Below are 229803 nucleotides of genomic sequence, written 5' to 3' on the forward strand. Positions count from 1 at the left end.
TCTGCAGCCGGGTGATGCTCTCGCGGAGCGCCCGCTGCTCGTTGTAGACCGGGACGACCACCTCGACCAGGCGCGTCCTTACTGCTGTTATCTCCATGCAGCCAGCTCACGGGTCGGGTCTTTAACGGGACTTATCCGATTCTGAGTTACGCATGAGAGTTCCGGGAAGGTCCATTGTCGCGATCGCTCCACCACCGGGCGCGTTCGCCAGACGTACCTCTCCCCCGGCCTCCGCGACGGCCTGCGCCACGATCGCCAGGCCCAGCCCGGATCCGGGCAGGCCACGGGCGGACGGGGAGCGCCAGAAGCGCTCGAAGACGTGCGGCAGCTCCTCCTCCGGCAGCCCTGGGCCGTGGTCCCGCACGGACAGCCGGCCGTGCGACAAGGACACCTCGACCTGGCCGCCGGGACTGAACTTTGCGGCGTTGTCGATGAGGTTGAGCACGGCGCGTTCGAGGGAGGTGGCGCTGCCGACGACGTACCAGGGCCTGAGGTCGCTGACCACCTCGGCGCCGCGCAGCCTGGCCCGCTCGACGGCCGCCGTCACGACCTCGTGGAAGGGCAGCTCGACGTGCGGCTCGTGCTCGGTGTCGCCCCTGGCCAGCTGGAGGAGGTCGGCGACGAGCGTGGACAGCTCGGCGAACTGGGCCTTGACGTTGGTGAGCAGGCGTTTCTTGGCCTCGGGGTCGAGGCTGCGGCCCGTCTGCTCGCTGCGGAGGAGGAGGTCGATGTTGGTGCGCAGGGTGGTCAGGGGGGTGCGCAGCTCGTGGCCGGCGTCGGCGACGAGCTGCTTCTGACGCTCGCGGGAGCCGGCCAGGGCGGTGGTCATGGCGTTGAAGGAGGATGAGAGGCGGGCGATCTCGTCGTTGCCTTCGACGGGGATGTGAGTGTCGAGGTCCTCGGTCTGCGCGATGTGCTCGACCGCTTTGGTCAGGCGACCCACGGGACGCAACGCGGCCCGGGCGATGAGCAAGCCGGCGGTCGCCGCGGCCAGCACGCCCAGCGCGGCCACCGCGCCAAGAAGCAACGCCACCATCTTCAGCGTGTTGCGCAGCTGACCGAGTGGGACGGCATCCATCACAGCCATGCCCGGCCCCACGTTCTCGGTGAGGATGCGCATCTCCGTGCCGTCGTCGGTAACCCCGTTGTGCCAGTGCTTCGCCCCCGGGCTGGCGGCCACCCCTTTGTCCTCCTCGGTGACCACGAGAGCGGCGCTCGTGTAGCACGGAGGACGGTCGTCGGCGAAGATGAGCTGGGTGGTGCCCGGCGGGCCGTAATGGTCCTGGGGGTTCGGGACCGGGCCGCACTCGCGCTGGAGCCACTCCAGCTGCCCGCGTGGACTCTTGCCAGGCGGGTTGCCGAGCTGCCGGTCCACCTGCTCGTACAGCTGGTGCCGGACGATCATGAAGCACGCACCCGCGCTGACCGCCACCGCCAGGGCGACGGCGACCGCGACCAGGAGTGTGAGGCGGGTGCGGAGGCTGCGCCAGATCACGGCGTGGCCCGTAGGACGTACCCCACCCCGCGCACCGTGTGGATCACGCGGGGCTGCCCCCCGGCCTCGGTCTTGCGCCGCAGGTACATGACGTACACGTCGAGCGAGTTGGACGTCGGCTCGAAGTCGAACCCCCACACCTCGCTGAGGATCTGGTCCCTCGTGAGCACCTGACGCGGGTGCGCCAGGAACAGCTCCATCAGCAGGTACTCGGTCCGCGTCAGGTCCAGCCGGCGGTCGGCGCGCGTGACCTCCCTGGTCGCCAGGTCCATGCGCAGGTCGCCGTACGTGAGCGTGTCGGCGCCCTCGGCGGGGCTCGAGCTCAGCGCGCCCCGCCGCAGCAGCGCGCGGACGCGGGCCAGCAGCTCGTCCAGCTCGAACGGCTTGACGAGGTAGTCGTCGGCCCCCGCGTCGAGCCCCGAGACCCGGTCGCCCACCGCGTCGCGGGCGGTGAGCATGAGGACCGGGATGTGGTTGCCCGAGGCGCGCAGGCGCCGGCACGCGGTCAGCCCGTCGAGCCGGGGCATCATGACGTCGAGCAGCACGGCGTCGTAGGTGTCGGCCGCGACCGCGTCCAGCGCCGCCTGCCCGTCGTTGGCCGTGACGACCTTGTAGCCCTCGAACTCCAGGCTCGACTGCAGCGCCTCGCGCAACGCGGGCTCGTCGTCCACCACCAGCAACCGTGCGGGCTCACTCATGCGACAAACGCTAGAGGCTCATCATGAAAACCTGATAAACGCCATCATGCGCGTTCCATGAGATCACCACGCCACAGGCATCGCCTTGAGCCCGAAGATGGGTCCGTCGCTCTTGATCGGCAGCTCCTCGTCCGGCACGGTGACCCGCAGGCCGGGGATGCGCTCGAACAGCGTGCGCAGCGCGATCTCCATCTCGGCCCTGGCCAGGTTCTGGCCGAGGCACTGGTGGACACCGTACCCGAACGCCACGTGGTGGCGGGCCCCGCGCTCGACGTCGAACTCGTCCGGCCGCTCGAACGCCCGCTCGTCCCTGTTGGCGGAGGCGCCGAGCACGAAGATGCCCTCGCCCTCCCTGACGAGCTGTCCGTCGATCTCCTGGTCCTCGACGGCCACCCGGTCGAACGCCACCCAGTCCACGATCGAGTGGTAGCGCAGCAGCTCGTCCACCGCCATGGGCCACTTGTCCGGGTTCTCGCGCAGCGCGGCGAGCTGGGCGGGGTGGCGCAGGAGGGTGAGGGCGGAGAGCGGGATCATGTTCGCGGTGGTCTCGTGGCCCGCGACGAGCAGCAGGAAGGTCACGCCCACGAGCTCGGCATGGGTGAGCTGACCGCTCTCGATCAGCCGCCCGAGCAGGTCGTCCTTGGGCTGCCGCTCCGCCTTGGCGACCAGGGTGTCGAGGTAGTCCCTGAGCGCCATGATCGCGGCGAAGCTCGCGTCGGGGCCGTCGGCGCTGGAGAGCATCTCGCGGGTGCGCGACTGGAAGAACTCGCGGTCGTCGACGGGGACGCCGAGCAGCTGGCAGATGACCAGCGACGGCAGCGCCAGCCCGAACGCCTCCACCAGCTCCGCCTCGTCGCCCTTGGCCAGCATGTCGTCGATGAGCTCGTCCACGGTGCGCTGGATGCCGGGCCGCAGCTCCTTGACGCGCCTGACGGTGAACTCGGGGATGAGCAGCCGCCGGAACCGGCCGTGCTCGGGCGGGTCGAGGTCGATGAAGTGTCCGATCGCGAACTCCTTCGCCGCGGCCCGCTCCTCGGGGGTGGGCGGCTCCGGTCTGAACGCCCAGTTGGGGTGACCGGGGGTCGCCGGGTTGGTGCTGATGCCCGTGCCCGACAGGACCTGTTTGGCCGCGGCGTGCCGGGTGACGAGCCAGACGTCCCCGCCGGGGAGCGAGGCCCGTACGAGGGGGGCCTGCTCGCGCATCCGCTCGTACTCGGGCGGGGGCGCGAACGGGCAGGTGCGCTGGACAGGGAAGGTTTCGGCCATAGTCTGCTCCCGTACAAGCCGGATCGCATTGCTTACTTACGCGAAAGTAAGCAATCGCGGGCCGGTCGTCAAGTGATGGGAGCGGGATGGCAGGGCGGCGGACGGACACCAGGGACCGGATCCGACAGGTGGCGCTGGAGCTGTTCGCCGAGCAGGGGTACGAACAGACCACGCTGCAGGAGGTGGCCGAGCGGCTGCAGATCACCCGGCCGGCGCTCTACTACCACTTCAGCACCAAAGAGGCGATCCTGGAGAGCGTCGGGGAGCGGCTGGCCGAGTCGATCGACGAGCTGGTGGAGTGGGGGCACGCGCAGCCCAGGACCCCCGAATCGAGGCGGGAGATCCTGCGGCGGATCGGCGAGCTGCTGGAGGGGCAGTGGCGTCCTCTGTTCAAGTTCGCGCAGGTCAACCAGGGTGTGATGCAGGGCCTGCCGGCCGGTGAGCGGATGCAGGCCGGGATCGTCAAGATGGTGTCCCTGCTGGAGGATCCGGAGTCCGGCCCGGTGCGGAAGTTCGAGGCCCGGCTGGCGGTGTTCGCGGTGATCCTGGGCAGCGTGCCGTTCCTCTTCGACCTGGACGTGCCGGAGGCGGAGCGGTCGGCCGTGGCCATGGAGGTGGCCACGAGGCTGATCTCGGAGGATTAGCCCAGGAGGCCGGCCCAAGCGGCAGGGGGTCAGCGCTTCAGTACCGACATGGCCGCGTTGTGGCCGGCGATGCCGCTCACGCCGCCGCCCCTGCGGGCGCCGGCGCCGCACATCAGGATGCGCTCGTGCTCGGTCTCCACGCCCCACCGCTCGCCTTCTTCCGCGTACGGCCAGCTCAGGTCGGTGTGGAAGATGTGGCCGCCGGGCAGCCCGGCCTCGTTCTCAAGGTCGACCGGGGTCTTGGCCTCGGCGCACAGGGTGCCGTCGGGGGCCCTGAGCAGGCATTCCTCGATGGGCTCGGCGAGGACGGAGTTGATGGAGGCGAAGGTGGCGTCCAGGGCGGCCTTTCTCGCTTTATCCGGATTTTTCCGGAAAAGGCGGGCGGGCATGTGGAGGCCGAACAGCGTCATCGTCTCGGCCCTGCCCCTCAGCCCCGGCCCGAGGATGGACGGGTCGGTCAGCGAATGGCAGTAGACCTCGGCCGGCGGCAGCTCCGGGATCTCCCCGCGCGCCGCCTGCCCGTAGGCCGCGGCGAGCTGGTCGCGGCTCTCGTTGATGTGGAACGTGCCGCTGAAGGCCGCCCGCGGGTCCACGGACGCGTCCTTCAGCCGGGGCAGCCTCGTCAGCACCATGTTGACCTTCAGCTGCGCGCCCTCCGGCACCTCCCCGGGCCTGCCCAGCACCCGGTCGAGCACGGCCGGCGGCAGGTTGACCAGCACGTGGCCGCCGTTCACCGTGTGCTCGCCACCCTCGTCCGCGAACGTGACCTCGCCGGACGGCGAGATCCCGACGATCTCGGCCCCGGTCCTGATCTCGGCGCCCGCCCGCCTGGCGGCCGCCTCGAGCGCCCCCGAGACGGCGCCCATGCCGCCGACGGGGACGTTCCACTCGCCGGTGCCGTCGCCGATCACGTGGTAGAGGAAGCACCGGTTGGCGAGCAGGTCGGTGGCGGGGTCGGCGAACGTGCCGATGAGCGCGTCGGTCAGCACCACGCCGCGCACGGTGTCGTCCCCGAACCGCTCCTCCACGGTCCGCCCGATCGGCCGCCGGAACAGGTCCCGCCACGCCTCGGGGCCGACGAGCCGTTCGACCTCGGCGGCGGACGGGAGGGGTTCGAGCAGCGTGGGCGCCAGCGCCTGCGCCACGCGCGCGGTCATGGCGTAGAAGTCCCGCCACGCCTCGTGGTCGGCCTCGCCGCCGGTGACGCCCCTGAACGAGGCCGCCGTGGCCGCCGCGTCCTCGTTGTCGACGAGCAGGCCGGTGTCGCCCTTGGGCGTGTACGAGGCGTAGCGGCGGCGGCGCAGCTCCAGGTCCAGCCCCAGGTCACGGACGATCGCGGAGGGCAGGAGGCTGACGAGGTAGGAGTAGCGCGACAGCCGTACGTCGACGCCGGGGAAAGCCCGCGTGGAGATCGCCAGGCCGCCCACGTGGTCGTGGCGTTCCAGGACGAGCACGCTGCGTCCCGCTCCGGCCAGGTAGGCGGCCGCCACCAGCCCGTTGTGCCCGCCTCCGGCCACGATCACGTCATACGACCCCATCACCGCACCATACGACCCCACCCACACCATCCGTCAACGCTCACTCTCGGACATTTCTCCCGATCCGCGGGGTCACTGGCGGGCGCCGCACCCCCTGTGTGATCCTCAGGTGGACCGCCACCTGATCAGCCCTGCAAGCTGCTGAGCTCCACGCAAAATCCCGTAAAATACGCTTTTCGCCCTAGTAGGCCAGGACCCACCCAAGGAGCACGAAACTCACCATGCGCAGCACCCCCGACTCCGTTCTGCAGCCGTCCGACGAGGTCGCCGAGGCCCTGGCGAGTGGCGCGCCCGTCGTCGCCCTGGAGTCCACGATCATCTCCCACGGGCTGCCGCAGCCGCGCAACCTGGAGGTGGCGCGCGAGCTGGAGGGGATCGTACGGGCGGCCGGCGCCGTCCCGGCCACGATCGCCGTGCTGGACGGCGTGCCCCGCATCGGCCTCAACGAGGTGGAGCTGGAGCGGATCGCGACCGAGTCCGGCCTGCGCAAGCTGGGACAGCGGGACCTGCCCGTGGCGGCGGCGCTGAAGGCCAGCGGCGCCACCACCGTGTCGGCCACGTCGTTCCTCGCCGCCCGCGCCGGCATCCGCGTCTTCGCCACCGGCGGACTCGGCGGCGTGCACCGCGGCTGGACCGAGGACCAGGACGAGTCCGCCGACCTCGACACGCTGGCCCGCACCCGCATCACCGTCGTCTGCGCCGGCGTCAAGTCGATCCTCGACGTGCCCGCGACGCTGCAGCGCCTGGAGACGCGCGGCGTGACCGTTGCGGGCTACCGTACGGACACCTTCCCCGGCTTCTACCTGCACTCCTCCGGCCAGCCGATCGAATGGCGGATCGAGTCGCCCGCCGACGCGGCGGAGATCATGCGGGGCCAGGACGCGCTCGGCGGCCAGGAGACGGCGCTGATCGTCGCCAACCCCGTCCCCGTGGGCCAGCAGCTCGACCCCGAGCTCCATGACCGCGTGCTGGCCGAGGCGCTGGCCGCCGCCGAGCGGCAGGGCGTCAAGGGGCAGGCGATCACGCCGTTCCTGCTCGGCTACCTGGTGGACGGAACCGGCGGGGCCTCCCTGGAGGCCAACCTGGCCGCCGTGCGCGGCAACGTCGCCCTGGCCTCGCAGATCGCCCGGTCATGGGCGCGCCCGTGACGGACAGGGTGACGGACGGAGTGACGGGCAGGGCCCTGCTCGTCATCGGCGACGTGGTCACCGATGTGGTGGCGTTGCATGGTTCGCCGGTCAGGTCGGGCACCGACACGGCGGCCGACATCGTCCTGCGCCCCGGCGGCTCCGGCGCGAACACCGCCGCCTGGGCCGCCCGCCTCGGCGCGGACGTGCGCCTGCTGGCCAGGCTCGGCTACGACAGCAGCGAGTGGCACACCACCGAGCTGGCCAAGACGGGGGTCCGGCCGCACGTCTCGGTCGATCCCGACCGCCCCACCGCCGTCGTGATCGCGATGGTGGACCGGAGCGGCGAGCGTACGATGCTCACCAACCGCGGCGCGGGCGGCCTGATCTCCGAGGCCGACTGGGACCCGGCCCTGCTCGACGGCGTCGCCCGGCTCCACCTGTCGGGCTACCTGCTGTTCGCGGAGGGCGGGCTGCGGCTGGCCAGGCTGGCGATGGCCGAGGCCGCCGCCGCCGGGATCGCGATCAGCGTCGACCCGGCCTCCACCGGCCCGCTGCGCGACTTCGGGGTCGAACGTTTCATCCGCGAATCCGCCCCCGCCGGCCTGATCCTCCCGAATCTTGATGAGGCCCTCTTGCTGAGTGGAGCCACGACGGCGGAGCGCGCCGCCGTACTCTTGAGTGAGACATACGGCACAGCGATCGTGAAGCTGGGAGCACGGGGCGCGCTGGCCGCCGTGGACGGCGAGGTCGTCGCGGCGGCGGCAGGTGTGTCCACCGAGGTCGTGGACTCGACGGGAGCGGGTGACGCGTTCGCCGCCGGGTACCTCACCGGGGTTCTGCAGGGTGTCGGCGAGGAGGCGGCTTTGGAGGCGGGTTGCCGTGCTGGTGCCGCATGTGTGGCCCAGGTGGGCGGTCGGCCACGGTACGGTTTGGATCTGAACCGTCTTTACCCTATTCACACTGATTGATAGCTTGCCGCGTAAGCTACACCATTAGCCACACGCGTTTCGGTCAGCACCACGCGGCTCACTGGGGAGGATAAGGTCCGCCGATGGAAGTCGAGTCATCGATCTGCCTGAGCGACCTAGTCCCTGCTCTGCGCTGGAGCCGCCCGCAGCAGGTGGCCGAAGCACTGGCCGATCCGCGGCTGCCGGCGGGATGGTGGCACTCCCTCGCGCTGTCGAGGGCGCTCGGCACGGCGGGGCTCGACTGGATCTGCGAGCGGCTGGCGCGCCTGGCCTCCTCTCGCTGGGACCATCTGCCGCTGGCCGACCTGCTGCCCGCGCTGACCGTCCACCACATCGATCCGGCGCTGCCGGGCTGGCCCGAGGACACCCGTACGGCGATCACCGGGCTCGGCGGCTGGCAGCGGCTGCGCCGCCTGTCCCCCAGCGACCTGGGCACGCCGTCGGCGACGCCCGAAGTGGTGATCGGCTCCGTCTTCCGCGAGATCCTCGGCCGCATCCCGGCCCAGCGTGCGGCCCCCGCGGCCGATCACCCCGAGGTCACCCGGCCGCTCGTCCGGGGCACGGGCTCCTTCCCCGTCCAGGCCGATCCGGTGCCCCAGACCGGCATGTTCGCCGCCCAGAGCGGCGCCGCCGCCGAGCAGCGCTCCGACGCCGCGCCGCAGCGCCCGGCCGCCGCCGCGGACCGGCGCCAGACGGGCTCGTTCCCGGCCCAGCAGCCCTCGGGCACCGGCCCCCAGGCCGCCCAGGGGCCGGACAGCGGCCGCCAGACCGGCTCCTTCCCCTCGATATCCGACCGCCCGGGCGGTCCCTCCCAGGACCGCCAGGTCGCCCCCTCGCAAGACCGCCAGACCGGCCCGTCCCAGGACCGCCAGACCGGCTCCTTCCCGGCCCAGCCGGCGCCGGACGCCGGTGGTCCGGCGCGGCAGACGGGGTCGTTCCCCGCGCAGACCGGCTCGTTCTCCGCGCAGCCGCAGAGCGGCTCGTTCCCGGCGCAGGGGTTCGCCGGCGAGGGCCGCCCGGCCCCCGGCCAGCCTGGCCAGGCCGACCGCGCCCCGCAGCGCCCCGCGAGCCCCCAGGCCGATGCCCAGCCCGGCGCCCGCCAGGACAACAGCTCCGCCCCCGGCGGTCCCAGCACCGGGTCGATGCCCGCAGTCCCGGGTGGTCCCAGCACCGGGTCCATGCCCGCGATCCCGGGCGGTCCCAGCACCGGCTCGATGCCCGCGGTCCCCGGCGGTCCCAGCACGGGATCCATGCCCGCCGTCCCCGGCGCGCCGGGCGCCTCCAAGAGCAACGGCACCCCGAGCTACGCCGCGCCCGTTCCCACCGCTCCGCCGGCCCCCAGCAGCCCCGTGCCGACCGACGCCGACCACGCCATGGTGCGGGTCGTGGACAACCTGTTCCGCAGCCTGGACAAGCTGGAGCTGGCGGTGGCCGTGCACCGGCTGTTCGCCGAGGACCCGGTCAGCCTGCGGACGCTCGCCCACAAGATGCTGGTCGACCGGGACGCGCTCTCCCAGGCCCAGCGCACGGCCGAGGAACGCGTCCTGCACTGGCTGCGCTCCTCGGAGTCCGCGCCGGTCACGGGCCACATGTTCCGCCTGACCGAATGGCTCGGCGCGGCGGCCACCGAGGACCAGCTGATCGGCGCCGACCCGGCCCACCCCGTGACGGTCCCCTCGCTGCGCACCCCGCTCTGGCGCGTGCTGGTGACGCTCATGCCCGACCGCCGCTTCCAGGACGGCTGGCTGGTCGTGGGCGACCTGCACCGCCTGCAGGACCGTACGAGGCAGCTGCTGGCCTCGAGCCCGCCCGACGCGGACGTCGTGGAGCTGATGGGCGAGCTGGGCATCCGCGCCCACTCCGCCAAGGCCTGGTACGACGCCCTGCCCCAGGAGACGAGCGGCGACCCGGTGGCCGAGGCCCCGTCGCCCGCCCAGCCCCTGCCCCGCCGCACTCCGGGCGCCAACGGCCACCACCACCGGGGCGGCCAGCCCATCCCGCCGACCCCGGCGAACTCGATCGACCCGTCCGCGGCCCTGGCGACGCTCTCGGCGCTGTCGGGCGGCCGTTCGCCGATGCTGGCAGGCTCTCCCCCGACGCCGCCTCCGCCGCTGCCGGGCCCGTCCTCGGACCCGCGCCGCTGGCAGCGCATCGAGGTGACCCCGGAGCACCTCAGGGGCGGCCCCGTGCCGGTGCCGGAGGGCTACGCGGCCCAGCTCGGCATGCGCCCCGGCACCCTGCTGTCGGTGACCGGGCCCGGGGACAACGCCATCGTCCTGGTCTGGCAGGGCCACCAGCCGGTCTTCGACTCCCTCCAGCCGGTGCTGATGCGCCTGAACGCGCGCCCCGGCGACCAGGTCTACGTCACGGTGGACGGCTACCGCCTGGAAGCCCAGCTGACGGGCTGAGCACTCGCCCTGCCGTTCAAAGGGGCGCGTCGAACAGCCGCAGCCGGTAGGCGGTGGCGGCGGCCTCGCCCCGGGTGGCGACGCCCAGCTTGGCCAGGATGTTGGAGACGTGCACGCTCACGGTCTTCGCCGAGATGAACAGCGCCTCGGCGATCTCCCGGTTGCTCCGCCCGTTAGCCACCTCCCGCAGCACCTCCAGCTCGCGAGCCGTCAGACCCAGCGGAAGCCCGTCGGCCGCCTCCTCGGCGCCCCCGATCCTGGCCCGCCGCCCGAAGGCGTCGAGCTGCTCCAGCAGCGGCGTCGCGCCCAGCCGGGCGGCCAGCTCCCGCGCGCGGCCCAGCCGCTCCGCGGCCTCCTGCCGGTCGCCGTCCGCCAGCGCCGCCTGCGCCGCGCCCACCAGGCACCGCGCCTCGGCGTACGGCTGCCGCAGCGCCGCCCACGCCCCCGCCGCCCGGTCCCAGGCCTCGAACCGCCACGCGGGCGGCTCGGCGGCGCCGTCGTCCGGCTCGGGACCCGTCAGCGCCGTGAAGGTGAGGTGCTGCGCCCGCTGGAGGTCGCCGTCGGCCTCGAGCTCCCGCCCCAGCGCCCGCAGCCGCGGCAGGAGGGCCGCGCCGAGCTGCGCCACCGGCGTGCCCACCCCGGACCCTTGCTGCGGCACCACGGAGCCGAGCAGGTCGGCGATGGTCACCAGCACCGGCCAGGCGTAGCGCGGGGTCTCCACCAGATCGCGCTCCTCCAGGGCCTTCGCGGCCACCTCCACCGCGGCCTCGAGCTCCCCGCGCGCGTGCAGCAGCCGCACCTCCCTGCACAGGTGCGGCAGGACCGTCTGGTCGCGGTAGGTCCCGCGCGACAGCACGCTCCGCGACGACCCCAGCAGCCGCTCGGCCCGGTCGAACTCCCCGCGCGCCAGCGCGATGTCCGTGGCGAACCCCTGCAGGCTGGCCTGGTAGGGAGCCGGCGGCGCGAGGTCGAGCGCGTGCTCGACCACCTCCAGCGCCTCGTCCCACTGCCCCAGTGACACCAGCGGCTCGGCCAGGTTGATCGACAGGAACGCGCCGGACGTGCGGGCCAGCCCGTACTGGCGGGCCTCCTCGATGCCGTCGCGGGCCACCTGCGCGGCCCGCTCGTGGCGGCCCGCCCCCTCCAGCGCGTCGGACTCGGAGATCGCGCAGCGCATCAGCGCGTTGTACGCCTCGTCGCCGCCGGCGAGCCTGCGCGCCTCCGCGAACGCCTCCAGCTGCGCCTCGATCTCGGAGAAGCCGAATCGCGCCCAGGTGAGGTCGATCAGCGCGTGCGCCTCCACCTTGCGGTCGCCCAGCTCATGGCCGATCTTCATGGCGAGCCGGCTCGTGGCGAGCCGCTCCGCCCAGACCTCCCGCCCGTGGAGCATGCGGGACAGGGTCTCCAGGACCTGGGCGTGGAGCTTGGTCGGCCGGTCGGAGGCGACCAGCGCGGCCGCCTCGCGCAGGTCGTCGACGAAGCCGGAGCGGCCCAGGTCGTAGCGGGTCAGGCCGCGCTGGCGCAGCAGCTTGGCCGCCCTGATCGGGTCGGCTTCGTGGTCGATCTCGGCGAGGGCGGCGCCGGCCAGGGCGATGGAGCGTTCGTACTCCCCGGCGAGGTGCGCGACCGTGGCCGTGTTCCTGAGCACGTCGATGCGGTCGCAGCCGATGCGCTCGGACGCGTCGGGCACCTGGTCCCACAGCTCCAGCACCCTGGACAGCATCCTGAGCTGCTCGTCATAGGCGGTGGACCTGCGGGCGACGCCGGCCGCCTGCCAGGCGCTGACCAGCGCCCAGGTGGCGTCGTGGGCGGAGTGCCAGTGGTGGGCCAGCTCGATCGCGCCGCGCGGGGCGGGCAGGATCGACAGGTCGCGCTCCAGCGCCTCGGCGAAGCGGGTGTGCAGGCGGGTGTGCTCGCCGGGCAGCAGGTCGTCGTGGAGCGCCTCGCGGATCAGCGCGTGCCGGAAGCAGTAGCCCTCGCCGTCGACGGTCAGCACGTTTCCCGCCACGGCGGGCCGCAGCGCGCTGGAGAGCGCGTTCTCGTCGAGCCCGGCGACGGCGGAGAGCAGGTCGTGCTCGATGCGCTGCCCGCCGGCGCTGGCCACGCGCAGCAGCTCCTGCGTCTCCGCGGGCAGCCGCTCGACGCTGGCCAGCAGCAGGTCGCGCAGCGACTCCGGCAGCGCGACGCCGCCTCCGTCGCTGAGCAGCGCCTCCACGAACAGCGGGTTTCCCTCGCTGCGCGCGTAGATCAGGTCCATGTCGGCGGGGGACGGCTCCCGCTCCAGGATGCCGGCCGCCTGCGCGACGGCCTCCTTGCGGGTGAGCCTGCGCAGCTCGACCCTGCGCACCCGCTCGACCCGGCCCAGCTCGGCGAGGAGCGGGCGCAGGGGGTGGGTGCGGTGCAGCTCGTCGGTGCGGTATGTGACCACGATCAGCAGGCCCGCCGCGGTCGGCTGGTAGCGGACCAGGAACGACAGCAGGTCGCGGGTGGACCGGTCGGCCCAGTGGGCGTCCTCGACGATCAGCAGCACGGGACGCTCTTCGGCCAGCCGCTCCAGCAGCCCCAGCACCTGCTCGAACAGCCGCGCCCTGGCCTCGGGCCCGTCTCCGTCCGGCTCCCCGAACTCGGGCAGCAGCCGCGCCAGCCCGCGCGTGGTGCCGCCGGGCACGAGCGCCGCCACCCCGTCGCGGCCCAGCTCGCGCACGAGCCCGCGCAGCACGGCGGTGAACGGCGCGAACGGCAGGCCCTCGGTGCCCAGCTCCAGGCACCCGCCGACGAGCACCAGCGCGTCGTCGGCCCGATCGGTGAACTCCTTGATCAGCCGGGTCTTGCCGACCCCGGCCTCGCCGCCGACGAGCACGGCGGACGACGCCCCGGCACGCGCCCCGACCAGCGCGTCGCCGAGAGCGGCGAGCTCACGGGCGCGCCCGACGAAGCGGGGACTGACGGCATGGATACTCACGCCCTAAGAATGCCATCAGATCACGACAGAATTCCCGGCCGGCCGGGCTAGCGCAGGACCTTGCGGAAGAACGTGGCAGAGGCCTCGTAGCCCAGCGCGTGGTAGAACTCGGGCGCGCGCCGCGTGGCCATCGCCACGTAGCCCGCCTCCCGCGTGCGCGCCCACCGCTCGAACTCCTCCAGCAGGGCCCGGCCGATCCCCTGCCGGCGCGCCCCGGAGCCGACCATGGCCTCCTCGACCCAGGCCACCGGCCCGTTGGCGAACAGGGTCAGATGCACGTACCCCAGCAGGTAGCCCTGCACGCGTCCGGCCACGACGGCCGCGAGCAGCAGGGCGTCCTCGTTCGCCAGCAGCTCGGGCAGGGCGGCGTCGAAGGCCCCGCGCTCCGGTCTGAACGTCAGACCGAACTCGCGCGCCAGCGCGAACACCTCGTCCGCGTCCGCCTTCTCCGCCCTCCTGATGAGAAGATCGTCAGCCGTCATGACTGACGACACTAGATCGTCCGAGGTCGCGGACGCAAACTCCCTCGATTCGCCCCGCCGAAAACGTTCGGCCGGAAACGGTCAGAGGTCGCCCAGGCCGAGCTGCCGGGCGATGAGCATGCGCTGGACCTCGCTCGTGCCCTCACCGATCTCCAGCACCTTGGCGTCGCGGTAGAAGCGCCCCACGGGGAACTCGTTCATGAACCCGTACCCGCCGAACACCTGCGTGGCGTCCCGCGCGTTGTCCATGGCCGCGTTCGACGAGACCAGCTTGGCGATCGCGGCCTCCTTCTTGAACGGCGCCCCGGCCAGCATCTTCTCGGCCGCGTGGTAGTAGGCCAGGCGGGCGGTGTGGGCGCGGGCCTCCATGTCGGCGATCTTGAACTGGATGGCCTGGTAGTGGCCGATCGGGTGGCCGAACGCCTTCCGGTCCCTGACGTACTTGAGGCTTTCGTCCACGCACCCCTGGGCCAGTCCCACGCTGAGCGCGGCGATCGCGATGCGGCCCTCGTCGAGGGTCTGCAGGAACTGGGCGTAGCCGCGGCCGCGCTCGCCCAGCAGGTTCGCGGCGGGGACGCGGCAGTCGCTGAAGGACAGCTCGCGGGTGTCGGAGGCGTTCCAGCCGACCTTGGAGTACTTCTTCGACACCGTGAACCCGGGCGTGCCGCTCGGCACGAGGATCGTGGAGATCTCCCGCTCGCCGGTGATCGCGGCCACGCCGACGACGGCCGTGATGTCGGTGCCGGAGTTCGTGATGAAGGCCTTCGTCCCGTTGATCACCCATTCGGGCCCGTCCAGCACGGCGGTGGTGCGCATCCCGCCCGGCACGTCGGACCCGCCGCCCGGCTCCGTCAGGCCGAACGCGCCCAGGGCCGAGCCCGAGGTCAGCTTGGGCAGCCAGTGCTCGCGCTGCTCGGCGTCGCCGAACCGGTAGATCGGCATCGCGCCCAGCGACACCGCGGCCTCCAGGGTGATCGCCACGCTGGAGTCGACGCGGGCCAGCTCCTCCAGCGCCACGCACAGGGCGAAGTAGTCGCCGCCCATGCCGCCGTACTCCTCCGGGAACGGCAGCCCGAACAGCCCCATGGCGCCCATCTGCCGCACGATGTCGTACGGGAACTCCTCCCGTTCGTAGTAGTCGCCGATCACCGGCGCGACCACCTCGCGGGCGAACGACTCGACGGTCTTGCGCAGCTCTTCGTACTCGTCCTTGAGCATGGTCAGCCTTTCGACAGCGCCTGTACGACGCGGGAGGGGCTGGGCCGGCCGAGCAGCTCCGCCAGCCAGGTGCTGGTGGACACGAGCTTGCCCAGGTCGAGCCCGGTCTCGATGCCGAGCCCCCGCAACATCCAGACCAGGTCTTCGGTCGCGAGGTTGCCGGTGGCGGACTCGGCGTAGGGGCAGCCGCCGATGCCGCCCGTGGAGGCGTCGATCGTGGTCACGCCCGCTCTCAACGCGGCCAGGGTGTTGCCGAGGGCCTGGCCGTAGGTGTCATGGAAGTGCACGGCGAGCCGCTCGGGGCGGCGGAACGCCTTGATCAGCGCGGTCACGTGCCCGGGCGTGCCGACCCCGATGGTGTCGCCGAGCGACAGCTCGTAGCAGCCGAGCCCGAGCAGCCGCTCCCCGACCGAGACGACCTGGGCGATCGGCGTCGGCCCCTCCCAGGGGTCGCCGAAGCACATCGACACGTACGCGCGCACCCGCACGCCGTTGTCCAGCGCCCTGGCCACGACCGGCTCGAACATCTCGAACTGGCTCTCCAGGCTGCGGTTGAGGTTCTTGGCGGCGAACGTCTCGGTGGTGCTGGCGAAGATGGCGATCTCGTCCACGCCGCGTTCCAGGGCCCGGTCGAGGCCGCGCAGGTTGGGGACGAGAACCGGGTAGCGCACGCCCGGCTTCCTGCGCAGCCGGGCCAGCAGCTCGTCGGCGTCGGCGAGCTGCGGCACCCACTTCGGGTGCACGAAGCTGGTGGCCTCGATCACCTTGTGCCCGGCGTCCGCGAGGCGGTCGATGAACTCGGCCTTCACCTCGACGGGCACGATCGAGGACTCGTTCTGCAGGCCGTCGCGCGGGCCGACCTCGTAGATCGTGACCTGCTGCGGCAGCCCTTCCATGGGGTACGGCATCAGCCCTCCTCCCTCACCACGGCGAGAACCGCGTCCATGTCGACCGGCTGGCCCGCCTGGACCGCCAGCTCGGAGACCACGCCGTCGCGCGGGGCGGTGACGGTGTGCTCCATCTTCATGGCCTCGACGATCACCAGCGGCTGGCCTTCGGTGACCCGGTCGCCGGCCTGGGCCTTGACCACCAGGACGGTGCCGGGCATGGGGCTCCTGACGACGCCGTCGCCGGTGGCCGCCGCGCCGGGCCGGTCGCCGGGGTCGCCGATGAGGTGCCGGGTGAGCGCCCACGCCGCGCCGTCCCTGCCGAGCCAGAGCGTGTCGGCATGGCGTACGCGCAGGTAGTGCTCGGTACGGGCGCCGATCGTGACGGCCAGCTCCCCGTCGCCGAGCCGGATGCGCGCAGGCACGATCTCATCGTTTATCCGGACTTCGGCGGATTCTTCGGGCAGGCCGCGGACCTGGACCGCGTGCACCCCGTCCCTCGACTCCAGCCGCCACGTCGTCCAGGCCCGCTCGCCCACCCGCCAGCCGTCCGTGACGTCCCACGGGTCGTCGCCCCGGGGCAGGGCGTGGAAGGCGAGCGCCGCCGCCACGAGCACCTCGGCGGGCACGTCCGCGGACGGGAGCAGCCCGGGGAGCACGCGCTCGACCAGCCCGGTGTCCAGCTCGCCCGCCTTGACGGCCGGATGTCCGGCGAGGGCCCGCAGGAACGGGATGTTGGTGACCACGCCGAGGACGGCCGTGCGGGCCAGGGCTCGGTCGAGCGTCCTGAGCGCCGAGGCCCGGTCCGGCGCCCAGGCGACGACCTTGGAGAGCATCGGGTCGAACTCGCTGCCGACGACGCCGCCCTCGACCAGCCCCGAGTCCACCCGTACGACGGGCGCGGGGCCGCCCGGGACGCCGCCGTCCGGCTCGCGCAACGCCAGCACGCGGCCGCCCGTCGGCAGGAAGCCGCGGGCCGGGTCCTCGGCGTAGACGCGGGCCTCGACGGCGTGCCCGTCGATCCGCACGTCGCCCTGCCCGAACGGCAGCGGCTCCCCCGCCGCGACCCGCAGCTGCAGCTCGACCAGGTCGAGCCCGGTCACCAGCTCGGTGACGGGGTGCTCCACCTGCAGACGGGTGTTCATCTCCATAAAGTGGTAGGAGCCGGTGGTCCCGTCCACGATGAACTCGACCGTGCCCGCCCCCACGTAGTCCACCGAGCGCGCGGCCTCCACCGCGGCCGAGCCCATGCGGGCGCGCGTCTCGGGGCCGACGAAGGGCGAGGGCGCCTCCTCGATGATCTTCTGGTGCCTGCGCTGCAGGCTGCACTCGCGCTCGCCCAGGTGCACGACGTTGCCGTGGGTGTCGGCCAGGATCTGCAGCTCGATGTGGCGCGGGCTCTCGACGTACCGCTCGATCAGCAGGGTCGCGTCGCCGAACGCCGCCCGCGCCGTGCGCCGGGCCGACTCCAGGGCGTCGGGCAGCTCGGCGGCCGACCGTACGAGCACCATGCCCTTGCCGCCGCCGCCCGCGGAGGGCTTGATCAGCGCGGGGAAGTCGCGCCAGGTCTCCAGCGGGTCGCCGGGCTCGGCCCCGCCGGGCACGACGGGCACCCCGGCCGCCGACACCGTGGCCTTGGCGCGGATCTTGTCGCCCATGGCGTCGATGGCCTCGGGCGGCGGGCCGACGAACACCAGCCCGGCCTGCGCGCACCGCCGCGCGAACGCGGCGTTCTCGGCGAGGAACCCGTATCCGGGGTGGACGGCCTGCGCCCCGGACGCCAGCGCCGCCCCGACAATTGCCTCAATATCCAGATATTTCGGCACTTGGTGGGAGAGGTCGGCCTCCAGCACGTGCCGGGCTCCGGCGTCCGACGCCGTGTGCACGGCCACCGACGTGATGCCGAGCCGGCGCAGCGTGCGGATGACCCGTACGGCGATCTCGCCCCTGTTGGCGATCAGAACACGGTCGAACAACATGCGTCACATCCGGAAGACGCCGTAACCGGCGGGCTCGAGCGGGGCGTTGGCCGCCGCGGACAGCGCCAGGCCGAGGACGGTGCGGGTGTCGAGCGGGTCGATCACGCCGTCGTCCCACAGCCTGGCCGTGGAGTAGTACGGGTTGCCCTGGTGCTCGTACTGGGCCCTGATCGCGTCGGCGTCGGCCGTGCCGACCGTGGTGAGCACGTTCGCGGCCTGCTCGCCGCCCATGACCGAGATGCGGGCGTTCGGCCACATCCACAGGAACCTGGGCGAGTACGCCCGCCCGGCCATCGCGTAGTTCCCCGCCCCGAAGGACCCGCCGATCACGACGGTGAACTTGGGCACCCGCGCGCACGAGACGGCGGTGACCATCTTGGCGCCGTGCTTGGCGATGCCGCCCGCCTCGTAGGCCTTGCCGACCATGAAGCCGCTGATGTTCTGCAGGAAGACGAGCGGGATCCGGCGCTGGTCGCACAGCTCGATGAAGTGGGCGCCCTTCATGGCGGACTCGCTGAACAGGATGCCGTTGTTGGCCACGATCCCCACCGGATGGCCGTGGAGGTGGGCGAACCCGGTCACGAGGGTAGACCCGTACTCGGCCTTGAACTCCAGGAAGCGCGACCCGTCCACGATCCTGGCGATCACCTCGTGCACGTCGTACGGCTGGCGCGTGTCGGCGGGCACGATCCCGTACAGGTCGCGCGGGTCGTGCCGGGGCGGCTCGGGCGCGATCGTGTCCCAGGGCCGCGCGGCCGAGCTCCGGCGCGGGGTCAGGGTGGAGACGATGTCGCGGACGATGGCCAGCGCGTGCGCGTCGTCCTCGGCCAGGTGGTCGGTGACGCCGCTGACCCGCGCGTGCAGGTCGCCGCCGCCCAGCTCCTCGGCCGTGACCTCCTCGCCGGTGGCCGCCTTCACCAGCGGCGGGCCGCCCAGGAAGATCGTGCCCTGGCCGCGCACGATGACGGCCTCGTCGCTCATCGCGGGCACGTACGCGCCGCCCGCCGTGCACGAGCCGAGCACGGCGGCGATCTGCGGGATGCCGCGGGCGGACATGGTGGCCTGGTTGTAGAAGATGCGGCCGAAGTGCTCGCGGTCGGGGAACACCTCGTCCTGCTTGGGCAGGAACGCGCCGCCCGAGTCGACGAGGTAGATGCACGGCAGGTGGTTGTGCAGGGCCACCTCCTGCGCGCGCAGGTGCTTCTTGACCGTGATCGGGTAGTACGTGCCGCCCTTCACGGTCGCGTCGTTGGCGACGATCACGCACTCGCGGCCGGAGACCCGGCCGACCCCGGTGATGATCCCCGCGGCGGGCGCCTGGTCGTCGTAGAGACCGTTCGCGGCCAGCGGCGACAGCTCCAGGAAGCGGGAGCCGGGGTCGAGCAGGCCGTCGACGCGGTCGCGCGGCAGCAGCTTGCCGCGCTCGACGTGGCGCAGGCGCGAGCGCTCGGGGCCGCCCCGGGCGGCGACCTCCAGCCGCTCCAGCAGCTCGGCGGCGAGCCGCTCGTTGAGCTCGACGTTGCGCTTGAACGCCTCGCCGCCGGGATCGGCGGACGACTTCAGCACCGGCCACTCGCTCATGACGCCCCTCTCATAGCACGAGATGTTAGTCATCATTAACGTAGTCGTCTAGCATGTGAGACGTGACCACTACCGCCCCTACCCGGAATCGCCGCAACAGGCGCGGGGAGATCCTGGAGGCGGCGGCCCGGCTGTTCGCCGCGCGCGGTTTCCACGGCGTCTCGATCGAGGACATCGGCGCCGCGGTCGGCGTCTCGGGCCCCGCGCTCTACCGGCACTTCAGCGGCAAGGACGCGCTGCTGTCGGAGATGCTGCTCGACGTCAGCTCGCGGCTGCGCGAGTCGGCCGCCGCGGCGGTCACCTCGTGCCCCGATCCCCAGGAGACGCTGGACGCGCTGCTCAACGTGCAGATCACGTTCGCTCTCGAGCAGCCGGCGCTGATCACCGTGCACGACCGGGAGCTGGGCAACGTGCCCGAGCCCGAGCGGCGCCAGATCAGGCGGCTGCAGCGGCTCTACGTCGAGGAGTGGGTCACCGTGCTGGCCGAGCTGCACCCGGAGTGCCCGGCGGCGCGGCTGCGGGCCGCGACGCACGCCGTGTTCGGGCTGCTCAACTCCACGCCGCACAGCGCGGGTGAGCTGGGCGCGGGGGACATGCGGCCGCTGCTGCACGCCATGGCGCGCGCGGCCGTCACCGCCGCTGTTAGCGCTCGCTAACTTCCAGGGATCTGCCCGAAATGCCCTTCCCGTGCCAACTATCTAGATATATCGTCAAGATATCTCGATAGTTGGAGGTAATCATGGAAGAGCCTGACTTCTGGGATGCCCCGCACCCCCACCACCCGTTCCCCCCGCACCCACCCGGCCCACCGCCGGGCCCACCGCCCGGTCCACCGCCCGGTCCGCCGCCGGGGCCGGGCGGCTTCGGCCCGCCGTTCGCGCCGCCCCCGCCCGGGCCCCACTTCGGCACCGTGGTCCACTGGGAGACGCCCGCTCCGCGGGTGCGCCGCGGCGACGTCCGGGCCGCCCTGCTGGCGCTGCTCCTCGAAGGGCCGCAGAACGGCTACCAGATGATCCAGGGCATCGAGGAGCGCAGCCACGGCGTCTGGCGGCCCAGCCCCGGCTCCGTCTATCCGGCGCTGCAGCAGCTCGAGGACGAGGGCCTGGTGTCCGGCGACGAGTCCGGCGGGAGCCGTACGTACCGGCTGACGGAGAAGGGCCGCGGCCAGGCGGCCAGGTACGCCGACGACGCGCCGTGGGACGAGGTCGCCCGCACGGCCGTGCCACCCGACCACCACGAGCTGCGCCTGCTCTGGGCCCAGCTCAACGAGGCGTTCTCCCACCTGGTCCACACGGCCGACGAGCGTCAGATCGCGGCGGCCAAGGAGCTGATCAAGAAGACGCGCAAGTCGATGTTCCAGATCCTGGCGGAGGGCTGAGATGGCGGCGGACGCGGCGGTCGCCGTGCGCGGCCTGCGGAAGACGTACGGGAAGGTCGAGGCCGTCAAGGGCGTCGACTTCGAGGTGCGCCCGGGCGAGGTGTTCGGCTTCCTCGGCCCCAACGGCGCCGGCAAGACCACCACCATCAGCATGCTCTGCACGCTGGTGAACCCCACCGGCGGCAGCGCCACCGTGGCGGGCCACGACGTGGTCAGGGACCGTGACGAGGTCCGCAGGAACATCGGCCTGGTCTTCCAGGACCCCACCCTCGACGGCTACCTGAGCGCCGAGCAGAACCTGCGCTTCCACGCCGAGCTGTACGGCGTGCCCAAGAGCATGGTCGGCGACCGGATCCGGCAGGTCATGGAGATGGTCGCGCTGTGGGACCGCAAGGACGCCAAGGTGATGACGTTCTCGGGCGGCATGAAGCGGCGGCTGGAGATCGCCCGCGGCCTGCTGCACTCCCCGCGCGTGCTCTTCCTCGACGAGCCCACCGTGGGGCTCGACCCGCAGACCCGCTCGGCCATCTGGGGCTACATCAACCAGCTGCGGCTCCTGGAGGACATCACCATCTTCATGACCACGCACTACATGGACGAGGCCGAGTACTGCGACCGGATCGCGATCATCGACCACGGCGAGGTCGTCGTCATCGACTCGCCAGAGGCGCTGAAGGCCAGCGTCGGCAAGGACCGGGTGCAGATCCAGACCCCCGACGACACGGAGGCGATCAAGGCGCTGCGGGAGCGGTTCGGGCTGGAGGCGGCCGTGCGCGAGGGCGCGGTGACGTTCGCGGTGGCCTCGGGCGAGGAGTTCGTGCCGAGGCTGTTCGCCGAGCTCGGCATGCCGATCAAATCGGTGAGCGTGTCACGGCCGTCCCTGGACGACGTGTTCATGTCCTACACCGGCTCCACGATCCGCGACGCCGAGGCCGGCGACGGCAACATGGCGTTCATGAGAGCGATGGCGAGGCGATAGTCATGGCGACAGAGGCCATCAGCGTCCGCGTGCCGGTCCGCAGCGCCGGTCACGACCTGCGGGCGATCAAGGTCGTGCTCCACCGGGAGATGCTGCGCTTCGTCAACGACCGCACCCGCATGGCGTCCATGCTGGTGCAGCCCGTGCTCTGGCTGTTCGTCATGGGCACGGGGCTCGGGTCGCTGGTGCGGGGGGCGATCCCCGGGATCGACTACCGCACGTTCATGTATCCCGGCATGATCTCCATGACCGTGATCATGACCGGGATGTTCTCGGCCGGTTCCATCGTGTGGGACCGCGAGTTCGGCTTCCTCAGGGAGATGCTGGTCGCGCCCGTCTCGCGCGGGGCGATCGTGGTCGGCAAGTGCCTGGGCGGCGCCATCGTGGCCACCGGGCAGGGCATCCTCATCCTGGCCATGGCGGGGCTGGTGGGGGTCCCCTACTCGCCCGCGCTCTTCGTGACGCTGCTGGCGGAGATGTTCCTCGCGGCGTTCACGATCACGGCCTTCGGGGTGATGCTGGCCGCCCGGATGAAGAACATGCAGACGTTCTTCGGTCTGATGCAGATGGCGATCATGCCCATGATGTTCCTGTCGGGGGCGATGTTCCCGCTGGCCAACCTGCCGTCGTGGCTGCACGTGCTGACCGTGGTCAACCCGATGACGTACGCGGTGGACCCGCTGCGCCAGGCGGTCTTCTCGCACCTGGACGTGCCGGCGCAGGTCGACGCGGTGCTGAACCCCGGGGTCCGGTGGTTCGACTTCCAGGTGCCGGTGATGCTCGAACTCGGCCTCGTGGCGGCCCTGGGGCTGGCGCTGCTGGGGGTGGGGATCGCGGAGTTCAGGCGGGCGGAGTAGACGGAACGAGGCCCGGGGCGGCGTGCCCCGGGCCTCGGCCTCGCATCAGATCAGCGCCGCATCAGATCAGCGCCGCGTCAGATCAGCGCCGCGTCAGATCAGCGCTTGACCCGGACGTAGTCCGAGCCGCTGGTGGCGCCGTAGGTGTCGTCGTCACCGCCGAACACGAACCGCCAGCGGCCCGAGTTCCAGCCCTTGACCTTGGTGTAGAGCCCGCCGCCGTCGTTCGACCAGGTCGTCTTCACGTACTGCCACTTCTTCGAGCCCGCGGGCTTGAAGAACAGCGCGACCTTGCCCGAGTAGCCCTCCCAGGAGCCCTCGTCGAAGACCTGCAGGCGGCCCTTGAACTTCAGGTACTTGCCGCGCTTGACCGGCTCGGGGTACGCGTTGAACTTGATCAGCCGCGTGTCCGCCTTGGACGCCGTAGGAGGCGGCGCCGGCTCGTTGACCTTGACCCAGTCGGCGTCGCTGACCGAGCCGCGGATGCCGCGGGTGCCGCCGTACTCGGCCCGCCACCAGCCCGAGGTCTGCGCGGGAGCGGAGGCCCAGAAGCGGCCGTCGCGGCCGGTCACGTCACTGGTGACGTACTCCCACCTGGACGAGCCGTCGGCCTTGAAGAAGATCGAGACCCGCTCGCCGGCCACGCCGCCGCGGTCCTCGACCAGCAGGGCGCCGCTGAACGTGAGCCGGTCACCCTTGTCCACGGGCTCCGGGCGGGCATCGAAGCCGGCGATCCTGCTGCTCAGGACGCCGCGGCTGACGTCGACCCGGTCGGTGTCGCTGACCGAGCCCTTGGCCGCGGAGGTGGCCGCGAACTCGGCCCGCCACCAGCCCGTCTCGTCGGCCCGCACGGTGGCGCTGAACCAGCCGTTGCCACCGGTCGTCACCTTGGTGACCTGGCGGTAGGCGTCGGTGCCGCGCTCGCGGAAGGTGATGGCGACGCTCTGGCCGCCGTACCCCTTGCCGTCGGCGAGGAGCTGGCCGGAGACCTTGATCAGGTCACCCTTGTCCACGGAGTCGGGGCTGGCGTCGAAGTCGACGATCTTGGTGTCGAGGACCTTCTTGACCGAGACCTCGAACGTGCCGCCACGGGAGGCGCCGCCGGCGACGGCGAGCCAGCTCCACGTGCCAACGTTCGTGGAGTCGAAGGACCTGGTGCCGGACCACTTCGTCCAGTCGCCGTCCTTGGTGGACGTCAGGTCGACGGGCTTGCCGACGCTGATGTCGCCCGGGGGCTTGAGCTGGAGCTCGGCCTTGTCGGCCCCCTTGGTGGCGAAGCTGAACGTGGCCGTGACCGCGCCATTGGTGACGTCGATCGGAGAATTGGGACTGATCCCGACTCGGGTGATGACGGGATCCGCGGCCGCCGTCGCAGCGGAGGGAGCCATGACCAGGGCTCCGGCTCCGAGCGCTATGGCAAGGGCGGCCACACGAATGCGTTGTAACATGCGGGTTCCTTCCAGAGACCCAACGGTTCAACGCGGCATTGAGGGTGCCACGTGTGTCAATTAAGTAGACGTACGCGCCGACCGGAAGGTTTAGGAATCTGACAAACCGTTATATGCCGGGGTCAAACGGACCGGTCCACAACATGTCAGCCACGTCCGGCAGACGTCGGCGCCGATGAAAGACATAATCGAGGTGTGGCGCGCGACACAGTTGAGACTCATTTCACCCAGGCGGTTGCGACGCTGAAGGCGGGCCCCGCGCGAGATCCGGGGCTGCCGGTCCGCGAGGGCAGCTCGCTGACCGGCGAGCAGTGCATGAAGCTGTTCCAGCGTCAGCTCGACAGCCGCCTGCTGGACATCGCGGCCCGCTGGCTGCGCGAGCGGGACGAGGGCTACTACACGATCGGCTCCGCCGGCCACGAGGGCAACGCGGCCGTCGCCGCCGCCCTGCGGCCCACCGACCCCGCCCTGCTCCACTACCGCTCCGGCGCGTTCTACCTGACCAGGTCCGAGCAGGCGGGCAGGCTGCCCGAGCAGGGCATCCGCGACGTGCTGATGGGGCTGGCCGCGGCGGCCGACGAGCCGATCGCGGGCGGCCGGCACAAGGTGTTCGGCCATCCCGACCTGGCCGTCATCCCCCAGACCTCCACGATCGCCAGCCACCTGCCCAGGTCCGTCGGCGTGGCGTTCGCCATCGAGCGGGCCGCGGCGGCGATCGGCGAGCAGGCCCGCTGGCCCGCCGACGCGGTCGCGGTGTGCAGCTTCGGCGACGCCTCGATCAACCACGCGAGCGCCCTGAGCGGCTTCAACACCGCCTCCTACGCCACCTATCAAGGCCAGGCGATGCCGCTGCTGCTCGTGTGCGAGGACAACGGCATCGGCATCAGCGTCCGCACGCCCAAGGGCTGGGTGGAGTCGGCCCTGCGCCGGCCCGGGATCGAATACTTCGCCGCCGACGGCTGCGACCTCGCCGCGGCCTACGACGCCGCCGTCAGCGCGGCCCGGCACGTACGCGAGCGCCGCTCCCCCGCCTTCCTCCACCTGACCACCGTGCGGCTCATGGGGCACGCCGGCTCCGACGTCGAGCAGGCGTACCGCACGCAGCGCGAGATCAGGGCCGACCTGGAGCGCGACCCGCTGGTGCGCACGGCGCAGCTGCTCGTGGAGGCGGGGCAGAGCACGCCGGAAGAGCTGCTCAGGACGTACGAGTCCCAGCGCGAGCACGTGCTGCGGATCGCGCTGGAGACGACGCGCAGCCCGCGGCTCGGCTCCGCCAAGGAGGTCATGGAGCCGATCGCGCCGCGCAAGCCGGAGCTGATCGCCAAGATCAGCCCGATGGCGGCCCCGGCCCCGGACCGGGAGAAGGCGTTCGCCGGAGCGCTGCCCGAGCACGACAAGCCGATGACGCTCTCGCAGGCCATCAACCGCACGCTCGCCGACACGCTGGCCGTCTACCCCGAGATGACCGTGTTCGGCGAGGACGTCGCCAAGAAGGGCGGCGTCTACGGCGTGACCAGGGGGCTGCAGAAGCGGTTCGGCGCAGCCCGGGTGTTCGACACGTTGCTGGACGAGCAGGCCATCCTGGGGCTGGCGCTCGGCGCCGGCGTGTCGGGGCTGCTGCCCGTGCCGGAGATCCAGTACCTCGCCTACCTGCACAACGCGCTCGACCAGATCCGGGGGGAGGCGGCCACGCTGTCGTTCTTCTCGCGCGGCTCCTACACCAACCCGATGGTGGTCCGGGTGGCGGGGTACGCCTACCAGAAGGGGTTCGGGGGCCACTTCCACAACGACAACGCCGTGGGCGCGCTGCGCGACATCCCCGGCCTGGTCATCGCCTCGCCCGCGCGCCCCGACGACGCGGCCGCCATGCTGCGCACGTGCCTGGCGGCGGCCCGCACGTCCGGGTCGGTGTGCGTGTTCCTGGAGCCGATCGCGCTCTACCACACGCGCGACCTGTTCGAGGAGGGCGACGGGGGCTGGCTGGCGCCGTACGCGGCGCCCGGGCGCTGGCCGGAGACGCACGTGCCGATCGGGCAGGCGCGCTCCTACGGCGACGGGCGCGACCTGACGATCGTGACGTTCGGCAACGGCGTGCGGATGAGCCTGCGGGCCGCGGTGCGGCTGACCCAGGAGGGGTACGGCTGCCGCGTGCTCGACCTGCGCTGGCTGGCGCCGCTCCCGATGGACGACCTGCTGCGGGCGGCCGAGCTGACCGGCAACGTGCTGATCGCCGACGAGACCCGGCACACCGGCGGCGTGTCGGAGGGGATCATGGCGGAGCTGGCCGACGCCGGGTTCACCGGGAAGCTCGCGCGGGTGACCTCGTCCGACAGCTTCATCCCCCTGGGCGGGGCGGCCGAGCACGTGCTGCTGTCGGAGGCGGAGATCGAGCAGGCGGCGCGCAAGCTCCTGGGGTGACCGCCGCGGGCTACGGGTTCGAGCGGGCGACGGCGCCCCTGATACACGTGGGCTTCGACCAGGCGACCGTCGAGCTCTCCGAGACGCGCAGCAGGACGCCCACCAGGAAGCAGTAGCCGGTGCTCGGGTCCAGTCCCGCGACGCGGGTCGTGGTGGCGCCCTGGCCCAGGGCGGTGACGGCCTGCTCGCCCCTCTTGAGCGGGGAGCGCTGGAGGACCACCGGGTAGCGGCGGGCGGCCGCGGGGAGCGTCCACTTCAGCTCGACGAGGGCGCCCTGGTCGGCGGTCACCTTCAGGCCGCGCGGGGTCAGCGCGGCGACGGACTGCTTGTCGATGGCCTCGGTGTCCCGGGTGCCCGGCTCGGACGCCGAGGGCTGGGTGGTCTGTGATGGCTCGTTCTGCTGGAGCGACAGGTAGACGGCCGCGCTCGTGCCGCCCACGACGACGGCCGCCACGGCAGCGCCGATCACGAGGCCCCGTGGCAGGCGCCCTCCTCCGCCCGGCGCGGTCGTCCCGCCCTGCCCCGGCGGGGTGGTGGCCGAGGCGATCGCGGGTGGTGCGGGCGCGCCCGGATGCCCGCCCCCGGGGATGCCGGCGATTCCCGACCCGTGCCGGCCGGTGGCGTGCATGCCGCCGGTGCCCGCCGCCCGCGCTTCCGGCGCGAACGGTGACGGCTGCGCCTCCGGCGCGAAGGGCGACGGCCGCGCCTCGGGGGCGAACGGCGACGGCCGGCCGGGGCCGCCGGGCAGGTGGTTGCCGGTGGTCGGGAGATGGTTACCCGTGGATGGCAGGTGGTTGCCCGTGGTCGGGAGCTGGGGGCTCCCCGTGTGCTGGGGGCTCCCCGTGTGCTGGGGGCTCCCCGTGTGCTGAGGGCTCCCCGGGGGCTGGGGTTCGCCGGTGGGCGGGTCGTCGAGGCGGGGGCGGGGCACCGTGGCCATCGCCGGTCCCGGGCCGGGGTCCTGGCCCACCAGGTCGGTCACCGGCAGGCCCAGCTCGGCCTGCACCTCCTGCAGCCGCCGGGCGAGCTCCCGCGCCGACCCGTACCGCACCTCGGGCTGCTTGGACATCGCCCGCATGACCGTCTCGAGGACCGGCGGCGGCACGTCGGAGCGGTTGATCGGGGGCGGCTCGACACTGAGCACCCGGTACATCAGGGGCGCGATCGAGGGGTCCGTCGGGTTGTGGAAGGCGGGCTGGCCGGCCAGCAGGTGGTAGAGGGTCGAGCCGAGCGAGTAGATGTCGGTCGAGGCCGAGTGCGGCTGGCCGGTGAGCACCTCCGGGGCGGCGTGCAGCGGGGTGAACGCCTGCGACGTGGCCGAGATCTCCGAGGAGTCCACGACCCGGGCCACGCCGAAGTCGGCGATGGCGGGCTCGCCGTACCGGGAGATGAGGATGTTCTGCGGCTTGATGTCGCCGTGCAGGACTCCGGCCTCGTGTACGGCGGCCAGCGCCCCGGCCAGCTTCACCCCCGCCCGCAGCACGTCGGGCACCGGCAGCGGCCCCTCCTTGCGGACCCTGTCGCGCAGCGAGCCGTTCTCGAAGTAGTCCATCGCGATGTACGGCTTGCCGGAGCGGGTGACGCCGGTGTCGAAGACGGTGACGACGTTGGGGTGGCCGGTCAGGCGGCCGGTGAGCTGCAGCTCGCGCTGGAACCTGCGCATCGTGCGCTGGTCGACCCGGTCGACGGACAGCACCTTGAGCGCCACGACCCGGTCGAGGCGCTCCTGGTAGGCGCGGTACACGACGGCGAAGCCGCCCTGGCCCGCCTGATCGAGTACCCGGTAGCCGGGCGCGTCCTCGACTGGCAGCACGGCACTCCCCCCTGTTGCAGGCGAGTTTAGTGCGAATTTTGGGGGTTAGAGCGGATTCATGAGGTACGCGCCGAAGGCCGCGGACACGACCGACACCAGCAGGAAGAGGAGCACGTAGAACCCACCGGGCAGGAACGTCAGCCTGGCCAGCTGGTCCGCGTCGGAGTCTCGCGCCTGCCGCCTGCTCCGCTTGCGCTGCAGCTCGATGATCGGCCTGATCCCGCCGAACAGCAGGAACCAGACCGCGACCAGGGCGACGACCTGCTGGACCTCGGCGGGCGCGTACATGATCAGGGCGAACACCGCGCCGCCGGTGGCGAGCAGGATCAGCGCGCCGTACAGGTTGCGGACCAGCAGCAGCATGCAGACCAGGAACAGCAGCACGCTCCAGATCAGCAGCGTGATGTGCCCCATCTCGGTCAGCCAGGCGGCGCCCAGCCCCAGCAGCGGAGGCGCCACATAACCGGCGAGCGCGGTCAGCACCATGCCGGGCCCGGTGGGCCTGCCCCTGGTCAGCGTCACGCCGGAGGTGTCGGAGTGGAGGCGGATGCCTTCGAGTTTGCGCCGGGTGACCAGCGCCATCAGCGCGTGGCCGCCCTCATGGGCGATCGTGATCAGGCCTCTGGTCACCTGCCAGGGCATGCGGAAGCCGACGAGCACGAACGCGGCGAGAGCCGAGACCCCCACGACCCAGGGGTCGGGGTCAGGCTGAACCTTGATCAGGTGGGCCCAGAGCTGTTCCATCGAGGAGAAACCCTATCCAGGTAGAGTCTCCTGCGTGGCCACAGAACAAGATTCTGACGCCCGGATTCCGGACTGGTGGCGCGGGCTCGGGTTGCCCGGCCTCATCGACCTGCACGTCCACTTCCTGCCGGAGCGGATGGAGCGGCGGGTGTGGCACCACTTCAGGCACGGCGGCCCGCTGATGGGGAACGGCTGGAAGATCGAGTACGAGTGGCCGGCGGAGGAGCGGGTCGCGCTGCTGCGGGCCATGGGCGTGCGCACGTTCCCCGCCCTCGCCTACGCGCACAAGCCGGACATGGCGCTCGATCTCAACGCCTGGACGCTGGATTTCGCCCGCCGTACACCTGGATGCCTCCCTTCGGCGACCTTCTACCCCGAGCCTGGCGTCGTGGAATACGTGCGCCGGGCACTGGAGGACGGGGCCAGGATCTTCAAGGTGCACCTGCAGGTCGGCGGGTTCGACCCGCGGGCCGCCGAGCTGGACGAGGTCTGGGGGCTGCTGGCGGAGGCCGGGGTGCCGGTGGTGACGCACGCCAGTTCGGTGCCCGTGCCGGGCGGGCACATCGGCCCCGGGCCGATCGGCGAGGTGCTGCGCAGGCATCCGCGGCTGCGGGTGGTGATCGCGCATCTGGGGATGCCGGAGTACGACCCGTTCTTCGAGCTGGCCGCCCGCTACGAGCGGGTCGCGCTGGACACCACGATGGCGTTCACCGACTTCGCCGAGCTGGGCATGCCGTTCCCCGCGCGGCTGCGGCCGGCATTGCTTGATCTGGGCATTTCAGGCAAGGTGGTGCTCGGTAGTGACTTCCCGACGATTCCATATCCTTACGTCCATCAGCTCGACGCGCTCGCCCGGCTCGACCTGGGCGATGCCTGGTTGCGGGCGGTGTGCTGGGGCAACGCAGCGGCCATGATCTGATAGAGGAGTGAACGATCGGCACGTCGCGCTCATCGGCGCTTTCTACGACGCTCTGGGGCGCGCGGACTTCGCGGCCATGGAGCGCTGCTACCACCCCGAGGTCAGCTTCGGCGATCCGATCTTCCAGGAGGTCGAGGGGCGTGACCGCGTGATGACGATGTGGCGGCTGCAGCTCGGCGTGCGCGACGGCCTCAGATCCACCTACGGCGACGTGACGGCCGACGACTTCACCGGCACCGCGCACTGGACGTCCCGCTACACCTTCTCCAGGACCGGGCGCCAGGTCGTCAACGAGATCGACGCGCTGTTCAGGTTCGAGGGCGACCTGATCGTCCGCCACCACGACGAATTCGACTTCAGACGCTGGTCGAAGATGGCGCTGGGCAGGCCGCACGGGCTGCTGTTCGGCTGGACGCCGATGTGGCGCAAGACCATCAGAGACCGCGCCACTCAACGGCTCGACGAGCTCTCTTAGGTCCAGGGAGGGCCATGGCCAGGGTGAAGGGGTTCAGGCGCAGCGGCGACGTCCACGAGGAAGCGCCCGAGCACTCGATGGACCCGCGTGCCACGGAGGAGCGGCCCTACCGGCCGACCGTCATCGACAACGCCATCTACCGCGACGGCAGGCGCGTCGACACCCCCGGCTCTCTGGCCGACGCCTTCGAGCGGCTCAAGGAGATGCCGGGCAGCATGGCCTGGATCGGCCTCTACCGGCCGAAGGAGTGGGAGCTGGTCAAGCTCGGCGAGGAGTTCGAGCTGCACGAGCTGGCGCTGGAGGACGCGATAGTCGGCTCCCAGCGGCCCAAGGCCGACCGCTACGGCGACACGCTGTTCGTGGTGCTGCGGGCCGCGCGCTACCTGGACGACGTGGAGGAGGTCGCGTTCGGGGAGGTGCACGTCTTCGTCGGCCCCAACTTCGTGATCACCGTACGCCATGCCGAGGCCCCCGACCTCCAGGCCGTCCGCAAGCGCATGGAGTCCGAGCCCGAGCTGCTGCGGCAGGGCCCGCAGGCCGTCCTGTACGCCATCCTCGACGCCGTGGTCGACGGCTATGCCCCGGTGGTGGCCGGGCTGCAGAAGGACATCGAGGAGATCGAGGTCCAGGTCTTCGGCGGCGACCCGTCGGTGTCGCGGCGGGTCTACGAGCTGTCCGGCGAGGTGATCGAGTTCCAGCGGGCGACGGCGCCGCTGGTGGGCATGCTCCACGCGTTCATCGCGGGGGCCTCCAAGCACGGGATGAACGACGAGCTGCAGAGCTACCTGCGCGACGTGGCCGACCACGCGATCACGGTGTCGGAGCGGATCTCCGCGTTCCGGCAGATGCTGCAGGACATCCTGGTCGTCAACTCGACGCTGGTGACGCAGGCGCAGAACGCGGAGATGGCCCGGATGACGGAGGCGAGCATCCAGCAGGGCGAGGAGGTCAAGAAGATCTCCGCCTGGGCCGCCATCCTGTTCGCTCCGACGCTGGTCGGAACCATTTACGGGATGAATTTCGATTTCATGCCCGAAACGCACTGGGCATTCGGGTACCCATTCGCGATCGTGCTGATGGCGGCCGTCTGTCTGACCCTCTATCTCGTCTTCAAACGCCGCGACTGGCTCTGAGCGTCACCACGTGGCCCCGATCACGATCCCGATCACGATCCCGACCACGATCAGGGCCACCAGGGTGACGCGGATGGCGGCGGACACCTCGCGATCCTCAGCCGTCCAGTCCCACGTGCGCTTCCAGCCGCTCGAGCCGCTGGACGAGGGGCTGCAGCTCCTGGCGGACGGCGGCGGACAGCATCGCCTGGACGGCGGCGGGCCGGCCCTGGTCACCCTGGGCCTCGGCGTCCTGCTGCGTCTGCGCCCGCAGGTGGACGTACCCGGCCAGGGCCGCCACCACGGCGCGCCTGGTGAGCCTGGGCTCGGCGCCCAGCCCGCGCAGGACCTGGCCGGCGGTCCCGTCGGGCTCGGCGACGAGGCCGAGCAGGAGGTGCTCGCAGCCCACGTAGTTGTGGCCGAGTGAGGTCGCCTCCGTGACGGCGAACTCCAGCGCGTTGGCCGCCGCCCCGCTGAAGTTGCGCGGCTCCGAGCCGCCGGCCGCGCCGGGGGCGGGCTGGTGGCGGGCGAGGTCGCGTCCGACCTGCTCCGGGTCGATCTCCACGGCCCGCAGGACGTGCAGCGCCAGGTTGGTCCCCTCGCTCAGCATGGCGCCCAGCAGGTGCTCGGTGCCGACGGCTGCGGCTCCTTCCGCCCTGGCCTGGTCGGCGGCCAGTTTGAGGACGGTGCGCGTCCTGGGCGTCAGGTGCCTCAGCGCCCCGGTCGGCTCTTCGAGGTCGAGGTCGCTCAGGACGGTCTCCCTGATGGCGGTCACCCGGCGGACCGCCTGCTCCAGCGCGCGCTGGCACACCGCCGACACCGGCACCCCGGCCTGCTTGACCGCTTCCGCGAGTTCGTCCGGCAGGTAGACGTTAATCTTTGGCATACCCCTACGATAACCCCCATGGGGTTACACACGTCAAGCGTCGGGGAAATCGGTCAGCGCCTGTTCGGCCTCCCCCACCGCGGCCTTCAGCTGAGCCGCGAAGAACCCCACCCGGTCCGGGCCGAAGCGGGCCGAGGGGGCCGAGATCGACAGGGCGGCCAGGGCGACGCCGTTCCCGTTGCGGAGGGTCGCGCCGATGGCGGAGACGCCGCGTTCCGTGCCGTCGATGTTGAGCGCGTAGCCGCGGGCCCTGACGTCGTCGAGCTCGCGGGTCAGGGTCGCGCGCTCGTGGTCGGAAAGGTCGGGATAGAGGTCGCGGAGCTGGTCGGGGGGCAGGGTGGCGAGCAGGATCTTGCCGCCGGAGGCCCGGCGGGCGGGCAGGATCGTGCCGCGGCGGTCGCCGACGTGCAGGATCTGCGACGACTCCACGCTGTCCAGGAAGCGCACCTCCGTACCGACCCGGAGCATGAGGTTCACGGTCTCCGCGGCCCGCGCGCACAGCGCCTCCATCGCCGGCCTGACCCGGGCGCGCAGCTCGCGCAGGACCGCCCCGCCCGCGCCGGCCTGCGTCGAGGTGAGGAACGGCCCCGGCAGGTACGTGTGCCGCTCGTCCTGCACGGCGAAGTCGCGGTAGACGAGCATGGCCAGCAGGCGGTGGGCGGTCGAGCGGGCGATGCCCAGCTCCCTGGCGACGTCGGCGACCTTGAGGTGGCCCTGGTCGCGCAGCATGTGCAGGAGCAGCAGCACGTTGTCGACGGAGCCCAGGGCGTAGGCGGGCCTGTTCTTCATAGCAGAATGCTAGTGCCGTATGCAGAATCACCTCCTAGCGTGGGCTCCATGAACCCAGAGGAGAGGCTCTACGCCGACTTCGCGGCGGAGGACCTGATTCCGTTGTGGACGCAGGTCGGCGACCTGATGCCGGAGCACCCGAAGCCGAAGGCGCGCCCGCACGTGTGGGAGTGGAAGACGCTCTACCCGCTGGCCGAGCGGGCCGGCGAGCTGGTGCCCGTCGGGCGCGGCGGGGAGCGGCGGGCCATCGCGCTGGCCAACCCCGGCCTGGGCGGGATGCCGTACGCGACGCCGACCCTCTGGGCGGCCATCCAGTACCTGGGGCCGCGCGAGGTCGCCCCCGAGCACCGCCACACCCAGAACGCCTTCCGCTTCGTCGTCGAGGGCGAGGGCGTCTGGACCGTCGTGAACGGCGACCCGGTCGCCATGCGGCGCGGCGACTTCCTGCTGACTCCCGGCTGGCACTTCCACGGGCACCACAACACCACCGACGCGCCCATGGCCTGGATCGACGGGCTGGACATCCCGCTCGTGCACTACACCGACACCTCGTTCTTCGAGTTCGGCCCCGACCAGGTCACCGACGTGACGACGCCGAGCGTGTCGCGTTCGGAACGGCTGTGGGCGCACCCGGGGCTGCGTCCCGTCTCGGCGCTGCAAGCCACGCCCAGCTCGCCGATCGCCGCGTACCGCTGGGAGCACACCGCCCGGGCGCTGGACGAGCAGCTGGCGCTGGAGGACGAGGGCCACCCCGGGACCGTCGAGCCCGGCCACGCCGCCGTCCGCTACACCAACCCCACCACCGGCGGCGACGTCATGCCGACGATCAGGGCCGAGTTCCACCGGCTGCGGGCGGGGACCGCGACGGCCGCGCGGAGAGAGGTGGGGTCGTCGGTGTACCAGGTGTTCGACGGCGAGGGGTTCGTGACCCTCGACGGCGCGGAGCGGCGGCTGTCGCGCGGCGACCTCGTCGTGGTGCCGTCGTGGTGCGCGTGGTCGTTCCGCGCCGAGACCCGTTTCGACCTGTTCCGTTTCGCTGACACGCCCGTTTTCGAGGGCCTGCGTCAATATCGAGAGGAGTTCGTGTGAGGCTCGCGACGCTGCGGCTGCCGCACCGTACGACCGCCGCCAGAATCGACGGCGACCTTGCCGTGGAGGTCGGCGCGCCCGACATCGGGGCGCTGCTGGCCGATCCGCGCTGGCGGGAGGTGGCGGCCGCCGCCGACGGGCCCCGGCATCCCCTGTCCACGGCCGACCTCGCCCCCGTCGTGCCGAGGCCGGGGAAGATCGTCTGCGTGGGGCTCAACTACCGCAACCACATCCTGGAGATGGGGCGGGAGCTGCCGGAGCATCCGACGCTGTTCGCCAAGTTCGCCGAGGCGCTGGTCGGGCCGTACGACGACATCGCGCTGCCCGCCGTCTCCGACGCCGTCGACTGGGAGGCCGAGCTGGCGGTGATCATCGGCACGGCGGCCCGGAACGTGTCGCCGGAGCAGGCGGCGGCCTCCATCGCCGGCTACTCCGTGATCAACGACGTGACCGCCCGCGACTACCAGTACCGCACGCTGCAGTGGCTCCAGGGCAAGACCTTCGAGTCGAGCACTCCGTTCGGCCCGTACCTCGTCACCCCGGACGAGCTGGAGGGCGTGACGATGACCATGCAGTGCGAGGTGGACGGCGAGGTGGTGCAGGAGACGGACACGTCCGACCTGGTGTTCGGCCCGGCCGAGCTGATCTCGTACGTGTCGCGGATCATCACGCTCCAGCCCGGGGACGTCATCGCCACCGGCACGCCCGGAGGCGTCGGCCACGCCCGCAAGCCTCCGCGCTACCTCGCCGACGGGAACAAGGTCGTGACCCGGATCGCGGGCCTCGGCGAGCTGGTCAACGTGGCACGCCGAGATGCCTGACCTGGGCTGGATGGACGCCGGCACCGCGTACTTCGAGGCACAGGTACGCGGTGCCGACCTCGGACGGCCGAGCCGGCTGCCCGGGTGGTCGGGACGGCACGTGGTGGCGCACGTCGCCGCGAACGCCCGCGCTCTCGGCAGGCTGGTGCACTGGGCGCGTACGGGCGAGGAACGCCCGATGTACGCCTCGGCCGAGGCCCGTGACGCCGAGATCGAGGACCTGGCCGCCCGGCTGGACGCCGCCGCGCTGGAGAGCCTGGCCAGGGAGACGTCCGAGGAGCTGCGCGACGCCCTGGGCGAGTTGTCCGGGGCCCAGTGGGAGGCCCGGGTGCGGACCGCTCAGGGGCGGCTCGTGCCCGCGTCCGAGGTGGTGTGGCTGCGGACCCGCGAGGTGTGGGTGCACGGCGTGGACCTGGGCGGGCGGTTCGAGGATCTGCCGGGCGAGCTGGTGGACGCGCTGCTCACGGATGTGACGGCGCTGTGGGCGCGGCGCGGCGAGGAACCCGCGATGGTCCTGCGCCCCACCGACCGCCTCACCACCTGGCCGTCCGATGGGGAGGGCCTGCCGGAGGTGCGGGGGACGGCCGCCGAGCTGGCCGCCTGGGTCACCGGGCGCGCCCCCGCCCCCGGCCCCGGCGCCCCCGCCATCGACCGCTGGCTCTGAAGGCTCGGGCTCTAAGGCTCGGGCTCTGGAGGCTCGGGCTCTAAGGCTCGGGCTCTAAGGCTCGGGCCGGGTGCGGGCGTCGTCGGTGGAGAGGAGTGCTCGTGGTCGAGGTGGTCGTCGTCGGAGGCGGCATCGGCGGGCTGGCGGCCGCCTTCGCGCAGGCGAGGGCCGGGCGGACGGTCCGGGTGCTGGAGCGGTCGGCCGAGTTCGGCGAGGTGGGCGCCGGGTTGCAGCTCGGCCCCAACGCCACCCGCGTGCTCCACCGCTGGGGCCTGCTGGACCAGGTGATCGCGAGGGGCGTGCTCCCCCGGCGGCTGGTCTTCAGGGACGCCCTGACCGGCGAGGAGCTCACCCACCTCGACCTGGGCGAGGGGTTCCGGCACCGCTACGGCGGCCCCTACGTGGTGGCGCACCGCGGCGACCTGCACGCCGTCCTCCTGCGGGCCTGCGCGGCCGCGGGCGTGGAGCTGCTGAACGGCCGGCACGTCGAGCGGGTGGACGCCGGACGCGCCAGGGCCCACTGCGCGGACGGCGAGGTGCACGAGGGTGACGTGGTGGTCGCGGCGGACGGCCTGCAGTCGGTCCTGCGGGCGCAGCTCGTCGCCGACCAACCCCACGATTCCGGATTTGTCGCTTATAGGGGCACCCGTCCGCTCCCGGAGGACTTCGACGTCTCCGACGTGGTCGCGTACCTGGGCCCCGGCTGCCACTTCGTCCAGTACGCCCTGCGCGGCGGCGAGCTGCTCAACCAGGTGGCCGTCTTCCGCGGCCCCGGCGACCTGGAGGCGGCCTTCGACGGCTGCTGCGACGCGATCGGCAAGGGCCTGCCGTACCTGTGGCGAGAGCGCCACTGGCCCATGCTCGACCGCCCGCCCATCGGCACCTGGGTGCGGGGCAGGCTCGCCCTCCTGGGGGACGCCGCCCACCCCATGCTCCAGTACCTGGCCCAGGGCGCCTGCCAGGCCATCGAGGACGCCCACGAACTGGCCGAGCAGTCGGCGGCCGGCGACTGGGACCGGGCGCTGGCCGCGTACCAGGAGATCCGCGTGCCGAGGACGGCGCGCGTGCAGACGACGGCGCGGCTGTGGGGCGACATCTGGCACGTGGACGGCGTGGCCCGGGTGCTGCGCAACGAGCTGTTCCGGACCAGGGACCCGGCCGGCCACGACTACGTCGACTGGCTGTACGGTGGGCCGCGTCCAGCGGTCCGTCACAGATAGCGGGGTCTGCGTCTACGGCAGGTGAAGCGTGACGGGGCCGTCCGGGGTGTGGACGGTCAGCGCGTCGCCGGAGACCGACACGCGCGGATCGGCCGCGCCCGGCACGATCACGGTCAGCACACTCGGGGCGGCGGGGGACACCACGGTCGCCACCTCGGCGGTCCGCAGGTAACCGGTCGAGACCAGCCCGGGTCGCATCCCCTGCTCCTCCCCCGGGAACTGCAGCAGCGTCACCCGCCAGTCCCCGTCCCCGAGCACCACCCGGCCGTCGCCCCGGGAGACCACCTGCAGCGACGGGTCGAAGTGCCACAGGCTGCGCAGGGTCCCGCCCTCGACGGAGTCGTGCACGGCCATCAGGTCGGGCCCGTGGTTGACGAGGACGCGCCGGGTCCTGGTCACCCCGTAGGCGTCGTCGGCCAGCTCGAAGGACTGGCGCGACGGCTCGACGGACGATCCGGCGAGCCGCGTGGCCGTCCCCGGACGGAAGGTCCCGGCCACGACAGGCACATTGTGCGCCTCGGGCGAGCGCGTCCACTCCACGTACCCGGTGCGCTCGTAGGAGTGGAACCCGGCCTCGACGAGGATCCGGCGGCCCTGGGCGCTGTAGGTGACGCCGAGGTGGTCCTCGTGCCCGTGCAGCCGCCGCCCGGGCCCGAACCTGATCGAGTAGAAGGCGGATCGCGGGTCGTCCCAGGCGGTCCTGCCGAAGACGTACCCGCCGTCGAACATCCGCACCACCGGCCCCTCGTGCGGGAAGCCGTCGGCGCGGGTGTCGGCCGGGCTGTCGCCGATCGGGGCGAGGCGGCCGTCGGGCTGGGTGGCGTGCGCGACGTACGCCTCCAGCGCGGCCCGCCGGGCGATGAGCCGCTGGGGCGGTGCGGCGCCGCTCTCGCCGATCGCCCGCAGCGCCGTGCCGAGCCGCCGGTGCACGTACAGGCCATAACGGGGAGCCTGCTCCTGCAGCACCCCCTGAGCGTCGATGGCCAGCTCGGCGGAGGCGGTCATCCTGCGGATGGCCAGATCGCGCCAGCGCGCCCGGCCGAGCCGGCAGCCGACGACGAGCAGCCCGATGTCCTGATCCAGGCCGTGGTTGTGGCCCGCGCGGTAGAGCGACGAGTCGGCCAGGACCTCCCCGTGCTCGGCGAGGCTGTTCCACAGCGCCCGGCTCCGCACGTGCTCGCTGAGGCACACGAGCGCGGGGGCACGTAACGCGACCGCGTGCTCGGCCCACGCCCACGGGCTGACCCCGCGGCCGCCGTGCGGGTTCTCGCGGATCCAGTGCTCGGCCAGGCTGCTCGCGCGGTCGAGGTACGCGGGCTCGCCCGTGCGCTCGTACTCGGCGACCAGCCGGCCCATCCAGCGCAGCGTGTGCAGGTTGAGCGCCCAGGAGCGGTTGCCGTGCGGGTTCGCGGTCCAGTCGACGTCCGTGCCCAGCTCGACCGGCGGCAGGCCGACGAACGTGACCTGCCCGCGCATCACCTCCTCCACCTTGATCAAGGGAAACTGGTCGCTCAGGCAGATGGCTTTGCCCGAGATCGCACGCCAGAACACGTCGGGACTCCTGTTTCAGGGCGCGCGAAACCCACGCGCCGGCGTCGGAATGCTCTAGCGGGGACCCCGGTCGGTCCAGCCCGCCTCGATCACGCGCTCTGTGCCCGGGGACGGCCCGTTGTCGGTGCGGGAGAGCACCTGCGAGGTCGCCGGGTCGATGACGAGCGTCCGCTGGGTGCCGTCGGGCAGCGTGTACGAGAACGCCTCACCGCGGTCGCGCTCGCCCAGGTAACGGACCTCGGGCAGGTCGGCGAGCGCGCGGTAGGCGGCGGCGCGCACGGCGGGCGGGGACGGCTTGGTCCACAGCAGGCCGCTGAGCGCGTCGGCGAGCAGGCCCTTGGACGGCAGCATGCCCGCCACCCGCTCCCTGAGCGCGTCCGGGTCCGTGGGAAGGCTCTCGATCTGCTGGAACGTCAGGTCACGCCCCGCCATGCTGAACGCCGACCGTCCCTTGACCTGCGTGATCCGGCCCTGTTCCAGGGTCCACGCCCGGCCGTCCCTGGCCGCCCAGAGCCCGACCACCTGGGACCCGTCCCGGACCTTCTTGATGTGCCAGTACGTCCCGTCCGGAACGTGGCCCGAGGCGGCGGTGCCGGCCGCCGCCAGCAGCACGGATCGTCCGGAGGGTGCCGGTTGATGGATCACGAACGCCGCCGCCAGGGCCATCGCCACGGCGGGGAGCACCAGCCACGACAGCCGCCTGCGCCTGCGTGCCGCCGCCACCCGCCGCCACACCCTGGCCTGGGCGTCCGGATCGGACCGCGGCCGGCCGTACAGGTCCTTGATGTGCTCCATCTCATCCACGGACGAACACCTCGATCTCGCCGAGCAGGGCGCGTAGCTTCTTCCTGGCCCGGTTCAGGCGGGACCCGACGGTGCCGTACGGGATGCCGAGCGCGGTGGCGATCTCGTCGTGGCTCAGCCCGGCGAGCGCGACGAGCAGCAGGACGTCGCGGTCGCGGCGATCGAGCTCGGCCAGGGCGGCGGCCAGCTCGGGCCGCAGGCTCTGGGCGCTGACGCGGCGGGCGACCGAGTCCTCGTGCCCGGGGGACTCGGGGTCGGGGGCGCAGCGGCCGAGCGCGCGCAGGGTGCGGGCCTCGAGGCGGCGGTGCTTGCCGATGAGGTTCGTGGCGATGCCGTACAGCCAGGCGCGCACGTTCGCGCGGGCCGGGTCGTACTGCGCCCGCTTGCGGAACGCGGTGAGGAACGTCTCGGCCACGACGTCCTCGGCGTGGTCGGGGCCGAGCCGCTGGGCGACGTAGGTGTGGATCTCGCCGAAGTGGGCGCCGAACACCGCGGCGAAACCGTCGGCGTCGTCGAGAACGTTCGGCGGCGAGCTGCGCGTCCCCCCGTGGACGTGCGCGCGAGCCGCCCATGCCGCCGGCGTCGCGATGGTCTCCCCCGTCATGCGCTGCCTTCCGGTGAATCAGTGGTCATCTCTTATCACCCGATGCACCGGTTTGCTTTCACGCCCTCATTCCAGAAAACGGCGGACGTCCGCGATCTCGGCGTCGAGCAGGCCGTCCGGCAGCTCGTCGAACGGCTCGACGCTCGCCCGCGCGCCCTTGCGCCCCCACACGCCCCTGATCACCCCGCCCACCAGCACGACCGGCCGCAGGATGCCTCCCCCCGGGAACACCTTCCTGGCGTGCTCGGCGGCCAGGATCGGGTCGCGGCTGCGCCAGCCCATCAGGTACTCGTCGAAGGCGGGCGCGAGGCGGGCCACCGGCTCCTCCTCTGTGCGGGCGGGCGGCGGAGGGGCGGCGCTCAGGCGCCAGGCCGTGCGGGCCTCGCCGAGCGGCAGGCCCGACCAGGCGGCCAGGTCCTCGGGCTCGGCGGGCCGGTGGGCTCGGCGGTAGCGGGTGCCCAGCTCCTTGAGCGCGCGGTCCCGGTCGGGTTCGGGGGTGATGGGGGCGCCCAGCCAGTCGGCCGCGTGCACGTAGGTGGGCTTGCCCGCGCGGAGCGGGCCAAGCACGGCCAGGCCGTGGTGCGCGGCCAGCCCCACCAGGTGCACGACCCCCTGACCGGTGGCCCGGCCCGCCAGGCGCTCCTCCAGATCGGCCTTGGTGAGCGGGCCCTGGCCTTCGAGGGCGCCGGCGATGAGCCCGAGCAGATCGTCGCCGGTGACGCCTTCCTCGTGGAGGCGGCGCAGGGTGTTCGTGGCGCGGGCGGTGAGGGCGTGCAGCCAGGGCAGGTCGTCGGCGTGCGCGAAGTGGAGGGTGCCGCGCGGGCCCCAGGTTCTGACGATCTCGCGGGAGGTCACCGCGGCCTCGACGTCCTGCCTGGTGAGGGTGGCGGAGCGGGCGCGGAAGGCGAGCAGGGCGGAGGGGACGTCCTGGGCCTGCATCGCCGCCAGATGTCTGACGATCTCGCCGGCCGCCAGGCCCGGGGGGCGGTGCAGGAGCTGGGACTCCACGCTTCTCATGCTTACCTTCATCTCAACAGGAGGCGATTGCGCAGGCGGGTGGTCAGGGGGGTTCTGGCGCGTACGGCTCTGCGGATGGCGTCGCTGCGCTGCCAGGCCGCGGTGGCGGCGTCCTCGGTGACGGCGTCGGGGGCGTACCGGACGAAGTTCGAAATTTCAGCCAACGGCTGGATGTGTGTGGAAATATCACCCGAGCCTGCCTGCCCGGCGACGACGTCCGCCGCCGTCAGAGCGTACCGGCCCCTCAGCCCCAGGTCGTCGCAGGTCTGCCGCCACGCGCCGAGCACCCGCTGCTCGGGCCCCTCGGCCCGGCGGCGCTTGCGCCTGCGCCACCACGGCAGGGCCACCACCACCCCGGCGTACGCCACCAGCAGCGCCCCGCCCGCCACCGACGCGATCAGCCAGATCGCCGGGCCGTTCGAAGGCTCCTCGCCGTTCCCCGTGGCCTGCGGCCGGGAGGTCTTCGGCCGGTCGCTCCCGCCCTGGGTGAACTCGCCCTCCAGCTCCTCGCTCTCCTCGATCGCCGAGGACACGACGTCATGGTCGTCCTTGGCGCCGCTGCGGCCCGGCGTGGGGTAGAACGGCCGCCAGCCCAGCCGGTCGAACTTGATCTCCGCCCACACCATCACATGGCCAGATTTAACGTGATAAATCCCGCCGGACGTCTGGCCCGGCCTGAACCCCACCACCACCCGCGACGGCAGCCCGAGCGTCCTGGCCATGAGCGCGAACGTGGTCGCGAACTGCTCCGACGTCCCCCGGTGCGTGGTCTGCAGGAAGAACTCCAGCCCCTTGAGCGAGTGCCCCGGCGGCGCGGTGACGTCGTAACTGGCATTGGTGCGCAGGTACTTCTGCAGCCGGTACGCCCGCGTGATCGGCGCGGTCGCGCCCTTGGTGGCCTCCTGGGCGAGCTTGCGGAACAGCCGCTGCTGCGGCCCGGCCGGAAACGCGGTCAGCCCTGGGTCGTCGGCGGGCGTGGCGTCGAGCAGCTCCTGTTTGGACGGCCGGGGCACCTTCGAGGTCACCTCGTAGCTGAACCCCTTGGCGGGCTTGGCACCGGCCAGCAGCGCGCCGCTCTCGGGGTCCACCACCAGCCCCCGCACGCCCTCGACCCGTTCCGGCCGTTCGGCCGCGGGCAGCCAGGTGCCCGGGAGCCCGTCGAACGTCACCTTCTGATGGACGACGTCCGCCTTGCCCGTCCAGTCCGCTTCGGGCACCCGGCCGCCGGTGGGCTGGAACCGGGCTCCGGAGGTCCATCGGACGCCGTCGTACCGGTCGAGCACGGCCAGCCGCCAGTTGAGCGGCTTGTCGGCCTTGACGGTGAACAGCTCCCTGTCAGGGATCTGCAGCCAAGCCGAGACCCGGTCAAGCGGGCTGACGCTGTCGACTCGCCGCGGCGGAGGGAGGTCGGCGTCCTGCCGCGGGTTGTACGGCTGCGCGGCGATGGGCAGCAGCGGGCCCACGACCAGCGCCAGCGCGGCCAGCGCGGCGGCGGCCGGCAACCCGGCCAGGAGCCAGAGCGGGGAACGGTCGTCGCGCAGCAGGGCCAGCGCGGCGATCAGCACGAACAGCGCGCCCGCCACGGGGACGTTCGAGCCCTCGCCGTCCACGCCCAGCACGAGCGCCGTGCCGTAGACGACCAGCGCCGGGACGGCGGCGGCGATCCTGGTGCGGGTGCGGGCCAGCGTCTCGGCGCCGATGACGGTGGCCGCCCAGACGAGGGTGTGGACGAGGACTAGGAGGTGCGGCTCGGGCTGGGCGGGGAGGAGGGTGGTGAGCAGGGCGTGCCAGGAGTTCGCCACGTCGGCGAACACACCCGGGTTCGGGGCCTGGTAGAGGAGGACGGTGCCGGCGAGCCAGAGGACGACGTCCAGGAGCAGGGCCAGCCAGAGGGGACGCCGGCCGAGGGTCGCGGCGACGACGGCGGGGGCGATGGCCGCGGGGATCACGGCGGTCAGCAGCTCGGTGCCGGGGAACACCCGATGGAACCCCCACCCGGCCACCCCGGCGACGGCCGCGACCAGCGCCGCCCCCGCCGTCCGCCGCCACAACGCCCCACCCCCGGACGGCGCACTGCCCGCCCGACCTGCACCCGCCTCGCCAGGCGTGGCCGCGTCCGGCGCGCGCCCGTGCCGGCGGCCGCGCCTGGGTGCCTGGGTGGTCATCGGGATCCCCACGCGAGCGGGAGCGCGTCCAGGGAGCCGATCGGCAGGACCGCCACCCCGGGTACCGCGACCGCCCCGGGGCCGACGTAGAGGCAGATGACGCGGTCGAAGCGGCGGCGCACCCCCGCGGCGCGCCCCGCCTCCGCCGGGTCCGAGGTGACCAGGACCAGCGAGCCGCCGCCCCGGGCCAGGCGCGTCGGCTCCGTGACGCCGCCCGTGCCCGTCGACACCAGGGCCAGGCGGTCCAGCACCGTCTCGGGGTCCTTGGCGTCCGGCACGGGCCCGTCGCCGGTGACGAGGCGTACCGGGAAGCCCGCCGTGGCGGCGGCGAGCGCGACCGAGGCGGCGGCGTCCACGGCCAGCTCCGTGAGGTCGCGGGTGTCCAGGACGACGGTGGTGGTGGGGAGGCTGGCGTCGATGAGCTGGCGGACCATGAGCGTCCCGGTTCGGGCGCTCGACCGCCAGTGGACGTGGCGCAGGTCGTCGCCGACGACGTACTCGCGCAGGGTGTGGAAGGTGACCGTGCCGCTGGGGGCGTTGTCGCTGGTGGGGCCCTCCAGGTGGTGGGCCCGGCCGGACGGGGGGACGGGGAGGGCGACCGTGCGGGGCCGTACCAGGAGGGTGACGGGCGAGCCGTACGCTCTGACGCGGCGTGTGAGCCCGAACGGGTCGGCCCGGACGAGCAGCAGCGGCCCCACCGGGATCTCGCCGCGGGCGTCCGTCGGCAGCGGGTACGACACCGTGCGTACCGCCCCCTTCGGCAGCCTGGGCAGGTCGACGGTGTGCTCCGCCGCGCCGATCCGGTCCTGGGCGCGCAGGCCGGACAGGCCCCGGCGGCCGAGGTTGGTCACGTTCAGGACGGCGACGGCGGCGTCCCCGCGCGGCACCTTCAGGGGCGTGACCTCGCGCCGTACCTCCAGCCTGGGCCTGGGGGCGGTCCACGCGAGCGCGGCGGCCAGCGCGAGCAGGCCGCCGGTGGCGAGCACGACGGGCTCGGGGTAACCGAGCGCGAACCCCGCCGCGTACAGCGCGAGGGACCCGGCGAGGGTCCCCCAGCCCAGCGGGGTCAGCACCGCGGTGAGCCGCTGCCAGGGAGCCGGTGGCGGGGTGGGCACCTACGCCGCCTGCGGCACCGGCATCCCGGCGAGGATCTCGCCGAGCGCGGCCGCGGCGGTGACCTCGCGCAGCTCGGCCTCGGGCGTGAGGATCAGCCGGTGCGCCAGCACGGGCGCGGCCAGCGCCTTCACGTCCTCCGGCACGACGTAGTGCCGACCGGCCGCGGCGGCCTTGACCCGGGACGCGCGCAGCAACGCCAGGCTGCCCCGGGGGCTGGCCCCCAGCCGCAGGTGAGGGCTGGTACGGGTGGCCGAGCACAGCGCGACGATGTAGTCGTACACGGCATCGGCCACGTGGATCCGGGAGGCGAAGTCGATCATCCCGGCCACGTCCGACGACCGCGCCACCACCGGCAGCCGCTCGACCTGCGGCCCCGTCGGCATGCCCTTGAGCACCTCCACCTCGGAGACGTGGTCGGGGTAGCCTACGGAGATCTTCATCAGGAAGCGGTCGAGCTGGGCCTCGGGCAGCGGGTACGTGCCGTCCATGTCGACCGGGTTCTGCGTGGCCACCACCATGAACGGCCTGGGCACCGGATGCGGCTCGGCGTCCACCGTGACCCGGCGCTCCTCCATGACCTCCAGCAGCGCGGCCTGGGTCTTCGGCGAGGCGCGGTTGATCTCGTCGGCGAGCACGATGTTCGCGAAGACGGGCCCGTGGTGGAACTCGAACTTCTGGTGCGCCTGGTTGAAGATCGACACGCCGGTGATGTCGCTGGGCAGCAGGTCAGGCGTGAACTGGATGCGCCGCCACTCGGCGTCCACGCTGGCCGCGAGCGACCTGGCCAGCGTGGTCTTGCCGGTGCCGGGCACGTCCTCGACGAGCAGGTGCCCCTCCGAGAACAGGCTGATCAGCGCCAGCTCGATCGCCTCGTGCTTGCCCCGGATGATGCGCTCGATGTTGCCGGCGAGCAGCTGGAAGCGCTGCGCGAACTGCCCGGCCAGCTGCGCGCTCTGCTGCGGCTGCTGCTGGTAGGACTGCTCCAGCCCCTGCTGCTGGTACGGCTGCACGGTCTGCTCGAACTGGTCCTGATAGTTGTACTGGGTCAACTGAGCCCCCCTCCTCAGTCGGTGCACTCGAAGAGCGGCCCCTCGGGGAAGCCGCCGTCCGGAGTCGCCACCAGAGTGTCGCTGAGCCACCCGTTCCCGTACTGCGTTTCAACTTTGTTCCAAATGTCACTGGTGCTGCCGTCTTGCGACTCGGTGACAGACTGGCCCTTGACCTGGCAGATCACGGTCACCGTGATGTACTGCCCCTTCGGGATCCTGCCGACGTTGTCGGTGCCGTTCTTGGCGGGAGTGGGCCGGATCAGGGTGTCGGTCTGGTCGTTGTTCTTGTTCTTGTACTGCTGCCTCGGGTAGGCCAGGTCCACCTCGGTCGTGGCCACGTCCGGGCTCTCCCCCGCCGCGTTCCTGGCCTTGAGCTTGAACGCGTGCTTCTGGTTGTTCTTCAGCCCGTCCACCGTGAACGACGTGCCCTTGATGCCGTTGTTGGTCGCCGCGCCGGTCAGCTCGTAGGTGACGCCGTCGTCGGCGTTCTCGGGGGCGCTCCAGCTCAGCTCGGCGCCCCGGTTCTTGGCCTTGGCGGCGAAGCCGGTCGGCGAGCCGGGCGCCACGCAGGGCTTGGCCCCGGCGCTGGGCTGCGACTCGACCTCGCCGCCCGCCCAGTGCGCGACCACCACGAACGTGTACTCGTTCGCGCAGTCCCCGCCCGTGAACTCGAACTGGAACGGCCCGTTCGCGTCCACCGACTGCGGCACGGACCGGCCGGCGCCGGACGAGGTCTTCAGGGTGTACCGCTCGACCTTGCCGCCGGTGGCCGGGCTGAAGGTCACCGTCACCTTGCCGGGCCCGGACCTGGCGCTGACCGCGCCGGGCGCGGACGGCGCGCTGGGCGACGGGGTCGGCGTGGGCGACCTGGTGGGCTCGCGGCTCGGGGTCGGCGTGGGCTCGGCCTCACGGGTCGGCTCGGCCTCACGGGTCTGCGTGGGGCGCGGCTCCGTCCTCGTGGGTACGGGGTCGGGCCTGGCGTCCGTCTTGGACGGGTCCGGGCGCGGCGTCTGCTTGGGCTTGGGCGTGCTGGTCGGTCCCGGTACGTCGGAGTCGTCCTTGTCGACGTCGTGCTTGCGGCCCTCGGGGTCGATGACGACCGCCTTGTCGCCGTTCTCGTCGTTGGCCCAGAGCAGGCCGTCCTTGACGAACACGTCCACCGGGCCGGGCGCCTGGGCCACCTGGAGCGTGGTGGGCCGGCCGCCGGCCGCGCTGTCCCAGACGATGAGGGAGCCCTTGCCCTGGTCCGGCACGTACACCTTGCTGCCGAGCACCTGCGGCACCCCGAGCTTGGCGGGGTCCTGCGACTCGAACTTGGTGCTCAGCACCGAGTTGGACGAGGTGTCGATCACGACGAGCAGCCCCGAGTCGCCGGGTGTGAGGATCGGGACCAGCGGGCCTTCGGTCGTGGCCGGGGTGAGCGCGCCGCCCTTCGCGGCCTGGGCCACACCCTTGGGCAGGGTGATCTCGCCGACCCCGCCGTCCGCGCCGATGACCGTGGCGGTGGCGGCCCGGCTGTTGACCACGACGGGCAGGCCGCCGGCGATCGTGATCGCCAGCTCCTCGCCCGGCTCGCCGACCTTGAGCGGGTCCGCCGCGGCGCCGTTCGACACCGGTACGACCTGGCCCTTCGCGGTCACGGGGACCCACAGGCGGCCGCCGCCGTCGATGCGGGCCGCGCCGAGCGGTCCGGGGAGGGTGATCGGGGCGCCGACGGAGTTGAGCGTGGCCGGGTCGATCCGCTGGACCTTGCCGGAGGCCGGGTCCACCGCGTACGCGGTGTCGCCGGACACCGCGATCTGCAGGCCGGCCGCGCCGAGGTCGCGGGTCTGGGAGACCGTGAGCTGGCTGGGCTCGACGCGGCTGACGTAGCCGGTGGCGTCGTCGACCAGCAGCACGTTGCCGCCGTCCTGCACGACGCGCAGCTGCCGGCCGGCCTTGTCGCCGAGGTAGCCGTCGACCTCGCCGGACAGGCCGTTGACGTGCACGATCTTGCCCTTGGCCCGGGTCCAGAGCCAGGCGCCGACATCGGCCAGCTTCGGGTTGGCGCTGGACACGCCCACGCCGAACCACGCCGCCGCGGCCACCAGGACCACGGCGGCCACCCCGGCGATCACGGCCGTGCTTCGGTCACCTCGGAGCATGCGCAACTGCACGCGTAACTCACCCCGTATGTACGATTACAGAGCGTTTGCCCCCGTATTATCGGGCATCACACTAGCGCTCACCGGTCGCTTGTGCGTATGTACCGGCTGGTAGGGCTCGTGAGGTGGTTGTGGTGTGCCGAGACTGTCGGCGCGAAGCCGTACCTTAGTGCCCGTGTCCGAACAGCCCCTGACCCTCGACGCCGTCCTCACCGACGAGGCGGTCCTGTCGACCTACCGCCGGATGTTCGCCGCGCTGGCGCGCGACAGCGGCGCGGTCGTCGACGACCCTGCCCTGGTCGACATCGCCGAGACGCTGTTCTCGGCGTTCGCGGAGGCGGGCGAGGAGTGGATGACGCACGAGCAGATGCGCTTCGTGTGCCGGGCCTATCCGGGCGACCAGTTCGACAACCGGCTGCGGGTGCTCAAGGGGCTCGGGGCCATCCGCGAGGTGTTCCCCAAGCCCAACCAGCTGCGTTACCGGGCCTCGTTCACGAGCGTGGTCGGGCTGATGTTCATCCGGCGGATGATGTCCGACGGCGGGCAGTCGGAGATGCACCGGCTGCTGGCGCTCGAAGACCTCAATGTCGCCGACCCCCGCACGACGATGGAGGAGGCCAGGCAGAGCGCGGTCAACCTGGCGCGGGCGTTCCGGCTGTGGGCACTGGAGCTGATCACGCTCACCACGGGCACCATCGAGGAGTTGCGCGAGCAGGCGCCCAAGCTGTGGGGCACCGAGGAGATCGCCCGGCGCGCGCAGGGGCTGCACGGCACCATCCTGACCCGATGGCCGGAGCTCGACCGGGTCTGCACCGACCTGCGGGCGGCCATCTACGCCTACAGCGACGCCTCCCGCCGCGCCGCCGGACGCCTGGCCGACTCGGCGGGCACCACCCGCAACCTGACGTTGCTGCCCACCGAGACGTGGCGCACGTTCTCGCAGACCGCGTCGCGGGAGCAGCTGGCGGCGGTGCTCGACGGGTTCGTGTTCGACGTGCCCGCGCCGTGGCACGATCCGGCCGCCATCGCCCGCGCCGTGGACGAGGCCCCGCGCCCCGCTCCCGCCCAGCCCACTCCCCCGCGCTCCAACCTCCCCGACCCCGGTCCCGGCGACTCGCTCGACACCTCGCTCAGCGCGGCCATGGAGCGGCTGCGGGAGGTGGCGGAGTCGCTGCTGGGCGGCGCCCCGCGGGTGGCGCTGGCCGACGTGCTGGGCTCCGACTGGCCCTCGGCGCGACGCGTGCTGGCCGACCTGACGACCGTGGACCTGCGGCCTGAGCTGCCTTACCGGCTGGCGTGGTCCGACGGGATCTCGATCGATCCGGACCGCGAGCCGGCCTGGCTCTCCCAGGGCTACTTGGAGCGCACCTGATGCCCACCCCGAACCCCACCCACCCGGAGGCCGGCCGTCCGGATGCGGCCGCGCCGGACGCTCCTGCGCTCTCGGCGGGCGACACCCCGGCCGTACGGACCGAGCCCAGGCCCGCTGACCAACCGGCCCCGCATACCCCGGAGACGCCGCACCCCTCGGAGGCGCCGCACGCTCTGGAGACGCCGCACACTCCGGAGGCGCCACCCACCACGAAGGCGGGCACGTCGGCGCGCGGGCATGACGGCGCCCGTGCGGGGGCTCGTTCGAAGGGCGTCGCGAGGTCGCGGGCTCGGGCGGGTGCCCTTGACGGGCCCACCGCGCATGTGCGGGTGCGCTCGGGTGGGCCGCTGTGGCTGGCGGCCGGGGAGTCCGCGCCGCCGGGCATGGCGCGGCTGACGCGGCCCGACTCCACCGGGCAGGCTCTGCCGGTGTGGCCCGACGGGGTGACGCCGTCGCTGCTGGAGGAGTACCAGGTGTCGCCCGTTCCGGTGGAGCGGTCCGGCGAGACCAGGCGGGTGCTGGCGGCGGTGCTCAAGTGCTGCTGGACCGACCTGTCCGTGGACCCGTGGCCGGGCGAGCCCGCGCCCGTGGAGCTGGTGCTCGACACGTACCGGGCGCTGATCGGCCGCACCGACGACCTGATGCGCAACTGGGCGATCGGCGCGATGCGGCGCCTGCACGACTCGGCGTGGGTCGTCGTGGACGACGGCGTGGTCACCCTCGGCCCGCGCTGTGCGCTGTGGCCGGTCGAGTCGCACGCGCAGTTGCAGGAGCTGGTCCGCCGCCTGCCCGAGCCCGAACGCCCCGAGCTCACCGTGGTCGGCGACGCCGACATCGTGGCCGCCGCCCACCCGGCCGAACCCGTCCCCGACCCGGACGCGGGGCTCGGGGGGCGGGTCGAGGGCGGGTCCGCGGAGTTCGACGACCTGCTGGGGGCTTATGACGAGCGGCGGCGGGCGGAGCTGGTGGCGGCGTTCATGGTGGTGGAGCACGCCGCCGAGCCGGTGCAGGAGGTCCGCTTCGCCGCCCTGCGCGACCCGGCGCTGCGCCATACGGTGAGCGAGATGCTGGCCAGGCGCGGCCGTACGCTGATCCAGCACCGCGACCGCTGGACCTCCGGCTACGACGACACCCGAGCCGCCACCCTCACGACATCCGCAACCGAGGCCCCGCACAAGGACACGCACGAGCCGTCAAGCACGACCACGGCCGACGGCGGGCGCGAAGCCACGCAGGAGGTCCCGCCCGAGGCGACGCACGCGACCCCACGTGGGGCCCGGCGCGAGGTCGCGCACGAGGTCCCGGGCGGAGCCGCGCACGGTGCTTCTGCCGGTGCCGGCTCGGCTCCGGCGGAGAGTCCCGCAGGCACGGCCATCCCCGGAGAAGCGGGCGCGGCCGTCGTCGGGGAGGCGGGCGCGGCCATCTCCGGAGAGGCGGGCGCGGCCGGGGAGGCGGGCGAGGGTGGCGTTCGGGCGGGCGGTGGCGATCCGGTGGCCGCGCGGGCGGTGGCTCCCGGCGTTCGGTCCGCTGTCCCGGCGGGCCCGCGGCTGGGGGTGAGCGAGCGGGCCGTGCTGACGCTCGTCCTGGTGCACTCCGTCGCCATCCCGAGGGCCGAAGGGCTGTTGCCCGAGGACTCGTGGTTGTCGCCGCACCCCACGCCGGCGGACGAGCTGCGCCGCCACACCCAGCTGCCGATCGGCGAGCTGGAGGCGGCGCTGCGGGCGTTGCGGCACGCGGGGCTGATAGGGCAGGTCAAGGCCGGTGAGGAGGCGGGCGGTTACGTGCCGGGGCCGCAGTTCCACCGGCTCACTCCGGCGGCCCGGCGGCGGTTGCAGGAGGAGCTGATCCTGGCGGCCGGGCCCAACACGCCGCTGGCGGCCGCCGTACGAGCCCGAAGATCGGCGAAGTGACCGCGACGGCACACGGATTCAGCGTCATGACTGATGGAAGGACTACGGGGGTAACAGGTGTCGCAGGTGGAGAACGTCGTCGGAGACCGGGTGCTGATCGCTGTGCAGGCGGTCAACATTTCGCGGCTCTCGACCCATCCGGTGCCCACCGTCCCCGGCACGCTCATCGTCGTGGCGGGCGCCGGGCCCAAGGACTCCAACGGCGCGGGCAAGTCATCGTTCATCGCCTCGATCACGGCGTTGCTCGGGGACGAGCAGTGGCGCTTCGCCTCGGGCGCCAAGGCGGTGTCGGAGCTGCTCTTCAACGCCGAGCTGGCCAGCGGCGCCGGATCCCGCCAGTGGGCGAGCGCCGACCACGGCTACATCGTGGGCGTCTTCGGCCCGCCCGGCATGGACGGCTTCGCCCCTTACGACGCGGCAGAGGCGGCGGGCGCCGTTCCGGCTGGTGCGGAGGACGGTGACTCGTCGGACCGCGCCCGAGCCGGCACCACAACCCAGGGTGGCGCGACCCCGACCGGTGCGGCAGGCGACGGAGCGGCCACGGGTGACGCAGCCGTTTCAGGGGGTGGCGAGTTCGCGCTCGAGAGTCAGCTGGCCGGGGATGAGCTGAGCGGTGAGCTGTTCGAGGTGCCCGACACCTCGGGCGGGGCAATCACCGTGTGGCTCAAGGTCAACCAGGAGGCGCCGCACCTGGAGATCCGGTGGCGGGAAGGGGTGCATCTGGCGGCTTCCCCGTCCGAGGCCGAGCGGGTGGCACGCGCCGACGAGATCTGGGCGACGCTGCCGAAGTCGGCCGGGCGGCGCGACGTGGTGGCGCGCGACCTCACCAAGGTGCTCTACGGCGACCGGGTCAGGTGTGTGTCGTTCCTGTCCACCTCCGTACGCAGCAAAGTGGCCACGAACCTGCTCTCCCAGCCGCTCAACGAGATCTCGCCCGAACGCGTCTTCGAGGCCATCGCGGCCCTCACCGGCCTCGACGCCGAGTTGGAGCAGGAGCGGGAGGCCCGCCGCGACGAGCACGCCAAGCGGGTGCGCGCCGCGCAGGCGGCCGAACGGCTGGCGGAGTTCGAGACGGAGTCGAAGGCGCTGGTGACCACGTTCGACCGGCGTGATCAGGCGAGGATCCGGCTGGCGGACGCGCTGCGGTGCTGGCGCGGCAGGCAGGCGCGCAAGCTGGCCGACGCGGCGGGCAAGGACGAGGCGCTGGCCGCCGACCTGGAACGGCACCACGCGGCCGGTGAGGCGGCGGCCGAGGCGATCGCCATGGTCAAGGCGGAGATCGGCACGCTGCGGGAGGACACCCTCGACAGGCAGGTCTCGCAGGCCCGCAAGGAGCTGGCGGCGCAGCAGGCGCGGGCGGCCAAGCTGGACGCCGACCGCGCGGTGGCCGAGAACTCCGCCGACGAGCTGCGCGGTCTGATCCCGGCGTTGGAGGAGACGCGTAGGTTCGCGGACGGGCGTGACGTGCCCACGGCCGAGCGGGAGCTGCGGGACGTCCGGCTGCGGCTGAACGAGGCGCTCAAGGCGCTCGGGGTGGCCGACCAGGAGGTGTCCTCGGCGCAGGCGGCGCTGGACGACGCCGAGGGCGGTCCGGCGGCGGCCCAGCTCAACACGCTGGCGGCGGCGGGCATCGGCGCGACCGGCCTGCTGGACGCGCTGGACGTGGCCGAACAGGCCCGCGACGCCGCTCACACGCCCCCGGCACAGTCCGCCGGCGGAGGCCGGGCACTACGCGGGACGACCGGAGCGACCTCGGCCGCCCCCGGAACGACCTCGGCCGCCGCTGGGGCGACCGAGGCTGCTGCTGGGGCGACCGGGGCTGCTGCTGGGTCGGGCGATGGCGACGCGCTCGGCGCCGCCCTCAAGGCACGCTACGGGAAGGCGCCCGGCGACGGCGCGGTGAGTGGTACCGGTGGACGGTTGGCCGGGGTCGCGTTGGGGGATTTGCGGGGGTGGCCGAACGAGCATGCGGTGATCGTGGATGCCGCGCAGCTCGACGCCGCTGCTGCCGCCCTGGCCGAGTTGCCCGGGTCCGTGCTGGTCAGCTCGGCCGGGGTGAGCGTCGTGGGGGCGTTCGACGGGGTGGCGACCGGGCGGGAGGCTCGGATCAAGGCCGCCGAGCTGCGGCTCAACCGGGCCAAGGACGTCCAGGAGACGGCGGCGCAGGCCGTACGTGACGGAGAAGAGGACGTCGCGGAGGCGCAGCGTCGGCTGGAAGGGGCCAGGGCCGGGGTGCGCCTGGCCGAGCTGGAGGAGAAGCTGGGCGAGCGGCGGGCCAGGCTGACCGAGCTGAACGCGGCGATCGGGGAGCTGGCGCCGAAGGTGGCCGAGGCCGAGCGGCAGGCCGGTGCGCTGGACTTCCGGGCCCGGACCAGGGACATGGAGATCGAACGCCTGGAGGGGCGGCGGCACCGGCACGAGGCCGAGCGAACGCAGGCACGCGACCAGGAGACCAAGGTCGGCGCCGAACGCGAGGCGCTCAAGCTCGACGCGCTGGCCGCCGACTGGGGCGGCACGGTCGAGACGGCCCGCGAATGGCTGAACGCGCTGCCCGAGGAGGAGCGGCCACGTGCGGCCGAGGAGTGGTGGCGGGTCGCCGAACGCCACTTCGACCAGGCCTTGCGGGACACGTTCCCGGAGGAGGACGCGGAGATTCCCGAGGAGCTGCGGTTCCTGCTGAGCGAGCGGGGCGGGAGCACGGCGCGGGAGCAGGCGACGTTCGCGGCGGTGTGCGGGGCGCTGGCCTCCTACCTGCGGGGCCAGGAGGAGTACGAACGGCACCAGCGCCGCCAGATCGAGGCGCAGGTCGTCACCCGGCAGCGCGACCTGTCGGCGGCGGCCAGGGGAGCCGAGGAGGCGGCGCAGTCGACGGCCGTGCACCGGGCGGCGCTGACGGCGGCGATCAAGGCGCGGCTCACGAGGGTGGCCGAGGAGTTCGAGAAGCTCGACACGTCGTACGGGGGTTACGGGGCGACGCTGGAGTTCCCGGTGCCGCCCGCGCCGGCCGATCCCGAGCAGCGCTGGCAGTGGCGGGTGACGCCGAAGTGGCGGCGCGGCGAGGGACAGGGGTTCGTGCCGTACAACCGGCGGGCCAACACCGCGCTCATGGACGAGAAGGCCGTCAAGCTGGTGTGCGCGGCGGCCATCGCCTCGTCCGGGGGCGGTCACCTGTGCCTGGTGCTCGACGAACTGGGCCGCAACCTGGGCAAGGAGCACCGCAGGGAGGCGGTCGCGCTGTTCAGGCGGATCGGGGAGACGTACGGGATCACGGTGATCGGGGCGCTGCAGGACGACATGGAGCCGTACGCGATCGACGCCTGCGGACAGTACATCAAGCTGCGGCGGTCGTCGGACGCGATGCCGTACAACGAGCCGCCGGTGATCGTCGGGCACGACCAGCACGCCGACCGGGTGCGCGCCCTGGCCGCCTACGTCGACAGGACGACGGCGGCGCTCACTTGACGGCCGGCCCTGAGGGTCGCTACTTGACGGGCGGCCCTGGGGCGCTCACCTGACGGGCGGGCCCGATGGATACCCACCTGACGGGCGGCCCTGTGAGGGCCCACCTGACGGGCGGCCCTGTGAGGGCCCACCTGACGGGCGGCCCTGTGAGGGCCCACCTGACGGGCGGGCCCGAGGCGGTCATTTGACGGGTGGGCCCGTGTAGGAGGCGCGCAGGCGGAGGAGGGTGCCTCGGTCGTACTCCTCCATCGCGTGCGCCAGCCACCCCGCCGCCCTGGCCACCGCGAAGATGGCCTCGCCCGCGCCGCTCACCATGCCGCTGACGGCGGTGAGGTTGGCGAGGGCGAAGTCGACGTTGCGCTCCGGGAGGCGGCGCCTGCGCATCTCCTCCAGGACAGCCGTCCCAGCGGCGATCCGGTCATGCCCCGGCGCCGCCTCCTTGACCAGGTCGAGCAGGAGGGCGCCGCGCGCGTCGCCGTTCTTGTAGACGCTGTGGCCGAAGCCGGGGATGCGCTCGCCTCGGCGTACCCGTTCGGCGATCGCCCGGGCGGCCTGGTGCGGCTCGGCGACCTCGGCGAGCAGGCGTTCGGCGCCGTACGACGCGCCGCCGTGCAGCGGGCCGCCCAGCACGCCGAGCCCGGTCAGCACGACGGCGTACGGGTCGGCCTTGGCGGAGGCGGCGACCCTGGCGGCCAGGGTGGAGGCGGCGAGCTCATGGTCGGCGAGCAGGACCAGGGCGGCCTGGACGGCGTTCAGGAGACCGGGGGTGGCGGGGTGGGGGCACAGGCGGGACCAGAGCCGCTCGGCGATCGAGTCGCCTTGGGGCTCGCTGAGCTGAGGGAGCGCGTCGACCAGGCCCGCGATCATGCGGCGGCCGGTCGCGGCTACGGAGGCGGGGTCGAGCTGGTAGCGCAGGGAGTCGGAGGCGCCCAGGACCGTGGTGATCACCTGCAGCCGGTCGAGGGGCAGGAGGTCGTCGGGGAGGCCGCGCTGGGCGGTCACGGCCGCCCGCAGCGCATCGTCCTCGCACCGCCACGGCTCCGACCATCGGATCCGCACCCCTTGGGCGCTCGGCCCTGTGGTGGGGTGGGGGGCCGCATGAGGGCCGGAGGCGGCAGGTTCCGCCACGCGACGCGGGTCCCCTTGGTGATCGGACGGACGCGGGTCCCCTTGGGCGGCGGAGGGGTGCGGGTGCCCTTGGCGGGCAGGCGGAGGTGCGTCCGCCGACGTGGCGGACGGGTGCGGGTCCCTTTGGTGGGCGGGGGCTGCGGACGAGCGCGGATCCCTTTGGCGGGCGGGGGTGGCAGACGGGCGTGGGTCCGCCGGTGTGGTGGGCGGAGTGGGCGGGTGTGAGGGGTGCCAGAGGGAGGGGTCGGCGGTCCAGAGCCAGGCGGCGACCGTTTCGAAGTCGCTGGTGAGCGCCAGCCCCAGCGCGTCGAGGCCCCGGTAGTGGGGCCGGTCCACGCCCAGGGCCGTGATGGCCGACTCGATGACGAGCTCCGGCGGCTGGCTCCGGGGACGGCCGCGGCGGGCGAGGCGCTCGATCTCCTCCGCCGAGAAGAGGCTGCGCCGCCCGTCCTCGCTGTGCCGCCGCTGCAGCACCCCCCGGCTCACGTACGCGTACAAAGTGGCCGGTTTGACGCCGAGACGCTCGGACGCCGTGGCCGCGTCGATCCACTCCACGCCGACGAGTCCCCCTCAACAGGATGGTTGATGAAAATCAATATTGATACACGTTGAAAGAGCATGTCAACGTGAAGGCATGCCAAAAGTTCACTTCCTCGATGTGACCAACCGGGACGGCGTGCAGACCGCGCGCACCGGCCTGTCGAAGTTCGGCAAGACCATGGTCAACTTCTATCTGGCCAAGCTCGGCGTGGCGCAGTCCGAGATCGGGTTCCCCTTCCTGTTCCACGAGGTCCCGTACGTCAAGGCGCAGGTGGCGCTGGCCGAGGCGGGGGCGTTCGGCGGGTTGCGGCTGTCGGGCTGGTGCCGGGGTGTGCCGCAGGACGTCGAGAAGGCGGCCCCGCTCGGGCTCAGGCACTACAACCTGTCCATCTCGACGTCCGACTACATGATCCAGAACAAGTTCCGGGGACGGCTGGACAGGGGCGCGATCGTCAGGGAGATGACGGCCGCGGTGCGCATGGCCAAGGCCGCGGGCGCCGAGACCGTGGGGGTCAACGCCGAGGACGGTTCGAGGACGGACGACGGGTTCCTGCTGGAGTTCGCGCTGGCGGCCAAGGAGGCGGGCGCCGACCGGGTGCGTTACTGCGACACGATCGGCGGCGACACGCCCGACAGGATCCGCGAGCGCCTCGCCAAGCTGGCCGCCGCCACCGCGATGCCGGTCGAGACCCACTGCCACAACGACCTGGGCATGGCCGTGGCCAACTCCGTCTCGGGCGCCCTCGGCGACCTCGACGTCGGCCAGGACGCGTGGATCAACACGTGCGTGAACGGTATCGGCGAGCGCTCCGGCAACGCCGACCTGCTCTCGACCATCCTGGCCTTCCAGCACGGCTTCGGGCTCGACGCGGAGATCGGCGACGCCCTCGACCTGTCATGGGCGCGCAGGTTCGGCCTGTGGGCCGGTTACGCGTTCGGGCAGCCGCTGCCGTACAACCAGGTCGGGGTGGGACGCAACGCGTTCGCGCACGAGAGCGGCATCCACGCCGACGGCGCGCTCAAGGACCACGGCAACTACGAGCTGTACGACGAGGCCACGCTGGGCCCGTTCCCGCAGGACTGGCACGCGCGGGACGGCCGGGTGGTGCTGACCGGCGAGTACGGCGGCAAGGCCGGCTTCCGGCACGTCATGGACGGGCTGGGCGTGGAGGTCCGCGAGGAGGACCTGGCGTTCCGGCTGGTGCAGCTCTGCAACGCCATGACCGGCCGCCCGCTCACGGACGACGAGCTGCGCCTGATCGCCGCGTACCCGCGGGAGCTGTCCCTGCTGTTCCCCGGCTACGACAACCCCTAGCCGGGCGCACGCGCAGGAAGACGAACGGCGAGCTCACACCCCGACCCGGCAGTTCGGCCATCTTTCCGAGCGTGCGGGAGTACTGCCGCGCCGCACACCTGGTTGTTGGCCTCTTCTGTCCCGGGTTTCCCACGGTCAACAGATAGTTGTACTTTTCGCACGGTGAGACCTTTATGTGTCCGATCGCTCGCGGCCATCGCGCTGGTCGCCGCGAGCCTCCTCGTAGCGACTCCGGCCGATGCGGCGTCCACGCCCTCCGCGGAAGTGCTCTTCGACGGAGGCAACGAGGCCTACGTCAACGGCGCCTACCGGGTCGACTACCACTCCTTCCGCGCGCCGGCCGTGATCCGTACCAAGGGGAACACGGTCATCGCCTTCGCCGAAGGCCGGGTCGGCGACAACGACGACTACGGCAACATCGACCTCATCTACAAGACCTCCAGGGACTCCGGCAAACCCGGCACCTGGTCCGGGATCAAGGCGGTGGCCACCGGGTGGCCGGACGCCGTCGGCAACCCCACCGCGGTCTTCGACGGGCAGACCGTCTACCTGTTCTTCAACCGGATGGCGGCCAGTTGGACGAGCGTCGGCGACTTCGACAGCTGGGACGACCGCGCGGTGTGGGTGGCCTCGTCAGCCACCGACGCCAACGGCCTGCCCACCGGCGGCTGGACCCTCACCGACAAGACCGACACGCTCAAACCGCACAAGGACCCGAGCGATCCGTTGAACAGGAGATGGTTCAACGACTCGATCGGCCCCGGCGCCGGCATCAAGATGACCGACGGAACGCTGGTCATCCCGGCCAAGTGGCGCAACATCTACAAGCGGCCAGGGGATACTGACTGGCACTACCAGGAGTTGACGAACACCGACGTCACCAAGACCGACGAGGCCACGATCCTGCAGCGGTTCAGCGGCGACCTGTATCGCAACGATCGTGCCAGGTTCGCCAACGCCGGCGATCCGCCGCTGCTCAAGCGGCTGGTCGCCACCGGCACCCTCGACGGCGGCTTCTCCGGCTACGCCGATCACCTCGAGCCGGACGGCCGTGTCCTGCCCGATCCCGACTGCCAGGCCTCGACGCTGCGCTTCGCCGGGTCGCCGAACCGGATCCTGTTCCTCGGCCCCCACCCGGGCAGCGGCTCCCGAAGCCGGACCCCCATGCGCGTCTGGATGAGCTACGACGACGGCGTCGGCTGGCCGTACACCCGCCTGCTCGGCGACTTTCCCGCGCCCCAGCCGAAGGGACGGGACGGCAGGCCGAACGTGAACGGGGTCGAAGGGGGCTACTCCAGCATGCTGCAGACCGCCGACAATCAGGTCGGCGCGGCCATCGAGTGGGGCGAGCAGAACAGTTCGGGCAGCGACAAGAACATGAGCATCATCTTCCGCCGCTTCCACCCCACCTGGGTCGCCAACGGCCGCCCGGAACCGCCGCCGGCATAGCCGTCGCCTTGGCTGCCGCAGCGCTCACTGCCCACGACGCGCCGACCTGACAAAGCACTACTGGAGGCTGTCCTCGCCCGTCTCGGGGAGGGCGAGCAGGCAGAGCAGGCTCAGCAGGGCCATCGCCGAGACGTACGCGCCGACGCCCATCACGCCCACCCCGCCGGCCTGCAGGCTCGTGGCGACCAGCGGGGGCACCGCGCCGCCGAGCACGCCGCCCAGGCTGTAGGCCACCGAGGCGCCGCTGTAGCGGTACTGGGTCTTGAAGAGCTCCGGCAGGTACGCGCCCATCGGCCCGAAGACCAGCCCCATCAGGCCGAGCGCCCCCGCCAGCGCCACGCCCACCAGGAACACGGACCTGGTCTCCATCAGCGGGAACATCACCAGCCCCCACACGACGGCCACGCCCGTCCCGGTGAGCAGGGTGCGGCGGCGGCCCAGGCGGTCGGAGACCATCGCGGAGACCACCGTGCCCGCGGCCATGAACACGACCCCGACCATGGTCAGGCCGAGCATGGTGGTCTTCGGGATCTTGAGCGCGGTGGTGCCGTACGCCAGGCAGTAGGTGGTGGCGGTGTAGAAGAGCGTGTAGGCGACGGTCATGGCGCCGGCGCCGAGGAGCACGCGCCGCCACTGCTGCCGCAGGAGGGCCACGATCGGCACCTTGGCGATCCGGCGCTGGTCCATGGCCGCCTGGAAGACCGGCGTCTCGGAGATCTTGAGCCGTACGTACAAGCCGACGATCACCAGCAGCAGGCTCGCCACGAACGGCAGCCGCCACCCCCACGCCCCGAACTGCTCATCGCTGAGCGTCTCCCCCAGCACGAGGAACAGCCCGTTCGCGACGATGAACCCGGCCGACGGGCCGAGCTGCGGGAACATCGCGTACAGCCCGCGCCTGCCGGGCGGCGCGTGCTCGGTGGCCAGCAGCGCCGCGCCGCCCCATTCGCCCCCGAGCCCGATGCCCTGCGTGAACCTCAGCAGCACCAGCAGCACGGGCGCGATCACGCCGATGGCCGCGTAGCCGGGCAGCAGCCCGATGGCGACCGTGGAGAGCCCCATCACCAGCAGCGACACCACGAGCATGGACTTGCGGCCGACCCGGTCGCCCCAGTGCCCGAACAGGGCCGAGCCGAGCGGGCGCGACAGGAACGCCACCGCGAAGGTCGAGAACGCCGCCAGGTTGCCCGCCACCGGGTCCATGCCGGGGAAGAAGGCGGTGTTGAGCACCAGGGCCGCCGCGGTGCCATAAATGTAGAAATCATAGAATTCGATCGCCGTGCCGATGAGGCTGGCGGCCGCGATCCTTGACCGGCTGGGTGCGGCGATTTGGGGGGACGTTGTCACATTTGTCTCACTATGCGGAATAGCGTCTTGTGAAGCGATACGAAGAAGCTATCACCAGCGGAAAGACACCTCTGAAGGGAACGGGTTTTGGCTGTCGATCTTGTCATCTTCGACTGCGACGGAACGCTCGTGGACAGCGAGCCGATCTCCGTACGCGTGGGCACGGCGGCGCTGCGCCGCCTGGGCTGGTCGATTGACGAGACGGAGTACATCGAGCGGTTCGTGGGCTGCACGAACGACTACTGGGAAGAGCAGGTGGGCGAGACGCCGCCGGGCTGGCGCGATCAGCTCAGAGCCGAGTACACGGCGGCGGTCAAGGCCGAGCTGCGCACGGTCCGAGGCATCGAGGAGGCGCTCGACCGGCTCACCGTGCCGAGCTGCGTGGCCTCGAACGGCCGGCACAGCGTGATCCGCCACAGCCTCGAGCTCGTGGGGCTGGCCGGGCGGTTCGACGGGCGGGTGTTCAGCGCCGAGGACGTCGCCAGGGGCAAGCCGGAGCCGGACCTGTTCCTGCACGCGGCGGCCACGCTGGGGGCCGAGCCGGAGCGGTGCGTGGTGGTGGAGGACAGCCCGTTCGGGGTGACCGCGGCGATGCGCGCGGGCATGCGCTGCCTGGCCTTCGCCGGCGGCCTCATCCCCGGCGACCGCCTCGCCGGTCTGGGCGCCACCCTGTTCCACGATCCGGCCACGCTGCCGGAGCTGATCACCTCCCTCGAACGCTGAGTCGTCACCCCTGGCGGGTACGGCCGTTCTCGTCCAGGTAGTCGCGCCACGACCGCTTCGGGGTCCAGCCCAGCAGGCGGTGGGCCTTGTCGCACGAGATGCCCGAGGAGTCCGGGCGGGAGATCGGCCGCAGCTCGATCCGGTCGCCGTAGTGCTCCCGCAGCTTGACGGCGAAGTCGTGCCCGCCCGCGTTGTCGGGCGCGGCGATGTAGAACACCTCGTGCCCGGGCAGGTCGGACTCGACGGCCAGGACGATCGCGTCCGCGAGGTCGTACACGTCGGTGTAGCTCCACAGCCCCGCGCCGATCAAGGAGGCGTCGCGGACCTGCGGTCCGATGTTGCGCTCGTAGTTGCCCTCGTGCTGCACCCAGCTCGGCCGCAGCGAGATGCACCTGATGTCGGAGCGGCGCACCGCGGCGTCCATGAGCTGCTCGCCGAAGTGCTTGGACAGCGCGTACGGGTCCTGCGGCCGGGCCGGATGCTCCTCGTCCACCGGCGCGTAGTCGGGCAGAAAGGGCCGGTCGGCGAAGAAGTAGCCGGGGACGGTCTCGCTGGAGATGTTCACGAAGCGGGGGACGCCCAGGCGGATCGCCGCCTCGATCATGTTGAACGTGGCCATCAGGTTGTTCTGGAAGACCACGTGCGGCGCGTTGGCGGTGGGGTCGGGGATGGCGGCGGCGTGCACGACCGCGTCGGCCCCGTGGACCACGGCGTACGCCTGCCCGGCGTCGGTCAGCTCGGCCTGCTTGTAGGCGGGTTCGCCGGGCTCGTGCCGCTCCCAGACCGGGCGCGTGAGGTCCACGCCGGTCACCTCGTGACCGGCCTCGGCCAGCGCCTTGACGGCCGCCCGGCCGACCTTGCCATGGGCTCCGGTGACGACGACGCGCATGGGTCCACTCCTTCATGGGGTTCGTGCGAGCAATCTACGCGAGATCGCTCCGCCGTCGCCGCTCAGCCCACCCCTGTCAGCGACACGGTGGACCCGGCGCGGGTCTTGGTGACCTTGAGCTGCGCCGTGATCCTCGACCGCAGCTCGGCGACGTGGCTGACGATGCCCACGGCCCGCCCGCCGTCGCGCAGCCCGTCGAGGATGTCCAGCACGCCGTCGAGGGTGTCCTCGTCGAGGGTGCCGAAGCCCTCGTCCACGAAGAGCGTGCCCAGCTCGGTGCCCCCGGCCTCGGCCGTGACGACGTCCGCGAGCCCCAGCGCCAGCGCCAGCGACGTGATGAAGCTTTCACCGCCGGACAGCGTGGCCGGGTCGCGGTCGACGCCGGTCCACCCGTCGGCCACCCGCAGCCCCAGCCCGCCCCCGGAGCGCCCCCGGGACCCGGCCGTCTTGCGCAGGTCGTGACGCAGCAGGTAGCGGCCTGCCGACATGTGGTCGAGCCGTTCGTTCGCGGCGTCCACCACCTGCCGCAGCCGCTCCCCCAGCACGTATGACGACAGGCTCATGCTCCACTGGTTGTCGCCGGACGTGCCGCTGGCCAGCGCCGCCATGCGCTCGGCCAGCCGGTGCCGCTCGGCCGCCGGGCGCCAGCGCTCGATGCGATCGGACAGCTCGCCGTGCAGCTGGGCCAGCCGCTCCGCCCTGGCCACGGCCCGGTCGCGCGCGCTCGACAGCCTCGTGTGCGCCTCCTCCAGCCGGTCACGCTCGCTCCCGATCGAGGCCAGGTCGGGCGCGGGCGCGGCCGCTGCCGCGACCAGCTCGGGGTCGGCCAGGACGCTCGTGACGGCGGCGTGCTCGTCGTCCAGCCGCCGTAGCGCCTCCGCCCGCCGCTCCCGCTCCACGGGACTCCGGAACGCCGCCTCCACCTCGGGCACGTCCGCGAACCCGGCCTCGGCCGCCGCCTCCTCCGCGGCCCGCCGGGCCCTGCCCAGCTCGTCGATGGACGCCATCGCCGCCTGCGTGGCCTCCAGGGCCTCCCGCAGCAGCCCGGCCTCGTCGTGCAGCCTCGACAGGCGCGCGGTCAGGGTGGGATCGTCGCCCCGCGCCGCGTCCAGCCGGGCGCCGAGCCGTCCGGCGTCGCCGCTCAGCTCCTCATGACGGGTGCGGTACGCGGCCAGCCGCGCCTCGACCCGGCGCCTCTCCTCCTCCAGCTCCAGGCGTTCCCGGCCGAGCGCCGCCGCCTCCCGCGCCAGCACCGGCTCCCCGTCCGCCGACGCGCGCAGCCTGCGCAGCTCCCGCTCGGCCCGCGCCAGCACACCCCGCCCGTCCGGACGTGCGGATTCCGGGTCCGCGGGGGGCAGGGTCGTCTGGAGGAGGCGGGTGCGTTCGGACTCCAGGTGGGTGTGGTGGGCGCGGTGGCCGGCGAGGGTCTCGGCGATCTCCCTGGCCTGGTCTCTGACCCGTTCGCGCTCGATCTCGACGCGTTCGAGCGCCGCGGCCAGGGCGGGCTCGCGGTCGGCCACCGCCTCGAGGCGGGCCAGCTCCTGCTCCGCCCCCAGCACCTGCGCCTCGGCCGTATCGACGTCCAGACCCCCGGTGGCCTCGACCGCGTCGGCGTGCCGGGACTCCAGGGAGGCCAGGGCGCGTTCGGCGGCCTCGCGCTGGGCCAGGGCGGCTTCGTGGGCGCTCTCGGCCTCGTGCTCGTCGTCGGCCGACGGCGCGCTGGGGACCGGGGAGGCGGGATCGGGGTGGTGGTCGGAGCCGCAGACCGCGCAGGGCCGGCCGTCGGACAGGTCACGGGCCAGCTCCGCCGCCATGCCGTCGATGCGCGCCTGGCGCAGGTCGAGCCAGCGTTCGCGGAGCGCCTGGGCGTGGTCCACGAGCGCCTGGTGGGCGGCGGCGGCCGCCTCCAGCTCAGCGGCGAGGGCCTCGCGGCGGTGGGTGGCCTCCAGCGCGGCCCTGGCGGCGTCGAGCCGTGCCGACGCCGCGGGGATGGCCGCCGCCTCCGCCTGGACGTCGGCCAGGGCCGCGGCGGCGTCGGCGATCCGCTCGGGCAGCTCGGCCTCGGCGGCGGACACCTCGGCCTCGCGCTGGGCCAGCGCGTCGAGCTCGGCCGCCAGCCTGGCCAGCTCGTCGTCGATCTCGATCAGGTGGGCGGCGGCGTCGCGTACCGCCTGCGCGGCCGGGATCCTGGCGGCGTCCATGCGCGCCCCGGCCAGCCTGCCCTCGGCCCGCTCGATGAGGGCGGGCAGGGCGGCCAGCCGCGCGCTGACGGCCTCGTCGGCGCCGACCAGCTCGGCCAGCTCCTCCTCCACGCGCAGCAGGTCACGCCGGACCACCGACAGCCGGGCCTCCTCGGTGAGCAGCTCCGACAGCCGCGCGATCTCGGCCTGCCGCTCCCGCTCCAGCGCGGCCAGCTCGGCCGCCGACGGCTCACCCGTCGGCCACCCACCCGGCACGGGCCCGACGACAGCTGAGCCCTCCGAAGCCGAGCCGCCCGGTGAGTGGCCGGTGGCGTCGGCCGCCTGCCGGGCGAGAAGGGGGCGGGCCCGGGCGAGGGCGTCGGCGGCGAGGGCGCGTGCCTTGGCGGCGGCCTCCGAACGCTGCCTGACCGCCGTGATCAGAGGCAGCACCCGATCGGCCCTGGCCGCGTCGTCGAGGATGGCCTGCAGGTCGGCCCGTTCGTCCGCCCGCTCGTCAAGGGTGCGGCGCATGGTGAGCGCCTCGGCGTGCCGGCGCTGCCGGTCGGCCAGCGCGGCGGCCTGCTCGAACCGCAGCCGCGCCGAACGCGCGGCCTGCCCGGCCGCCTCGTGCTCCTCGCCCGCCCGGCCCACGACGGCCCGCGCGGCGTCGAGCAGCGCCCCTGCCCATCGCAGGGGATCGTCCTCGGGCTCGGAGGCCTCGTCCAGGTCGTCGCCCGCCGCCTCCTCGACCCGCTGGACGGCGAAGTCGACCTCCTGCCGGAGCTCCTGCGCCTCCCGGAAAGCCAGCTTGCGGTGCTCGGCCAGCCACGACTCCGCCTGGGTGAAGACCTTGACCGAGAACAGCCGCTCCAGCAGCCTGCGGCGCTCCTCCCCCTCGGCCCGCAGGAACTTGGCGAAATTGCCCTGAGGCAACATCGCCACCTGGCAGAACTGGGCGGCGTTCATGCCCAGCAGCCCGCCGATCAGGTCGCCCGCCTCGTCCAGCCGGGTGGTCAGGCCCTGCCACTCCGACCCGCGCCACTCCGAGACGACGACCTTGGGCTTCTCCTCGGTGAACCCCGTCCCGCGCAGCTTGGGCCGCTGCCAGGACGGCGAGCGCTGGATGCGGAGTAACCGCCCGCGGATGGTGACCTCCAGCGTGACCGAGGGTCCGGCCGACGGCGGGGCGTGGTCGCAGCGCAGGCTGCGGGCGTCGTTGCGCTGCGGGTCGGGCACCTGACCGTAGAGGCCGAAGCAGAGCGCGTCGAGGATGGTGGTCTTGCCCGCCCCCGTGGGCCCCTGGATCAGGAACAGGCCCGCCTCGGCCAGCGCGTCGAAGTCGACCGCCTCAGTGCCCGGGAACGACCCGAACGCCGTCAGCGAGAGCCGGTGCGGCCGCATCTACGCCATCGTCTCCTTCACCCTCGACGCCTCGATGGCCTGTCTTAGCAGGTCTTCCTCGTCACGTGCGGCAGGCTCGCCGCGTACTTCCCTGACGAAATCGAGGGCCACCTCCGCCTCCGGCCGCCCGCTCAACCGTACGGGCTGGGCGGCGGGCGCGGCGCCGACCGGGTCGAAGGAGAGGGCGAGGGTGTGGGGGAAGCGGGCGCGCAGCCGGTCCATGGCCGATTTGGGGCGGACGGCGTCGGTGAGGGTGACGTGCAGCCAGTGGTCCTCGTACGGGGTGTGCCGGGCAGAGGTCAGCAGCTCCTCCAGGTCCCCCCGCAGCCGCCCCACGGGCCTCGGCACCGGCGCCGGCACGAAGTCGGCCCCCGAGCCGAGCGTGACCAGCCACGAGCCCTTGACGTGGCCGACCTCCGAGAACGAGTACGCCAGCGGCGACCCCGAGTAACGCACCGTCTCCGACATGCGCTGCCGCCCGTGGAGGTGGCCCAGCGCGACATAGGACACCCCGTCGAAGGCCGACAGCGGGACGTGGGCCACCCCGCCCACGCTGATGTCGCGCTCGCTGTCGCTGGCCCGGCCCCCGACGACGAAGCAGTGCGACAGCACCACCGAGGCGCGGTGGCGGGCGGCGTCGGCCCTGACGCGGTCCATCGCGTACGTGAGGGCGGCCGTGTGGCTCCGGTCGGGCAGCTCCCAGGCGTGGCGGACCAGCTCGGGCTCCAGGTAGGGGATGCCGTAGAAGGCCACGTCGTCGATCAGCACCGGCTCCCAGGAAAGGTCGGGCGAGGTGCGTACGTGCACCCCGGCGGCCTCGAAGAGGCCCGAGCCGAAGCGCAGCCGCAGCGCCGAGTCGTGGTTGCCGCTGATCAGCACCACCCGCGCCCCCGCCGCGCGCAGCCGCCCGAGCGCCGAGTCCAGGAGCGCGACCGCGTCGACCGGCGGCAGCGCGCGGTCGTAGACGTCGCCCGCGACCGCCACCACGTCGACCCGCTCCGCCCGGACCGTCTCCACCAGGTGGTCGACGAACGCCTCCTGCGCCGAAAGCAGGCTCTCGCGATGGAACGAGCGCCCCAGATGCCAGTCTGAGGTGTGCAGGATCCGCATGTCGCAGGAAGCTAACAGCTCTCACCGACAAATGCGGCCTCATCTGTCCCGCAGGCCGGGAGTAGGCTAGAAGATCGGCGGGCAAACCAACGCACATGGGGAGGCCGATGCGCACTGGCCGTGGCACCTTGAGCGTCGCCGCCGGTCTGGTGCTGGTGGCTCTCGCGACGGTCGGATACGTGCTGCCGCCCGCGTTCGATCCGCCGCCGCTCAAGGTCGATCCAGCCTTCCAGACGATCCCGGCGCAGCCCACGAGCGAGCTGCGGCCGGTGGTGGCGGTCGATCCCGTCCGCAGGGAGGAGATCTCCGTCTCGGCGGAGGGTCAACGCCTGGACGGAACACTCCGGTTGCCGGTGACCCCAGGGCGGCACCCGGCGATGGTGTTCGTGTCGGGTTCGGGCAACGGGTCGCGGACGGAGTTCACGCCGCAGGCGGAGTTCCTGGCCAAGGCGGGCGTGGTGACGATCGCGTTCGACAAGCGCACGGTCGGCTACAACTTCCGCCAGCGGGACTTCTCGCTGCTCGCCGACGACGCCCTGCGCATGGTGGAGCTCCTGCGCACGCGTCCCGAGGTCGACCCGGCCCGCATCGGCCTGTGGGGGGTCAGCGAGGGCGGCTGGGTGGTGCCGATCGCCGCGGCGAAGAGCACGGCGGTGGGGTTCGTGATCCTGGTGTCGTCCCCGAACGTCTCCCCGCTGCGCCAGGTCGCCTGGGCGCTGAACGAGCAGCTGCTCCGGCTGCGGGCCCCGATCGGCGCCCGCGACCTGCTGACCCGGGCCATGGGCGGGGTCGGCTTCAACTTCCTCAGATATGACGCGCTGCCGGCATTAAGCGGGATCAGACAACCGGTCCTGGCCTTCTACGGCACCACCGACCCCTCGATCCCGTTCGTCGAGTCCACCCAGGCGCTCGTCAAGGGCATGAACAAGGCGGGCAACGACGACTACACGATCCGCTTCATGGCCAACGGCGACCACGCCATGCGGGTGAGCGGCGGCCCCTTCACCAAGGGCTACCTCGAGACCCTGGCCAACTGGATCACCGGCCTGCCCGGCACCGCGCGGCCCGCCCTGCACATGGCGGGCGCCACGCCGGTGCAGCGGTTCGAGGCCAGCGACGTGCCGGCCGCCCCCTGGTACGCGGGCGGCACGATGCTCGGGCTGACGATCTGCCTGGCCGCCGTCGGCTACGTGGCGGGCCCCGTCGCGGCCATGGTCGTACGCCTGCGCGGCCGTCCCCAGGTCCCCGCCGAGACGAACGCCAGGCTGTGGCCCCCGATCAGACGCCGGCTCAGCCGGATGGTCTGGACGGGCGTGGGCCTGCTGGCCTCGGTGATCGCGTTCATCACGTTGCTGGTGCTGTTCTCGGTCAACCAGGCGGGCGCCTGGCCGGCCGTGCTGGCCGGCTGGCTCATCGTGCGGCTGCTCGCGGCGCTCATGCTGATCCAGGAGGTGACGGCCGTGGCGGCGTTCGTGTCGGCGCTGCGCGAGGGCATGCGGCCCGGCCGCTGGCAGCACGTGGCCGTCGCCGGCGTGCTGGGCGGCACGGGGCTGCTGCTGGTGGCGGCGGCCTACTACGGGCTGTTCTCCTTCCCCTGGTAGACATAAGCGTCCATCCAGCGGTCCAGCTCGGCGAAGACCTGCTTGCGCGCCGGCTCCGCCGACAGCACCAGGTCGTGCAGGCCGTCCGGGATGCGCACGCACGTGACGTGCGGGCCGAGCGAGGTGGCCCAGCGGGCGATGTGCTGGGGATCGAGCACGATGTCCGCCGAGCGGGCCTCCGGGACGAGGTCGCGTACCCGCAGCCCGTTGGTGGAGGCCAGCACGAGGACCGGCACGTCCACCGCGAGCCCCGCCTGCAGCCGCCGCTGCGCCCGGCGGATGGCGGCCAGCCACATGGCGTGCACGGAGAAGCCGCCCAGCGGCTTGAGCTCCAGGTCGTAGTCCCACTCGCCGCCCTCGCTGCGGTGCAGCGTCTGCCCGTAGACGGTGCTGACCCCCAGCGGGAGCGCCCACCGCGTGTACGAGAGGGGCGTCTTGAACAGGTCGGCCGCCATGCGCAGCGGGGCGGGCACGTTCAGGTCGAAGAACGGGCTGTTGAGCACCATCCCCTGCACCAGCCCCCGCCCGCGGACCCGGTCGGCCCACAGGGAGGCGACCAGGCCGCCGGTCGAGTGGGCGTTGATCGTCAGCTCGTCGTGGTCCTGCCTGACGATGCGGACGGCCTCGTCGATCTCGGGGAAGTAGTCGGTGACGCTCCTGATCAGGCCCCTGGTCTGGTGCGGCAGCAACGAACGCCCGTATTTGCGCAGGTCGAGAGCGTAGAAGTCGATGCCGCGCTGGATGTAGTGGTCGGCGAGGTGGTCCTGGAAGAAGTAGTCGGTGAACCCGTGCAGGTAGAGCACCGCCCTGCGGGATCCCGCCTTCCTGGAGACCAGCGTCGCGACGACCTCGCCCTCGAAGTCGTCCGGCAGCTGCAGCACGGTGATCTCGTACATGCTAGACACCATAAGGATTGTCCGGCCATGACGGGACACCGGGCGGCAGATCCTCGCTCACCCGCATCGGGAAGTCCGCCGGGCGCTTCTCCAGGAACGCCGTCACCCCCTCGACCGTGTCGGGCGCGCCGCCCAGCTCGGCCATGACGCGCGAGTCGGCCGCGTGCGCCTCCCACGGCGAGGACGACGACAGGCCCGACCACATCAGCCTGCGGATGGCGGCCACGGAGACGGCCGAGGTGTTGTCGGCGATCTCGCGGGCCAGCGCGTACGCCGCCGGCAGCAGCTCCTCGGGCGGATACACCCGCGAGACCAGCCGCCCTTCGAGCGCCTCGGAGGCGGGGAAGATCCGGCCGGTCGCGGCCCATTCCATGGCCTGGGCGATGCCGGCGATCCTGGGCAGGAACCAGCTCGACGCGGCCTCGGTGACGATGCCGCGCCGCGCGAACACGAACCCGAACCGCGCCTGCGCCGAGGCCAGCCGGACGTCCATGGGCAGCGTCATCGTCAGCCCGACGCCCACGGCGGGGCCGTTGATCGCGGCGATGACCGGCTTGAGCGAGCGGGCGATCCGGAGCGCGACCGTGCCGCCGCCGTCGCGCGGCACCCCGTCCACCAGCTCGCCACGTGCGCCGTCCGCGCCGTGCGCGAAGGTGTCCCCGCCGCCGCTCAGGTCCGCCCCGGCGCAGAACGCGCGGCCCGCCCCGGTGACCACCACCGCGCGCACCCCGTCGTCGGCGTCCGCGCGGTCGAACGCCTCGATCAACTCTCCGCGCATCGCAAAGGTGAAGGCGTTCAGCCGCTCCGGGCGGTTCAATGTGACGGTGGCGATCTGGTCGGCGACTTCGTACGCGATTTCGGTGAAGTCTGTTCGGCTACTGATGTTCATCCTCCGATAAAGACATATTTCGTATTAGGTGCGTAGGCTGCCGCCTCTGTAAGAGGCCTATTGTGGTAATTCGGGGAAACGGGGAAGGCGTGCGGCAGGCAAAGGAACCCTCGAGCGCCGGAGCGGTTCTCGGATGGCTGGCGCTGGCGGCGCTGGCGCCCGGGGCGGCCCATCTGCGCACCGGTTGGCGCAAAACCGGCCTCGCCCTGATCTCCTGCTACATCGTCGGCCTCCTGGCGCTGGTCGCGTTCGCGCTGACGACCGATAACCTGGTGGGCACGCTCATCGAGCGGATGACGACGATCATCGTGAGCGCCGCCGTGCTGGGCGTGACCTGGTTCGCCGTGATCGTGCACTCGTTCATCGTGCTGCGGCCGGGGCGGCTGCCACAAGGCGGGCAGATCGTCACCGGGACGCTGGCGGGGCTCCTCGCCGTCGCCGTGGTGCTCCCGTTCGGCGTGGTCACGCAGTACGTGTGGACCTTGCAGAGCACGGTCAACGACATCTTCCAGGAGACCCCGTCCGACGCCCCGCCGTCCGACGCCGCCGCTGCGGAGCGGCCGGAGGACCCGTGGGCGGGGCGGCAGCGGGTCAACATCCTGCTCCTGGGCGGCGACGCCGACGACAACCGGATCGGCGTGCGCACCGACAGCATGAACCTGGCCAGCGTCGACGTGAAGACCGGCAACACCGTGCTGTTCAGCCTGCCGCGCAACCTGGAGAACGTGCGTTTCCGCCCCGGCACGCCGATGGCCCAGCACTTCCCCAACGGCTTCCGCCTCCCGCCCGACCCCGGCGGCGGGCGCAGCGACCTGCTCAACAGCGTCTGGGAGTACGCCGACGCGCACCCGGAGATCTTCGGCGGCAAGCAGCACCAGGGCCCCAGGGTGCTGATGGACACGATCGGCTACACCCTCGGGGTCAAGGTCGACTGGTACGCCCTGGTCAACATGTGGGGCTTCGCCCGCCTCATCGACGCCATCGGCGGCATCACGATCACCGTCGAGCAGGACGTGGTGTTCGGCAAGTACAACGAGGGCCTGGTCAAGGCCGGCACGCGCAAGCTCAAGGGCGCCGACGCCATGTGGTACGCCCGCTCGCGCACGTTCAGCGACGACTACACCCGCATGCGCCGCCAGCGCTGCGTGCTCGGCGCGCTGCTCACCCAGGCGGACCCGGCGACCGTGCTGGCCCGCTTCAACCGGATCGCGCTGGCCACCAAGGAGCTGATCAGGACCGACATCCCGCGGGGGATGCTCAAGAACCTGGTGCCGCTGGCGCTGAAGGTCAAGAACGCCAAGGTGACGAGCGTGCAGTTCGTGCCGCCGCTGATCAACACCGGCTATCCCGACTGGGAGAGGATCCGCACCATCGCGGCGAAGGCGATGCGGGACTCGGGCGAGACCAAGCCGCCCGTCGCCGCCACCGCCTCCGCCGGCCCTTCTCCCAAGAAGACGGCGGCCGCCAAGAAGGCCGGCCAGAGCCCGGCGAAGGGCATCACGGACGGCTGCGACGGCTCGCTCTGACCTCCCGCGATGCTCTGACCTTCCGCGACTTACCCGCGGGCGACGATCCGGCCCACGGGGGCCCCGCCGCCCAGCACGTCCACCTGCTCGAACGCCGCCGCCGTCGAGACGTCGCAGCCCATGCGCCGCAGGACCGCCAGGGCGACGGCCGTGGTGGCGCGCGGGCTGCCGTCGATGACCTTGACCGCCACCGAGTGGCCCGACTCCAGGGCCACCACCAGCACGCCCTCCGCGCCGCCCTTGGCCACGGCGCCGGGCAGCGCCCGCATCAGCTCGGTGTTCTGGTGCCCGGTCCCGCCCACGTACTCGGGGTGCGCGCGCATGGCGTCGGCGACCTGGTGGGGCGCGCTGCCCGGCGCGGCCAGCACCAGGCCCTGCACGGCCCGCGCCAGCCCGGTCAGCGACAGGCCGAACAGCGGCGCGCCGCAGCCGTCCACCGCCACGTGTGCGGACTTCTCCCCCGCCAGCTCCTCGGTGACCGAACGGACCTGAAGCTGCAGGGGATGGCCGGCCGACAGGTAGCCGGGCACGTCCCAGTCGTTGGCCACGGCGGCGGCGAGCATGGCGGCGTGCTTGCCGGAGCAGTTCATGCGCTCGCGGGACTGGTCGGCGCCCTGCCTGATGAGCCCGTACATGGTGGGGGCGTCCTCCGGCCACGACGGCGGGCACGCCAGCGCGCCGAAGTCCAGGCCGTAGTCGTCGAGGATCTCGCGGACCAGCTCCACGTGGAAGTCCTCGCCCGTGTGGCTGCCCGCCGCGATGGCCAGCCGCGGCCCCGCCAGCGCCGCGCCGGCGGTGAGGCAGGCCAGCGCCTGGAACGGCTTGGCGGACGAGCGCGGCAGCACCGGCGCGTCCACCTTCCCGAGGACCACCTCGGCACGCCCGGACGGATCCAGGCCGACGGCGCTGCCGTAATGGACGCTCTCCACGAATCCGGAACGGATCACCTCGGCGAGCACGGCGTAGTCAGGCACGAGCGGCTCTCCTCCTGAAAGTGACGGGCTGGCGCGCTTCCAGGGTGCGGGCCAGCTTGGACAGGGAAACGTTGACCGCAAGATAGACCAATGCGACGACCAGATACGTCTGGATGAGCAGGCCGTTATAGGCCGCCAGCACCTTGCCGCTGTAGAGCAGCTCGCCGTAGCTGACCACGAAGCCCAGCGAGGTGTCCTTGAGCAGGCCGACGGACTGGCTGACGATCGACGGCAGCACGCGGCGGGCCGCCTGGGGCAGCACGACGAGGCGCATGGTCTGGAGCGGCGTGAGGCCGACGGCCAGGCCCGCCTCGGTCTGGCCGCGTTCGACGGAGTTGATGCCGGCGCGGAAGATCTCGGCGAAGGCGGCCGCGTTCGACGCCGTCAGGGGCACGACCAGCTTCCAGAACAGCGGCAGGTCCAGGCCGTAGCGTGGCAGCGCGAACAGCACCACGTACACCAGCAGCAGCGCCGGCACGACCCTGACGACCTCGACGTAGGCGGCGGCCGGGACTCGGATCCACCGGCGGTGCGAGAGCCTCCCCAGGGCCAGGACCAGGCCGAACGCCATGGACAGCGCCGCCGACACGATCGCCGCCAGGAACGTGGACCACAGTCCCGTCAGGAGGTAGCGCCACATCGGCCAGGTCGCGTACGGCTGCCAGCGGGCGGCGTCGAGCTGCCCGTTCGCCGCGAACTGCCGCACGGCCAGGACGGCGAGCGCGACGGCGGCCAGGACGCCGAGCACGGTCGCGACGCGGATGCGCCCGCGCGCCTTGGGGCCGGGCTCGTCGAAGAGGACGCTCACCGCAGGATCACCAGCTTGCGTTCGAGCCGGCCGGTGGCGAATCCCACCGCCGCGGCGATCAGCGCGTACGCCAGGCCCGCGCCGACGAAGATCGGGATGGGCTGCGCCTCGACGAGGTTCACCCGGTTGGCGGCGGCCGTCAGGTCCACGACGCCGACGGCTGCGGCCAGGGCGGTGTTCATCGTGGTGGCGATGAAGATGTTGCCGAGCGGCTGGACGACCGTGCGCAGCGCCTGCGGCAGGACCACGTGCCTGAGCGACTGGCCGAACGTCAGCCCGATCGCCCGCGCCGCCTCGCCCTGCCCCCTGCCCACCGAGTTCACGCCGGAGCGCAGGGCCTCGCCAACGTACGCGGCCTCGTACACGGCGATGACCACGATGGCGGTGACCAGCGGCTCGGCCTTGACGCCGATCTCCGGCAGGCCGAAGAAGGCCAGGACGAGCAGGACGAGGAGCGGCAGGTTCTGGAAGGACTCCACGTACGCGGTGCCGATGGCGCGCAGCACCCGCACCGGGCTGACGCGCAGCGCGCACACCAGTGCCCCCAGCACCGCCGCGCCCGCGAAGGACGCGGCGGTGAGCTGGAACGTCACGATCAGCCCCTGCCACAGCTCGGGCAGGTGATCGAGGAGAACGGACATCAGGACCCCGGCACGGAGCCGATCTGCGGCGGCTGGGGAGCGTCGCCGGTCACCACGGTGCCGATGGACTTCTTCCAGATGTCCTGCCAGACCCCGGTGTCCTGGGTCTTCTTCAACCAGTCGTTGACGAACTTCTTGAACTGGTCGTCACCGTGCTTGAGCCCGATCCCGTACGGATCCACGGTGAACGGCTTGGTCACGATCTCGATCGACGGGTCCTTCTTGGCGTCCGCGATGAGGATCGTCTCATCCTGCACGTAGGCCACGCCCCGGTCCTGCTTGAGCGCCTGGACGCACTCCGGGTCGCTGCCGAAGGTGATGATCTCCGCCTGCGGCGCCAGCTTCTTGATCGCGGGGATGGCCGGGGTGTTCGCGCCCGCCAGGACCTTCTTGCCGTTCAGGTCCTCCGGCTTGGCGATGCCCGTAGCGCCCTTCTTCACCGCGATCGTCAGCCCCGAGGTGTAGTACGGGCCCGCGAACGCCACCTGCTTCGCCCGCTCCTCGGTGATCGTGTACGTCTGGAAGACGACGTCCACGGTCCCGTTGGCCAGCAGCGCCTCCCGGGTCTCCGACGCCGAGTTGACGATCTTCACCTTGGGCTCGCCCAGGATGTACTTGGCCAGCGCCTTGCCCATGTCCGCGTCGAACCCCTCGACCTCGCCGGTGGCGGGGTTCTGCTGGGAGAGCAGGGGCGCGTCCAGCGAGCCGCCCACGAGGAGCTCGCCGCGCTGTTTGATCTTCTCCATGGTGGAGCCGGGCAGGATGTCGGCCGCCGCCGCGACGGGCGCCTTGGCCAGGACGTCGCTGCCCTTCTCGGACGGCGCTCCGGGCACGGCGGGACTACTCGACTCACCACAGGCCGCCAGCCCTAACAGCGAGACGGCGACGAGGGCGACAAACCTCTTCATGAACGGTCACTTCCTTCGATTTCGAAGATAGGCCGGACCGTAGTGGGAGATTTCGTAGCAAGTCAATACGTTGTCGGCCTAAGTCTGAACATGGTAGGTATCTCACATGAAGCAGCGGCTGCCCGTGCAGGGGGCACAGGGCGACCTGCTGAGACTCGTCGCCACCGGCAAGGCCGAGTCACGCGCCGACCTCGCGCGCTTATCGGGCCTGGCGGCGTCCAGCGTGTCGCTGCGCGTGGAGGAGCTCATCGACGCGGGCCTGCTGGCCGAGGAGGGCTCGGGCACCTCGCGCGGCGGCCGCCGTCCGCGCCGGCTGCGGCTCTCCCCCGGCGCCGGCGTGCTGGCCGTCGCCGACCTGGGCGCCCACCACGTACGCCTCGGCCTCCTGGACCTCAGCGGCACGCCGCTCGTGATCGAGGAACGCGGCTGCGAGATCGCCGACGGCCCGCAGGTCACCCTGGACCGCATCGCGGACGCGTTCGACGAGCTGCTGGCCGCCCACGTGCCCCCGTCGGTCCCCCTGCGGGGGGTGGGCACCGGCATCCCGGGCCCGGTGGACCCGTCGAGCCTGCGCGTGGTGACGCCCTCGCGCATGCCCGGCTGGAACGAGTTCCCGGTGGCCGACCACCTGGCCGCCCGCTACGACCTGCCGATCCTCGTCGAGAACGACGCCAACCTGATGGCCGCGGGCGAGGCGCGCTGGTGGCCCGGCAGCCAGAACCTCATGATCGTCAAGGCCGGCACCGGCATCGGCTGCGGCGTCATCGTCAACGGCCACCTGCACCGGGGCAGGGGCGCGGCCGGCGACATCAGCCACGTGCGGGTGCGCTCGGACTCCTCCGTCGTGTGCGCCTGCGGGCATCCGGACTGCCTGGAGGCGTACGCGAGCGGCGCCGCCCTCATGGCGGCCCTGCGCGAGTCCGGCATCGAGGTGACCCGCACGGCGGACATCGTCACCCTGGTCAACGACGCCATCCCGGAGGCCACGAGCCTGGCCCGCACCGCGGGCCGCCGCATCGGCGAGGTCCTGACGGTGCTGGTGAACTTCTTCAACCCGGACGTGGTGGCGGTGGGCGGCAGCCTGTCGGCGGCGGAACCCTTGATCACCTCGATCAGGGCGGCGGTGTGGGAACGCTGCCTGCCGCTGGCGACGCGCGACCTGGAGATAGCCCCGGCCCGGGGCGGCCGGGACGCGGCCCTGCTGGGGGCCGGCACCCTCCTGCTGGAGGCCGCCCTGGCCTGAAGGAGAACCCTCCCCCGTCCGCGGTGGCCGATCTCCAGACGTACGTCGCCCGGCTGCGCAGAGTGCTGCCGCCCGGCGCGCATCCTCACCAGGGGCTCCGGCTATCTCCTGCAGACCGCCGCCGACGAGGTCGATCCGCTCGCGTTCGACGAGGAGGCGCGGCAGGCCAGGCTGACCGACCTCGCGGAGCGCCGTACCGAGGCCCAGCTCGACTACGCGGAGATCAGGCTCAACCTGGGCCCGGACCAGGAGGTCATCGACGATCTGCGTGACGGGAGCCCGGCAGCTTGTACGGCTCGCCGCAGAAGTAGCGGTTGAGCGCGTCCACGGCGGCCAGCAGCATCCGCGCGACCGCCCGGTCGTTGCGTTGCACGTTGACCGACAGCGTCATCCGGCGTTCGCCCGTGGCGTCGGCGAAGCTGAAGGTCTGGTAGCCGGGGATCGAGCCGGTCGCGCCCCACGTCTCGCCGCAGGTGAGTCCCACCGACTCCAGCCCGAGCCCGTACCGGGGGAAGACCGGGGCCTGTGGCGTGGTGACGCCGGTGCGCATCTGCGTCAGCAGCTTCGGGCCGACGAGGCGGCCGCCGAAGAGCGCCTGGTAGAAGCGGTTCAGGTCGCGGGCGTCGGACACCACCCCGTACGCGGCCCAGGCGAACGACGGTTTCAGCCGCGTGATGGGCCGCAGCGAGCCCGGGACGTCGGGGTCGGCGCCCGTGGGCAGGTGGTAGCCGGTGGCGTGCGGGCCGCGGATGCCGTCCCAGGTCGTGGGCAGGTAGGAGCGCGTCATGCCGGCCGGGCGGAAGATCCTCCGGTCCAGCTCGGCGCTCAGCTTGTGGCCCGTCACCTGCTCCACGAGCAGACCGAGCAGGATGTAGCCGGTGTTGGAGTAGGCGAAGCGGCCCCGCTCGGGCCGGGGCAGCCGCTCGGCCTCGTCGATGAGCTGCCGCGGGGTGTAGGTCTGCTTGCCGTACTGCTCGGGGTCGGCGGGATCGGCGGCGTGGTCGTAGGTGGCCAGGCCGCCGGTGTGGTTCAGCAGCTCCCGCACGGTGATCCGGTCGCCGCCGTCGATCTGGCCGGGCAGCCGCTTGCCGATCGGCTCGTCCAGGCTCAGCCTGCCCTCCTGGACCAGTTGCAGGACGACCGCGGCGACCATGCTCTTGGTCACGCTGGCGACCCGGAACCGCGCCTCTCTCGGCATCGGCTCGCGGGTGTCCAGGTCGGCGGTGCCGCCGGTGCCGATCCAGGTGCCGCGGTCGTCGTCGATGCGGGCCAGCACGCCGGGGGCGCCGGCGGCCACGGTCGCGTCGAGCGCCTCCCGCAGCCCGGCGGGCTCTTCGCGCTGGGCCAGCCGCGGATCGGCGGGCTCCTGCTGCTGTGCCTGCCGTGATCCGGCGGGCTCTTGCTGCTGGGCCTGGGCGGCGGCCGGGACGGGTGACAGCAGGCCGGCGACGGCGAGCGCGGCGACCGCCATGCGGGTGCCGTTCACTGGCGGCATGCTTCTCCTTCGGTGGGGATCGTGGAAACGATCTCCATCCTGGCGACGCGGGCAGCCGTCCTCGTCCGCACTCGTGATGATCTCCGCCTGCGACCGCGGTCGCAGCCCCCGTACTCCCCAGGCCGACCCCGGCCCGGATCGCCGTCGCGTCGGCCGCTCAGGCCGGGCGGGGCGGCGTGATCGCCTTCGTTTCGTAGGTCCGCAGCACCAGCGACGTCGTGACGGGCCCGAAGCGGGCGATGCCGTCGACGATCGTCTCAAGGCGCCCGGCGCCGGAGGCGTGCACGTCGATCAGGAAGCAATCCTCACCGGTGAGCCGATGGACGTTCGTGACCTCGGGCAACCGCGCGAAGTGGTCGAGGCACGCGGAGATGCGGGCATGGGTGGTGCGCAGCCGGATCACCGCGTGGATGCTCAGGCCGAGGCGGGCGGGGTCGACCACGGCTCGGTAGCCGGTGATGACACCCGACTGTTCCAGGCGTTTGATGCGCGCCGACACGGCCGGCTGCGAGAGGTTGACCCGCCGGCCGATCTCGGTGACACCGAGCCGCCCCTCGGACTGCAGGATGTCCAGGATCGCATGGTCGACCGAATCCAATGAAACCGTCGTCTCGCCCGTCATCGACCTTCCATCCATCAGCGGTAGGCGACTCTACTCGACCGTTCGCACATACTGACGCCCTGGACGCGGACGAACGCCGCGAACGACGAAGGAATGACAAGCCATGCGCTACGTGATCGTCCCTGGGATCAACGGCTCCGACGCGGACCACTGGCAGACCGTCTGGCAGGCGGAGTGGGGAGCCGCCGCTGCACGGATCTCCCCCTCCTCCTGGGACGAACCGGATCTGGACGACTGGTGTCACGCCATCGATCGGGCCGTGGACGAGCGCCCATCGGCCGACGTGGTGCTCGTCGCGCACAGCCTGGGTTGCCTTGCCGCCGCTCGCTGGGTCGCCCGGCGTCAGCCGGACATCCGCGGAGTGTTCCTCGTGGCCCCGCCGGACAACACCGGCCCGAACTTCCCTGCCGAGGCCCCCACCTTCACCGCGGTGGACGCGACCCCTCTTCACGTGCCCGGCCTGGTCGTCTCCAGTGACGACGACCCCTACTGCTCCCCAGAGGTCGCGGCGCGGCTGGCCGCCGGCTGGCGACTCCACCATGTCAGCGCCGGCTCGGCGGGCCACATCAACTCCGCGAGCGGGCTGGGCCGATGGGATTCCGGGCGCGAGCTGCTCGCTCGCCTTTCTGATCTTCGACGGTGAAGGGCCAGGCGCTCGTCAGGCCGGCATCTGGAGGTCGGGGAAGGCCTGTCCGGCTGACAGCCGTTCGACGAGAGTTCGTACGGCCTCCTTCCCGCCGTTCGTTCCCGCCCAGCGACTCACCTGGCAGGCGGCCTTGGCGTACATCCGGGGATCCGCCGATGCCGCCCGCAGCCACTCGTCCAGCGTGACCGGGAGGGGCTGACGGGAGTCGGCCAGGCACCGGTCGCCGGTCGGCGCGAGGTAGCGGGGGTCGTCGCTGACCACGACGGCGAGACCCTCGTCGAACCACTGCGGAACGTCGGCGCCGTTGAGACGGGCGTGCAGCTCCACGTGGGTCATCTCGTGCGAGGCGATCACGGGATCGACGCCGCGCGGGGACAGCATCACCGACCGGTTGAGCACGGCGATGCCGCGTTCGCGACCGCCGCCGATCCTGCGGTAGCAGTCGTCGGACAGGCACACGAGGAGGTCCGGAGCGCTCTTCCGTCCGCCGAAGTAGTCACGCACCCGCTGGTTCGCCTGCTCGACGACCTCGCTCACCTGCCGGCGCCGGTCCGGCGGCAGGCCGGGTTCGGCGTACACGCCGGGCTGGAGCCGTTCCAGGCCGTAACAGCCGGGGCAGGTGGTGGCCGCGACGGACGGGAAGGCGATCGCCGTCACCACCACGGCGGCGGTGAGGAGGACCGCGACGGCGGCGCCCGCGATCCACCAGCGTCTCCCTTTGCGTCGCTTCACGGGCACGTGGTCCCCCGGGACGGCAGCCGACGTTCGGTGACGTACTTGCTGACGAGGTCGATGACGCAGGGGTTGGCCATCGCGCCGAAGAGGTTGTGGCCGGGGCCGTCGTGTTCGATGGTGCGGCTGCCGGGGATCTGCTCGACCACTCGGCGGGTGGACCCGTAGTCCTGCCAGGTGCCCGCGCCCAGGAGCGGCGGCAGCGTACGGGGCATCGGCGTGGGCGGGTTGGTCACCCGGGTCGGCCAGCCGGCGCAGGTGAGCGGCAGGTGCCAGGCCAAGGGGAAAGCGGCGCCGGTATTGGGCGCGATGGCGCGCAGCCGCTTGACCGTGCGCGCGACGTCCCGCTGGGTGGCCGGGCGCGGGAAGTCCAGGCACTCCTTGACTCCGCCGCCGGGCAGGCCCGGGTAGGGCTGGCGGCTCGACAGCGCGAAGCCTGACGCGTCGCCGGCCTCGGCCGCCGTGATGGCCGCCACGACGTCACCCCATCGCGTGGGGCCGGGCCGGAGCTTGAGGAACGCGAGCGAGCGCAACTGCGTGCCGTCGTAGCGGGCGTCGGCTTTCGGGGCGGGGATCGGCTCGCGGTCCGCCTTGGCGATCAGCGCCCGCCAGCGCTTCTCCGTCCCGGCGGGCGCCCAGGCGAAGAACCGGTCCATGAAGCGCTCGTTGTCGCGGGCGATCGAGTCGAGTTCCCGGTCCCAGTCGCGCGGGCTGTGGTTGCCGGCGCCGTCGAGGTACATCGTGCGTACGCGCTGCGGGAACAACCGGGCGTAGGACTGCGCGATCGTGCTGCCGTACGACAGCCCGAGGAAGTTCATCCTGTCCTCGCCGAGCGCCTTGCGGATGGCGTCGGCGTCGCGGGCGTCGGAGGCCGCGTCCATGTGGTCGAAGAGCTCGGGGTCGGTGGTACGGCACTTGTCGCCCCTGGCCTTGTTCGCCGCGGCGAGCTGGTCGAACCCGGCCTGGTCGGCGGGGAACGCCGGGGTGCGCACGAAGCCCCAGTCGCACTGGAGCACCGCGCCGCTGAGCCCGGGATAGCCGCGCGGGTCCCAGGTCACGACGTCCATCGACGTACGGATCTTGTCGAAGATCTGCGTACGCGAGCCCAGCGAGGCGATCTGGTACCCCTGGGGGCCGCCGAAGTTGACCAGCACGGACCCCTTCTTCGCGCCGGTGGCGGGCAGGCGGGCCACCTTCAGGGTGATCGTGCGGTCGCTCTTGGGCGACAGGGCGACGGGCAGGTCCGCACACTGGAGCTCGGGCGCGTTCGCGACCGGGCAGGAGCTCCACGGCTGGGACGGCTGCGGCGTCGCGACGCTGACCGGCGTCGTGAGGACGGCAAGCGCCATGAGTGTGTTGAGCATGGGCAGAACGTTAGGAGTCGCCGGTGGCCGAGGTCTGCCCGCGAAAGTCATCGATGGCTGTTCACCAAAGTTGACTATGAGCGCTGCGGCTCAACGGAGGTCGGCGTGGCGCATCCCGAAAATCGACGTGCGTCGGTAGAAGTTCGGATGCGATCCTCCGAACATGGATGAGCCCGCGGCATTCCAGATATCTCGCATCACCGGCTCCGCCGAGCTGGCGGAAGTCACCGCAAGGCTCCTGGACCGGTTGCCGACGTGGTTCGGGATCCCGGAAGCCAACGCGGAATACGTGGAGTCGGCGACCCGCCTTCCCGGCCTCCTGGCTCACGCCGGCGCAGAGGCCATCGGCGTCCTGCTGTACCGGCGGCATTTCGCGGAGGCGGCCGAAATCCACTTGATGGCGGTCTCCCCGGGCTGGCATCGGCGCGGTGTCGGCAGAGCGCTGGTCGACGCCGTCACCTCGGATGTCCGGGCGGACGGCTGCCGGCTGCTGCAGGTCAAGACTCTGGGGGCAAAGCACCCGGATCCCGGCTACGCCAGGACCAGGGCGTTCTATCGGGCAGTCGGCTTCCTGCCGCTGGAGGAGACGGACGACCTGTGGCCGGGCAACCCTTGCCTCATCATGGTGAAGTGGTGTCGCTGACTGTCCAAGCGGTCGAGAACCTGCTCTCCGACCTGGTCTATGCCGGCTTCTCGGTCGGTGTGCTCTGTGCGCAGAAGCTGGCGCAGACACGATCGGGCGCGCGGGGCGCGCTGCTGTACTACGCCTGCGCACCGCTCTCGGAGTTCGGCGACGCCTGGCCGGACGGCGTGCCGGTCCAGGTGCACGGCATGGATGCCGATCCCGTCTTCGTCGGCGAGGGCGACATCGGTTTCGCTCGGGAGGTGGTCGAGTCGGCCGGGCAGGGTCGGCTGTTCCTCTATCCCGGCGACCAGCACTGCTTCGCCGACCGCACGCTGCCCTCCTACGACCCGGACGCCGCCGCGCTGCTGCTTTCCCGCACGCTGGCCTTCTTGCGGTCCGTCGCGTGACGAGCCTGCGATGAGAGGAGGCCGGCAGCGGTGAGCGATGCCGGGCGCATCGACGCAGAGGTGATCGAGTGCCTGCTGTCCCAACACGTGACGGGGTATGAGCCGCTGTCCGGGTTCGCGGCCAACACGGTCGCCGCGGTGACGCTGGGGTCCGGTGCACGCGCCGTCTTCAAGGCCGCCGCCGCGCGCGAGGTCGAGGTGGAGCTATGGGCCCTGCGGTCCATGTCGGAGAGGGGCGTTCCGGTCCCCGAGGTCATCGCCGGGGCGCCGGACGCGGAGATCCCGTACCTGGTGACGCGGCTCGTCTCCGGTGAGCCGGGGGTCGCGACGCGCGAGGCGGCGTCCGAGGTGGGACGGCTGCTGCGTGCCGTGCACTCTCTTCCCGTGGAGGGGGCGGGCTTTTTCAAGGAGGCGTCCGGCTCGCCACCATGCGCCGGTGCGGCAACATGGGCTGATCAGGTCGCGGGGCTGGCGGATCGGCTCGGCCCTGTCGCCGATGCCGGAATCCTGCCCCCGACGCTCCATGCTCGATGCCGGGATCTCCTCCTGGACGGACCTCGGTGGGATCAGCCCTGCGTGTACGTGCACGGTGATTTCCACCCGCGGCATGTCCTGTCGGCCGGGTCCCGGATCGAGGGGATCATCGACTGGGCGGACTGCGGTGCTGCCGGCCCATGGCTGGACCTGGCCAGGATGGACTTCCGCGAGCCCGGCTTGCAGCGCGCGATGCTCGACGCGTACTTCCCCGCGGGCATTCCGGACGACGCGCCGTCGCACCTGGCGAACCACCGGCTGCTCTACATGCTGCTGGCTCTCATGTGGGAGTACGAGTGCGGCGGGGACTGGCTGCACGAGCGCGTCCCCGGCATCGAAGCGGCACTCGCCACGACCTAGACGCGTCGGCGAACCACGCGGGTGGTTCCGGCTCGCCTACCGGGTTTCGGTGGTGGCCGCCCATACCGCGGCGGGGGTCAGGGGCATGTCGATGTGGTCGATGTCGAGGGCGTCGCAGACGGCGTTGACGATGGCCGGGGGGATGCCGATGCAGCCGGCCTCCCCCGCGCCCTTGGCGCCCAAGGGGGTGTTGGGGTTGGGGGTGACGGTCTCCAGGAGGGTGACCGGAGGCATGTCGGCGGCGGTGGGCAGGAGGTAGTCCAGGAGGGTCGAGGCGTGGGGCAGGCCGTCCTCACCGATGACCGCCTGCTCGTAGAGGGCCTGGCCGAGGCCCTGGGCGATGGAGCCGTGGCCCTGGCCGGTGACGATCATGGGGTTGACGACCACCCCGTAGTCGTCCACGGCCACCAACTGGCGTACGTGGACGGTGCCCAGGTCAGGGTCCACCTCGACCACGGCGACGTGGGCGCCGTACGGGAAGGCCTGGGGTGGGGCGACGATCTCGTCGGCGCGCAGGGGGCCGGTGCGGGCGACCAGTTCCCCGATGGGCAGCCCGGGAAGGGGGCCGACCTCGACGTTGGGCAGCCCCGCCGTCTCGCCGGTGGGTAGGCGCGGGAGAGGGCCGGTCTCGGCGAAGGGCCGCCCCGGGAGAGGGCCGGGCTCGGCGACGGGCGGGCCCGGGAGGGGGCCGGTCTCGGCGAGGGGCGCTGGGCCCTCCTCGGTGTCGCTCTGGAGGCCGGTGTGGGGGTCGCCGCCCACCATCAGGCGGCCCGCGGCGTACGAGACGTCCTCCTCCCCCACCCCCAGGAGTTCCGCGCAGCGGCGGCGGGCGGCGGCCACGAGGGCTTCGGCGGCGCGCCACAGGGCCGCGCCGCCCACCTGCATGGACCGGCTGCCGAAGGTGGCGAAGCCGTAGGGGACCTCGCCGGTGTCGCCCTCGACGACGCGGACCCGGCCCACCTCCACGTCCAGGACCGAGGCCACCACCTGGGCGAACGCGGTGAAATGGCCCTGACCGGTGGACGTCGATCCGACGCGGGCGATGAACGTCCCGTCCGGGCACGCCTCCACGCTCCCGAACTCGTCGCTGTCCGGCGGTCCTCCCGAGCGTTCGATGTACGTGGCGATCCCCACCCCGAGCGGCCGTCCGCCGTCCTCGCGGCGGCGGGCCTGCTCGGCGCGGACCTCGTCGTAGCCGACGGCGGCCAGGGCCCGGTCGAGGGCGGCGGTGTAGTCGCCCGAGTCGTAGGTGCGGCCGGTCGGCGTCAGGTAGGGGTACTGGTCGGGGCGGATGAAGTTGCGGCGGCGCAGGTCGGCCGGGTCCAGGCCGAGCCGGCGGGCGAGCCGGTCCACGGTGCGTTCGAGGGCGTAGGCGGCCTCGGGGCGGCCGGCGCCGCGGTAGGAGGTCGTCGGGGCGGTGTTGGTGAGCACGCACCTGACGCGCGTGTGCACTCTGGGTGTGCGATAGGCGCCGGTGCTCATCGCTCCGGTCATCATGGGGACGAAGGCGCCGATGTGCGGGTACGCGCCGATGTCGGCGTCGATGAGCAGTTCGTACGCGAGGAAGGTGCCGTCCTCGTCGGCCGCCAGCCGTACCCGCTGGTGCTGGCCACGGCCGCGCGGGCCCGCCAGCATGGCCTCGGCGCGGTCCTCGCACCAGCGGACCGGGCGGCCGAGGTGGACGGCGAGCAGGGCGGCGACCAGATACTCCGGGTAGGTCTGGCTCTTGGCGCCGAACGCCCCGCCGGTGGCCGGGACGATCACCCGGATCCGCTCCCGGTCGTACCCGAGCGCCGCGGCGAGCGCGTCGCGCAGCCGGTGCTGGGCCTGGTGGGAGACCCACACGGTGAGGCGGTGCGCGTGTCCCGGGTCCACCAGGATCGCCCGTGGCTCCAGGGACGTGGGGAGGATGAGCTGCTCGCGGTAGGCGGCCTCGACGACGACCGGGGCGGCGGCGAACACGTCGTCGGCCGGGCGGCCGAAGGTGCGTTCGGCGGCCAGGTTGTCGCGGTCGTCGAACAGCCGGGGCGCCTCCGCCGCCAAAGGATCGCCGAACAGCCGGGGCGTCCCCGCCGCCAAAGAGCCCCCGTAGGCGTCGGATGTGCGAGAGGTGTCGGTGCGGGTGAAGGGCAGGAGCTCGAGGTTCAGCCGGACGGCTTCGGCGCCGTCCTCGGCCTGGGCGCGCGTGCCGGCCGCGACCACCGCGAGCCCCTCCCCGGGATAGCGGACGCGGCCCGTGGCGAGCAGCGGCCACGGCGGCATGCCCTCCTCGCCGGGCACCGACCGGGCGGCGAGGTACGGCAGGTCGGCGGCCGACCACGCGCCCGCCACCCCCTCCTCCTTGAGCGCGGCGGCGACGTCGACCCCGCGGATCACCGCGTGCGGCACCGGGCTGCGGGCGAACGCGAGCTCCAGCGTGCCCGGGATATCCAGATCAGCGACCCGGCGCGCCCGTCCGGTGACCAGGTCGCGATCCTCGCGCCGCGCGAGCGGCATCCCGATGTACCGCAATGTTTGGACACCCCCGCTTTCGGTACCAACGTCGATATCGGATGCCCGGGATGGGGGACATGAAACCGGCACAATTCGACTACGTCGCGCCTGCCTCCGTACCGGAGGCGGTGGCCGTGCTGGCCGAGCACGGGCCGGAGAGCCGCGTGCTGGCCGGCGGCCAGAGCCTGCTCATCGAGCTGCGCTACCGGACCACGCGCCCGGCCCTGGTGGTGGACGTCAACCGCATCCCCGGGCTCTCGCAGGTCACGGTCGAGAACGGCTCCGTGCACGTCGGCGCGCTGGTCCGGCACGCCCAGCTGGAGCGCGCCCGGTTCGACGACCCGCTGGCCGAGCTGTTCCGCCAGGTGGCGCCGTACGTCGGCCACCCGCCCATCCGCGCCCGCGGCACCTTCGCGGGCAGCCTGGCCTGGGCGCATCCGGCGTCGGAGTGGTGCGCGCTGGCCATGGCCCTGGACGCCGGGATCGAGGTGAACGGCCCTGCGGGACCGCGTACGGTGCCCGCCGGCTCATGGTTCCGCGGCGCGTTCGTGACCGCCTGCCTGCCGGAGGAGCTGGTCACCGGCGTCCTGCTGCCGCGCCCGCCGGCCGGGGCCGTCGCGGCCTTCGCCGAGCACCGCCGCACCCACAGCGGCTTCGCGCTGGCCGCCGCCCTGGTGATGCTGCGGCTGGCCGAGGGCCGCGTCGCGTGGGTCCGCATCGGGCTCGCCAACGCGGCGGACGTCCCCCTCCGCGCCGTCGGGGCCGAGCGGCTGATGACGGGCGAACGGCCGGAGCAGGAGCTGTTCGCGGAGGCCGGAGCGCTGGCCGCCGCCGAGGCGGACCCGCCCGGAGCGCCGCACGCGCCGGCCGCCTACCTCAGGCACGCGCTGTCCACGCTCGTACGGCGCTGCCTCGCCCGAGCCGTCCACCACGCGGGGACCCCATGAACGTCCGCCTCACGGTCAACGGCCGGACCCACCAGATCGACGTGGAGCCGCGGACCAGCCTGGCCGACGCGCTGCGCGACCGGCTGGGCCTCACCGGGACCACGCTGGGGTGCGAGCACGGGGTGTGCGGCTCGTGCACCGTGCTGGTGGACGGCACGGCCATCCGCTCCTGCCTGACCCTGGCCGTACAGGCGGAGGGCGCCGACATCCGCACCGTCGAGGGGCTGGCCGACGGCGACGAGCTGCACCCGCTGCAGGAGGCGTTCGCGGCCGAGCACGCGCTGCAGTGCGGCTTCTGCACCCCGGGCTTCCTCATGCTGCTCGCCGGCGCGCTGGCCGAGGAGCCGGAGCTGGACCGGGACGAGCGGCGGCTCGACGCGGTGCTGGCCTCCAACCTGTGCCGCTGCACGGGGTACGCGGGCATCCGCCGCGCCGCCGCCCGCGCGGCGAAGAGCATGCGCGCGAACGGCGGCTGAAGCCACCACCGAGACCGCCACGCCCACCAGGTCAGGGTCCCATCTGGAGGAACCGGTCGCGGGCGGCGGCGAGGTGGGCCCGCATGGCCTCGGAGGCGGCCTCCGCCCTGCCCGCCACGACGGCCTCGGCGATGCGGGCGTGCTCGGCCAGCGTGGGGTCGCCGTCGCGCCGGCCCGCGTACTCGATGCGGAACAGGTGCAGGTGGCCGTGGGTACGCCGGAGGGACTCCCGCAACGCGCCGCTGCCCGAGAGCTCGGCGATCAGGTCGTGGAAGCGGGCGTCGTGGTCGGCCAGGCCGTGGTAGTCCTCGTACCTGGTGCCCTGGGGCGCCTTCGGGACGCTGGCCAGCTCGGCCCGCACGCGCTCCCCCGCCTCGGCCGTCACCAGCTCGGCCGCGCGCCCGGCCGCCCACGGCTCCAGGAGCAGCCTGAGCTGGTAGAGGTCGGCGATCTGGCCGGGCGTGAGCAGGGGCGCCACGGAGTAGCCGCGCAGCGCCTCCTTGGTCAGCAGGCCCTCGGACTCCAGCGCGGACAGCACCTCGCGCACCGGCGTCTGGGAGACCTCGAGCAGCCTGGCGAGGGCGTAGATGTTGACGCGGACGCCGGGCTCCAGGTCGCCGTTCATGATCAGGCCCTTGACGCGCTCGTGGACGTCCTCGGTGAGAACGCTCCGCCGGGCCGCCGGCACGCGGCCCATCAGGCGCTTTTCGAGCTCACTGGCCAACCTTCACGCTCCGGTACTCGGGACTTGACGGGCATCGTGCGATGTATGCAACATAGCGGAAATATCCAATAGGAAATATTACTGAGGATCGCGATGGCCACAACCCTCCGAACCACTGTCCGCGGCCGGTTGCGCTGGTACATGATCAGCTACGTCTTCGCCGGGCTCGTCATCAACTACCTGGACCGCGCGAGCCTGGGTGTGGCCCTGCCGTTCATGGGCGAGACGTTCAAGCTCTCCAAGACCGAGGAGGGCATGATCCTGGCTGCCTTCTTCTGGTCGTACGACTTCTTCCAGCTCGCCGCCGGCTGGTTCGTGGACCGGTACGGCCCGCGCAGGACGTTCACGTTCGCCTCCGTGTGGTGGTCGCTGTTCACCTCGCTGACGGCGCTGGCCAGCAGCTTCGCGGCGCTGTTCGGCGTACGGCTGCTGCTCGGCATCGGCGAGAGCCCGGCCGCCACGACCAGCGCCAAGGTCGTGGCCCGATGGTTCCCCCGGCGCGAACGCGCGCTGGCCACCGGGATCTGGGACTCCGGCTCGCGCGTCGGAGGCGTCATCGCGCTGCCGGTGGTCACGGGGCTGATCGCGTGGCTGGGGTGGCGGTGGACGTTCGCGATCATCGGGGTGATCGGGCTGGCGTGGGCCGTCGGATGGTGGCGGACGTACCGGGATCCGCAGGACCACCCGAAGATCACGGAGGAGGAGCTGGCGTACCTGCGCGAGGGCGGGGCCCGCTTCGAAGGCGACGACGACGGGGACGCGGCCAGGATGCGCTGGCGCGACCTGTTCCGCTACCGCACGATCTGGGCGATGATGCTGGGCTTCTTCTGCCTCAACATGGTCGTCTACTTCTTCCTCACGTTCTTCCCGACCTATCTGGTGGAGGAGCGCGGCTTCAGCCTGCTGAAGCTCGGCCTGTTCGGCGCGCTGCCCGGCCTGGTGGCGATCGGCGCCGAGTGGCTGGGCGGCTGGCTGTCCGACCGCCGCATCGCCAGGGGCGACTCGCTCACGCGGGTCAGGAAGACGTTCATCGCGGGCGGGTTCCTGGTCTCGACGGTGATCGGCGTCGCGGTCTGGGTGCCGGAGGCGTGGATGGCGCTGGCCCTGCTCTCGGTCGCCTACGCCGGCTCGACGTTCGCCGCCTCCAACATCTGGGCGCTGCCCGCCGACGTCGCCCCGGCCGACCGGTACGTGGCCTCGATCGGCGGCATCCAGAACTTCGCCTCGAACTTCGCCGGCATCATCAGCCCCATCATGGTCGGCTTCCTGGCGGACAGGACGTCGTCCTTCGCCGTCCCCCTGACGGTGATCTCGTGCGTGGCCCTGCTGGGCGCCTTCACGTACGCGGTGATCCTGAAGCGGGTCGAGCCCATCGGTCTTCCGCCGCGGCCCGAACCGTAAAGATCCGCTCTTGCCCCTGTGGCGGCGCGGCTCTCCCCCGACCTGCCGTGATCTCCTGAGCGGTGTTCGAACCATCACTCAGGAGGTCCGCATGCGCCGACGCGCTCACCTGCTCGCCACCGCCGCCCTGTTCACCGCTCTCGGCTCGGCCGTCGCCCTAAGCTCCGGGAGCCTCATCCCGGGCGGCGAGTTCCACCCGATCAGCCAGCGCATCGTCAACTCCCTCGCCCTGGCGAACGGTTACGTCTCGACGCTGGACGCCATCCTGAGCGACTCCCTGGGCAGCCTCAACCTGGACGTCTGATCACGCGGGCCGGTGGAAGGCCGCCCGCCAGCGGTGACGCTCGCCGTCACGCAGGTCCTCGACCTTCCCGCTCTCCAGCCCGCCGGTCGCGAAGGCCCCGATCTCGGACGGGGTCAGCGGCCACGGCGGCGCGAACACCGGCCCGCCCTCCTCCCGGCCCGACGCGATCACCAGCAGCGTGCCGCCGGGCCGGACGAACTCCGCGATCGCGGCGATGGCCCTGCCGTGCAGAGGCTCCGGCAGGGCCTGCACGGTCATGATCTCGACCACCAGGTCGAACGCGTGCCGCCATTCCGGGGGCGGCGCCAGCAAATCGGCGACCTGGTAACGCACCTCGCTCCCGGGGAAGCGCTCCTGGGCGAGCCGGACGGCCGACTCGCTCACGTCGAACGCCACCGTCTCGTAGCCGAGGCCCGCCAGATGCTCGGCGTCGTCACCCAGCCCCGCGCCCACGACCAGCGCCCGCCCGTGGCCGGGGTGGGCCCACTCCGTCAGCAGGAAGTGCGGGGACCGCGAGTCCCACGGCACGATCGCGTCGCCACTGGCCGACTCGGCGTAGAGCCGCTCGAACCAGCCGGTCGGGTCGCCGTGCGCGAGCGACTCGGCGGCCAGCCTGCTGGCGTCGGCGTCCGCGTCCCGTCCCGTCATCAGTCCTCCCAGCAAGATCCCGTACGGCTCGCCACGCTCCGCCTTGGCGGCCAGCTCCACCAGGCCGACCCGGTCCCCGAGGGGGCCGACCAGCTCGCGCTGGGCGAAGGTGTGCTCGTGCACATATCCCTTGCGCCGCAGCGCCACGTCGAACAGCGGGAGCAGCACGCAGACGCCCGGTGTGGGATGCGGGCAGGGCTGCTCCTTATGCCACCATTCAAGCTCATTTGCGCGCCCGGCGACCGCCAGCTCGACGACGTCCAGGTTGGTGGCCTCCCGGCCGAGCAGCTTGGCCGCCGCCTCGAGCACGACCTCACGCTGGTGCGCGCCGACCCGCGCCCAGGCCTCCACGGGGAGGTCCGCCATGCGGAATGGCCTCATGCCCAGCGCGAACCCGCCCCGGCCGATCAGCTTGTGCGAGACGACCTTCCCGAGCCTGGTGGCCAGCTTGGGGGCACCGTCGACATCACGCCCGAAGGCACCGGCATGAGCGCCACCCCGTCGCCGATCGGCTGAGCGGTGTCCCAGTCGATCACCTCGGCCATGCCGGGAAGAGCGGGCGCGGGCCGGACGCGGGTCAGCAGCCCATCCCTCTGGGCATGACAGGAAATTCTTTGTCAGCAGGATCCATAACAGCTGCCACCGCGTCAGTCGCACGGCCTAATGATCGGGTAGGACCCTTACGCGTGGAAAGTGTCCTTCGCCAGCCTTCGCACCCGCGTCTCGTCGATGTCGTGCCCCAGCCCCGACTGGGTGAGCGGGACCGCGATGACGCCGGCGTTGGCGCCCACGATCGGCGTGACGATCTGGTTCTGGCGCGGCGGCTGCGTCACGTCGCACGGCAGCGTGCAGCCCGGCAGGCTCGCGACCGCCACCGTCGCCGCCCTGGCCAGCCCCGCGCCCTGGCCGCCCGCGCACTGGATGTCCAGGCCCGCCGCCGCGGCCCGGTCGTGCGCCCGGCGCGCCTCCGTCAGCGAGGGGAACGCGTTCGGCCGCAGCAGCAGCACCCTGGCGGCCCGCACGGTCAGGTAGTCGTCCAGCTGGGCGGTGGAGGCGACCTCGACCGCGACCGAGGCGGAGATCTGGTCCTGGAGCGAGGCGTGCGCGTAGACGTCGCCGACGGCGAAGGGCCGCTCGATGACCTCCAGCCCGTAGGAGTCGAGGGCGACGAGCTGGCCGAGGTCGGTGTAGGCGTTGCCGCAGTCGACGGCCAGGGTCAGCGCGGGGTACGTCTGGCGCACCGCCCGTACGGGCTCGACGTCCCAGCCGGGCCTGATGTCCAGCGTGACGTGGCCGTACCCGGCGCAGATCTGCTGGTTGACCCGGGCCACGAGGCTCTCCACGGACGGGTCGGGGGCCAGCCGGACGGTGGCCATGAGCGAGGTGCGGGTGCCGCCGATCGCCTCGGCGAGCGGCACCCCGCGCATCCTGGTCCACAGGTCCCAGCAGGCCATGTCGACCGCCGGGTCGCCGCTCGGCACCGTGTCGGGGTGCTCCCAGTCGACGCCGATCAGCAGGGCGGCCAGCGTCTCCTCCAGCCTGGACCACGTCTTCGGCTGTGGGGCGATCGACTCGCCCCAGCCGGTCATGCCGCCGTGGTCGGTGAGTTTCACGAGCAGGGTCTCCGACTTCCTGCCGAACGGCAGGACAAGCCGGAAGACCTCAAGCTCCCGCACTCGCGGCATGTATCCCCCTTTTATGACGCGGCTCCCTCCATAGTGCCTGCTGTACGGGACTGGGCAAAACGGGGGGCCAGCAGAAAGGCCACGGCCGCGAGCACGGCGGTGAAGGACAGGCCGATCGCGTAGTTCTCGGCGGTGGCGGTGAACAGGGCGCCGCTGATCGCGACGGCCACCACGGTGAAGACCGACTCGCCCACGCCGACCGCCGCGCTGTTCTGGCCCTCCTCGCCCTCCTTGGACATCTCCAGCACCAGTACGGACACCGTCGGGTGCAGCGCGCCGATGCCGAGCCCGGCGATCGTCATCGCCACGAACGCGAGCGCGAGCGGCAGGGAGTCGATGAGCACAAGCGTCATCAGCGCGATGCCGATGGTGATCATGGCGGCGCCGCCGCGGATGGCGGCCAGGTGGCCGATCGTGCCGCGGCCCTTGATCCAGGAGCCGGTGGACCAGCCCAGGGCGCCGACGGTGAGCACGAGGCCCGCGCCGGTGGGGGTCAGGCCGCGCTCGTTGATCAGCATGAGCGGGATCAGCACCTCGGCGGCAGTCAGCGAGCCGAAGGCCAGGCCGCGCAGCACGGGCGCGGTCGGCAGGCCGGGGGCGGCCCTGAGCGAGCCGGGCAGCAGCAGCCTGGGCAGGGCCACGGCCAGCAGGACGATCCCCGCGAGGAGCAGGGGCAGGCCGGCGAGCCCGAGCGCGCTGCCGTACTGGATCAGGGCGGCGGCCACGGCGGTCAGCGTGGCCCAGACGAGCTTGCGGCCGAGGCCGGGGGCGGGCGCGGCGATGCCGTCGCTCACCTCACGCCCCGCGGTGCCGCGCCAGAGCAGCAGCGCCGACGGGATGACGATCAAGGAGACGCCGATGAAGATCCACCGCCAGTCGATGTTCTGGGCCACGAACCCGGCGATGGCCGGGCCGACCATGGACGGCACCACCCAGGCCGCCGAGAACAGGGCGAACACCTTGGGATGCATGGCTCCCGGATAGACCCGGGCGACCAGCACGTACAGCGATACCTGGATCAATCCCGCCCCGAGGCCCTGCACGAACCGGCCCGCGACGAACACCTCCATGTTCGGCGCGAACCCGGCCAGCAGCAGCCCGGCCACGAAGCCCGCCACGCCGGCCGCGATCGGCTGCAGCGGGCCGCGCACGTCGCTCCACCTCCCGCCCAGGACCGTCGCGATCACGCTGGCCGCCAGGGTGGCGCTGAAGGCCAGGTTGTACAGGTGCATCCCGCCCAGCTCGCGGGCCACCACGGGCATCGCCGTGGCCACCGCCATCGCCTCGAAGGCCACCAGCATGACCAGCGCGACCAGCCCGATGCTGATCGCCCGGTACTGCGGCGACACCACGCCCGCCGCGGATCTCTCAACCGTCATCGTCATACCGGGCAAGGTATGGCTGACCCCCACGTCAGCACCTCCGGCGGGGGTCCTAGGCCGCCCTCGGCAATTGGGCCTAGGGCGTGCGGGGCATGCGGGCCTCGATGCCGTCGAGGAGCAGCTCGAGACCGTACCGGAAGCGCTGCTCGCCGTCGTCGGCGACCAGGTCGTCCACGAACTTGGTCATGTGCGGGAACCGCGCCGCCGGCAGCGCCCGGTAGTAGCCGGCGATCTGCCCGATGAAGGACTCGAAGTACTCCTGCGGGTCGGTCATGCCGGCCGCGCGCATCCTGGCGAAGTGGACGGAGCCCTCGTACGCGTCGCTGACGACGTACAGGGAGATCCGGTCCATCGACAGGGACGCGTCCCTCGGCGACATGCCGGCCTCGATCAGCAGGCCGAAGACGAACTCGCCCATGCGGATCGAGTTCTCCCCCGTGGGGATGTTGGCCAGCGCCACCCGGGCCAGGTCGGCGTGTTTCTCCAGCACCCGGTGCACCTCCACCATGTACTCCCGCAGCTGCTCCTTCCAGCGGCCCGGATCGCGCTCGGGCAGCCGGATCTCGCTGAGCACCCGGTCGTAGACCAGCTCCAGCAGCTCGTCCTTGTTCGCCACGTGCGCGTAGAGGGAGGCGGGCCCGGTGTCGAACTCCTGGGCCACGCGTCTCATGCTCAGCGCGTCGAGCCCTTCGGCGTCGAGGATCCGCAGCCCGGCCTCGACGATCAGATCCTGGCTGAGCTGCCGCCTGAGCTGAGCCGGCTTGCGCGACTTACGCCACGGGGGGAGCGGGACGTCCTCGGTTGCCATACGAACACTGTACTTGACACGAACGCTGTTCGCCACTAAAACGGTGTTCGTAGCGAACAGCGTTCGTTAATAGAACACCGTTTTTAAGGAGCCCCCCATGACAGTCACCGCCTCAGCGGCGACGACCGAGACCCAGCCCTACCGCTGGCGCTGGGTCGCACTGTTCGTGATCCTGGCCGCCGAGGTCATGGATCTGCTCGACGCGCTCGTCACCACGATCGCCGCCCCCACGATCCAGAAGGAGCTGGGCGGCAGCGACAGCATCGTGCAGTGGCTCGGCGCCGGATACACCCTGGCCATGGCCGTCGGCCTGATCACCGGCGGGCGCCTCGGCGACCTGTTCGGCAGGAAGCGCATGTTCGTGATCGGCGCGCTGGGCTTCACCGCCGCCTCGCTGCTGTGCGGGGTCGCGATGAGCCCGGAGATGCTGATCGGGAGCCGGGTGCTGCAGGGCCTGTTCGGGGCCGTCATGCTCCCGCAGGGCCTGGGGCTGATCAAGGAGATGTTCCCGCCGCAGGACCTGGGCAAGGCTTTCGGCATGTTCGGCCCGGTCATGACGATCTCGTCCGTGGGCGGTCCCGTGCTGGCCGGCTGGCTGGTCGACGCCGACTTCTTCGGCACGGGCTGGCGCATGATCTTCCTGATCAACCTGCCGCTCGGCCTGGCCGCCGCGCTGGCCGGCATGCGTTTCCTGCCCGAGTACCGTCTCTCGAACGCCACCAGGCTCGACCTCGTCGGCGTCTTCCTCGTCTCCCTGGCCTCGTTCCTGCTGATCTACCCGCTCATCCAGGGCCGCGAGCTGGGCTGGCCCGTGTGGACGTTCGTGTCCATGGCGGCCTCGATCGTGATGTTCGCGATCTTCGCCCGGTACGAGTCCCGCCGCGCCAGGTCCGGCAAGGACCCGCTGGTCACGCCCGGGCTCTTCCGCAAGCGCGCCTTCACCGGCGGTCTGGTCGCCGGCCTGGCCTTCTTCTCCGGCATGATGGGCCTCGGCCTCGTCTTCAACCTCTACACCCAGCTCGGCCTCGGCTTCACGCCGCTCGAGGCCGGTCTCACCGGGTTGCCGCAGGCGCTCGGCGGCGTCGTCGGCTTCGGGCTGGCGATGTCCGGCCTGCAGGAGAAGCTGGGCCGCGGCCTGCTGCAGATCGGCACCGCCGTCATGGCCGCGGGCGCGGCCGCGCTCGCCCTGACCATCCACCTGGCCGGGGTCGACGTCAGCGGCTGGCAGCTGGCTCCCAGCCTCGCCTTCGTCGGCATCGGGATGGGCCTGACCATGGCGCCGTTCTTCGACATCGTGCTCGCCGGCGTCGAGCCGCACGAGTCGGGGTCGGCCTCCGGCACCCTGACCGCGATCCAGCAGCTCGGCGGCGCGCTCGGCACCGCCGTGCTGGGGACGCTGTTCTTCAACCTGCTGGCGCGCCAGTGGAGCTTCGGCTCGTCGATGCAGGTCACCGTGTGGGTCGAGGTCGGGCTGCTGGTCCTGACGTTCGCCCTGTCCTACCTACTGCCCCGCAAGGCCAGGCCGGGCGAGTCCGGCCACTGACGCCCGTGGCGGGGCGCACGGTGAACCGGCCGCTTGACGGCTCACACCGCGAGGTGACGCTCGGCCCACTGCGCGATGTCGCGCCGCTCGATCGCGGCCGCCATCAGGTCGGGGAAGGCATCGGGCGTGCACGCGAAGGCGGGTACGCCCATCGCGGCCAGCGCGGCGGCGTTCTCGTGGTCGTAGAACGGCGCGCCCTCGTCGGAGAGCGCCAGCAGCACGATCGCCTGGACGCCGGCCTGCGTCATCGCGGCCACCCGGCGCAGCATCTCCTCCCTGACGCCGCCCTCGTAGAGATCGCTGATCAGGATGAAGATCGAATCGGTGGGCCGCGTGATGAGACCCTGGCAGTAGGCGATGGCCCGGTTGATGTCGGTGCCGCCCCCGAGCTGGGTGCCGAACAGCAGCTCCACCGGGTCGTGCAGCTGGTCGGTGAGGTCCACCACCGCCGTGTCGAACACCACCAGGGACGTCTTGAGCGACCTCGTCGAGGCCAGCACCGCCCCGAACACGCTCGAATAGACCACCGAGGCCGCCATCGACCCGCTCTGGTCGATGCAGAGCACCACCTCGCGCTGCACCGACCGCTGCCTGCGGGCGTAGCCGACGAGCCGCGAGGGGACGACGGTGTTCTTCTCCGGCAGGTAGTTCTTGAGATTGGCCCTGATCGTCCGATCCCAGTCGATGTCGGCCACCCGCTTGGGGCGGTGCGTCCTGGCCGAACGGTCGAGCGCGCCGGTCACGGCGGCCCTGGTCTTCTGGGCCAGCCTGCGTTCGAGCTCGTCCACCACCTTGCGCACCACGGCCCTGGCCGACTCGCGGGCCTGGTCGGGCATGACGCGGTTGAGCGCGAGCAGCGTGCCGACGAGGTGCACGTCCGGCTCGACCGCCTCCAGCATCTCGGGCTCCAGGAGGAGCCTGGTGAGGTTGAGCGTCTCGATGGCGTCCTTCTGCATGACCTGGACGACCGTGGAGGGGAAGTACGAGCGGATGTCGCCGAGCCAGCGGGCCACCCGGGGCGCGGACGCGCCGAGCCCGCCCTCCCTTCCGCCCTCCCTTCCGCCCTGGTCGTAGACGGCCGACAGCGCGGCGTCCATCCGCGCGTCCAGGCCCTCCAGCCCGAGCCCGGTGCCGTCGGCGTCGCCGCCGCCCAGCACCAGCCGCCACCTGCGCAGGCGCTCGTCGTCGGTCATCCGTCATCCTTTCCGAGGATCGCGAGCACGGTCGCCACGGCCGCCGCCGCGCGCCGCTCGTCCACGTCCTGCCGCTGCCCTTCCCGCGCGCCGCTCCCGGCCGAGCGGACGCGCTCCCCGATCGCCCTGCGCTCGGGCGCGGCGAACCCGCCGAACGTACGGCGCAGCAGCGGCAGCACGTCGGTGAACTGATCGCCGGACAGCCCCGTGAGCCACCCGTCCACCAGGCTCAGCAGCCGCGGATCGTGCACCAGCAGCAGCCCGCCGCCCGCCAGGAACCCCTCGACCCATGCCGCCGCCCTGACCGGGACCTGCCCCCTGGACATCGCCCTGGCCATGCGGTCGCCCGCGTCGTCGAGCTCCCCCGCGTCCAGCAGGATCCTGGTGAGCCGCCCCTCGATGAGCCCGTGCAGGTCCTGCCGGTCGCTGACGCCCCGCAGGGTGACCAGCCACCGGCTCCGCGGCGACACCTCATCCCCGGTGCCCTCCGTCTCGAGGAGCGCGACGGCCGCGTGTACGGCGTCCACGTGTTTGAGCAGGCCGGCCGCCGCGTCCTCGTCCAGCCCCGTCACCGCGACCGGCAGCCCGACGCAGATCCGCTCCAGCATCGAACGGACGATCACCGCCAGCCCCTCGGCCGAGGTGCCGCGCACGTCGCCGTAGCGGCGGGCGCGCACCATCGCGGGCAGCGCCGCCATCAGGTGCGTCACGTCGGTGTCCAGCGCCGCCCTGGCCGACAGCGCCGCCAGCACTTCGGGCAGCGCCTGCGGCAGGTCGGCCAGCAGGCACTGCTCGACCAGCGAGGTCAGGTCCGCCAGGGCCGTCCGGTCCGTCGCGGCCAGGTCCCTGGCCCGCTGCGCCGCCGCCCCGGCCACGGTGGTGCCCAGCGCGGCCTGCTCGATGAGCGCCAGGTCGTGCTCGGGCCGCCACCGCAGCGTCCACGTCTCCCTGAACGTGCCCTTCCCGCGCGACTCGCCCAGCGCGCCCCAGCCGACGCCGAGCAGCCCGAGCCGGTGGAGCAGGTGGCTGCGGTCGAGGTCGAGCGGCTTGCGCAGGTCGAGGTCGATCTCGCGGTCGAGCGCCTCCGGCCTGAGCCGCAGCCGCCGCTGCTGATCGCGCAGGTCCCGCTGGAGCGGCACCATCGGGGTGCCGTCGGTGACCTGGCCGAGCCGGTCGCCGACGACCATGCGCCGCTGGATCAGCTCGACGGCCAGGTCGTCGCCCTCGCACAGCACGGCCCTGGCCGCCTCGGTGACCTCGCCGAGCCCGGCCAGGGGCCTGCCGCGCAGCGTGGCCAGGGTGTGCGCGAGGCGTACGGACTCGATGACGTGCGCAGACGACACGGCCAGCCCCTCGTCGCGCAGCACCGCGGCGGCCTCGGCCAGCCACCGCTCCACGGGCCGGTCGGGCGCGCCGAACAGGTGGTGGTACCAGCCGGGCGAGGTGATCCCCGCGCCGTAGCCGCTCCACGAGGCCAGCCGCCCGTACGTCCACGGCACCCACGTCAGCTCGGCCTTCATCTTGGGCAGCCCGCGCAGGACGGCGTTGTCCCTGGCGGCGGGCGGGAGCGGGCCGGTCAGCGCCGGGACGTGCCAGGCCCCGCAGATCACCGCGATCCGCCCGTAGCCCTCCTTGAGGGCCGCGCGGAGGGTCTTACGCATGTACGCCTCGCGCCTGGCCTCCCGCTCGTCCGGCTCGTAGCCCTCGCGTACGGCGGCCATGGCCTCGGCGATCACCTCGAAGGGCGTGTCGCCGCGGTGCTCGACGACGTCCTCCCACCAGCGTTCGGGGTCGTCGTATCCGGCGGCCGCGGCGAGCGAGCCGATGGGATCGGCCCGCAGGCCGGACGTTGCGCCCCGGTCGTCGTCCCCGGTCTCGCCCCGGTCCTCGTCCTCGGTCTGGCCCCGATCTTCGTCCTCGGCCAGCGAATGGGCCGCAGGGAGGTCGCAGAAGCGCACCGGGACGCCGGCCGCGGTGCCGTACAGGATGGCCTGCCATTCGGGCGAGAACGCGGCGAACGGCCAGAACGCGGCCCGCGCCGGCGCCCCCGGCACGTGGGCCAGCAGCGCGACGGGCGGCTCAAGCTCGGGCGCGAGCGTGACGAGCGGGTCGGCCTCGGGCGGGCCCTCGATGAGGATGGCGTCGGGGCGCAGGCGTTCGAGCTCCTGCCGCACGGCCCGCGCGGAGCCCGGCCCGTGGTGCCGCACGCCGAGCACCGAGACGATCGGCCCGCCCGCGCCGCCGGGGACCGGGAGGGCGCTCATGCGCACTTCGCGACTGTGTCCAATGGGTCGCTCGCTGCGCTCGCTCATGACACCTCGCGGCAGGCGCGGTAGAAGTCGCGCCAGTCGGAACGCTCGCGCACCACCGTCTCGAGGTATTCGCGCCACACCACCCGATCGGAGACCGGCTCCTGGACCACGGCTCCCACGATCCCGGCCGCCACGTCGGAGGGCCGCAGCACGCCGTCGCCGAAGTGGGCCGCCAGGGCGATGCCGCTGGTGAGCACCGAGATGGCCTCGGCCGTGGACAGGGTGCCGCTGGGCGACTTGACCTTGGTGCGCCCGTCCTCGGTGACGCCTGTGCGCAGCTCGCGGAACACCGTCACCACCCGCCGGATCTCGGCCAGCCCGGTCGTCGTCTCCGGCAGCTCCAGGGCGCGGCCGAGCTGGGTGACGCGGCGCGCGACGATGTCGACCTCCTCCTCGGCAGTGGCCGGGACCGGCAGCACGACCGTGTTGAACCGGCGGCGCAGGGCGCTGGACAGCTCGTTGACGCCCCGGTCGCGGTCGTTGGCCGTGGCGATCACGTTGAAGCCGCGCTCGGCCTGGACCTCGCGGTTGAGCTCGGGGATCGGCAGCGTCTTCTCCGACAGCACGGTGATCAGGGCGTCTTGCACGTCGGACGGCATGCGGGTGAGCTCCTCGACGCGGGCGACCCGGCCCTCGGCCATCGCGCGCATCACGGGCGACGGGGTCAGCGCCTCGATCGAGGGGCCCTCGGCCAGCAGCCTGGCGTAATTCCAGCCGTAGCGGATGGCCTCCTCGGCGGTGCCCGCGGTGCCCTGCACGAGCAGCGTGGAGTCGCCGCTGATGGCGGCGGCCAGGTGTTCGGACAGCCAGGTCTTCGCCGTGCCGGGCACGCCGAGCAGCAGCAGCGCGCGGTCGGTGGCCAGCGTGGCGACGGCCACCTCGACGATGCGGCGCGCGCCCACGTATTTGGGGGTGATGCGGTCTCCGTCGCCCAGGATGTACGTGGTCACGGCCCACGGGGAGAGCTTCCAGCCGGGCGGCCTGGGCCGGTCGTCGTCCTTGGCCAGGAAGGCCAGCTCCTCGGCGTACTGGTCTTCCGCGTGCGGACGCAGAACGGTCATGGGTGAAGCTCCTTGTACATGTCGGCACGGAAACGCAGCAGGGCGGCCACCTGCTGGACGGACTCCACGGGCGAGTAGCTCAGCGCCAGCGGGAACAGGGCCGGGTCGATGCGCTCGCCGGCCAGCTTGACCAGCTCGCCGAGGTTCCACGGCTGCGTGGTGGCCACCTTCACGATCTTGCGGAGGACGGCCGTGGCCAGGCCCTCGCGCCAGTGGGACGACACTCCGCCCAACACCATGATCAACTGACTGTCCAGATCATGCTTTTTCACGAAATCGGCGGCAAGTTCCTGCTGCTCGTCGGGCGGCAGGGACTCCAGGAGGTCGGCGATCGGGTCCCAGCCGAACATCGCCCGCGCCCACTCCGGGTCCTTCTGCAGCACGGCGGCGCGCACCCAGGCCGCCTTCACCTCGGCGTCCCAGTCGGGGATCTTCATCGTGAGCAGCGCCGCGGGCGGGTGACCCCAGATCGACAACGGGGCTCGGGCGAGGATCTGCTGCAGCCACCAGGCCCGCTCGCCGATGCCCCTGGGCGGTTTGGGACGGATGCCGTCGCGTTCCATGGCCTTGTCGCAGTCGTGGGGGGCGTCGACGGCGATGACCTTCCGGGAGATGGTCACGCAGGCCCGCGCCCTTCCGGCCATGCGCTGGGACATGCGCGACCCGGGAAGGCGGGTGAGGAGGTTGGCGGCGGCCTGACGCACCTCCCGGCGGCGGTCGTCGAGCGCGCTCTCCAGGAACGGCTCGTCCTCCATGCTGAGCCCGTCGGCCAGCACCTCCACGAACTCGGCCCGGTCGTCGGGCGTCTCGCGCTCCCACGTGCTCTCCAGCAGCCGCCTGGCCTGCTCGGGATCGGCCGTCCTGAGCGTACGCAGGTGCGCCCGCCGGTCCGCGGCGCCGCCCAGCTCCCACGTCTCCCCGGTCGGCTCCTCGAGGAGGTAGTCCCAGGCGGGATTGAGCCCGGCCAGCCATCGGCCCCGCTGCCCGGCCAGGACCCCCAGGTGCACCCGGATCGAGCGATCCCGCCGTCCTTTCTCCAGGAGCTCGGGCAGCACGTACGGCGGCACCCTCCGGCCGGTGGCGGCGGCCGCGGCCAGCCATTCGGGCAGCAGCCGCTCGTGCTCGCCGCCCATGATCCGCACCAGTCGCTCCGCCGCCCGCCTCCCCACAGCCACCCGCTCCTCGGCATGGGCAGCCTGGGCTTCGGGGGACGCCGCGGAAGACCCGTCCTGCGGCCCGGCCGCGCCAGACAGCGGCTCCCGCTGCTCAGCCGCGCCAGCCGTCTGCTCCCGTCGCTCGGCCGCGCTGGGCACCTGTTCCTGCGGCCCGGCCGCGCCGGTCTTGCGGCCGGCCCTTCGCCGCGCCACTTCCACAGCGGCGGCATCGAGCAGGTCGCCCTGGTACGGCCTGCGATCGGTCCCCACGAGCGCCGTCGAGGCCAGCTCCTCCCAGCCCGTCACAGGATCACCGCCGTTCCTTCGTCGTCCCAGGTGGTCAGGGGCCGCAGCCCGCGCGGCGTCCATTCGACGGCCACGGTGACCGGATGCCCCCCGGAGACGGCGATCAGCCGCCACGGGTCGCGGGCCGCGCGATGCAGCGGCAGGCCGCCGATCGAGTCGCGCCCCGGGACCACCCCGGCCAGCACCAGCGGCCACGACTCGGTCCAGGGATCCTCGCCCAGCACCCCGGCCACCTCGTCGAGCGCCTGCTCCGGCGACACCCCAGGCGGCGTCCCCGCGACCGCGCCACCCGCGCCGGAGCCGTACCGGGCAGCGTCGTCCGCCCCGGAGGCGGGCCACGCGGCGCCGCCCGCGCCGGGGCCGGACCGCATGGCGTCGGTCGCGCCGGGGCCGTGCCGGGTGGCGACCAGCGCGCGCAGGGGGGCGGCGCCCGGGTAGTACGTGAGATCGGCCTCGATCGTCGTCCCCGTGACCAGGGAGGCGTCCAGCGGCTGCCCCTGCGGCGCGAACGAGAGCACCAGAGCCGCCCGCCCGCTGCGCCGCCCCCGCAGCCAGACGCGCCGGGAGGTCAGCCGGTCCTGCTCCTCGTCCCGCCGGCCCAGCACGTCCCACTGATCGCGCACCGCGGCCCCGGCCAGCACCTCCTCCTTGGGGACCGGAAAACCGACCCGGCTCAGCACGGTCTCGGCCAGCGCCCCGGGCAGCTCCGCCCGCCGGCGATAGGCGACGGCGAGCAGGTGGATCAGCGCGTATTCCTCCAGCAGCCGCCCCGGCCAGTCGTCGTCCGCCCGGACCCGGACCAGCCTGGAGACGACCCCCGCCACGCCGGGCGCCTGGGCGTCGATGAGCCGCTTGGCCAGCCCTTCCCATTCGTGCTCGGCGGCCCCCGCCAGCCCCTGCCGCACCTGGTCGTCGAGCCACCGCTCCAGCTCGCTCAGTCCGGCGGCGACGCGCCCGTGGCGGACGGACTCCGCGCCCGACCGCGACGATCCACCGGACCGCCCGGCGCCGTGAGCCCCATCGCCGGGAGCCCCACCGTCGGGAGCCCCACCGCCGGGAGCCCCACCGTCGGCCTCCCCCGAGGACACCTCGGCGGCCTTCCTCGTCCGCGCCTCCTCGATCTTGGCCGCTTCCTTGGCGGCGCGCTCGGCCCGCGCCTCCACCCACTCGGTCACCCACTGCGGCGCGCCCTGCTCGACGGGCACCCCGTCGGCCGCCCACATGAGCAGCAGCCCGAGCGCGTGCTTGCACGGGAACTTCCGGCTCGGGCAACTGCACCGGTAGGCGGGCTCGGTCAGATCGACGCAGGCGAGGTAGGGCCTGGCGCCGCTGCCCTCGCACTCGCCGTACACGACCGTGCCCGTCGTGCCGCACGCCGACCATTTCCCGGGCGCCGCCACCTTCTGCGCAGCCGACCGCGACGCCGCGTCCGGGGCCAGGGCGAGCACCTGATCACGGCTCCACCGTTCGATCACCTGCCGCAGACTAGCCACCTCCACCGACATTTCGCGCCCCGTCCGCGAGATGCCCATCGACCGGAAATGAACCACCCATCTTGTCCCGATTTATCGGCATAAACTCTCCTAGGTGGAGCTGCGAACCTACCCCGACGGCCCGTCCATCCAGGTGCCCGACGAGGCGGCGGCCCTGGCCAGCCCGCTCGACGGGCAGCTCGTCCTGGACGGGAACCTCTTCCTGCGCAGGGACGTGACGGGCGCCCCCGTGGCGTTCGTCGAGCGCCCGCCTGTCGCCGCGGCCCTCGACCTGCTCCCCCACCCCGAAGGCGGCTGGTTCAGGGAGACGTGGAGATCGTCCGTGACCTTCCACCCGGACGGCTACCCCGGGCCACGGGCCAGCGCCACGGGCATCTACTTCCTGCTGCAGCCGGGCGAGGAGTCGGTGCCGCACGTGGTCAGGTCGGACGAGGTCTGGCTGTGGCACCGCGGCGGCCCGCTGAGCCTGACGATCGGCGACTCCGTGGTCACGCTGGGGGCCGACGTGGAGAAGGGTCAGGTGCCCCAGGCGATCGTGCCCGGCGGCGTGTGGCAGTCGGCCCGCCCGGCCTCCGACGAGGCGGTACTGGTGAGCTGCGTCGTGTCCCCAGGCTTCGATTTCGCCGACTTCACCGCTTAGCAAAGCCTGTATATAGGGAGGCATGCCAGGCATTGAGGCGGCGCTGACGGCCGCGGGCAAGTCGATCGCCGAACGTGCCATGCGGGAGTGGCTCGCCACCCGGGCCGCGCGCAAGGAGCAGGGGTCGGAGCTGAAGGACCTCATCCAGGGCGGCTTCCGCGACCGGCTGGCGCCCAGGAAGTTCGACAACCAGCTCGAGGGCATCGCGCTGGCCGTGGAGGGGCGGCTGTCCCGGCTGCTGGAACAGGAGTTCCGCGGGCTGGACGAGCAGGCGCGGGCCGCCGTACTGCTGGAGGTGGTCCACGCCCTGCGGCAGGCGGACCTGTCCGACGCCGCCCTCTTCGAGGCCGACGCCGACGCCGCCAAGCTCGCCGGGCGCGTCATCTCGCGGCTGCCGGAGCCCCGGCTCGGGGAGGCGGAGGACCAGCTGTACGGGGTGCTGCTCGCCGAGTGCGTCGAGTGCCTGACGGGCATGATGCGCCAGCTCCCCCAGTACGTGCCGCGGGCGGCCACGGAGAGCCTGGCCCGGCTGAGCGGCCTGGCCGAGGGCATGGAACGCCTGCTCACCCGCATGCCCCTGCGAACGCTGGAGGCGCCCGAGGGCCGCCAGGACGACGACGCGTTCCAGCGCCACTACCTCGGCTTCGTCAGCCGCACCCTGGACGAGGTGGAGCTGTTCGGGGTGCGGGTGGAGAACTACCGGCCCCGTACGTCGCTGAGCGTCGCCTACATCAGCCTCAACGTCTCGGCGGGCGAGCGCGGGCGCCGCGCCCCCGAACGCCTCTCGGTCGCCTCGCTCACCGGCCGCCCCGCAGGAGAGCTCGGCACCGAGCGCATCGAGTCGGCGCTGGGCCGCGAACGCCTCATGCTGCTGCGCGGCGACGCGGGCTCGGGGAAGAGCACGCTGCTGCGCTGGCTGGCCGTCACCGCGGCCCGCGGCGACTTCTCCGGCGCCCTGTCCGGCTGGAACGGCTGCGTCCCCCTGATGATCAAGCTCCGCAGCCACGCCGGAGGCAGGTTCCCCGCGCCGTCCGCGTTCCTGGACGACGTCGCCCAGGAGGTCTCCGGGCGCATGCCGCGCGGGTGGGTGGAGCGGGTGCTGGAGTCCGGCCGCGGGCTGCTGCTGGTGGACGGCGTGGACGAGCTGCTGGTACGGCACCGCCCGGCCGTCCGGGAGTGGCTGTCGCGGCTGCTGGCCGCGTACCCGGGGATGCGCGTGGTGGTGACCTCGCGGCCGACCGCGGCGGACGCGCGGTGGCTGGCCGACGAGGGGTTCGCGGCGGCGACGCTGGAGCCGATGACGCCCGGCGACCTGCGGGAGCTCATCCGGCAGTGGCACGTGGCGATGCGCGACTGCCCCAGCCTGCCGTGCGCGCCCGAGGAGCTGGAGGGCTACGAGGTCGCGCTGCTGGCCCGCATGGAGTCCAACCCGCACCTGGGGGTCGTGGCGTCGACGCCGCTGCTGGCCGCGATGTTGTGCGCGCTCAACCTCGACCGCCGCACCCAGCTGCCGCGCAACCGGATGGGCTTCTACGACGCGGTGCTCAGCCTGCTGCTGGAACGGCGGGACGCCGAACGCCGGATCACCGACGAGGTCTCCCTGGACCCCGACCAGAAGGTCTGGATCCTGCGCGACCTCGCCTGGCGGCTGGTGTCCATGGGCCGGTCGGAGCTGTCGAAGGCCACGGCGCTGAAGAGCGTCGAACGCAAGCTGGCCCTGATGACCCGCATGCCGTATCCGGCCGCCGACGTGCTCGAACACCTGCTCCGCCGGTCCGGCGTGCTGCGCGAGCCGGTGCCGGGCCGCATCGACTTCGCGCACCGCACGGTGCAGGAGTACCTCGCGGCTGGTCAGCTCGTGGAGGACGAGGACGAGGACGTGGAGGCGGCGGTCGAACGCGCGCATCTCGACCAGTGGCGCGAGGTCGTGGTGATGGCCGCCGGCCACGCGACCGGCCGCGTGCGCAGGGAGCTGCTGGCGGGCCTGCTGGACCGCGCCGACCAGGGCGGGCCGCACGCGCGGCGGCTGCGGCTGCTGGTGGCGGGGTGCCTGGAGACGATCCAGGAGCTCCCGGTGGAGCTGCGCGACCGCATCGAGGCGTGCCTGGCCGAGGTGATCCCGCCGCGCTCGGAGGTGGAGGCGGGCGTGCTGGCGGCGGTGGGCGAGGAGATCCTGCGGCGGCTGCCCGACGATCTGTCCGGCCTGACCGACCGCCGAGCGGCCATGACGGTACGGACCGCCTGGTTGATCAACGGCCCGGAGGCGCTGGACAGGCTCGCGGGGTACGCGGCCGATCCGCGATGGGAGGTCCGCAGGCAGCTCAACGAGGGCTGGAATTACTACGACGCCGAGGTCTACGCACGACGTGTGCTCGCTGAATCGGACCGCGTCACGGTCACGAGCAGCCGTCTCCTTCGCGGTGTGGCGCACCTGCGGATGGCCGAGACCTTGATCGTCGACCTGGACGAACGGCTCACCGATCTCGGCTTCTTGCGAGAGGTGCCGCAGTTGAGGGCTCTGGAACTGAGCGACGTCGCCACGGACTCCCTGAAGGACGTGGAGGCGTTGCCTGCCCTGAAACGCCTCTTTATCTCACTCGACACGTCACGCCCCATGGGCTTGGAGGCTCTCGGCGAACTTCCGCGACTGAGCGATCTCACGCTCTGGAACGTCGAGTTCGACGATCCGACCTTCCTCGACCGGATCCCGCGCCTGAAGTCGCTCGGACTGGAACTTCCGGCGCACGACCAATCCGACTGGGCGGGCCCGCTGTCCCGGCAAACCGAGCTGCGTGAGCTGGTTCTCCATCGCGAACGCCTGCCCATCCCGCCGGCGGCGTTCGCCGGAATGCGGGACCTGGATTGGGTGTCGTTGGCCTCCGTCACAGGGGTCAGCGATTGCCTGGACGCTCTGGCGCAGTCCTCCCCTGCTCTGACGAGGCTCCAGCTCACCGGCCCCACCCGCTTGGACCTGGCGGAGCTCGACCGCTTCCGCCTGCACAGCCTCTGGCTGAGGAACATCGACATCGGGGATCTCACTCCGCTCCGCGGCCATGAGCACCTTGTCACGTTGGGCGTGGATCATTGCGACCGGCTGCCCGACCTCGCACCGCTCGCGAGCCTTCCCCGGCTCCGGACGTTGCGTCTCCTGGACGCGGCAGAGGAGATCGACCTCAGCCCTCTTGCCGGGAACCCCGACCTCAACGTGATCCTCAGGACCGGTCAGCGGGTCGCGAACGAGCAGCTGCTGCCCGGCACGATCAAGATCCGGCGCCTTTGACGGGCCCCTCGCCGCCCACCAAAACGGCTGGGGTAACGTCGGCTCTCTCCCCGCACGATCAAGCCGCACGATCAAGGAGAGACGCATGGTCCACAAAGCCGTCATCCCCGTGGCCGGCCTCGGCTCCCGGCTGCTGCCGCTGACCAGGGCACTGCCCAAGGAGATGCTGCCGATCGGCGACAAGCCCGTCATCGAGCACACCATCCGGGAGCTCGTGGACTCCGGCATCGACGAGATCACCATCGTCACCTCGTCCCGCAAGGACCTCATCCAGCGGCACTTCGCCCCCGACGCCGACCTCGAGCTCCAGCTCCGCGCCGCGGGCAAGGACGACCTGGCCGACGCGGTGGCGGAGCTGTCGTCGCTGGCCCACATCACGTACCTGTACCAGAACGGCCCCTACGGCAACGGCACGCCCGTGCTCAACGCCGCCCGCGTCATCGGCGACGAGCCGTTCATGGTGCTGTGGGCCGACGACGTGTTCGTGGCCGAGGTGCCCAGGGCCAAGCAGCTCAAGGCCGCGTACGACGCCACCCACGCCCCCGTGCTGGCCCTGATGCCGATGGCCGTCGAGGACGCCTCGCGGTACGGCGTGCCGATCGTCAAGGAGGACCTCGGCGGCGGCCGCCTGCTGATCTCCGGGCTGGTGGAGAAGCCCTCCCCCGAGCAGGCCCCCTCCCGGTACGCCGCCATCGGCGGATATGTCGTCACCCCGGGCGTCATCGAGGAGCTCCACGAGCAGACGCGCAGGTGGCAGGAGAACCCGCAGGGCGAGATCTACCTCACCGACGCCCTGCACCGGCACGCCGCGGACCACCCGGTGTACGGGCAGGTGATCGACGGCACCTGGTGGGACACGGGCTCGCCGCTCAACTACCTCAAGGCCCAGTTCGCCGCCGCGCTCGCGCACCCGAGGTTCGGGCCGGAGCTGCGCAAACTCGCCCAGGAGAGCGGCTGACATCTTGGGTTCTTTCCAGGTTGGGTTTTTTCCGGCGAGATGATTGTCTGACCGAAGGAACTACGAGGAGGACACCGGTGAGCCGTCAGATCGTTTCCATCGTGGGTGGCAAGGAGACGGGAAGCGCCACCACGTACCCGTCGACCAACCCGGCGCGCCCCGGCGAGGTCGTGGCCCACGTCGGGCTGGCCGACGCCGGCACGTTCGCGGCCGCCTGCCGCACCGCCAAGGAGGCCCAGCGCGAGTGGGCCAAGGTGCCGGCGCCGGTGCGCGGCCGGGTGATCGCCTCCATCGGCCGGCTGGTCGAGGCCAACGCCGAGCGGCTGGCCCACCTGGTGACGCAGGAGATCGGCAAGCCGTACGCCGAGGCCCTCGGCGAGGTGCGGGAGATCGTCGACACGTGCGACTTCTTCCTGGGCGAGGGCCGCAGGCTGTACGGGCAGACGGTCCCGTCGGAGATGCCGGCCAAGAACCTGTTCACGTTCCGCAACCCGATCGGTGTGGCGGCGGTCATCACCGCGGGCAACTTCCCGGTCGCCGTCCCCTCGTGGTACCTGGTCCCGGCGCTGCTCTGCGGCAACGCCGTCGTCTGGAAGCCCGCCGAGTACGCCGCCGCCTCCGCGCACGCCATGTACCAGCTCTTCGTGGCCGCCGGGCTGCCCGACGGCGTGCTGAACATCGTGTTCGCCGACGGCGCCGCGACGTACGAGGGCCTGGAGCAGGCGCTCGGCGAGGGGAGCGTGCAGAAGGTCGGGTTCACCGGCTCCAGCGAGGTGGGCCGGAAGATCGGCGAGCTGACCGGGCGGCACCTGCAGTCGGCCTGCCTGGAGCTGGGCGGCAAGAACCCGATGGTGATCATGCCGGACGCCGACCTCGACCTGGCCGTGGAGGGCGCGCTGTTCTCCGGTTTCGGTACGGCCGGTCAGCGCTGCACCAGCCTGGGCACGGTGATCGTGCACGAGAGCGTGCACGACGAGTTCGTGGAGCGGTTCGCGCGGGCCGTGGGCGAGGCCAGGATCGGCGACCCCGAGGAGGACGTGCTGGCGGGCCCGCTGCTCGACCAGAAGTTCGCAGATCGGTATGAGGAGTACCTGACCTGGATCCAGCCCCACCACCAGGTCGTGTCCGGAAATATCGGGAAAATTACGGGGGATAACCCGCGCCGTGACTTCGACGGCGGTAGGGGCCTCTACTATCACCCGGTGGTCGTCGACGGCGTCCGGCCCACCGACCGCCTGTTCCTGGAGGAGACGTTCGGCCCGATCGTCGGCGTCACCACCTTCAGCACCCTCGACGAGGCCATCGAGCTGGCCAACCTGCCCGGCTACGGCCTGTCGAGCTCCATCTACACCACCGACCCGCAGCACGCCTTCCGCTTCCGCGAGGGCATCTCGGCGGGCATGGTCAGCGTCAACAACTCGACCTCGGGCGCCGAGGCCCACCTCCCGTTCGGCGGCAACGGCAAGTCCGGCAACGGCAGCCGCCAGTCCGGCATGTGGGTGCTCGACCAGTTCACCCGCTGGCAGGCGATGAACTGGGACCATTCGGGCCGCCTGCAGAAGGCCCAGATGGACGTCGCCGAGATCGAGCCCGACCTGGCCTTCCGCCTGCCGTGATCAAACGCGAGAACGGGCCCCTCGGAGGCGAGGGGCCCGTTCTTCATTGCTTGCGGGCGGGTCAGACCTGGCCGGCCTTCGCCAGGGCCGAGCAGCAGGTGTTCACCAGCAGGCGGGTGACCACGTACGGGTCGACGTTGGCGTTCGGGCGACGGTCCTCGATGTAGCCCTTCTTCTCCACCTCGACCTGCCACGGGATGCGCACGGACGCGCCGCGGTTGGACACGCCGTAGCTGTACTTGTTCCACGGGGCGGTCTCGTGGGCGCCGGTCAGGCGGCTCTCGACGCCCGCGCCGTACTGCGTGATGTGCTCCATCGGCTTGTCGCCCTCACCGAGCGCCTCGCAGGCGGTGATGATGGCGTCGTAGCCCTCGCGCATGGCCTTGGTCGAGAAGTTGGTGTGCGCGCCGGCGCCGTTCCAGTCGCCGCGGGCGGGCTTGGCGTCGAGGGTGGCCTCGACGCCGAACTCCTCGGCGGTCCGGTAGAGCAGCCAGCGGGCCACCCACAGGTGGTCGGCGACCTCGAGCGGGCCCGCCGGGCCCACCTGGAACTCCCACTGGCCGGGCATGACCTCGGCGTTGATGCCGGAGATCGCCAGACCGGCGGCGAGGCAGCGGTCGAGGTGGAGCTCGACGATCTCGCGGCCGAAGATGGCGTCGGCGCCGACACCGCAGTAGTACGGGCCCTGCGGGGCGGGGAAGCCGCCCTCGGGGAAGCCGAGCGGGCGGCTGCCCTTGAAGAAGGTGTACTCCTGCTCGATGCCGAACCAGGACTCCTGAGCGGCGTACTTCTCGGCGATCGGGCGGAGCAGAGCGCGGGTGTTGCTGACGTGCGCGTCGCCGTTGATCTCCTCGACCTCGGAGAGGACCAGGACGTTGTCACCGCCGCGAATCGGGTCGGGGCAGACGAACACCGGGCGGAGCACGCGGTCCGACGAGTGGCCCTCGGCCTGGTTGGTGCTGGAGCCGTCGAAGCCCCAGACCGGCGGCTCGGCCCCGTCGGCGAGGATCCTCGTCTTCGAGCGCAGCAGAGCCGTGGGCTCGGTGCCGTCGATCCAGATGTACTCAGCCTTGTAGCTCACGGCGGTCCTTTTCTTCACGGTGTTCACAGCCACGCCGAGTCTTACGGACGGCCGTTTCCCGGTTTTTGCCCGAATGTGAACGCCGTGTTAATCAGGCAACCCAAAGGTAAAAGATGGCGTGGCGCCGAGGGCGCCACGCCATGCGGTCAGAGACGTCGTGTCAGGTACGGCCCTCCGTCCCGTTCCCGTCGTAGCCGAGCAGCCGCATCGCCGTGTCGGGATCCATCGCCGCCGCCAGGAGCTGGGCTCGGGCGTGGGCCTGGTCGCGTTCGCGTTCGGCCTTGGCCTGCGCGGCGCGTACCCCCTTGATCGCGACGAGCGCGAGCCCGGCGCCCACGATCACCGCGACCACCACGACGAACAGCAGGAGCAGCAACCCCGGCGAGGCCACGGTCGAGGTGGCCGCGTTCGTGCCGACGCCCGCCACCGTACCCGTCACCGCGAGCGCCGCGATGATGGACAGCGCCACGAGCCCGAGCAGGCTGGCGACGACCAGCCAGACCCGGCCCGCGCGCCGCGGCGCAGGAGGCGGGACCGCGGCGGCGGTCGGTGTCCCCACGACGACGGGCACGGGCGTGGGAGGCGATGAGGCCGCCGCCCACGGCACGAACTCGGGGCGCTCGGCCGCCTCTCCGTTCACCTCGTGCGTGATGAGGGGCGGAGCCTGGATCACCGAGGGCTGCGCCGCCGGGGACGCCGGCTGGACGGCCGGCACGCCGGGACCGCCGTAGGCGACCGGCTGCAGCTCGACCGGCTCCTCCACGGGCCCGGGAAGGTCCCGCTCGATGTGGCTGTGCTCCTTGTGGGCCCTGGCCGCGTCGCGGTGGTAGTCCTCCAGCTCCTGGCAGAGCTCGTCGGAGGCGTAGATCGTGCCGTCGATGAGCGGCCCGGGCTCCCGGCGGATGATGGCCACCACGTCGTCGCCGTTGAGCGTCTTGTGCGTCTCCAGCGCGTGCGCCACGCAGAGGACCTCCCTGCGGTGCTCCTGCAGCAGCTCCTCGGTCTTCTCCAGCAGCCGCACCAGGTTGAACTCGATCCGCTCCCCCAGCACGTCGGGGGTCAGGTCGGGCTGGTTCCTGGCGGGCTCCCGCTCGGTGATGCCGATCGCGCCGCCGGCGCCCGGACGGGCCTTGCGCATGGCCTTGCCGCCCATGATCTCCAGCTCCTGGAGGGCCGGCAGCGAGGTGACGCCGGAGCCCATGCCCCAGTACGACTCCATCATGGCGGTCAGGTACGTGGCCGAGTACAGGTCGCCGGAGACCCCGGAGGAGTTGTCCTCCCCGAAGAACATCCGCTCGCCGGCCAGCGAGGCCAGGGAGACCATGATGTCGGCCTCGTGCTCGGACTTCCACCGGGTGAACTGGTCCTCGGGCTTGATCGAGGCGACCATGCCCAGGTAGTCGGCGCCCTTCTCGATGGTGGCGATGTCGATCTCGAGGTGGAAGCGGGTCACGTACGCCACGACGGCGTGGCAGGCCTCGTGCACGGCCACGGCGTGCCGCTCGCGCTCGATGTACTCGACGTCCTCGGGCGGGCCGAGCTGCTTGAGCCGCTTGGCCCGCAGCACGTCCGACCAGGTGATGACCTCGCGGCTGTCCCTGATGGCGGTGATCAGCGACTCGTTGACCAGGTCCTTGATCGTGGCGCCGGTGGCGTACGGGGTGATCGTGGCCAGCTTGTCGATCTGCTCGGGGGTGAGCTCGTGCCACACCTTGTCGAAATAGCCCTGGTACGTGCGGACCCGCCCGGCCTTGGACGGGTAGCCGACCTTGTAGATGCGGTCGATGCGGCCCGGCCGCAGCAGCGCCTCGTCGAGCGCGTCGGGCCGGTTCGTGGCCATCATGACGAGGATGCGGTACTTGGGCGGGGGCTTGGGCCGCATGCCGAGCAGCCGGCGGACGAGCCGGTTGAAGAACCCGCGCGGCTTCTTGAGCCCGGACAGCTCGGTGAGCAGCGCCTGCAGCGTGCCCGGGTCGCCCGAGCCGTTCATGCCGCCGCCCATGAAGAACCGGTTGCGCCGCCCCGGCTCGTCGGGCGACTCGCGCCCGGCCCGGAAGGCCAGCACCTGGCGGGTCTCCTCGGACAGGTAGTTGAGCCCGTGGCAGCCGTTCACGCCGGACATGCCGGAGAAGCCGCCCTGCCCGGGCGGGCCCTGCTGGGCGAGGCGGCCGCGCTTGCCGAGCGAGTCGGCCTCGTCGAAGAAGACGATCACGCCGCCGTACCGGAGCGCCAGCTTGCGCAGCTTCCTGAACAGCCCCTTGACCTTGAGAATGCCGACACCCATGAACATGTTCGTGAACGCGCCCGGATCCACGAACACGTACGGCTTGCCGGTCTCACCCGCGACGGCCTCGGCCATGAGGGTCTTGCCGGTGCCCGGCGGCCCCCACAGCAGCAGGCCGCTGGGGACGTACCCGCCGCGCCGCTCGATCTCGTCGGGGCGCTCGAGGAAGACGATGTTCTCCCGGACGCGCTCGACCACGTGGTCCTGGCCCCACACGTCGTGGAAGCGGGTCTTGATGTCGTCGGGGAAGTACGTCTCCACGCCGCCCCTGGACAGGAACCAGAACAGGCCCACGAACTGGATGATGACCACGAAGAACAGGAAGACGATCTGGATCAGGAACGGCATCGCGTTCCAGAGCAGCGCCGGCGCCTGCATCACCGCCACGAACGGGCTGACGTCCAGCACCGCCCCCAGCACCAGGGCCGTCAGCACCACGAAGAAGGTGACCTTGAGCGCCCGCGAGAGCCGGTACCTCGTCCAGTCGTCGAACCGCCGGTGCGTCCAGCGCTCGAACCCGCCGAACACCCGGTGGCTCCAGAAGCGGTGGTAGGCCGACCAGTGCTCGCTGACCAGGAAGTGGAGTTGCCGCACGACCTCCACGCCGAGCAGCCAGAAGATCCATGGGTATTCGTACGCGATCTTCTGGGCCGCCTCGGGGAACGCGACGACGCCCTGCCAGTCGGCCATCACCTTCCACGTGAGGATGAGGAAGGCCACCACCAGGGCGATGAGGAATTTGCTCCGGTCCCAGAACTGCATCTTCTTTCTGGTCACGGATTCGGGGTCGGAGGGCCCGCTGCCGGGGGCACGCAGCCCTTCATGGTGATTGGTCGTGGTCAATGGTGCTCCCTCATCCAGGCAGCCGGAGCAGCTTGAACGTACTCTCGATCTTGTCGAACTCGGCGGCGCGCTTCCGGAAACAGACGGATTGGCAGCCGATGAGCATGACGGAGACCGTGGCGCCCTTCTCGTCGAGGATGGCGGTCTGGTCGAACGTCTGGACGTCCTCGCCGATCTGGTATTCGAAGCGGACCCGGACTCCCCTCGCGCCGTTGTCCATCGTCATGACCTCGTCGTTGAGGAGCGCGAAGTTCTTGAACATCGACGGCTGGCCTGTCGCCATGGCCTGCTGCGCGTAGAGCTCGCGCATCTGCGAGGTCACCGGCAGCACGAAGTCGCGCAGCCGGTTCAGTGAGATGGCGTCCCGCTGCTCCTCCGTGAGCTGGTGCACGGTGGCGTAGACGAACGGCTCCGTCGAGCCCAGCAGGTGGTTGACGGACGGCTCCGCGGACTGGTCGAACGCGGTGGACCACACCCGCTGTGCCCGGAGGAGGGCCGCCACCGAGTTCGGCTGGTCTCCGGACAGGTACAGCTCAATGGGGTCGGCGTTGAGCTGCGTGAACGAGGACGGCACCTTGAAGTAGGTCGTGCCCGCCGAGTCGCGTACGTAATGGAATTCGGGCTGTCCGGCGCACGCGGACAGCATCAGGATCGCGACCGTGACCGCGATCAAACCCCGTGCCTTTTTCACCAGGGCTTACCTCCGCTTTACGGACCAACGGAGTTGTTGTGCCCGCTTTCCGACACAATGAGCGCGAAGCGGAGGGAAAAATCTTGACCAAATCTTGGCCGTGCCTTGGCTTTACTTGTTACAGATCAATTAAGGCATTGTGCACGGTCCGTAGCGCTCCGTGGCGGGTCACCCTGGGGGCGGTTCAGGTGGCTACAACGTTCATGCAACCCCCATTGGTTCATCTGGGGAAGTAGCGAAAGATATGAGGATCCCTTCCGACCGCCCCGGGAGCGCATAATGTCAGAACCCGCAATGGAGACCGTCGACTCCTTCGGCATGACGGCGGAACGGCAGTTCGCCGAGGTCTGGTCGAGGACGGTCCTGTCGGTGCGGGAGCGCCGCCTGCTCCTTCTCGGGCTGCTCGTCGGCCAGGGACTCCACGAGCAGACGGACGTCCATCTCGACACCGCGCTGCGCTCGTGCGAGCTCACCGAGACCGAGTTGCGCGAGGTGGTCGTCTTCCTCACCCTCTACGCGGGCTGGGCCCGGGGCAGCAAGCTGAACGACCAGGTCGAGGGGCTGATCGAGCGGGTCAGGCAGGCTCGATCCGGTAGATCGGACCACGCAGGCTGAGCGCGTACAGCTCGCCGTCATGCCCCTCGCCGAACGACGAGAGCTGCTCGACCCTCCCGACCTCGGCCCCATCGGTCGGCCCATCGGCCGGTGCGGCCTTGATCCAGCCGGCGCAGAAGTCTCCGTACAGGAACCGGCCCCGCAGCCAGGGGATCTTCTCGCCGCGGTAGACATATCCGGCGATGACGGAGCAGTTCCCGCCCTCCTCCAGGGGATACGTGATCACCGGGTCGACCATGTCGCGGCCCTTCGCGCCCCGGAAGCGGCTCTTGCCCTCGCGGGCGTTCCAGCCGTAGTTCTCACCGCCCCGTGACCCGGCCGGCTGGTGGTCGACCTCCTCCCAGGCGTTCTGCCCGACGTCGCCGATCCACAGGTCTCCCGTGCCGCGGTCGAAGCCGAACCGCCAGGGATTGCGAAGCCCGTAAGCCCATATTTCGGGCTTTGCGCCTTTCTTGTCGGCGAACGGGTTGTCCTCCGGGACCTTGTACGGCCGGCCGCCGCGCGGGTCGATGCGCAGGATCTTGCCGAGCAGGGTCGTCAGGTCCTGGCCGTTGCCCTGGGGGTCGCCGGCGCTGCCGCCGTCGCCGAGCGCGATGTAAAGGTGGCCGTCGGGGCCGAAGGCGAGCTGGCCGCCGTTGTGGTTGGGGTAGGGCTGGTCCTGGGTGAGCACGTCGCGCCTGGCCGTGGCCCTGGAGCCGTCGAAGGCCCATTCGGTGACGTGGGTGTCGCCCCGCGCGTCGGTCCAGTCGAGGTAGACCCAGCGGCCGGAGGGGTGGAACGCGACGCCGAGCAGGCCCTGCTCGTTGCCGCCGCTCACCTCGCGGGACAGGTCGATCACGACGTCTCCGTCGGAGGTGCGCAGCCTGCCGGTCTGCTCGGCGACGTAGAGACGGTCGTCGCCCTTGCGCACGGCGAACGCCACCGGCTGCTCCAGCTTGGCGATCTGCTTGAAGCGTAACTCCCCGCGCTCCGGAGGCTGCGTATCGGTGGGCTCCGGCGTCGGGGCGGCGCTCTCCACGGGGTCGAGCGGGGCCGGCGCGGGCTCCTGCGCGCACGCGGTGAGGGTCACGAGGACGAGGGCCGTCGAGGCCGCCACGAGTCGCACGAGGCCCATCCTCGCACGGCATTAGGGTTCAGGTATGCCTACCGCATTGATCACCGGCGCGACCTCCGGCCTCGGCGCCGCCTTCGCCCGGCGCCTGGCCGCCGACGGCTTCTCGCTCGTCCTGGTGTCCCGTGACGAGCGACGGCTCTCCGAGAGCGCCGACCAGCTCAAGCTCAGGTACGGCGTCGGCGTCGAGGTGCTGTCCGCCGACCTCGCCACCGAGGAAGGGCTGGCCAGGGTGGAGTCCAGGGTCGCCGGCGGCGTCGACCTGCTGGTCAACAACGCCGGGTTCGGCCACCCGGGCCGGTTCCTGGAGGTGCCGGTCGAGGACGAGGTGCGCATGCTCAAGGTGCACTGCGAGGCCGTGCTGAGGCTGACGCTGGCCGCGCTGCCCGGCATGCGGGAGCGCGACCGGGGCGCGATCGTCAACGTGGCCTCGGTGGCGGCGTTCTTCCCGCGGGGCACGTACAGCGCGTCCAAGGCGTGGGTGGTGAACTTCAGCGAGTCGGCCGCGAGCGACGTGGGCAACCCGCGCATCAAGATCATGGCGCTCTGCCCCGGTTTCGTGCGGACCGAGTTCCACCAGCGGGCCTCGATGGACACCTCGGGGATCCCCGGGTTCCTGTGGCTGAAGGCCGACGACGTGGTGCGGGAGACCATGCGCGACCTGGCGCTGGGCAAGCGGGTGAGCGTGCCGGACCTGCGTTACAAGGCCATCGTCGCGATCGGCAGACTCGTGCCGCGCGGCCTGCAGGCCCGCGTCTCGTCGAGCATCGGCCGCTGACCCCGTACCGGTGCCCGGGGTCGATACCGGATCCAATGGAACGGGCCCCCGCCGCGGGAGGGGGTCGCGGTGGGGGCCCGAGCGGTCGTGAGCGAGGCTCACGGCCGGGAATGCAGGAGTCGGCTAGCGGTTGGCCTCGTGGCCGATCGACAGGCCGCTCTCGGGGTCGAAGAAGTGCAGGTTGTGCGTGTCGAGGACCAGGTCGATGTTCTGGCCGGGACGGGCGTGGCTGCGGGCGTTGACGCGGGCGGTCCACAGGGACTTGTCGCCCGACAGCGGCAGCGCGGCCTCTTCGTCGTCACCCGCGTCGGCGGCGGCGACGGTGTCCTTGTGCTCGACCGGCGGGGCGTCGATCAGGAACAGCACGTTGATCTCGGAGCCCAGCTCCTCGGTGACCTCCGCCTTGACCGGCAGGGTGGCCCAGCCGTTGGCGTGGTTGCCGGCCGAGGCCGCGTCCTCGAAGTCGGAGGGGCGGATGCCGAGGATGATCTTCTTGCCGACGTACTGGTCGAGGCCCGGCTTGTCGGTGAAGGTCGAGTCGGGGATCGGCAGCTTGATACCGGCGAAGGTGACGGCCGCGTCGCCGCCGTCGCGGACGAGCTCGGCGGTGGCGAAGTTCATCGAGGGCGAGCCCATGAAGCCGGCGACGAACAGGTTGACCGGCTTGTCGAACAGGTTCTGCGGGGTGTCGACCTGCTGGAGCAGGCCGTCGCGCAGGACGCAGACGCGGTCGCCGAGGGTCATGGCCTCGACCTGGTCGTGGGTGACGTACACGGTGGTGACGCCGAGGCGCTCGTGCATCTGGTTGAGCGAGGCGCGCATGGAGACGCGGAGCTTGGCGTCCAGGTTGGACAGCGGCTCGTCCATGAGGAAGGCCTGCGGCTCACGCACGATGGCGCGGCCCATGGCGACACGCTGGCGCTGACCACCGGAGAGGGCGGCCGGCTTGCGCTTGAGGTACGTCTCGAGGCCGAGCATCTTGGCGGCCTCGTTGACCCGCTTCTGGATCTCCGGCTTGGGCATCTTGCGGAGCTTGAGGCCGAAGGCGAGGTTCTCCTCGACCGTCATGTGGGGGTAGAGCGCGTAGTTCTGGAAGACCATCGCGATGTCGCGGTCCTTGGGCGGGAGGTGGTTGACCACCTTCTCGCCGATGGCGATCTCGCCGCCGCTGATGTCCTCGAGGCCCGCGATCATCCGGAGCGCGGTCGACTTACCGCAACCGGATGGGCCCACGAGTACCATGAACTCGCCGTCCTTGATCTCAAGGTTGAGCCCGTTCACGGCCTTCACGCCACCGGCGTAGACCTTGTCGACGTTCGTCAGAACGATGGATGCCATGACATTCCTTCGCGCTCCAGGGCGGTGGCCCGGACGTTGTTACCGTGACCCACTCACGTGGATACGTTTTCAAGCATCTCACCCGAAACGGACATCGGTGTCAAGGGTTACCGCGTGACCAGCCCTTGTGGGAACGCGTGTCTTCCCGTTTTCCGGAAACCATGATGGAATCGTTTCCATGGAGAGGCGGGCGACGATCAAGGATGTGGCCGAGGCGGCCGGCGTGGGCGTCGCCACCGTGTCCAGAGTACTGTCGGGCGGCTCGGCCAGTCCGGCGACCAGGGAGCGCGTCCTGGCCGTCGCCGCCCAGCTCGACTACCGCCCGAGCGCCCTGGGCCGCAACCTGCGCCAACGCCGTACTGGCGGCATGGGCCTGCTCGTCCCCGACCTGACCGACACCTTCTACGGCCAGCTTTCCGAGGGCGTGCTCGCCTGCGCCCGCTCGGCCGGCGAGCCCGTCGTGATCGGCTCCACGGGCGGCGACCCCGAGCAGGAGGCCGACCTGATCGGCATGCTCCTGGAGCAGAGCGTGGACCGCCTGATCGCCGTTCCGTCGGGCGACGCGGACGCCTGGTCCCCGGTGCTCCGCGCGGGCATGACGGTGGTCTTCGCCGACCGCCTCCCGCTCCAGTCGTCCCCGGAGGACGTGCGGGCGGCGGCCGTGGCCGACCTCATGGCCCTGGACGGCCTCTCCGCCGCCGCACCGGCCCGCCCGCTGGACATCCCCGCCGTGGTGGCCGACGACCGGGCCGGCATCCGCACGGCCGTGCGCTACCTGCGCGGCCTGGGCCACAAGCGCATCGCCTTCCTCGGCGGCCCCGGCCAGGAGAGCCGGGTGAACGCCTTCAGGGAGGCCGTGGGGGCGCCGGTGGACGAGGAGCTCGTCGTGTTCGGCACCGGCAGCCGCGACTCCGCCTACGCCGCCGCCTCGGGCCTCTTCCAGAGCCGCCCCGACCTGTCGGCCGTGGTCGCCGGGGGCAACGTGCTGGGTGAGGCGGCGGTGCTCGCGGCCAGGGAGCTGGACCTGCGGGTGCCCAGGGACGTGTCGCTGGTGATGTACGACGACGTGCCCTGGGCCGAGCTGTGCTCCCCGCCCCTGACGGTGATCGCCCAGCCGGGCCGCGACATGGGCTACCGGGCGGCGGAGCTGGTGCTCCGGGCGGGCGCCAGGAAGCCGCGCAGCGTGGTCCTGCCGACGGAGCTCATCATCCGGGGCAGCTGCGGCCCCCACCGCTAGCGGGCTCCACCTCCCGTGTAGCGGCGGGGCAGGATCATGATCGGGTTGTCGTCGAGGATCACGTCCGGCGGGCCGAACCGCGCCGCGACCTCCCTGATCTCCGGCTCGTCCAGCATCAGCAGGCGCCCGTTCTCGATGAAGAGCTCCCCGTCCACCAGCACGGTGGGCCGGTCGACCTGGCAGTCGCAGTGTGCGAAACCCGGGCCCGTCGTGACCGGCTCCCCGTCGGTCAGGCCGTCGATGCCGCAGTAGAAGGCCCCGGCGTGCTTCTCCCGCTCGAACTGGTTCCCCCCGGCCACCCGCACCTTCGGGTTGAGCCCGATCAGGCCGTGGCGCATGTAGAAGCCGCCGGGCGCGTAACGCCGCAGTTGCTCGGCCGCGACCCCGCCCTCGATCTTGCGTACGAGGTTGCCTTCCAGGGTGATGCGCAGGGACTCCTCCGGCACGCCGGTGACCGTGCTGTCCTCGATCATGAGGACACCCTCGGTGTCCGTCGGCCAGAAGTTGGCGCCCCCGTACGGGAAGGGCCGCCAGTCCCCGGGCCGCATCGCGCCGGGGTCCGGGTCGAACGCCGGCCCGGAGAACGTCACGTCCGTCCCCCGCGCGGACGTCACCCGGATCGAGCGGGCGCCCGACATCTGCCCCAGCGTCCGGCGCAGCAGCGCGTAGAAGACCTCGGCGGGCATCCGCCCGCCGGTGAGCAACGCCCCCGCGGTGGCCGTCATGTGCAGGGACAGGAAGCGGGAGGAGCGTGACTTGATCTGGTCGAAGAAGAGCGGCGCCGTGTGCACCTCGCCCCACCAGGTGCCGCTGATCACCAGGTCGGCCTCGCGGAAGGCGGCCGTCTCGATGTGCAGCGACGCCTCCCTGTCCCACCCGCCCGGGCTGAACGGCGGCACGGACAGGATGCGCACGTCGGCGTCCCGGTAGGCCGCAGCCGCCGCGATGGCCTGGACGACGACGGGGTCGACGGTGTGCTCCATGAGCAGCAGCACGCGCTCGCCCGGCTGGAGCCCGGTGTAGTCCAGCAGGTTCCGGACGCCGGGCATCAGCTCCACGATCGAGTACGGTCCCACGGCCGGCTCGGTGGCATAGCTGAAGGGCGAGCCGGCGTACGGATTGATCGTCATCGCGTGCTCCCTGCGGGACGTCAGGCCAATGCCTGGACCCCTACCCGTCACGGAGTGCAATCACACGATTACGGAACCCAGCGGCGGAATCCTCCCTCGGAGTTGATCACCTGCCCGGTGATCCAGGCGGCCTCGTCCGAGGCGAGCCAGCGCACCACCCGGGCCACCTCGTCCGGCCGCCCCCAGCGCCCGGCCGGGAGCGAGCGGCCGACGTGCCGGGCGAGCTCGGGGTCGGCCCAGCCCGTGTCGACCGGCCCCGGATTGACGGTGTTGACGGTGATGCCCCGGTCCGCGAGCGCGTCGGCCAGGCTGGCCGTCATCTGGTGGATCGCGCCCTTGCTGATCGCGTACGGCAGCTCGCCCGCCATCGGAGCCAGATGCTGGCCCGAGGTGAACAGGATCACCCTGCCGCCGGAGCGCCGGTCGTCGTGCTGGGCCGCGAACGCCTGCGTCAGCAGCGCGCTGGCCCGGGCGTTCACCGCCCACGACAGGTCCAGCTCGGCGGCCGTCAGCTCCGCCAGCGACTGCCGGTTGCTGCGGGCGTGGTTGGCCACGAGCACGTCCACGTGCCCGAACCTGCCGACCGCCTGCTCCATCACCCACGCCGGCGCCGCCGGGTCCGCGAAATCGGCCTCCACGTGGTGCAGCCGATCGCCGACGCCGCCCAGCGAGTCCAGCACGCCGTCCATGCCCGCGGGATCGCTGCCCCACGGCTGCTCGGCGTCGTGCGGGGTCCACGACTGCACCAGCACCTTCGCGCCCGTCGCCAGCAGCTCGCGCGCGATGGCGTAGCCGATCCCGATCCGCCTGCTCACGCCGGTCACCACGGCGACCCTCGTCTCGGACATCATCCGATCATCCTCGCCGCCCGCTCGCGAGGCGTCGAAGGATTTTCCGCTCAGAGAAGCTTCTCGATGGCGGACGTGACCGCGGGGTCGTCCGGGGTGGTGCGGGGGCGGAAGCGGGCCACGACGGCGCCCTCCCGGTCCACCAGGAACTTCTCGAAGTTCCACTGCACGTCGCCCGCCTCGCCCTGCTCGTCGGCGGTCCGCGTCAGCTCCTCGTAGAGCGGGTGGCGGTCGGGGCCGTTGACGTCGGCCTTCTCCAGGAGCGGGAAGTCCACGCCGTACGTCGCCGAGCAGAACGCCTGGATCTCCTCGGCCGTGCCCGGCTCCTGGCCGGCGAACTGGTTGCAGGGCATGCCGACCACCGTGAAGCCGCGCGGGCCGTACTGCTCCTGAAGCTTGACCAGGGCGCCGTACTGCGGGGTGAGGCCGCATCGCGAGGCCACGTTGACGACGAGGACGGCCTTGCCGGCCGCCAGCTCTCCGAAGGTGGTGGGGGCGTCGTCGAGGGTGTGGAGCTGGATGTCAGTGAGGCTCATGAACCGCACCCTACGCCTCCGGAACGTGATTCGGTCTCGCACCCTCCCCCGTCGCGGGGCTGCTAGGCTCGCGGCGGCGCGAGAGGCGCCTGATCGCTCCGGAGCGAAGGAGGTTGATGAATATGGCTGCCGGCAGTCGTCATCAGCGTGCCCTTCTCCGGCCCGCGCGAGCCTAGAGCGCGGTCCGGTCGTATCAACGACCTGGAGTCACAAGTGTCTTCTTTCTTCTCGGTGGCCGGCACCGACCTGACCACCGACCGTCTCGTCCTGCGTTCCTGGACCTCCGGCGAAGCCGACGCCGTCCTGCACGGCACCCGTTCCGCGCACTGGGCCGACGACTTCCCCGCCGAGGGTGACCACGTCATCGCCGGCCTGTTCGCCGAGCACCCCGCGTGGCTGGACGAGTACGGCCACCGCCAGATCATCGAGCGCGACGGCGGTCTCGTGGTCGGCTCCATCGGCCTGTTCTGGCCGCCCGCCGACGGCACCCTGGAGATCGGGTACGGCATCGTGGCCTCCCGCCGGGGCCGCGGCTACGCTCCCGAGGCGGCGCGCGCGCTGACGGAGTTCGCCCTCACGGCGCCGGGCGTGCACACGGTGTGCGCCGGCGTCGAACTCTCGAACCCGGCCTCGATCAGGGTCCTGGAGAAGGCGGGCTTCCAGCGGTCACACACGGACGCCGAGGCGAACACGGCCCGGTACGTGACCACGTCACCGGCCCAGCGGTAACGGCCCGGCGGGGGATCGGCGGCACCCCACCGCCGATCCCCCCGCCCACGTGCCGGGGCAACGCCCCAGTCCGTCGACGCACCTGGTTTTCAGATACGCGAGGCCAGCGCCCCCAGATGCGCGCGTCGCGGTCGGAGCGAGCGGGGGTTTCGGGGGATCGAAAGGGGGCGGAGCCCCCTTGGGAGGCGCTGTCTGGAGCCCCGAGCGCGAAGCGCCCGTCGTGGAAGGCCGTGCTTACCCGCGGCTCCCGCCCGGTCAAACCCCATAGTTGGTCGCGGTTTGCGGCAAGGCCCGTTCAGCCGGACGGCGGGGCGGGCAAGGCCGGGCCTGCGAGAGGGACTTTTATCCGCAACGCTCGCGCAAACACCTCTCCAGCGCGTGTCGAGATGGACGACCCGCGGTGACCGAACGTAATAGGAATCGTGCTAGAGGACACGTCGCGGCGCCCTTCGGGCCGCCCAGCGGGATCGGGCGGTGCCAGATTCCCGGAGGGCCGCGCGGACCCTCCGCGTCCGAGCCTCGGACGCGGATCGGCAGGGGCGCCCGATGCAAGTGCGCCTGTCCGCACGCGACCCGACAGCAAGGATCGATTTGGACAGCAAACGCGCGCTCGTCAGTGTCACCGCGCTCACCGCGTTCACCGCGATCGGGGCACCCGCGGCCTGGGCCGACCGCCCGCCCGTGGTGCGGATCGGGACCTGGACGACGAAGGCGCAGCCCAAGGTGGCGGTGGCGACGCCCAACAAGAACAAGAGGATCGCGCTGGACCAGGTGGTCCAGCGGTCGTGGAACCTGCAGGAGTTCCGCTGCCTGGACAGTCTCTGGACCAGGGAGAGCAACTGGAACCATCACGCACTCAACCGCTCGTCCGGCGCGTACGGCATCCCGCAGGCGCTGCCCGCGGGCAAGATGCGCGGCGCCGGCCGCGACTGGAAGTCCAACCCGGAGACGCAGATCCGGTGGGGACTGTCCTACATCAAGGGGAGGTACGGCAGGCCGTGCGGCGCCTGGGGACATTGGAGATCGCACAACTGGTACTAGCCGAAGGCGGGAGAGGGCACCCGGGGCTCACCGGGTGCCCTCCCTGCGCGCCACGTGCACCTCGATCGCCTGGATGAGCAGCTCCAGCCCGAACTCGAACTCCGCCTCGTGATCGCACTGATCCAGCAGCGGCGCCAGTGAGTGGACCTCGGGGAACAGCGCGGGATCGACTCCCTCGGCCTTGACGAGCCGGTTGTGGACGGGCGCGAACGTCGGCGTCACCCCCACCTCCCGCAGCAGCGAGCCCACGATGTACGCGATGAACATCCGCAGCATCCTGACCGCGTCCGCCCCGTCGAACCCGGCGCCGCGCAGCGTGGCCAGCGCCCGTTCGACCGGCAGCAGCCCGGCCGTGGAATGGAGCTGGCGGCTGACGACCACCATGGTCGAGCGCGGATGGTCGTGGGCGATCTGGCGGAACGCCCGAGCCTGCATGCGCACCCGCTCGGTCCAGTGCGCGCCGGGGTCGTCGGTGAACTCGATCTCGCTCAGCACCGCCTCGGCCACCCCGTTGAGCAGGGCGTCCTTGTTGGGCACGTGGTTGTAGAGGGACATCACACCGACGCCGAGCTCGGCCGCGATGCGCCGCATGGAGACCGCGTCGGCGCCCTCGCGCTCGATGAGGTCGATGGCCGTGGCGACGATGCGGCCTCGCGAGAGGGGCTCCGTAGGCATACCTCATTCTATTGACGTACGTACGGTGTACGTGGAACTCTCGGAAGGCGGACATACGTACGGTGTACGTAACCCCCTTGGGAGGTTCCATGTCGACCCACGACCTCTACACCATCCCCGCCGAGCTCTCCACGTGGAACGTCGAGATGGCCGGGGCGAGCCGATTCACCTGGGAGTACGACGACGGCCGGGATCGCATGCTGGCCCTGTACCAGAAGGGCAAGGACAAGCAGTGGGACTCGACCAAGCGCATCGACTGGGACCTCGAGGTCGATCCGTACGACGTCCTGGGCGTCCCCGACCAGACCATCGCGATCCACGGCACCCCGCTCTGGGAGCGGATGAGCGAGCAGACCCGTAACGAGGTGCGGCGGCACGGCGCGGCGTGGCAGTTCTCCCAGTTCCTGCACGGCGAGCAGGGCGCGATGATCTGCTCGGCCAAGATCGTGGAGTCGGTCCCCGACCTCGACTCGAAGTTCTACGCCGCCACCCAGACGATGGACGAGGCGCGCCACGCCGAGACGTACGCGCGCTTCCTCCAGGAGAAGGTGGGCCTGGCGTACCCGATCAACGAGCACCTCAAGGCCCTGCTCGACAGCACGCTGAGCGACTCCCGCTGGGACATGCCCTACCTCGGCATGCAGGTGCTCATCGAGGGATTGGCGCTGGCGGCGTTCGGGGTGATGCGCGACATCACGACCAAGCCGCTGCCCAAGCAGATCCTCGCGTACGTGATGCAGGACGAGGCCAGACACGTGGCCTTCGGCCGGATGGCGCTGCGCGACCACTACCGGAACCTGTCGGAGAGCGAGCTGCGCGAGCGCGAGGACTTCGTCATCGAGGGCTGCTACCTCATGCGCGACCGGCTGCGCGGCCGGGAGACCTGGGAGAACCTGGGCCTGTCGAAGGCCGAGGTGGACGAGGCCATGGAGGCCACCGACCACTCCGAATACCTGCGGCTGTTCAGGTCGCTGCTGTTCAGCCGGATCGTGCCGTGCGTCAAGGACATCGGGCTGTGGAGCCCGCGGCTGCGGCAGGCGTACGCGGAGATGGGCGTGCTGGAGATGGCGGGCCAGTCCCTGGATGCCCTGATGCGCCAGGACGAGGACATCGCCGACAGGCTCGACGCGGAGCGGTTCACCCAGGAGGAGGCCGAGCGGCACGCCGAGGTGGCCGAGACCGTCGAGCTCGGCAAGTCCTAGAGCCGCGTCGCGTCGGGGGCGGGCAGGCTCTGCGGCAGGCGCAGGATCATCCGGGCCCCGGGGCCGTCCCCGATCTCCAGGGTCCCGCCGTGGGCTTTGGCGATGTCGCGGGCGATCGGCAGCCCCAGCCCGGTGCCCCCGGTGTCCCGCGACCGGGTGTGATCGAGGCGGGTGAACCGCTCGAACACCTGGTCCCGCATCTCCGCCGGGATCCCTGGCCCGTCGTCCAGCACCTCCACCACGGCCTGGTCCGCCCACCCCCGCACGGAGATCCACACCCGGGATTCGCCGTAGCGGTCGGCGTTGGACATCAGGTTCGTCAGCAGCCGGGCGAGCCGGAGCCGGTTGCCGCGGACGAAGAGTCCGGGCTCCACGTCCATGGTCAGCGGCAGCCGGCAGGGGTGTCGCGCGACCTCCTCCTCGACCAGCTTCCCCAGCTCGATCCGCTCCTGCTCGGGCTGCACCCCCGCGTCCAGCCGGGCCATCAGGAGCAGGTCGTGGACGATGTCCGACAGCCGCTCGGCGTCCTTGATCGCCGCCCGCCACTCGCCTTCGTGCGGGTCCGCGAGCCCCGCCTCCAGGCGCACCAGGAGCCCGGTGATCGGCGTCCGCAGCTCGTGGGAGGCGTCGGAGACGAAGCGCCGGTGCCGCGCCACGGCGTCCTCCAACCGCTCCAGGGTCTCGTTGACCGTGGCGGCCAGTTCGGCGACCTCGTCCTGCGTGTCGGGCACGTCGATGCGCCGGCTCAGGTCCTGGGCGCTGATGCGGGCCAGCCCGGCCCTGATCCGCTCCACGGGGGCCAGCACCCGGCCGACCCCGTACCAGGCGCCCCATCCCGTCAGCGCCACCAGCACCGCACCGAAGGCGGTCAGTATCAGGGGCAGGAACGGCGAGCTCAGCAGGAACGGCTCCCGCAGGGCGGCGAAGGCGACGACGGACCCGTACGCGCTGGCGGAGTTGCTCGTCCCCACGACGACCATGCACCTGCCGGGACACACCCGAGTCTGAACCCGCAGGTCGCCCTGCTCGGGCCAGGCCCGGGTGAGCGGCGGCTGGCCGGCGAGTCCGGTGCTGGCGGCCAGCACGTGGCCGTCGGAGTTCACGACCTGGAGGAGGTAGACGCCCTTCAGCGGCGGGATGGGGCCGCTGAACCGGTGCTCGGTGATGCTCGTGGACAGGTGCCGGCTGGCGTCGTCAGCCTGCTGGACAAGGTCCGACCGCGCCCGCACGGGGTAGGTCAGCAAAATCGCCAGGACTCCCAGAAGGACGACGGCCCCGAAGACCACCACCGTCGCGATGGTCATCCGGGCCCTGATCGAGCGGCCGAACACCATGGTCGTACTCTGTCACGGAGCGTACAAATCCCAGGTAAAACGGCATATTTGCTCAGCCGTGGAAACGGCGATGCAGCTCGTGGACCTCCTCGGCCAGCTCCGGCACCGGACCCTCGACCACCACCCCGGGCGCGACCTCGTTGACCGGGAGCGTGCGTACGGGCGGCTGCGGGACGCCGAGCTCCGACAGCCACGCGGCGAGCTGCTCCGACGAGGCCGCGTACACGATGCGGCCCAGCCCGACCCACGCGTGGGCGGCGGCGCACATCGGGCAGTGCTCGCCGGAGGTGTAGACGGTGGCGGCCGCCCGCTCCTCTGGTGTCAGGTGCGCCGCCGACCAGCGGGCCAGCGCGAACTCCGGATGCTGCGTGTTGTCGCCGGAGGCCACCCGGTTGTGGTCCTCGGCCAGCACGGCCCCGTCGCCGGAGACCAGCACCGACCCGAACGGCTGGTCGCCCACCTCCAGCGCCCGCGCGGCCAGCTCGACGCAGCGGCGCAGGTGCGGCATCTCCGATTCAGCGATCATGAGTCCCCCATCCTAGACGGCCGCCGAGCAGGGCCAAGAACATACCCCAACAGATCACAACAAAAGTAACGGTCAGCCGAATGTGCAAGATCTTTCACTGTTTCCGCACGTCACGTACAAGAACCGCACTCTTCGGGCTACTGAAAATCGGTTGAACCCTCGTATTAGCCTAGAAGGGATGCCTCCCGATACGCACATACCTCAACGTCCCCTGCTCTCCTCCAACTCCCTGTGGCGGATGAAGTCCTACCTCCGCCCCTACGTCGTCAGATTGGTGTTCATCTGGCTGGCGGCGATCGTCGGCATCGCGGCCGGCATCGCGCTCCCGCTCATCAGCGAGAAGGTCATCGACGGTCCCGTGGCCCACGGGGACTCCGGCGCGCTGCTCCCCCTCGGGCTGCTCGCGATCGGCGTCGGCGTCGTCGAGGCCCTGCTGATCCTGCTGCGGCGGTGGGCCCAGGTGAAGCCGGTGCTCGGCCTGGAGACCGCGATCCGCGACGACCTCTACGAGCACCTGCAGCGGCTGCCCATGGGCTTCCACGGCGACTGGCAGTCCGGCCAGCTGTTATCCCGGGCCACGACCGACCTGTCGACCATCCGGCGCTTCCTCGGCTTCGGCATGCTCTTCCTGGTCATGAACATCCTGCAGCTGATCACGGTGACCGTGCTGCTGCTGAACAAGTACTGGCCGCTCGGGCTGCTGGTGCTGGCCTCGGCCGTGCCGATCGTGTGGCTGTCGCTGCGGTTCGAGAAGCGCTACATCAAGACCTCCCGCCAGGTGCAGGACGAGCAGGGCGACCTCGCCACGCTCGTCGAGGAGTCCGCCCTCGGCATCCGCACGATCAAGGCCTTCGGCCGCCGCCACTACGTCTTCGACCGCTACGACGAGGGCGCGCTCAAGGTCTACGGCACCTCCATGGACAAGGCCCGGCTGCTGGCCAAGTTCTTCGCCTTCCTCGAGATCATCCCCAACATCACGCTGGCCCTGGTGCTGCTGCTGGGCGCGCTGGCCGTCGGCACGGGCTCGCTGACGCTGGGCGCGCTGGTCGCCTTCACCACGCTGATGCTCCAGCTCGTCTGGCCGATCGCGAGCCTGGGCTACATCCTCGCCATGGCCCAGGAGGCCATGACCTCCGCCGACCGCCTCATGGAGGTCATGGACACGGTGCCCGCCATCGAGGGCGGCACGCGGACCATCGACGGGCCCCGCGGCCACCTGCGCTTCGAAGGCGTCGGGTTCCGCTTCCACGACTCCGAGGAGCCGGTGCTGCGCGACGTCTGGCTGGACGTGCGCCCCGGTGAGACGGTGGCCGTCGTGGGCGCGACCGGCTCCGGCAAGACCACGCTGACCGCCCTGGTGCCGCGGCTGATCGACCCCACCGAGGGCCGCGTCACGATCGACGGCTACGACGTGCGCGACCTGGAGCTGACCAGCCTCCGCTCGGTGGTGGCCACGGCGTTCGAGGAGCCGACGCTGTTCTCGATGAGCGTGCGGGAGAACCTCACGCTCGGCCGGCTCGACGCCACCGACGAGGAGCTGGCCGAGGCCATCCAGACCGCGCAGGCCATGTTCGTGTACGACCTGCCGTGGGGCCTCGACACCCGCATCGGCGAGCAGGGCCTGTCCCTGTCCGGCGGCCAGCGGCAGCGCCTGGCCCTGGCGCGGGCCGTGCTGAGCCATCCGCGGATCCTCGTGCTCGACGACACCCTCTCCGCGCTCGACGTGGAGACCGAGGCGCTCGTGGAGGAGGCGCTGCGGCACGTGCTGCGTGACGCGACCGGCATCGTGGTCGCCCACCGCGCCTCGACCGTGCTGCTGGCCGACAAGGTGGCGCTGCTGCGGGGCGGCACGATCACGCACGTCGGGCAGCACCACGAGCTGCTGGCCCAGGTGCCCGAATACCGCGAGCTGCTGGCCCAGGACGCCGACTTCGACGACGCCGCGGAAGGAGCGCTGCGATGACCACGACCACCACGGCGTCCTGGCGGGGCGTGTCCTCCGAGGACCAGGACGAGCTGCCGGAGAAGGTGTCCGTCCTGCTCCGGGAGCGCTCCCGGCGGCTGCTCGGCGCGCTGCTCAGGCCGTACCGGAAGAAGATCGGGCTGCTGGTCGCGATCGTCGTCGTCTCCAACGCGGCCGGGCTCTCGATCCCCTTCCTGGTCTCCATCGGGATCGACGAGGGCATCCCGCCGATCACGAGCGGGGCCGGCCCCGCGGTCCTGCTGACCGTGGTCGGGGTGATCCTGGCCGCGGCGATCACGCAGGCGCTCACGCGCCGGGCGTTCCTGACGCTGTCCGGCCAGATCGGCCAGGGCACCCTCCTCGAACTGCGCAGGAGGGTGTTCGACCACTTCCAGCGCCTGTCGCTGAGCTTCCACGAGCAGTACACCTCCGGGCGGGTCATCTCGCGGCTGACCTCGGACGTCGAGGCCATCGCGGAGCTGCTCCAGTCGGGGTTCGACGCGCTGGTCAAGGCCGTGCTGACCATGGCGGGGACGGCCGTGCTGCTGCTGGTGCTGGATTTGCACCTGGGCCTGCTGGCGCTCGTCCCGCTGCCGTTCCTGCTGCTGTTCACCCGGTGGTTCCGGACGCAGTCGGCGATCGTCTACCGCCGTACGCGGGAGACGGTGGCGCTGGTGATCGTGCACTTCGTGGAGTCGATGACCGGCATCCGCGCGGTGCAGGCCTTCCGCAGGGAGCCGCGCAACCAGGAGATCTTCGAGCAGCTCAACGACGACTACCGGGGCGCGAACGCGCGCAGCATGCAGCTCGGCGCGACGTTCATGACCGGAATCAAGCTGATCGGCAACCTGACGATCGGCGGGGTGCTGCTGTACGGCGGCTGGCTGGCGGTGCAGGGCGAGGTCAAGGTCGGCGTGCTGGCCGCCTTCCTGCTCTACCTGCGGCAGTTCTACGAGCCGATGCAGGAGGTCAGCCAGTTCTACAACACCCTGCAGTCGGCCGGCGCGGCGCTGGAGAAGCTGTCGGGCGTGCTGGAGGAGGAGCCCTCCGTGCCCGAGCCGCGCGAGCCGGCCAGGCTGCCGGACGGCAGGGCGCGCGGCAAGGTGCGCTTCGAGGGCGTCAGGTTCGCCTACGTCGAGGAGATGCCGATCCTGCCCCGGCTCGACCTGACGGTCCCGGCCGGGCAGACGGTGGCGCTGGTCGGGGCGACGGGCGCGGGCAAGACGACGCTGGCCAAGCTGATCTCCCGCTTCTACGACCCCACCGACGGCCGCGTGCTGCTCGACGGCGTCGATCTGCGCACGCTCGACGAGCCGGCGCTGCGCGCGGCCGTGGTCATGGTGACGCAGGAGAACTTCCTGTTCAGCGGTACGGTCGCCGACAACATCAGGTTCGGCCGGCCCGACGCCACCGACCGGGAGGTGCGCGAGGCGGCCAAGGCCATCGGGGCGCACGAGTTCGTCTCGAGCCTGCCCGACGGCTACGACACCGAGGTGGGCAAGCGCGGCGGCCGGATGTCCGCCGGGCAGCGCCAGCTCGTCGCGTTCGCCAGGGCATTCCTCGCCGATCCCGCCGTGCTGATCCTCGACGAGGCCACCTCCAGCCTCGACGTGCCGAGCGAGCGGCTGGTGCAGCGCGCGCTGCGCACGATCCTGGCCGACCGGACGGCACTGATCATCGCGCACCGGCTCTCGACGGTGGAGATCGCCGACCGGGTGCTGGTGATGGACCGGGGCGAGATCGTCGAGGACGGTCCGCCGGACCGGCTCATCGCGGCCTCGGGCCGGTACGCCGGGCTGCACCAGGCGTGGCTGGAGAGCCTCAGCTAGCTCCCTAGTGGTGCGCCATGGCCACGGCGTTCGCGTACAGCTCGTACCCGACGAACAGCGCCAGGGGCACCCCGAGAGCGATCAGCAGCCTGCCGGGCAGGTGGGTCCGCGGCGCGGACACCCTGCCCGGCTCCGGCGTCGCCGCGGCGAACACCGGCTCGGGCTCCGGATCGGGGGCGGGCACGAGTTCGGGATGCCGCGCCAGATACCCCCTGGGGAACGAGGTCACGTGGTACGCGCCGCAGAGCGGGCAGCAGGTGCCCGACCAGGGCGGCGGCACGGTCACTCCCGCGCTGAGCCAGAGGTCCACCTCGTTGCCGTGCACGTCTGTGAGATGTCTGACGACGAAGTTCTCTTCCCAGACATGTAAGCAACGAAGGCATTCGAAAGGCCACGTCTCGCGGGTGTCGAATCCTTCGGTCACTGGGACCACCCCCCGGCTTCTGATCGCCGTCGATCCCGAGTGTCCGCTTGACTTCGCGCGCCCGCAAGACGGGCCTTATGACACTTTCCGCTATGGAATGCTCACCAAGTGTCAGGTTAGTCGTTCGTAGATGGACTTCCGAACCGGGCTGAGCAGCGGAGTCGCGTCCGGCGTGGGGGGCTCCGCGGGCGGGATCAGCTCCGGATGCCGGGACAGGTAACCGTCCGGGAAGGTCGTGGCCTGCTGACAGCCGCACCTCGGGCACATGACGCCCCCTGGTGACGGCGGCAGCACGGGGAGCCCGCCGTGCAACCAGATCTCCCGCTCGTTTCCGTGACGGTCGTCGATGTGCCTGACGAGGTACTCCTCTTCCCATACGTGCCAGCAACCGCGGCACTCGAAAGGCACGATCCTGTGTTCTTCTTCCAACGAGGTCACCCCCTCACCTCCGAGTGTGTGCCTCCTTCTCCGGATCTGGCAACCGCGCTTACCGAATCGCCAGAACAAAGACGATGGCGCCGGCCACCACGCACATGGTGCCGAGCCAGGCGAACAGCACGTCGAGCCCCGGGTTCAGCGGCTTGCCGCCGTGCAGCGCCTCCTGCACGCGGCGGAACCGCGCCCCGGTCCTGATCAGCAGCACGGCGCCGCAGAGCGCGGCCAGCGCGAACACCACCATCGAGGCCACGGGCAGGCCGTGCCTGAGGGACAGCCCGGCCGCGCCGAGCCCGCCGGTGGCCAGCGCCACGGCCGTGCGCACCCAGGCCAGCCGGGTGCGCTCGCTCTGCAGCCCCTCGTCCCAGATCTCCTTCTCCGGGGTCACCTGATCCGGCCTCGGGCTCAGGCGGCCAGGATGATCAGCACGAGGGCGATCACGGCCACGGCCGCCACGCCGTACCCGAAGACCGCCGCGAGCGCGGGGGGCGGCAGCGGCGCCTGCTGCCGCAGGGCGCGCTGGATGTTGCGCCAGCGCGGATACGCCATGCCCGCCGCGAGCGCGGAGAGCGTCACCAGCACCACGGCCAGCGCGGTACGGATCCACGGCACGAACACGTGCTCGGGCACCGCCGCCATCGCCACCCCACCCGCACTGAGCGCCAGCGCCGTGCTCAGCCAGGTGAGGAAGGTTCGTTCATTGGCCAAGGTGAAACGCGGGTCGGGTTCCATGGGAAAAACGGTAATTCGTCCCCATTTCCCCTAGAGAAGTTGGGATTCAGCCAGTACAGGCCTTGGCCACCTTCTCGGCATAGGCCGCGCTCTCGGTGAGAACCTTCTGGGTGGCGTCCACGGCGTCGTTGACGTTGGTGACGTTGATACCGCTCAGCGTCTTGGCCAGGTCGTCGGAGGCTTCCTTGATCGTGGTGTTGGCGGCCTTGTCGGCCACGTCGTTGAGCTTGGTGGCGGCGTCGTCGAGGGCCTTGTCCATGGCCTTGGGATCGTCGGCGAGCGTCTTGAGCTGGGCACCCAGGTCGGCGACGATCTTCGGGGCTTCGAGGCACGCTTGGGCCTTGTCGATGGTGCTGTTGACCTCACCACATCCGGCGGCGAAGACACAGACGGCGAAGGCGGCCAGGGGCACGAATCGGCTCTTGAGGAGTCGCATACCTCGACCCTACCCAACGCATTCCAAAGGTTCCCTTGACATCTCCGGCGCTGGGCGCCCAAGATTCCAAGCATGTCTTTGGAATCCTCGCGGCGACGGCTCAGCGACCCGGCCGCGATGCGGGCGTTCGCGCACCCGGTCCGGCTGGCGCTGCACGAGCTGCTGCTGAGGGCGGGCGCGATGACCGCCGCCGACGCCGCGCGGGAGGTGGGCATCAGCCAGGCGCTGGCCTCGTACCATCTGCGGCAGCTGGCCAAGTACGGCTTCGTGGAGCAGGCGGCGGCGCGCGACGAGCGCGAGCGGCCGTGGAAGGCGACCGAGACCCTCCAGGAGTGGGACGACGACGCGGCCGGGCCGGAGCAGGCGGCCGCCCGGAGCCTGCTGGAGCAGGTGATCGCCGAGCGCGCGCTGTCACGCCTGGCCGAGTGGCAGCAGCATCGCGGGGACGAGCCCGAGCCGTGGCGGGGGGTGGGCGGTCTGGGCAACCTGTACCTCTACGCCACGGCGGAGGAGGTGACGGCGCTGGGCGCGGCGGTGGCGAAGCTGCTCGGGCCGCTGATGGCCCGCGTCGACGACCCCTCGGCCCGTCCCGCCGGCGCCCGGCCCGTGCTGGTGACGCAACTGGTCGTCCCCCTGCCGCCCACGGGCTCCGGTGACTGAGCCCCGCCCCGCCGGCGGGGTCCGCGCATCGGACGGCACCCGCGACGAGGGGGGCGGGGTTCGCGCGCTGTTGGCCGGCAACCGGGACTACCGGCGCCTGCTCCTCGCCGGGCTGATCTCGCAGACCGGCGACTGGGTGATCAGCACCGGGCTGGCGTTCCACGTCTACCGCCTCACGGGCTCCACCCTGTCCACCGCGATCATGCTGCTGGTCTCGCGGTTGCCCGACGTCGTGCTCGGGTCACTGGCCGGGGTGCTGGCCGACCGGTGGGATCGCCGCCGGGTGCTGGTCGTCACCGACGTGCTGCTCGCGCTCGGCCTGCTGCCGCTGCTGGCCGTACGCGGGCCGGGCCAGGTGTGGATCGTGTACGCCGTCGCGCTGTGGACCGGCGTCCTGAGCACCGTGCTCGCTCCCGCGCAGAAGGCCCTCGTGCCGCGGATCGTGGCGGAGTCGCAGCTCGTCCGGGCCAACGCCCTGCACGGCCAGACCGGCCAGGCCGCCCGCCTGCTGGGCGCGATGCTGGGCGGGCTCGCCGTCAGCGCCGGAGGGCTCGCCGCGGTCGTGCTGATCGACGTGGCCAGTTTCCTGGTCTCCGCGGCCCTGCAGGCCACCCTCCGGCCGCCCGGACGCCCGGCGAGGACGGCGACGATGGGCGGGCAGTGGGTCGCCGGGCTCCGCCTGGCCATGGGGGACGCGGGCGTCCGCCTGCTGGTGGCGTACATGATGATCACGGGGCTGGGCGAGGGGATCTTCGCCACGCTCGCCGCGCCCTTCGTGAGCGACGTGCTCGGCGGCGCGGGCGACGCCTACGGGCTGTTCCTGTCGGTGCAGGCGGTCGGCGGGATCCTGGGCGGGCTCGTCGTGGCGCTCCGTCCGGGCCACGCCGACCCGCGGGTGCTGCTGGGCGGGGCGACGGTCGTCTTCGGGCTGGTGGACCTGGCCCTGTTCACCTACCCGCTGGCCGTGCCCGCGCTGTGGCCGGCGCTGGTGCTGATCGGGCTGGCCGGGGTGCCCGCGGCGGCCGCGACGGCGGGGTTCGCCACGCTGGCCCAGAACGTCGCCGGCGACGACCGGCGGGGAAGCGTGTTCGGCGTCCTGGGCAGCGCCCACGCGGCCACCGCGCTGGGCGGCATGGGGCTGGCGGGAGTGCTCGGCGGGGTGGCAGGGGTCGTGCCCGCGTTGTGCGTGCACGCGGCCGGGCTGATCGTCGCCGGAATCATGGTTCTGACCTGCGCTCATGCGTGAACCGATATCGAGTTCTTCGCGATATCGCTATTAGACACGTGGTGATCGCATCTGCTTTGCTCCTTGCCCATTGACGGACGACCGCAAGGACAAAGCATGCGAAACCGCCGCTTCACGGCAGCAGCCACCCTGACCATCTCCTTCCTGACGGGCGGGGCCCTCCCGGCGGGCGCGGCCTCGGCCACGAGCTCCGTGCAGGCGCTCTCGGGCGAGGCCCAGGCCCGCAAGGAGCTGCGCGCGCTGGAGGCGTCGTTCAAGGGGCGCATCGGCGCGTACGCCATCGACACCGCCACCGGCAGGACGATCGGCTACCGGTCGAACGAGCGGTTCCCGCTGCTGTCCACGTTCAAGGCGATGGCCTGCGCGGCCGTGCTGCACAAGGCGCGCACCTCCGACCCCGGGCTGATGGAGAAGGTCGTGCGCTGGACGGCCGACGACCTCAAGCCGAACTCCCCCACCACCGAGAAGCACGTGGAGGACGGCCTGACCGTCAACCAGCTGTGCGAGGCGACCATCACCCTGAGCGACAACACCGCAGGCAACATGGTGCTCAAGCAGATCGGCGGGCCGGCCGGCCTGACGCGGTACTTCCGCACGCTGAAGGACCCGATCTCCCGCCTGGACCGCTGGGAGACCGAGCTGAACGACTGGACGCTCAAGGAGAAGCGCGACACCACGACGCCCGTGTCCATCGCCCGCGACCTGCGCGCGGTCACGGCCGGGAACGCGCTCACCGCCAAGGACCGGGAGCAGCTCAACGCCTGGATGATCGCGACCGAGACCGGTGACGCCCGCATCCGCGCCGGGCTGCCGAAGACCTGGACGATCGGCGACAAGACCGGCACCAACTCGGCTTTCGGCGGAGGGAACGACATCGCGGTCATCTGGCCCAAGAAGGGCGCGTCTCCCATCATCATGGCCATTTACACGAATCGCGCGGCGGGCGAGACCGGCGACGACACGGCCATCGCCCGCACGGCCACCATCCTGGCCCGCGGCCTCGGCAAGCTCTGACGACCAGCGATTTCGATACCCCATTCGCACCCGCGCTTAACATGAAAATAATTCTCGCCGATTCAGGAGGATAATTCCGAACTTAAGGTGCTACTTGCCCTCCGACCAGGGGAATCTTCATTCGATTCCGCTTACGATCGCCAATTGAAGGGGTATCCTCGTGGCAAAGAAAGCGGGACCGGAGATCACTACCATCCCCGGTCCCTTACCTCTAAGGTAAGGGAGATCAACATGACCTTCAAGGGGCTCTGCACCGAGTTGGACAACGAGTTCATCCGGCTCCGGGCGGACCAGGCGGAGCTCGGGCAGCAGCTCACCGAGCGGATCAACGGCGTGGCCAACCACGTCAAGATCCTCGACGCGAAGGTGACCGGACTGGACGCCAAGGTCACCGTCATCGACGAGAGGGTCACCGCCCTCGACACCAAGGTCACCGTCCTCGACGAGAGGGTCACGGCCCTCGACGCCAAGATCGACACGAAGTTCGAGGAGATCGACGCCCGGTTCGAGTCCATCGACGCCCGGTTCGAGACCATGGACGGCAAGATCAACAATCTGCAGGGCAACCAGAACGAGATGATGAACATCCTCATCGACATCCAGCGCAAGGTCAGCGCCAACTAGCGCCCGACCCACGGTGAAAGGGCGGACTCGTGAAACACACGGGTCCGCCCTTCGCGTTCGCTAGAGCTTGTTGTAGCAAGGACCGTCGAAGGTGTACCCCTGCGCCGTCGGCCCCGTGAAGAAGTCCTTGACGATCGTCACGCCCGTCGGCGCCTGCTCGTCGACCTTGTTGATCAGCGTCTGCCTGAACACTGCGGCGCTCGACGCGTCCGCGTAGTTGCCCGCCTCCGGCGGGAGCATGCCCTCGTAGTCCACCGTCCTCAGCGTCTTGACGGCCGCCAGCAGCCCCTTGCGGCTCACGTCCCCGCCGGCCACCATCGCGTCCAGGGCCGCCTTCATCGGGTACGCCCAGGCCCAGCCCGAGGTGTACCCGTCGTTGGGCGTCACGCCGGGCAGGGCGTCGCGCATCGCCTTGTGCCCCGGGGTGTCGGCGCCCCATGGCTTGCCCGGGGCCGACTGCTCGTACAGGGCCTTGAGGGCGGGGGCGGCGGGGGACTTCAGCAGGGCCGGGTTCCAGGTGGGGCCGGTGCCGATGAAGCGGCCCTTGTAGCCGGCCGCGGCCGCCTGGCCGATGATCGTGGCGGCGTCTGCCGGGCCGGTGGTGAGGATGACCAGGTCGGGCTTGTTCTTGGTGATCTCGGTGATGGCCCGGCCCTGTTCGGTGGCGCCCGAGGGGGTCTCGACGTTGGTGAACTTCAGGCCGTTGCGCTCGGCGGCGATCTTGGCGCCGGCGGCGGCGTCCGCGCCGTAGTCGCCGGCCAGGTGGACGGCCATGACCGACTTCGGCTTGTACGTGTCCATCGCGTAGTCCACGGAGTTCATGGCCTCGACGCAGTAGTTGGAGCCGCTCTCGATCATGACGTCCTCGAACTCCCAGGCCGAGGTCCACGAGGCGGGGGCGGCGACGACGCTGTTGGTTTTGAGGTCGCCGAGGATGGCGGCGGTCGTGGGCGAGCCGAGCGTCTGGGCCAGGGCGAGCACGTGGTCCTTGATCTCGTTGTAGACCTGGCGGTGCACCTCCGGGTTGTACTTGTTGTCCCGTACGTACTTGGTGACGTCGACCTCGTACTTGCCGCCGATGCCGCCGGCCTTGTTGACGCGGGCCCAGAACGCCTTCTGGGCGTCGGTGATCGGCACGGCCAGCGCGGCGAAGGGGCCGGAGGTCAGGTCGGAGATCGTACCGAGGTAGATGCAGCCCTTCTTGGCGTCCACCGCGGTGGGACAGGGTGCGGTGGTGACACCTGGAGCCTGGGCGCCGCCCTTGCTGCCCTCGTCGTCCCCCCGGAAGACGCCGCACGCGGACAGAAGGGCCACTATCGCGATAAATCCCGCTGCATAGCGACTCTTCATAAAAAATCACCTTCTAGTAGGAGAAAGGCCATGACTTCCAGTAGTTGCGGACCCGAATCCACAGGCCGAACAGGCCCCGTGGCTCGAAGATCAGGAACACCACGATGAGCAGCCCGTACAGCACGGTCTCGACCTGGAACACGTTCGGCGTCAGCGTGGTGTCCGCGCTCACGAACGGCACCAGCGCCGGCAGCGCCCTGGTCAGCGGCTGCAGCAGCGAGATGAACAGCGCCCCCGCGATCGACCCCGACACGGTGGCCACGCCGCCGATCAGCACCATCGCGATGAACTGCACCGACAGCAGCAGGCTGAACGACCCGGGCTCGACGTAGCCGGAGATCGTGTAGAGCAGGCCCCCGGCGCAGCCCGCGTAGAACGACGAGATGCCGAAGGCCAGGACCTTATAGCGGGTGAGCGGCACCCCGATGACCTCGGCCGCGATGTCCCGGTCGCGGATGGCGGCGAAGGCGCGGCCGACGCGCGAGCGGGCCAGGTTGCGGGCCGCCAGGGCCAAGACGACGAGCAGCGCCAGCATGAGCACGTACAGCGACTGCTCCCTGGTGCCGAGCGGCCCGTCCTGGTCGAGGCGCACGCCGAAGAGCTGCGGGACCGCCGCCTCGCGCCCGACCCCGGGCCCGCCGGTGAGGTCCTGCCACTCCTTGAAGACGTGCTCGCCGAGGAACACCAGCCCGAGCGTGACGACGGCCAGGTAGAGGCCGCGCAGGCGGGTGGCCAGGGGCGCGACCAGCACTCCGGCCACGGCGGCGACGAGTCCTGCCGCGGGCAGCCAGATCCAGATCTCCGCGAGGCCGAAGCCGATGCGCTCGCCGTCCACGGGCCCGGACACGGCGGCGGCGGTGTAGGCGCCGATGGCGACGAAGAACGCGTGGCCGAGCGAGACCTGCCCCGCGTAGCCGGTGACGATGTTGAGGCCGATGGCGCCGATGGCCAGCGCGTACGCGCCCGCCAGCACCTCCAGCGACCGGTCCTGCAGCAGCACCGCCAGCCCGAACGCCAGCAGCACCAGCAGCCCCGTCCACACCCGCTTCGCCGGGGTGTCGAGCAGCGCCATGTCCTGGGCGTAGGAGGTGTAGAGCAGCGGCCGCCCGCGCACCCGGCGAGACCGTCCGGTCGGTATGTCAGGAACGGCGGAGCGCGCCGCGGATCGCGTGCCGGTCATACCCGCTCGACCTCCCGGGTCCCGAACAGGCCATAGGGCCTGACCAGCAGGACGATCAACATCACCACGTACGGCGACACGACCGCGAAGTTCTGCCCCAGCCAGGGCGCGAACTCCCCCTGGTACGACTGGAACAGCGACTCCACGACCCCGACCACCAGCCCGCCCACGACCGCGCCGCCGAGCGAGTCGAGCCCGCCCACGATGATCGCCGGCAGCGCCTTCAACGCGACCACCCAGGTGAGCTGCTCGATCCCCTGCCCGGTCCCGACGAACATCCCGGCCACGGCCGCCAGGAACCCGGCCAGCGCCCACGACAGCGCGAACACGGCCCCCACCGAGACCCCCTGCGCCAGGGCGGTCTCCTGGTCGAACGCCGCCGCCCGCATCGCCAGCCCGTACCTCGTGTAACGGAAGAACGCGAACAGCAGCGCCACCAGCACCGCCGTGACCAGCAGCATGGCCAGCCAGCGCCGCTGCACGACCAGCGACCCAAGGGACACCTGCGTGAACCCCCACGGGTCCCCGACCTGCCGCACGTCCCGGCCGATGAAGCCGTTCACCACCACCCGCACCACCACGTCGATGCCAAGCGTGATGATCGCCACGACGAACACCGGCCGCCCCACCATGGGCCTGATCGCGACCCGCTCGATCCCGAGCGCCACCAGGGCGATGAGCAGCGCCGACAGCAGGACCGCGGCGTAGAAGCCGGTCACCTCGGCCAGGTAGCTCACCGCGACGGCCCCGGCCAGCATCAGCGCGGGCTGCGCGAAGCTGATCACCCGCGTGGCCTTGTAGATGATCACGAACCCGAGCGCGAGCAGCGCGTACACCGAGCCGTTCCCCAGGCCCCTGATCACGGTCTCGAGCAGCCCCTTCACCGGGCGTACATCCCTTCCACCAGGTCCTCGAAGAGCTTGGCGACGGCGGCGCGCTTGACCTTCTGGGTGGCGGTCAGCTCCCCGTCCTCGTGGTCGAGCTCCTTGGGCAGGAACGTGAACCGCCGCACCTGCTCGACCCGGGCGAAGCGGGTGTTCACCTCGTCCACGATCCCCCGGACCAGCTCCCGCGTCTCCGGCTTCTCCGACAGATCCCGATAGGTCGTGTACGGCAGCCCGCGCCGCCGCGCCCACTCCCCCACCGTGTCCGGCTCGATCCCGATGAGCGCCACCAGGTACGGCCGCCGGTCCCCGATCACGATGGCTTCCTTCAGGTACGGCGACGCCTTCAGCGCGTTCTCGATCTCGCTGGGCGCGACGTTCTTGCCGCCGGCCGTGATGATGATGTCCTTCATCCTGTCGGTGAGCCGCACGTGCGTGCCCTCGACGAACTCGCCCACGTCCCCGGTGTGCAGCCACCCGTCCTCGTCCAGCACGTCGGCCGTGGCCCGCGGGTTGCGCCAGTAGCCGGCGAAGTTCCCCGGATGCCGGGTCATGATCTCGCCGGTGGCCTCGTCGATCCTCAGCTCGACGCCGGGGTGCGGCTCGCCGACCGTGCCCAGGCGCACCCTGCCGGGCCGGTTGGCGGTGGCGATGGCGGTGTTCTCGCTCATCCCGTACACCTCGTGCATGGGGATGCCGATCCCCATGTAGAACTTGAGCACGCCGGGCGCGATCGGCGCGGCCCCCGAGGCCGCGTACCTGACCCGCCGCATCCCGAGCCGCTCGCGCAGCGAGCGGTAGCAGAACACCCAGCCCACCCCGTAGGCCAGCCGCGTCCCGAACGTGTGCCGGCCGCCCGTGCGCACCAGCGCGTCGCCGATCCGGTCGGCCACCCGCAGCCAGAACCGGGTCACCGCCCGCTTGACCGGCGAGGCCGACTCCAGCCGGATGTCGACCTGGGCCAGGACCTTCTCCCAGATCCGCGGCACCCCGAACAGGATCGTCGGCTGCACCTCGCGCAGGTTGGCCTGCACGGTGTCGACGGACTCGGCGAAGTTCACCTGCACGCCGGCGGCCGAGTTGAACCACACGGTGAACGCCCGCTCGGCCACGTGGCACAGCGGCAGGTAGGACAGCGCCAGGTCGCGTTCGGAGGGCGGCGGGGAGGTGAAGCCGCCGCCCAGGACGAGCGTGCTGATCGCGAACTCCACGTTCCCGATCGTGAGCATGACGCCCTTGGGCGGGCCCGTGGTGCCCGAGGTGTAGATGAGCGCCATCACGTCGCCGGGCTCGGCCTCGGCCATGCGGCGCTCCACGGCGTCAGGGTGCCCGGCGCGGTGCTCGGCTCCGAGGGCGAGCAGTTCGGGCCAGGACATCAGGACGTCGTCGTCGTAGCGGCCGCGGATGCCGCGCGGCTCCAGGTAGACGATGCGCCGCAGCTCGGGGCACTCGTCGAGGACCTTGAGCGCCTTGTCCACCTGCTCCTGGTCCTCGGCGATGAGGATCTTCGCACCGGAGTCCGCGAGGAGGTAGGCGACCTCGGCGGGCGGGTTCGTGGGGTAGAGGCCGACGGTGACGCCCCGGACGGCGACCGTGCCGAGATCGCCGTAGAGCCATTCGGGGCGGTTCTCGGAGTGGACGGCGACGCGGTCCCCGGGCTCGACGCCGAGGGCGAGCAGGGCGTGGGCGACGAGCTCCACCTGGGTCCAGTACGCGGCCCAGGTGACCTCCCGCCAGATGCCCAGGTCCTTGTGCCGCATGGCGACCGCGCCGGGGGTGCCGCGGGCACGGTCCCGCACCCTGGTGACGATGCTCATGCCGCTCCTCCCAGGTACGCCTCGATGACCTTGGGGTCCTGCTGGACCTCGGCCGGGGTGCCGAGCGCGACCGGGCGGCCGAAGTCGAGCACGAGCACCCGGTCGGCCAGGTCCATCACCAGACCCATGTCGTGGTCCACGAGGACGACCGGAATGCCCAGCTCATCCCGGATGTCGAGCACGAACCTGGCCATGTCCTCGGTCTCCTCCAGGTTCATGCCGGCCACCGGCTCGTCCAGCAGGAGCAGCCGGGGCTCCATGGCCAGCGCCCGGCCCAGCTCGACCCGCTTCTGGATCCCGTACGGCAGCAGCCGCACGGGATGGCGCCGCCAGGCCTCGAGTTCGAGGAAGTCGATGATGTCCTCGACCTGGGCGCGGGCGGCCAGCTCCGCGCGCCTGGCCCGCCCGTACCAGAACAGCGCGGCCAGGGCTCCGTAGCGGAAGTGGTGGTGGCGGCCGAGCATGAGGTTGTCCAGGACGGTCAGGTTGTGGAACAGCTCGACGTTCTGGAACGTCCTGGCCAGGCCCATGGCGGCGATCTCGTGCGGCCGTTTCGGCAGCAGGTCCTCGCCCAGGAACGTGACCCGGCCGCGCTGGGGCCGGTAGACCCCCGAGAGCACGTTGAAGATCGAGGTCTTGCCCGCGCCGTTCGGCCCGATGATCGCCAGCAGCTCGGCCTGCCGGACCTCGAACGAGACACCGTCGACGGCCTTGACGCCGGCGAAGCTCAGGTGCACGTCCTCGAACGTCAGGAGAGCCATCGTTTCCTCCGCTTGTAGTGCTTGACCTCGCGGAAGGACCTGACGGCCCCCAGGTAGAACTCCTTGATGTCCTCGTCGGCGAGCAGTTCGCCGGACGGCTTGTCCATCACGACCTTGCCGGTCTCCATGACGTAGCCGTGGGAGGCGATGGACAGGGCCATCGTGGCGTTCTGCTCGACCAGCAGGACCGTGGTGCCCTGGCGGTTGATCTCGACGATGAGGTCGCGCACCTGGGCGACCAGCGACGGCGCCAGGCCCAGGCTGGGCTCGTCCAGCAGCAGGTACTTCGGCCCGGCCATGAGGGCGCGGCCGACGGCCAGCATCTGCTGCTCGCCGCCCGACAGGTAGCCGGACACGCTCCTGCGCCGCTCCCGCAGCAGCGGGAACAGGCCGTAGACGCGGTCCAGGTGGGACTCGGCCGCCGTGTGGCCGCCGACCTTGAGGTTCTCCTCGACGGTCAGCTCGGCGAGGATGCGGCGGCCCTCCATCACCTGGCTCACCCCGCGCCGCACGATCTGGGCGGGTCTGAGATGGTGGATGGGCTCGCCCTCCAGCGTCACGCTGCCCTTGGTGATCTCGCCGTCGTGCACGTCGAGCAGCCCGGACACGGCACGGAGCAAGGTCGTCTTGCCCGCGCCGTTCGCGCCGAGCAGCGCCACGATCGCCCCAGGCGGCACGCTGAGGCTCACGCCGCGCAGCACGAGCATCACGTCGTCGTAGACGACTTCGAGGTTGCGGACCTCCAGCACACCCGACTCCTCGGGATGGTGTGGCGTATGTCACTCCCTGATGAGCACAATGTCCACGCTTGCCCGGCGGCCGACAAGAGGGGTGGGCGAAATTTGATCGTGCTGCTGGTCCTAGGATTTCTTCTATGGCAATTTGCGAGCATCTTTCCCAGGCGGACGATCCGGCCCCGAAGACGCCGGAGGGCTGCGAGGAGTGCCTCGCCGTCGGGGGCCGCTGGGTGCACCTGCGGCGCTGTCTGGAGTGCGGTCACATCGGGTGCTGCGACTCCTCACCGGCCAAGCACGCCACCCAGCACTACCACGAGACGGCCCACCCGGTGATCCAGTCCTACGAACGCGGCGAGGACTGGCGCTGGTGCTTCGTCGACAGCGCGATGGGCTGAGCGGCGCGGCTCTTCCCGGCTAGCGCTCCAGGATCGCCTCCTCGAAGTCGAGCTGCGCCATCACGTCGCGCATCACCTCGTCGTCGAGGCGGCGTTCGTCGCGCAGCCGGACGAAGACCTGCCGCTCTGCCTGGAGCATGTCACGGCGCAGGCGGCGGTAGAGGGCGCTGGGGGTCTCAGCGCCACCCTGCCCCGTGCCGCCGCCCAGCCGCTCCCAGGCGCTCAGCGATCGGCGCCAGGACTTCTCCCTGAGCTGGTCGATGACCTGCTTCTGGATCTCGTCGGGCTCGCCCTGCTCGGCGATGAGCCGCGTGAGCTCCTCGAGGCCGGCCTCCAGCGCGGCCTGCTGGGCCGCCGCCTCGGCCAGGCGGTCTTCGTACTGCTCCTGCTCGCTCGACACGCGCAGCCGCCTGATCAGCGCGGGGAACGTGGTGCCCTGGATGAGCAGCGTGCCGATCACGGTCGTGAACGTCAGGAACAGCAGCATCGCGCGGTCCCGCGCGGGGATGTCCGGCGGGAGGGCGAAGGCCGCCGCCAGCGACACCACGCCGCGCATGCCGGCCCAGCCGAGGATCACCGTCTGCGGGCCGGTGGGCACGTTGCTCCTGCGCAGGAGCTTCATCAGGCGCGTCACCACGAACAGCCACACGAACCTGCTGACGATCGTCACCGCCAGCACGGCGGCGGCGTAGCCCGCGACCGCCCACGGGTCGTAGCCGGAGATGCCCTGGATGACGGTCGTGAGCTGCAGCCCGATCAGGGCGAACACCACCGCCTCCAGGAAGAAGTCGGTGACCTTCCACACGGCGTCGGACACCAGCCGGGTGCCGAACCCCTGCAGGTGCATGCGGTTGCCCAGATAGAGGCCGACGATCACGACCGCGATCACGCCCGAGGCATGCACGCTCTCCGCCGCGAGGTAGGTGGCGAACGGGATCAGCAGCATCAGCGTGTTCTCGACCAGGGAGTCGCGCGTGTGCCTGAACAACCAGGCCATCGCGAACGCCACCACCAGCCCGATCGCCACGCCGCCCGCCGCGGCGAGCGCGAAGTCGCCGAGGCCGTGCCACATGTCGAAGGTGCCGCCCAGCGCGGCCCCGACGGCGACCCGGTAGAGCGTGAGCGCCGTGGCGTCGTTGAACAGGCTCTCGCCGACCAGGATCGTCAGCGCCCTGCGCGGCAGGCCCAGCCGGCGGCCGACCGCGACGGCGGCCACGGCGTCGGGCGGCGCGATGATCGCGCCCAGCGCGAACGCCAGCGCGAGCGGGAGCTGCGGCAGCAGCAGGTGGACGACCAGCCCGACGGCGGCGGTGGTGAACAGCACGAGCCCGATCGACAGCAGGGCCACGGCCCGCTTGACGTCACGCAGGCGCAGGTAGGAGCTGTCGAACGCGGCGGAGTAGAGGAGCGGCGGCAGGAACACGTACAGCACGAGCTCGGGCTGCAGCGGCACTGCCGGCACCAGCGGCGACACCAGCAGGCCGGCGGCCACCAGCAGGAGGGGGGCGGGCCAGCCCTTGCGCCGGGCGACGGCCGCGACGCCGATGGCGCCGCCCGCCACCAGCAGCAGTTGCAGGCCCATGGTCGGGTTCACGGGAGGAGCGTACCTGGCCCCCGGACCCGGCGTGTCACCACTCCCTGCGGTCGCTCCGCTCGTGGTAGTCCGGCTGCTCGCCGGGCCGCAGGCGTTCGCCGGTGGAGAACATGGGGTCCACGACGTACGGGCGGGACAGCGCGTCGGGCTGCTGGTGCTCCTGGCGGCCCATGGACATCAGCGGGTCCACCGGGTTCGGCGCGGGACTCTGCTGGTAGGCGGCGTAGTCGTCGCGGACGGGCTGCGGGGCGGGACGGCGCCGGCCCGCGCCCGGGATGCCGTGCATGGGGGTCCCCAGGCCCGCGGCGGCCGGGGCCTGAGGCGGTGGCGGCGGTTGCTGCTGCTGGTAGGCGTAAGGATCGGCCGGGTAGGGGTCGTTCTGGTACGGGTCGTTCTGATAAAGGTCGGGCCGGTGCTGGGGCTGCTGAGGAGGGGCCGGCTGGTGCTGGGGCGGCTGGTGGGGCGCGGCCGCCTGGGAGGGAAAGCCGAGCGGGTCGGTGCTCAGCGGCGCCGGGCGGCGCTGGTCGCCGGGCATCTGGTAGACGGGCTCGTTGTCGATGTACTGGGGACCCATGAAGGGGTCGGCCTGGGCGGCGGGGCCGCCGTACTGCTGCGGCTCGGCGGCGTACTGCGGGCCGCTGTAGGCGTCACCGGTGTACTGCGGACCGCTGAGCGGGTCGCCGCTGTACTGCGGGCCGCTGAGGGGATCGCCGGTGTACTGGGGCCCGCTGAAGGGGTCGCCGGCGTACTGCGGGCTGCTGAGCGGGTCGCCGGTGTAGCGCTGCTGCGGGGCCGTCGTCTCCACGTACTGGGGGCCGGTGAAGGGGGCCCGCTCGCCGTAGGCGTCCCTCGGAGCCTCGCCGTAGGCGTCCCTGGGCGCCTCCCCGTATGCGGGGGGCATGGTGTCCCTGGGGGCCGTGGTCTCGCCGTACGAGGCGACCAGCTTGTCCTGGCGGGCCGGAGGGGCGCCCCTGGCCACGAGGACGTCGTTGGGCGACAGGGCGGCCGTGGGCCGCTCTTCGGGTTGGTGCTGCGGCGGCTGCTGGACGGGTGGGGTCGGCCGCTGGTACTGCCCGGTGCCGGGCATGACCTCGGTGCCCGGGTCGTGCGCGGGCACGGCGGGCTGCTCGCCCGTGGCCTCGGCGAAACCCTCGTCGAGAGTGTCGAGCAGGCGCCCGACGTCCTCCATCGGCATGCGGAAGCTCGCGGTGCACATCTCGCCGCGCCAGAGGCTCAGGACCAGCGTGCCCTCATGCCACGTGACGCGGAGACACCGCTCCTGACCTCGCGCATCGAAGAACACTTCGCCGAACGACGGCAACGGGACAACTTCCGACATGGCAGACATACTGCTTTAACCAGCCTTTTCCCGTCCACTCAACCCCGGAAAACCCTCTTGAACCGGCCTTCCCATCTACACCGGGAACCCCTTTGATCACTCTGTGTGAAGGTCTTCTCTGACCCGCCGGAGTCCCGACCGCCCAGTGTGCCACGGGCGTCGCCGCGAGGGTCCGGGAACGCCGGGATGCATCTGGCCGATCACACCGCGTTCGGCACGGCGACCCTGGAATGCGGGTAGCGTTTACTGCCGTGCCGGACTCCCATCTCCCGTCTGCGGACGAACTTCTCATGGTCGCGGTAAACGCTCTCGGAGGGAGCGAACGGCAGGGCCAGCTGACCATGGTCCAGGCCGTGCAACAGGCCATCGACGGTGAGGAACACCTGGCGGTCCAGGCCGGCACGGGCACCGGGAAGTCGCTGGCGTACCTGGTGCCGTCGATCCGCCACGCGATGGACAGCGACTCGCCCGTCGTGGTCTCCACGGCCACGATCGCGCTGCAGCGCCAGCTCGTCGACCGCGACCTGCCCCGGCTGGCCGAGACGCTCGGCAAGGAGCTGCCGCACGAGCCGACGTTCGCGATCCTGAAGGGCCGCCGCAACTACCTGTGCCGCTACAAGGCGACGGCGGGCTGGCCCGAGGAGGACGAGCAGGACCAGCTCTTCGACCCCCGCGAGGTGAGCGCGACCGGCCGCATGGTGCAGCGCATCCAGGAGTGGGCCGACGAGACCGAGACCGGCGACCGCGACGAGCTCGTGCCCGGGGTGAGCGAGCAGGCGTGGCGGCAGTTCTCCGTGAGCGCGCAGGAGTGCCTCGGTGCCAGCCGTTGCCCGAGCGGGGCCGAGTGCTTCGCCGAGATGGCCAGGGCGCGGGCGGGCGAGGTGGACGTCGTGGTGACCAACCACGCGCTGCTGGCCATCGACGCCATGGGCGACCTGCCGGTGCTGCCCGAGCACGAGGTCGTGGTCGTGGACGAGGCCCACGAGCTGGTCGACCGGGTGACCTCGGTGGTGACCGGCGAGCTGTCGGAGCTGACCGTGGCGCTGGCGGTGCGCCGGGTGGGCAGGCTGATCGAGCAGGCGATCGCCGACCAGCTCATGGAGGCGGGCGAGGACCTCAAGGCGCTGCTGGCGGCCGCGCCGCCCGGGCGCATCGACGAACTGCCGCAGGTGCTCGGCCTGACGCTGGCGCTGGTGCGCGACTCGGCCGCGCGATGCGTCACGGCCATGGGGCCGCGCGGCGCCGACAAGGACGACCCCGACAAGGCGGGGCAGCGCAAGGCCGCGTTCTCGGTGCTGGACGAGGTGCACGACACGGCGGTGCGCATGCTGGAGGCGTACGGTCACGCCTCGGAGTCCGACCGCGCCGAGGTGGTCTGGCTCGACGGGGGCACCGACCGGCGCCCGCCCACGCTGCGGGTCGCGCCACTGACGGTGAGCGGCATGCTGCGCGACAAGCTGTTCGGCGAGCGCACGGTGATCCTCACCTCCGCCACCCTGGCCCTGGGCGGCACGTTCGACGCGCTGGCCGCGCAGTGGGGGCTCGGCGACGGCAAGGGCTGGCAGGGCATCGACGTCGGCTCGCCGTTCGACCACCCCCGCGCGGGCATCCTGTACGTCGCCAAACACCTCCCCCAGCCCGGCCGCGACGGGCTGCCGCAGCAGTACCTGGACGAGATCGTCGAGCTGATCGAGGCGGCCGGGGGGCGCACGCTGGGCCTGTTCTCCTCGATGCGCGCCGCCAAGGCCGCCACGGAGGCGCTGCGCGAGCGGCTGGACGTGCCGCTGCTGTGCCAGGGGGACGACTCGACGATGCTGCTGGTCAAGCAGTTCGCCGAGGACGAGCCCACCTGCCTGTTCGGCACGCTGTCGCTGTGGCAGGGCGTGGACGTGCCGGGGCCCTCGCTGCGGCTGGTCATCATCGACCGGGTGCCGTTCCCGCGCCCGGACGACCCGCTGACGTCGGCCCGGCAGCGCCACGTGGCGGCCAGGGGCGGCAACGGCTTCATGGCGGTCGCGGCCAACCACGCCGCCCTCCTCCTCGCCCAGGGCGCCGGCCGCCTCCTGCGCGCCCAGGACGACAAGGGCGTCATCGCCGTCCTGGACCCCCGGCTGGCCACGGCCCGCTACAGCGGCTTCCTCCTGGGCTCCCTCCCCCCGTTCTGGCGCACCACCGACCCGGCCATCCCCCGCGCGGCCCTCAAGCGCCTCGCGTCCGAATCCCCCACCTGACCGCCCCGCCCACCTGAACGCGGGCGGCGGGAAGGGGGGAAGCCCGGAGCCGGTCCGGCTTTTCGGCACCCAGCCGGTCAAGCATGCGCACCGTAACGGCGCTCAGCCGGTGAAGGGTCAGCGGCCGTTCCCTGGAAGGCCACCAGCCGAAGTACGGCGGGTGGCCTGGCCGTGCGCAGCCGTAAAAGAACTAAAAAGCAGTAAGGTCAGGACGCTTGGGAGAAACCCCGTCGCCGGAGGAGACGCCGCGGAGGCGGCGGGACATCCAGGGGACGAGGTGCTCGCGGATCCATTGGGCGTCCTCGCGCCGCCGCGCCCGGGGGTCGACCGTGCGGGACGGCCAGTCCTTGCGCCAGTCCTCGAACGGCACCCCCAGCACGTCCAGCACCCGCGCCGCCACCAGCCGGTGACCGTCCTCGTTCATGTGCAGCCGGTCCGCGCTCCACGCCCGCCAGTCGCGCAGCCCCTGCATCGACCACTGGTCCACCAGCCGGCACCCGTAGAGGTCGGCGATGGAGCGCACGTGCAAGTAGAAGACCGCGAAGCGGCCGCGCAGCCGCCGCATCAGCGGCGTGTCGCGCGGGTCCACCCCCGTGAACAGCAGCACGTCCGAGCCCCCGGCCCGCAGGTCGCGCACGGCGCGGGCGAGCTTCTTGGCCATCACGTCGGGGTCGCTGCCCGGCCTGAGCAGGTCGTTGCCCCCGGCGCAGAGGCTGACCAGGTCGGGGGCCATCTCGACGGCCACCGGCACCTGCTCGGCGACGATCTGGTCGAGCAGCTTCCCGCGCACGGCCAGGTTGGCGTAGCGGAAGCCGGGTTCGTCGGCGGCGAGCCGTTCGGCCACCCGGTCGGCCCAGCCACGGTAGTGACCGTTATGACCGGGGTCGTTCAGTCCTTCCGTGAAGCTGTCGCCGAGGGCGACGAAGGACTTGTAGTGCCTCATGAGGTGGTGTTCATCTCCGCGATAGCGTGCAGCGCAAGGACGTATGACTGTAGTCCGAAGCCCGCGATGGTGCCCGTCGCCACCCCGGCCACGACGGAGTTGTGGCGAAACTCTTCCCTGGCGGCCGGGTTGGAGATGTGAACCTCGACAAGCGGTGCCGTGCGCATGGCGATCGCGTCGCGCAGGGCGTAGGAGTAGTGGGTGAAGGCGGCCGGGTTGAGCACGACCGGGATGCGGCCGTCGGCGGCCTCGTGGATCCAGCCGATCAGCTCGGCCTCGTCGTTGGTCTGGCGCACCTCGACGTGCTCGCCGAGCTTCCTGCCGGTGTCGCGGCAGAGCGTGGCGAGGTCCTCGAACGTCTCGGCGCCGTAGATGTCGGGCTCGCGGGTGCCGAGCCTGCCCAGGTTGGGCCCGTTGAGCACGAGGATCATGCGGAGATCTCCTTGTAGGCGGCTTCGAGCAGCTCTTCCGAGGGGCCTTCGAGCCGGCCCGGCTCGGCCAGGCCGTCGAGCACGACGAACCGCTGCTTGGCGCCGCGGTTCTTCTTGTCCAGCCGCATGTGGTCGCGCAGGGACTTCCAGGCGTCGGCGCGGTAGGCGGTGGGCAGGCCGACGCTCGTGAGGATGGATCTGGTGCGTTGGACCAGGTCGGCGCGGCCGGCGAGCTTCGACAGCTCGGCGGCGTAGACCATGCCGATGGCGACGGCCTCGCCGTGGCGGATGGCGTAGTGCTCCTCGCGTTCGATGGCGTGGGCGAGGGTGTGGCCGTAGTTGAGGATCTCGCGCAGGCCCGCCTCGCGCAGGTCGGCGCCCACGACGTCGGCCTTGACCTGGATCTTGCGCTCGATCAGCTCGCGGGTGTGGGGGCCGTCGGGTCGCGTGGCGGCCTCCGGGTCGGCCTCGACGAGCCTGAGGATCTCCGGGTCGGCGATGAACCCGCCCTTGATGATCTCGGCCAGGCCGGCCACGTAGTCGCGCCTCGGCATGCTCGCCAGCGTGGACAGCTCGCACAGCACCCCGGCGGGCGGCAGGAACGTGCCCACGAGGTTCTTGCCCTCGGGCGTGTCGATGCCGTTCTTGCCGCCGACGGCCGCGTCGACCATGGCGAGCAGCGTCGTGGGCACGAGCACGACCTGTACGCCGCGCAGCCACGTGCCCGCCACGAACCCCGCCAGGTCGGTCGTGGCGCCCCCGCCCACGCCCACCACGGCGTCGGAGCGGGTCACGCCGCTGCGGCCGAGCGCCGACCAGAGCCCGGCGGCCACCTCGACGGTCTTGGCCGCCTCGCCGTCGGGCACGGGCAGCTCGACGACCTCGTAGCCGGCCTCGCGCAGCACCTCGCCGACCGGGCCGGAGATCTCCGGCAGGGTCTCCGGGTGGATGACGGCGACCGTGCGCACGCCGGGCTTGAGCAGCGTGGTCAGCTCGGCCAGCACCCCGGTGCCGACCACCACGTCGTACGGGCTGTCACCGCGTACGTGGATCCTCGTGGCACTCATGCGGGCAGCCCCTTGATGATCTCGTCGGCGAGCTCCTCCGGCTCCCGCTTGTCCGTGACCACGGTCGCCACCGCCAGGCGCTCGTAGACCGGCCGCCGCTCCTCCATCAGCTTCTTCAGCTGGCTGCGCGGGTTGAGCACGAGCAGCGGCCGGGCCGAGGCGAGCCCCACCCGCTGGACCGCGTCCGCCAGCCCCACCTGCAGGTAGACGACGTGGTGGCCCGCGAGCAGCGCCTGCGTCTCCTCGTTGAGCACGGCGCCGCCGCCGAGCGACAGGATCCCGTCGTGCTCGGCCAGAGCGCGGCGCACGGCCTCGTGCTCCAGCTCGCGGAAGCGGGCCTCGCCGTCCTCGACGAAGATGTCGGAGACGGGCTTGCCGGCGACGGCCTCCACGTCGGCGTCGGTGTCGCGGAACCCGACGCCGAGCCGCTCGGCGAGCAACTGCCCGAGCGTCGTCTTACCGGACCCGGGGGGACCGATCAATACAACCCTGCTCATTTGATCACCATCGAAGACAGGTAGCCGGACAGGTTGCGGGCGACCTCCTCGACGGAGTCGCCACCGAACTTCTCGAGGGCCGCGTCGGCCAGCACCAGCGCGACCATGGCCTCGGCCACGATGCCGGCGGCCGGCACGGCGCACACGTCGGAGCGCTCGTGGTGGGCCTTGGCCGCCTCGCCGGTCTTGACGTCGATCGTGGCCAGCGCCCTGGGGACGGTGGAGATCGGCTTCATGGCGGCGCTGACGCGCAGGATCTCGCCGTTCGTCATGCCGCCCTCGACGCCGCCCGCGCGGTTGGTGATGCGGCGCACGCCGTCTTCCGCGGTGTATTCGATCTCGTCGTGGGCCTGGGAGCCGGGCCTGCGCGCGGTCTCGAAGCCGTCGCCGACCGCCACACCCTTGATCGCCTGGATGCCCATGAGCGCGCCGGCGAGCCTGGAGTCGAGCCTGCGGTCCCAGTGGGTGTAGCTGCCCAGGCCGGGCGGCAGGCCGTACGCGAGGACCTCGACGACGCCGCCGAGCGTGTCGCCGTCCTTGTGGGCCTTGTCGATCACGGCGATCATGGCCGCGCTGCCCTCGGCGTCGGAGCAGCGCACCGGGTCCTCGTCGATCCTGGCCAGCTCGCCGGGGCCGGGCAGGGTTTCCGCCGGGCTCTTCGCGCCGCCGATCTCGGTGACGTGGCTGACGATGTCGACGCCCAGCGCCTGCTTGAGGAAGCGCCTGGCGACCTCGCCGAGCGCGACGCGGGCGGCCGTCTCGCGGGCGCTGGCCCGGTCGAGCACCTGCCTGGCGTCGTCGAACCCGTACTTCTGCATGCCCGCCAGGTCGGCGTGGCCGGGGCGCGGCCGGGACCGGGGCGCGTTGCGCGCGAGGCCCTCCAGCTCGGCCGGGTCGACCGGGTCGGCCGCCATGACCTTCTCCCACTTGGGCCACTCGGTGTTTCCGATCCGGATCGCGACCGGGCTGCCCATCGTGCGGCCGTGGCGGACGCCGCCCACGATCGTCACCTGGTCCTGCTCGAACTTCATCCGGGCACCCCGGCCATAACCGAGCCTGCGGCGGCGCAGGGCCTCGTCGATGGCGGCCGTGGTCACCTCCACCCCGGCCGGCAGGCCTTCGAGGATGGCGACGAGTTCGGGGCCGTGGGACTCTCCGGCGGTCAACCAGCGCAACATGCGTACAAGTCTTCCATGTGCTGCCTAGTGAGATGTCCCGCGTTCACCAGCCGAGACAGAGTGTCGTGAACGCGCCCAGCAGCATGAACGGCCCGAACGGGAACTGGGTGTGCCTCGTCCCGCGCCTGGACAGCAGCAGTGCCAGGCCGTAGAGGGCGCCGAGCAGCTGGCCGCCGAAGGCCGCGACGATCCACGCCTGCCAGCTCAGCGCCGCGGCGGCCATCCCGATGAGCCCGGCCAGCTTGACGTCCCCCAGGCCCATCGCCTCCGGCCTGATGAACCAGAGCAGCCCGTACACGGCCGTCAGCGCCACCCCGCCGGCCAGCGCCCTGGGCAGCTCTCCCGTCGGCGCCAGGGCCAGGGCCATGATCGGGTACGCCGGGAGCGTGATCGCGTCGGGCAGCAGGCTGGTACGCCAGTCGACGACCGCCAGCGCGGTGCCGATGAGGGCGAAAGGTACGTACGGCAGCCCGAACCGCCAGGCGACCAGCGCGGCCACGGCGGCGGTCACCAGCTCGATCCCCAGGCCGGGTCGCTGGATCACCGCGCCCAGGTCGTAGTGGACCGGGCCCTCGTCGTAGGAGTCGGCCAGCCCGCGGATGTGGCGTCCGCAGATCAGCCCGGCGAGCGCCATGAGTGCGACCACGAGCCGACCCTAATGCGCCACCCCGTCCACGCGGGGCCGTATCAATCCACCTGCCGGCTTTGCCGCGCGCCCATCAACCCTCCCCGGGCGGACGACACGCGCCCGGCACAGCTCCGCCGATCGGCACCGGCCCCGCGGGGCGTACGTCATCAGCCCTTTCGGGAGAACCACCGGCGGCGCCGGACGGGCTCCACCTTGGCGACGGTCACACCGTCGAGCCGATCGACGGTCCCCGACTCGACAGCCGCCAGCGCCTCCAGCACCGCTCCCTCGATCACGAACTGCACCGGCCCCGCCACATCCACCACGACCGCCGCCGCCTTCTCCTGCACCGCCGCCCGGCACACCTGCAAGGCCGTGGCCTGGATCGGCCGGGCGTCGGGCCGCCACCGGGCCAGCGCCTGGCTGCCGGTGAACGCGAGCACCGCCTCCCTGCCGTCCGCCCCGACGAGCTTGGGCAGCGCCATCTCGCTCTCCTTCTCCTGCCGCAGCCCGTGCGCGCCGACCTCGCTCTCGGTCAGCAACGCCACGACGGGCACCAGCAGCCTGGCCCCGCTGAGGGCGTTCAGCACGTCGGCGGCGTCGGCGGTGCCGGCCTGAAAGGAGGCAAGGGCGGCGGCCACGGCGGGCGCGGCGCCACCGTCGTCGTCGGGATCGAGAGGTCGCGGGATGCTCGGCACAGCCCCCGAGACTACCCGCGCCCGCCCCTGCCCCTGCCCCTGCCCCCGAGCCTGGCCCGCAGCGCCCGTACTCCTGTTCCCCGCACGGCGCCCACCCCCGGCCGCCGGCGGCCGCCCCGGCTGTCCCACCGCCGCAGGGTCATCGCCAGCCACGGCATCCCGCTGAGCACCTGTACGGCGAACCGTATCCTCGGCCACCTGCCCGGGAGTGCCTGCAGTTCACCCAGCCACTCCTCCAACCAGCGGGCCCGCCGTTCGCGTGGAAGCAGGATCGCGCCCGCGGCGATGACGGCGAAGGATGCCCGGATGCCTTCCCGGCCGGGGAGGTTGGCGATGGCGAGCCGTTCGAGCTCTTGTTCGAGGCGGCCCAGACCGAGCCGGCCGGCGACCGGCGCGAAAATGTCCAGCGTCTGCTGTGCTGTCCGCCGGCGCCTCGCCTCGGCAGCCGGCGCAGCGTCCGCAGGTTGTGCAGCCGATCTGCCAGCTTGAGCATCAGCACGCGCTCGCCCGTCTCACTCGTCCAGATCACGGGCACTTGCCGGGGATCCCGCAACGCGGCCATGTCGCGTACCAGGCGCACGATCGGCTCGCCGAATTCGCGCACCAGTTCCTGCTCTGGGCAGTCGGTGTCCTCCAGCACGTCGTGCAGGAGGGCCGCGCACAGCACCTCGTGGTCCATGCCCAGCTCGGCCAGTATCGTGGCGACGGCGACCGGGTGGCTGATGTAGGGCTCGCCACTGCGCCGGCGCTGACCGCGATGCCAGTGGGCGGCCGTCAGGTGGGCCTGTTCGACCATCCGCAGCCGCTCGCCGTTCAGCGTGTCACCGGCGGCCTCCAGCAGTGGCCGAAGCGAGTCGTTCATAGCCCGCCCCCGGCCGGGCCCGGGCGGTTCAGCCAGCCGGGCACCTGCTGCCTGCGCGACCGGTACGCCCGCGCGACGGCGTCACGCGCCTGTTCCGCGCCGTCCGCGGTGATCCGGTAGTAGCGGCGGCGCGGACGTCCCTCCGCGACGTGCGTCTCCGGGTCCTCCCACCGGCTCTCCACCCAGCCGATCTGCTCCAGTCTGGCCAGGATCGGGTAGACCGTGCCGCTCGGCAGCTCCGCCAGCTCGCACACCTCGAGCCCGTAGCGATCGTGCGCGGGATCACCTAGCAGGGCTCGGAGGACAGCCTGGGTCGGCATGGTCATCCGCAGGCTTCTCTTCATATCTCGTACTCTACATAGCTAGAACAAGGCCCACCCTCCCGCACCGGCGACATGCTCGTACCCACCGACGATGTCGGTTCCGGCTGGTAGACAGGTGCGATGCGGATCGGACGCCTTCCCCTGGACGAGCAGCTCGCCGCCCTACGGAGGGTGCTCGGCGCCAACCCCACCCTGACCACCGTGCTCGACGGCGCTCGCGCGCTCGACCTGCCCGGGTGGTGGGTGGCGGCGGGCGCGGTCGTCCAGACGATCTGGAACCACGTCACCGGCCGTGACCCCGAGCACGGGATCAAGGACTACGACCTGGTCTACTACGATCCGTCCGACCTGTCCTGGGAAGCCGAGGACAGGGCGATCAGGGCGGGGGCCGAGCTGTTCGGGGACGTGCCGGTGGAGATCCGCAACGAGGCCCGGGTGCATCTGTGGTACGAGGAGCGGTTCGGCGTGCCGAGCCCGCCCTATGAGAGCGCCGAGGACGCGATCGACTCCTTTCCCTCCACCACCAGCTCCCTCGGCGTGCGGCTCACGCCGTCGGGCCGGTGGCAGGTGTACGCGCCCTATGGCGTGGCCGACGCGTTCGGCCTGGTGCTGCGGCCCAATCCCAGGCAGGCGCCCAGGCACGTGTACGAGGCCAAGGTGGCCCGGTGGACCGAGGAATGGCCCGAGCTCACCGCCCTCCCCTGGCCCTGAGCCCGGGTTCCCCGGCCCTGCCCTGATCCCCAGGGCCCTGATCCCCAGGGCCCTGATCCCTAGGGCCCTGATCCCTAGGGCCCTGATCCCCAGGCCCTATGGCCGTCTATCCCAGGTCGGAGATGGCCGCGACCGGGCCGCCGCCCGAGGGACCCTGGTGGACGGCCGCCACCGAGACGAACACCGCCGGGTCGCCCGTGACCGAGGCCGCCACCCCGCCCACCGTCGCCTTGATCTGCCGGTGCCAGTGCACGTCCGAGTCGTCCAGCATGATGTTGCGCCGTCCGCGAACCCGTCCCGACGGGTCGGCCTCGCACTTCATGAACACGTTCACCAGCCGCCCCCCGAGGTCCGACGGGTGCGGGCGCTCCGGCAGCGGCAGCCCCGAGTCCCTGATGGCCTCCCAGATGCCGTCGGCGTCCAGGGCGTCCTTCATGACGCTGTGGCCGACGCGGTAGCGGCCGCCGATCCCGCGTACGTTCCCCACCAGCACGATCTGCGCCCGGTCCAGCTCCACCCCGGACGAGCACGAGGCCACGGACGAGTACAGCGACAGGTCCTTGTGGATCTGGTCGGCGCTCGGCATGTCGATCTCGCCGAGGGCGACGGCGATGCCGAGGGCGGTGGTCGAGTTGGACAGGTCCATGGAGGGGCCGGTCTCCTCGATCGCGGTGTCCTGGCCGCGGCTCTTGGCGTCGGTGATGGTGGCCAGGGTGAGCAGCGGCGTCTTGGTCTGTACGTAGTGGACGTCGCGCGGGTCGTCGATCCCGGCGATCTTCATGGCCTCGCGTACGCCCGCCGCGACCTTCTCCACCATGGCGGGCCTGCCGATGTCCTCGGGCAGGATCACCTCGCTCAGCGCCACGCCCACCGACAGCCGTGGCTCGTCGGACGGGAGCGCGTCGGCCGTGGTGGCGAAGATGGTGGCGTGCGGGCTGAGCACGCCGTCCGTGCCGCCCGACCACACCAGCGGCACTCTCTCCGGTGCCGGATGCCCGTGCTCCGCCAGCACCTCGCGGAAGGCCCGGTCGGCGAGGATGCGCGTGTAGTCGTTCACGCCGCCGTTGCCCTCGGTCTTGCCGACGACGGCGAGCACCCGGCGCGCCTCGATCACCCCGTCGGCGATGAGCCGGGCGAGACCGGAGGCGTCGGTGACGCTCTCGATCGGCACCTTGCGTACTTCAATCGGGTCCGGCATATGACGCCCCTTCTCCGTTACCGGTCCTCCCCGCCCTCGCGACGCTATCCGAGCCGGTCAGCGGGGTTCATGGTCAATGTCTGCCCATGAAGCCCGCCGACGATGTCAAGGTGCGCTCAGCGCCACGGGCCGGGGAGCACGCCGGACGCCGGGCGATATGGTCGCCGGTGTGATTCGCGAAGCACACGTCAACGGGATCAAGCTCGTGTACCGGGAGGAAGGCGACCCCACCGCTCCCCCGCTCCTGCTCATCCACGGCCGGACCGCCAACCACAACGACTGGAACGGCATCACCCAGCACTTCGCGGCGCGCTACCACGTCATCGCCCCCGACCTGCGCGGGCACGGGGTCAGCGGCTACCAGGGCCCGTACGAGGTGCCGGAGATGGCCGAGGACGTCGTCGCGCTGCTCGACCACCTGGGCATCGGGCGCGCCACGCTGGTCGGGCACTCGCTCGGAGGCGTGGTGGCGTACCACGCGGCCATGAACCACCCGGACCGGATCGAGCGGCTCGTGCTCGAGGACGCGCCGCCGCCGCTCCCCTTCAAGAACCGCCCGCCGATCGTCGAGGACGATTCGACCGGGTTCGACTGGCGCATGATGCACGACACGGAACGGCAGCTGGCCGGCCCCGATCCCGCCTGGCTGGAGGGGCTCGGCAAGATCACGGCGCCGACGCTGGTGTTGAGCGGCGGGGAGCAGAGCCCCGCCAACACCGGGGAGGTGGCGGCGCGGATCCCGGGGGCGCGGCTGGTCACGATCGACGTCGGGCATCTGATCCACACCACGGCCCGCAGCCGGTTCCTGCAGGCGGTGGACACCTTTCTGGACGGCTGACGGGCCGCATCTCATCACGCCGTAACCCTGGTGTCACGTATGCACGGCAGGGTAGGGGCGTGGTTGACATGCACGTACATCAGCGTCTGGGCAGACTGAGGCTGATGGCCCCCACGATCGGCCAGTGCGCGATCGGAGCCGCGATCGCCTGGCTCGTGGCCAAGAACCTGCTGGGCCACAGCCGCCCGTTCTTCGCGCCCATCGCCGTCGTGGTCTGCATCGGCGTGGCCCTGGGCCAGCGGCTGCGGCGGGTGGTGGAGCTGGTCGTCGGGGTCACCCTCGGCGTCGGCGTCGGCGACCTGCTGGTGTCGCGGATCGGTTCGGGCGCCTGGCAGATCGCGCTGGTGGTGGCGCTGGCCATGGCCGTGGCGGTGCTGCTCGACAGCGGTTCGCTGATCGTCCTCCAGGCGGGCTCGTCGGCCGTGCTCGTCGCCACGCTCCTGCCGCCGAGCGGCAGCGGCGGGTTCGACAGAATGGTCGACGCCCTGGTCGGCGGGCTCATGGGGCTCGCGGCCGTCGCCCTGCTGCCCACCAGCCCGGCGGCGCTGGCGAGAAGGCACGCGAAGGGGACGTTCGGCGCGCTGGCCGACGCGTTGCGGCAGATCGCCGAGGCCATCGAGAACCGCGACGCGCGCGTGGCCTCCGACGCGCTGGAGGAGGCGCGCGGCAGCCACAAGAACGTGGAGGAGTTCAGGCAGGCGCTGGAGACGAGCAAGGAGATCGCCACCATCTCGCCGCTCCACCGCCATCGCCGCCCCTTCCTGGACGGGTACGAGCAGGCGGCCGTGCCACTTGATCACGCGCTCAGAAACGCCAGAGTGCTGGCCAGGCGGGCCATCGTGGCACTCGACGGCCCCGGCGCCCTCCCGCCCCGGCTGCCGGACGAGCTGCGCGAACTGGCCGACGCCACGCTCATGCTGCGGGACGACCTCGCCGCCGGACGCTCGCCGGAAAGGGCGCGCCGGGCGATCCTGTCGGTGGCCTCGCGGCAGGGCGCGGAGCGGTGGGGCTTCTCGGCGGACGTGATGACCGCCCAGCTCAGGTCCATCATCGTGGACCTCCTCCAGGCGACCGGCATCGATCGGGACGAGGCGGTCGCGACCCTGCCACCGCTGGACGTCCACCCCGACGAGCCATCAACCGACTCGCCCGACCCCGGCGCGGAGAGCGATCCCCCAAGCTCCGAAAAATCCACACAACGCCCGACGAAAAGGACGTAGCTGGGGCAAACGTGACCTCAATGTCATATAGATCCGCCTTAAGGTAGAGGGGTGCGAACCAGGCTCAGCGATCATGTGAAGGAACGGCTGGGCACGTTCGGCCTCATGGCCCCCTCCATCGCGCAGTGCGCGGTGGGCGCCGCACTGGCCTGGATCATCGCCATGGAGCTGCTCGGCCACCCCCGCCCGTTCTTCGCGCCGATCTCGGTGCTGATCTGCGTGGGCGTCGGGCTGGGGCAGCGGCTGCGCAGGGTGGCCGAGCTGGTGATCGGCGTCAGCCTCGGGGTGGGCATCGGCGACCTGCTGGTGTCCTGGATCGGCTCGGGCGCCTGGCAGCTCGCGCTCGTGGTGGCGCTGGCGATGGCCGTCGCGGTGCTGCTGAACAGCGGGGCGCTGTTCGTCGCGCAGGCCGGGTCGTCGGCCGTGCTGGTGGCCACCCTGGTGCCCGGCGACGGGGCCGGCGGGCTGGACCGGATGGCCGACGCGCTCACCGGGGGCATCGTCGGGGTCATGGCGGTCGCGCTGTTGCCCGCCAGCCCGTTCACGATCGCGGCCAAGCACCTGTCCGGGGTGCTCGACGCGCTGTCCACGGTGCTGGAACGAGCGGCGGAGGCGATCGAGAAGCGGGACGTGGAGCTGGCGGCGGAGGCGCTGGAGGAGGCGCGGAACACGCAGGAGGCGGTGGAGGAGTTCGAGCACGCGCTGGAGACCGCCAAGGAGATCACGATGCTCTCGCCGCTGCACTGGCACCGGAAGGCCAGGCTGGCGCGCTACGAGACCGCCGCCGTGCCGGTGGATCTGGCGCTGCGGAACGCCCGGGTGCTGAGCAGGCGTACCCTCGCCTCGCTCGGGGAGGCCAGCCCCCCGCCCACCGCCCTGGCGGAGGCCCTGCGCGAGGTCTCGGAGGCGGCGCTGCTGCTGCAGCTGGAGCTCGGCGCCGGCCGGGAGCCGACGCTGGCGCGCCAGGCGCTGCTGGCGGTGGCGGCGCGGGAGCGGCCCGACGGGCTCGGCTTCTCGGCGCACGTGATCATCGCGCAGCTGCGTTCGGTGGTCGTGGACCTGCTGCAGGCGACCGGGATGGAGCACGAGGCGGCCACGGACACGCTCACCCCGCTGGACGAGCCCCGCGACGAGACCAGCCGCCGCTGACGGTCGTACCCGAGCAGGAACGGCTCGCCGTCCCGCGTCCCGGCCGCCCACGCGCTGGTGGGGCCGGTGGCGATGACGTCCCGCAGCCGGCTGCCGGGGTCCTCGCCGACGTAGGTGCAGCGCCAGCCGCCGGGGGCGGCCTCCGGGACGATCGGGGTCGGGGTCGCCGGGGGGTGACGCGATCGGTCGCCGGCGGCTGGATCAGCGGGGGACGAGGTGGAAGAACGAGCCGTCCATGGGGCCGAGGTCGTGGTGGGAGATCTCGTCCAGCCGGGCCACCGCCTCGTCCGGGAGGTCGAGGTCGAAGGCCGCCAGGTTCTCCCGCAGCTGCTCCACCGATCGCGGGCCGATCAGCACCGAGGTCACCCCGGGCCGCCGCGCCACCCAGGCCAGGGCCACCGCTGCCGGTGCGGCGCCGAGTTCGGCCGCGACCTTGACGAGTTCGTCGGCGATGTCCAGATTGCGGTCGTTGAGCAGCGATCGGGCCCAACGGTTCGCGCCGGGGAGGGAGTGGCCGAGCAGCCTGCCCATGCGGCTGTCGGGGTCGGGGACCTCGCCGTGCCGGTAGCGGCCGGTCAGCACGCCGCCGCCGAGCGTCCCGTACACGACGGCGCCGATCCCGTGCCGCTCGCACGCCGGCAGGATCTCCGCCTCGATCACCCGCTGGATGAGCGAGTACTGCGGCTGCAGGCTCACGAACGGCGTGCCGCCCACGCGGGCGGCGGCCCACTGCGACTCGACGAGCTGGGTCGCGGTGAAGTTGGAGCAGCCGAGGTAGCGGACCTTGCCCTCCCTGACGAACCCGTCCAGCGTGGCCATCGTCTCCTCGATCGGCGTCGCCGGGTCCCACTGGTGGCACTGGTAGAGGTCCACATAGTCGGTGCCGAGCCGGCGCAGGCTGGCATCGAGGGCTCTGGTGAGGTGACGGCGCGACAGGCCGCGCCCCTCCGTACCCACCGGCATGGCGCCCTTGGTGGCCAGCACGACCCACTCGCGCCTGCCCTTCAGCGCACGGCCGACGATCTCCTCGGTCTCGCCCCGGTGGTACAGGTCGGCGGTGTCGATGAAGTTGCCGCCCGCGTCGAGGAACGCGTCGATGATCCGGCCCGCCTCGGCCTCGTCACTGGCGGCCAGGCCGTACTCGGTGCCGAAGTTCATGGTGCCCAGGCAGGCCCTGGAGACGCGCAGGCCGGAACGGCCGAGATTCAGGTAGTCCAAGGGATTCCCCCTAGAATCGGAATGGTTGTTCCGGATGTTGACCATACGGAACAACGGTTCCGGTTGTCAACGAGGAAGGGGCTCTCTGTGATGCGTGCGGACGCGCGACGCAACCGCGCCCGGGTGCTGGAGGCCGCCGAAGTGGTGCTGGCCAGGGACGGGCTGTCCGCGTCGATGCGCGAGATCGCCTCGCTGGCCGGGGTGGGGGTGGGGACGATCTACCGCCAGTTCCCCACCAAGGAGGACCTCTACCAGGCGATCGTCGTCGACCGGATGGCGCGGCTGGCCGCGCTGGCCGACGAGCTGGCCACGGCCCCGGACGCCGGGGAGGCGTTCTTCGAGTACTTCACGATGATCGTGGAGGATTCGACCGTCAAGAAGGTGCTCGTGGACGCCCTGGCGGCGGCGGGGATCGACGCCAAGGCCGGGATGCCGGACATCCGGGGGGCCATCGAGACGCTGCTGGTGCGGGCGCAGGGCGCCGGGGCGGTTCGGGGGGATGTGGGGATGGCGGAGTTGCTGGCGCTGTTGAGCGCCACGTGTCTGGCGGCGCAGCACAACGGGTGGGACGAGGGCCTGCGGACGAGGACCCTCGCCATCGTCTTCGACGGCCTCCGCCCCTCGCCACCGACCCGATGACTCCCTTTAGGTGGAGAGCCGTTTGAGGCGGGTCACGGCCTCGTCGATGACCTCGTCCTTCTTGCAGAACGCGAACCGGACGAAGTGCCGCCCCCGGTCGGCGTGGTCGTAGAAGACCTGGGTCGGGATGGCCACCACGCCGGCCAGGTCCGGGAGGCGGCGGGTGAGTTCGAGGCCGTCGGTGAAGCCCAGGGGGCGGATGTCGGTCTGGACGAAGTACGTGCCGGAGGGCCGCAGGACGGAGAACCCGGCGGCCGCGAGGCCCTCCATGAGGCGGTCGCGCTTGTCCTGGAGGCCGGCGCGCAGCGCGGACACCCACTCGAGCTCGTGCCGCAGCCCGTACGCCACCGCCATCTGCCACGGCGCGCTCGACGTGAACGTGAGGAACTGCTTGACCGTCTGCACCGCCGTGACCAGGGCGGGAGGGGCGCAGATCCAGCCGGTCTTCCAGCCGGTGACCGAGAACGTCTTGCCCGCGGACGAGATCATCACCGTGCGCTCGCGCATGCCGGGCAGCGTGGCCAGCGGGATGTGCTCGACCCCGTCGAACGTCAAATGCTCGTACACCTCGTCGGTCACCGCGATCAGCCCGCGCTCCTGGCAGAGCTCGGCGATGACCTCGAGCTCGGCGCGGGTGAAGACGGTGCCGGTGGGGTTGTGCGGGGAGTTGACGAGGATGACGCGGGTGCGCGGGGTGACGGCGGCGCGCAGCTCGTCGGGGTCGAACGTGAAGCGCCCGTCCACCGGGCGCATCGTGACGGCGACCAGGCGGGCCTGGGCGAGCGCGATCGAGGCCGCGTACGAGTCGTAGTACGGCTCGAAGGCGATCACCTCCTCCCCCGGCTCGCAGAGGGCGAGCACGGCCGACGCGATGGCCTCGGTGGCCCCCACCGTGACCAGGATCTCGCCCGCCGGATCGTAGGAGAGGTCGTAGTGGGCGGAGCGGTGTTCCGAGATCGCCCGGCGCAGCTCCAGGACCCCCGGACCCGGCGGGTACTGGTTGGCGCCCGAGGTGATCGCCTGGACCGCGCGGTCGAGCATGGCCGCGGGCCCGTCGGTGTCGGGGAAGCCCTGGCCGAGGTTGATGGATCCGGTCTCTGCGGCGAGCGCGCTCATCTCCGCGAAAATCGTCGTGCCGAAGGCGCGCATCCTGGCAACAAGTGGTTCGGTCACGGCACTTAGGCTATGCCCGGCGGGAAAGCCGCCCATCATTCCGCCCCCTGATGTCGCGAAGGGCATGGGCGGTTCGCCGCGCCTTGTCGGTAGTCTCGTCCCGTGATCATTCGGGTCGTGCTAGCCCTCGCTTTAATGACGCCCCCTGTCATGACCCCGTCGGACACCGGCCCGAGCGCCTGCCCGGTCGCCATGCCACCCCGTACGACGTGCGGTTTTCTCGAGGTCCCCGAGCGCAGGGACGCGCCGGAGCGGAAGATCAAGGTGGGGTACGCGGTCCACGCCTCCACCGCCAAGGACCGCAGGCCCGACCCCGTGGTGTACATGAGCGGGGGCCCGGGGTCGGCGTCCATGCAGCTGACGGGGTTCCTGAGCCAGATGTTCCCCGATCGCGACGTGGTGACGATCGAGCAGCGCGGCAGCAAGTACTCCGAGCCGGTCCTGGGGTGCCCCGAGACGGCCGAGGCGTTGCTCGGGCAGCTCAGGCGGCCCCCCGCCGACGTCGGCGCGGCGGCCGTCCGCTGCCGCAAGAGGCTCCAGGAGCAGGGCGTCGACCTGCGCGGATACAACACGAAGGAGATCGCGGCCGACGTGGTCGCGTTACGGGAGAAGCTCGGGTACGACTCCTGGAACCTGTTCGGCGTCAGCTACTCCACCAGGGTCATGATGGACGTGGCCGCCGCGGACCCGAAGGGCGTGCGGTCGGTGGTGCTGGACTCGTACCTGCCGGAGAGCGTCAACTGGTACGACGACGCCGACCGCAACCTGGCCGACACGGCGGCGCGGCTGAACATGAAGGACGCGTTCGAGGCCATGACGGCCCGGCTGAACGCCACGCCCGCGCAGGTGACGACGACCGACCCGCTGCTCGGCAAGGCTTTCGAGGCGCGGATCAGCGGTGACGACGTGGCCACGATCATGGCGGAGGCGCTGCACGAGGCGGACTTCGCGGCGGTCGCGCCCGCCATGGTCGGCGCGCTCGCGAAGGGCCACGACGAGCTGCTGCGGGCGCTGGCCGACGCGGTGGGCGAGGGGCTGGTGTCGCACGAGTTCGGGCTGTATCACGCGGTGCAGTGCCAGGACGAGGTCCCGTTCAACACATACACCACCAAATCCCGACTTTTCACCGTAAATGGTGACAAGGCGGTGTGCGATGCGTGGCAGCTCCCCAAGTCCAAGGCCGTCAACGCCACCACCAAGGCCCCCGTGTACGTGGTGGGCGGCCAGTACGACCCCACCACCCCGACCAGGACCACCAAGCCCGCGGCCGAGGCTCTCCCCGGCGCCCGCTTCGAGGAGTTCCCCCGCGCCTCCCACGCCGTCTTCCTGACCAGCCCCTGCGCCCGCCGCAAGATCGTGGAGTTCCTCGACGCACCGGCCGGCGGCGCGGCCTCGCCGTGCGTCGACGACGCCGCCGGGCAGCCGGTCGACCTGCACGTGACCGCCGCCCCGTACCAGATCTCGAAGTCGCCCTGGCTGGCCGCGCCCTTCGCGCTGTTCGCCCTCGTCTGCCTGATCCAGCTGGTCGCGGGCGCGCTGAGGGGCCGGGCGCTGGCGGCGTTCGGCGGGCTGGCCGGCGTGGCCTTCGCCGGGCTGGTCGGGCAGTCCGTGTACGCCCTGGTCACCCGGAACGAGACCGCGCTCGCCGTCGGCGTGCCCGGCACGGCCGTCCTCTACACCTGGATCGCCGCCGCCTCGGCCGCGCTGACCGCCGCCGCGCTGCTGCGCGACCGGCGCTGGCCGCAGATCGCGGCGACCGCCGTCGGCGCCGGGTTCCTCGTATGGTGGTTGGCCTGGTTCCTGTGACGCGCATTCGTGAGCTCGACGCCCTCCGCGGTTTCGCGGTGGGCGGCATCATGCTGGTCAACACCTGGCAGCACACCGCCAAGGACCCGCGCAACGGCGTCGACTGGGTCATCGAGGCGCTGTTCCAGAGCCGGTTCTACCCGATCTTCTCGCTGCTGTTCGGCATCAGCTTCATGCTGTTCCTGCGTGGAAACAGCCGCTGGGCGCTGCTGAGCCGGCTGTTCTGGCTGTTCTGCCTCGGGCTGGTCCAGCACACGTTCTACGACGGCGAGGTGCTGACCTACTACGCCGTCTACGGCGCGGCGGTGCTGCTGCCGGCCTCGTTCCTGGCCGGCGGCCTGCCGGTGCTGCTGCTCGGGGTGGCGGTGCTGGTGTGGGGGCTCCAGGTGGGCGGCGGGGCGTGGCTGATCCCCGGCCTGTTCCTGATCGGCATGGGGCTGTGGCGGCTGAGCCCGTCCAGGTCGCTGCTGCTGCCGTCGTTCGCGGTCACCGCGCTGGCCGGCGCGCTGCTGACGGCCGCCTGGGCGAGCCAGGGCGGGTGGATCCTCTACAGCACGGCCGCGCTGGCGGGCGCGGCGGCGTACTCGCTGGGGCTGCTGCTGGCGCTGCGGCCGTGGTTGTCGGCGGTGCTGGAGCCGCTGGGCAGGATGGCACTGACGAACTACGTCACGGGCACCGTCGTGATCGTCCTGGCCACCCCGCTGCTGAACACCGACCCGACGCGCTGGTCGGTGGTGGCGCTGGCGGCGGTGACCGTGGCGGCGCAGGTGCTGTTCAGCAGGTGGTGGCAGGCCAGGTTCAGGTACGGGCCCCTTGAGTGGATCTGGCGGTGCCTGACCTGGTTTCGAGTGGTGCCCAACCGGTTAGAGTCGGGCCGTGACCGAAATCGCCCTCTGCCAGATCCCGGTGTCTCCTGACCCGGCCACGAACCTGAAACGTGCCCAGGAGGCGCTCGCCAGGGCCGAGGGGGCCGACTTGGCGATCTTCCCCGAGGCCACGCTCACCCGCTACGGGCGGCGCATCACGGACCTGGCCGAGCCGCTGGACGGGCCGTTCGTGTCGGGCCTGGCGGAGGCGGCCAGGAAGCACGGGCTGGCGGTGATCGCCGGGGTCTTCGAGCCGGGCGACGACCGCGTGCACAACACGGCCGTGGCCATCGACGCGCAGGGCGCGGTGCGGGCGGCGTACCGGAAGATCCACCTGTTCGACTCGTTCGGCGCGAAGGAGTCCGACCTGGTCGCGCCCGGAGCGGAGCCGACCGTGGTGGAGCTCGCGGGGCTCAAGGTCGGCCTCGTCACCTGCTACGACGTGCGTTTCCCCGAGCTGGCCAGGGCGCTCGTGGACAAGGGCGCCGAGCTGTTCGCGGTGATCGCCGCGTGGGGCTCCGGGCCGCTCAAGGAGGACCACTGGGTCACCCTGGTCAGGGCCCGTGCGCTGGAGAACACGATGTGGACGGCCGCCGTCGGCCAGGCGCCCAACCCGGCCGAGTCGTCCGACGGCTACGGGGTGGGCCGCAGCATGCTGGTCGATCCCCTGGGCGTGATCCGCGCCGATCTGGGCACGGCGCCCGGCGTGCAGACCGTGCGGGTGGATCACGAATGGACAACAGCCGCCAGGGCGACCCTGCCGTGCCTCCAACACCGGGTTCTCTGAGGTTCAACCGATCGTAAAGTAGTACCGTGAGCGGAACGCAGATGCAGAAGGTTGTCCCGCCGCGTCTGCTCGTGCCATACCTGTCGGGCAAACGCACGGTGATCTCGGGTTACGTCTACCGCGTGCAGGACTGCGTCAGGCTGACCACGCCTGAGTCGCTCTACCACGGGCTCGACCTGTCCTTCGACGGGTCGGAGCTGTTCGGCGAGGTGCCCGAGCTCTACGTGATGCGCTGGTACGCGCGCGACGTCGACACGTACGCGGTGCCGTACGGGCCCCACATGGGTGGCGACTGGAGCGACGCGCCGCCGTTCGCCGGCAACGGTTTCACAACATCGTCGGATCACGTGGTGCCGCAGTTCCACACCGTTCCGATGCCGATCCCGGCCGGGACGGAGATCGTCCACGTCACCGCCGACGGCGAGCGGCCCTTCGCCGAGTACGACGGCCTGACTTGGCGGCCCGCCGCATGAGTGACGACGAGATCATGCCGGTCGCGTCCGGCTTCGTGGCGCGCTTCGACGGCCGCACGCTGCCCGCCGCCCTGGGCCCCGACAACGACCAGGTGGTGCTGTTCAGCGAGGTCGAGCTGGACGGGTTCGATCCCGCGTCGGGCTACTGGCGCAGGGTGGTGGCCAGGTCACAGGTGGAGTGGCTCGTGCTGATCCGCACGGTGGGGGCGTTCGGCGGCGAGCCGTGCATCGTGATCGACGAGGACGACGACGGGCTGCACATCGCCTACACGGGGCACAGCGGGATGAAGGCGGAGGCGCTGGGCTACTGGCTGGTCGACCACGGCGCCTACGAGGTCGTGGTGCCCCGCGAGGAGGTCTTCTCGATCCGCGTCGAACGGATTCCGGTCCCCTAGTCAACCTGCCGCCGTTCCGGGTGTCTCTATGACGTGACCGAAACAGCGACCACGACGCAGCCGTCGTTCGCCGAGCTGTTCGCGGCCCAGTACCAATCCCTGGTACGCCTGGCCGGGCTGCTCGGCGCGGACGACCCTGAGGACATCGCCCAGGAGGCGTTCGCCCGGCTGCACACAAGGCGGTTGCGCGACGACGGGGCCGCCCTGGCCTACCTGCGCTCCACCGTCTGCAACCTGACGCGCAACCGCCTGCGCCACCTCAGCCTCGTACGACTGCGCCGCCCCGATCCTCCCGAACCGGCGCGCAGCAGCGAGCACGCCGTGCTCGTCTCCGAGGAGCACCGCGAGCTGCTGTCCGCCGTGGACCGGCTGCCGCGCCGCCAGCGCGAGGCGCTCGTCCTGCGCTACTGGCTGGACCTGTCGGAACGCGAGATCGCCGACGCCATGGGCGTCTCGCCCGGATCGGTGAAGACGCACGCGAGCCGGGGCCTGGCGGCCCTGGGCAAGGCGCTGAAGGAGGAGGACGCGTGAACAACCTGGAAGAGCGCCTTCGAGCCGCGTTCGACGCCCGCGCCCGGGCCTACGAGCCCGACCCGCACGCCTGGGCGCGCATCATGGAGCGCCGGCCGCGGCGCCGACCGGCCCGGTGGCTGCTGGCCGCGCTCCCGGTGGCGCTGCTGACCGTGTTCGTTCCTGTGCTGCTCAACGGGGGCCTGGGCAGGAACACCGCGATCGACCCGACCGGGATCTACCAGCAGCTCATGAAGGAGCGCACGCCCCTCGGCAAGGAGGCGTCCGTCGACAACCCCTCCGAGGGCAAGCCGCTGCGGATCTGGTTCGCCAGAGGGAAGCTGGGCTATCCCGAGGTCTGCTACATCGTCGAGCGGGCCGCCGGCGAGCCGTACGGGGCCTGCGCCGACGCCGTCACGTGGGAGGACGTGGACGCCTGGTTTGTGGGCAGCACGCTGCGGGACGGTGCGGGGACCGCGATGGACTGGGGGCTGGCGCTCCAGGACGTGGGCGCGGTGACCGGGGTCACGAAGGGCGGGCAGGAGTTCCAGGGCACGGTGCGGAGCCTGGACGGCGCGCCGTACCGGCTGTGGACGGTGACGTATCCGTCCCAGGATCCCATGTCCAAGATCCGGATCTCGAACGTCGACGGCAAGAGCCTCGGGTGGTGGTCCCGCGACGGCCTGTTCGCGCCGGATGGCCAGCCCATGAGCGCGCCCATGGAGCTGTCCCAGGGCATCTCCGTCCAGCCGTACCGGACGAAGGAGGGGACGCGGCTGACCTGGTCGCGGCACGGTGCCGAACTCGCCTCTCAGCTGCCCTCCGCGACGGACCCGGTGGTGACCGTCAGCCCACGGCGAAACATGATCATCGGGTTCGCCCGCAAGGACGTCGCCAGAATCGAGGTCTCGTTCGGCGGCGGGAGCACGGCGAGCGTCGTGACCAGGCCCGATCCCTGGAACCTGGGCGTCACGCTGTTCGCCGCCATGAGCCCGTCCGACGACCGGGCCGAAAGTCGCCGCGTCACCGCCTACGACGCGTCGGGCAAGCAGGTCTGGAGCCAGGACGAGCCGGGCGAGGCAGCGCCGTTCGAGGACGACAAGGTCGCAGGCGAGGTGATGACCCTCCCGGGCACCGAAAGCTCCGGCCGCCCGGTACGCGTCTGGTTCACCCAGAGGACCGACGACGGGGACGGGTTCTGCTACACCGGCGGGCCTGCGCCGGGCGACCGAGGCGTGTCCGGCTGCTTCATCAGCTTCGCGCAGAACTCCTACCCCTTCCAGCAGGCGACCACCTACCTGCCGGACCCCGGCGCCGACATCTACTTCGGCCCGGCCCTCGCGGGCTGGGAGTCGGTCGAAGCGGTGCTCCTCGACGGGCAGCGGGTCCGCGCCTCGTTCCTGCGCGGCGCGGGCGCCCCATACCCGGTCTGGCACGTCAGCGTCCCGCGCGGCGCCGAGGTCGGGGGCTTCATCGTCAAGGCGAAGGGCAAGCCGGACAAGCAGGTTCCGAATTCCAACAAGGCTTGCACGAGGCAGGCCGCGAGGTCCGAGGCCACCCCTCAGCCCCTGCCGGCGGGCATCACGGCTCTCCTCGTGCCGGGCTGCGCGGCCTTCTGGGAGAACGGGGAGATGGTGCCGGCGCTGCCCGGGCCGCTGCCCGGCGCGCGGCTGAGCGATCTGCTCGACGCCGAGCGGCCGGTCCAATGGGCCAGCCACAAAACGGCCTGGTACGGCTACGCACCCGCGGGCACGGCCAAGGTGGAGTTCCGCATGAAGGGCGGCGCCACCGCGACGGCCGAGGCCGTCCCGGATTCGTGGGGGCAGAACGTGGCGCTGTTCGCGGCCCCGGCCCCCAAGGGCGGTGTCGAAGAAACCGTCGCCCTCACGGGCTATGACGCCGGCGGCAAGGAGTTGTGGCGATACGAGCTGCCCAATCGGCGCGCCCCGAAGTTCTAGCCGAGGTTGCGGAAGCGGGCCCGGCGGGCCGCGAAACGGTCCGCCGGGCTCAGCTCCAGCAGCCGGGCGATCTCGTACTCCAGCGCCCGCCCCACCCGCTCGCAGAACTGCCGCGGCTCGTACGCGGCGTCCGGCACCTCCGGGACGACCCGGTCCACGATGCCGTCGCGGCGCAGGTCGGTGGCGCGGATGTGCTGGGCCTGGGCGATCTCGGGTGCGAAGTCCACCGAGCGGTAGAGGATGGCCGAGGCGCCCTCCGGCGGCAGCGGCGACAGCCAGGCGTGCTGGGCGCAGAGCACCCGGTCGGCGGGCAGCAACGCCAGCGCCGCCCCGCCCGCCCCCTCGCCGAGCAGCAGGCACACGGTCGGCGCGTCGAGCATGACCAGCTCGGCCAGGCAGCGGGCGATCTCGGCGGCCAGCCCGCCCTCCTCGGCCGCCTTCGACAGGTCGGCACCCGCCGTGTCGACGACGGTGATCAGCGGCAGGCCCAGCTCGGCCGCCAGCCGCATGCCCCGCCGGGCCACCCTGAGCCCGGCCGGGCCGAGGGGCGAGTTGGTCCGCTGGACCCGCCGGTCCTGGCCGAGCACCACCGCCGGCGCCGTGCCGAACCTGGCCAGCGCGAGCAGCAGCCCCGGCTCGTTCTCACCCTCCCCGCTGCCGCTGAGCGGGGTCACGTCGGTGGCGGCGAGCTTGAGCAGCGTACGCACGCCGGGCCGGTCGTCGCGGCGCGAGCGGGTGATCGCCTCCCACGCCTCCACGGGCCGCAGGTCCTCCTCCGGAGGGGTGCCCGCCTCCACCCGCGACCTGTCGTCGGCGAGCACGCCGAGCGCCCTGATCGCGATCTCCCGCGCCTCCTCGGCCGGGACCACCGCGTCGATCAGGCCCTTGCGGTGGAGGTTCTCGGCAACCTGCACGCCTTCGGGGAACGGGTAGCCGTGCAGCGACTCGAACACCCGCGGCCCCATGAACCCGATCAGCGCACCCGGCTCGGCCGCCGTGACGTGCCCGAGCGACCCCCACGACGCGAACACCCCGCCCGTCGTCGGGTGCCGCAGGTAGACCAGGTAGGGCAGGCCCTCGCTCCGGTGCAGCTGGATCGCGGTGGTGATCTTCACCATCTGGACGAACGCGAGCGCGCCCTCCTGCATCCGCGTGCCGCCCGACGCGGGCGCGGCCAGCACCGGCAGCCGCTCGCGGGTGGCCCGCTCGACGGCCGCCGTGAACCGCTCGGCCGCCGCCACCCCGATCGAGCCCGCCATGAACGAGAACTCGCACGCCACCACGGCCACCCTGCGGCCGCCGAGCAGCCCTTCGCCGGTGATGACGGACTCGTCGTAGCCGGACTTGGCGCGGGCCGCGGCCAGCTCGTCGGCGTAGGGGGAGCCGGGCGGCGCGGGGTCGGCGGGCGGCGCGTCCCACGACTTCCACGACCCCCGGTCGAGGATCGTTTCGATCAGTGTGCGCGCGTCCGGACGGCTCACTATCGCTCCCTAAATGTCGGCCAGCCTTGCAATGTTGACGCACGAAGAGATCGTCCGGTGCCGCGAAATGCGGATCATCGTTCACGCTCTTCGAGCCAGGCGAGCACGGCGTCGCCGTCCTGGCCGAGGGCGGGTGGCGCGGTGTGCTCGAACCCCTCGAGACCGTCGAAGCGCAGCGGCGGCCCGGGCAGCTCGATCGTGCCCAGCACCGGGTGCTCCACCTCGACGACCAGGCCCTGCGAGCGGGTCTGGTCCCAGGCGTAGACCTCGTCGAGCGTCCTGATCGCGCCCGCGGGCACGCCCTCCTCGCCCAGCCTGGCCAGCCAGTGGGCACGGTCGTGGGCCGCCAGAGCCTTCTCCATGTCCGCGATCAGCTCGTCCCGGTGCGCGAACCTGTCCCGGTTGGTGGCGTACTTCGCGGCGTCGGGGTCGATGCCGAGGAGCGTGGCGACCTTCTTCCACTGGCCGTCGTTGGCCGCGGCGATCTGCAGCATGCCGTCGGCGCAGCGGAAGGCGCCGTAGGGGGCGATGGAGGCGTGGTGGTTGCCGCCGGCCGCCGGCACCTTGCCGCCGACCGTCCAGGCGGTGCCGTGGTAGGCGTGGACGCCGGTGATGGCGGCCAGCAGCGAGGTGCGCACGACACGGCCCCTGCCGGTGCGCTCGCGCTCGTAGAGGGCGCCGGTGACGCCGTACGCGCCGTGGATGCCGGCGAGCAGGTCGGCGATGGAGGCGCCGACGCGGTAGGGCTCGTCGGGCGACGGCCCGGTCAGCGACATCAGGCCGGCCTCGCCCTGGGCGATCTGGTCGTAGCCGGGCCGTCCGCCCTCCGGGCCGTCGTGGCCGAAGCCGGTGATCGACAGGATGACCAGGCGGGGGTTGAGCTCGTGGAGGCGCTCGACGGAGAAGCCCAGGCGGTCGAGCACGCCGGTGCGGAAGTTCTCGATCAGGACGTCGCTCTGGCGGACGAGGCGCTCGATGAGCCGCTTGCCGTCGGCGGACTTGAGGTCGACGGCGATGGACTGCTTGTTGCGGTTGGCCGCCAGGAAATAAGTCGAAATTTCGTGATCCGGTCCGACGAACGGCGGTCCCCACCCGCGCGACTCGTCACCCCCGTCCGGATGCTCCACCTTGATCACCCGAGCGCCCAGGTCACCCAGCATCTGCGCCGCGTGCGGCCCGGCCAGGGCCCTGGACAGATCGAGCACGACGATGTCACCGAGGGGTCCGAGCAAGATCAACCTCCTGCTTGCATTCGGGGCGAAAGAACATTCTCTCAGTAGCCCACACCACGTCTTCTACCCTGGGTCCGGTGAACCACCTGGCCGATCGCATCATGACCCTGCGCCCCTCGTGCGGCCCCGTCCGGCTGGTGGCCGTGGACGGGCCGGCGGGGGCGGGCAAGACGACGTTCGCGGGGCGGCTGGGGGCTGCGCTCGGCTGCCAGGTGATCCACAGCGACGACTTCCCCGTGCCGTGGGAGGAGGGGCCCGGCGGCTGGTTCCACGCGCTGGAGTCGCAGGTGCTGGTCAGGCTCCGGGACGGCGAGCCCGGGGGTTTCCGCAGGTACGACTGGGTGCGCGGCGAGTACGCCGAGCACGTGGCGGTCCCGGTCGCGCCGGTCCTGGTCATCGAGGGCGTCGGCACGGCCCGCGCCTCGATCGCCCGCCTGCTGGCCTTCACCGTCTGGATGGACGCGCCGCGGGCGCTGCGCTTCGCGCGGGTCATGGAGCGGGACGGGGCCGAGCTGGAGCCGCGGTGGCTGGAGTGGTTCGCGGCCGAGGAGAAGTGGTTCGCCGAGGACCGGACGCGCGACCGGGCCGACCTGATCGTCGAGACCGGGCCGGACCGGCCAGGGACGGGCGACGCCGCCGAGACCGGCTGATCGGAGACCGGCTAGAGGTGGCGGGAGCCGTCGAGACCGGCTAGAGGTGGCCGACGTCGTTGAACCGGACGAGCCCGGAGCCGTCCCACACGGAGACGGAGGCGTTCAGCACCGGCGCGAACTCCAGGACCGCGGCCAGGTCCTCGTCCGGGCCGCCCGCCAGGACGTGGCGCAGGCCCAGCACCACCGAGTCGTGGGCGACGATCAGCACCCGCCGCCCGGCCGCGTGCTCGCGCAGGTCGGCGAGGAGGTCACGGAGCCGCACCACGACGTCGGCCAGCGACTCGCCGCCGGGCGGCCGGAAGGCGTAGGCGCCCTCGGCCTCCCGCCGCGCCATCTCCTCGGGGAAGCGCTCTTTGATCGCGGCCAGGTTGTAGCGCGCGAACGCGCCCGCCTCCTGGTCCCTGAGCCGCCCGTCCACGGTGAGCGGGAGCGGGCCGGCGCCCCACGCCCGCAGGGCCACCCGCCACGTGTCGAGCGCCCGCAGGTAGGGCGAGCACCACACCACCTCGGGGGCCTCGGCGGCGGGCAGGCCCGCCAGCGACCGTCCGAACGCGGCGGCCTGCGCCCGGCCCAGGTCCGTCAGCGTGACCTCGTCGTCCCCGCGCTCGTAGACCAGGGGCGCCGACCCGGCCTCCCGGTGCGCGAGGTTGGCCTCGCTCTCCCCGTGCCGCACCGCCATGATCCGCGTCGGTCCCATCCCGACATCTTGTCACGGCACCCTCCGGCCAATTACGGTCAAGCCCGTTATATCGCTCTGGGAGGTCGTACGTGCGCACCATCCTCGCAACGCTCCTCGTTGCCTTATCCCTCTCGGCTCCGGCCCAGGCCGAATCCACCGCAGCCCCACCCACCGGGTGCGGCTTCCAGAACCTCGGCACGCTCCCGCTGACCGGCGCCACCACCGCCGGCACCGCGCTGGACGCCCGCCACCCGCAGGGCCCGCGCGTCTACTCGGTCACCTCCAGCGCCTCCGGCCCGGCGCTGCTCGGGATCAGGGACGCCCGCGACGGCCGCCTGATCGCCGAACGCCCGCTCCCGCTCGCGCTCGGCTCCTGGGCCGTCACCGTCGCCCCCGACCACTCCGTCTACGTCGGCAGCTACAACGCCACCGCCGGGGCGATGGGCCGCCTCTTCCGCTACAACCCGTCCACCGACCAGGTGAGCGAGCTCGGCATCCCCATCACGACCGAGACGTTCGTCTGGACCGTCGCCGCCAGTCCCGACGGCTCGGCCGTCTACGGCGGCACCTCGCCCACGGGCAAGCTCTTCCGCTACGACACCGCGACCGGCGCCTTCGCCGACCTGGGCAGCCCGGTCCCCGGCGACCAGTACGTCCGGGACCTGGCCGTCGGCGAGGACGGCACCGTGTACGCCGGCGTCGGCGCGCGCAGCATGAAGGTCGCGGTGCTCACCCCCGCCGGCACGGTCGAGCGGGTGATCGACCCGCCCGTCGAGGGCAGCGGCTACGCCTACGACGTGGACGTGGCCGGCCGCTACCTGCTGGTCCGCTTCGTCACCTCCACCGGCGCCAACCCCATGGGCGTGTACGACCTGCGCAAGCGCGCGTGGAAGGACGTCGTGGAGGACGTCGACAACCTCACCGTCGGCGGCGGCAGGCGCGGCCACGACCTCTACCTGTTCCAGCACGACGAGCTCGTGAAGTACGACCTCAGGACCCGGAAGATCACCAGGCTGGGCTTCACCGGGTACGGCGAGGGCGCCGCCCGCCCGCTCGGCTGGCTCGGCCACACCCTCGTCGGCACCAGCTCCACCGGCCGCATCTGGCAGTTCGACCGCAGGACGGGGCAGGGCCGGCTGCTCGACGGCGCGCTGACCGGCCAGCCCGTCAGCATCCGCTCGCTCGGCACGGGCCCCGACGGCCGCGTCTACGCGGGCGGGTTCTTCACCGGCGGCCTGGCCGCCTACGACCCCGCCACGGGCCAGGCCCAGAACTGGCCGGACGTCGGCCAGAGCGAGGGCATCGTCACCCACAAGGGCAAGCTCTACCTCGGCGTCTACCCCGGCGCCCGGATCTACGAGTTCGACGGGACCGCGCCCACATTGCTGCTGGACCTCGGCGGCCAGGAGCAGGACCGGCCCTTCGCGATGATCTCGGCGGGCGACCGGCTGGCGTTCGGCACGGTGCCCAAGGCCGGCACCCACGGCGGCGCGCTCGGCCTGCTCGACCCCGCCACCGGCCGCACCGTGATCAGGCGGGACATCGTCCCGGGCCACAGCATCATCGGCCTGGCCTACCGCGACGGGGTCGTGTACGGCACCACCTCGGCCTTCGGCGGCACCAGCACGCCGCAGGGCGACGCCGTGGCGTTCGCGTACGACATCGCCACGGACTCGCTCAAGTGGCAGTCCACCCCCGTGCCCGGCGACCTGGCGCTCGGCTCGATCGCCTTCGACGGCGACGGGCGGCTGTGGGGGCTGACCCCGGACACCCTGTTCGAGCTGGACCCGGCCACCGGGCGGACCGTCAGGAGCGTGAAGCACCAGACCTACGCCTGGTCCAGCGCCACGCAGGTCTGGCTGGACACCAACCTCGTCTTCCACAAGGGCTACCTGTGGGGCAAGGTGCAGGGCAAGGCGTACCGGATCGATCCGGGGACGATGACGCTCGCGCTCATCGCCCGCCCGATCTCGAACCTGATCCTCGGCCCCGACGGCCACCTCTACCTCTCACGCTTCGAGAACTTCTCCACCTACCGCGTCTGCTGACGGGTCAGCCGGAACAGGCGCGGCCCCTCGGCGAAGTAGACGTCCCCGGACCCGTGCACCGCGAGCTGGTGCACGGGTCCCTGCCGCAGCACCGCGTGCCGTCCGGTCCGCGGGTCGAGGGAGAAGACGTCCTGGCCGGCGTGCGCGCCGTACAGGGTGCGGTCGCGCCGGTTGTACGCGAGCTGCCCGCTCGCGCTCTTGCTGTCCGACAGCGTGACGCGCGAGACCACCTTGCGGGCGGTCGTGTCGACCGCGAACACCTCGCCGCCCGCGATCCCCCACAGCCTTCCCCGGCCGTCGAACGTCAGCGCGGGGACGGCCGGCTTGCCCGCGGCGGGCACGATCTCCCACAGCAGCCGGTTCGCCTTCACCGACCACGCGAACAGCTTGGCCTCCGGCTGCGTCGGCGGCGTGGCCGACTGGCCGCTGTAGATGGACGTGCCGCCGTAGAGCACGCCGTCGCGGTAGGCGAGCGAGACGATGCTCTGGTCCTGGACGACGTTGCGCTGAGCGTGCTTGAGCGTCCCGGTCCGCGGGTCCCACACGGCGAGCACGCCGCCGAGCTGGCCGAGGTCGGGCATGGTGCCCGCGGCGAGGTAGCGGCCGGCCGACACCAGCGCCCGCGGCCTGATCTGCTTGTCGGCGGCGAAGTCGAACAGCCGGGCCGGGTTCGGCGCGGGGCCGGGCTCGGGGCTGGGCGAGTACTCGGTGCTGTTCCACGGCAGCGCCGGGTCGTAGGCGTAGACCCTGGCCTCGGGATAGGCGCCGACGTAGAGCTTGCCGTCGTGCGCGATCATGTCCTCGCTCTGCGAGAACGTGTGAAATTCCGTCCTTTCGCCGGTCTTCGGGTCCAGGGCGGCGAAGCCGCCGTTGAGGAAGCCGCCGGCGTACATGCGGTGGTCGGGGCCCTCTGCGAGCGCGGTCACGTCGATGGGCTCGCCCTTGACCGCCGTCTGCACGAACGACTTCGCGCCGGTCTGCGGGTTGTAGCGGAACATCAGCCCGCGCCAGAGCAGGCCGACGACGCTCTTCCCCGGATAGTCCGGCAGGCCCAGCTCGGCCCAGCCGATGCCGCGCGTGTTGGCCACCCGGCCGGTGAAGGGCAGGCCGGTCGGCGTCGTGGCCTGCGTACGGGGGTCGTAGCGGACCAGCTCGCCGCTCTTGACCAGGTAGACCGCGCCGTCGGCGGCCGGGGGCGAGACGTCGAGGCCGTGTACGGCGTCGAGCGCGCCGGTCCACTGGCCGGCGGCGATGTCCCAGACGTGCATCGGGCCCGGGCTCGCGCCGCCGTAGCGGACGTAGAGGAAGCCGCCCGCGACGTTGACGTCGTACGCCCACTTGCCCGCCGGGTCGAGGCCGTCGGGAGTCGGAAGCTGCCTGGTCGCGCCCGAGGCGGCGTCGATCTCGAAGACGGCGGCCGGGGCCTCGGTGCCGGCGTAGATCTTCCCGTCGGCGTAGGAGACGCTGCGCACGTAGGCGTGGGCGGGCGAGAGCTTGCCGTAGTCGCGCACGCCGGTCGCGGGGTCGTAGGCGAACAGGCGGCCGCCCGGGGAGGTGCCGCCGTAGACGGTGGCGCCCTCTCCCGCGGCCACGGACCAGATGAAGTTCTCCGAGGGCAGGGGGCGGCCGAGGTCCTGGACGCCGCCCTGGTCCGTCCAGCGGTAGAGGCGGCCGTCGCCGTACGTGCCCGCGTACACGCTGCCGTCCGGGGTCGCCTCCACGGCCCAGGAGCCGCCGGCGCCCGGCAGGTCGTACCTGGCCACCTCGGCGCCGGTGGCGGGATCGACGGCGTTGAGGTGGGCGGGGGTGCCCGACGAGGCGCCCCACAGCACGGTCCGGCCGCCCGGGCCCGGCGCCACCACGCCGCCGATCAGCAGCACGTCCTCCAGGGGGACGCCGAGATCCTCCACACGGGGCGCCGCCGCGACCGCGGGGGCGGCGGCGCCGAGCACGGCGAGGGTGGCCGCCATGCCGCATGCCAGCAGGCGCTTAATTAAGGTCATGACCGAAACCTAAGATGAGGCTGGTTTCGCCGTCAATGACGAATTACGGCCAAGGAACTAATTGGCGAGCACCTTCGCGAGGGCCTCGGCGACGTCGCCGGCCGCCTCGGGGGCGTCCATGAGCATGGCCTGGCGTACCCACACCACGGTCCTGGCGGCCTCCTCGGCACCCGGGCACGGCTCGACGCGGGTGCCCTCGGCGGTGAGGGCCTCCATCGTGCCGAGCGGCGGGTAGCCGGCGTCGAGCGGCACCCCCTCCGCGGCCATGGCGGCCAGCACGAACTCCCGGTCCACCCCGGCGTCGAGGCGCAGCATGAGCAGGTGGCGCGAGTCGCGGGTCGTGCCCTCCGGCGGCGGCACCACGGTCACCTCGGGAACGTGGGCCAGCTCGCGCTCCAGGGCGGCGCAGAAGGCGTTCCTGCGGTCGATCTCCTCGTCGAGGCGGTCCAGCCAGGGCAGCAGGAGCGCCGCCTGGATCTCGGTGAGGCGCAGGTTCCAGCCGACGGACGGGTGGCCGTACCAGCGGCCGCCGGGCGCGCGGCCGACGTTGCAGGCCGACCAGACGCGGTCGTGCACGGCCTGGTCGCGGCAGACGATCAGGCCGCCCTCGCCGGCGGTCATCGCCTTGCTCGCCTGGAAGCTGTAGACCCCCGCGTCGCCCAGACCGCCCACGGGACGGTCCCGGTACGTGGCGCCGTGCGCCTGGGCGGCGTCCTCGACGACCGCGAGGCCGTGCCGGGCGGCCAGGTCGTTGAGCGGGTCCATGTCAGCGGGGCTGCCCGCCAGGTGCACGGGCATGATCGCCGCGGTCCTGCCGGTCACGGCGTCCTGCACGGCTCGCGGGGACAGGTGCAGGTCCACCGGGTCCACGTCGGCGACGACGGGGACGGCGCCGGCCAGCAGCACGGCGGTGGCCGAGGCCACGAACGTGTACGCCGGGACGATCACCTCGTCCCCCCTGCCCACGCCGAGGCCGCGCAGCGCGGCGAACAGGCCCAGCGTGGCGTTGCCCACGGCGACGCCGTACGGGACGCCGGAGCGGCGGGCGAACGCGCCGGTCAGGTCCGCCACCACGGAACCGCCCTGCGTGGCTCCCCACAGGCCGCTCTCGAGCACCTTGGTGACGAGCTCGCGCTGCGCGGGGTCGAGGGGCGGCGGCCAGGCGGGCCAGGGGGCCGAGCGGACAGGAGTGCCGCCGTGGATGGCGAGCGTCACGGGGAGACGTCCCTTCACGAGTGGACCTTCACGAGTGGACCTCACGGGCAAGCCCTTCACGGGCGGGCCTTCACGAGTGGCCGAGCAGGCGGGCCAGGTTGGCACCCTGGATGAGGGCGCGGTCGGTGTCGGTGAGCGGGGCCAGGGCGACGCGGCCGTAGCCGGTGCGCAGGTCGAGGAAGCAGGCGTCCGAGCCGAACAGCACCCGTTCGGCCCCCGTCAGGGCGGCCAGCCGGGCGATCCACCGGCCGGTCATCTTCGATCCGCACGTCTCCAGGTAGACGTTCGGCAGGTCGGCCACGAGACGGGCCGCGCGCCCGAACCCGTACGCCCAGAGCCCGGTGTGCCCCATGATCAGCGGAACGTGCGGATGCCGGACCGCGACGGCGGCGAACTGGGCGGGGTCGCTCCAGGGCGAGTCCGTCTGGCCGTGCGCCAGGACCGGCAGGCCGAGCCGCCAGACCGGCTCGTACAGGGGGTCGTCCAGGCGGCACTGGTGCACGTCGGGGTGGAGCTTTACCCCCCACACGCCGTCGCGGGCGAGCGGGGTGCGGTGGTGCGGGTTGTAGACCTGCCACACCCCGAACCGGCCGGGGAAACGCCCGGCGATCTCCATGGCCAGCTCGTTGCCGCGCACGGCGTCGGGACCGACGGCGAGCAGGTGGCTGATGCCCATCGCGGTGACGCCGATCCGGTCCATCGCGGCCACGAGGTGTTCGGCGGTGGGATGGGGGATGAGGAAGTCGGGCCAGGTGCCGACGTGGCCGTGGGCGTCGAGGATCACAGCAGCTCCTCCAGCGTCCCGGCGGCGATCCGCTCGATGTCCTTCTGGGGCAGGTCGAGGTGGTCGAGCAGGAAGCGGGGACCGCAGTCGTCGGACACCGGCGCGCCCGTGCCGAACACCAGCCGCCCCGCCCCGAACAGCGCCGCCAGCCACTCGACGCCGCCCTGGGTGTTGACGGTGCCGATCTCGGCCCGCACGTTCGGCGCCTCGGACATCAGCTCCGCCAGCGCGCGCAACCGGCGGTAGCCGGGATTGAGGACGAGCACGGGCAGCTTGGGCAGGCGCTCGGCGAGGTGGCGGAGCTGGGCGGGCGAGGTCTCGTCGAGGTCGATCGCGACGGGCAGGCCGATCTCGGCCAGCCACCGCAGGGCCCACGGTCCCGTGAGGTCGAAGCGGTGGCGTTCGGGGCAGAGCCTGATCATCCGTACGCCCCATGCCGCCACCTCGTCCGGCCCGTCCGGCTCCCCGGCCCCCGGCACCACGACGGGGACGGGGATGAGCCGTGAGTCGTCGAGCGCGAGCAGCGCCTCGTTGCCCGCCTTCGGGTCGGAGTAGAGGCTGAGCGTGTGGGTGACGCAGGCCAGGCCGATGCCCAGCCGGTCCATCTCGTCCCGAGGGTCCGTCGGCAGGTCGTCGAACGGCACGGGACCGATGAGCCGGTGGGCATCGATCACATATTTCGGCACAGACCGAAACTAGCAGAGATTACGGAGTGACGGTCAAGGACGGGCAGCGCGGATCGAGCCGGATCCTGGCCAGGTCGCGGCCCACGAGCCCCCAGGCCCGCCAGGAGCCGGGCTCGAAGTGCAGCTGCGGGTTGGTGTACCACTCGTCGCCGAGCCCGGTGGCCAGCAGCTTGGCCTCGGCGCCCAGCTCGTACGCGTTCCCGCCGCCGAAGAACGTGGACGCGAACACCCTGCCCCGGTGGACGGTCAGCTCGCCGTACCCGGAGAGCTTGCCCTGCCGCACCACTGCCTTGGTGGCCAGGTCCATGGCGATCCAGGTGCCCGAGTCGCGCTTGTAGACGCCGTACAGCAGCCCGTCGTGCACCTTGATGTCCTGGAACGTGCGGTGCCCCGGGATCGGGTCCACCTGCCAGAGCACCTTGCGGGCGCGCAGGTCGAAGGCGGCCACGGACGCGGACGTCTTCACCGGCGGGGTACCGCCCCCGCCGAGCACGTCGCCGCCCAGGTAGACGACGCCGCCCCGGGGATCGACCGACAGGCTCATGAGGCTCTGGTCGGGGATGACGCCCTCGTAGACGTCGATGCGGCCGGTGCGGGTGTCGATCACGGACAGGGCGCCGTTCAGCTTGGCGCCGAGCGGGGCGCTGGCGACCACGAGCTTGTCGGTGGCGGGGTCGTACTCGATGTCCCAGGGGCGCTGCTGGCCGTGTCCCAGGTAGCCGACGCTGCGCACGCGGTCCGTACGCAGGTCGACGGAGACGATCTGCCCGCTCGGGTAGATGGCGGCGTAGATCTTGTTGCCCTTCCGCACGAGGTCCTTCGGCTCGCCGGGCATCCGGAACCTGCGCTTCTCGCCCGTGCGCAGGTCGCGTACCTCCATGGAGAAGTGGCCGCCGATGTAGACGGCGCGGTTGGGCACGACGAGCATGCTCTGCGGCCGCTCCGGGCCGCTGGGCAGGCCGGCGTCGATGAGGTCGACGAACTCGGACTTGCCGGTGCGCAGGTCCAGCCACCACATGCCGCCGCTGCCCGAGAAGCCGAGCAGGGTGTTGTCGTCGAGCTGCTGGATCCGCCTGGTCTCGTCGCCCGGCGACGGCGCTTCGGCGACCTTGGTGAAGGCGGTGTCGCCCGCGCGGTAGCGGTGGACGGCGCCGTCGGGCCGGGAGGTGGCGTAGACGGTGTCGTCGCCGGACGTGGAGCCCGCCACGGTCAGCATGTCGATCGTGCCGCCGGTCAGGGTCGCCCGGCGCTCGTCCGTGCCGTCCGAGCGGATGTCGATCAGCGTGTCTCCGGCGGCGGCCAGCACCCGGTCGCCGTGCACGGAGACGGCGCCGATGCCGGTCGGGGCGGCGGCCAGCTCCTTCACCGTGCCGTCCGCCCTGGTGATCCGGACGAGCCGGCCCTTGTCGAGCAGCCCCGCGTACACGTAGGTGGCGTCGGCGGCGACCGCGCGCACGTACCGCTCTCCCTGGACCAGCACGCCGAAGTCGCGCACCGCGCCCGTGCCCGGCACGTACTCGCGGACCCGGCCGTCCGGGTAGGTGCCCACGTAGAGGGTGCCGTCGGGCGCGGCGGCGAGGCTCCAGACGAAGCCGCCGTTCTTCCCGAACGACGCCAGCCGCTCCACGGCGCCCGTGGCCGGGTCGAAGCTGTAGAGGTCGGGCACCGGGTAGGTGCCGACGTAGATCTTGCCACCGGACACGGCCGTGGCCCAGGCGCCCTCGGGCTCACCGGTGGCCGGGCCGTCGGGCAGGGTGACGCTCCTGACGACCTTGCGGGTGGCGAGGTCGATGTCGGCCAGCACGGGAGGCTTCAGGCCGCGGGTCACCACGTAGGCGTGCCCGTCGAGCACGGAGGCGCCCACGATGGCGCCGGTGACCGACGCAGGGCCGAATCGCTCCACGGCCGGGGTGTCACAGGCCGTCGCCGCCCGCGCGACCGGGCCGGTGAGGAGCGCGGGTAAGAGCGCCGACAGAATTACCAGGAGGGATCGGAGCATGGGCGCACCTCGCGTTCATTGCTGAGCAATTATGGGCCAGACCGTAACTTTATAAGCACAGTTCGTCAATGGCATGATGTGCGGCATGGCGATTGAGGATGGGTCCGGTATTCCGTTCGACGCGTGGCGCCTGGTCGGCGGGCTGGAGGTGGCGCTGGACGTGGACGTGCTGTTCGGGGCCTACCCCGACCGCGACGGCCCGCCCGGCGCCCCGGACCAGGTGTTGCGGCTGCTGGGCGAGCACCGGATCAGGGCCGCGGCGGTGGCGAGCCTGCGGGCCGCGCTGTTCGACGTGCGCTCGGGCAACGACGAGCTGATCGACGTGCGGTCCGGCAAGGACGAACTGATCGCGCGGGCGGCCCCGGAGGTCGTCCCCGTCGGAGCCGTGGACCTGCGCGACCCGATCGGCGCCGCGCGCGAGCTGGAGCGGCTGGCCGCCGGAGGCGTCCGGGCCGTCCGGCTGTTCCCCGACGAGCAGGGCGTCGAGGCGGGCTTCCCGTCCGTCAGGCACGTCGCGCGCCGGGCCGCGCGGCTCGGTCTGGTGGTGCTCACCGGCGGCGACGTGCGCAGGTTCTGGCAGCCCTTCGCGGGGCTCGGGGCCACCGTGGTCTTCCTCGACACGCACTTCTACCACCTGGGCGACTTCCTGGTGGCCGCCGCGGACGAGCCCGGCTTCCACACCTCCACCCGCCTGCTCAACTCCCCCGACGCGCTGGAGCTCGCCGCCGCCGAACTCGGCGCCGACCGCCTCCTGTACGGCTCGCGCGCCCCCCACTACGAGCCGCTCGTGCCCCTCCTGCGCCTGGCCACCAGCGGGCTGAAGCCGGAGGAGATCGCCGCCGTGGCGGGCGGCAACGCGGAACGGCTCCTGAGGAGGCCACAGTCATGATCATCGACGTGCACGCCCACTGGGGCCCGTGGTTCTTCACCATGGACGTGGCCGAGGCCAACCTCGCCACCATGGACCGCTACGGCATCGACCGCGCGATCGTCTCCGCCACCGAGGCCGTCATCTACGACGCCGCCGCCGGCAACCGAGCCCTCGCCTCCTACCTGGAGACGCAGGACCGCCTGCTCGGCTACGTCACGGTCAACCCGCGCCGGCTGCGCGAGGCGGAGGCGGACCTGGCGGCGTACCTGCCGGGCGGCCGGTTCGTCGGCGTCAAGATCCACACCGACTACACGGGCTCGCCGGTCGGCTCCGCGCAGCTCCGCGAGGCGCTCACGCTGGTGGCCGCGACGGGGCGGGCCGCGCTCGTGCACACCTGGGGCACGTCCGTGCTGGCCCTGGCGGAGGTCTGCGCGGACATCCCGGACCTGCGGGTGATCGCCGGGCACATGGGAGCCGACGGGTTCCGGTACGCCGTCGAGGCCGCGAACGCCTGCGACCGCCTCTACCTGGAGCCCTGCTGGTCGCACTTCCCCGCCGGCCGCATCGCGGAGGTGGTGGCGGCCGTGGACCCGGCGCAGCTGCTGTTCGGCACCGACGCGACGCTGATCGACCCCTCGTCGGCGTTCGGAGCGGTCGCGGCGGCGGGGCTCGCCGGTGGGACCGCCGAGCGGATCGCCTGGCGCAACGCCGCGGAGCTCTTCGCTCTGGACATTACGGCCTAGCCCGTTATAGCGTGCGGCCCAAACTTCACCTAGGGAGCCCGCGCATGATCCCCCGCCGTCGTTTCCTCCAGGCGGCCGCCGCGACCACGGCGGCCGCCACGTTCACGACCACGCCGGCCCGCGCCGCGACCCACCAGAAAGCCCAGCCCGAGGGCACCCTCACCGACCTGGGGCCGGCGAGCGTCGCCAGCCCGCTGGGCAACGGCGAGTTCGTCGGCGGCGTGCTCTACGCCGGCTCGCGCGGCCTGTCGCCCAACGTGGTCGGCGCGTTCGACCTCGGCCAGGATTCGGTCACGACCCATTTCGACATCCCGACCGGCGTGGGCATCTGGGCGATGTGCAAGGTCGGCACCGACGTCTACGTCGGCACCCACGCGAGATCCGACCTGTACAAGATCGACACGATCGCCGGCCAGGTCACCAAGGTCGCCGAATACCCCGACCACTACATCTGGACCATGGCCTCCTCCCCCGACGGCAAGGTCTACCTGGGCACGTCGGAGCCCGGCCGCGTCTGGGAGTACGACCCGGCCACCGGCACCAGCCGCGACCTGGGCCAGCCCGCCCCCGGCGAGGCGTACGTCCGCAGCATCCAGGCCGACGACACGTACGTGTACGCCGGGATCGGCGCCAACGCGCACCTGATCGCGATCGACCGCAGGACCGGCGAGAAGCGCGAGCTCCTGCCAGCCGCCGTGGCCGACCGCGACTGGGTCTCCAGCATGGGCATGTCGGAGACCCACCTGGCCGGCGGCATGAACTCGCTGGGCGAGCTGCTCGTCCTGGAGAAGGCCGCGCCGCAGAACTACAAGGTCGTCAAGGCCACCGCGGCCGGCGAGAAGTACATCGTCGCAGTCCTGATCCACGACGGGTACGTCTACTTCGCCGGCCGCCCCTCCGGCACGTTCTACCGCTACCACCTGGCCACGGAGAAGCTGGAGGTGCTCGGCGTCCCCTACTTCGAGGCCCTGACCCACCGCATCCTGGCCCACGAGGGCCGGATCTACGGCATCCAGGACAGCGCGGTCTTCGTCTACGACCCGGCGACCGGCTCGCTCGACTACGTCAACCTCGTCCAGCGCGGCTTCAAGGCGGCACCCGAGGAGCCGATGTCCGTGCACTCCGACGGCCGGCGCGTCTACGTCGGCGGCAAGGGCGGCGCCGACGTCCACGACCTGGCGACCGGCAAGGTGACCCGGCTGGGCATCTCGGGCGAGCCGAAGACGCTGCTCACCGTCGGCGACACCACGTACCTGGGCATCTACACCCAGGCGGCCCTCTATGCGCACCGCCCCGGGAAGACCGAGGCCGACCTGATCGCCCGCACCGGCAACCAGCAGGACCGCCCGCGCGACCTCGCCTACGACGCCACGACGGGCCTGATCGTGATGCCCACCCAGCCGGAGCCCGGCCACATGAACGGCGCGCTCTCCCTCTACTCGCCCCGGAAGGGCACGTACGAGACCTACCGGCCGGTGGTCGAGCGCCAGACCGTCTACTCGGTCGTCGCCCGGCACGGCGTCGCCTACCTGGGCACCCTCATCCAGGAGGGCCTCGGCCTGCCGCCGGTCACGACGACCGCCCGCCTGGCCGCGTTCGACCTGCGCACGCGCAAGCTGCTCTGGCAGCTGGAGCCGATCCCCGGGGCCCGCATGATCTCCTCGCTCGCCCTCGGCAGGAACGGCACCCTGTACGGGATGGCGAGCACGGGCGAGGTGTTCGAGTTCGACCTGCGGAGCAGGAAGGTCACCAGGACGATCAAGGTCGGGACGAAGGGCGGCGAGCTGTTCGTCACCGGCCGGGTGGCGTACTGCACGGACGGCGGCTCGATCTACAAGATCGACCTGGTCGCGTTCACGTCGAAGGCCATCGTGGACGGGCTGGCCGGGCAGTGGTTCGGCGGCGAGCCCAAGCTGGCCCTCGACCCCTCCCGCCGGGCCCTGTACGCGGTGCGCGCCCGCAACCTCGTCCGGGTGGCCATCGCCGGCCGCTAATGAGCCGCCTGGCTCATCGCCACGATCACGGCCCGCTCCTCCGCCGGGAGGGGCGGGCCGTACGGGTCGTGGGAATGCGTCTCGGGCACCCGGCCCTCGGCGGCGGCCAGCCAGAGCATGCGCTGCACGTAGCCCTCCATGGGCTCGGTGAACGTGACCTGCGCCAGCCGGTCCAGCCGCCCGGACGCCTCCTCGAACGCGCGCAGGTCCTTGCCCGCGAACGCCTCCAGGACCGCGGCGGTCACCCCGACGCTCGCCGCGGCGATGCCGACCAGGGCCGCCTCGGCCCCCCACAGCAGGGACGGGCCGAACATGCGGTCCTCCCCCGTGATCGCCAGCCGGTCCGCCTCCCTGGCCAGCGCGATGGCGCGCTGGCAGCCCATCGCGTCCGACAGCAGCGCCGTCTTCAGCCCCGCCACGCCGGGATGCGCCAGCAGCTCGCGCAGCGTTCCGGCCGGGCACGGGCGCGTGTAGAGGTCGAACGCGATCATCGGCAGCCGGGCCGCCCGCCACACCTCCTCGTGCAGCGCCACCCGGTCACCGTCCGACGGGAAGACGAGCACGCCGTCCGCGCCCAGCTCGGCCGCCACCCGCGCCTGCGCCGCCGGGTCCTCCGCCCCGCCGCCCACGCCGGCCAGCACCGGGACGCCCCCTTTACCGGCGCAGGCGACCGCGCGCTCGATCACGGCGGCGCGGACGTCGGGGGCGAGGTACGGGCCGCGGCCCGTGTGGGCGAGCACGGCCAGGCCGGTGGCGCCGTCGGCCACCAGACCGGCGAGGTAGCGGGAGACCAGGTCGAGGTCCACCTCGCCGGATGGGGTCATGGGGGTGGCCGCGGCGGGGATCAGCGCGCCGCGGAGCCGGTCACGAAGGTTTCGTACAGCGATGTCCACCCGCACGACCCTATTTCAGGCCGGTCATCGCGATGCTGTTGACCAGGTACCGCTGCAGCAGGAAGAACACCAGCAGGCACGGCACCACCGACACGGCCGCCGAGGACATGAGCACCGACAGCTGCAGCTCCTCGGTCCGCAGCGTGGTCAGCCCGACGGTCAGCGTACGGGTGGCGTCGCTCTGGCCGACGACCAGCGGCCACAGGAAGTCGTTCCAGTGCCACAGGAACACGAACACGCCGAGCGTCGCCAGGATCGGCCTGGTCAGCGGCACCACGATCGTCCAGTAGACCCGCCACTCGGAGGCCCCGTCGACCTTGGCCGCGTCGAACAGCTCGTCCGGCAGCCCCAGGATGAACTGCCGCATCAGGAAGACGGCCTGCGAGTTCGCCAGCGTCGGCACGATCAGGCCCCAGAACGTGTCCACCCCGTCCAGGCTGTTGACCAGCACGAACGTCGGGATGAGCGTGGCCTGGAACGGCACCATCATGGTGGCGAGGAACGTCCAGAACATGGCCTCGCGGCCGGGGAAGCGCTTCTTGGCGAACGCGTACCCGGCCATGGACGAGGTGAGCAGGATGATCACCACGGAGACCACGGCGTAGATCAGCGAGTTGATCGTCCACGTGACGAACCCCGACGACTCCAGCACCCGCGCGATGTTGTCGAGCGTGAGCGAGTCCGGCCACCGGGCCGGCACGGTCGGCCGGCCCGCCGGCGAGAGCGCCACGATGAACATCGCCACGAACGGGCTCACGGTCAGCACGGACAGCACCGCGAGCAGGGCGGCCAGCGGCCACTTGCCCCGCCACCACCGGCGGCGGGCCGCGCGGGCCGTCCGCACCTCGGTGACGGGCCGGGACGCGGTGATCGTCATGTGTTCCCCCGATCCAGGAAGCGGCGCTGGACCAGCGACACGATCAGCACGATCGCGAACAGCACCATGCCCCACGTGGCGGCGTAGCCGAAGTCGAACGATCGGAAGCCGTGGTCGTAGATGCCGAAGATGAGCGTGTAGGTGGCCCGGGCCGGGCCGCCGCCCGTCATCACGTACACGGTGTCGAACGTCTGGAAGGCGCTGATCGTCTCGATCACCACGACGAAGAAGATCGTGGGCTTGAGCAGCGGCAGCGTGATCCTGCGGAACCGCTGCCACGCGCTCGCCCCGTCCACCGTGGCCGCCTCCAGGTAGGAGGACGGGATCGACTTCAACCCGGCCAGCAGGATCAGCATCGAGTAGCCGAACCCCTTCCACACCGACACGACGGCCAGCGCGGGCAGGATCACGGCCGACTGCTCCAGGAACGCCACCGGGCCGAGGTCCGCCTTGGCCAGCAGGCCGTTGATCAGCCCGTCGAACTCGTAGATCCAGCGCCAGATGATGCCCGCCAGTACGAAGCTGGTCACGTACGGCAGGAACAGCATGCCGCGGAACAGCCCGCGCATGAAGACCACCTGGTTGAGCAGCAGCGCCGTGCCGAGCGCCACGAGCAGCGTGAGCGGCACGTAGATCGCCACGTACACGAGCGTGACCCGCAGGCTCAACCAGAAGTTCACGTCGTCGAGCAGCCGGGCGTAGTTGTCCGTGCCGATGAATTCCCAGTCGCCGCCGATGTTCCAGTTCGTCAGGCTCATCCCCGCCGCGCCGAGCGACGGGAAGATCCGGAAGATCAGGAACAGCACGAGCACGGGCAGCACGAACAGCAGGCCGGTGACCGGGTCACGCAGGCGTTGACGCACCGGGTGTTTCCTTTCTGGCGGTGTGCGGGGGTCAGCCGGTGCCGAGCAGCTGGTTGGCCTCCTTGGCGGCCGCGTCGAGCGCGGTCTTGGCGTCCTCCTTGCCGAGCAGCGCCGCCTGGATGTGCGGCGCGAGCACGCCCATGACCTGGCGGGCCTTGGGGTGGGTGTCGCCGGGGAAGGCGTACTGCAGGGACTTGGCGAACTCCTTGGAGGCCGCCGACTGGTCGGGCACGGTCACGTCCGTGCGGGCGGGGAAGAAGCCCGACTCCTTGGCCAGCCCGCCGGACACCTCGGGCGAGGCCAGGTAGGTGGCGAACTTCTTGGCGGCGTCCTTGCTCTCGGAGTGCTTGGCCAGCACCAGGGCGCCGGGGATGCCGAACGCGACCCGCTTGGTCCCTTCGAGCGGCAGGCCGATGCCGACGTTGTCGGCGCCGATGGCGGCGCCGAGCTGGTCGGCCATGCCCGCGGTGGCCGCGTGGTACATGGCGGTCTTGCCGGCGGCCAGCGGGCCGCCCTCGATGTCGTTGGCCTTGCTCGCGGTGTTCTCCGGCAGGCCGCCCACGGCCTTCAGGTCGAGCAGGAACTGCAGGCTGGCCACGCCCTCCTGGCCGTTGAAGGCGACGCTCTTGCCGTCGGCGGAGAAGACCGTGCCGCCGTTGGCCCACAGGATCGGGTAGAAGCTCTGGTTGAGGCTGACGTCGGGCTTGCCCGGGTAGTCCAGTACGGCGACCTTCTTGGCGGCCAGCTTGGGCGCGGCCTCCTTCAGCTCCGCCAGCGTCTCCGGCACCTTCTCGACGCCCGCGTCGGCGAACAGCTTCTTGTTGTAGATGGGCGCGGTGATCGTCTGGTAGATCGGCACGCCGTACAGCTTGCCGTTGACGGTGAGGGCGGCCAGGGAGTTGGGCAGGTAGGAGGACTTCGCCGGGGCGACGATGTCGTCCACCGCCTCGACCGTGCCCTGCTGGGCGTACTGGGGGATCTGGTCGGGACCGAGCACCACCAGGTCGAAGCCCTTCTTCGAGACCAGTGCGGTGGTGACCTTCTCCTGGCGGCCCTCCCAGGGCTGCTGGTCGATCTTGATGTCGATCGTGGGGTTGGCGGTCTCGAAGTCCTTCTCCACCTTGCCCCAGAACGCCTGGGCCTTGGCCTGGTCTCCGATGACGGGATACATCCACAGGGTCACGGTGCTCTTGTCCGAGCCGCTGCTGGATCCGCACCCGGCGGCCGCGAGGCTCAGGGCGGCCGCGAGGCCGACTGCCGCTGCCTTCTTCATCGGCGGCTTCCTTTCAACTAATACCGGTCCTGACCGAAACCTAATGAGCGCGTCTGACCGGGTCAATCCCTGATACATGAACGTAACTACGGTCGAGCCCGAAATTTCGTGATTTCCTGGGCGATCAGCTCGACGTGCTCGGGGGTGTAGGCCTCGTTCCAGTCGATGACCAGCAGCGTACGGTCCACCATGAGCTCCGCCTGCGGGCAGGGGTTGGGCCGGTAGTCCTCGAGCGGATAGCGGGAGGAGCCGTAGATGGCAGCGTCCCACACGGGCGCCCTGTTCAGCGGCTCGGCGAGGTAGCCGGCCCGCGCCGGGATCCCGGCCGCGGCCAGGTGGGCGGCCAGCTCGGGCGCGTCGCCGTCCGGGCACACGATCGGGAACAACCACCAGGCGTGGCCGTCCGGACGCGGCAGGCGTACCCCCGGGAGGCCCTTCAGCGCGTCCAGGAGCTGTCCGGCCGTGCTGCGGCGGGCCGCGAGAACGCCGGGGAGTTTCGCGAGCTGAGCGCGTGCCACGGCGGCCTGGAGCTCGGTCATGCGGTAGTTGATCCCGAAGCCGGCGTGCGACCGGCCGGCCGCGCGGTCCCAGCCCTTGTCCGAGAACAGCCGCATCCGCCTGGCCAGCTCGTCGTCGTCGGTGATCGCCACCCCGCCGTCGCCGCAGGTGATGTGCTTCCACTGCTGCAGGCTGAGGCAGCCGACCTGGCCCGCCGTGCCCGCGAGCCCGCCGCCGGGCAGCTCGGTCAGCCAGGCCTGCGCGCAGTCCTCGATCAGCGTCAGGCCGTGCTCGTCGGCGAGCGCGCGCAGCTCGCCGACCCTGGCCGGCGCACCGAACAGGTGGACCGCCATGATCGCCCTCGTACGGGGGCCGATGAGCGCGGCCACCGCGTCCGGATCGAGATTGCCGTCGGAGGGATCCACATCGGCGAAGACAGGGACGGCGTTCTGCGCCAAGATGGGGGCCACGGTCCCGAAATCCGTGATCGGGGTCGTGATGATCTCGTCTCCGGGGTCCGGCGCGGCCGCGACGACCGACAGGTGGAGGGCCGCGGTGCCGGAGCTGCAGGTGATCGCGTGACGGGAGCCGTAGACTCGGGCGATCTCACGCTCCAGCGCCCGCGCCTCGGTCCCCCAGACGGAGTTGAGCATGCCCGAGCGGATCACCCGCTCGGCGGCGGCCACCTCCTCGTCGCCGAGCGTACGGCCGTCCGCTTCTGCCATGGACGGGAACTTCACCGGGCACCTCACAAGATATGATTGCGGTCTTGACCGAAAATAGCGAGAGGGAGGCGTGGGTGGGAATCGTCATCGGGGTCGTCGGCCCGCACGACCTGGTCGACGACGTCGCGGCCGTCTGCGAGGAGCAGCCGGGCGTCAGCACGCTGCGCCTCGACTACGACCACGAGTCTCAGGCGCCCGCGATCGTCGAGGCGCACGCCTCCTCCGTGGAGGGGTGGCTGTTCACCGGCATAGTGCCCTACATGCTCTCGCGTGACGCCGACGCGCTCACCCGCCCGGCGGCGTTCGTCGACTACTCGGGCGCGACGCTGCTCAGCGCCCTCGTACGCCTCCAGCACGAGGGCCAGGACATCACCCGGCTGTCGATCGACACGCTGTCGGCCGCCGACGTCCAGACCACGTTCGCCGAGGCCGGGCTGCCCACCGGCGATCTGCGCACGCTGCCGTACCGGCCGGAGATGACCTCCAAGAAGGCCGTCACCTTCCACCGGAAGGGGCCCGCGCACGCGGTGATCACCTGCCTGAGCTCCGTGCACGAGGCCCTGCGCGACGAGCGCCACGTGCTGCGCCTGGTGCCCTCCGTCCATTCGGTACGGGTGGCGCTGCGCCAGCTCATGCTGACCGCCGAGGGCCAGGCCCAGGAGGACGCCCAGATCGCGATCGGGCTCGTCGAGGTGGCCAACGAGGAGGGCCTGCTGCGCGAGGCCACGGCGCTCGGCGGCACCCTGGCGGCCTTCCGCGGCGGCACGCACCTGCTGGTGACGACCCGCGGCCCGCTCCACGACGCCACGGGCGGCTTCACCGGGCTGCCCATGCTGGCGCGGCTGGCCGGCCAGAACGACGTCGTACGCGTCGGCTTCGGCCTGGGCCGCAGCGCGGCGGAGGCCGAGAGCCTGGCCCGCCGCGCCCTGGCCAGGGCACGCCGGATCGGCGAGGTGGCCGCGGTCCTGTCGCTGCGGGCGGACACGGACATCGTCCTGGAGTCGGTCACCCCGGCGCCCACGGGGGCGCAGAACCTGTCGGTCATCGCCCGCCGCGTCGGCCTGTCGGTGCCCACGCTGGAGAAGCTCCTGGAGGCGCGGGCGGCGGCGGGGGACGAGCCGCTGACGACCCGGGAGATCGCCGAACGGCTGGCCGTCCAGCAACGCACGGCCCGGCGCATGCTTCATCGGCTGGAGCTCGCGGGCCTGGCGGAGCGCACCGGCAACCTCACCAGCGGCACCAGCGGCCGTCCCCTGACCCTCTACCGCCTGACCCTCTGACCCCCGCACCCCGGGCACAGGGGTGGTGGGTGTGGGGGTGGTGGGGAGGAGGGGCATGGGGTCAGGAGAGCCAGCGGTCGAGCCCGGCCGAGACGAAGTCGTCGTCCCGGAGCCACGGGTACGCGCCCCAGATCCGGTCGATCTCCGCGAGCTGCCCCGGCGAAAGCTCCTCCGCCGGGTCCAGGCACCACCGCCCCGCCAGGAGCCCCTGCCGCCGCAGCACCTCGTGGATGCCCGGAATGCACCCATGGAACCCGTTGGCCGAGTCGAAGATGGCCGCGTTGGCATCCGTCAGGTGCCCGTCCAGCGTGAGCAGCCGCCGTACCACCGCGTCGTCACCGCCCCGGGCGAGCTTGGCCTCCTCCAGCAGTTCCACGGCCCGCCGCACCCACACGGCCCACTGCCCGAGCAGCCCGCCGACGAATTCGACCTCCACCTCGCGCCCGTCCACGACCACCCGGTGCGAGGTGATGAGGTCGGCCAGGATGTGGTCGTCGTTGCCCGTGTAGAGCGCCACCTCCCCGGCCCGCCCCGCCCGTACGACGCCGTGCAGCACGTCCAGCGTGCGATACCGGTCGAAGGGCGCGACCTTGATGCCGACGACGGACTCCACGGCGGCCAGCCGCGTCCAGAAGTCACGGGACAGGGTGCGCCCGCCCACCGCGGGCTGCAGGTAGAAGCCGATCACCGGCAGCACCTCGCCCACGGCCCTGGCCCGCTCGATGAGCGCGTTCTCGTCGAGCTCCCGGTAGGGGCTCAGCAGCACCATGTGGTAGCCGAGCGACCTGGCCAGCTCCGCCTCGGCCACCGCCTGGGCGGTGGGCCCGGTCGCCCCGGCCACCAGCACCACCTCGCGTTCGACCTCCTTGGCGGTGCGGGCCGCCAGTTCGAGCACGGGCGGCAGCAGGCCGGTGCCGTGGATGGCGAACTGCGTCGTGTGCACGCCCACCGCCAGCCCGCCCGCGCCCGCCTCGACGTAGTAGCGGGTCAGCGCCCGCTGGCGGCGCTCGTCCAGCTTCCTGTCCTCGGTGAGCGCGAGCGGGTGCGCCGGGATCACCAGGCCGCGCCTGAACAGGTCACGAACGGACGTCTGCGCCTGTGGAGCCGTGCTGAGCACGTGAGGTCCCCCTTGGTGTTTGTCGGTGTGGGCGGGCAGAGTGGCGGGCAGGGTGGCGGGCAGGGTGCCGGAGCCGGTCAGAAACGGCCGTCACGGCGTTCGAACTTGGTGGGTTTGCCGAGCAGCGGCCCGCCGTCGGCCACCCATCGCGCCGTGTGCTCGATGAGCTCGGCGGGGGTGAGCTCCGGGTAGCCGAACAGGCGGTGGCAGCGCCCCGCGTTCGACAGCAGCGCGGTCGGCGCCTCCTCCCCGGTGAAAACGGGCTCCTTGCCCAGCGCCGCGCCGAGGTCGAGGGCGATCCGCCGCACGGAGAGCAGCTCGGGCCCGGTCACGTTGAGGAGGTACGGCGGCGCGGAGGCCAGGGCCAGCGACCGGAGCGTGACCTCGTTCGCGTAGCCCTGCCAGACCACGTTCACCTGGCCCGTCGACAGGTCGACGGGCTCCCCGGCGAGGATCTTCTGCGCCAGGTCGATGAGCACGCCGTAGCGCAGCTCGACCGCGTAGTTGAGGCGGACGAGCGACAGCGGCGTGCCGTACGTCTCGGAGAAGTGCGTCAGCACCCGCTCGCGCCCCAGGCAGCTCATGGCGTAGTCGCCCACGGGCCCCGTCGGGGAGTCCTCCGTGCTGCCGCCGCCGGTGACGGGGACGAGCGGGTAGACGTTCCCGGTGGACAGGGCGGCGATCCGGCTGTTCCGGAAGCGGTCGGCGACCCTCCCGGGCAGGTACGCGTTGGTGAACCAGGTGGCGTGCTCGCGCCCCTGCGTGCCGAACTTGGCGCCGACCAGGAAGACCACGTTCGGCGCGTCGGGCAGGTCGCGCAGCGCCTGCTCGTCGGCCACGTCGGCGGCCACCACGGTCGCGCCGTCCTCGGCCAGCGACTCGGCGAGCCCCGGCTCGGAGAAGCGCGAGACCGCGATGATCCGCCGGTCCCCGTTCGTGGCGTTGAGTGCCAGCCGTACCAGGCTCGGCCCCAGCTTGCCGCCGGCGCCCAGGATCAGGATGTCGCCGTCGAGCCCGCTGAGATCGTCAACCAGCCCGGCGCTGGGCCGGGCCAGGCGCTCCTCGAGTTCCGCTGTCGTGCGCACGCGGGTATCTCCTCCGTCTGTTATTTACGGTCCAGACCGTAACTGTCGCAGACTTCGGCTGTCAACGGGTACGCACAACTGGATCAGGCGACCTCACGGGCTGTGACCAGCACATCGAGGATCGCCCTGGTCTGCTCCCACGGCACCGGGCTGGGCGCGCCGCGCACCATGGAGAGGAACGCGTCGATCGTCCCCTCGTACCCGAGCCCCTTGACCGGGTCGTCGCCGCTCTCGATCACGATCGACTCGGAGCCGTCGCGCCTGTGCACGGTGACGGTGTAGGCCTCACCCTCGGAGACGCCGAGGATCTCCACCGTCCCCGTGACGCCGCTCCCCCACCGCAGCGCCATCACGCCGGTGTCCTCGGAGCGCAGGCCCTGGTAGTGCCGCTTGGCCCCGGCGGCGCCCACCAGCCGCACGTCCGGCCCCAGCAGGGCGACCAGCAGCTCGACGCCGTGGATGCCCATGGTCACCATGGTCCCGCCGCCCTCGCCGGGCGTGTCCTGCCAGGCGTTGTAGCCGTCGGCCCACAACCCCACGTCGTGCCGTACGGTGGCCCGCACGGCCAGCACCTCGCCGGGATCGACCCGGACCCCGGCGAACGCGGGGGCGAACCTCAGCACCGAGCTCGACAGCACCCGGTCGCCGATCGCCAGCCGGTCGAGCGCGTCGAGCTGGACCCGGCTGGCGGCGGCCGGCTTGTTCACGAAACAGGGGGCGCCGGTCTCCAGGACCCGGTCCAGCGCCTCGGGCACCTGCGGGTTGGGGACGGTCAGCACCACGCCGTCGGGCCCGGTGGCCAGCGCCTCGCCGAGGCTGCCGGCCACCTTCGCCGTCGGGTGCTGGTCGGTGAAGCGCCGCAGCCGCTCGGGGTCCTGCTCCCACACCACCAGCTCCGCGTGGCGGGCCAGGGTGTGGGCGTCGGTGTACGGATGGCTGGTGGCCAGCCCGGCCAGGACAATGCGCACGGCGGTATCTCCCTAAAGCTCGTCCACCTCGGCGTACGCGCGTCCGCCCGAGAGCTTCGCGTACCCGGGCCCACGGTCGAAGAAGCGGTCGCCCGGAGGGCGCAGGCGGGCGCGGAGCTCGGCGGTGCCCTGCTCGTCGATGCGGTCGCCGTCGAGCACCACGCCGTAGTCGCCCAGCGCGCCCGCGATCGACACCTTCCCGTCCCGCACGTCGGCGGCCACCGCCCGGGGGTCGCGGTCGTACGGGGAGCCCCAGCCGCCGCCCCCGGTCGTACGGATGCGGATCAGCTCACCGGCCTGCACCGGATGGTCGTCGACCAGGCCCTCCATCTCCTTGCCCGCGATCTCCACCCGGAACGGCCGCCCCGCGAGGCCGCCGTTGACGCCCCAGCAGGACAGGATCGAGCGGTCGGCGATCGACATGTAGGAGGCGTCCCTGAGCATCCTGATGTGCTTGTCGTAGCCGAGCCCGCCCCTGAACATGCCGGGCCCGCCGGAGTCGCAGGCCAGCGCCAGCCGCTCCACCCGGAACGGCCAGCGCGCCTCGGCGAACTCCACCGGGATGTTGCGCGAGTCGGGCACCACGTGGATGGTGTCCTCGCCGTCGGCGTACCAGCGGCCGCCCGAGCCGCCGCCCAGGACCTCGCGCATCAGGTACGGCTGGTCGTCGGCGTCCGTGCCGTACACGCCGGTGTAGCGGATGGTCTCCTGGTCGGCGGGCATGCGGCCGTTCGTGGCCTTGGCCAGCACGCCGGCGAGCACGCCGAGCAGGCGCAGGATGACGAACGTGCGGGCGTTCGTGGGGGCCGGGAAGACCGGGGTGAGCAGGGTGCCCTTCTCCGGGAAGATCATCTTGATGAGGGGCACGACGCCCTCGTTGACGTCCAGCTCGGCCATCCGCTCGGGCGTGTCGGCCAGGTTGCGCAGCACCGGGGCCAGCCACTTCTTCAGGAAGACGCCGTCGGCGTAGTCGCCCGCGTGGTTGATCGGGCCCTTGGCCTGCGGCGACGTGCCGGTGAAGTCGATGGTCAGCGGCGCGTCGGCGGCGTGGTCGACGGTGAGCGTGATCCGCTGGGCGTGCAGGCGGGGCTCGTCCACGCCGTCGTGCTCGGCGTAGTCCTCCCACACGTACGTCCCCTCGGGGATCTTGGCCAGCAGCTCCCTGCGGAACGTCTCGGTGGTCTTGGAGATGATCGCGTCGAAGCACTCCTCGACGGCCTGCCTGCCGTACCGGTCGAACAGCTCGCCCAGCCGCCGCGCCCCCATCAGGCAGGCGGAGCACTCGGCGTCGAGGTCGCCGGCCAGCGAGTCGGGCATGCGGGAGTTGCGGGTCATGATGCGCAGCGCGGCCTCGTTCGGCACGCCCTGGTCCCACAACTTGATCGGCGGCACCATCAGGCCCTCTTCGAACACCGACCGGGCGTGCGAGGGCATGGAGCCGGGCACGGACCCGCCGATGTCGTCGTGGTGGCCGAACGCCTGCACGAACGCCACGACGGCGCCCTCGTGGAAGACGGGCACGGTCACGCACAGGTCGGGCAGGTGGCCGATGCCGCCCTCGGAGAGGTAGACGTCGTTGTGGAAGTACACGTCGCCGGGCTTCATCGTCTCGACCGGGAAGTCGCGCACCACCGGCTGGACGAGCGCGCTGTAGGAGCGGCCGGTGAGCTTGCGCAGCCGTACGTCGTGGATGCCCGCGCGGAAGTCGTGCGCGTCGCGGATCATCGGCGAGCGGGCCGTACGGGCGATGGCCGTCTCGACCTCCTTCTCGACGGACGCCAGCGTGCCCTCGACGATCTCCACCAAGATCGGATCAGTCACGGCGGACCTCCACATTTCCGTACTCGTCCACCTTCGCGGTGAAGCCTGGGTGGATCGGGATCGTCGAGCCGTACTCCTCGATCACGGCCGGCCCGGCGACCGTGGCGCCGGGGCCGAGGGCGGAGCGCTGGTGGATCGCGGTGTCGCGGGTCTCGTCGAAATGCACGGGACGCACCGAGGTGGCGCCCTCGCCGGCCTTGTCCAGGCGGCGGATGGCCGGGCGGGTGATGGGGCCGATGCCGGAGACGCGCAGGTTCACCCATTCGACGCCGTGGCGGGGGTCGTCCCGGTACGCGTACCCGTACAGCTTCTCGTGGGCCGCGTGGAAGCGGTCGACCACCTCGGCCTGCCAGTCCTCGTCGATCTCGCCCGCCGGGGCCGGCACCCGCACCTCGTACGCCTGGCCGTAGTAGCGCAGGTCGGCGCTGCGCAGGTAGACCGGGTCGTCGAAGCCCTCGCGGTCGAGCGCCTCGCCCGCCTGATGCTCCAGGTCGTGGAAGATCTCGACGGCCTTGCCGAGCGAGAGGTCGCGGGTGACGTACGTACGGACGTAGTCGTTCTTGACGTCCACCGTCAGCAACCCGAACGCTGAAACGTTCCCGGGGTCGCGCGGGACGATCACGGCCGGCAGGCCGAGGATGTCGATCAGCCGGCACGCCAGCAGCGGCCCGGACCCGCCGAACGTCACCAGCGGGAAGTCACGCACGTCCAGCCCGCGCTTGACGGTGAGCTGCCTGATCGCGTTGCTCTGGTTGAACGCGCTGATCTCCAGGATGCCCGTCGCCGTCCGCTCGGGGGTGAGGCCGAGCTTGTCGGCCAGCGCCTCGATGCCGCCGCGCGCGGCGTCGGCGTCCAGCGGGATCTCGCCGCCGAGCAGGTGGGGCGGGATCCGGCCGAGGAACACGTGCGCGTCGGTGACCGTCACCTCCGTCCCGCCCCTGCCGTAGCAGATGGGGCCGGGGTCGGCGCCCGCGGACCTGGGGCCGACCTTGAGCGTGCCCTCGGGCGAGATCCACGCGATCGAGCCGCCGCCCGCGCCGACGGTGATGATGTCGATCATCGGGATCTTGCACGGGTAGCGGCCCACGGAGCCCTCGGTGGTGATCGAGGGCTCGCCGTCGATCACCACGGCCACGTCGGTCGAGGTGCCGCCGCCGTCCAGCGTGATCACCGACGGGTGCCCCGCCGTGGAGGCGATGAGCGCCGCGCCGAGCGCGCCCGCCGCCGGGCCCGACAGGACGGTGGTGATCGGCTGGTTGACGACCTCGCGGGCCGACAGGATGCCGCCGTTGGACTTCATGACGGAGAACGGCTTGCCGAGGCGGTTGGACAGGCTCGCGATGTAGCCGCGCATGGCGGGCTTGACGGCGGCGTCCACCAGCGTGGTGACCGAGCGCTCGTACTCGCGGTACTCGCGCAGCACGTCGCTCGACAGCGAGATCACCGCCTCCGGGTGCTCGCGCCAGAGCACCTCGCGCATGCGGCGCTCGTGCTCGGGATTGGCGTAGGAGTGCAGGAAGCAGACGCCGATCGCGTTGATCCCCTTGGCCCGGAACCAGCGGGCCACCTCCACGGCCTGCTCCTCCGAGAACGGCCACACCTCCTGCCCCAGGTGGTCGAGCCGCCCCCCGACGGTCTTCACCAGGTGCACGGGAACGATCCTGGGCGGTTTGACCCAGAAGTAGGAGTTGCCGTAGCCGTCGGGCACGCTCTGCCTGGCGATCTCCAGGACGTACTCGAAGCCCTCGGTCGTGATGAACCCGAGGTTGGAGATCCGGTCCTCGAGCAGCTGGTTCGTGGCCACCGTGGTGCCGTGGACGATCGATCCGATGTCGAGCTCACCGAGCTTCTCGATGCCCGCGACGAACCCGTCCGCCGGGTTGGCGGGCGTCGAGGGGGTCTTGGTCGTGAGGATCTCACCGGTCGCCTCGTCCACCGCGACCACGTCAGTGAACGTTCCTCCGGTGTCCACTCCGATACGCACGCTACGCATGGCTCCTCAGCTCGGTGACCACTGTTCCTCCTGCGAACTCCAGAGGAGAAATGTCCCACGAGGTCATGGAACAAGCCAAGCCACTAAGCTGGCCCCCCGTGACTGAACTGTCTGCCTTGTCTGCCGTGCCGTCTGGCGCCCGGGATGCCGTGCTCAAGTTTTACTTCGGCCCCATGGACTGCGGGAAGTCCACCTTGGCACTCCAGATGAATTACAACCACGGACGCCAGGGTAGGCGTGGTCTGGTGCTGACCAAGCACGACCGCTCCGGCGGCCCCAAGATCACCAGCCGGATCGGCCTCGGCCTGGAGGCCATCGAGGTGGAGGACTCCCTCGACATCGTGGAATTGGTCACCTCCCACGACCGCATCGACTTCCTCATCTGCGACGAGGCCTGCTTCTACACCGTCCCGCAGATCGAGCAGCTCGCGGACCTGGTGGACGAGCACTGCGTGGACGTCTACGCGTTCGGGCTGGCCTCGGACTTCCGCTCGGTGATGTTCCCGGCGGCGCAGCGGCTGTTCGAGCTGGCGGACGAGGTGTGCCGGCTGCAGGTCGAGGTGCTGTGCTGGTGCGGCCGTCCCGGGCAGCTCAACGCCAGGGTGGTGGGCGGGGTCATGGCGCGTACGGGCGAGCAGGTCGTGATCGGCGACACCGACGCCTCGCCGGTGCGCTACCAGGTGCTCTGCCGCCGCCACCACCGCTCCGGCCGGCTCGGCGAAGGCGAGGGCCAGGGCCAGGGTCAGGGCCGGAGCGTCCTCACACCAGGCGGTCCAGCAGGTCTCTGAACAGCCGCCGATCCTCCTCCGGCAGACCGGCCAGGAACTCCTCCTCCGCCACGCCCACGGCGCGGGTGGCCGCCTCCAGGACCTCGCGCCCGTGGCCGGTCAGCTCCACCATGTTCTTGCGCCGGTCGGCGGGATGCGGCCGGCGCCCGACGAGCTTCTTGCGCTCCAGGCCGTCCAGCAGCGCGACCATCGTCGTCCGGTCGATGCCCAGCCGCTGGGCGGCCTCCAGCTGGGAGAGCGGCTCCGGCGTGCGGAGCACCGACATGACCCCGAACTCCCGCCCGTCGATCTCGTACGGCTCCAGCGCCGGCCCCGTCAGCTCCCCCAGGCGCAGGTTGGCGTGCTTGAGCAGGTAACCGAGGCGACGTCGCGACACGCCTCGATTGTCACACAACCCTTTCGCCGGACGGCTATCCGGCGGCCAGCTCCTCCAGGCGGTAGGGAAGGTACGCCGAGTCGTCCACGAGCGCCGAGGCGCCCCGCCACCACCCGAACCACTCCCCGCTCCGCCACATCCAGTCCACGCGTTCGATGGCGGCCACCACGTCGCCGACCGTCTCCCAGCGCTCGCCGAGCTGCTCCCGGGTGGCGCCGTGCCGCACCGCCCAGGCCCGCAGGACTCCCCCGGCGGCTGCCGGGACCTCGCGGGCGTACGGGTCGGGGTCCTCACCGGGCAGCCGGTGCGGCCCCAGCCCGGCCGCCACCCCCCAGCTCCACTGCGCCTCGGCGGGCCGGGAGTAACGCAGCGAGTGGAAGTCGAGGTTGGACCCGAGATCCTCGTCGGGCCTGCGGGTGACGACCGCGTCGAGCCGCCCGCCGGCGTCGAAGTGAACGACCAGCCGCTGCCCCGGCTTCACCCCGGGCGGCAGCCGGAAGCGGTCCTCGGCATGCCACGAGTTGAGATCGACCTCGGCGACGGGCCGGCCCCACAGCTGGTCGGCGGCGTCGTCGGAGATCCAGGCGGCCAGCATCTCCAGCGCGGTCAGATCGGTCCAGGGCTCGATCGCGACCGCCGTGCGCACCACCTCGTCGGGGGCGGGCAGCTTGCCGCCCCTGGGCCGGATCCACCACTCCTCGCCCAGCTCGCGGGTGCCCACGAGCAGCGCGGCGATGGCGGCCAGCTCGGCCGAGCGCCGGGTGAGCGAGGCTCCGAGCGCGAGCTCCAGCGTCCGCTCGGTCCGCTCGTCCCCGAGCACCGGGCGCACGTCGACGATCAAGGTCTCGGCTGTGGGACGCTCGTCGCCCAGCAGGTTGCGAACGACTCTCCTGGCTTCGGTTCGTGCGTCTTCCGCGTGTGCCTGCCGCATACCAGCCACGCTACGCCTGGAGATCCTTTTCCGCGAGAGCCCTCATGGGCGCCGGGAGGCTCGTCCGATGAGCCAGCCCACCGCGACGCCCGTGAGCGCGATGCCCGCCCCCATCCCGAACGACGCCAGCATCACCCACGGCCGCGTCTGCGTGTGCGGTCTGGGGACCCGCCCGTACACGGCGCCGCCCGCCGGGCTCACCGCTTCCGCCTCGGCGGGCGCCTGCACCCCGGCGGGGACGGCCGCCGCACACAGGTGATCCTCCACGGCCGCGAAGAACTCCCCCGCCGTCCGCTTGGCCACCGACCCCAGCATGCGCTGCCCGACCCCGCCGATCATTCCGCCGATCACCGCGTCGGCGTCGTAGTCGACCCGGGTCCCGTCGTCGACCTCGCTCAACCGCACCACGACGGTGGCGTCCACCGTCCCGGGCGCCCCCTGCCCGCGCGCCTTGAGCGTGAAGCTCTCGGGCGCCAGCGGGTCGGTGAGCGACACCTCCCCCTGGTAGACGCCCTTGATGGACGCGACGCCCGCGTTCACGGTCATCCGGTACGTGTCCGGCCCGGTCTCCTCAAGGCACTCGCATCCCGGAATGGTGCTCGCCAGCACCGCCGGATCCTGGAGCGCAGCCCACACCCGATCCCTCTGAACGCCGATCACGGCAGTACCCGCCACCTTCATGTCGCCACTCTAAGCAGCCGGGCCCAGGTGGATAAGGGCAACACCTGCCAGAGGACGGCAAGACTTGAGGATCATGCCTGGCAAGATGGGGCCCCATGCGCGCGTTGAAGATCATGCCCCGTCCGGCCGCCGTCGCCTGCGTGCTGGCCCTCCTCGCCGCGTGCACCCCCGCCGAGACCGCGAGCGTCCGCCGGCCCAACGTCACCACCTCCGCCCCGAGTTCGCCGAGCGCAAGGCCCAAGGCCACCCGGCACGGCCCGCCGGGCGAGCAGCCGCGCACGGGCGAGGTGCGCCCGGTCGAACGCGCCGGCGGCCTGCCGCCCGTGATCAGCTCGATCCCCACCAGGCGCAAGGTCGTCTTCCTGACCATCGACGACGGCTGGGAGCAGGATCCGGGCTTCGTCGAGCAGGTACGCGACCAGCACATCCCCATCACCGCCTTCGCCATGCGCGACGCCGTGGAGGCCAAGGGCACCCCGGACCCGGCCGGCGGCCCAGGGAAATACGTAGGTGCCGGTAAATGGGGATATTTCCGGCAGCTCCGCAACGCCGACGTCGCCATCGAGAACCACACCCTCACCCACCCCAACCTCCGCCTGCTCTCCCAGGACGCCCAGCGCCGCGAGATCTGCGGCTCCTCCCAGGTCATCAGGAAGGAGCTGGGCGCCAGGCCCACGCTGTTCAGGCCCCCGTTCGGCAACTACAACACCGACACGCTCAGGGCCGCCAAGAGCTGCGGCATCGAGGCGGTCCTCCTCTGGACGGCCACCGTCCAGCCGGGCGGCAAGATCGCCTACCAGGTGCCGGACAAGCGCCTGCGCCCGGGCGACATCCTGCTCCTCCATTTCCGTCCCAACCTGGCCGGGGACTTCCGCATCCTGGTCAACAAGATCAAGCGCCGCGGATTCGAGCTGGGCAACCTCCAGGCGTACCTGGCCGCCATGGCTGTCGACCGGTAGGCGTACCCCTGAATCACCCCGGCGGCGGACGCGCCGGGGCCCGTCCGCACGGGATCCTCGATGCGGCAACAACCAACGGGGAGCGATGTGACCAAGCTCGCATCGCGTTGCTCTACGAGCTGTAGTACTACTTCAAGTAGATAAACTACACGCTGTAGAGCTCAGGGAGTCGGCGGGGAGATGGACGCACTTGACCTGGCACGGTGGCAGTTCGGGGTGACCACCGTGTACCACTTTCTGTTCGTGCCCTTGACCATCGGTCTGGGGATCTTCGTGGCGGGCCTGCAGACGGCCTGGCACCGGACAGGGAAAGAGCACTACCTGAAGCTCACGAAGTTCTTCGGGAAGCTGTTCCTGATCAACTTCGCCATGGGCGTGGTCACCGGCATCGTGCAGGAGTTCCAGTTCGGGATGAACTGGAGTGAATACTCCACGTTCGTGGGCGACGTCTTCGGGGCGCCGCTGGCCATGGAGGCGCTGCTGGCCTTCTTCATGGAGTCCACGTTCCTGGGGCTGTGGATCTTCGGATGGGACCGGCTGCCGAAGAAGGCGCACCTGGCGTGCATCTGGGCGGCCGCCATCGGGTCCAACTTGTCGGCGTATTTCATCCTCGCGGCCAACGCCTGGATGAAGCACCCCGTCGGCTACGAGGTCGTGGACGGCAGGGCCAGGATGACCGACCTGTGGGCCGTGCTGACCAACTCCACGGCGGTGGCGCAGGTGCCCCACGTGATCGGGGCGGCGTTCATCGTGGCGGGTGGATTCGTGCTGGCCGTGAGCGGCTACTGGCTGCTCAGGACGCGCGCCCCGATGTGGCGCGGCGCGGCCCGCGCCGCCCTCGTCATGACGGCCCTCGCGGGCGCCGTCGTCGCGGGCACCGGCGACATGTCGGCCAGGCTGATGTACGAGCAGCAGCCCATGAAGCTGGCCTCCGCCGAGGGCCTGGAGCGCGACACGGCCGGCGCGGCGTTCTCCCTCGTCCCGGGCATCGAGATCCCCAAGGTCCTCAGCTTCCTGTCCGCCCACGACCCGAACGCCACCGTCCAGGGCACCGAGGACCTGCAGCGCCGCTTCGAGCAGGAGTTCGGCCCGGGCGACTACCGGCCGAACGAGCCAGTCGTGTTCTGGTCGTTCCGGGTGATGATGGGGTTCGGGATGGCCACGGTGGGCCTGTCGGTGCTGGGCCTGTGGCTGACCCGGCGCAGGCGTGAGTTCCCGAGGTGGCTGTCGCGGGCGATGCTCCTGGCGGTGCCGCTGCCGCTGGTCTCGGTGATCGCCGGGTGGCTGCTGAGCGAGATCGGCCGCCAGCCGTGGACGGTCGCGGGCGAGCTGCTCACCGCCTCCAGCGTGTCGCCGGGGGTGAGCCTGGCCGAGGTGGCCACGTCCCTGACGATCTTCACGCTCCTGTACGGCGCGCTCGCCGTGGCCGAGGTCGTCCTGCTGACCAGGCATGTCCGCAAGGGCGTCGAGGAGCAGGCGCCCACCCCCGCCGCCGCCGAGCGGCGCGAGCCGTCGCTGATGTACTGAGGGAGCAGACAATGATCGAGTTGTGGTTCGTCATCATCGCCTTCCTCTGGACGGGCTACTTCGTGCTGGAGGGCTTCGACTTCGGCGTCGGCATGCTGGCCCCGCTGGTCAGCCGCAACCCCGGCGAGCAGCGGCAGAGCCTGCAGACCATCGGCCCGGTGTGGGACGGCAACGAGGTGTGGCTGATCACCGCCGTCGGCGCCATGTTCGCCGCGTTCCCCGCCTGGTACGCGGGCGTGTTCAGCTCGTTCTACCTGCCGGTGACGCTCGTCCTGGTCGGCCTGATCGTGCGCGGCGTCGGCCTGGAGTGGCGCGGCAAGGTGAACGACCCGCGCTGGTGCGACCTGGGCATCGTGGTGGGCAGCGCCCTCCCGGCGTTCCTGTGGGGGGCGGTCTTCGCCGACCTGGTGTTCGACAGCGTGCCGGCCGCCCTGCTGGGAGGCGCGTTCTCGCTGGCGGTGTGCGCCCTGCACGGCGCCGTCTTCCTGGCGCTCAAGACCACCGGCCCGGTACGCCGCCGCGCCCGCGTCGTGGCGATGGCCGCCAGCGGTGTGGCCGTTCCGGTGGCCGTGGCCGCGCTGTCGAGCCTGGGCACGTTCCCCGCGCTGGCCGCCATGGCGGCACTGGCTGCGGCCACGGCGCTGATCTGGCGCCGCCGCGAGGGCTGGGCCTTCGCGGCCACGGCGGGGGCGATCGTGCTGTCGACCCTGGCGGTCTTCATGGAGCTGCGCCTGCGCCCGTTCCCCGGCCTGACGCTGGCGGAGGCGGCCTCCGGGCCGTACACGCTGACGATGCTGAGCTGGATCGGCCTGATCACGCTCCCGTTCGTGCTGGTCTACCAGGGGTGGACGTACTGGGTGTTCAGGAAGCGCGTCCGGGTGGAGGGCACCCTCCTCACGCAGGGCTAGGTGACAGGGGCGCCGCCGAGATAGAGGCGGCCGAGCCGGGGGTCGGCGGCCAGCTCGCGGGCGGGACCGGAGATGTGGACACGGCCGAGGTCGAGAACGCAGCCGACGTCGGCCATCTCCAGCGCCCGGCGCGCGTTCTGCTCCACCAGCAGCACCGCGACGCCCGTGCGGCGCATCAGGTCGATCTGGTCGAAGACCACCTGCGTGTTACGCGGGTCGAGCCCCATCGACGGCTCGTCCAGCAGCACCACGGAGGGCTCCAGCATGAGCGCCCGCGCGAACTCCACCTGCTTCTGCTGCCCACCCGACAGCAGCCCGGCCATGCTCCCCCACCGCTCGCCCACCACGGGGAACAGCTCCTTGACCGCCTCCATCCGGGCCTGGAGCTTCGCGGAGTCGCGCACGGTGAAGCCGCCGAGCCGCACGTTCTCGGCCACGGTCATCTCGCGGAACACGCTGTGCCCCTGCAGCACGTGGGCGAGCCCGCGCCCGAGCAGGCGCTGCGGCGACAGGCCCGTCACGTCCTGGCCGGCCAGCAGGACCCGCCCCGACCGGGGCGCGAGCAGCCCGCTGGCGACCTTGAGCGCGGTGGACTTGCCCGCGCCGTTCGGCCCCACCAGGCAGACGACCTCGCCGGCGCGCACGGTGACGGTCAGGCCGCGCAGCACCGGCGCGGCCCTGCCGTAGCCTGCCTCGACGTCTTCCAGTGCCAGAAGGGTCTCAGACACCGAGGTACGCCTCCAGCACGCGCGGGTCGTCCCGCACCTCGGCGGGCGGGCCCGCCGCGATCGGCGCTCCCCGGTCGAAGACGATCACGTGGTCGCACATGCCCATCACCATGTCCATGTTGTGCTCGACGACGAGGAACGTACGGCCCTCCGCGTTGAGGTCGCGTACGAGCGAGACGATCCGGTCGATCAGCGCCGGGTTGACCCCGCCCGCCGGCTCGTCCAGCAGCACCAGCTCGGGCTCGGCCATGAGGACGGCGGCCAGCTCCAGCAGCTTCTGCTGGCCGTAGGACAGGTCGCGGGCCTCGGCGTCCTCCAGGTGCTCGATGCCCATGCGCCGCAGCCAGTGCCGGGCCCGCTCGACCTCACCCTGGTCCCGCAGCCCGGCCAGCAGCTCGCGCAGGCGGGTCCGGCGGACGGCGACCAGCATGTTCTCCAGCACGGTCAGGCGCGGGAAGACGCGGCAGAGCTGGAAGGTGCGGCCGATGCCGGCGTGCGCTATGCGGTGCGGCGAGTGGCGGGTGATGTCGCGGTCGCGGTAGAGCACCCGGCCGGAGTCCGGTTTGATCATGCCGGTGACGATGTTGAAGAACGTGGTCTTGCCGGAGCCGTTGGGGCCGATCAGGCCGTTGATCCTGCCCTCCTGGAGCTCGACGCTCGCGCCGTCCACGGCGAGCACCCCGCCGAACGACTTGGTCAGTCCCTCGGTGCGCAGCGAGCTCATCGGGCCACCCCCTGGAGCCGCTGTTCGGCCGTCTCGTCCGGGATGGAGGGCCCGGCGCGCCTCCTGGTGAGCCGGGCGAGGATGCCGTCCGGCATGAACAGCACGACCAGCACGAGCAGCAGGCCCGTCGCGGTCAGGTGGATCTGCGTCTCGCCCAGCGCGATCAGGAAGTACTCGCCCGCCGGGGCCACGATGAGCGCCCCGAGCAGCGGCCCGAACAGGTGCCTGACCCCGCCGAGCAGGCTCATCAGCACCATGTACGACCCGATGAGGATGGAGAAGACGAAGATCGGGTCGAGGCTGCCGAACCAGACCGCGTAGAGCCCTCCGGCGAGCGACACGAACAGCGCCGACAGGGCGAAGGCCGTCACCTTGTACGCCCCCGTCGGCACCCCCAGGGACTCGGCCTTGTCCTCGTCCTCCCTGATCGCCCGCAGGCCGGCGCCGAACCGGGAGCGCGAGACGTACCACCAGGACAGCAGCGCGAGCCCGAGCAGCGCCAGGAACAGGTAGAAGAACACGATGTGCGTCTGCCCCCGGTGCAGGTCGGAGAAGGGCGAGGGGACCTGCAGCCCGGTGGAGCCGCCGGTGAGCGAGCGCCAGCCCTGCACGACGAGGTTCATCATCGACACGAGCGCGATCGACACGATCACGAACGACGCGCCGCGCACCCGCACGGCCGCGACGCCGACGAACACGGCGAACGCCGTCACGGCGACGGCCGACACCAGCAGGGCCGCGACCCACGGCACGCCCAGGCGGACGATCAGCAGGCCGGTCCCGTACGCGCCGAGGCCGAAGAACGCCGAGTGGCCGAGGGAGACGTATCCGGTGAAACCGCCCAGCAGGTTCCAGGACGTGGACATGGCCGCGTACATGACGGTCAGGGCGCCCGCGTACACGAGGTAGTAGTTGGGGACCAGCCACGGATAGGCCAGCGCCAGGCAGGCGACCAGCAGCGGGATCCCTCTAGAAGCGATGCGCAAGCCGGCCTCCGAAGAACCCCTGGGGGCGCGCGAGCAGCGTCAGGAAGAGGAAGACGTAGAACATCATCGTGGCCCAGGTGGCGTCCACGGTCACCAGCACGAGGCCCTCGACCACACCGAGCAGGACGGCCGCCAGCGCCGCGCCGATCACGCTCCCCAGCCCCCCGACCACGATGATGGCCATGAGCTTGCCGATCCACACCCAGTGCGAGGCGGGGAAGAACGGCGTGATGAGCGCGAGCACGGTGCCGCCGACGGCCGCGGTGGCGAGGCCGACGCCGAAGCCGTACCCGGCGACCCGCTCGGTCTGGACGCCGACCAGCCGGGCCGCCTCCCGATGCTGGATGGTGGCCCGCAGCGCCTGCCCGAACCGGCTCTTCACCAGCACCGCGAACAGCACCGCGAGGGTGAGCGCCGCGACGAAGAAGGCGATGATCTTGTCGTACGGGAGGTGCACGCCGCCGATCGTCAGCGACTTGGTCGCGTACTCCATGCTGACCGACTTGTAGGAGCCGGTGTAGATCGTCCCGAGCAGCCCCTCGATCGCCAGCGCGATCCCGAACGTCAGCAGCACCGACATCATCGCCAGGTTGTCCGGCGCCAGCCGCGCGACGAGCAGCCGCTGCACCGCCACGCCCAGCGCGAAGAAGAGCGGCACGGTGAGGGGCAGCGCCAGGAACGGGTCCACGCCGAACGTCGTGTGCACGGTGTAGGTCAGATAGGCGGCCAGGAACAGGAACGCCGGGTGGGCCACCATGACCACCCGCATCACCCCGAAGTACAGCGACAGGCCGGAGGCCAGCAGCGCGTAGAGGCCTCCGGTCAGCACGCCCAGGGCCAGCCCCTGCAGGAGCAGGCTCACCATGGCTTCTTCGGGTAGACGAGGTCGGCCGTCTTGGCCTGCTCGGGGAGCACGATCTCGACCTTTCCGCCGACGTACTGCTGGATCATGTGCGCCTGCTCGGGCCTGCCCTGGTCGTCGAAGGAGAGCTTGCCCACGACCGTGTCGAAGGTGCCTTGCCTGATGTGGTCGGCCAGCTTGTCCTGGCACTCCTTGGTGGCGTCGACGCACTTGGCGGCGTTCACGGCGGCCTCGACGACCTGGCCGACGGTGAAGCCGTTGGCGGTGTCCTCGTTCGCCTCGCCGTTGAACATCTCCTTGTGGCGTTTGATCATCTCCTGGTTGCCGGTGAAGGTGGCCGTGGCCGACCAGCCGACGGGCGAGATGATGCTCTCGGCCGCCCCCTTCACCGCGGCGGGGAACTCCGGCTCCGTCGGCCCCGTCGAGAACGCCGCCAGCTTGGGCTGCACCTTCAGCTCCTGCAGCGCGCGCACCAGGCCCACGGAGTCCTCGAACTGTGTGCCGCCCACCACGATGTCCGGCTTGGCCGCGGCGATCTTGGCGGCGATGGGCGAGAAGTCGGTGGTCTCGGGCGGGTAGACCTCGTCCACGACCGTCTTGATCCCGGCTGCGGCCAGCTTGTCCCGCAGCCCGTACGCGGTGCCCTGCGCGAACGGGTCGTCCAGGCTCGCGTACGCCGCCGTCTTCGGCCGCTTGTCGGCAGGCAGCTTGATGATGTAGTCGGCCAGGTAGTTGTAGTGGTCGCTCGCGATCGCCGGCGCCGCGTAGAACAGCCGCTTGAAGCCCTGCTCGAAGACCTCCTTGGCGGCCCCGGCCGGCTCCACGAACAGCATGTTGTACGACTCCGCGACCTTCGCCGCGGGGATCACCAGCCGCGACGAGAACGGCCCGAAGACCAGGTTGACCTTGTCCTGGGTGATGAGCGACTCGTAGTCGGAGCTGACCCGGTTGGGGTCGGAGGCGTCGTCGCGGAAGATCAGCTCGACCTTCCTGCCCAGCAGGCCGCCCTTGGCGTTCACCCGGTCGGCCCAGACCTGGTAGCCGTCCTTGATGCCGTTGCCGGGCTCGGCGAAGTCGCCCGTGAGCGGAAGGGAGATGCCGATCTTGACCGGACCCTGCTGCTGCCCCGCCGGCTGAGCCATCCCCGGCTCGTCGGTCTTGGCGCAGGCAGTCAGGACCAAAGCACACATCGAAGTGATCGTCAGGCTCTTGAGAACTCTTGCCATCGAGGAAATCCCCCGTCAGAAGAGGCGCCACGAAAGCGCTTACGTAAGCGCTTTCGGTTACGATTACACGAGATCCGGCCCCGGACAAGGGGGGTTCTCAGCGCATGACCGAGCGATCTCATCCACCCCGCCTCGTCGACGTGGCCAAGGCCGCGGGGGTCTCGCTGGCCACGGCCTCCCGGGCCCTGACGGGCAGCAGCGGCGTGAGCGCCGAGGTCGCCGCCCACGTCCAGGCGGTCGCGTCCCAGGTCGGCTACGTGCCCAACAGCCACGCGCGGGCCCTGGCCGGCGGGCAGGCGTCCATGGTCGGGCTGATCGTGCACGACGTCGGCGACCCCTACTTCGGCGAGATCGCCAGGGGCGTGCTGCGCGAGACCGAGAGCCGCGGCTACATGGCGCTCATCAGCCAGACCGAGCGCGACCCGCGTGCCGAGCTGTCCCGGGTCCGGGCGTTGCGCGCGCACCGCGTGACCTCGATCGTGCTGGCCGGGTCCGGCTACGTCGATGCGGCGACCGAGGCCGACATCGCCACCGAGGTGCGCTCGTTCACGGCGGCGGGCGGCCGGGTGGCCGTCATCGGCCGCCACCACCTGCCGGTGGACGCCGTGCTGCCCGACAACGCGGCCGGCGGCTCCACGCTCATGCACCACCTGCTCGACCTGGGCCACCGCCGCCTCGGCGTGCTCGGCGGCCCGGCCAACCTGACCACGGTGGAAGACCGGCTGGCCGGGCTGCGGGCGGCGCTGGCCGCGGCCGGGCTCGACTGGCGCTCGTTCCCCGTCGTGCACGGCGACTTCACCAGGGAGGGCGGCGCGGCCGCCACGGCCCGGCTGATGCGGGCGCACCCCGACCTGACGGCGGTGGTCGCGCTCAACGACCCGATGGCGGTGGGCGCGCTGTCGTGGCTGCTCAACAACGGGCGCAGGGTGCCCGGGGAGATCTCGGTGGCCGGATTCGACGACGTGCCGGTGGCGCGCGACGTCTATCCGGCGCTCACCACGATCAGGCTGCCCATGGTCGAGATGGGCAAGCAAGCGCTCGAGCTAGTTCTCAAGCCGCCCGCCTCGCGCCCGCGCCGCCGCCGCACCGCGCACGAGCTGGTCGTACGCGCCTCCACGGCCCCACCGCCGCCTTGACACCGGTTCACCGGACCCCTTGACAGCCTGATCCCCCGGGTTAAGATCCGCTCGAAGTTCAAAAGAAAGCGCTTTCGGAAGCGCTTACGAGAGCGCACCCGGCGAGAGGATCCCGGATGTCAGCCTTTCGCACCCTCCTCCTGACGGCCATGCTCGCGCTGGCCGTACCGATCCCCGCGCAGGCCGCCACCGCCACGGTGGCACCGGACTGCGGCCCCGGCCAGGCCAAGGTGAAGCACGTCAACGACGGGCGCAACTGGGCGCCGGTGACGCCCGCCAAGTGGCAGTTCCCCGGCGACCAGGTGATCCTCGCCGAGGCCGGCGTCGCGCGCCCGGGCCCGCGCCGGCCCTTCGAGTACGCGGTGCTGAAGACGGGCCCCGAGTTCGGCTCGGTGCGGATCGACGCGCAGGTCCGCCTGGACACCCCGACCAGCGTCAGCAACCGCGACGTGATCATCATGTTCGGCTACCGGTCGGACACGGAGTTCTACTACGTCCACCTCTCGCAGGACAACACCATCTACCCGCACAACGGGATCTTCGTCGTCAACAACGCGGACCGCCTGCGCATCGACGACCAGTGGAACGGCCAGGTAGGCGCGCCGCCCGCGGTCACCGACGCGGCGTGGCACCGCGTCCGCGTCACCCACTGCGTCGAGACCGGCCGCATCGCGGTCTACATGGACGGCGCCACGACACCGCTGATCACGGCCACCGACCTCACGTTCGCGTCGGGCCGGGTCGGCTTCGGCTCTTTCGACAACATCGGCAGGATGCGCGACATGACCGTCAAAGGCACCCCTGCCTGCGACGGCGCCGATCAATAGCCCCCGACTCCCCTGGTGGTGAACAGGTATGCCGAAAACCCTCCGGTGCCTGATCGCCGCGGTGCTGGTGACCGCGTTATGCGCGCCGCCGGCAGCCGCGCAGGCCGACCCGACCCCCGTCGACGACCCCATCCCCGAGAAGCCCACCGCCTCGGGGCTGACGCTGACGCTGGAGGAGTTCGCCTCGTTCCCCAAGACGGAGACGACTCCCGCTCCGACCGACCCGCGCCTGGTCCGCACGGCCAGGATCAACTACCTGGGCGAGCTCCCCGACGGCTCGCGCCGCCTGTTCGTCAACGACCTCAACGGCAAGCTCTACTTCCTCGACAAGGGCCGGCCGCGCGAATACCTGGACGTCGGCGCCGCTTTCGCGCCCGACTTCGTCTCCGGGCGCGGCCTGGGCAGCGGGTTCGGCTTCGCCGCCTTCCACCCCGAATTCGCCAGGAACGGCAAGTTCTACACCGTGCACACCGAGTGGGGCAACGCGCTGACCACGAAGACCCCCGACCTGACGCCGCAGCCCGACACCAAGTTCCACGGCGTCATCACCGAGTGGACGGCCACCGACCCGAAGGCGAACGTCTTCTCCGGCACCCGCAGGGAGGTGCTGCGGCTCGGCTTCACCGGCCAGATCCACGGCATCCAGCAGATCGACTTCAACCCGACGGCCCGTAAGGGCGACAAGGACTACGGCCTGCTGTACGTCGCCGCCGGTGACGGCGCCCGCGGCGTGTCCAGCGACGACCCGCAGAACCTGGCCATCCCGCAGGGCAAGATCCTCAGGATCGACCCGGCCGGCACGAACGGCGCCAACGGCAGGTACGGCATCCCCGCCGCCAACCCGTTCGCCGGGCAGGCCGGCAAGCTCGGCGAGATCTACGCGTACGGCATGCGCGACCCGCACCGCTTCAGCTGGGACCCGCAGGCCGGCAACCGGCTGTTCCTCGGTCACATCGGCGAGCACGCCATCGAGGCCATCTACGACGTCGGCGCCGGCGACAACCTGGGCTGGAGCGAGCGCGAGGGCTCGTTCGTGTTCAGCAAGTCCGACCGCTGCCACCTCTACACGCTGCCGGACGACGACGCGCAGTACGGCTACACCTACCCGGTGGCCGCCTACGACCACGACCCGCCGCCCGGACACTCCTGCACCTCCGACAGCGGCCACGCCGTCACCGGCGGGTTCGTCTACCGCGGGCAGAAGCTGCCGCTGCTGTACGGCAAGTACCTGTTCGGCGACATCGTGGACGGCCAGGTCTTCTTCACCGTCGCCTCCGAGATGGACGAGCGCACCGGCCGCCGGGCCACGATCCACAAGCCGCGACTGGTGGACGCGTCCGGCAGGCAGCTGACCATGCAGGACCTGGCCGGGAGCACCCGCGTGGACCTGCGCTTCGGCCGGGACGGCGCGGGCGAGCTCTACGTGCTGTCCAAGGCGAACGGGAAGATCTGGAAGATCACCAAGGCCGGCTGGACCCCGCCGAACGTGCTGCCGACCCTGCGTGACCACGTGGTGGCCGCGTACGACTTCGAGCACCCGCTGCCCGCCGACCCGGCCCAGGAGCAGGACCAGGGCCTGTCCGGCACGAACATCACGCTGGTCAACGGCGGCGCCGCCATGCGCGTGGCCGACCAGGCCTACCGGGGCAGCAGGTACGCGCTGCAGACCCGCCAGGTCGATCCGGCCACCACCGGCAACGACGACTGGAAGGCCGGCGTCTACGGCGCGGACGGCGTGCCGACGCTGCGCGCGTTCAACGGCGTCAAGGGCGCGACCGTCATGGGCTGGTTCAAGATGCTGGGCGACGGCCCGGCGCCCAACTCCAACACCGAAGACCCGGCCGACTTCTTCAACGCGATCGGCCTGGCCGGGGTGCTCAGCGGCAACTCCCAGGGGCACGACGTCCGGGCCCTGCTCGAGCTCATCACGGTGAACGGCGAGATGCGGGTCGTGGCACTCGCCCGGCGCGTGGACGGCAGCGCCTCCCAGACGTTCGCCGCGAACAAGCCCTGGCGGGAGGTGCTGCCTCGGGACCAGTGGGTGTTCCTGGCCGCGACGTTCGACTTCGACAAGGGGACGATGCAGCTCTACAGGAACGGCCGCCCGCTCGACGGGTTCTACTCGGTCACCGGCGACCCGTGGGGCGTCGAAGGGGACCCCGAGCCGGACGTCACCTCGGCGACGGACCCGAGAGGCATCAAGATCGGCGGTAGCTATCCGCAGAACACCAGGGAGCAGAACCCCTGCGACTGCCGGATGGACGGCCTGATGTTCCTGGACCGCGTCGCGGCCCCGGCCGAAGTCTGGGCCCAGTACGAGTTGCTGAAGCTCCGCTAGCCGATGGTCTTCATCTGCTTCGTACGGTGATCAGTGAGGTGGAGGTCGCCGCCGAGCCGCTCCTTCAGCAGGTCGAGCACCTTGCGACTGGACAGCACGGTCCAGAGGTTGCCGACCAGGTGGGGGTTGTACTCGGGGGCGGCGTCCATCCAGGCGTCCTTGCCCGCCTGCGTCTTGAACGTCGTGACGAAGAACTCGCCATCGGGGGTCTTGCAGTAGCCGGTGCGGATCTCGGCGGCGTTGACCTGCATCTTCGGCTTGCAGCCGACCTTGGCCGAGAGCTGCTCGACGGTGAGGGGGGCGGCGTGGCCCTGCTTTCCGGCTGCTGCGACATAGCCGCCTCCGCTCCCTGAGGAGCATCCGGCGACCAGTCCGGCCAGCAGCGCGAAAGCGGCCAGACGTGGAAGTGTCGTCATGTGCGAAGGTACGCGGGCCCACCGGCCCCGGTTCACCTCATACCGATTGGTTACTTCGGTGGCGCCGGCGTCTGGGAGACCCTGTGGTCCATCAGATGCAGATCGCCGCTGAGCGGCTCCTTCAGCTGCTCCAGCACCGGGAGCGGGCCCAGGACGGTCCACTGCGGGCCGACCAGGTGCGGGTTGTACTCCGGCGCCCGGTCCATCCACTCGTCCTTGAGCTTCTCGCTGGCGAACGTGTTGACGAAGAACTGGCCCGCCTTGGTCTTGCAGTAGCCGGTGCGGAGGTCGGAGGCCTCGACCTGCATCTTCGGCTTGCAGCCGACCTTGGCGGAGAGTTGCTCGACGGTGAGGATTGCCGCTGGTTTCTGCGTTTCGCCCGCTGCGACGTAGTCGCCCCAGCCCCCTGAGGAGCATCCGGCGACCAGTCCGGCCAGCAGCGCGAAAGCGGCCAGACGTGGAAATGTCGTCATGTGCGGAGGTACGCACCCTCGATCACCCCGGTTCACCCCGAATCAGCCCAAACCTGAGCGATTCCATCAGCGCAGGATGACGCAGCCCTGATCGCGGAGCCGTCGCAGCACCTCAGGCTCGCCGTCGAGCTTGTTCCACCGCAGGTCGAGCTTCTCCAGCGGGGGCAGGCTCGCGGGCAGCTCACGCAGCCGGTTGTTGCGCAGGTCGAGGTGCCTGAGTCCGGGCGGCAGCCGGTCCGGCAACTCGCGGAGCTGGTTGTTGCGCAGATCGAGCACGCGCAGCTCGCCCAGCTCGGCGATGGAGGCGGGCAGCCGGGTCAGCCGGTTGCCCTGCGCGTGCAACTCCCGCAGCCCGGCCAGGCCGCCGATGGCCTCGGGCAGCGACTCCAGCCGGTTGTTGTAGAGGCGCAGCTCCACCAGCGCGGCCATCCGCCCCAGCGACTCGGGCAGCCGGGTGAGCCGGTTGTCGGTGAGGTTGAGGTAGGCGAGCCGGTCCAGCCGCCCGATCGCCTCCGGCACCTCGGTGAACCGGTTGTCGCTCAGGTAGAGGTAGTCGGTCAGGTCCAGGTCGCCCAGCTCGGGCGGGACGGAGTCGAGCCGGTTGTGCCCGAGGTCCAGCATGCGCAGCCGGGTCAGCCCGCCGATCGCGGCCGGGACCTCGGTGAGCGCGTTCTCGGCGAGGTTGAGGGATTCGAGGCCGGTCAGCTTCCAGAGCGAGCCGGGCACGTCGGTCAGCCCGTTGCCGCCCGCCGCGAGGTGCCGCAGGGCGGGGCTCAGCCGGTCGGGGATCGCGCCGACGCGGTTGCCGTACAGGAAGAGCACCTCCAGGCGCGGCGGGCAGGCGGGGAAGGACGTCAGCTCGTTGCCGTCCAGGTGCAGCGCGCGCAGCGCGGTGAGCCCCGACAGGTCGGGCAGCGAGCGCAGCCGGTTGCCGTCGAGCCTGAGCTCCTCCAGCGCGGTGAGCCCGGCCACCCAGGCGGGCACCTCGGCGATGTCGTTCCAGGCCAGGTCGATCAGGCGGACGTCGGCGGGAACGGCGGGGAATTCGGTCAGACCGGAAGCGGGCGCACGCATGGCGCCGATCATCCCACGGCGCGGGTCATCGGTCGGCGCGGGTCATCGTGCAGCGGGTCATCGGTCGGCGGGTCAGTCGGTCGGCGGGTCGCCGGTGGGCGGGTCATCGGTCGGTGGCGCGCAGGTCGAAGAGCTCGGAAGGGGAGATGGGCATGCGGTCGATCTCGATGCCCTCGGCGTCCTCGACGGCCGAGGCGATCACCGCGGAGACGGGGATCACGCCCGCCTCGCCCGCGCCCTTGACGCCGAGCGGGTTGAGCGGCGACGGCGTCTCCAGGTGGGCGGTCTCGACGTGGGGGATCTCGGTGGCGTACGGCATGAGGAAGTCCATGAAGGAGGCGTTGACGAGCTGGCCGTGCGAGTCGTACACCATGCGCTCGTAGAGCGCCCCGCCGATGCCCTGCGCCACTCCCCCGTGGATCTGGCCCTCCACGATCATCGGGTTGATCAGCCGGCCGCAGTCGTGCACGACCGCGTAGCGCACCACCTTGATCTCGGCCGTGTCCGGGTCGGTCTCGACGATCGCCGCGTGCATGCCCGACGCGAACGTGGACCTGATCGGCGAGTAGTAGTCGCGCCCCTCCAGCCCCGGCTCCTCGCCCTCGGCGACCGGCGGCCGGTCGGGCGACGCGGTGCCGGAGAACTGGGTGGCCTTGGCGGTCTCGTCGTCGAAGGCGTAGCGCAGCGGGTTGGCCAGCACCGCCACCGTGGACAGCGGGATGGACGCGCTCGGCGTGCCGGCCACGTGCACCATCCCGTCGGTGATCTCCAGGTCGGCCGGGTCGGCCTCCAGCGCGTCGGCGGCGATCCGCAGCGCCTTGTCGCGTACTTTCCGGCAGGCCAGCGCGATGGCGTTGCCGCTGACGACGGCCGCCCGCGAGGCGAACGTGCCCACGGCGTAGCCGAACCTGCGGGTGTCGCCGGTGACCACGCTCACCCGCTCGATGGGCACGCCCAGCTCGGTGGCGACGATCTGCGCGAAGGCCGTCTCGTGCCCCTGCCCCTGCGAGGTGAGCCCGGTGGACACGTGTACCCGCCCGTCGGAGGTCACCTGCACGTGCCCGCCCTCGTACGGCCCCACGCCGGTGCCTTCGACGTAGCACCCGACGCCGATGCCCCTGCCGGGCCGCGCCTCGAAGGAGTCCCAGCCGATCAGCTCCTTGATCATGCGGAGCATCTCGGGATAGTCGCCGCTGTCGTAGATCAGCGGTCGCCCGTCCTGGAACGTCATCCCCTGGTCGTACGGGAACTCGTCGGGCCCGATGAAGTTGACCTCGCGTACCTCGGTGCGGTCCTTCCCCAGGTAGCGGGCGATCTTGTCCATCGTCCGCTCCATGCAGAACACGCCCTGCGGCCTGCCGGCCCCCCGGTAGGGCGTGACCTGCACGGTGTTGGTGTAGACGGCGGTGAACTCGACCCGGTACGCCCCGATCTTGTACGGCCCCAGGAGCTGCGTGGAGGTGACGATCGGCACGATGATCCCGTAGGGCGTGTAGGCGCCGTGGTCGTGCAGGATCGTCACGTCCAGGCCGAGCACGCGGCCGTCGTCGTCGAAGCCGACCCGTACGTACTGGACCTGGCCGCGCTCGTGGGCCGAGGAGATGAAGTGCTCCCTGCGGTCCTCCGTCCACTTGATCTCGCGCCCGAGCGTCATGGCGGCCCACGGCACCAGCACCTCCTCGGGCCACGGGTGCACGATCTTCACCCCGAAGCCGCCGCCCACGTCGGGCGCGATCACCTCGACCTGCGGCAGTGGCAGCTCCAGCGCGGCGGCGACGGCCATGCGGACGCTGGTGGAGGTCTGGGTGCTGGAGTAGACGCGCAGGTCCCGGCCGTCCCACCGGGCGTACACGCCGCGCCCCTCCAGCGGCATGCTGGCGCTGCGCTCGATGTCGAGCCGGAAGGCCAGCGTGTGCGGCGCGGTCTCGATCGCCTCGCGCGCGCCGCGCCCGTCCGTCCCCGCGACCTCCTGGACGAGGTGCGCGCCGACGTTGCCCGGCACGTCCTCGTGCACGAGCTGGGCGCCCTGCACGGCCTCCTCCAGGCCGACGACCGGCTTGAGGAGCTCGTAGTCGACCTCGATGAGCGCGCAGGCGTCCTCGGCGGCGTACCTGTCCGCCGCCACGACCATGACCACCGGCTCGCCGACGTGCCTGACGATGTCCCTGGCCAGCGGGTACGCGGTGCGCCCGTGCGTGAGCGCCGGGTGCGGGATCAGCAGCGGCAGCGGCCGGCCGACCCGTCCGGGCAGGTCCTCCCAGGTGTAGATGGCGACGAGCCCTTCGACGTCGAGCGCGGGACCCACGTCGATGTCGCGGATGCGGGCGTGCGCGTGCGGCGAGCGCACGAACGCGGCGGCCAGCGCGTCGGGGCCGAGGTCGTCGAGGTAGCGGCCCCGGCCGGTGAGCAGCCTGGGGTCCTCCCGCCGCTGCACGGGCTCCCCGAACAGCCTCGTCGTCATGCTTCCTCCGCCAGCAGCTCGGCGGCCCGGTGGGCGGCCTTGACGATGTTCTGGTAGCCGGTGCACCGGCACAGGTTGCCCGAGATGCCCTCCAGCACCTCGTCGTCCGTGGGGGTGGGGTTGTCCCGCAGCAGGGCGGTCACCGTACACAGGAACCCCGGCGTGCAGAACCCGCACTGCAACCCGTGACACTCGGCGAAGGCCCGCTGGACCGGCGACAACGCGTCGGGGGTGGCCAGCCCCTCGACCGTGGTGATCTCTGACCCGTCCACGCTGACCGCGAACGTCAGGCACGACCGGATCGGCTCCCCGTCGAGCAGCACGGTGCAGCAGCCGCACACGCCGTGCTCGCAGCCGACGTGGGTGCCGGTCAGGCCGAGGTCGTGGCGCAGGCAGTCGGACAGCAGGCGTCTGGCGGGCACGCCGACCCGCCTGGCCGTGCCGTTCACGACGAGCGTGATCTCATGCTCCACGATCCCCTGCCTCCCTGGTCGCGCTCCGTACGGCCCGCTCGGCCAGCACGCCCACGAGGTGGCGGCGGTAGGCGGCCGAGGCGTGGATGTCGCCCTCGGGTTCGACCCGGTCCCGTACGATCCGCGCCGCGTCCGCGGGGCTCTCCGTCACGTCCACGACGATCGGCACGGGGCCGACGCCGATGCAGGCGAGCCTGGCGGCCTCCACGCGGCCGTCCTCGTCGAGCGTGACGACGGCGCAGACGCCGGCCAGGGCGTAGTCGCCGTGCCGCCGGGCCACCTCCTCGAAGGCTGCCCCGGTACGCGGACCCAATGCCGGGAAATATGCCGACACGGCCAGCTCGCCCGGCTCGACCGCCGACTCCATGGGCCCGACGAAGAACTCCTCGGCGCCCACGTCGCGTACCTGTCCCTGCCGGGCCACCCGTACGGAGCCGCCCAGGACGGCCAGCACGGCCGGCAGCTCGGCGGCCGGGTCGGCGTGCACGAGGCTGCCCACCACGGTCCCCCGGTTCCGGATCACCGGGTGGGCGACCAGCCGCAGCGCCCGGCTCAGCAGCGGATGCGCCCCGGCCCGCTCCGCCTGCGAGTGCCGGACCGTCGCCCCCACCCGGACACCGCCCCGCTCCGTCTCCATGGCCGACAGCCCCTGGACGCGGTTGATGTCGACGAGATGCTCGGGAGCGGCCAGCCGCATGTTGAGCATGGGGATCAGGCTCTGCCCTCCGGCCAGCACCTTCCCGCCCACCTCCGCGAGGGTCCGGAGCGCCTCGTCGAGGTCGCGGGGGGCGTGGTACTCGAACGGGGGCGGTTTCACCCGGCCTCGCTCCCGGCCGGCCGGGCGGGCCGTCCGGCGATGGCCCGCAGCAGGTGGTATCCGCCCAGCACCACGATGGTGCCGAGCGCGATCCCCTCAAGGGTGAAGTCGCCGCCGATGAAGTGGCTCACAGGTCCGATGGCCAGGATGATGCCCGCGCCGATCGGAACCATGTTGACGGGGTCGGAGAAGTCGACGCGGTTCTCGATCCAGATCCTGGCGCCGAGGAGGCCGATCATCCCGTACAGGATGACGGTGACCCCGCCCAGCACGCCGCCCGGGGTCGCGGCGACCAGCGCGCCGAACTTGGGGCAGAGCCCGAACAGGATCGCGATGATCGCGGCGATGTAGTAGGCGGCGGTCGAGTAGACCTTGGTGGCCGCCATGACGCCGATGTTCTCGGCGTACGTGGTGGTGGGCGAGCCGCCGACCGCGCTGGCGACCATGGTGCCCACCCCGTCGGCCATCACCGCCCGGCCCACGTACGGGTCGACGTCCGCCCCGGTCATCTCGCCGACGGCCTTGACGTGCCCGATGTTCTCGGCGATGAGCGCGATGACGGCGGGCAGCACCAGCAGCACGGCGGAGGTCTTGAAGTCGGGGGCGTGGAAGTTCGGCACCCCGAACCAGGGCGCCGACGCCACGGAGTCGAAGTTCACCCGGTCGTGCGGGAAGGCCGTGGCCACGCAGTACGTCCCCTCGGCCGGGCAGCTCGCGCCCGCCGCGTCCCGCAGGTTGGCGCCGGGCAGCACGGACGTGACGGCCCCCGCGGTCTTGTCCAGCACCCACGACAGCACGAACCCCGCGATCAGCCCGACCAGCACCCCGATCCGGCCGACGAACCCCTTGAAGAACACGATCACCAGGAAGGTGACCAGCATGGTGATGAGCGCGACCCAGTGGTCCTGGGGCCAGTAGACGTCCGCCACCACGTACGCCAGCCCGAACCCGATCAGCATGACGACCGCCCCCGTGACCACGGGCGGGAACACGCGATGGATGATCTGCACCCCGAGGAAGTGGACGGCCAGCCCCGCCAGCGCCAGCACGAACCCGGCGACCAGGATCGCCCCGGTCACGATCGCGTCCGCGCTGGCCGTGTCACCGCCATAGGCGGCCCTGATGGCCAGCACCCCGCCGACGAAGGACGCGCTGGTGCCGAGATAGCTGGGCACCTTCCCCTTCACGATCAGCAGGAACAGGATCGTCGCGACGCCTGACATCATCACGGCGACGTTCGGGTCCAGCCCCATCACCAGGGGGAAGACGAACGTCGCGCCGAACATCGCGATCACGTGCTGCGCCCCGAAGCCCACCATCCTGGGCCAGCTCAGCCGCTCGTCGGGCCTGACCACCTCTCCGGGCGCCAGGTGCTTGCCGTCACCGTGTTTGGTCCATCCCAAAACCATGAGAGCCCCTCTTGTCCTGGGCCGGCGACACGTTCCGTTGCGGGCACATTAGGCCCGCCGCAACGCTCCTACACGGGCATGATCTGCCAAATCTACGCGCAGGGCCAGTGAAAACCTCGCGCACACGCGATCCGAATTCACTGTGAGGTCAGTTCCAGTGCTGCGGGCGGTGGTAGACGCACCCGTCGGATGCCTGGACGACATTGGGAAGCTGAGACCGGCGGATCACGGCATGACCCAGCGGGAACCACGCCTCGCTGACGCGCTGCAGAACTTCGGAGCGCCTTCGGGGCGGAAGCACGGTGATCACCCGTGTCTTGGTCCCAAGCTCGTCATTCAGCCGCCTGATGGCATGAACCGCCGCGCATAGGTCAGAGTCGGCCGACACGAGCATGACCGCGTCCACCTGGCGTGTCGCGACATCCGCCACCATGGCCGCGCCGAGCGCCACATCGGACTGCTTCTCGGCGTAGGTCCGGCGCGTCGCTCCACAAGAGTGGCACTGCACCGACTGCTGCTGGTATCTCCCCATGACGACCTGCACGCCGAGGCTTGCCGTCGCGGCCAGATACGTCTCCTGCCGTGCCACGGCCGGGGGATCGTTGCGGATCGCCGCGGTGAAGTAGCTGATACCCACAAGGCGCTGATGCGGCCGCAGCAGGTGCGTCGCCATGGCGCGCAGATCGAGCCAGAGATGCCGCCGTCTCCCGAGCTCCCTCAGGCCGTAGTACAGGTTGAACCCGTCGACATAGACGCCGACGCGCTCGATTCCGGGATTCGACTTGTCGCTCACCGCTATCACGCCCTAACATGGAGTCACCCGCCCGGGGGTACGTTCCCGGGTATGACGGCCCCCGCCAGGGGGCCGTTTCTTTTTGCCGGTGCGCTTGATGTTAGTAAACAGTGAGTAATTGTGCGGTGACTTTTCGTCAACAGGTTCCCACTACTCCACGTGGATGGAGAACCCCTCCCCGCTGACCACCTGCCCCGAGCGGATCTTGGCGCGCTTGCGCAGCTCCACCTCGCCGTCCACCAGCACCAGCCCCTCGGCGATCAGCAGCTTGGCCATGCCGCCCGTCTCCGTGATCCCGCAGTACTTCAGCAGGTCACACAGCGGGATGTACTCGGAGCGCAGTTCGAAATCCACAAGCCCCAACCCTAGATGCCGCGCATCCGCAGCACGTGCAGGGCCAGGGTCAGGTTGAGGCGCAGGTGCGGGTCGTCGGTGAAGTTGCCGAGCAGGCGCTCCAGCTTCCCGATCCGGTAGCGGAGGGTGTTGTAGTGGAAGTGGAGGCGCCGCGCCGTCTCGGCCACGTTCATGTTGGTCTCCAGGAGCACCTGCAGGGTGCGGCGCAGGTCGGCGTTCTCGGCGTCGGCGTCGGCCGCCAGCGGGCCGAGCGTCTCGCGTACGAAGGCGTGCAGCTCCTCCGTGTCGTTGACCAGGGACAGCAGCCGGTAGACGCCGAGCTGGTCGAAGTGGGCGACGGCGCCGGGCCCGTGCAGCTGGCGGCCCACCCGCGCCGCCTTCAGCGCCTGCGAGTACGCCTCCGGCAGCGTCTCCGCCCCCGGGCTGGGCCGGGAGGTGCCGGTCGAGAACGTCGCGGGCGGCACGTCGGCGAAGCCCGAGGCCGCGTCCTTGGCGACCCGGGTCGCGTCGATCGAGGCGTCCACCACGGCCACCACCTCGTGCGAGAACCCCGCCACCGCCCCGCGCGGGTCGTGCCGGCGCATCGCCGCCGTCCAGCACGCCACCAGCCGGTCCTGCGCGCTGCGCTCGTCGCCGTCCGGGTCCAGCTCGGCCACCAGTACGGTCACCGGCCGCGCCAGGTCCCACCCGAACGCCCGCGCCCGGGCCGTGACCCGCTCCGCCGTGCCCGCCCGGCCGGTGAGCACGTCGCGCAGGAAGTCGGCGCGGTACTTGCTCTCGACGGCGTTGACCGCCTCCTGCCGGGTGACGACCAGCGCGGCCACGGTCGCGGCGCGTTCGAGGATGCCGACGTCGCTGTCGCGGATCGCCCCGGACGGGCTGTAGGCGACGATCCTTCCGTGGTGGTGGCCCCCGGCCAGCACGGGCACCGAGGCGAACGACCGTACCCGCCCCGAGGCGGACGTACGGGGCGGGCCCTCCAGGGAGATCGACTCGCGCAGGACGGCCACCTGCTCGGCCGGACCCGCGGTGGCCAGCACCCGGCCTGAGCCGTCCACCGCCGCCACCGACACGTCGAGCAGCTGGGCCACCTCGGCGGCCACCTCGTTGAGCCCGCCGCCGGCCAGCACCACCTGCACCAGCGCCCGGTGCGCCTCCTCGGCGCGGGCGAGCACGGCGGCCTGGCGGTTGAGGATGTCGGTCAGCACCTGGTTGAGGATGTCGTCGAACCCGACGTCGTTCGGCAGCAGGATGAGCGGGAAGCCGAGCCGGTCCGCCTGCTCGACCATCTCGTCGGGCAGCTCGTCCACATACCGGCCGAGCTTGATCGCCAGCGCCGACAGCCCGCGCTCGTCCAGGTCGGCGACCAGCCGGCCGAGCGACTGCGGCGTGTTGCGCAGCGGGTAGCCGGTGGTCAGCAGCAGCTCGTGCGGCTTGACCCAGGCCAGGATGTCGGGGACCTCCATGACGTTCAGCCGTTGCACGATGCGGCCCAGCCCGCTCTCCCCCGCGATCAGCCTGGCCTCGGCGAGGGTGGAGACGCCGAGCACCTCTCCGACGGAAACGCCGTGAATGATCGTCCCGGTGCTGGCGAGACGGACGGGGGGCTCCATGTGGAGATTGTGACCCCAGAAACCGTCTGTCAGGAAGAGCCAACCTTCCCGCTGACTGTTGGCAAATTTACCCGTACGGAGGGTTCCCCGGCCGTTTTACGGTCAGGTCCAAGGTCGGATGGGAGGTTCGGTGACCGTAAGTACTCATGCGAGGCGTACCCGCATCCACGTCACGGGCGCGGCCAGCACGGCGGTACGCCCCGTCCTGGAGTCGCCGCGCCGCCCCGCGCGGGTGCTCGCCGCGTTCCCGGCGGGGGTCTATCTCGAGGTCAGGACCGACCTGGAGCCTTCGGTGATCGCCGTCATCACGGGGGCGGCCACCCGGTTGCCCAACTCCGTGCTGCTGGCCGGCGCGCTGCCGAGCGTCACGGTGGGTGACGAAGCCTCGGTGGGCGACCGCAACATCGAGCTGGGCCCGCTGAGCCTGGGCGTGCGCCGCTGGTGGGACCCCGCCCCGCCGCTGGGCCGGATCGATCGGGCCCGGCTCGAACAGGCCGCCGCCCGCTTCGGCGACCCGCCACAACCCGGGCTGGCCGGGAACGGCGCCGTCGAGCTGCTGGCCGACAGCTGCGCGAAGGGCTGGCTGCTGGGGGCCGTGACGGCGGCCGAGCAGCTCATGGGCCTGGGGCCCGGCCTGACGCCGAGCGGCGACGACGTCCTGGCGGGCCTGCTGGTGACGCTGCGGCACCTGGGCGCGGCGGCCGGGGCGGAGCGGGCGGTCTGGCTGGCCGACTGGCTGGCGGCGACCGTGACGTTCGACGCGAGGACGCGTACGACCCCCATATCGGCCACACTCCTGCACTCCGCGGCCAGAGGCGAGAGCAGCCCCGAAGTGACCGCGGTGCTGCGCGGCATCACGGGCGGGCAGGCCCTCGAACCGGCCCTGCGCCGCCTCCACGGCCTCGGCCACACCTCGGGCTCCGACCTGGCCCAGGGCGTCGCCATCGGCGTGACCGCCGTCCTCGCGCTGAGCAGGCCCCGATGAGCGCCGACACGGTGCTGGTACGGAAGGGCGCGTACGTCGACTCCATCTCCCTGATGCGCATAAGCCGGGCGCTGACCGAGATGTCGGGCGTGGAGGCCGCCATGGTCGCCATGGCCACCGACCTGAACCTCGCCGTCCTCCGCGACCTGGGCTTCACCGTCCCGCAGGCCGGTCCCGGCGACCTCCTGATAGCCGTACGCGCCCGCGACGCCGGCGCGGCCGTCGAGGAGGCCGACCGGCAGCTCGCGAGCTTCGACCGCCCGGAGACGACCACGGCCGACCAGCCCCCGCTCACCACCCGCTCGGCCACCGGCACCCCGGCCGACCTGGTGCTGGTCTCCACCCCGGGCGAGCACGCCTTCGCCGAGGCGCTGGACGCCGTCCAGGCCGGGCTCCCCGTCATGATCTTCAGCGACGGCGTCCCCGTGGCCCAGGAACGGCGCCTCAAGGAGCTCGCGGAGGCCGCGGACGTCCTCGTGATGGGACCCGACTGCGGCACCGCCGTGATCGGCGGCGTCGGCCTGGGCTTCGCGAACGTCCTCACCCCCGGCCCCGTCGGCGTGGTGGCCGCGTCCGGCACCGGGGCCCAGCAGGTGACGTCCCTGCTCGACTGGGCCGGCACCGGCGTCAGCCACGTGCTCGGCGTGGGCGGCAGGGACCTGTCCGCCGAGGTGGGCGGCCTGTCCACGCTGCGGGCCCTGCGCATGCTGGACGAGGACCCGGCCACCGAGCTGATCGTGCTGATCTCCAAGCCGCCGTCCCCCGAGGTGGCGGCGACCGTACGGGAGGCCGTGGGACGCCTGCGCACGCCGGTGGTGCCCGCGCTGCTCCCCGAGTCCGACCTGACGGAGGCGACCGAGCGGGTCCTGCGCGCGCTCGGCCGGCCGGTGCCCGAGTGGCCCTCCTGGCCCGCGTGGTCGGGCAAGCAGAGCCGGACCAAGGCCATCAAGGGCGTCTATTCCGGCGGGACGCTCAGCACCGAGGCCGCGCTGGTGGCCGGCAAGGGCGAGTTCGTCGACTACGGGGACGACGCCTACACCAGGGGCCGGGCGCATCCCATGATCGACCCGACCCTGCGCGTCGAGGCCTTGGCCCGCGCCCAGGAGACGGACCTGGTGCTCATGGACGTCGTGCTCGGCCACGGCGCCGACCCCGACCCGGCCGCCTCGCTCGCGCACGCCGTCGCCCGCACCCCCGCCACCGTCGTGATCGCGCTCATCGGCACCGAAGGCGACCCCCAGGACCTGCACCGGCAGGCCGCCGCCTTCCGGGAGGCGGGCGCGGCCGTCTTCACCTCCAACGCCCAGGCCGCCCGGCACGCCAGGAGCCTCGTATGAGCCCGCTGTCCGTCCCGTCCCGCGTCATCACGGTGGGCGCGGGCCTGCTCGACGAGGCGCTCAGGGCGCAGGCCGTCGAGACGACGCCGGTGTCCTGGCGCCCGCCGCTGCCCGGCACCGCCGAGGCCCTGGCCGCGGTGCTCGCCGACCCGCGCAGGCAGGCCGCGAACGAGCTGGCCGTGAGCAGGCTGACCTCCGCCCGCCCGCACCTGGTGGGGGTGCGCCGGGCCTCGGAGGTGCTGGCGGCGGGCACGTTCCTGCACGCGGGCCCGCCCATCACATGGGAGCGTGCGTCGGGCCCGATGCGCGGCGCGCTGATCGGCGCGATGCTGCTGGAGGGCCTGGCGGGCGACGAGCACGAGGCCGGGCGCAGGCTGGCGGCGGGCGAGATCGCGCTGCGACCGTGCCACGAGCACGCCACCGTGGGCCCGATGGCGGGCGTGGTGAGCCCGTCCATGTGGCTGTTCGAGGTGCGCGACGACGAGCACGGCGGCACCGCGTACTGCTCGCTGAACGAGGGCCTGGGCAAGGTGCTCCGGTACGGCGCCTACGGGCCCGAGGTGCTGGAGCGGCTGCGCTGGATGGACGCGGTGCTCGGCCCGGCCCTCGCGGCGACGCTGGAGCGCACGGGGCCGATCGACCTGCGCTCGCTGATGGCGCAGGCCCTGCAGATGGGCGACGAGCTGCACAACCGCAACCGCGCCGCCACCTCGCTCCTGCTGCGCGAGCTGGCCCCGGCCGTGGTCGAGGCCGCCCCGGGCGCGGCCGCGGAGGTGCTGCGCTTCATCAACGGCAACGACCACTTCTTCCTGAACGCCGGCATGGCCGCCGCCAAGGTCAGCACGGACGCGGCCCGCGACGTGCCCGGCTCGTCCATGGTCGTGGCCATGGCCAGGAACGGCACCGACTTCGGCGTCCAGGTCTCGGGGCTGGGCGGGCGGTGGTTCACGGGGCCGGCCGGCGTGCCCGACGGGCTCTATCTCGGCTCGTACGGGCCGGACGACGCGAACCCCGACATCGGCGACTCCACGATCACGGAGACCTCGGGGCTGGGCGGGTTCGCGATGGCGGCGGCGCCGGCCATCGTGCGGTTCGTGGGCGGCGAGGTGTCCGACGCGGTGCGGGCCACCCGTTCCATGTACGAGATCACGCTCGCCGAGCACCCGGGGTACCAGATTCCGGGGCTCGGCTTCCGCGGCACGCCGGTCGGCATCGATGTAACTCTCGTCGCGAGAACGGGCCTGCTGCCCGTGGTCAACACCGGCATCGCGGGCCGCGTCGCGGGAACCGGTCAAGTAGGAGCAGGCCTGGTCAAACCCCCTGTAGAGGCATTCACTACTGCATTGATCGCATTGGCGGAACAAGCCATCTGAATGGCGATATTTCCCCAGGTCAAAGCTTTTGTAAGGATGCTCCAGCTTCCCTTGCGCATGCCCCGCCGATATCGTAACGAACCACTTTAAATTGCTCGTAGCGCGGGATGGGGGCGGGATCATGGCAGCCGACCGCTTGCTCAGCGGCCCCGGCGCGGAAGGGGGCGCCCCGAGCGGCGCCCCGCAGAGCCAGGGCCGTCTGATCGGCCGGCGTTACCGGCTCATGTCACCTGTCGGCAGGGGCGGCATGGGCATGGTGTGGCACGCCCACGACGTCCTGCTCGACCGGGACGTGGCGGTCAAGGAGCTGATCCTCCCGTACGGGCTCGACCACTCGGGCATGCAGGGGGCCCATCGGCGCGTGCTGCGCGAGGCCAGGTCGGCCGCGCGGCTGACGCATCCCGGCATCGTCACCGTCCACGACGTGGTCGAGGAGGACGGCCGCCCGTGGATCGTGATGGAGCTGGTCCGCGCGTGGTCCCTGGAGCAGGCCGTACGCCAGAGCGGGCCGCTGCCGGTGCTGCAGGCGGCCGAGATCGGCATCCGGGTGCTCGACGCGCTCAGGCACGCGCACTCCGCGGGGATCCTGCACCGTGACATCAAGCCCGGCAACGTGCTGCTGACCCAGGACCGGGTGGTGCTGACCGACTTCGGCATCGCGGCCATCGAGGGCGACGTGGCGATCACGCAGACCGGTCTGCTCATGGGGTCGCCCGCGTACATCCCGCCGGAGCGCCTGTCCGGGCAGCCGATCACGCAGGCGGCCGACCTGTGGTCGTTCGGCGCGACGCTGTACGCCGCCCTCGAGGGGCGGCCGCCGTACGAGGGGCCCGACCCGGTGGCGGTGCTCGGCGCGGTGCTCACGCAGGAGCCGATCGCGCCCCAGCGGGCCGGCTCGCTGATGCCGGTGGTCGAGGGCCTGCTGCGCAAGGACCCGGCCCAGCGGCTGACCTCCGACCAGGTCATCGAGATGCTGGAGGCGGTGCTGCGCGCGCACGGCTCCGTCCGCCCGCGCCCGGCCGAGTCGCTGCCCACCGCCGGGCCCGCCCCGGGGGACATGCCGGCCTCCGGGCTGCTGGACTCCCCGTCGGGGCCGATGCCGTCGCGGATCGTGGAGACGCCCTCGGGTCCGATACGCGTGCCGTACGACCCGATGAGCAGCCCGTCCGGCGGTCACTCGATGCCGTTCGACGGCCTGACGAGCCCCTCCGGCAGCCACCGGACCGACCAGCTGGTGCCGCCGCCGCCCGAGTTCGGCGGGCCCTCGGGGGCGCAGCCCGCTTTCGGCATGCCCTCGGGTCCGCACCGGGCTCCCAGGGGCCGCGGCGACGAGTCCGGCCCGCAGCCGGCGCCGATCCTGCCGCTGACCACGGACAGCCGTACGTCGTCCGCC

The 229803-nt window shown here is 71.7% G+C and carries 201 protein-coding genes and 1 pseudogene (2 of these 202 only partly in view); 81 read left to right on the plus strand and 121 right to left on the minus strand.

The features are described from left to right. The 4 genes from AB0J87_RS14560 to AB0J87_RS14575 form a co-directional block, all read right to left on the minus strand. Positions 1-97, minus strand: partial view of a bifunctional glycosyltransferase family 2/GtrA family protein gene (locus AB0J87_RS14560; protein ID WP_363965425.1) — the start only. 1079 nt of this gene lie to the left of the window's left edge; 97 of the gene's 1176 nt are visible here — the first part of the coding sequence; its start codon is at positions 95-97; the stop codon falls past the left edge of the window. Between the two features lie 24 nt (positions 98-121). Then, complete coding sequence (locus AB0J87_RS14565; RefSeq protein WP_355194896.1) at positions 122-1495, minus strand: HAMP domain-containing sensor histidine kinase; 1374 nt, start codon at positions 1493-1495, stop codon at positions 122-124. Beyond that, positions 1492-2193, minus strand: a complete 702-nt coding sequence (locus tag AB0J87_RS14570; protein WP_350722270.1) for a response regulator transcription factor — start codon at positions 2191-2193, stop codon at positions 1492-1494. The genes AB0J87_RS14565 and AB0J87_RS14570 overlap by 4 nt, the downstream gene beginning before the upstream one ends. A gap of 63 nt (positions 2194-2256) precedes the next feature. Further along, positions 2257-3459, minus strand: a complete 1203-nt coding sequence (locus AB0J87_RS14575; RefSeq protein ID WP_363965428.1) for a cytochrome P450 — start codon at positions 3457-3459, stop codon at positions 2257-2259. 86 nt (positions 3460-3545) lie between these two features. Between AB0J87_RS14575 and AB0J87_RS14580 the strand changes: the two genes are divergently transcribed. Beyond that, entirely contained in the window at positions 3546-4103 is a 558-nt protein-coding gene (locus AB0J87_RS14580) for a helix-turn-helix domain-containing protein (protein WP_363965430.1), read from the plus strand. A gap of 29 nt (positions 4104-4132) precedes the next feature. Here the strand turns inward: AB0J87_RS14580 and AB0J87_RS14585 are convergent, their stop codons facing one another. Then, on the minus strand, positions 4133-5641 hold the full coding sequence (locus AB0J87_RS14585; protein WP_363965432.1) for an NAD(P)/FAD-dependent oxidoreductase: 1509 nt from the start codon (positions 5639-5641) through the stop codon (positions 4133-4135). 221 nt (positions 5642-5862) lie between these two features. Between AB0J87_RS14585 and AB0J87_RS14590 the strand changes: the two genes are divergently transcribed. The 3 genes from AB0J87_RS14590 to AB0J87_RS14600 all read left to right on the plus strand — a co-directional run bounded on the left by AB0J87_RS14590 (position 5863) and on the right by AB0J87_RS14600 (position 10147). Beyond that, a complete protein-coding gene (locus AB0J87_RS14590) occupies positions 5863-6789 on the plus strand; it encodes a pseudouridine-5'-phosphate glycosidase (RefSeq protein ID WP_363965434.1) in 927 nt (308 codons plus the stop codon). Further along, complete coding sequence (locus tag AB0J87_RS14595) at positions 6774-7739, plus strand: PfkB family carbohydrate kinase (RefSeq protein ID WP_363965436.1); 966 nt, start codon at positions 6774-6776, stop codon at positions 7737-7739. The genes AB0J87_RS14590 and AB0J87_RS14595 overlap by 16 nt, the downstream gene beginning before the upstream one ends. An 83-nt stretch (positions 7740-7822) precedes the next feature. Then, positions 7823-10147: a hypothetical protein gene (locus tag AB0J87_RS14600; RefSeq protein ID WP_363965438.1), complete on the plus strand. Its 2325-nt coding sequence runs from the start codon at positions 7823-7825 to the stop codon at positions 10145-10147. Positions 10148-10163: 16 nt separating this feature from the next. Here AB0J87_RS14600 and AB0J87_RS14605 read toward each other — a convergent pair whose 3' ends face one another. The 6 genes from AB0J87_RS14605 to AB0J87_RS14630 form a co-directional block, all read right to left on the minus strand. Further along, positions 10164-13109, minus strand: coding sequence for an AAA family ATPase (locus tag AB0J87_RS14605; protein ID WP_363965440.1), 2946 nt, complete (start codon positions 13107-13109; stop codon positions 10164-10166). Positions 13110-13156: 47 nt separating this feature from the next. Then, on the minus strand, positions 13157-13591 hold the full coding sequence (locus AB0J87_RS14610) for a GNAT family N-acetyltransferase (protein WP_363965442.1): 435 nt from the start codon (positions 13589-13591) through the stop codon (positions 13157-13159). A gap of 81 nt (positions 13592-13672) precedes the next feature. After that, entirely contained in the window at positions 13673-14809 is a 1137-nt protein-coding gene (locus tag AB0J87_RS14615) for an acyl-CoA dehydrogenase family protein (protein WP_355194881.1), read from the minus strand. Between the two features lie 2 nt (positions 14810-14811). Beyond that, positions 14812-15717, minus strand: a complete 906-nt coding sequence (locus AB0J87_RS14620; RefSeq protein ID WP_363965444.1) for a hydroxymethylglutaryl-CoA lyase — start codon at positions 15715-15717, stop codon at positions 14812-14814. Next, the gene (locus tag AB0J87_RS14625) at positions 15717-17675 is read right to left on the minus strand and encodes a biotin carboxylase N-terminal domain-containing protein (protein ID WP_363965446.1); all 1959 of its coding nucleotides are present in this window, start codon (positions 17673-17675) and stop codon (positions 15717-15719) included. The genes AB0J87_RS14620 and AB0J87_RS14625 overlap by 1 nt, the downstream gene beginning before the upstream one ends. Positions 17676-17678: 3 nt before the next feature. After that, positions 17679-19256 carry a carboxyl transferase domain-containing protein gene (locus AB0J87_RS14630; RefSeq protein WP_363965448.1) on the minus strand — a complete coding sequence of 526 codons (1578 nt, stop codon included), beginning with the start codon at positions 19254-19256 and terminating at the stop codon, positions 17679-17681. Between the two features lie 62 nt (positions 19257-19318). On the opposite strand from AB0J87_RS14630, the gene AB0J87_RS14635 reads away from it, so the two are divergent. From AB0J87_RS14635 to AB0J87_RS14650, 4 genes are all read left to right on the plus strand, one after another. Continuing rightward, positions 19319-19912, plus strand: a complete 594-nt coding sequence (locus AB0J87_RS14635; protein ID WP_363965450.1) for a helix-turn-helix domain-containing protein — start codon at positions 19319-19321, stop codon at positions 19910-19912. Between the two features lie 83 nt (positions 19913-19995). Then, entirely contained in the window at positions 19996-20634 is a 639-nt protein-coding gene (locus AB0J87_RS14640) for a PadR family transcriptional regulator (RefSeq protein WP_363965452.1), read from the plus strand. 1 nt (position 20635) lies between these two features. Then, positions 20636-21613: an ATP-binding cassette domain-containing protein gene (locus AB0J87_RS14645; RefSeq protein WP_363965454.1), complete on the plus strand. Its 978-nt coding sequence runs from the start codon at positions 20636-20638 to the stop codon at positions 21611-21613. 2 nt (positions 21614-21615) lie between these two features. After that, positions 21616-22470 carry an ABC transporter permease gene (locus AB0J87_RS14650; RefSeq protein WP_350722296.1) on the plus strand — a complete coding sequence of 285 codons (855 nt, stop codon included), beginning with the start codon at positions 21616-21618 and terminating at the stop codon, positions 22468-22470. Positions 22471-22568: 98 nt separating this feature from the next. On the opposite strand, the gene AB0J87_RS14655 is transcribed toward AB0J87_RS14650, so the two are convergent. Beyond that, a complete protein-coding gene (locus tag AB0J87_RS14655; RefSeq protein ID WP_363965456.1) occupies positions 22569-23918 on the minus strand; it encodes a hypothetical protein in 1350 nt (449 codons plus the stop codon). Between the two features lie 195 nt (positions 23919-24113). Here AB0J87_RS14655 and AB0J87_RS14660 point away from each other — a divergent pair, with 195 nt between their 5' ends. After that, a complete protein-coding gene (locus AB0J87_RS14660) occupies positions 24114-26336 on the plus strand; it encodes a thiamine pyrophosphate-dependent enzyme (RefSeq protein WP_363965458.1) in 2223 nt (740 codons plus the stop codon). Positions 26337-26346: 10 nt separating this feature from the next. On the opposite strand, the gene AB0J87_RS14665 is transcribed toward AB0J87_RS14660, so the two are convergent. Both AB0J87_RS14665 and AB0J87_RS14670 read right to left on the minus strand, forming a co-directional pair. After that, on the minus strand, positions 26347-28146 hold the full coding sequence (locus AB0J87_RS14665; protein ID WP_363965460.1) for a protein kinase: 1800 nt from the start codon (positions 28144-28146) through the stop codon (positions 26347-26349). Between the two features lie 45 nt (positions 28147-28191). Beyond that, positions 28192-28890: a M50 family metallopeptidase gene (locus AB0J87_RS14670; protein WP_363965462.1), complete on the minus strand. Its 699-nt coding sequence runs from the start codon at positions 28888-28890 to the stop codon at positions 28192-28194. Positions 28891-28924: 34 nt separating this feature from the next. Between AB0J87_RS14670 and AB0J87_RS14675 the strand changes: the two genes are divergently transcribed. Genes AB0J87_RS14675 through corA form a run of 3 tightly spaced genes read left to right on the plus strand, consistent with a single transcriptional unit; the run spans position 28925 to position 31417 of the window. Further along, entirely contained in the window at positions 28925-29809 is an 885-nt protein-coding gene (locus AB0J87_RS14675) for an amidohydrolase family protein (RefSeq protein ID WP_363965464.1), read from the plus strand. 7 nt (positions 29810-29816) lie between these two features. Continuing rightward, positions 29817-30284 (plus strand): nuclear transport factor 2 family protein, encoded by a 468-nt coding sequence (locus AB0J87_RS14680; RefSeq protein ID WP_350722306.1) that lies wholly within the window; start codon positions 29817-29819, stop codon positions 30282-30284. 14 nt (positions 30285-30298) lie between these two features. Continuing rightward, on the plus strand, positions 30299-31417 hold the full coding sequence (corA, locus tag AB0J87_RS14685; protein WP_363965466.1) for a magnesium/cobalt transporter CorA: 1119 nt from the start codon (positions 30299-30301) through the stop codon (positions 31415-31417). 97 nt (positions 31418-31514) lie between these two features. Here the strand turns inward: corA and AB0J87_RS14690 are convergent, their stop codons facing one another. Together AB0J87_RS14690 and AB0J87_RS14695 are read right to left on the minus strand one after the other, a co-directional pair. Continuing rightward, on the minus strand, positions 31515-32282 hold the full coding sequence (locus AB0J87_RS14690; RefSeq protein WP_363965468.1) for a Clp protease N-terminal domain-containing protein: 768 nt from the start codon (positions 32280-32282) through the stop codon (positions 31515-31517). A gap of 33 nt (positions 32283-32315) precedes the next feature. Continuing rightward, a complete protein-coding gene (locus AB0J87_RS14695; protein ID WP_363965470.1) occupies positions 32316-33071 on the minus strand; it encodes an IclR family transcriptional regulator in 756 nt (251 codons plus the stop codon). An 87-nt stretch (positions 33072-33158) separates the two neighbouring features. Between AB0J87_RS14695 and AB0J87_RS14700 the strand changes: the two are divergent. From AB0J87_RS14700 to AB0J87_RS14715, 4 genes and pseudogenes are all read left to right on the plus strand, one after another. After that, positions 33159-34160, plus strand: a pseudogene (locus AB0J87_RS14700) (cupin domain-containing protein); the annotation flags it as partial. After that, positions 34157-34981, plus strand: a complete 825-nt coding sequence (locus tag AB0J87_RS14705; RefSeq protein ID WP_363965472.1) for a fumarylacetoacetate hydrolase family protein — start codon at positions 34157-34159, stop codon at positions 34979-34981. The pseudogene AB0J87_RS14700 and the gene AB0J87_RS14705, both read left to right, overlap by 4 nt. Further along, a complete protein-coding gene (locus AB0J87_RS14710) occupies positions 34974-35645 on the plus strand; it encodes a maleylpyruvate isomerase family mycothiol-dependent enzyme (RefSeq protein WP_363965474.1) in 672 nt (223 codons plus the stop codon). The genes AB0J87_RS14705 and AB0J87_RS14710 overlap by 8 nt, the downstream gene beginning before the upstream one ends. Before the next feature lie 101 nt (positions 35646-35746). Continuing rightward, complete coding sequence (locus tag AB0J87_RS14715) at positions 35747-36865, plus strand: FAD-dependent monooxygenase (RefSeq protein WP_363965476.1); 1119 nt, start codon at positions 35747-35749, stop codon at positions 36863-36865. A 12-nt stretch (positions 36866-36877) separates the two neighbouring features. Here the strand turns inward: AB0J87_RS14715 and AB0J87_RS14720 are convergent, their stop codons facing one another. The 8 genes from AB0J87_RS14720 to AB0J87_RS14755 all read right to left on the minus strand — a co-directional run bounded on the left by AB0J87_RS14720 (position 36878) and on the right by AB0J87_RS14755 (position 47327). Beyond that, the gene (locus AB0J87_RS14720; RefSeq protein WP_363965478.1) at positions 36878-38416 is read right to left on the minus strand and encodes a heparinase II/III family protein; all 1539 of its coding nucleotides are present in this window, start codon (positions 38414-38416) and stop codon (positions 36878-36880) included. A 54-nt stretch (positions 38417-38470) separates the two neighbouring features. Continuing rightward, positions 38471-39220 carry a hypothetical protein gene (locus tag AB0J87_RS14725; RefSeq protein WP_363965480.1) on the minus strand — a complete coding sequence of 250 codons (750 nt, stop codon included), beginning with the start codon at positions 39218-39220 and terminating at the stop codon, positions 38471-38473. After that, complete coding sequence (locus AB0J87_RS14730) at positions 39213-39824, minus strand: RNA polymerase sigma factor (protein ID WP_363965482.1); 612 nt, start codon at positions 39822-39824, stop codon at positions 39213-39215. Before AB0J87_RS14730 ends, AB0J87_RS14725 begins: the two co-directional genes overlap by 8 nt. 66 nt (positions 39825-39890) lie before the next feature. After that, positions 39891-40841, minus strand: a complete 951-nt coding sequence (locus tag AB0J87_RS14735) for a winged helix DNA-binding domain-containing protein (RefSeq protein WP_363965484.1) — start codon at positions 40839-40841, stop codon at positions 39891-39893. An 8-nt stretch (positions 40842-40849) separates the two neighbouring features. Next, the gene (locus AB0J87_RS14740) at positions 40850-43006 is read right to left on the minus strand and encodes a DUF3488 and transglutaminase-like domain-containing protein (protein WP_363965486.1); all 2157 of its coding nucleotides are present in this window, start codon (positions 43004-43006) and stop codon (positions 40850-40852) included. Continuing rightward, positions 43003-44121, minus strand: coding sequence for a DUF58 domain-containing protein (locus AB0J87_RS14745; protein ID WP_363965488.1), 1119 nt, complete (start codon positions 44119-44121; stop codon positions 43003-43005). The genes AB0J87_RS14740 and AB0J87_RS14745 overlap by 4 nt, the downstream gene beginning before the upstream one ends. Beyond that, on the minus strand, positions 44122-45171 hold the full coding sequence (locus tag AB0J87_RS14750; protein ID WP_350722330.1) for a MoxR family ATPase: 1050 nt from the start codon (positions 45169-45171) through the stop codon (positions 44122-44124). Between the two features lie 14 nt (positions 45172-45185). Further along, positions 45186-47327 carry a hypothetical protein gene (locus AB0J87_RS14755; RefSeq protein WP_363965490.1) on the minus strand — a complete coding sequence of 714 codons (2142 nt, stop codon included), beginning with the start codon at positions 47325-47327 and terminating at the stop codon, positions 45186-45188. 163 nt (positions 47328-47490) lie between these two features. Between AB0J87_RS14755 and AB0J87_RS14760 the strand changes: the two genes are divergently transcribed. The 3 genes from AB0J87_RS14760 to AB0J87_RS14770 all read left to right on the plus strand — a co-directional run bounded on the left by AB0J87_RS14760 (position 47491) and on the right by AB0J87_RS14770 (position 54059). Next, the gene (locus AB0J87_RS14760; protein ID WP_363965492.1) at positions 47491-48687 is read left to right on the plus strand and encodes a hypothetical protein; all 1197 of its coding nucleotides are present in this window, start codon (positions 47491-47493) and stop codon (positions 48685-48687) included. After that, a complete protein-coding gene (locus tag AB0J87_RS14765) occupies positions 48687-50597 on the plus strand; it encodes a hypothetical protein (RefSeq protein ID WP_363965494.1) in 1911 nt (636 codons plus the stop codon). The genes AB0J87_RS14760 and AB0J87_RS14765 overlap by 1 nt, the downstream gene beginning before the upstream one ends. Positions 50598-50663: 66 nt before the next feature. Next, on the plus strand, positions 50664-54059 hold the full coding sequence (locus AB0J87_RS14770; RefSeq protein ID WP_363965496.1) for a chromosome partitioning protein ParA: 3396 nt from the start codon (positions 50664-50666) through the stop codon (positions 54057-54059). A gap of 180 nt (positions 54060-54239) precedes the next feature. On the opposite strand, the gene AB0J87_RS14775 is transcribed toward AB0J87_RS14770, so the two are convergent. Next, entirely contained in the window at positions 54240-55742 is a 1503-nt protein-coding gene (locus AB0J87_RS14775; protein WP_363965498.1) for a citrate/2-methylcitrate synthase, read from the minus strand. Positions 55743-55821: 79 nt separating this feature from the next. Between AB0J87_RS14775 and AB0J87_RS14780 the strand changes: the two genes are divergently transcribed. Both AB0J87_RS14780 and AB0J87_RS14785 read left to right on the plus strand, forming a co-directional pair. Beyond that, a complete protein-coding gene (locus tag AB0J87_RS14780; protein ID WP_363965500.1) occupies positions 55822-57042 on the plus strand; it encodes a hypothetical protein in 1221 nt (406 codons plus the stop codon). A 162-nt stretch (positions 57043-57204) separates the two neighbouring features. After that, complete coding sequence (locus AB0J87_RS14785; protein ID WP_363965502.1) at positions 57205-58491, plus strand: sialidase family protein; 1287 nt, start codon at positions 57205-57207, stop codon at positions 58489-58491. Between the two features lie 57 nt (positions 58492-58548). Here AB0J87_RS14785 and AB0J87_RS14790 read toward each other — a convergent pair whose 3' ends face one another. Then, complete coding sequence (locus AB0J87_RS14790) at positions 58549-59838, minus strand: MFS transporter (RefSeq protein ID WP_363965504.1); 1290 nt, start codon at positions 59836-59838, stop codon at positions 58549-58551. Between the two features lie 87 nt (positions 59839-59925). Between AB0J87_RS14790 and AB0J87_RS14795 the strand changes: the two genes are divergently transcribed. Then, complete coding sequence (locus AB0J87_RS14795; protein WP_350722345.1) at positions 59926-60561, plus strand: HAD family hydrolase; 636 nt, start codon at positions 59926-59928, stop codon at positions 60559-60561. A 4-nt stretch (positions 60562-60565) separates the two neighbouring features. On the opposite strand, the gene AB0J87_RS14800 is transcribed toward AB0J87_RS14795, so the two are convergent. The 3 genes from AB0J87_RS14800 to AB0J87_RS14810 form a co-directional block, all read right to left on the minus strand. Further along, positions 60566-61450: an NAD(P)-dependent oxidoreductase gene (locus AB0J87_RS14800; RefSeq protein WP_363965507.1), complete on the minus strand. Its 885-nt coding sequence runs from the start codon at positions 61448-61450 to the stop codon at positions 60566-60568. Positions 61451-61512: 62 nt separating this feature from the next. After that, on the minus strand, positions 61513-65031 hold the full coding sequence (locus tag AB0J87_RS14805; protein WP_363965509.1) for an AAA family ATPase: 3519 nt from the start codon (positions 65029-65031) through the stop codon (positions 61513-61515). Next, entirely contained in the window at positions 65032-66141 is a 1110-nt protein-coding gene (locus tag AB0J87_RS14810) for an exonuclease SbcCD subunit D (protein ID WP_363965511.1), read from the minus strand. It abuts the gene before it with no gap. A gap of 107 nt (positions 66142-66248) precedes the next feature. Here AB0J87_RS14810 and AB0J87_RS14815 point away from each other — a divergent pair, with 107 nt between their 5' ends. Continuing rightward, positions 66249-67742 carry a prolyl oligopeptidase family serine peptidase gene (locus tag AB0J87_RS14815; protein ID WP_363965513.1) on the plus strand — a complete coding sequence of 498 codons (1494 nt, stop codon included), beginning with the start codon at positions 66249-66251 and terminating at the stop codon, positions 67740-67742. On the opposite strand, the gene AB0J87_RS14820 is transcribed toward AB0J87_RS14815, so the two are convergent. Next, positions 67715-68638, minus strand: coding sequence for an alpha/beta hydrolase (locus AB0J87_RS14820; RefSeq protein WP_363965515.1), 924 nt, complete (start codon positions 68636-68638; stop codon positions 67715-67717). The two genes, AB0J87_RS14815 and AB0J87_RS14820, sit on opposite strands and share 28 nt — an antisense overlap. A 1-nt stretch (position 68639) precedes the next feature. Beyond that, complete coding sequence (locus AB0J87_RS14825) at positions 68640-69527, minus strand: crotonase/enoyl-CoA hydratase family protein (RefSeq protein ID WP_363965517.1); 888 nt, start codon at positions 69525-69527, stop codon at positions 68640-68642. Between the two features lie 89 nt (positions 69528-69616). Between AB0J87_RS14825 and AB0J87_RS14830 the strand changes: the two genes are divergently transcribed. Next, positions 69617-71053 (plus strand): LCP family protein, encoded by a 1437-nt coding sequence (locus tag AB0J87_RS14830; RefSeq protein WP_363965519.1) that lies wholly within the window; start codon positions 69617-69619, stop codon positions 71051-71053. A gap of 29 nt (positions 71054-71082) precedes the next feature. Here AB0J87_RS14830 and AB0J87_RS14835 read toward each other — a convergent pair whose 3' ends face one another. Genes AB0J87_RS14835 through AB0J87_RS14850 form a run of 4 tightly spaced genes read right to left on the minus strand, consistent with a single transcriptional unit; the run spans position 71083 to position 74384 of the window. Then, positions 71083-72027 carry an asparaginase gene (locus tag AB0J87_RS14835; protein WP_363965521.1) on the minus strand — a complete coding sequence of 315 codons (945 nt, stop codon included), beginning with the start codon at positions 72025-72027 and terminating at the stop codon, positions 71083-71085. After that, positions 72020-72835 carry an amino acid ABC transporter permease gene (locus AB0J87_RS14840; RefSeq protein WP_355194808.1) on the minus strand — a complete coding sequence of 272 codons (816 nt, stop codon included), beginning with the start codon at positions 72833-72835 and terminating at the stop codon, positions 72020-72022. The genes AB0J87_RS14835 and AB0J87_RS14840 overlap by 8 nt, the downstream gene beginning before the upstream one ends. Continuing rightward, positions 72832-73476, minus strand: coding sequence for an amino acid ABC transporter permease (locus AB0J87_RS14845; protein ID WP_355194806.1), 645 nt, complete (start codon positions 73474-73476; stop codon positions 72832-72834). The genes AB0J87_RS14840 and AB0J87_RS14845 overlap by 4 nt, the downstream gene beginning before the upstream one ends. Beyond that, complete coding sequence (locus tag AB0J87_RS14850; protein WP_350722363.1) at positions 73476-74384, minus strand: glutamate ABC transporter substrate-binding protein; 909 nt, start codon at positions 74382-74384, stop codon at positions 73476-73478. Before AB0J87_RS14850 ends, AB0J87_RS14845 begins: the two co-directional genes overlap by 1 nt. Before the next feature lie 106 nt (positions 74385-74490). Between AB0J87_RS14850 and AB0J87_RS14855 the strand changes: the two genes are divergently transcribed. Beyond that, positions 74491-75627 carry an ROK family transcriptional regulator gene (locus tag AB0J87_RS14855; RefSeq protein WP_363965524.1) on the plus strand — a complete coding sequence of 379 codons (1137 nt, stop codon included), beginning with the start codon at positions 74491-74493 and terminating at the stop codon, positions 75625-75627. 253 nt (positions 75628-75880) lie between these two features. Here the strand turns inward: AB0J87_RS14855 and AB0J87_RS14860 are convergent, their stop codons facing one another. Next, entirely contained in the window at positions 75881-77122 is a 1242-nt protein-coding gene (locus tag AB0J87_RS14860; RefSeq protein ID WP_363965526.1) for a serine hydrolase domain-containing protein, read from the minus strand. A 157-nt stretch (positions 77123-77279) separates the two neighbouring features. Continuing rightward, positions 77280-77744, minus strand: a complete 465-nt coding sequence (locus AB0J87_RS14865) for an Lrp/AsnC family transcriptional regulator (protein ID WP_363965528.1) — start codon at positions 77742-77744, stop codon at positions 77280-77282. A 103-nt stretch (positions 77745-77847) separates the two neighbouring features. Here AB0J87_RS14865 and AB0J87_RS14870 point away from each other — a divergent pair, with 103 nt between their 5' ends. After that, positions 77848-78387, plus strand: coding sequence for an alpha/beta hydrolase (locus AB0J87_RS14870; protein WP_363965530.1), 540 nt, complete (start codon positions 77848-77850; stop codon positions 78385-78387). Positions 78388-78402: 15 nt separating this feature from the next. On the opposite strand, the gene AB0J87_RS14875 is transcribed toward AB0J87_RS14870, so the two are convergent. Next, the gene (locus AB0J87_RS14875; protein ID WP_363965532.1) at positions 78403-79122 is read right to left on the minus strand and encodes a hypothetical protein; all 720 of its coding nucleotides are present in this window, start codon (positions 79120-79122) and stop codon (positions 78403-78405) included. Next, on the minus strand, positions 79119-80486 hold the full coding sequence (locus AB0J87_RS14880) for an alpha/beta fold hydrolase (RefSeq protein WP_363965534.1): 1368 nt from the start codon (positions 80484-80486) through the stop codon (positions 79119-79121). The genes AB0J87_RS14875 and AB0J87_RS14880 overlap by 4 nt, the downstream gene beginning before the upstream one ends. Positions 80487-80649: 163 nt before the next feature. Here AB0J87_RS14880 and AB0J87_RS14885 point away from each other — a divergent pair, with 163 nt between their 5' ends. Genes AB0J87_RS14885 through AB0J87_RS14895 form a run of 3 tightly spaced genes read left to right on the plus strand, consistent with a single transcriptional unit; the run spans position 80650 to position 82412 of the window. Beyond that, entirely contained in the window at positions 80650-81129 is a 480-nt protein-coding gene (locus AB0J87_RS14885) for a GNAT family N-acetyltransferase (protein ID WP_363965536.1), read from the plus strand. Beyond that, on the plus strand, positions 81117-81518 hold the full coding sequence (locus AB0J87_RS14890) for a dienelactone hydrolase family protein (RefSeq protein ID WP_363965538.1): 402 nt from the start codon (positions 81117-81119) through the stop codon (positions 81516-81518). Before AB0J87_RS14885 ends, AB0J87_RS14890 begins: the two co-directional genes overlap by 13 nt. Positions 81519-81548: 30 nt before the next feature. Next, positions 81549-82412, plus strand: coding sequence for a phosphotransferase (locus tag AB0J87_RS14895; protein ID WP_363965540.1), 864 nt, complete (start codon positions 81549-81551; stop codon positions 82410-82412). Between the two features lie 36 nt (positions 82413-82448). On the opposite strand, the gene AB0J87_RS14900 is transcribed toward AB0J87_RS14895, so the two are convergent. After that, positions 82449-84923 (minus strand): molybdopterin cofactor-binding domain-containing protein, encoded by a 2475-nt coding sequence (locus tag AB0J87_RS14900; protein ID WP_363965542.1) that lies wholly within the window; start codon positions 84921-84923, stop codon positions 82449-82451. A gap of 59 nt (positions 84924-84982) precedes the next feature. Here AB0J87_RS14900 and AB0J87_RS14905 point away from each other — a divergent pair, with 59 nt between their 5' ends. Beyond that, positions 84983-85852 carry an FAD binding domain-containing protein gene (locus AB0J87_RS14905; protein ID WP_350722382.1) on the plus strand — a complete coding sequence of 290 codons (870 nt, stop codon included), beginning with the start codon at positions 84983-84985 and terminating at the stop codon, positions 85850-85852. Then, positions 85849-86328, plus strand: coding sequence for a (2Fe-2S)-binding protein (locus tag AB0J87_RS14910; protein WP_363965544.1), 480 nt, complete (start codon positions 85849-85851; stop codon positions 86326-86328). Before AB0J87_RS14905 ends, AB0J87_RS14910 begins: the two co-directional genes overlap by 4 nt. 31 nt (positions 86329-86359) lie before the next feature. Here AB0J87_RS14910 and AB0J87_RS14915 read toward each other — a convergent pair whose 3' ends face one another. Then, positions 86360-87025: a GntR family transcriptional regulator gene (locus AB0J87_RS14915; protein WP_363965546.1), complete on the minus strand. Its 666-nt coding sequence runs from the start codon at positions 87023-87025 to the stop codon at positions 86360-86362. A gap of 120 nt (positions 87026-87145) precedes the next feature. On the opposite strand from AB0J87_RS14915, the gene AB0J87_RS14920 reads away from it, so the two are divergent. Next, complete coding sequence (locus AB0J87_RS14920; RefSeq protein WP_363965548.1) at positions 87146-88453, plus strand: MFS transporter; 1308 nt, start codon at positions 87146-87148, stop codon at positions 88451-88453. Positions 88454-88544: 91 nt separating this feature from the next. Beyond that, positions 88545-88757, plus strand: coding sequence for a hypothetical protein (locus AB0J87_RS14925; RefSeq protein WP_350722389.1), 213 nt, complete (start codon positions 88545-88547; stop codon positions 88755-88757). On the opposite strand, the gene AB0J87_RS14930 is transcribed toward AB0J87_RS14925, so the two are convergent. The 4 genes from AB0J87_RS14930 to AB0J87_RS14945 all read right to left on the minus strand — a co-directional run bounded on the left by AB0J87_RS14930 (position 88758) and on the right by AB0J87_RS14945 (position 93280). Beyond that, on the minus strand, positions 88758-89771 hold the full coding sequence (locus tag AB0J87_RS14930; protein ID WP_363965550.1) for a class I SAM-dependent methyltransferase: 1014 nt from the start codon (positions 89769-89771) through the stop codon (positions 88758-88760). A 314-nt stretch (positions 89772-90085) separates the two neighbouring features. Beyond that, on the minus strand, positions 90086-91090 hold the full coding sequence (locus AB0J87_RS14935) for an enolase C-terminal domain-like protein (protein ID WP_363965552.1): 1005 nt from the start codon (positions 91088-91090) through the stop codon (positions 90086-90088). An 11-nt stretch (positions 91091-91101) separates the two neighbouring features. After that, positions 91102-92475 carry an MFS transporter gene (locus AB0J87_RS14940; protein WP_363965554.1) on the minus strand — a complete coding sequence of 458 codons (1374 nt, stop codon included), beginning with the start codon at positions 92473-92475 and terminating at the stop codon, positions 91102-91104. 73 nt (positions 92476-92548) lie between these two features. Beyond that, positions 92549-93280 carry a TetR/AcrR family transcriptional regulator gene (locus tag AB0J87_RS14945; RefSeq protein WP_363965556.1) on the minus strand — a complete coding sequence of 244 codons (732 nt, stop codon included), beginning with the start codon at positions 93278-93280 and terminating at the stop codon, positions 92549-92551. A gap of 97 nt (positions 93281-93377) precedes the next feature. Here AB0J87_RS14945 and AB0J87_RS14950 point away from each other — a divergent pair, with 97 nt between their 5' ends. Then, positions 93378-94823 (plus strand): MFS transporter, encoded by a 1446-nt coding sequence (locus AB0J87_RS14950; protein ID WP_363965558.1) that lies wholly within the window; start codon positions 93378-93380, stop codon positions 94821-94823. A 41-nt stretch (positions 94824-94864) separates the two neighbouring features. On the opposite strand, the gene AB0J87_RS14955 is transcribed toward AB0J87_RS14950, so the two are convergent. The 5 genes from AB0J87_RS14955 to AB0J87_RS14975 are packed head-to-tail and all read right to left on the minus strand — an operon-like array spanning position 94865 to position 102324. After that, positions 94865-96016 (minus strand): VWA domain-containing protein, encoded by a 1152-nt coding sequence (locus AB0J87_RS14955; protein WP_363965560.1) that lies wholly within the window; start codon positions 96014-96016, stop codon positions 94865-94867. After that, complete coding sequence (locus AB0J87_RS14960; protein WP_363965562.1) at positions 96013-98280, minus strand: DUF5682 family protein; 2268 nt, start codon at positions 98278-98280, stop codon at positions 96013-96015. The genes AB0J87_RS14955 and AB0J87_RS14960 overlap by 4 nt, the downstream gene beginning before the upstream one ends. A gap of 44 nt (positions 98281-98324) precedes the next feature. Further along, on the minus strand, positions 98325-99389 hold the full coding sequence (locus AB0J87_RS14965) for an AAA family ATPase (protein WP_192786357.1): 1065 nt from the start codon (positions 99387-99389) through the stop codon (positions 98325-98327). Next, positions 99386-100849, minus strand: coding sequence for a DUF5691 domain-containing protein (locus tag AB0J87_RS14970; RefSeq protein ID WP_363965565.1), 1464 nt, complete (start codon positions 100847-100849; stop codon positions 99386-99388). Before AB0J87_RS14970 ends, AB0J87_RS14965 begins: the two co-directional genes overlap by 4 nt. Next, positions 100846-102324 (minus strand): SWIM zinc finger family protein, encoded by a 1479-nt coding sequence (locus AB0J87_RS14975; protein ID WP_363965567.1) that lies wholly within the window; start codon positions 102322-102324, stop codon positions 100846-100848. Before AB0J87_RS14975 ends, AB0J87_RS14970 begins: the two co-directional genes overlap by 4 nt. 112 nt (positions 102325-102436) lie before the next feature. Between AB0J87_RS14975 and AB0J87_RS14980 the strand changes: the two genes are divergently transcribed. The 4 genes from AB0J87_RS14980 (at position 102437) to AB0J87_RS14995 (ending at position 108836) form a co-directional block, all read left to right on the plus strand. After that, positions 102437-102982 carry a cupin domain-containing protein gene (locus tag AB0J87_RS14980; protein ID WP_355194760.1) on the plus strand — a complete coding sequence of 182 codons (546 nt, stop codon included), beginning with the start codon at positions 102437-102439 and terminating at the stop codon, positions 102980-102982. A gap of 22 nt (positions 102983-103004) precedes the next feature. After that, a complete protein-coding gene (locus tag AB0J87_RS14985) occupies positions 103005-106262 on the plus strand; it encodes an NACHT domain-containing protein (RefSeq protein WP_363965569.1) in 3258 nt (1085 codons plus the stop codon). Positions 106263-106347: 85 nt separating this feature from the next. After that, positions 106348-107220, plus strand: a complete 873-nt coding sequence (locus tag AB0J87_RS14990; RefSeq protein WP_350722412.1) for a UTP--glucose-1-phosphate uridylyltransferase — start codon at positions 106348-106350, stop codon at positions 107218-107220. Positions 107221-107297: 77 nt separating this feature from the next. After that, complete coding sequence (locus AB0J87_RS14995) at positions 107298-108836, plus strand: aldehyde dehydrogenase family protein (protein ID WP_363965571.1); 1539 nt, start codon at positions 107298-107300, stop codon at positions 108834-108836. Between the two features lie 61 nt (positions 108837-108897). On the opposite strand, the gene glnII is transcribed toward AB0J87_RS14995, so the two are convergent. The 3 genes from glnII to AB0J87_RS15010 all read right to left on the minus strand — a co-directional run bounded on the left by glnII (position 108898) and on the right by AB0J87_RS15010 (position 113735). Beyond that, complete coding sequence (glnII, locus tag AB0J87_RS15000; protein ID WP_350722416.1) at positions 108898-109917, minus strand: glutamine synthetase; 1020 nt, start codon at positions 109915-109917, stop codon at positions 108898-108900. 160 nt (positions 109918-110077) lie between these two features. After that, on the minus strand, positions 110078-113044 hold the full coding sequence (locus AB0J87_RS15005) for an AAA family ATPase (protein ID WP_363965574.1): 2967 nt from the start codon (positions 113042-113044) through the stop codon (positions 110078-110080). Between the two features lie 10 nt (positions 113045-113054). Then, positions 113055-113735 (minus strand): hypothetical protein, encoded by a 681-nt coding sequence (locus AB0J87_RS15010; protein WP_355194751.1) that lies wholly within the window; start codon positions 113733-113735, stop codon positions 113055-113057. A 279-nt stretch (positions 113736-114014) separates the two neighbouring features. Between AB0J87_RS15010 and AB0J87_RS15015 the strand changes: the two genes are divergently transcribed. Further along, a complete protein-coding gene (locus tag AB0J87_RS15015) occupies positions 114015-114350 on the plus strand; it encodes a carboxymuconolactone decarboxylase family protein (RefSeq protein WP_350722421.1) in 336 nt (111 codons plus the stop codon). Here the strand turns inward: AB0J87_RS15015 and AB0J87_RS15020 are convergent. Beyond that, on the minus strand, positions 114310-115455 hold the full coding sequence (locus tag AB0J87_RS15020) for a PQQ-dependent sugar dehydrogenase (protein ID WP_363965576.1): 1146 nt from the start codon (positions 115453-115455) through the stop codon (positions 114310-114312). The genes AB0J87_RS15015 and AB0J87_RS15020 overlap by 41 nt on opposite strands. A 34-nt stretch (positions 115456-115489) precedes the next feature. On the opposite strand from AB0J87_RS15020, the gene AB0J87_RS15025 reads away from it, so the two are divergent. Continuing rightward, entirely contained in the window at positions 115490-116239 is a 750-nt protein-coding gene (locus tag AB0J87_RS15025) for an SDR family oxidoreductase (RefSeq protein ID WP_355194745.1), read from the plus strand. Positions 116240-116362: 123 nt separating this feature from the next. On the opposite strand, the gene ugpC is transcribed toward AB0J87_RS15025, so the two are convergent. Further along, positions 116363-117577 (minus strand): sn-glycerol-3-phosphate ABC transporter ATP-binding protein UgpC, encoded by a 1215-nt coding sequence (gene ugpC, locus AB0J87_RS15030; RefSeq protein WP_350722427.1) that lies wholly within the window; start codon positions 117575-117577, stop codon positions 116363-116365. Positions 117578-117755: 178 nt separating this feature from the next. On the opposite strand from ugpC, the gene AB0J87_RS15035 reads away from it, so the two are divergent. Next, complete coding sequence (locus AB0J87_RS15035) at positions 117756-118814, plus strand: LacI family DNA-binding transcriptional regulator (protein WP_363965579.1); 1059 nt, start codon at positions 117756-117758, stop codon at positions 118812-118814. Here the strand turns inward: AB0J87_RS15035 and AB0J87_RS15040 are convergent. From AB0J87_RS15040 to AB0J87_RS15050, 3 genes are all read right to left on the minus strand, one after another. Then, positions 118811-119944, minus strand: coding sequence for a hypothetical protein (locus AB0J87_RS15040; RefSeq protein ID WP_363965581.1), 1134 nt, complete (start codon positions 119942-119944; stop codon positions 118811-118813). The genes AB0J87_RS15035 and AB0J87_RS15040 overlap by 4 nt on opposite strands. Before the next feature lie 68 nt (positions 119945-120012). Continuing rightward, positions 120013-120795 carry an SDR family oxidoreductase gene (locus AB0J87_RS15045; protein ID WP_363965582.1) on the minus strand — a complete coding sequence of 261 codons (783 nt, stop codon included), beginning with the start codon at positions 120793-120795 and terminating at the stop codon, positions 120013-120015. A gap of 47 nt (positions 120796-120842) precedes the next feature. Beyond that, positions 120843-121328, minus strand: a complete 486-nt coding sequence (locus AB0J87_RS15050; RefSeq protein ID WP_363965584.1) for a glutathione peroxidase — start codon at positions 121326-121328, stop codon at positions 120843-120845. Between the two features lie 213 nt (positions 121329-121541). Here AB0J87_RS15050 and AB0J87_RS15055 point away from each other — a divergent pair, with 213 nt between their 5' ends. Both AB0J87_RS15055 and AB0J87_RS15060 read left to right on the plus strand, forming a co-directional pair. Next, positions 121542-122057 (plus strand): GNAT family N-acetyltransferase, encoded by a 516-nt coding sequence (locus AB0J87_RS15055; protein WP_350722436.1) that lies wholly within the window; start codon positions 121542-121544, stop codon positions 122055-122057. A gap of 591 nt (positions 122058-122648) precedes the next feature. Next, the gene (locus AB0J87_RS15060; RefSeq protein ID WP_363965586.1) at positions 122649-123098 is read left to right on the plus strand and encodes a lytic transglycosylase domain-containing protein; all 450 of its coding nucleotides are present in this window, start codon (positions 122649-122651) and stop codon (positions 123096-123098) included. A 27-nt stretch (positions 123099-123125) separates the two neighbouring features. Here the strand turns inward: AB0J87_RS15060 and AB0J87_RS15065 are convergent, their stop codons facing one another. Next, positions 123126-123773 carry a TetR/AcrR family transcriptional regulator C-terminal domain-containing protein gene (locus tag AB0J87_RS15065; RefSeq protein ID WP_350722440.1) on the minus strand — a complete coding sequence of 216 codons (648 nt, stop codon included), beginning with the start codon at positions 123771-123773 and terminating at the stop codon, positions 123126-123128. 89 nt (positions 123774-123862) lie between these two features. Between AB0J87_RS15065 and AB0J87_RS15070 the strand changes: the two genes are divergently transcribed. Further along, positions 123863-124975: a ferritin-like domain-containing protein gene (locus AB0J87_RS15070; RefSeq protein ID WP_363965588.1), complete on the plus strand. Its 1113-nt coding sequence runs from the start codon at positions 123863-123865 to the stop codon at positions 124973-124975. Here AB0J87_RS15070 and AB0J87_RS15075 read toward each other — a convergent pair. Beyond that, positions 124972-126309 carry a HAMP domain-containing sensor histidine kinase gene (locus tag AB0J87_RS15075; protein ID WP_363965590.1) on the minus strand — a complete coding sequence of 446 codons (1338 nt, stop codon included), beginning with the start codon at positions 126307-126309 and terminating at the stop codon, positions 124972-124974. The two genes, AB0J87_RS15070 and AB0J87_RS15075, sit on opposite strands and share 4 nt — an antisense overlap. Before the next feature lie 52 nt (positions 126310-126361). Beyond that, the gene (locus AB0J87_RS15080; protein WP_363965592.1) at positions 126362-126835 is read right to left on the minus strand and encodes a nucleoside deaminase; all 474 of its coding nucleotides are present in this window, start codon (positions 126833-126835) and stop codon (positions 126362-126364) included. Between the two features lie 178 nt (positions 126836-127013). Here AB0J87_RS15080 and AB0J87_RS15085 point away from each other — a divergent pair, with 178 nt between their 5' ends. Further along, on the plus strand, positions 127014-128798 hold the full coding sequence (locus AB0J87_RS15085) for an ABC transporter ATP-binding protein (protein WP_363965594.1): 1785 nt from the start codon (positions 127014-127016) through the stop codon (positions 128796-128798). Continuing rightward, positions 128795-130627, plus strand: coding sequence for an ABC transporter ATP-binding protein (locus AB0J87_RS15090; RefSeq protein ID WP_363965596.1), 1833 nt, complete (start codon positions 128795-128797; stop codon positions 130625-130627). Before AB0J87_RS15085 ends, AB0J87_RS15090 begins: the two co-directional genes overlap by 4 nt. 4 nt (positions 130628-130631) lie before the next feature. Here AB0J87_RS15090 and AB0J87_RS15095 read toward each other — a convergent pair whose 3' ends face one another. The 4 genes from AB0J87_RS15095 to AB0J87_RS15110 all read right to left on the minus strand — a co-directional run bounded on the left by AB0J87_RS15095 (position 130632) and on the right by AB0J87_RS15110 (position 132654). Next, positions 130632-130952, minus strand: a complete 321-nt coding sequence (locus AB0J87_RS15095) for a hypothetical protein (RefSeq protein ID WP_355194725.1) — start codon at positions 130950-130952, stop codon at positions 130632-130634. A gap of 586 nt (positions 130953-131538) precedes the next feature. After that, positions 131539-131874 (minus strand): DUF202 domain-containing protein, encoded by a 336-nt coding sequence (locus AB0J87_RS15100; protein ID WP_350722453.1) that lies wholly within the window; start codon positions 131872-131874, stop codon positions 131539-131541. Positions 131875-131891: 17 nt separating this feature from the next. After that, entirely contained in the window at positions 131892-132218 is a 327-nt protein-coding gene (locus tag AB0J87_RS15105; protein ID WP_185077672.1) for a DUF202 domain-containing protein, read from the minus strand. Between the two features lie 46 nt (positions 132219-132264). After that, positions 132265-132654 (minus strand): hypothetical protein, encoded by a 390-nt coding sequence (locus tag AB0J87_RS15110; RefSeq protein ID WP_350722455.1) that lies wholly within the window; start codon positions 132652-132654, stop codon positions 132265-132267. Between the two features lie 72 nt (positions 132655-132726). Between AB0J87_RS15110 and AB0J87_RS15115 the strand changes: the two genes are divergently transcribed. From AB0J87_RS15115 to AB0J87_RS15130, 4 genes are all read left to right on the plus strand, one after another. Continuing rightward, the gene (locus AB0J87_RS15115) at positions 132727-133314 is read left to right on the plus strand and encodes a helix-turn-helix domain-containing protein (RefSeq protein ID WP_350722457.1); all 588 of its coding nucleotides are present in this window, start codon (positions 132727-132729) and stop codon (positions 133312-133314) included. Then, entirely contained in the window at positions 133307-134560 is a 1254-nt protein-coding gene (locus AB0J87_RS15120) for an MFS transporter (RefSeq protein WP_363965599.1), read from the plus strand. The genes AB0J87_RS15115 and AB0J87_RS15120 overlap by 8 nt, the downstream gene beginning before the upstream one ends. Before the next feature lie 96 nt (positions 134561-134656). Then, entirely contained in the window at positions 134657-135574 is a 918-nt protein-coding gene (gene bla, locus AB0J87_RS15125; RefSeq protein ID WP_363965601.1) for a class A beta-lactamase, read from the plus strand. 231 nt (positions 135575-135805) lie between these two features. Then, entirely contained in the window at positions 135806-136198 is a 393-nt protein-coding gene (locus AB0J87_RS15130) for a hypothetical protein (protein ID WP_363965603.1), read from the plus strand. Positions 136199-136258: 60 nt separating this feature from the next. Here the strand turns inward: AB0J87_RS15130 and AB0J87_RS15135 are convergent, their stop codons facing one another. From AB0J87_RS15135 to AB0J87_RS15160, 6 genes are read right to left on the minus strand one after another with little or no spacing between them, the layout of a single operon-like run. After that, entirely contained in the window at positions 136259-137548 is a 1290-nt protein-coding gene (locus AB0J87_RS15135; protein WP_363965604.1) for an ABC transporter substrate-binding protein, read from the minus strand. A 13-nt stretch (positions 137549-137561) separates the two neighbouring features. Beyond that, the gene (locus tag AB0J87_RS15140; RefSeq protein ID WP_363965606.1) at positions 137562-138728 is read right to left on the minus strand and encodes a branched-chain amino acid ABC transporter permease; all 1167 of its coding nucleotides are present in this window, start codon (positions 138726-138728) and stop codon (positions 137562-137564) included. Further along, positions 138725-139612, minus strand: a complete 888-nt coding sequence (locus tag AB0J87_RS15145) for a branched-chain amino acid ABC transporter permease (protein ID WP_350722469.1) — start codon at positions 139610-139612, stop codon at positions 138725-138727. Before AB0J87_RS15145 ends, AB0J87_RS15140 begins: the two co-directional genes overlap by 4 nt. Next, positions 139609-141429: an AMP-binding protein gene (locus tag AB0J87_RS15150; RefSeq protein WP_363965608.1), complete on the minus strand. Its 1821-nt coding sequence runs from the start codon at positions 141427-141429 to the stop codon at positions 139609-139611. The genes AB0J87_RS15145 and AB0J87_RS15150 overlap by 4 nt, the downstream gene beginning before the upstream one ends. Further along, on the minus strand, positions 141426-142190 hold the full coding sequence (locus tag AB0J87_RS15155; RefSeq protein WP_363965610.1) for an ABC transporter ATP-binding protein: 765 nt from the start codon (positions 142188-142190) through the stop codon (positions 141426-141428). The genes AB0J87_RS15150 and AB0J87_RS15155 overlap by 4 nt, the downstream gene beginning before the upstream one ends. Then, positions 142178-142939, minus strand: a complete 762-nt coding sequence (locus AB0J87_RS15160) for an ABC transporter ATP-binding protein (RefSeq protein WP_355194710.1) — start codon at positions 142937-142939, stop codon at positions 142178-142180. The genes AB0J87_RS15155 and AB0J87_RS15160 overlap by 13 nt, the downstream gene beginning before the upstream one ends. 125 nt (positions 142940-143064) lie before the next feature. Between AB0J87_RS15160 and AB0J87_RS15165 the strand changes: the two genes are divergently transcribed. Further along, positions 143065-143322: a UBP-type zinc finger domain-containing protein gene (locus tag AB0J87_RS15165; RefSeq protein WP_363965612.1), complete on the plus strand. Its 258-nt coding sequence runs from the start codon at positions 143065-143067 to the stop codon at positions 143320-143322. Between the two features lie 19 nt (positions 143323-143341). On the opposite strand, the gene AB0J87_RS15170 is transcribed toward AB0J87_RS15165, so the two are convergent. Further along, a complete protein-coding gene (locus tag AB0J87_RS15170; RefSeq protein ID WP_363965614.1) occupies positions 143342-144916 on the minus strand; it encodes a Na+/H+ antiporter in 1575 nt (524 codons plus the stop codon). A 34-nt stretch (positions 144917-144950) separates the two neighbouring features. Next, complete coding sequence (locus tag AB0J87_RS15175; RefSeq protein WP_363965616.1) at positions 144951-146255, minus strand: hypothetical protein; 1305 nt, start codon at positions 146253-146255, stop codon at positions 144951-144953. Between the two features lie 230 nt (positions 146256-146485). Here AB0J87_RS15175 and AB0J87_RS15180 point away from each other — a divergent pair, with 230 nt between their 5' ends. Further along, positions 146486-148486 carry an ATP-dependent DNA helicase gene (locus tag AB0J87_RS15180; protein ID WP_363965617.1) on the plus strand — a complete coding sequence of 667 codons (2001 nt, stop codon included), beginning with the start codon at positions 146486-146488 and terminating at the stop codon, positions 148484-148486. A gap of 190 nt (positions 148487-148676) precedes the next feature. On the opposite strand, the gene AB0J87_RS15185 is transcribed toward AB0J87_RS15180, so the two are convergent. The 9 genes from AB0J87_RS15185 to AB0J87_RS15225 all read right to left on the minus strand — a co-directional run bounded on the left by AB0J87_RS15185 (position 148677) and on the right by AB0J87_RS15225 (position 155134). Then, positions 148677-149429, minus strand: coding sequence for an SGNH/GDSL hydrolase family protein (locus tag AB0J87_RS15185; RefSeq protein WP_363965619.1), 753 nt, complete (start codon positions 149427-149429; stop codon positions 148677-148679). Beyond that, the gene (aroQ, locus tag AB0J87_RS15190) at positions 149426-149860 is read right to left on the minus strand and encodes a type II 3-dehydroquinate dehydratase (protein ID WP_185077687.1); all 435 of its coding nucleotides are present in this window, start codon (positions 149858-149860) and stop codon (positions 149426-149428) included. The genes AB0J87_RS15185 and aroQ overlap by 4 nt, the downstream gene beginning before the upstream one ends. Continuing rightward, on the minus strand, positions 149857-150927 hold the full coding sequence (gene aroB, locus AB0J87_RS15195; RefSeq protein WP_363965621.1) for a 3-dehydroquinate synthase: 1071 nt from the start codon (positions 150925-150927) through the stop codon (positions 149857-149859). The genes aroQ and aroB overlap by 4 nt, the downstream gene beginning before the upstream one ends. Continuing rightward, positions 150924-151424, minus strand: coding sequence for a shikimate kinase (locus tag AB0J87_RS15200; RefSeq protein ID WP_350722490.1), 501 nt, complete (start codon positions 151422-151424; stop codon positions 150924-150926). Before AB0J87_RS15200 ends, aroB begins: the two co-directional genes overlap by 4 nt. Further along, a complete protein-coding gene (gene aroC / locus AB0J87_RS15205) occupies positions 151421-152602 on the minus strand; it encodes a chorismate synthase (protein WP_350722492.1) in 1182 nt (393 codons plus the stop codon). Before aroC ends, AB0J87_RS15200 begins: the two co-directional genes overlap by 4 nt. Before the next feature lie 43 nt (positions 152603-152645). Then, on the minus strand, positions 152646-153248 hold the full coding sequence (locus AB0J87_RS15210; protein WP_363965624.1) for an A24 family peptidase: 603 nt from the start codon (positions 153246-153248) through the stop codon (positions 152646-152648). 149 nt (positions 153249-153397) lie between these two features. Beyond that, positions 153398-153928: an SseB family protein gene (locus AB0J87_RS15215; protein WP_363965626.1), complete on the minus strand. Its 531-nt coding sequence runs from the start codon at positions 153926-153928 to the stop codon at positions 153398-153400. Positions 153929-154067: 139 nt separating this feature from the next. After that, positions 154068-154790, minus strand: a complete 723-nt coding sequence (locus AB0J87_RS15220; protein WP_363965628.1) for an HD domain-containing protein — start codon at positions 154788-154790, stop codon at positions 154068-154070. After that, the gene (locus AB0J87_RS15225; protein WP_363965629.1) at positions 154787-155134 is read right to left on the minus strand and encodes a helix-turn-helix transcriptional regulator; all 348 of its coding nucleotides are present in this window, start codon (positions 155132-155134) and stop codon (positions 154787-154789) included. Before AB0J87_RS15225 ends, AB0J87_RS15220 begins: the two co-directional genes overlap by 4 nt. A gap of 99 nt (positions 155135-155233) precedes the next feature. On the opposite strand from AB0J87_RS15225, the gene AB0J87_RS15230 reads away from it, so the two are divergent. Next, positions 155234-155824: a nucleotidyltransferase family protein gene (locus AB0J87_RS15230; protein WP_363965631.1), complete on the plus strand. Its 591-nt coding sequence runs from the start codon at positions 155234-155236 to the stop codon at positions 155822-155824. A 106-nt stretch (positions 155825-155930) separates the two neighbouring features. Here the strand turns inward: AB0J87_RS15230 and AB0J87_RS15235 are convergent, their stop codons facing one another. Further along, positions 155931-157022, minus strand: a complete 1092-nt coding sequence (locus AB0J87_RS15235) for a ring-opening amidohydrolase (RefSeq protein ID WP_363965633.1) — start codon at positions 157020-157022, stop codon at positions 155931-155933. Positions 157023-157191: 169 nt separating this feature from the next. Here AB0J87_RS15235 and AB0J87_RS15240 point away from each other — a divergent pair, with 169 nt between their 5' ends. From AB0J87_RS15240 to AB0J87_RS15250, 3 genes are all read left to right on the plus strand, one after another. Continuing rightward, positions 157192-157860, plus strand: coding sequence for an alpha/beta hydrolase (locus tag AB0J87_RS15240; RefSeq protein ID WP_363965635.1), 669 nt, complete (start codon positions 157192-157194; stop codon positions 157858-157860). A gap of 104 nt (positions 157861-157964) precedes the next feature. Further along, positions 157965-159080 (plus strand): FUSC family protein, encoded by a 1116-nt coding sequence (locus AB0J87_RS15245; RefSeq protein WP_363965637.1) that lies wholly within the window; start codon positions 157965-157967, stop codon positions 159078-159080. A 51-nt stretch (positions 159081-159131) separates the two neighbouring features. Beyond that, positions 159132-160229: an FUSC family protein gene (locus AB0J87_RS15250; protein ID WP_350722511.1), complete on the plus strand. Its 1098-nt coding sequence runs from the start codon at positions 159132-159134 to the stop codon at positions 160227-160229. A 201-nt stretch (positions 160230-160430) separates the two neighbouring features. Here AB0J87_RS15250 and AB0J87_RS15255 read toward each other — a convergent pair whose 3' ends face one another. Further along, positions 160431-161447, minus strand: coding sequence for an aldo/keto reductase (locus AB0J87_RS15255; RefSeq protein WP_363965640.1), 1017 nt, complete (start codon positions 161445-161447; stop codon positions 160431-160433). Positions 161448-161537: 90 nt separating this feature from the next. On the opposite strand from AB0J87_RS15255, the gene AB0J87_RS15260 reads away from it, so the two are divergent. Beyond that, positions 161538-162086: a helix-turn-helix domain-containing protein gene (locus tag AB0J87_RS15260; RefSeq protein WP_355195186.1), complete on the plus strand. Its 549-nt coding sequence runs from the start codon at positions 161538-161540 to the stop codon at positions 162084-162086. A gap of 6 nt (positions 162087-162092) precedes the next feature. Here AB0J87_RS15260 and AB0J87_RS15265 read toward each other — a convergent pair whose 3' ends face one another. Beyond that, a complete protein-coding gene (locus tag AB0J87_RS15265; RefSeq protein ID WP_363965642.1) occupies positions 162093-163259 on the minus strand; it encodes a pyridoxal phosphate-dependent aminotransferase in 1167 nt (388 codons plus the stop codon). 150 nt (positions 163260-163409) lie between these two features. On the opposite strand from AB0J87_RS15265, the gene AB0J87_RS15270 reads away from it, so the two are divergent. From AB0J87_RS15270 to AB0J87_RS15300, 7 genes are read left to right on the plus strand one after another with little or no spacing between them, the layout of a single operon-like run. Next, positions 163410-165065 (plus strand): alpha/beta hydrolase, encoded by a 1656-nt coding sequence (locus AB0J87_RS15270; RefSeq protein WP_363965644.1) that lies wholly within the window; start codon positions 163410-163412, stop codon positions 165063-165065. Further along, a complete protein-coding gene (locus AB0J87_RS15275) occupies positions 165062-165982 on the plus strand; it encodes a DUF418 domain-containing protein (protein ID WP_363965646.1) in 921 nt (306 codons plus the stop codon). The genes AB0J87_RS15270 and AB0J87_RS15275 overlap by 4 nt, the downstream gene beginning before the upstream one ends. Next, positions 165942-166718, plus strand: a complete 777-nt coding sequence (locus AB0J87_RS15280) for a carbon-nitrogen hydrolase family protein (protein ID WP_363965648.1) — start codon at positions 165942-165944, stop codon at positions 166716-166718. Before AB0J87_RS15275 ends, AB0J87_RS15280 begins: the two co-directional genes overlap by 41 nt. Positions 166719-166744: 26 nt before the next feature. After that, positions 166745-167191, plus strand: coding sequence for a hypothetical protein (locus AB0J87_RS15285; protein ID WP_355194675.1), 447 nt, complete (start codon positions 166745-166747; stop codon positions 167189-167191). Continuing rightward, positions 167188-167586, plus strand: a complete 399-nt coding sequence (locus tag AB0J87_RS15290) for a hypothetical protein (protein ID WP_350722531.1) — start codon at positions 167188-167190, stop codon at positions 167584-167586. The genes AB0J87_RS15285 and AB0J87_RS15290 overlap by 4 nt, the downstream gene beginning before the upstream one ends. Positions 167587-167619: 33 nt before the next feature. Next, complete coding sequence (locus tag AB0J87_RS15295; protein WP_363965650.1) at positions 167620-168117, plus strand: SigE family RNA polymerase sigma factor; 498 nt, start codon at positions 167620-167622, stop codon at positions 168115-168117. Then, positions 168114-170054, plus strand: a complete 1941-nt coding sequence (locus AB0J87_RS15300; RefSeq protein ID WP_363965652.1) for a hypothetical protein — start codon at positions 168114-168116, stop codon at positions 170052-170054. The genes AB0J87_RS15295 and AB0J87_RS15300 overlap by 4 nt, the downstream gene beginning before the upstream one ends. On the opposite strand, the gene AB0J87_RS15305 is transcribed toward AB0J87_RS15300, so the two are convergent. Together AB0J87_RS15305 and AB0J87_RS15310 are read right to left on the minus strand one after the other, a co-directional pair. Continuing rightward, complete coding sequence (locus tag AB0J87_RS15305; protein WP_363965654.1) at positions 170051-171535, minus strand: carboxyl transferase domain-containing protein; 1485 nt, start codon at positions 171533-171535, stop codon at positions 170051-170053. The two genes, AB0J87_RS15300 and AB0J87_RS15305, sit on opposite strands and share 4 nt — an antisense overlap. A gap of 74 nt (positions 171536-171609) precedes the next feature. Next, the gene (locus AB0J87_RS15310; RefSeq protein WP_192786409.1) at positions 171610-172767 is read right to left on the minus strand and encodes a CoA transferase; all 1158 of its coding nucleotides are present in this window, start codon (positions 172765-172767) and stop codon (positions 171610-171612) included. A 77-nt stretch (positions 172768-172844) separates the two neighbouring features. Here AB0J87_RS15310 and AB0J87_RS15315 point away from each other — a divergent pair, with 77 nt between their 5' ends. Then, positions 172845-173417, plus strand: coding sequence for a hypothetical protein (locus AB0J87_RS15315; protein ID WP_363965656.1), 573 nt, complete (start codon positions 172845-172847; stop codon positions 173415-173417). 40 nt (positions 173418-173457) lie between these two features. Here AB0J87_RS15315 and AB0J87_RS15320 read toward each other — a convergent pair whose 3' ends face one another. Further along, on the minus strand, positions 173458-174117 hold the full coding sequence (locus AB0J87_RS15320) for a histidine phosphatase family protein (RefSeq protein ID WP_363965658.1): 660 nt from the start codon (positions 174115-174117) through the stop codon (positions 173458-173460). Between the two features lie 71 nt (positions 174118-174188). Here AB0J87_RS15320 and AB0J87_RS15325 point away from each other — a divergent pair, with 71 nt between their 5' ends. Further along, positions 174189-176147: a hypothetical protein gene (locus tag AB0J87_RS15325; protein WP_363965660.1), complete on the plus strand. Its 1959-nt coding sequence runs from the start codon at positions 174189-174191 to the stop codon at positions 176145-176147. Here the strand turns inward: AB0J87_RS15325 and AB0J87_RS15330 are convergent. Genes AB0J87_RS15330 through AB0J87_RS15350 form a run of 5 tightly spaced genes read right to left on the minus strand, consistent with a single transcriptional unit; the run spans position 176132 to position 182834 of the window. After that, positions 176132-178150 carry a hypothetical protein gene (locus AB0J87_RS15330; RefSeq protein ID WP_363965662.1) on the minus strand — a complete coding sequence of 673 codons (2019 nt, stop codon included), beginning with the start codon at positions 178148-178150 and terminating at the stop codon, positions 176132-176134. The genes AB0J87_RS15325 and AB0J87_RS15330 overlap by 16 nt on opposite strands. 57 nt (positions 178151-178207) lie before the next feature. After that, positions 178208-179383, minus strand: a complete 1176-nt coding sequence (locus tag AB0J87_RS15335) for a DegT/DnrJ/EryC1/StrS family aminotransferase (RefSeq protein ID WP_363965664.1) — start codon at positions 179381-179383, stop codon at positions 178208-178210. Positions 179384-179435: 52 nt separating this feature from the next. After that, positions 179436-180149, minus strand: a complete 714-nt coding sequence (locus tag AB0J87_RS15340; RefSeq protein ID WP_363965666.1) for an amidohydrolase family protein — start codon at positions 180147-180149, stop codon at positions 179436-179438. After that, positions 180146-180835, minus strand: a complete 690-nt coding sequence (locus AB0J87_RS15345) for an amidohydrolase family protein (protein ID WP_363965668.1) — start codon at positions 180833-180835, stop codon at positions 180146-180148. The genes AB0J87_RS15340 and AB0J87_RS15345 overlap by 4 nt, the downstream gene beginning before the upstream one ends. A gap of 19 nt (positions 180836-180854) precedes the next feature. Then, positions 180855-182834, minus strand: coding sequence for a hypothetical protein (locus tag AB0J87_RS15350; protein WP_363965670.1), 1980 nt, complete (start codon positions 182832-182834; stop codon positions 180855-180857). A gap of 85 nt (positions 182835-182919) precedes the next feature. Here AB0J87_RS15350 and AB0J87_RS15355 point away from each other — a divergent pair, with 85 nt between their 5' ends. From AB0J87_RS15355 to AB0J87_RS15365, 3 genes are read left to right on the plus strand one after another with little or no spacing between them, the layout of a single operon-like run. Next, positions 182920-183723: an amidohydrolase family protein gene (locus tag AB0J87_RS15355; RefSeq protein WP_363965672.1), complete on the plus strand. Its 804-nt coding sequence runs from the start codon at positions 182920-182922 to the stop codon at positions 183721-183723. Continuing rightward, positions 183720-184448 carry an amidohydrolase family protein gene (locus AB0J87_RS15360; RefSeq protein ID WP_363965674.1) on the plus strand — a complete coding sequence of 243 codons (729 nt, stop codon included), beginning with the start codon at positions 183720-183722 and terminating at the stop codon, positions 184446-184448. The genes AB0J87_RS15355 and AB0J87_RS15360 overlap by 4 nt, the downstream gene beginning before the upstream one ends. Before the next feature lie 44 nt (positions 184449-184492). Beyond that, positions 184493-186442, plus strand: a complete 1950-nt coding sequence (locus AB0J87_RS15365; RefSeq protein WP_363965676.1) for a hypothetical protein — start codon at positions 184493-184495, stop codon at positions 186440-186442. Here AB0J87_RS15365 and AB0J87_RS15370 read toward each other — a convergent pair. The 5 genes from AB0J87_RS15370 to AB0J87_RS15390 form a co-directional block, all read right to left on the minus strand. Continuing rightward, positions 186439-187335, minus strand: a complete 897-nt coding sequence (locus AB0J87_RS15370; protein ID WP_363965678.1) for a dihydrodipicolinate synthase family protein — start codon at positions 187333-187335, stop codon at positions 186439-186441. The genes AB0J87_RS15365 and AB0J87_RS15370 overlap by 4 nt on opposite strands. A 10-nt stretch (positions 187336-187345) precedes the next feature. Next, positions 187346-188212: a carbohydrate ABC transporter permease gene (locus tag AB0J87_RS15375; protein WP_350722559.1), complete on the minus strand. Its 867-nt coding sequence runs from the start codon at positions 188210-188212 to the stop codon at positions 187346-187348. Continuing rightward, on the minus strand, positions 188209-189075 hold the full coding sequence (locus AB0J87_RS15380; protein ID WP_350722561.1) for a sugar ABC transporter permease: 867 nt from the start codon (positions 189073-189075) through the stop codon (positions 188209-188211). Before AB0J87_RS15380 ends, AB0J87_RS15375 begins: the two co-directional genes overlap by 4 nt. A 31-nt stretch (positions 189076-189106) precedes the next feature. Then, entirely contained in the window at positions 189107-190348 is a 1242-nt protein-coding gene (locus AB0J87_RS15385; protein WP_350722563.1) for an extracellular solute-binding protein, read from the minus strand. An 86-nt stretch (positions 190349-190434) separates the two neighbouring features. Then, on the minus strand, positions 190435-191571 hold the full coding sequence (locus AB0J87_RS15390; RefSeq protein ID WP_363965681.1) for a DegT/DnrJ/EryC1/StrS family aminotransferase: 1137 nt from the start codon (positions 191569-191571) through the stop codon (positions 190435-190437). Between the two features lie 74 nt (positions 191572-191645). Between AB0J87_RS15390 and AB0J87_RS15395 the strand changes: the two genes are divergently transcribed. Beyond that, positions 191646-192851 (plus strand): hypothetical protein, encoded by a 1206-nt coding sequence (locus tag AB0J87_RS15395; RefSeq protein ID WP_350722567.1) that lies wholly within the window; start codon positions 191646-191648, stop codon positions 192849-192851. A 61-nt stretch (positions 192852-192912) separates the two neighbouring features. Here AB0J87_RS15395 and AB0J87_RS15400 read toward each other — a convergent pair whose 3' ends face one another. The 5 genes from AB0J87_RS15400 to AB0J87_RS15420 form a co-directional block, all read right to left on the minus strand. Further along, positions 192913-193968 (minus strand): dihydrodipicolinate synthase family protein, encoded by a 1056-nt coding sequence (locus AB0J87_RS15400; protein ID WP_350722569.1) that lies wholly within the window; start codon positions 193966-193968, stop codon positions 192913-192915. A gap of 77 nt (positions 193969-194045) precedes the next feature. Beyond that, on the minus strand, positions 194046-195053 hold the full coding sequence (locus AB0J87_RS15405; RefSeq protein ID WP_363965683.1) for an NAD-dependent epimerase/dehydratase family protein: 1008 nt from the start codon (positions 195051-195053) through the stop codon (positions 194046-194048). Positions 195054-195136: 83 nt separating this feature from the next. Continuing rightward, the gene (locus AB0J87_RS15410) at positions 195137-196021 is read right to left on the minus strand and encodes a Gfo/Idh/MocA family oxidoreductase (RefSeq protein WP_363965685.1); all 885 of its coding nucleotides are present in this window, start codon (positions 196019-196021) and stop codon (positions 195137-195139) included. 12 nt (positions 196022-196033) lie between these two features. Beyond that, complete coding sequence (locus AB0J87_RS15415) at positions 196034-197842, minus strand: hydantoinase B/oxoprolinase family protein (protein ID WP_363965687.1); 1809 nt, start codon at positions 197840-197842, stop codon at positions 196034-196036. Next, positions 197835-199835 carry a hydantoinase/oxoprolinase family protein gene (locus tag AB0J87_RS15420; RefSeq protein WP_363965689.1) on the minus strand — a complete coding sequence of 667 codons (2001 nt, stop codon included), beginning with the start codon at positions 199833-199835 and terminating at the stop codon, positions 197835-197837. The genes AB0J87_RS15415 and AB0J87_RS15420 overlap by 8 nt, the downstream gene beginning before the upstream one ends. 65 nt (positions 199836-199900) lie before the next feature. On the opposite strand from AB0J87_RS15420, the gene AB0J87_RS15425 reads away from it, so the two are divergent. After that, a complete protein-coding gene (locus AB0J87_RS15425) occupies positions 199901-200623 on the plus strand; it encodes a thymidine kinase (protein WP_363966592.1) in 723 nt (240 codons plus the stop codon). Here the strand turns inward: AB0J87_RS15425 and AB0J87_RS15430 are convergent. The 3 genes from AB0J87_RS15430 to AB0J87_RS15440 are packed head-to-tail and all read right to left on the minus strand — an operon-like array spanning position 200595 to position 202590. Next, the gene (locus AB0J87_RS15430; RefSeq protein ID WP_363965691.1) at positions 200595-200999 is read right to left on the minus strand and encodes a MarR family transcriptional regulator; all 405 of its coding nucleotides are present in this window, start codon (positions 200997-200999) and stop codon (positions 200595-200597) included. The genes AB0J87_RS15425 and AB0J87_RS15430 overlap by 29 nt on opposite strands. 34 nt (positions 201000-201033) lie before the next feature. Further along, positions 201034-201930 carry a hypothetical protein gene (locus AB0J87_RS15435; RefSeq protein ID WP_363965693.1) on the minus strand — a complete coding sequence of 299 codons (897 nt, stop codon included), beginning with the start codon at positions 201928-201930 and terminating at the stop codon, positions 201034-201036. A gap of 42 nt (positions 201931-201972) precedes the next feature. Further along, on the minus strand, positions 201973-202590 hold the full coding sequence (locus AB0J87_RS15440; protein WP_355194632.1) for a carbon monoxide dehydrogenase subunit G: 618 nt from the start codon (positions 202588-202590) through the stop codon (positions 201973-201975). A gap of 116 nt (positions 202591-202706) precedes the next feature. Between AB0J87_RS15440 and AB0J87_RS15445 the strand changes: the two genes are divergently transcribed. From AB0J87_RS15445 to cydB, 3 genes are all read left to right on the plus strand, one after another. Beyond that, entirely contained in the window at positions 202707-203570 is an 864-nt protein-coding gene (locus AB0J87_RS15445; protein ID WP_363965694.1) for a polysaccharide deacetylase family protein, read from the plus strand. A 180-nt stretch (positions 203571-203750) separates the two neighbouring features. Further along, positions 203751-205097 carry a cytochrome ubiquinol oxidase subunit I gene (locus AB0J87_RS15450; RefSeq protein WP_363965695.1) on the plus strand — a complete coding sequence of 449 codons (1347 nt, stop codon included), beginning with the start codon at positions 203751-203753 and terminating at the stop codon, positions 205095-205097. Positions 205098-205108: 11 nt separating this feature from the next. Then, the gene (gene cydB, locus AB0J87_RS15455; RefSeq protein WP_363965697.1) at positions 205109-206005 is read left to right on the plus strand and encodes a cytochrome d ubiquinol oxidase subunit II; all 897 of its coding nucleotides are present in this window, start codon (positions 205109-205111) and stop codon (positions 206003-206005) included. Here the strand turns inward: cydB and AB0J87_RS15460 are convergent. From AB0J87_RS15460 to AB0J87_RS15480, 5 genes are read right to left on the minus strand one after another with little or no spacing between them, the layout of a single operon-like run. Beyond that, positions 206002-206733 (minus strand): ABC transporter ATP-binding protein, encoded by a 732-nt coding sequence (locus AB0J87_RS15460; RefSeq protein WP_350722590.1) that lies wholly within the window; start codon positions 206731-206733, stop codon positions 206002-206004. The two genes, cydB and AB0J87_RS15460, sit on opposite strands and share 4 nt — an antisense overlap. Continuing rightward, positions 206726-207457, minus strand: a complete 732-nt coding sequence (locus tag AB0J87_RS15465) for an ABC transporter ATP-binding protein (RefSeq protein ID WP_363965698.1) — start codon at positions 207455-207457, stop codon at positions 206726-206728. The genes AB0J87_RS15460 and AB0J87_RS15465 overlap by 8 nt, the downstream gene beginning before the upstream one ends. After that, a complete protein-coding gene (locus tag AB0J87_RS15470; RefSeq protein ID WP_363965700.1) occupies positions 207454-208443 on the minus strand; it encodes a branched-chain amino acid ABC transporter permease in 990 nt (329 codons plus the stop codon). The genes AB0J87_RS15465 and AB0J87_RS15470 overlap by 4 nt, the downstream gene beginning before the upstream one ends. Next, entirely contained in the window at positions 208427-209308 is an 882-nt protein-coding gene (locus tag AB0J87_RS15475) for a branched-chain amino acid ABC transporter permease (RefSeq protein WP_363965702.1), read from the minus strand. The genes AB0J87_RS15470 and AB0J87_RS15475 overlap by 17 nt, the downstream gene beginning before the upstream one ends. After that, positions 209302-210495, minus strand: coding sequence for an amino acid ABC transporter substrate-binding protein (locus tag AB0J87_RS15480; RefSeq protein WP_363965704.1), 1194 nt, complete (start codon positions 210493-210495; stop codon positions 209302-209304). The genes AB0J87_RS15475 and AB0J87_RS15480 overlap by 7 nt, the downstream gene beginning before the upstream one ends. Before the next feature lie 140 nt (positions 210496-210635). Between AB0J87_RS15480 and AB0J87_RS15485 the strand changes: the two genes are divergently transcribed. From AB0J87_RS15485 to AB0J87_RS15495, 3 genes are all read left to right on the plus strand, one after another. Then, positions 210636-211667, plus strand: a complete 1032-nt coding sequence (locus AB0J87_RS15485) for a LacI family DNA-binding transcriptional regulator (RefSeq protein WP_350722600.1) — start codon at positions 210636-210638, stop codon at positions 211665-211667. Positions 211668-211783: 116 nt separating this feature from the next. Then, positions 211784-212494, plus strand: coding sequence for a hypothetical protein (locus tag AB0J87_RS15490; RefSeq protein ID WP_363965706.1), 711 nt, complete (start codon positions 211784-211786; stop codon positions 212492-212494). A 28-nt stretch (positions 212495-212522) separates the two neighbouring features. Continuing rightward, positions 212523-214832, plus strand: a complete 2310-nt coding sequence (locus AB0J87_RS15495) for a PQQ-dependent sugar dehydrogenase (protein WP_363965708.1) — start codon at positions 212523-212525, stop codon at positions 214830-214832. Here the strand turns inward: AB0J87_RS15495 and AB0J87_RS15500 are convergent. The 10 genes from AB0J87_RS15500 to AB0J87_RS15545 all read right to left on the minus strand — a co-directional run bounded on the left by AB0J87_RS15500 (position 214829) and on the right by AB0J87_RS15545 (position 224715). After that, positions 214829-215248 carry a hypothetical protein gene (locus AB0J87_RS15500; protein WP_350722604.1) on the minus strand — a complete coding sequence of 140 codons (420 nt, stop codon included), beginning with the start codon at positions 215246-215248 and terminating at the stop codon, positions 214829-214831. The two genes, AB0J87_RS15495 and AB0J87_RS15500, sit on opposite strands and share 4 nt — an antisense overlap. A gap of 50 nt (positions 215249-215298) precedes the next feature. Continuing rightward, positions 215299-215721, minus strand: coding sequence for a hypothetical protein (locus AB0J87_RS15505; protein ID WP_350722606.1), 423 nt, complete (start codon positions 215719-215721; stop codon positions 215299-215301). A 66-nt stretch (positions 215722-215787) separates the two neighbouring features. Beyond that, the gene (locus tag AB0J87_RS15510; RefSeq protein ID WP_363965710.1) at positions 215788-216795 is read right to left on the minus strand and encodes a leucine-rich repeat domain-containing protein; all 1008 of its coding nucleotides are present in this window, start codon (positions 216793-216795) and stop codon (positions 215788-215790) included. Between the two features lie 103 nt (positions 216796-216898). Beyond that, the gene (cutA, locus tag AB0J87_RS15515; RefSeq protein ID WP_363965712.1) at positions 216899-219256 is read right to left on the minus strand and encodes an aerobic carbon-monoxide dehydrogenase large subunit; all 2358 of its coding nucleotides are present in this window, start codon (positions 219254-219256) and stop codon (positions 216899-216901) included. After that, on the minus strand, positions 219253-219729 hold the full coding sequence (locus AB0J87_RS15520; protein WP_363965714.1) for a (2Fe-2S)-binding protein: 477 nt from the start codon (positions 219727-219729) through the stop codon (positions 219253-219255). Before AB0J87_RS15520 ends, cutA begins: the two co-directional genes overlap by 4 nt. Further along, positions 219719-220546: an FAD binding domain-containing protein gene (locus AB0J87_RS15525; RefSeq protein WP_363965716.1), complete on the minus strand. Its 828-nt coding sequence runs from the start codon at positions 220544-220546 to the stop codon at positions 219719-219721. The genes AB0J87_RS15520 and AB0J87_RS15525 overlap by 11 nt, the downstream gene beginning before the upstream one ends. Then, on the minus strand, positions 220543-221955 hold the full coding sequence (locus AB0J87_RS15530) for a solute carrier family 23 protein (RefSeq protein ID WP_363965718.1): 1413 nt from the start codon (positions 221953-221955) through the stop codon (positions 220543-220545). Before AB0J87_RS15530 ends, AB0J87_RS15525 begins: the two co-directional genes overlap by 4 nt. A 148-nt stretch (positions 221956-222103) precedes the next feature. Then, positions 222104-222748: an NYN domain-containing protein gene (locus AB0J87_RS15535; protein WP_363965720.1), complete on the minus strand. Its 645-nt coding sequence runs from the start codon at positions 222746-222748 to the stop codon at positions 222104-222106. Between the two features lie 150 nt (positions 222749-222898). Continuing rightward, a complete protein-coding gene (locus tag AB0J87_RS15540) occupies positions 222899-223102 on the minus strand; it encodes an RNA-binding S4 domain-containing protein (RefSeq protein ID WP_350722619.1) in 204 nt (67 codons plus the stop codon). Positions 223103-223113: 11 nt separating this feature from the next. Next, a complete protein-coding gene (locus AB0J87_RS15545; protein ID WP_350722621.1) occupies positions 223114-224715 on the minus strand; it encodes a PucR family transcriptional regulator ligand-binding domain-containing protein in 1602 nt (533 codons plus the stop codon). A 130-nt stretch (positions 224716-224845) separates the two neighbouring features. On the opposite strand from AB0J87_RS15545, the gene AB0J87_RS15550 reads away from it, so the two are divergent. The 4 genes from AB0J87_RS15550 to AB0J87_RS15565 all read left to right on the plus strand — a co-directional run. Next, positions 224846-225700 carry a DUF2877 domain-containing protein gene (locus AB0J87_RS15550; RefSeq protein ID WP_363965723.1) on the plus strand — a complete coding sequence of 285 codons (855 nt, stop codon included), beginning with the start codon at positions 224846-224848 and terminating at the stop codon, positions 225698-225700. Continuing rightward, positions 225697-227037, plus strand: a complete 1341-nt coding sequence (locus tag AB0J87_RS15555) for an FdrA family protein (RefSeq protein WP_363965724.1) — start codon at positions 225697-225699, stop codon at positions 227035-227037. Before AB0J87_RS15550 ends, AB0J87_RS15555 begins: the two co-directional genes overlap by 4 nt. Then, the gene (locus AB0J87_RS15560) at positions 227034-228410 is read left to right on the plus strand and encodes a DUF1116 domain-containing protein (RefSeq protein ID WP_350722627.1); all 1377 of its coding nucleotides are present in this window, start codon (positions 227034-227036) and stop codon (positions 228408-228410) included. The genes AB0J87_RS15555 and AB0J87_RS15560 overlap by 4 nt, the downstream gene beginning before the upstream one ends. A gap of 121 nt (positions 228411-228531) precedes the next feature. Next, on the plus strand, positions 228532-229803 hold the 5' portion of the coding sequence (locus AB0J87_RS15565) for a protein kinase (protein ID WP_363965727.1). Its footprint extends 765 nt past the window's final position; only the first 1272 of its 2037 coding nucleotides appear in the window; its start codon is at positions 228532-228534; its stop codon lies off the right edge, out of view.

Origin of the sequence: Nonomuraea sp. NPDC049625 (assembly GCF_040675285.1) — a bacterium.
GTDB lineage: Bacteria > Actinomycetota > Actinomycetes > Streptosporangiales > Streptosporangiaceae > Nonomuraea > Nonomuraea angiospora_A.

Coding starts and splice junctions, on each gene's coding strand:
- AB0J87_RS15140 (WP_363965606.1), bottom strand. CDS start 138,728: ATGACCGGCACGCGATCCGCGGCGCGCTCCGCCGTTCCTGACATACCG.
- AB0J87_RS15225 (WP_363965629.1), bottom strand. CDS start 155,134: ATGAAGAGAAGCCTGCGGATGACCATGCCGACCCAGGCTGTCCTCCGA.
- AB0J87_RS15490 (WP_363965706.1), top strand. CDS start 211,784: ATGTCAGCCTTTCGCACCCTCCTCCTGACGGCCATGCTCGCGCTGGCC.
- AB0J87_RS15090 (WP_363965596.1), top strand. CDS start 128,795: ATGACCACGACCACCACGGCGTCCTGGCGGGGCGTGTCCTCCGAGGAC.
- ugpC (WP_350722427.1), bottom strand. CDS start 117,577: ATGGCATCCATCGTTCTGACGAACGTCGACAAGGTCTACGCCGGTGGC.
- AB0J87_RS15530 (WP_363965718.1), bottom strand. CDS start 221,955: ATGGTTTTGGGATGGACCAAACACGGTGACGGCAAGCACCTGGCGCCC.
- AB0J87_RS14915 (WP_363965546.1), bottom strand. CDS start 87,025: ATGGGCCGCGTGCCGGCGGCCCGGCGGAGCGTTCTCACCGAGGACGTC.
- AB0J87_RS15200 (WP_350722490.1), bottom strand. CDS start 151,424: ATGAGCAGGGTTGTATTGATCGGTCCCCCCGGGTCCGGTAAGACGACG.
- AB0J87_RS14780 (WP_363965500.1), top strand. CDS start 55,822: ATGCCAAAAGTTCACTTCCTCGATGTGACCAACCGGGACGGCGTGCAG.
- AB0J87_RS14905 (WP_350722382.1), top strand. CDS start 84,983: ATGAAACCGGCACAATTCGACTACGTCGCGCCTGCCTCCGTACCGGAG.
- AB0J87_RS14620 (WP_363965444.1), bottom strand. CDS start 15,717: ATGCCGTACCCCATGGAAGGGCTGCCGCAGCAGGTCACGATCTACGAG.
- AB0J87_RS14650 (WP_350722296.1), top strand. CDS start 21,616: ATGGCGACAGAGGCCATCAGCGTCCGCGTGCCGGTCCGCAGCGCCGGT.
- AB0J87_RS14690 (WP_363965468.1), bottom strand. CDS start 32,282: ATGCCAAAGATTAACGTCTACCTGCCGGACGAACTCGCGGAAGCGGTC.
- AB0J87_RS14925 (WP_350722389.1), top strand. CDS start 88,545: ATGCGCCGACGCGCTCACCTGCTCGCCACCGCCGCCCTGTTCACCGCT.
- AB0J87_RS14585 (WP_363965432.1), bottom strand. CDS start 5,641: ATGGGGTCGTATGACGTGATCGTGGCCGGAGGCGGGCACAACGGGCTG.
- AB0J87_RS15245 (WP_363965637.1), top strand. CDS start 157,965: ATGGCCCCCACGATCGGCCAGTGCGCGATCGGAGCCGCGATCGCCTGG.
- AB0J87_RS15050 (WP_363965584.1), bottom strand. CDS start 121,328: ATGAGCCTCACTGACATCCAGCTCCACACCCTCGACGACGCCCCCACC.
- aroC (WP_350722492.1), bottom strand. CDS start 152,602: ATGTTGCGCTGGTTGACCGCCGGAGAGTCCCACGGCCCCGAACTCGTC.
- AB0J87_RS15435 (WP_363965693.1), bottom strand. CDS start 201,930: ATGCGGCAGGCACACGCGGAAGACGCACGAACCGAAGCCAGGAGAGTC.
- AB0J87_RS15320 (WP_363965658.1), bottom strand. CDS start 174,117: ATGGGACCGACGCGGATCATGGCGGTGCGGCACGGGGAGAGCGAGGCC.
- AB0J87_RS14920 (WP_363965548.1), top strand. CDS start 87,146: ATGGCCACAACCCTCCGAACCACTGTCCGCGGCCGGTTGCGCTGGTAC.
- AB0J87_RS14885 (WP_363965536.1), top strand. CDS start 80,650: ATGGATGAGCCCGCGGCATTCCAGATATCTCGCATCACCGGCTCCGCC.
- AB0J87_RS14645 (WP_363965454.1), top strand. CDS start 20,636: ATGGCGGCGGACGCGGCGGTCGCCGTGCGCGGCCTGCGGAAGACGTAC.
- AB0J87_RS14600 (WP_363965438.1), top strand. CDS start 7,823: ATGGAAGTCGAGTCATCGATCTGCCTGAGCGACCTAGTCCCTGCTCTG.
- AB0J87_RS14640 (WP_363965452.1), top strand. CDS start 19,996: ATGGAAGAGCCTGACTTCTGGGATGCCCCGCACCCCCACCACCCGTTC.
- AB0J87_RS15150 (WP_363965608.1), bottom strand. CDS start 141,429: ATGAGCATCGTCACCAGGGTGCGGGACCGTGCCCGCGGCACCCCCGGC.
- AB0J87_RS14870 (WP_363965530.1), top strand. CDS start 77,848: ATGCGCTACGTGATCGTCCCTGGGATCAACGGCTCCGACGCGGACCAC.
- AB0J87_RS15025 (WP_355194745.1), top strand. CDS start 115,490: ATGCCTACCGCATTGATCACCGGCGCGACCTCCGGCCTCGGCGCCGCC.
- AB0J87_RS14825 (WP_363965517.1), bottom strand. CDS start 69,527: ATGAACATCAGTAGCCGAACAGACTTCACCGAAATCGCGTACGAAGTC.
- bla (WP_363965601.1), top strand. CDS start 134,657: ATGCGAAACCGCCGCTTCACGGCAGCAGCCACCCTGACCATCTCCTTC.
- AB0J87_RS15235 (WP_363965633.1), bottom strand. CDS start 157,022: ATGCCGGACCCGATTGAAGTACGCAAGGTGCCGATCGAGAGCGTCACC.
- AB0J87_RS15385 (WP_350722563.1), bottom strand. CDS start 190,348: ATGAAGAAGGCAGCGGCAGTCGGCCTCGCGGCCGCCCTGAGCCTCGCG.
- AB0J87_RS15290 (WP_350722531.1), top strand. CDS start 167,188: ATGAGTGACGACGAGATCATGCCGGTCGCGTCCGGCTTCGTGGCGCGC.
- AB0J87_RS15375 (WP_350722559.1), bottom strand. CDS start 188,212: ATGACGATCACCGCGTCCCGGCCCGTCACCGAGGTGCGGACGGCCCGC.
- AB0J87_RS15040 (WP_363965581.1), bottom strand. CDS start 119,944: ATGACGATCAATCCGTACGCCGGCTCGCCCTTCAGCTATGCCACCGAG.
- AB0J87_RS15220 (WP_363965628.1), bottom strand. CDS start 154,790: ATGAACGACTCGCTTCGGCCACTGCTGGAGGCCGCCGGTGACACGCTG.
- AB0J87_RS14805 (WP_363965509.1), bottom strand. CDS start 65,031: ATGCGGCCGCACCGGCTCTCGCTGACGGCGTTCGGGTCGTTCCCGGGC.
- AB0J87_RS15420 (WP_363965689.1), bottom strand. CDS start 199,835: ATGCGTAGCGTGCGTATCGGAGTGGACACCGGAGGAACGTTCACTGAC.
- AB0J87_RS14615 (WP_355194881.1), bottom strand. CDS start 14,809: ATGCTCAAGGACGAGTACGAAGAGCTGCGCAAGACCGTCGAGTCGTTC.
- aroQ (WP_185077687.1), bottom strand. CDS start 149,860: ATGATCCTCGTGCTCAACGGGCCCAACCTGGGCAGGCTCGGCACCCGC.
- AB0J87_RS15510 (WP_363965710.1), bottom strand. CDS start 216,795: ATGCGTGCGCCCGCTTCCGGTCTGACCGAATTCCCCGCCGTTCCCGCC.
- AB0J87_RS15070 (WP_363965588.1), top strand. CDS start 123,863: ATGTCGACCCACGACCTCTACACCATCCCCGCCGAGCTCTCCACGTGG.
- AB0J87_RS15350 (WP_363965670.1), bottom strand. CDS start 182,834: ATGCTCCGATCCCTCCTGGTAATTCTGTCGGCGCTCTTACCCGCGCTC.
- AB0J87_RS15355 (WP_363965672.1), top strand. CDS start 182,920: ATGGCGATTGAGGATGGGTCCGGTATTCCGTTCGACGCGTGGCGCCTG.
- AB0J87_RS15450 (WP_363965695.1), top strand. CDS start 203,751: ATGGACGCACTTGACCTGGCACGGTGGCAGTTCGGGGTGACCACCGTG.
- AB0J87_RS14855 (WP_363965524.1), top strand. CDS start 74,491: ATGAAGCAGCGGCTGCCCGTGCAGGGGGCACAGGGCGACCTGCTGAGA.
- AB0J87_RS14655 (WP_363965456.1), bottom strand. CDS start 23,918: ATGTTACAACGCATTCGTGTGGCCGCCCTTGCCATAGCGCTCGGAGCC.
- AB0J87_RS15555 (WP_363965724.1), top strand. CDS start 225,697: ATGAGCGCCGACACGGTGCTGGTACGGAAGGGCGCGTACGTCGACTCC.
- AB0J87_RS14575 (WP_363965428.1), bottom strand. CDS start 3,459: ATGGCCGAAACCTTCCCTGTCCAGCGCACCTGCCCGTTCGCGCCCCCG.
- AB0J87_RS14765 (WP_363965494.1), top strand. CDS start 48,687: ATGCCCACCCCGAACCCCACCCACCCGGAGGCCGGCCGTCCGGATGCG.
- AB0J87_RS14710 (WP_363965474.1), top strand. CDS start 34,974: ATGCCTGACCTGGGCTGGATGGACGCCGGCACCGCGTACTTCGAGGCA.
- AB0J87_RS15155 (WP_363965610.1), bottom strand. CDS start 142,190: ATGGCTCTCCTGACGTTCGAGGACGTGCACCTGAGCTTCGCCGGCGTC.
- AB0J87_RS15130 (WP_363965603.1), top strand. CDS start 135,806: ATGACCTTCAAGGGGCTCTGCACCGAGTTGGACAACGAGTTCATCCGG.
- AB0J87_RS14730 (WP_363965482.1), bottom strand. CDS start 39,824: ATGACGGGGGAGACCATCGCGACGCCGGCGGCATGGGCGGCTCGCGCG.
- AB0J87_RS15015 (WP_350722421.1), top strand. CDS start 114,015: ATGTCAGAACCCGCAATGGAGACCGTCGACTCCTTCGGCATGACGGCG.
- AB0J87_RS15500 (WP_350722604.1), bottom strand. CDS start 215,248: ATGACGACACTTCCACGTCTGGCCGCTTTCGCGCTGCTGGCCGGACTG.
- AB0J87_RS14935 (WP_363965552.1), bottom strand. CDS start 91,090: ATGCCGCGAGTGCGGGAGCTTGAGGTCTTCCGGCTTGTCCTGCCGTTC.
- AB0J87_RS14850 (WP_350722363.1), bottom strand. CDS start 74,384: ATGAAGAGGTTTGTCGCCCTCGTCGCCGTCTCGCTGTTAGGGCTGGCG.
- AB0J87_RS14610 (WP_363965442.1), bottom strand. CDS start 13,591: ATGACGGCTGACGATCTTCTCATCAGGAGGGCGGAGAAGGCGGACGCG.
- AB0J87_RS14960 (WP_363965562.1), bottom strand. CDS start 98,280: ATGAGCGCCCTCCCGGTCCCCGGCGGCGCGGGCGGGCCGATCGTCTCG.
- AB0J87_RS15495 (WP_363965708.1), top strand. CDS start 212,523: ATGCCGAAAACCCTCCGGTGCCTGATCGCCGCGGTGCTGGTGACCGCG.
- AB0J87_RS15390 (WP_363965681.1), bottom strand. CDS start 191,571: ATGGCAGAAGCGGACGGCCGTACGCTCGGCGACGAGGAGGTGGCCGCC.
- AB0J87_RS15105 (WP_185077672.1), bottom strand. CDS start 132,218: ATGGAACCCGACCCGCGTTTCACCTTGGCCAATGAACGAACCTTCCTC.
- aroB (WP_363965621.1), bottom strand. CDS start 150,927: ATGAGTGCCACGAGGATCCACGTACGCGGTGACAGCCCGTACGACGTG.
- AB0J87_RS15230 (WP_363965631.1), top strand. CDS start 155,234: ATGCGGATCGGACGCCTTCCCCTGGACGAGCAGCTCGCCGCCCTACGG.
- AB0J87_RS14865 (WP_363965528.1), bottom strand. CDS start 77,744: ATGACGGGCGAGACGACGGTTTCATTGGATTCGGTCGACCATGCGATC.
- AB0J87_RS15360 (WP_363965674.1), top strand. CDS start 183,720: ATGATCATCGACGTGCACGCCCACTGGGGCCCGTGGTTCTTCACCATG.
- AB0J87_RS14965 (WP_192786357.1), bottom strand. CDS start 99,389: ATGACCGTTCTGCGTCCGCACGCGGAAGACCAGTACGCCGAGGAGCTG.
- AB0J87_RS15035 (WP_363965579.1), top strand. CDS start 117,756: ATGGAGAGGCGGGCGACGATCAAGGATGTGGCCGAGGCGGCCGGCGTG.
- AB0J87_RS15365 (WP_363965676.1), top strand. CDS start 184,493: ATGATCCCCCGCCGTCGTTTCCTCCAGGCGGCCGCCGCGACCACGGCG.
- AB0J87_RS14930 (WP_363965550.1), bottom strand. CDS start 89,771: ATGGCGGACCTCCCCGTGGAGGCCTGGGCGCGGGTCGGCGCGCACCAG.
- AB0J87_RS14670 (WP_363965462.1), bottom strand. CDS start 28,890: ATGGAACAGCTCTGGGCCCACCTGATCAAGGTTCAGCCTGACCCCGAC.
- AB0J87_RS15480 (WP_363965704.1), bottom strand. CDS start 210,495: ATGTGTGCTTTGGTCCTGACTGCCTGCGCCAAGACCGACGAGCCGGGG.
- AB0J87_RS14570 (WP_350722270.1), bottom strand. CDS start 2,193: ATGAGTGAGCCCGCACGGTTGCTGGTGGTGGACGACGAGCCCGCGTTG.
- AB0J87_RS14590 (WP_363965434.1), top strand. CDS start 5,863: ATGCGCAGCACCCCCGACTCCGTTCTGCAGCCGTCCGACGAGGTCGCC.
- AB0J87_RS15165 (WP_363965612.1), top strand. CDS start 143,065: ATGGCAATTTGCGAGCATCTTTCCCAGGCGGACGATCCGGCCCCGAAG.
- AB0J87_RS14945 (WP_363965556.1), bottom strand. CDS start 93,280: ATGGCAACCGAGGACGTCCCGCTCCCCCCGTGGCGTAAGTCGCGCAAG.
- AB0J87_RS14735 (WP_363965484.1), bottom strand. CDS start 40,841: ATGAGAAGCGTGGAGTCCCAGCTCCTGCACCGCCCCCCGGGCCTGGCG.
- AB0J87_RS15065 (WP_350722440.1), bottom strand. CDS start 123,773: ATGCCTACGGAGCCCCTCTCGCGAGGCCGCATCGTCGCCACGGCCATC.
- AB0J87_RS14990 (WP_350722412.1), top strand. CDS start 106,348: ATGGTCCACAAAGCCGTCATCCCCGTGGCCGGCCTCGGCTCCCGGCTG.
- AB0J87_RS14630 (WP_363965448.1), bottom strand. CDS start 19,256: ATGAGCGAGTGGCCGGTGCTGAAGTCGTCCGCCGATCCCGGCGGCGAG.
- AB0J87_RS15180 (WP_363965617.1), top strand. CDS start 146,486: ATGCGGGTAGCGTTTACTGCCGTGCCGGACTCCCATCTCCCGTCTGCG.
- cutA (WP_363965712.1), bottom strand. CDS start 219,256: ATGACGACGAGGCTGTTCGGGGAGCCCGTGCAGCGGCGGGAGGACCCC.
- AB0J87_RS15270 (WP_363965644.1), top strand. CDS start 163,410: ATGACCCCGTCGGACACCGGCCCGAGCGCCTGCCCGGTCGCCATGCCA.
- AB0J87_RS15485 (WP_350722600.1), top strand. CDS start 210,636: ATGACCGAGCGATCTCATCCACCCCGCCTCGTCGACGTGGCCAAGGCC.
- AB0J87_RS15330 (WP_363965662.1), bottom strand. CDS start 178,150: ATGACCTTAATTAAGCGCCTGCTGGCATGCGGCATGGCGGCCACCCTC.
- AB0J87_RS15135 (WP_363965604.1), bottom strand. CDS start 137,548: ATGAAGAGTCGCTATGCAGCGGGATTTATCGCGATAGTGGCCCTTCTG.
- AB0J87_RS15545 (WP_350722621.1), bottom strand. CDS start 224,715: ATGGAGCCCCCCGTCCGTCTCGCCAGCACCGGGACGATCATTCACGGC.
- corA (WP_363965466.1), top strand. CDS start 30,299: ATGGCCAGGGTGAAGGGGTTCAGGCGCAGCGGCGACGTCCACGAGGAA.
- AB0J87_RS14810 (WP_363965511.1), bottom strand. CDS start 66,141: ATGCGGATCCTGCACACCTCAGACTGGCATCTGGGGCGCTCGTTCCAT.
- cydB (WP_363965697.1), top strand. CDS start 205,109: ATGATCGAGTTGTGGTTCGTCATCATCGCCTTCCTCTGGACGGGCTAC.
- AB0J87_RS15110 (WP_350722455.1), bottom strand. CDS start 132,654: ATGCGACTCCTCAAGAGCCGATTCGTGCCCCTGGCCGCCTTCGCCGTC.
- AB0J87_RS14595 (WP_363965436.1), top strand. CDS start 6,774: ATGGGCGCGCCCGTGACGGACAGGGTGACGGACGGAGTGACGGGCAGG.
- AB0J87_RS15175 (WP_363965616.1), bottom strand. CDS start 146,255: ATGTCGGAAGTTGTCCCGTTGCCGTCGTTCGGCGAAGTGTTCTTCGAT.
- AB0J87_RS14860 (WP_363965526.1), bottom strand. CDS start 77,122: ATGCCGCCAGTGAACGGCACCCGCATGGCGGTCGCCGCGCTCGCCGTC.
- AB0J87_RS14580 (WP_363965430.1), top strand. CDS start 3,546: ATGGCAGGGCGGCGGACGGACACCAGGGACCGGATCCGACAGGTGGCG.
- AB0J87_RS14815 (WP_363965513.1), top strand. CDS start 66,249: ATGCGCACTGGCCGTGGCACCTTGAGCGTCGCCGCCGGTCTGGTGCTG.
- AB0J87_RS14845 (WP_355194806.1), bottom strand. CDS start 73,476: ATGTCCGTTCTCCTCGATCACCTGCCCGAGCTGTGGCAGGGGCTGATC.
- AB0J87_RS15260 (WP_355195186.1), top strand. CDS start 161,538: ATGCGTGCGGACGCGCGACGCAACCGCGCCCGGGTGCTGGAGGCCGCC.
- AB0J87_RS14695 (WP_363965470.1), bottom strand. CDS start 33,071: ATGAAGAACAGGCCCGCCTACGCCCTGGGCTCCGTCGACAACGTGCTG.
- AB0J87_RS14800 (WP_363965507.1), bottom strand. CDS start 61,450: ATGCGCGTCGTCGTCACCGGAGCCCATGGCAAGGTCGGCCGGGCGGCC.
- AB0J87_RS15080 (WP_363965592.1), bottom strand. CDS start 126,835: ATGATCGCTGAATCGGAGATGCCGCACCTGCGCCGCTGCGTCGAGCTG.
- AB0J87_RS15445 (WP_363965694.1), top strand. CDS start 202,707: ATGCGCGCGTTGAAGATCATGCCCCGTCCGGCCGCCGTCGCCTGCGTG.
- AB0J87_RS15505 (WP_350722606.1), bottom strand. CDS start 215,721: ATGACGACATTTCCACGTCTGGCCGCTTTCGCGCTGCTGGCCGGACTG.
- AB0J87_RS14740 (WP_363965486.1), bottom strand. CDS start 43,006: ATGACCACCCAGGCACCCAGGCGCGGCCGCCGGCACGGGCGCGCGCCG.
- AB0J87_RS14985 (WP_363965569.1), top strand. CDS start 103,005: ATGCCAGGCATTGAGGCGGCGCTGACGGCCGCGGGCAAGTCGATCGCC.
- AB0J87_RS14940 (WP_363965554.1), bottom strand. CDS start 92,475: ATGACGATGACGGTTGAGAGATCCGCGGCGGGCGTGGTGTCGCCGCAG.
- AB0J87_RS14625 (WP_363965446.1), bottom strand. CDS start 17,675: ATGTTGTTCGACCGTGTTCTGATCGCCAACAGGGGCGAGATCGCCGTA.
- AB0J87_RS14880 (WP_363965534.1), bottom strand. CDS start 80,486: ATGCTCAACACACTCATGGCGCTTGCCGTCCTCACGACGCCGGTCAGC.
- AB0J87_RS15560 (WP_350722627.1), top strand. CDS start 227,034: ATGAGCCCGCTGTCCGTCCCGTCCCGCGTCATCACGGTGGGCGCGGGC.
- AB0J87_RS14955 (WP_363965560.1), bottom strand. CDS start 96,016: ATGACCGACGACGAGCGCCTGCGCAGGTGGCGGCTGGTGCTGGGCGGC.
- AB0J87_RS15075 (WP_363965590.1), bottom strand. CDS start 126,309: ATGGTGTTCGGCCGCTCGATCAGGGCCCGGATGACCATCGCGACGGTG.
- AB0J87_RS15045 (WP_363965582.1), bottom strand. CDS start 120,795: ATGATGTCCGAGACGAGGGTCGCCGTGGTGACCGGCGTGAGCAGGCGG.
- AB0J87_RS15475 (WP_363965702.1), bottom strand. CDS start 209,308: ATGGTGAGCCTGCTCCTGCAGGGGCTGGCCCTGGGCGTGCTGACCGGA.
- AB0J87_RS15465 (WP_363965698.1), bottom strand. CDS start 207,457: ATGAGCTCGCTGCGCACCGAGGGACTGACCAAGTCGTTCGGCGGGGTG.
- AB0J87_RS14910 (WP_363965544.1), top strand. CDS start 85,849: ATGAACGTCCGCCTCACGGTCAACGGCCGGACCCACCAGATCGACGTG.
- AB0J87_RS14950 (WP_363965558.1), top strand. CDS start 93,378: ATGACAGTCACCGCCTCAGCGGCGACGACCGAGACCCAGCCCTACCGC.
- AB0J87_RS15425 (WP_363966592.1), top strand. CDS start 199,901: ATGGAACAAGCCAAGCCACTAAGCTGGCCCCCCGTGACTGAACTGTCT.
- AB0J87_RS15185 (WP_363965619.1), bottom strand. CDS start 149,429: ATGAGGCACTACAAGTCCTTCGTCGCCCTCGGCGACAGCTTCACGGAA.
- AB0J87_RS15115 (WP_350722457.1), top strand. CDS start 132,727: ATGTCTTTGGAATCCTCGCGGCGACGGCTCAGCGACCCGGCCGCGATG.
- AB0J87_RS15085 (WP_363965594.1), top strand. CDS start 127,014: ATGCCTCCCGATACGCACATACCTCAACGTCCCCTGCTCTCCTCCAAC.
- AB0J87_RS14820 (WP_363965515.1), bottom strand. CDS start 68,638: ATGTACGAGATCACCGTGCTGCAGCTGCCGGACGACTTCGAGGGCGAG.